A 230,686-nucleotide genomic window follows, 5' to 3' on the forward strand; every position below is an offset into this window, starting at 1 on the left:
TTGGCGGCATTCCGGGGAGGACCGATCTTCCCAGCGCTGTTCCTGGGTGCCACGGCAGGGATCGCGCTCTCCCACCTGCCCGGGCTGCCCGTCATCTCCTCCGCCGCCATGGGCATGGGCGCGATGTCGGTCGCCATGCTCAGGCTGCCGATGACCTCCGTACTACTGGCGACCCTGCTGCTGGGGTCCGACGGCGTCACCGCCATGCCGCTGGTGATCGTGGCGGTCGTGGTCTGCCATGTCACGTCATCCAGGCTCGCCCAGCCGGAAACGTCACGACCGGCGTCCGGGACCCCGCACGCTTCCTGATGTCGCTGTCCAGCCGTCTCGGTCACCGGGGGTGAGAAGACGTGCTGGAGCCTGCGGTGGTAGACGCTCGGCCGGTGGAGGTTGCCCCCGTTCAGTCAGGTCAAACCAACCGTGCCTGATCGAGCCGCGGGCTGAACCACTGGCGAAGACCGCCCGACCCGTCGAACACCCTGTCATCCTCCCCGAGTGCGGTGTGCAGCCATGGGTTTGCGTTTCACGAAGCCCCGCCGGACCTGCTCGATCCTGACGGTTGCCACGTCCAACCCGGAGCCCAACTATCAACCGTGCCCGGATCGGTGGGCGGCGATCAGGTCGAGGCACCAGGCGTAGGAGGCCTTCGGCGTGCGCTGCTGCGTCGCGAAGTCGACGTGGACGATGCCGAAGCACTGGTGGTAGCCCTCGGCCCGTCGAACAGCCTGTCGTTCCATCCGTGACGGTACTCTGCCAAGTCGTCGAGGAGAAGGTCGGCGACCACCTCCTCGACCACTGCGCTGCGCAGTTCGGCGATGGAGTCGACGAGCGCCCGGTCCCACGGGGCGGGCGTGAGGCGCCCCGGATCGGGGCCCCGGGGAACCCGGGACACGGCGGCCCGGTAGTCGTCGGCCGCCATCCGCCAGGGGACGGCTCCGGCCTTGGCCATGACGTGAGCCGCGATGCGGATGCCCTCGCCGTCGAAGTCGCCGTGGTAGCGCAGGGAGGCGCCGTCGTCGGCGAGTCGGCGCAGCAGGTGGATCACGGCGGTGTTGGGCCAGCCGGAGGTGCAGACCAGTGGCGGGCAGTGCCGGCCGAAGCGCCGTAGGGCGAGGGCGAGCACACTGGGGTTCTCGGTGATGTGCACCGGTCCTGCGGGACCGGTGAATTCGCCGGGTGAGCGCAGCTGGGCGAGGGTGAGGCTGATGGGGTGACCGGACGCGGCGCAGATCCGGGAGACCCCGGCGACCGGGCCTGCTCCCTCGGGGCGGAGGCCGACGGCGAGCACGGTGGCCGACAGTTCGTCGTCGGCGACGCCGGCTCGGCTCCAGAGCGAACGTCGCCCCTCGGCGGCATCCGGCATGTCGGTGCCGTACAGCACCGCCAGTGCACGCAGGACGAGGGAGGACAGCCGAGTCCCGTCGTCGAGGGCGTGCGAGTCACCGAGGAGGCGAGCGGCGAACACAGGCAGTGGCTCGCCATCGGCCGGGAGTGCGGCCAGGACGGCCAGCGCGGCGGTCAGGAGGCCCCTGGTCCGGTCGGGAGAGCCGTCGACGAGGCCATTGGCGCGTAGATGGCCGACCCATTCGAGAAGAACGGGCTGGGCGGTGACCACCTCGTGCCCTGCCAACCAGCCCCACAGGGCGTCGCGCTGACCGGTCCTGCGCTCACGCTCGGCGGCCCGGTCGTCGATCGGGCCGATGATCGCGGCCACCGCCTCCCGGACCGGCCGACCGCAGGCGTCCACCACAGCGGCTTCCAGTACCGCGAGGGGGATCGTCGGTTCGGCACCGGGGAGCCGGTCCAGTCCGAGGAGGTCGGCCAGGGCCTCCCGGCCGGCTTCGTCGAGCGGCCCCGACCGCACCCGGCTGACGGGGCGGCCGGTCGACAGGCGATCGTGGACGGCCGACCAGAGGGGCCTGAGTTCGGGGACGTCGAGAGGATGGCGGCCTGTCATGCCGATCCCTCCGGGCCGGCTTCGTCGGGCAGCAGGTCGGCACCCGTCCAGGTGAACCGGACGCTGGTGACGGCATCGTCGCCGTCGCCTCCGGTGATCAGCTGGTGGACGGCGATCCCGGAGAGCTCCCGGTAGGTGCACCACTCGTGGTCGGAGGTGAGCACCAGGTCGAGGTCGAGCGCCGCGAGGAGGGCGAAGACCTGCCCTCGGTTGACGGTGTCGACGCCGACGAAGACCTCGTCGAGCAGGATCAGCCGCGGGGACTCCGGCACCGCCTCGTAGTGGGCGGCCACCGCGGCGAAGAGCGGCAGGTGGAGTGCGATGGCCTTCTCGCCGCCCGACAGCGCGCCGTGGAGCTTCTTGGTGAGCAGCTGCCACCCGGCGCCGTTGGCGCGGTCCAGCTTGACGACGAACTGGTGCCAGGCCGTGTAGTCGAGGACCTCCGCGAGCTGCTCTTCCCAAGTCGCCGCCGTGTTGCGGGTCTTGGCCTCCTCGATACGGCCCCGGAAGAAGGCGTGCAGGGCCTCGCGGTCGGCTTCGGTGATCCGGGCCGGGTCCTTGAGCAGCAGTTCACGGGCTGTCCGGGTGCCGGCGGGCAGGTCGGGGTGGATCTGCCACACCAGACGGACCGCCACCCGTGAGGCGGTGCGGACCCGTTCGAGGTGGCCGTTCATCCGCTCGACGAGTTCACCGGCCTGGCGGATCCGGGAAGCGAGGTGGCGGCGGGTGTCGCCGGTGAGGGTTCGGTCGAAGAGGCTCCGTTCGGCGGCGGTGATGTCGTCCTGGCTGCGGTCACGGTCGCCGGTGAGGATGGCGAGGAGGCTGGTCGCGCCGACACGGATGCCGTCGACGGTGGCGGTGAGGACGTGGATGTCCTCCTCGGCTTCGAATTCGAGGTCGGCACGGCTGCTGAGGCTCTGGCGGGCTCGGTGGACGGCCTCGGAGAGGCGGTTCAGGGAGTCGCCGAGGTTCCTGGTGCCGTGCGGCAGGTTGGGCCATGTCGCGGCGGTCTCGCGTGCCGCTTCGAGGGTCGCGCGAGTGCCGTCCACGGAGGTGAGGACGAGGTCGAGGCCCGCGTCCTCGGGGAATCCGAGGACGCACAGGCGCCGGAAGCCGTGGGCGGCCTCGTTCCGGACCAGCACAGCCTCATCACGCCGGGCCGCGTCCTGGGCCGTCGTGGCGCCCAGCGCGCCGATCCGGCCTTCGAGGGCGAGGAGCGACCGGTTGCCGGTGTCGATCTCGTGGCGGGTCCGGTCGAGCATCGTTCGGAAGTGGCTGATCCGGGCGGCCACTTGGCGGTAGTCCTCGCCGACGGTGCTCTCGACGGCCAGGAGCGCGGATCGGAGCCCGCGGGCGGCGGCCTCGGCGTCCTCGGCCTCGCCCAGGCTCTCGGCTGCCGTACCCCGGGACGCCTCGGCGTGGCTGCGGGCGATGTCCCAGGCCTGCTGGGCGGCCGTCCAGGCCAGGTGCGCATCGAGCCAGACGTCTGCCTGCTCGCGCAGCGCGTCGATCGCCGTGGCGGTCGCGTCCAGGGCGGCCCGTTCGGTCGGCAGGGCGTGCTCGGCCGAGGCGACGGCGAGTACGCGCAGCGCGTCCGCAACCACCTCCTCCTGCCTCGCCAAGCGTTCGACGGCCTCGCGAACGGTATCCTCGCGGGCACCCACCTCGGACTCGGACCGTTCCCAGACCCGCTTGGCCTGTTCCACCTCCCGGTGGTGCGGCCGGCAGCGGAGGTCGGCACCGAGCCGCGTCCGGCGGTCGGCAACGGCGCGCAGCCGCGTCTCGAAGCCGGTGACGCTGGTCTCGACCTCGGCCAGTTCGGCGGCGAGGTCCGCGATCCGTCGCTGCCTGGCGCGTTCCCGGGCCGCGGCGCCGATGTGGCTGGACTCCTCCTTGGTCCAGGAGCCGACCACCGTCGCCAGCCGCCAGCTTCCGTCGGCCGCCACGGCGGCAGGGTGGCCCGCCGGGAGCGTGGGGCCGTAGGCGATGCCGGCCAGCAGCCTCTGTACCCGGCCGGACGGCACCGGGCCGTCGGGTTCCGGAGCGAGGACGTCGAGCAGCGAGGGACCCGGTGCGGGAAGGGCCGATGCCGGGTCGGCCAGGGTGTCGTGTCCGGAGACGACGAGGCCTCCGTCGGGGGTCATCCAGGCGTCGAGCAGGCCGGCCGCTTCCAGAGCCGCTTCGATACCTGCCTGGTCGGCAGGCGGCACGTCCGGCCGGAACACCAGCAGTCGCCACAGTGGCGCGCCCGGCAGGACCGACCGGTCGGCCGTGCGGGTCCGTGGCGGCACCGGCGGGAGATCCGCCGCGGCCGCGGTGCGCTCCAGTTCCCCGACGACCAGGTCACGCCGGGCGCGGGCGTTGTCCCGGCCGGCGCGGGCAGTCGTCTCGTCCACGGTGATGGAGCTCTCCACGGCCCGGGCGGCGGCTTCGACCAGCGCGAGGACGTCGGTCTCGACGGCGGCGCGGGAGGCGATCTCCTCGACGTCATCTATCAACAGCTCGGTGCAGTCGGCCGTTGCCCACCGGCGCAGCCGGTCGGCGTGGGCATCGACGGCCGTCTCGTAGGCGTGGGCGTTCGCCTCGCGCTTCGCAGTCGCGTCGGCCAGCCGTTCGCGCGCCGTGTCGAGGTGCTGCTCCGCCGCCGTCCGGCCCGCGAGGGAACGCTCGTGACACTCGACGGCGGTGCGGACCTCGGCGATCTGGCCGTGCCGCGAGACGACCGCGCCGCGCAGCAGGCGGCGTGCCGTGCGCCCTTGCTCCTGCGCGTCCCCGGACGGCCCCGGTGCGGCGCCTAGCAACGTCTGCACCTCGGTGCAGACGGACTCCATGGCTGCTCGCCGTGCCGCGCCGCGCGTCTCCTCCCTGGCCACGCGGGTGTGTTCAGCCCGTTGCTCAGAGCGCAGCCGTGCCTCGTCGGCACGCCCGGCGTCCTCGTCGGCCGCCTGAACCTTCCGGTCAGCGGCGGCGCGGGCACGGGCGGCGGCTCCCGCGGCCTGGTCGGTCCTGCGACGGAGCTGATCGAGTTCCTGCCCCTGTCGGTAGGCCTCGGAGTCGAGCAGCCCCTCGACGGTGCCCTCGATCTCCTGTCGCCGGTGTTCGAGCTCCTCCCGCGCCCTTCTGTCCTCATCGCGCCGGCGCAGGGCGTCGGCGTGCTCCTCCTCGCTCTCCCTGGCGATGCGGGTGAGATTGTCCATCTCGGTCGTCGCGGAAATGAGCGCCGCCGCCCCCGCGCGCAGGACGCGCTGGGCGTAGCCGCGTTGCTGGGTCGCGACGGCGGTGGCCGCGGCCACCTCGTCGTCCAGGGCCTTCAGGTGCTCACGCTGGCGGTCGAGGCGTTCGAAGCCCTCGGCCAGTTCGGTGATCTCGCCCTGGCCGAGCGGGGGCAGGGCCCGCGAGAGCAGGGAGGACAGCAGCGACGGATCCAGGCGCTCCGAGAGCTTGGGGGTGCGGAGCTGGAGCAGCGCGGTGATCAGGGCGTCGTAGCGCTGCTCGCTCAGCCCGGAAAAGAGCCTGCTCCGGACCGTGTTGCGGTAGTCGGTCGGTGATCCGTGCAGCTCGCCCCGGCCTTGCAGCGCTTCGGCCAGCGCGGCACGGGTGAGCGGCTGGCCCGCGTCGTTGAGCAGGGAGAGACCGCCTGGGCGGTCGATCCGCGCGCCGGTGGTGAAGTAGTCGACGGTGACACCGGTGGTGTGCACGCTGGCCTGGAGTCTGGCGCCGCAGGTGAACCAGCCGGAACCGCTGTCGTCTTCTCCGTCGTCGCGGACGAACTCCAGCCACACGTACCCGACGCGGGTCTTGCCCGAGGCGCCCTCGCCCATCAGATTCCAGTGCATGGTGCGCTCGGATCCACCGAAGGTGGACAGCCGGTTGGGTCGCAGGCTGGCGTCGAGCAGGAAGGGCAGGAGCACCTCCAGCGCCTTCGACTTGCCGGTGCCGTTCTGTCCCCGCAGGAGCAGTCGGCCCTCGTGGAAGGTGAAGACCTCGTCGTAGTAGCGCCAGACATTGAGGATGCCGGCCCTGGAGGGCTGCCACCGCGTTGCTGCGGCCGCCGTCGGGAACGCGGAGGGCTGCGGGAACTGTGTCACGGTCATCGGCTTTCTTCCCTGGTCAGGTCGCGGGACCGTCGGGCACGGTGGTCCGGTACCGGAACGCCGCGGGCCGGGGGACGGTGCGGTCGCCGATCCGGCGGGCCAGGCCGAAGTCGCCGAGGACGCGAACGGCGTCGGCCGTGAGGCGCTGGGCGCCGTCCTCCGACTGGTAGCTCTTCGCCCACTGCGGGAAGCGCCGCAGGAGTTCGTTCGCCTCGGCCGCGAGCTGCTCCGGTGTCAGCCCGTCCGGAGCGGCTGTCAGCGGTTCCAGCAGGAGCAGGGCCGCCACACGGGCCGTCGCGGAGTCGTCCGGGAAGCGGCTGTCGGTGGCGATCCCGTCCGGGTCCACGAGCAGCAGGCCGTCGGCCCGTTCCTCCAGCACGAACCCGCCCTGCTCGGCGGCGCGCCGGACGATCTGGCGCCCGGTCGGCGAGGTGAGGTAGGCCATTTCGTCGGCGCCGAGCTCGTCGTGGTGGAGGACGGGATCGTCGAAGAGCCGACGCAGCACCGCGTGCCGCAGGCGGAGGTTGCGCTGCGCATCGGAGGCGTCGGCGCCACCGTACCGGCTCTCGCGCACCGTGCCCCGCAGGAGTTCCTCGAAGCGCAGCGGCACGTCCTCCGCCGGAACGGCCAGCCGGGACGGCCCGACGGGTGCGGCGAGGAGACGCATCAGTACGGTGGCGTCCACCCGGTAGAGGACCTTGGCCTTCGCCGAGTCGACGAAGCTCTCCGTGAGGCCATCCACGGTGAGGAGCGCGCCGTACGCCTCCAGCAGCTTTAGGACGTCCACGAAGGCCATGCGCTCGGGCCTGCTCGCCGTGTCGAAGGGCGGCAGCGCCTCGTCGGTGGCACAGGCCTGGACGACCCGGTCGGCGAGCAGGCCGACCGTCGTCACCGGGACCGGGAGCAGCTCGGCCGCGACGACGCACAGCAGGGTGTAGCGGCGGCGGTCGAACGGAGCCTTGCCGGACCGCAGCCGACGGGCGGGGCGCGAGGCGTCGGGGACGGTCCGGATCTTGAGCAGGCGCGCGTACCCCAGGCGCGGTTCCACCGCCAGCTGCCAACCGCAGTGGTAGTCGAACCACTTCGTCAACGGGTCCTGCCGACGGCGGATCACCTCGAAGGCGGACGGGTCTCCGCGTTCGGTGATCAGCGGCCGGCCGAGGAGCAGCTTGATGCCTCGGGCGACGTCCTGCCGCTCGGCCAGGACCAGCTGGTTCGCAAGGGTGCTCATCCTGCCTCCCGCCCAGCGGGCTCCCATGTGCTCCCCGCGCTGCGGATCTCCACCAGGTGGTCCGGTCCCTCCAGCTTCCCCCGAGGTGTCCGCAGAACGGCCCGCCCGCCGTCGGGCAGCGGCCGGAGGAGAATCTCGACCCGGCCGTCGGAGGTGACCGCCCGGCGCGTTCCGCTGCCGTCCGGTCGTCCGGCGAGCGCCCGGCCAAGGAGGTCGAGCAGCCGGTCGAAGACGGCGTGGTCCAGCGTGCCGATGCCGGAGAGCCGCACCGGACCGTCAGTGGTCAGGACGTCCCAGGCCGCTTCGAGTTCGGCGCGTTCCTTCCGCGCCCGCTCGGCACGGGCCGCCTTGATCCCGCCGATGTCGCGCACCTTCCCGGTGCGGGTGAACCGCTCGGTGCGGCCACTGGTCCGCAGCAGGGCCGACACCTCCACCGGCGGAGCCTCGGCCCAGCTGCCCGACGAGGGAACCAACTCCGGGTCGGGGTGGGCGAGATGCGCGTGACGGGCCGGCCCCAGGCCGAAGGCGGCCGACCAGAGGCGGTGCAGGTCGTCCTCGGTGGGCGCCGCGGCGAACCAGCGGGCCAGCTCCCGGAAGTCCTGGACGGCGCTGGAGGAGCGGCGCCGTGACTCGGTGATCCGGTCAAGGACCTGCAGGAGCGTCACGATCGCGCGGCGCGCCACGTCATGCAGTTGCTCCGCCCGGGGTCGTGCCCCGTCCACAGGCCGGAACCAGGCCTGCAGCCCCTCCCAACGCGCCCGGCGCCGCTCCAACCAGGCCGGCGCGGGATCACCCTCGGCGACCGGCGGCAGCTCGGCACCCCGCAGCGCCCGCTCGTGCAGCAGGCTCACGCCCCGCCCCTCGACCCGCTCCACGGCGGAGGCGACCGCCTGTCCCCGCTGGTCGAGGTTGACGAGGAACTCCTGGAGATAGCCCACCGTCGCGGCCTTCACCTCCCGGAAGGTCGCCAGGTCAGCGCCTTCGGCGCGCAGCAGGCGCTGCAACTCGCCGTTGAACGCCTTGGTGTTGGCCAGCAGTGCCTCCAGGTGGCCCTCCAGCTCCTGCAGCGTCGTGAAGACCCGCCGGTCCGAGGACGTGGAGTCCCCCAGCAGGACGTACAGCTCGTCGAGCCGGTCCGTGATCGCCTCCAGCACCGCCGTCTGGAGCGCACCGGACGAGGCGAGGACGGACAGGGCGTGCTCGACCCCGGCGGACGCGGCCTCACCGCGCCGGGTCAGCGAGTACTGGAGGTTGCGGCGCTCGTACTCCTCGGCGGTGCGGTAGTTCTCCGCGTGGTTCTGCACGACGTCCAGCAGCTGCCACTCCCTGAGCCTTCGCAGCGCGTCCTGGAGCTCGTCGTCGTCCACCGCGTCGAGCCAGCCGACCGTCCGCAGCCGGGCGCGCACATCGTCCAGCCCCAGCGCGGTCTCCAGCCGCTCGTTGGCCGCGCCGAAGGCCTGCAGGATCGCACCGTAGAAATCGGCCTTCTCCCCCGTCGTGAACCGGAACATCTCCGGCGGCACCCTGCGCAACGGCTCCCCTTCCCTCTGCCGGGCACCACAGTACGCGGACGCACCGAGACCCCATCCAGAACCCTCGACATCGCAATCGTGCAACCCTGGGTTGATAGACGGCGACGGCCCGGACGTACGCTGGAGTAGCTTTGGAGTACGGAGCTGGCGCAGGGCGGTGTTCAGGGCCTCGTAGCGCCGCTCGTTCAGGCCGAGGTGTACTCGAGCGGTTCCACGGCTACAAGGGCCATCAGGTGAATTGCCGGCGCAGGTCGCAGACCACCTGCCGCGCCTGTTCGGCGGACTGCGCCCGCGCGACGTACATCTCCTCAAGCTCCCCACGCGCGCGTTCCGGCTCGCCCCGGAAGGCCGGAGGAAGCTCGGACGTGATCCGAGCCGCCTCCCCGAGGACCGCAAGTGTCGGCGCGCTCTCACCGAGATCCAACCGACACTCGGCTGCGCGAAGCCGTGCGGTGATCGCGGCGGCACGCTCCTCCGGCCCGTCGGCGTGCGCGAGGTCCCGCGCGATCCCCTCATACAGACGGCACGCATATCTCCCGGCCCCCGCCTCCGCCCTGAGTCCGTCGGCCGCCAGAAAGAGCGCGTCCCGAACCACGGCACGTCGCAGACCCAACTGCCCCTGGCCGAGGACCGCTAGCCTGGCAAGGTCCTCGATGCGCTCCACTACTTCGTCGCCTGCCGGATTCTTGCTGTCCAGCAGCACTTGGACGGCCTCCATGGCCTTCCTGAGATCGGCCGGCCCAACCCACGGCATGTCCTCCAGCGGTTCGACGTCCTCGCCGTCCGTCTCGGTCACTGGAAGGGGGCTCTCCAATAGCCGGAACGGAATGGTCGAGTCGTATTCGAGGCGGGGCGAGGGAGGAGGATCGCCGGGCGCCGGGAGGTGTCTGGCCATCACTTCGCGGATCTCGCTGAGCGAGGGCCGCTCCTGATAGTCCTTTGCCAGCCCCCTCAGAATGACCTCAGCCACATCCGCCGGGACCGCCGAACCGAACGGCTTCGGCTGCTCGTGCAGGTGCTGATCGCGCAGAGCGCCCTCGCTCTGGCCATCGTGCGGGGGTTTCCCCTCGAAGAGGAGGTAGAGAACACAGCAGAGGCTGTAGATGTCGCTGGCCACCGTAGGCTGTCGATCCATCAACTGCTCAGGCGACTTGTACCCATGGCTCCCGAGAGTCGATTGATGCAGCGTCAGTTGTGGAACGCCGATGCCAAGCGGTTTGGCAATGCCGAGGTCGACCACGGAAACCAGGCCCGAGAGGGCGATCATGATGTTCATGGGCTTGATGTCCCGGTGCACCAGCGGCAAGGCATGGATGCACATGAGAGCGTCGACGACTTGAACCGCTGTGGCCGCGGCCGCAGCGAGCGGCAACGGACTGCGCTGCTTGAGGATGTCGTACAGCGTCCGGCCGTCGATGTACTCCATCACGAGGTAACGCTCACCCCGATGCTCTCCGTGCCCCAGCAGCCTGGGGATGCCCGGGTGGCGCAGCCTGCCGAGTTGGCGGACTTCCCGATCGAAGCGGGCAACGAGCGTCTTCCACTCCCGTTCCCGCTCGTCAGGATCGAGCCGCTTGAGGTATTCCCGATCCGAGCGCATGAACTTCAAAGCCACGCCACCGCCGTCGGCCAAGTCGAGAGCGCGGTACACCCGGGCCATGCCGCCCTTACCCTTCGGCTCGACCACCTCGTAGCGCACGCCCACCCTTTCGCCCGGATGCAGCTCGTGGTCGTCCACAGTCCCCCAATCGTGCCGAGCGTGCACCAACTCGGGCACGCCGTCTGCATGTCGCGCACACTTTAGTACGCATCCATGGCGCTCAGTGACGCGTTGACCCCGTTCGGCTACCTCTGCAATGCTCCTCCGGTCGTCATGCCCCGGCAGCTTCACCACGCAAGGCGTCCATCTGCCACGGAGGATCCCGTGAACCGCCCAATACCGCCGCCAGGCCTGACCGGAGACGGCTGGTTGCTCCGGCTGTCCAGCACGGCCGCAAGGGAGGAACCGAACGCCTGCCCAAGGGCCAAGGCAGCCAAGCTCCGACCGCTGATCCGACCGAGCTCGCGCCAACCTCCTCGGCGGACTGGACTCCAGACCTTCGGCATGGCGCCCTTCATGGCAGCCCTGGACCGGATCGAGCATCAGGAAGAGCCAGTTGAGCAGGTGATCGATCAACTCATCGCCAGCCAGGGAGCATTCGGATACGGGCCACCTGCTCATCCATCCTTGCTCGAGTGGACCTCACAGGCCATCACCCGCTTCCTCGCCGCCCGCCAGCACCAGCAGGCATCCGCCAGCGGAGTCCCGCCCACGCACCCCTTACGGAACCTCGAGTGGGTCGCCTTTCGGGGTCACCGCACCGACCCGGACGACCTCGACACCGTGGCCGTCCGCGAGTACACGGCCTGGGGACGGCGCTACGAGTCGGCCGACGGAAGCCTCCGTGAACTGTGGCTCCCTTCGTACGGGAAGGCGAAGCAGAACCGGTCGGTCGCCGAGCAAGCCGCCATCGCCCACGTCCTCTTCCGAGGAACGCCGTGCCGACGTCCCCGCTTCGGCCAGCCCTACACCCGACCGGAGGAGTCGGCGTTCCGCAGCCCCGACCGCGTCAGGGTGTACGAATTCGGCTGCGCCGCGGGCGACTCGACACTCCTTCTGGACTGGTCGACGCACGAGGCCGCCGCGGCCTTTGCCGCACACACCACCCCGCAGCTGAGCCGCGCCGAGGCCGACATCGCAACCCGGCCAGGGACGAGTTGCACGGATTGCAAGGCCATCGAAGGCTGTCGTTCCCTGCGCCGGGCCGAAGGACTATGGCCGGGAACCCCCTCGCCGCATCGCTCCCGCAGGGACGTCTCCGCCTGGGATCTGCGGACCTACCACGCCTGCCCGGCTCGCTACCACCTCGACCGGCAACTCAATCTCCGCTCCGCGGAGGACAACGAGTCCGAGGAGACACGCCGAGGCCGAGCCGTGGACGCCTCGCTCAACGAGCGGCACAGCGCCGGGCCCGGGCACAGCTGTCGCCATCTCACCGGCCCCGTGGACCCTGACGACTGGGAGGCCGGCGGACACCGGCTCACCGGACGGATCGCGCGCCAGGCCACCGCCATGCTCAGTTGGCACCGCGCCTTGTGCCCCCTGGACACCTTGGGCCCCGAGGAGAAGGTCCTGGTTCAGCACACCTCAGCTGTCCTCATGCCGAGCCTCGGCGTGGTCCTTATCGCGACACCGGATCTGCTCTACACCAGGGACGGCGGCTGGTTCTGGCGCGAAACCAAGACCGTCTCCCGCCTGCCTGGTCAGGGCGTTCCGCTGATGCGACGCTACCCACAACTAGCCGTCGCCGTCATGATGCTGGCGTCAAGAGAAGACCCCGACATGACCCGGCGTTCCCGGGTCGAACTGGAGCTGCTGCACGAAGATTGCCCCAGCCTGGAGCTGCTCGACCCGAGCCGTCCCGAGACCGTCGAGGAAGCCCGGCTGCTCCTCGCGGAGCTGGCCGAACCACTACTGCATGACACACGATTCGCCCCCACCCCCGGATTGCACTGCGCCGACTGTCCGGCCCGCGCCTGGTGCCGATCCGGCGCCGAACACCTGGCCGAACGCACGTTACTGGAGCCGGCTCCACTAACGCGGGAATCCGAGACTTGCGCATGATCAACGTACCGCTGCTCCACGTCCTCGCGACGGCCATCATCGAGATCGCCGAGCAACGCGAGCAGGCGGCTCCCCCACCCCCGTACCCTCCAGAGGCACAGCGCGCCCTGGACCAGGTGGTGCTGGAATGCCTCCGCGAGAAGGTCACGCCCCCTTCGGGACTACCCGAGCTGATCAGCTGGTGCCGGACCCGAGCGCTGGACCGCTGGCCTCTGCAGCTCGCCGACGACGAGGCAGAGGAGGCCTTCGGAGCCGGCGACCTCCTCATCGACCGTAGCTCGGGCATGCCCACGGAGCTGTGCCTCGAATGGAAGGTCGACGGCGGCAAGGACAGCGCCGCACAACAGTACGACCGCCGCGCCATCGCCGTCGCTCTCCAGGCATGCCGCGCCGTCGACTCCCCCGAGTCCTACACCCGCTTCCGACGCATTCTGGTCGATCAGCCAGTGATGACCTCGGCGAACTGGTCCGAGCTCGCCGGGGATCTCTACCTGTATCCAGTAGAGTCTCTGCTGAGCGCCATCTACCCGACCGCACCCGACCACTACCTGAGTGACGGCTGCTACACCCCCTGCGAGCGCTGCCGGACCCTGCTCGTCCCACTCGCCGATGGCGGTTGGTGGTGCGAGCGCGACGAGTGTCGGCAGCAGGGTCCGCCAACACCCGGCCGACCGCTGGCGCTCAGCTTGGCTGGGAAGGTCCGCCAACTTCGGCGCCCACTGCGACAGTTCGTAACCGGACCGGGCCGTGCCGAGGTCGGCCTGGAGGATGCATTGCGCAACTTGGGCCTCACAGTGGAAATGTGGCCGGCCTATGACGCCTACGACCTGCGGGTGACCTTCCCTGACGGACACGTGTGGGCGATCAAGGTCCAGGACCGCGCTCATCCGGGCTTGCTCGGCCGCAAAGCATTGCCTGTCCCTCAGACGCCTCCCTATCACGAGGCCTGCTGGGTCGTTCCGCGGTACCGCGTCCAAGGCCACCCCGACTACCTGGGGGCCTTCCGGCGGGCGCACCCCGCCTCGGCGCGAGGACTGCACCTCCTGGTGGACGACGATCTGGTGCGGCGAGCCCGCGCCAGACTGCGCGGGCGCCGGGGTCCGGAAGCCCGGTTGGACGGAGAATCCGGTGCGTGACCGAAGTTCCTGGTACTCCTCACTGATTCGATCGCTCCAGCCCTGGCCCGCCGAACACCAGGACACCAAGCCTTCGCTCCTGTGCCAGGTCGAGCTTGGGCTGAGGCTGTTGGAACGCATTGCGCCCGACGATGGTGCCGACAGCGTTTGGACCCTCCTCAGTGGCTACCCGTTCGCGCGCGCATCCGGTCTGGGGCTTACGGTCAGTGATCGGGAGATTCTCTACAATGCACGGCAACTGCTCTGGACCCTGCGCCGCCGACGCCTGTGGCAGCAGAGCCTGGACGCCTATCGACGGCTTCCGGAGAGGCTGCGCGCTTACCGTGTCCCCGTCCTTGGCGGTCCGGCATACCGGGTGGAACCACGCGTCGCAGGACGACGCCTCGCCGTCTACGACAACGCGCTTGACTCTGCCGCACCGTTCTCCCGCGTCCCGCTACCCCAGGCCGCAGCAGGCTCGCATCGATTCACCGAGCATCGCCGATACACCTCCGTCACCATCCCGGAGGAGTTGATCCTGAGCGCCCCGGACGGCCATGACCTTCAGGTCGGCCGGCCCGGTGAAGGTGGACCGATCGACGTCCCCTTGGCCGAGCTCATGGTGACAGCGCAGTGGATGGATCAACAGGAACAGGGCCCAACCCACCAGCGGAAGCGCTGGGAGGACCGGCTGAACAGCTTGCGGCTGGACACCCGTCACTCCGACGGCGTCAGCTTCGAGCCCGCCACTGTCCTACGGCTGGACCAGATCATCCACCTGATCGGTATGGTCGGGGCCGGCAAGAGCACCTTGATGGTGCTCATCGCTGTGTGGGCGGCGCTTCGCGGGTTGAGGACCACCCTCGTCGTTGGCGATGTAGCCGAACAGCTCGCGCTCACAGCCCAGTTCCGGGACTTGTTCCACGACCGCCCGGATCTGGACGCCGCCCCCGTGATAGGCGGGACCATGCGCGAACGCCACATCCAGCGCGTGCACCGACGACTTGCGGGGCGCGGCAAGTCCTCACTTCTCCTCCACGAAAGCCCCGCCTTCACTGACCTCAGTACCGCATGCCCGCTGGACGCACTGCGGGGCCTCGACGCACACGCCCCGCTCCGTTTTACCGACGCTCCCTGCACCGGCCTCCACCCGGCACGTTCCGCAGGAAGCCAGTCGGACGTGGACGCCGAGCTGGCCGTGCTGCACCTCGGAGAGACACGGTCCGCCGACCAGGTCCCTGGCGCAGACCACGACAGCGACTGGCAATCGACGGCGCATGGGTGCCCCCTGTGGAGCGCCTGCCCCCGCCACAACGCCTCCCGTAGGCTGGTGGACGCCCTGGTCTGGGTCGCCAATCCGATGAGCCTTGTCCAGACATCGGTTCCACGCAACCTCAACGAGGAACGGATCCGATACCTCGAACTGGCAGCTCTGCGCAGCGACATCATCATCGTGGACGAGGTCGACCGTGTGCAGATGGGGCTGGACCGAGCCTTTGCCCCATCTGCGACATTGGTAGCGCCGGGGCGCGGGCTCGACTCCTGGCTCGACCGGCTGGACACTCACAAGATCGAGGAGCTGGCCCGCCAGAGCCGCCTGCCGCTGGCCGACCGCGACGTGCAGCGTTGGGCCGCCTCACTCGGTGTGGTCAGTAATGCCGCCAACCGGCTGTACGCAATGCTCATTTCCAACCCGGGCCTCCAGACATGGGCCGAGACCGACTACTTCAGCGCCTGGACGCTCCAGGAGAAGCTGCTCGCCGACTGGTACCCACACCAACACGACGACCCCTCGGAGACCCTTGCCGACGAACTCGGCCTCTACGACCTTGACGAAGCGCTTTCCCAGCCCCCGAACGACGCACCTCCCCCGACCGCGGGCGCCGAACCATGGGCCGCGAGGCGCCACCAACTCACTCACGCCATGGACGCCTTCCGCGACGACCCGCTCGGTGACGTGGGACCGCACGGTCCGGACGCCGATCTGCTCACTTCGGCCGCGCAGGACCTGTTGCACACCCTCGCAGAGCGGAACACGCGCGGCCGAGTCCGCATGGTTCTGGACCGACTGCTCGACGGAGCGCCGGAAGTCGATCACGTTGAGAGCGCTGCGGCAGAACAGCGTGGCAGCACGGCCTGGTTGGAGTGCAACGCCGAGAGGTTGGAGTTCACGCTGCTGCTGGCGGCCTTGCACCATCGACTGGACCAGGTGAGCTTTCTGTGGCCACAGGTCGAGGCCACCCTTCACCTTGACGCCAGCGCCAACGACCTCAGCCGGCGACCTCCGCTCGACTACGCCCCGATCGTCCCCGAGTCGCCCATGGGCAACGTCCTCGGCTTTCAGTACCTGCCAGACGAAGTCGACGGCCCAAAGGATGCCGACGGCCGCCGGAGCGGGACCCTGCGGTTCTTCCGCTGCGCCGGGGTGGGCCGCGAGCTGCTCTACTCCCTGCCCCGACTCGGTGCCGACCCGGATCAAGGACGACCGGGCCCCAATGTCCTGCTGATGTCCGGTTCGAGCTGGGCCGGCACATCGACCAGGGCGCACGTACTCGCGCCGGTCCGGGCAGTGCTCCGACCGAGGGCGGACGCCATCGACAAGATCCGGAAGAGCGTGTTCCGAACCCAGTTCGTCTACTACTCCGACGGCACGCCGATCCGGCTCTCAGGCGAGCGTCGGGAAAACCACGACAAGGTCCTGCGCGCCATGGTGTGGCAGCTCGGCAAGCCTGGGCCTGCCGACACCGACGGTCTTCTCCAACGAGAACTGGCCCGGATCTCCGACCAGCACCGAAAGCGTGCCCTACTCCTGGTCGGGAGCTACCGCGACGCCCTGACAGCCGCCGAGGTACTCCAGCAGATGGACCGCTGGCGCACGGGTGTCCGAGTCCTGATCGCTGATGACGCCGACCTGGACCAGGACCTCGCGGCGTCGCTCCCGGGAACCGTGCGCCGCGGTGATCTGGCTTCGTTCGCCGAAGACGATACGGCCGAGCTGCTGGTAGCTCCGCTCCTGGCGGTCGAACGCGGGCACAACATCCTGACAGTCCCCAATCGGCCCGGTGAGGAGAGGGTGGCTGCCTTCGGGACGGTGCTGTTCCTGGCTCGTCCGCACCCCGTGCCCGACGACCTCTACCTGTCGGTCTTCGCCATCAACGACTGGGTGACGCGCTTCTCACGTGACATTTCCGGACTGCAGCAGGGCACCTTCAGCGAGCTCGTCACCAACGCCGGCGACCTGGACTCCGCGGGGCTCGCCTTTCGTCATGCAGCCCGTGCCGAGTGGCGACGACTGCTGTCCCGTCGCTACATGTACTCCCGGCTCACCCTTCGGGAGAAGGAGTCGTTCGCGTGGGACCAGCTGACCACGATCTGGCAGGTCATCGGACGTCTCGTCCGCGGTGGGGTCCCCGCACGGGTGGTCTTCGTGGACGCCGCTTTCGCCCCGGCGCGGGCGGTCTCGATGGCGCCGGAGTCGGCCGTCCACGAAGCGGACACCAGTGCCCTCATGGATCACACCCTCGCCACGCCTCCCGAGCATTCTGCCGCAAGCCGCCAATGGGAGCGCGATGACGGACTGCTCTCCCGCCTTCGCCAAGTCCTCACGCCCTATTTCAACGGACGTGCAGAACCCGCTGACGCCGCCCTGGTCCAAGCTCTCTACGAACCGCTGTTCGACGCTCTGAGCGACCTGGAGACATGATCCCATCAACCACGCTATGCGGCCGACCGGACAAGGAGTTCCCGTGGCCCTGTACGACACCCTTCGCCGCGCCGCTTACCTGACCGCCCCGGATGCAAACCCCTGGACCGTCGACTACCTGGCATTGCCCTTCCCTGAACATCTGAATCCGGGAGTACTGGAGCTGTGCAACATCGGCCGTGTGGAGCAGCACCGGTGGTCTACGGCACCCACCCGACGACTGGATGGCGCGCTGCAAGCATTGGCACCGGATCTGATCGTCCGTCCACGACACCGCCCCCCGTCCGGCGCTGACGGCTCCTTCCTCGACGACTTCTGGCTCTATCGCCGGTCAGGGGACGACCACCCGCTGCCCGACCCGCTACTGCACCGATTTCTGACCGTCTGGCTGCGAACGCTGGGGCGACCGGAATCGCTCGGCACTCCGGAGCACCATCGGCTGCTGCTGGAGGTCGCCGCAGGCATTCAGGCGCAGCCTCCCTCCTGGCAGCCGGTACCCGGCGTTGCTCTGATGCAAGCCCCTACCACCAAGGGCTGCACCGCAGTTCCCTCCGAGCTTCAGTTCCAGCTTGCCACCGACGAGTTGGCGCGACGAATCGCAGCTCTTCCTCCCTACCCGTTCGAAGGAGGTGAGCTGCAGTTCCGAACCGTGGCACGAGGACCGCGCCAGCAGGGCGCCGAGCTAATGTCACAGCCATTGCCGCACGTCACCGGCCGCGCGACCTGGTGGTACTCCGTCCTGCTCAATGTGACACTACACACTGTTCCCTTCGATCCACGGCCACGACTCCACCTCCACTTGGGCGTCCGCCGGTGGGCCACGCGCCCCCGAACCGACACCGGCCGACTCAACCTGCGCTATCAGGGCGCCACCTCGGTCTACCTGCGGCCAGGCTTGCCATGGCTGCCCGGTCTCCCACTCAGTGGCCGCTGGTCGGTGGCCAGACTGGTGCGCGATCGGGACACGCAATCCTTCGACTGGCTCGGCAACGACCCAGCAGGGCTGCTGCGCGGACTCTCCTTGGATCCCGACTTTCCAGCACCGGACAAACTGCTCGCCGAGCCAGAACCGTGGCTGGTCGAGAACGGTTCGGCCGTCCAGGCCGCTGTCGTCCAGAGCACACGGATGGGTGCCCACGCCGTGGGAACCGGTCTGATGCCGCAGCAACGATCGGCCATCATCGCCTGGGCCGAACAGGCTCTGCCCGAGGGTCTGATGCGTGTGCCGGACCTCAAAAGCTGCGGGACCCGCTCGGGCCAACCCGCCAACGCTCGCCCCAAGAGCATCACGAACGAGTACCGCGAGGGCACCACCCGGCTCCGACGGGTGGCCCTTGCTGCCGATGCCCGCCGCAGAACCGGTACCGGCGAGGACCCGACCGTGGAGATCCGGCTGTTGTGGCAGAGCAGCGAGTTGCGGAAGAACGCAGTGGAAGCCCTGATCGGCACACTGGGGCTCAACGGTGACGGTGGCGCGCCCGTCGGAAGCGCAGAGCAGGTGGAGGCCGCCTTCGAAGCCGCAGGCCCAGGAGCGCCCGTCGTACTCGAATGGCAGGCACCAGAACTGACCGTCCGACTTCGTTGCCTGCCGCTGACCGGGGGGCTGGCCGATCCACTTGACCTCAACCCGTCCACGCGCGGGCGGGGAGCCCGCCTGGCGCAAGGCGTGAGTTCCCGGCGGTCGGCGATCCGCGATCATCTCCTGGCGGACGGCGCGGTGCCCGGGACACCAGCACTGGCGCTCGTCGAAATCGCGCACCCGACCGTGTTCAAGCCCGCGGACAGCGACCCCAAGTTCGCAATGCGCCTGGGGTGTGCTGACTCCGGGGTGCTCACTCAGTTCACCGTGGTTCCGGACACCGTCCCTCGCACCCCCAGAGCCCAGCAGGAGAGTGCCGACAACCTGGCTCACCGGCTGCGCTCGGCGTGGGAGGACGGGCTGCGCCAACTGGGGGTGCGTGCTCTGCCGCAGTTGTCGAAGGATGTCGATCTGCCGGCAGGCCTGCGGTACGCAGCCCTGTGGATGGTCAAGCGTCGGAAGGACGGACCGACCCTACTGCCGAAACACCTCCCGGTGGCGGTGCTGGTCACACCAGTGCCGGAGCACGTGGGACTGGCGCAGGTGCAGGGGTGGGACGACGACCCGACCGTGCAGGACTGGATCTCGTATCCGGAGCTGCTGCTCAGACTGGTCCGGAAGGCGGAGATCGACCCAACGGACGATCAGCCTCTGATCCCAGAACCACGAAGCGCACCGGACAACGCCGACGGCCCGACGGCCCCGAATCGAACGTCATGGCGAGCGAACCTCGCCCAGCAGCGCCGCGAGACCGCCTCCTTCATCCAGCGGATGCTCTTCTCCCTGCGGACCTCAGGCAGCCGCACCGTGCTGATCACCCACTCCCAGAACAGCCGGATGCACTGGCCATGGCTGCAGGACGGGCGGGTGGAACCGGACGCAGTGGAAGACGGGGCAGCCGGTCCACGAGGGCTGGACCCCGGGCTTCGCCTGGTCAGGATCAGAGGGGGAGCCGGGCGCGAGACACCGCAGGGCTGGGGGCTGGCCGAGGACAGTGGTGACAACGGCATCTATGCAGGGCTTTGGGGAGAGGAAGTCCCTTCCGGAGTCCACCGTCCGCTCGAACAGCGGGTTTTCTACAGCACCACCCGCAAACCAGTCACGTTCACCAAGACGTCCGTCACCCTCGATCGGCTCGCGCTGCGCCGGAACAGCAAGGGACGGCTGGTGAACGAAGTCGGCAAGCAGGCCTGGAACCCCGCGCTGGTGGAGATTGCGGTTCTCGGCTGCCAATCGAAGTTCGGAACTTCGGCGGACGACGATCGTCCTGAGGCCCTTGCGTTGGCCATGCACCAACTGCGCCATGCACCCGAGTACACCGACCCCATCTCGCTGCCGCTCCCCCTGCACTTGGCGGGCCTGGCACAGGAGTACGTACTGCCGATGCGAGCCGAGGACGGAGAACAGGAACCCGAGCAGGACGACTCGGGAGACGCGGCCGCCGCCGTGGATCCCTCGCTCTGCCCCGCCCCCGGCCTCGCGGTCGAAACGGACCCGGAGGAGGAGGGGCAACTCCAACTGTTCTGAGCCGTCCCGGCAACCGAACGGGACTCCCCTGCCACAGGGGATCACGTCCGCCACAGCTCCGCTGGCGACGACAAGTGATCCGCCGGACTCCGGGCCCCGAACGCCGGGTCTCAGATCGGCCACAAACGCCACCGGCGACGCACCACGCACTAGGCTCGTCCAGCGCGCTCACCTGCGCTCCCCGGCACGTGACAGAACGGAGTTGTCCGGCTTGGAACACCGACGCCCCGGAAGCCGGAGTGGCACAGACCCGTTGGAGGGACTGCTCGACCACTGGCAGAAGGCCCTCATCGATCTCGGCTTCCGCAACCGGCTGGTGAGCTATCGTCGCACCAAGAGCCAGGCCGGCATGGACATCACCGCTCCGGGACTGTCTGCTCTCCTCGACCGGCTGTCCGACGGATGTGTCTTCGCGCCGGTCAAGGAGCCCGGATCGGACTCCGGAGCAGGGCAGTCAGCCTTGCCAGTGCAGCTCGACAAACCAGTGCGACAAACGGCAACCCTGGCCGGGAGCCGGCCGATCGACACTCCAGCCTCCCGAGAGGGTGTCAGGCGCTCCGTCCAGCGCATAGCACTCGTCACTTCGAAGTCGACGCAGGCCGAGCAGGACCGCCATCTACGGCGGCTGGTGACTGTCGCGAAGGAGAAGTTCAACGACTACGGCTTGTGGGTGCTCCATCTCGGCGTTGCCTTCCTGGAATGGCGGCCGGCGCCGTCGGCGGAGAGCGTCGTCTCGCCACTGGTGCTGGTCCCCGTCACTCTCCGCCGGTGGAAGGGCGACTCCTACCTGCTGGAGATCAACGGCGACGAGGAAGTGTCGTTCAACCCGGCTCTCGCGATCAAGATGGAGGAGCTCGGGGTCGACTGGCCGAGCGCCGAGCAGGTCGACCTCCACGAGGTCCCGGCGCTGCTGGACCAGGTTCGCCAGAAGGCCTCGAAGCGCGAGGGCTGGTCGGTTCACGACCGAGTCGTGCTCGACGCCTTCAACTCCAGCAAGGAGGCCATGTACCGCGACCTCAAGGACAATCGGGCCCGCATCCTGAAGAGCCACCTGGTTCGCGCGATCGGCCTGGGCGGACGCTCGGACCTCCCCGCCGGCACATTCGACTTCGACCCGGTTCCGCTCGACCGGATCGACCAGCTCCAGCCGCCCGAGCAGACCCCTCTGGTCCTCGACTCCGATTCGTCGCAACGCCAGTGCGTGGCAGCAGCCGTCGAGGGCCGGAGCTTCGTCATGGACGGACCGCCCGGCACCGGCAAGAGCCAGACGATCACCAACATAATCGCCGGACTCCTCGACCAGGGGCGGACCGTCCTCTTCGTCAGTGAGAAGGCGGCTGCCCTCGATGTCGTGCGCAACAGGCTCAAGGACGTGGGTCTCGACGACTACGTGCTGGCCCTGCACAGCAACACCATGGGCCGCAAGCAGGTCGCTCAGGAACTCGGCAGGGCCCTCGAAGCTCCCGCTCGATCCTTCCCCGGTTCCAGGAACAGCGACCGCTCCACGGCGAAGGACCTCCGCGAAGAGCTCTCCGGTTACGCGGCAGCGATGAACGAACGCCGCGCCGGCCTCGGTGCCTCCCTCCACACCGTCCTGGGCCGCATCGCCCTCCTGGAGGACGTCTATCCGCTGCGCCCGGAACGGTCCTTCGACGCCGGCGGCCTGACGGAGGCGACGCTGCACCAGATCACCGAGGCAGCCGGCTGGATCGCCCGCTCATGGCGTCCCGCCGTCGAGGGCGAGGCCTTCATCTGGCGTGAACTGACCGGCGTTCGTGGCGAACTCGAAGCCTTGGACCGGGCTCTGGAGGAACTCGACGGCATGCGCCGTGCTCTCGCCCCGCACGCACCCCTGCTCGATGCCATGGGCTGGGAGGGCCTCCACGACGCGGCCCGGCTGGTCGAAGCACTGCGCACGGGCGGGAGACGTCCCGCCCTTCCCATCGCGTGGCTAGGTCTGAACTTCCCTCACCTCGGCTCCACAGTCGAGTCGTTCATCGAGCGGCTCTCCCGCGCTGTGGGGGCAGAGGAACGGGCGGCTGCCGTGCTCGGCGCCGCGTGGCTGGATCTGGCTTCGATCGGCTCGCAGGTCGAGAAGATCGAGTGGTCCCCACCCTCGTCCGTCCCCTCCTCCACGCTGGACCTGACGGTCCTGACGGCCGACCAGGCGGAGGCACTGATCTCACAGCTCGGGACGGACGCCGACGCACTGGACCAAGTCGGCCAACTCGCCGGCGGCGCCGCCAGGATGTACGGCATGTCAGAGCCCGTCACCTGCGACGACGCCCTCCGGCTAGCGCGGCTGGCCGAGTTCTCGACTGCCCCGCCTGCGCAGAAACCGCCTGCGCGTTGGTTGGCGCCGGAGGGGCTCGGCGCTGCCCGGACGGCGCTGTCCCGATTGTCCGAGGCAGTCGACAACCTGCGAAGGGCACGGGTAAAGGCGCAGCGGGTGTTCACCGATCGCGTGCTGGACGAGGAGTCCCTGGAGGGGGTCTCTCAACGCTTCGCCACGGTTCACCAGACCTTCTCCGGCAGATTCTCGGCTGCGCGCCGAACCGACCGTCGACTCGTCCGGACCTTCCTTCCCGATGGCGGCAAGTGCACCAAGAACGTCCTCGCCGCGCTGCCCGACGCGGTCGAATGGCAGAAGGCCCACCGGGCACTCGCTCAAGAAGCCCGGTCGGAGAGCCGGGCACTGGCACACCTCTGGACGGGCGAGGACACCGACTTCGACGCCGCCGCCGACCTGCTCGCCCGGGCCGAGGAGATACTGGCCCTCGCGTCGCGGGTGACGAACCACGAGGCCCTGCGTAACGAACTCGCCCACGGCGGAAGTCCTCGCGCCGCAGCGCACACCTCCGCCGTCCAGGCAGCGGACATCCTCATCCGCTGGCGGGACTCGTTGGTCCCCCCATCGGCCGTTGGTGCTCCGTACACTCTGGAGCACGAACCGATCGCCTCGGCCGCCCAGTGGAGCCGGGAGCAGCTCCCGCTGCTCCACGCGGCAAAGGACGTCCTGCGAACCGTCGGCTCGGTGACCGGCCGCGTAGACTGGACCCTGCGCGGCGCGCTGAACGCCTTGAAGCTGGTCCGCGACGCGGTCGCGGCGAACGAGGAGTTCGAGGCTCTCACCACCCAGGACCAGCAGTTCCTCGAAGACCTCTACCGTGGGCGCGCCACTGATCCGTCGGCACTCCGGGCGGCTGTCGCCTGGGTCGCCGAATTGCGGAAGGCCTGCGGCCTCGTAGCCGGCCAGGTCTTCCCGGCCGAGAGCACCGGACCGCTCCACGCTGCCCGGCGGGATGCCGAGTTGGAAGACGCCGTGGCCGGCTGGTCCCGAACGAGTGCCCAACTGACCGGGCTGTTCATTGCCGAACGAGAGCAACAGCTGCAACCCGCCTTGACCCGGAACCTCGCGTCCGCCGAGGCCCTGCTGGCCCAGTTGGATGGGGACCGCGGCGGGCCGGACGAATGGGCAGCGTATTTGCGCGGCCGGCGGGTACTCGACGCACTGCACCTCGGGGACCTCGTGGTGCGAGCCGTCAAAAAGGGCGTCGACAGGAACAACTTTCGCGCCGTCACGGAGAAGGCGGTCCTCCGTTCCTGGGCGGACCGCGTCATCGAGAACGACGCCCGGCTGCTCTGGACCCGCTCCCAGGACCGTGACGACCGGGTCACGGAGTTCCGGAGGGCCGACCGGATCCTATTGGAGCAGGCACGGGTCCGGGTGGCGCGGACCTGTGACGCCCGCCGGCCGGGCATCCTGCGCGACACAGGCACCAGGCTGTTGAACACCGAGGGCCGCAAGAAAACCCGCCACAAGCCCGTCCGCACCCTGCTCAGCGAAGCGGACAAGGCAGTTCGGCTCGTCAAGCCCTGCTTCATGATGAGTCCGTTGATGGTCAGCAGGCTGCTCCCGCCGGACTTCACGTTCGACGTGGTCATCTTCGACGAGGCCTCGCAGGTACTGCCGCAGGACGCCATCAACTGCGTCTACCGCGGCCGCGCCCTGATCGTCGCAGGCGACGAGAAGCAACTCCCGCCCACGGCGTTCTTCACCGCGGGCGAGGACGAGGAGGACGACGACGCAGTCCCCGGCGAGGAGGAGGACAGGCCGACGAGCTACGAGTCCCTGCTGACCCTGGCCAAGGGCAGCGGGATGATCAAGAACCTCTCCCTGCGCTGGCACTACCGCAGCCGGCACGAGCACCTGATCGCCTTCAGCAACCACGAGTTCTACAAGCAGTCGATGACCACCTTCCCGGGTGCGCTGGCCGACAGCCCCGACGTTGGCGTGGCCTTCCTGCGAGCGGCGGACGGGTGCTACCAGCCCGGCGTCGGCGCGCGCAACAACCCACTGGAGGCCAGAGAGGTGGCCCGCCGGGTGATCCACCACTTCGACACCCGTTCGGGACGTTCGCTCGGCGTGGTCGCCCTCTCCCAGGCACAGGCAGACGCCGTCCGGGAAGCGGTCGACGACGCCAGGCAGGGCCGCCCCGACCTGGACGGCCACTTCTCCGAGGACCGGCTGGACGGCTTCTTCATCAAGAACCTGGAAACCGTCCAGGGCGACGAGCGCGACGTCATCATCATGTCGGTCGGTTACGGCCCCGACCAGTACGGCAAGCTCTCCCGCAACTTCGGTCCAATGAACCGGGCGGGAGGCTGGCGCCGTCTCAACGTCGCGGTCACCCGGGCGCGGTACCGGGTCGAGGTCGTCGCCTCCTTCGACCCCGACGAACTCTCCGAGACCGGGGGCAAGAGCTTCCACTACTTCTCCCGTTACCTGAAATACGCCAAGCACGGTCCGTCCGTCCTGGCGCAAGAACTCCAGGAAGACGACCTGCCGCCCGAGAGCCCGTTCGAGGAGTCGGTGCTGGACGTCCTGAGCGGCTGGGGCTACACCGTTCGACCGCAGGTCGGCGTGGCCGGCTACCGGGTCGACCTGGGCATCCGCGACCCCCGGCGGCCGGGCAGGTACGCACTCGGCATCGAGTGCGACGGTGCGATGTACCACTCCTCCAGGGTGGCACGAGACCGTGACCGTCTCCGCGAGTCCGTGCTCTCCGGCCTGGGGTGGAAGTTGCACCGGATCTGGGGCACGGACTGGTACCGCAACCGGGCGGGCGCGGAAGCCCGTCTCAAGGAAGCCGTCGAACGCGAGGTCGGCCCTCCGGAGCAGCCGCACGAGGCGATCCGCATTCCCGCCCAGCAGGCCTCGGACCGGTCCGACTCCGTGTCGCCGCCCGCTCCGTCGGACCGGGTTCCCGAAAGCCCGGTACTCGGTGCTCCGCTCACGGCCCGGCAGGGGCTGCTGTCCGGTCCGGTGGGGCGGCGAATCGACCACGAGCTGAGTCAGATTCGCGCGAGGCTGGAACAGCGGATCCTGACCGACCATCGGTCCGGGCCACGCACGCGAGCGGATCAGCTCCGGCGCGAGCGGGACCAGCAGGCCGATCTGGAGGCTCGCGCCGCTGTGCTCAAGGCCTACCTCACCGGTGACCGGACTTCTCCGGCCGACGTCGTCAGTCCCGGCCGACTGGTGACCCTGCGCTTCGACGGCGAGGACGGGGAGCAGGCGTACGAGATCACCTCGGGAAGCCCCTTCGACGAAGGGACCCTTCACCTCAGTCCCTTCACCGCCCTGGGCAAGGCGCTCGCCGGCCGCCCGGCCGGAAGCACCGTCGACTACGAGGAGAACGGACGGAAGCTCACGGTCCACATCCACCGGATTCACGACTGAGCACCGAGCGGGCGGTGCCCCGCCACCGCCCGCTCGATTCGGCCGCACACCAGGCGTGGTCCTCGATGGTGGAGGGACAGGCCGGCTTCCATCCCGAGGCGGTTCCCGCACGCCGGTGAAGGGGGCGCGCAACCGCGCATGCACCGAACGGTTCCGTACACCTACACGCCCGTACCGTTTACGTCGAACGTCATCCTGTTTCCGCCAAAGGACGAACCCGCAGGCATATTCCCCACTACGCTCGTCACTCCGCGTGCGAATCGATACTCAGGCTGTTGCGAGGGGGAATCGTGGAAGAGCTTCAGGAAGCACACCACCGGATCGAGTTCGTGGACAGCGACCCGCTGCGTGCACGGCGGGAGGCTCGCGAACTGGCCGAAACACTCTCCGCCCGCGAAATCGAGGCGGCCCTCCGCCTTCCGGGCACCCGGTCGGCAGCCGCCGCGGACAAGGGATCGGATGTCGTGGAGTTGGTCGGTGTTCTGATCTCCGGGGGCTCCCTCGCCGTCTCGGTCGTACAGACCTGGCTCGCCCGCGTCCCCAACCGCACGATCAGCGTCACTCGCCGATCGGACGGTGCGACGCTCACGGTCTCCGGCAGGCAGGCGCGTGAAGACACGGCCCTCCTGGAGCGCTTCCTCTCAGAGGGCTCGGCAGGCCCGGAGGAGCGGGACGGCTCCACCGGGTCCGAAGGCTGAGCCCGCCGTGGAGAACGACCGCTACGCGCTCCTCCTCGGTGTCTCGACGTACGAGAGCGATGCCTACCACGACCTCCCCTCGGTCCGAGCCGACCTGCACTACATGCGCGCCGTGCTAGAGAGCACGGAGATCGGCATGTACAACGAGTGCGCGGTAGTGGCCGAGCCCACCAGGGCCGAAATGCTCCGCGCCCTCGAAGACTTCCTGGGGGAGCGCCAGCAGAGCGAGACGGCGCTGGTGTACTTCAGCGGCCACGGGGAGTTCTGCGAGGAGGACAACCAGCTGTACTTCCTCACACGGGACTCCGACCGATCGAACCTCCCGGGAACGGCAGTCTCCGCCGAATTCCTGGAGCAGACCCTGCAGGAGTGCCGGGCCGCATCGAAGATCGTCCTGCTGGACTGTTGTTCCAGCGGCTCCGTGGTCCAGGGGTGGACCGCCAAGGGTGCCGAACCGGAGGGCTCCCCGGACCAAACGGAGCGGTCGTCACCATGCATCACACGCAGCACCCTCCTGCATCCCACCGGGGTCTACTTCATCACCGCGTCGGACGCGCTGCAGGTCGCCTCCGCCATGGCGCCCCCCGGTTCGACGCTGGGGACGTCCCGCTTCACAGGAGAGATCGTCGAAGGACTGCGCAACGGGCGCATCAAGGACAGCGGCTGGATCAGCCCGGACGACCTCTTCACCTATCTCACCCAGCAGATGGCCCGCAATGGCGTGCCCGAGGAACAGCGCCCCACCAAATCCACGATCCGTGCCACCCGCAACCTCCCGTTCGCCCGCTCGGTGGCTCAGCCCGTCTTCCTGCCGCCCGCGCCCGGGCTGAGCCCGCAGGGAAACGTCCCCTCATCCTCCTTGCTGAAGGCGCGTTCCCGGGCAACAGCCGAAGAGAGTGCCGGAATCGATTGGCGGCGGCTCATCGGCTACTACCTCGGCTGCATCGCCACAGAGGCCGCCTCGGAGATGCTCCCCCAGCGTGAAGGCGGCGAAGGCAGCAGCTACTTCCTGCTCGGCTCCGGTCCGGAGCTGATCCAGAGCGGCCTGGAGCGCTCGTTCCCCGCACCTCGGATCGCGGAGCGCAACGACGGCCGGGAGAACGCGTTCTGGTACGGGTACCCAGCGATCTCCCTGCCGACCGACGACCGCGCCAACCGTGGCCGGCTGTCCATGCGAGTGGCCCCCCTCCTGGTCCAGCAGGCGGAGCTCGTCCCGGACGAGAAGGGCCAAGCAACGCTCCGGCCGAACGGTGTGCCGGCCCTGCACATCGGGCTCCTCACTGAGCTCATGACCCCCGAGGAAGCCGCCGAACTCGTCGCCCGTTGGCAGCCGACGTGGCAGGAGGGCAACGGGGCCCAGATGGTCCGGGCGGTCCGCGAGCTGCTAACGGAACTCGGCCTGCCGGAGCTCGAACCGCTGGACGTCTCGGCGTTGAGCCGGGAAGGCGTCGTCACCGCGCTTCGGCCCGGTGCCCACAATACCGCCATGTTGCTGGTGACATCGGGCTCCACCCAGATGACCCAGGGCCTCGTGGACAATCTGGACCACATGGCCGCTCACCCACACCTGATCTCCGGGACGGCTCTGGAGTCCCTGCTGTCGGGGCACGGCCTCGACGCCACCGCCAACGGGCCCGTCACCGTGGTGGCCTCCGGCCCGTGCAACGAGAACCAGGAGGCAGTGATCCGCTCGGCCATGGCCAACCCCGTCACCGTTGCCACCGGACCCCCGGGCACTGGGAAGAGCGAGGTGGTGACCGCACTCGTCGAGACCTGTGTCCAGGCAGGACAGTCGGTCCTCGTGGCATCCACGAACAACGAGGCCGTCAACGTCATCGCGACCCGCTGCGAGGAGATCGCGCCCGGTCTGCTGATCCGCACCGGAAACCCCAAGGCGCTCCAGGAGGAAGCCTCGAAGCTAGAGCGGCTCCTTCGCGAAGCCCCTCAACTCCCGGGACGGAGTTCGGCCACCGTCGCCGGTGAACTCCGGACAACCGCTGCCCGGCTCGGTGAACAGCGTCAGGTCATGGGGCGACAGGTGCTGAAGGAGCTCCGGCTGACGGAGCTCCACCGCCTGCGCGAGTCCCACGCGAACACGCTCGGAGTGTCCGAGACTGCCCTCTGCGCCACCTGGGCGAACCAAGACGAAGCTCTTCGTCAATGGGAGGCCCGTGCCCGCAGAGTCCTTCGGGCACGGTGGCTCGCTCCCGGCTGGCGCCGATCGCGCGCAGCGTCCGCATTCGTCAAGGCTGCCGTCGCGGGCGCGGGCTCGCCGTGGCCGAGCTCCGCACCCGAGGGGTTCGAAGCCTTGACCCGGCTGGCCGACTTCGCGGGTGCCGAAGTCGAGCTGAGGGGCCTTCTGTCCGACCTGGACGCTGCGGACGACCAGACCGCGGCAGCGGGATTGCCGGCCATCGCCGACCGGCTTTCCGCGCTGTCCGTCGAGGCTTCCCGGGCCAAGTCCTCGGAGGTCCTCCGTGCGGCGAGGGAGGCAATGAACGAGCGGCTCCAGTCGCTTCGCCAGCGGAAGTCCTACCAGAAGAGCCAGAAGCAGCTGCTGAGGCACGTCAGGGGCTGGGCCATCAGCACGCACTCGGTGCGCCAGTTGGAGAAGACGCCGAAGCTCTTCGACCTCGTCATCATCGACGAAGCCAGCCAGTGTTCCGTCCCGTCGGTCCTCCCCCTGCTGTTGCGTGCCAAACGGGCGCTGATCATCGGCGACCCCATGCAGCTCGGACACATCGCCTCGATCTCGCCCCAGCAGGAAGGGGCCGCCAGGCAGCGGGCCGGCCTGAGTGCCGCATGGCTGGAGGAGCATCAGCTCTCCTACCGGACGCATTCCGTCTACGACGCCGCCCGCGCGGGTGCATCATCGGCGTTGCTCCTCGATGAGCACTACCGCTGCCACCCCGAGATCGCGGATGTCGTGAACGGCCACTGCTACGCCGGGCGGTTGAAGGTGCTCACCGACGTCCGGAACCAGGTGCCAGCCCTAGACCTCGCGGGAGGCCACGGTCCCGGAGCCGCGCTGTCGTGGGTCGACGTGCCCACCGGGGAGTCCGCCCGGGGCCTGCGCGGCGGCTCCTGGTGCAACACCATGGAGGCCTCCGCCGTCGAACGGGTGGTGTCCGAGCTGTTGGGGCGTCTGCCCGCTGATGCGAAGGTCGGTGTCGTGACCCCCTTCCGGGCGCAGAAGGAGCTTTTGGAGCGGAGACTGCGCGACGACCGCGTCCTCGTCGGAACGGTGCACGCCTTCCAGGGCGGCCAGCGTGACGTCATGGTGCTCACCCTCGTCGCCACCGACAACGCACCACAGAACACGATCCATTGGGTGGCGAGCCAGATGAACCTCTGGAACGTCGCGATCACCCGTGCCAAGTCCCAGCTGATCACCATCGGCCACCGCGCCTTCTGGCAACAGCACGCCGGACTGCCGGCCGAGCTGGCACGCCGGTCGGTTCCGGTCGAACTCGACCGAACCCCCGGGTCGGCTCCGCCCTATCCCGTCCCCCAGGCTTCAACCGCAACCGCGGGGCACACCGACCTCGCCGACCGCCTCCAGGCCCACCTCGCCGACCACGGTATCCACGCCGTGGAGCGTTCGGCTGTCGTCGGGGGGACGACCGTCGACTTCGTGATAACAACACGTGATCCTGTCTCAGGGAACGATGAGAACGTGGTGCTGGTCATCGACGAAGGCCCCCGGTATGACGAGGAACCGGGCCGACACCTGCGGCTCGCCCAGGCTCGCTGCGACCTCCTCGTCGGATTGCCTTCGGGCGGCGTCGGAGCCAAATCGGCCCCGGTCACTCGGAGCATCCGCATCCCGGCCTGGCGCATCCTGGCCGGAACGGGTGTACCCGGCCTCACTGCTTGACAGTCCAACTACCGTGAATGGCAGGCGCGGTACGCGACGATCAGATGGCGGTACCAGGCGTACGAGGCCCTCGGCGTGCGACGCTGCGTCGCGAGGTCGACGTGGACGAGACCGGACCGCTGGTGGCTGCCGCCCTCGACCCGTCGGACGGGCTCTCATTCGATCCAGAAGCCCGTTCTCCATCTTCAATCCTCGCGCTTAAGAGAGCAGTTGGAGACAACGGAAGTTCCTGGCACCTCGGTGCAGGCGGCCTGCCCTACTCAAGGAACAAGGTCGAGGACGGCAAGCCGGCCGCCGCGATCACAACGGACGCGGTCAAGGCCGGTGCCATCGGGCGACCGCCCTCGGGTCACACCAGGTCGAGCAACCGCTCGTGAAGCCGTGGCCGGGGATTGTGCCAGTTCGTTGCGTGGCGGCCAGTTCGGACCGGCCGGCGCGTCGGGGGGCATAGTAGTCGCGAATGGTTCTGGCCTCGCCGACCAAGCCATGGCCGTCTGCCGCGCGGGTTGTGGTCACCACCGGTCCACGGCCGGCGACAGGCCTGCGGTGCGCGCGGCGACGCCCGCCTGGACAGCGAAGAGGCGGTCCCGCGCTTGCTGGTCGAGCGCGTGGAAGTGGCCGTGCGCCTCAAGGGTGACGAAGCCGTGCACGGTGGCCCAGGCCAGCATCAGGGCTTCCGCCGCGTCCGGCACCGGCGGGCTGCCGAGCCGGCCGCGTTCGGCCGTGTCGGCAACGAGTTCGACCATGTGCTCCATCGCCCGCCGGCCGGCCGCCACGGTCGGTCCGTCCGGTGGGGCCGCGTACCCGGGCACGGGGGCGCCGAAGATGAGGGCGAAGCGCTCCGGATTCCGCTGCGCCCAGGTGCGGTAGCCGATGCAGGTGGCCATGAAGCGTCCGTCCAGGTCGTCCGGCGGCACGGTCTCGCGGGTCGCCGTCAACGCGTCCGACAGGCTGTCGTACGAGTCGGCGACCAAGGCGGTGAACAGCTCGTCCCGGTCGGCGAAGTAGCGGTACAGCGCGGGCGGGGTCATCCCCATGCTGCGGGCGATGTCGGTGAAGCGGAGGTTCGCGGCGCCGCGCTCGACGATCAGGCTCAGAGCCGCGCGCTTGATCTCCTCCACCGTGTCGGCGCGCAGGCGCTCACGGCGGCTCCGCCCCCCGCTCCCGTCGGTCGCCCCATCCGTCATCGCCTCTCCATCCGCTCGCCGCGCCAGTCACCGCGTTGACAATCCGTACCCGTCGAGGGAAACGTTACGCTTCGTAAGGCACGTTATGAAGCGTAACGCTTTGCCCGGGGCGGAGCCCCTGACGACGCACGGAGGACCACATGTCCCAGGGACTGCGCGAGGATCGGCGGACAGCCGCCGGGGAGAGCGGGTCGCACAGGCCCGGCCCGCTCGGCCGAATAGCCGGTTGGAGCTTCCGGAACCGGGGCCGCACGGTGCTGCTCTGGCTGCTCGCCGCCGGCGCGGCCTTCGGCCTCTCGGCCGGCCTCGGCGCCAAGTACAGCGCCGACTACACCGCGCCCGGCTCGGACTCCAAGCAGGCCCAGCAGCTGCTGGCACGGGACTTCCCCGGGCTGGGCGGTGAATCGATCAGCCTGGTGCTGACCTCGGACGGCAGCGTGACCGACGCCGCCACCCGCGGCCGGGTCGAGGACCTGCTCGCCCGGATGGCCGAGGTGCCGCACGTCAGCGGCATCGACGACCCGTACGGCCCGCGCGGCAAGGTGTCGGCCGACGGCCGCACCGCCCTCGGGCAGATCCACCTGGACGTCGCCGTCGCCCCCGACATGCCCGAGGCGGACACCCAGCGGCTGCTCGACCTCGCCCGCCCCGTCGACGGCGGCCTGCGAGTCCACCTCGGCGGCATGGCGGTCCAGCAGGCCGAGCAGGGCGCGATCGGCTCGGAGGGCATCGGCATCGCGGCCGCCGCCCTGATCCTGGTGATCACCTTCGGCTCGGTCGTGGCCGCCGGCCTGCCGCTGCTCACCGCGCTCGGCGGGCTCGCGGTCAGCAGCGTCCTGCTGCCGGTCCTCGCCGCGATCATGCCGGTCCCGGACTGGTCGACCTCGCTCGCCGCGATGCTGGGCATCGGCGTCGGCATCGACTACGCGCTGCTGCTGGTAACCCGGTTCCGCGAGTGGCGCGCCGAGGGGCTCGAACCCGAGGCCGCCACGGTCGCCGCGCTGGACACCGCGGGCCGCGCGGTCGTGGTCGCCGGAATGACCGTGGTGGTCAGCATGCTCGGACTGTTCGCGATGGGCCTGTCGTTCATGCGCGGCGCCGCGGTCTCTGCGATCCTCTCCGTGTTCGTCGTGATCGCCGCGTCCGCCACGCTCTTCCCCGCCCTGCTCGGCTACCTCGGCCGACACATCGAACGCCTCCGGCTGCCCCAGCGCTGCGCCGCCCGGGGCGAGAGCTCGGTGAGCGCCGGCTGGCTGCGCTGGAGCAGGCTCGTCGAGCGTCACCGCGTCCTCGGTGCCGTCACCGGGGTCCTCGTCCTGCTGGCGCTCGCGGCGCCGTTCCTGGGCGTGCGCTTCGGCTTCCCCGACGCAGGCAACGACCCCGCCGGGCGCTCGAACCGGCTGGCGTACGACGCGGTGGCCGCCGGCTTCGGACCGGGCAGCAACGGACCGCTGGTCCTGGTCGCCGAGTTGGCGCCGGGCACCCCCGCCGAGGCGACGGCCGCGCTGCCCACCGCGCTGAAGGCGGTGCCCGGCGTCACGGCCGTGACGCCTCCGGTGCCCGGCTCCGACGGCCGCTCGCTGCTTCTCACCGTCGTCCCGGACAGCGGTCCGCAGTCCAGCTCCACCAAGACCCTGGTCCGCGACCTCCGCGATCACGTCATCCCGGCTGCGGTCGGCCCCGGCGTCCGGGTGCACGTCGGCGGGGCGACCGCCAGCGCGATCGACAGCACCGACAACATCGCCCGCCGCATCCCGCTGCTGGTCGGCGGCGTGGTCACGGTGTCGATGCTCCTGCTCCTGGTGGCCTTCCGCAGCCTCGCCGTCGCCCTCAAGGCCGCTGTGATGAACCTGCTCTCCGTCGGCGCCGCGTACGGCGTGGTCGCCCTCGTCCTTGAAGGGGGCACCGCCGGCCGGTTGATCGGCATCGACAGCCCCACCCCGCTGCCGGCCTTCGTGCCGGTGCTGACCTTCGCCGTCCTGTTCGGCCTCTCGATGGACTACGAGGTCTTCCTGGTGAGTCGGATGCGGGAGGCCTGGCTTCGCACCGACGACAACGCGGAGTCCATCGTCAGCGGACTGGCGGGCACCGCGCGGGTGATCACCGCGGCGGCGGCCATCATGGTCGCCGTGTTCGCGGCCTTCGTCCCGGCGCCCGACCTGCCGATCAAGGTCATCGGCGTCGGCATGGGGTCGGCCATCCTGATCGACGCCACGCTGGTCCGACTGCTGCTGGTACCGGCCGTGATGCACCTGCTCGGCCGCGGCAACTGGTGGCTGCCGGCCTGGCTCGACCGCCGTCTGCCCCACCTCCACGTCGAAGGACGCACCGAGCTCTACCAGCCGGAGCCCGCCCCCGAGGCCCCCCGCTCCCCGGCGGTGGTCGGCTAGCGGCACCGGCGGACCGCAGGCGCCCCACGACGCCGCGGTCCGCCGGTCACGGCGGAAGGCGGCGACGCAGCGCCCGGATCGGTCCGGCTGACGAGCGGGTCCGTCAGCCGACCTTCCGGGCCCGACGCATGACCGCCGGCTCGGTCCGCCGCAGCAGCCAGTAGACCACCAGGCCGTAGGCCAGGCTGAGCACCAGCAGCATTCCGGTACTCAGCAGCCAGGTCCCCGCGCTGTGCCGGAACAGCGGATCGGCCGCCAGGTTGTTGCCGGGCGAGATGGCGTGCAGATCGACGGTGGCGGCCATCGCCGCCATCGCCCAGCGGGACGGCATCAGCCAGGAGAGCTGTTCGAGTCCCAGCACCCCGTACAGGCGCAGCTGGGTGCCGGTGAAGACGACCTGCACGATGGCCAGCAGCACCAGCAGGGGCATGGTGGCCTCTTCCTTGCCGACCAGCGCCGAGATCAGCAGTCCCAGCATCATTCCGGCGACGGCGAGCAGCGCCATCACGATGACGATCTCGGCGAGCGGCGGCAGGAAGACCCCGCTGCCACCCTCGGGTCTGAGCCGCACTCCCGCCAACGCGACCATGGTGAGCACCACGGCCTGAACCACCGTGACCGTGCCGAGCACCACCACCTTCGAGCAGAGGTACGCCGATCGGGAGAGCCCGACGGCGCGCTCCCGCCGGTAGATCACCCGCTCCTTGACCAGCTCGCGGACCGCGTTGGCGGCACCGGTGAGCACCCCGCCGACGCAGAGGATCAACAGCGCACTGAACACACTGCTGTCGGTGAGCCTGCCGCCGGCCAACGCCCGGGCCAGCACGCCCATCACGAACGGCAGCGCGATCATGATCACCGCGAAGGTGCGGTCGGCGGCCAGTGCGGCGGTGTAGCGGCGCACCAGGGTGCCCAACTGGCGGTCCCAGCGCTGCGGCTGAGGGGGCGGCTCGACCGGTACGGGCCAGGCACGGCGTCGCGCGGGCCGCGGGGACCTCGGGCTGCGCTGCCCGGACGGTGCAGAGGGCACACCACTGCGCCCGGCCGCCCCCGATGGCGGCATTCCGTCCGACTCGGCCGGCCCCGACGGCGCGACCGGGGCTCGGGGCCGTTCCACGGGGTCGATGTACCGGCGGTACGCGGGCGAAGCCCGGTACTCGCCCATCCAGTCGCGGTCCTCCTGGGTCTCGAAGTTCTCGAACACCTGCGGCCACTGCGAGCACCCGAAGTACTCCAGAGCGTCGCCGGGCGGTCCGTAGTACGCGGTGCGACCGCCCGGGGCGAGCATCAGCAGACGGTCACAGAGATCGAGGCTCAGCACGCTGTGCGTCACCACGACGACGGTGCGACCGTCGTCCGCCAGGTCCCGGAGCATCTGCATCACCGAGCGGTCCATCCCCGGGTCCAGGCCGGAGGTCGGCTCGTCGAGGAAGAGCAGCGACGGCTTGGTGAGCAGTTCCAGTGCCACACTGACCCGCTTGCGCTGGCCGCCGGAGAGGCTGGCGACCACCAGGTCGGCCCGCTTCTCCAGGCCCAGTTCGGCGATCACCTCGTCGACCCGGGCGTTCCGCTCGGCCGCCCCGGTGTCGCCGGGGAAGCGCAGTTCGGCGGCGTAGCCGAGCGCGCGCCGGACGGTCAGCTGAGTGTGCAGGATGTCGTCCTGCGGCACCAAGCCGATCCGGTGGCGCAGTTCGGCGTAGTCGCGGTAGAGGTCGCGACCGTCGTAACGCACCGTGCCACCGTCGGCGGGCCGCAGCCCGGTGAGCGCGTTCAGCAGGGTCGACTTGCCCGAGCCGCTCGGACCGGTGACCGCCAGCAGGCAGTCCAGGCCGACCGGAAAGCTGATCCCGTCGAGCAGTCGGCCGTCGCCGACCGTGACCACCAGGTCGGCCACGTCGAGGGTGATGTCGCCGGTGTCGACGAACTCCTGGAGTTCGCCGTCGACCAGGCAGAACTCCGAGTGGCCGATGCCCAGCAGGTCTCCCGGGCCGATCACGGCCTCCACCACCGGTTGACCGTTGAGGTAGGTGCCGTTGTGGCTGTGCAGATCGGTGATCGCGTACCGGCCGTCGGCGGTGGTGTGCAGTTCGGCGTGGTGGCGGGAAACCTCGATGTCGGCCAGGACCAGGTCGTTGTCGGGTGCGCGGCCGATCCGCAGGGTGCGGGCGATCAGCGGATGGATGCCGGTGGGCGGCCGGTACGAGCCGGTGATCGCAGTCAGCGCAGTGGGACGCGGGACGGCGGACTGCTGCGGGGGTGCCAAGGTGAGCTCCACCTCCGGGCCGTCGCCGGGGCTGCCGAACCGGATGACACTGTCGGTGCCGAGGTCACCGAGATCGAGGCGCGAGATCCGGCGGCCCCCGGACCAGGTGCCGTTGTCGCTGTCCAGATCGTCCAGCATCCAGTGTCCGTCGCCGAGGTGCAGCACCGCGTGGTGCCATGACACCCGGGGGTCACTGAGCGGGATCTCGCTGACCGGGTCGCGGCCAACGTGGTACGAGCGGCTCGGGGTGAGGACCCGCGAGCCGCCGGCAGTCGTCATTACCAGGTCCGGCGCAATGGGTGCGACCTGTCGCTCTCCCATGTATTCGACCATAGCCCCTCCGGCCCGCGGAGGGCTTCCACTGGTCGAGGGGCCCGTCGGGCGCCGGGCAGGCACCGCCCCGGTCGGGCCGGCACCACCGTCGCGGGTACCGCACGGGCCGGCCGTCCGGGCACGGCACCTCCGGGCCGGGATCAGCCGTGCGCTCCAAGCCGAGGGGCACGGGGTCGTCGGGCCGGCCGGGCGGACGTTCCCGGTCGGCGGCCGCATCGGGGTACTCCCGTCGTCGCCCGGATGAACCAGTGCGGTTCGCCGGGGGTGTCGACGGGGTGGGTCGGGGTGGCCACCGGGACTCGGACGCGTCGAACCTCTGCTCGTACCCCTCCGCCGGAGAGTTGCCGACTCCTAGGTCGTATACCGCGCCCGGTGGGCGGCGATCAGGTCGCGGTACCAGGCGTACGAGGCCTTCGGGGTGCGCTTCTGCGTCGCGAAGTCGACGTGGACCAGGCCGAAGCGCTGGTGGTAGCCCTCGGCCCATTCGAAGTTGTCGAGGAGGGACCAGGTGTAGTAGCCGCGGATGTCGATGCCTTCGGCGACAGCGGCGGCGAGGGCGTCGAGGTGGGCGGCCATGAAGTCGATGCGGGGCTGGTCGGGGACGGTCTCCTCGGTGACGGAGCAGCCGTTCTCGGTGATGGTGATGGGTGGGAGGGCCTTGCCGTAGGTGTCGCGGAGGGAGAGGAGGAGGCGGGTGAGGGCGTCGGGGACGACGGGCCAGCCGAAGGCGGTGTGGGGGACGTCGGGGATGTCGACGAGGTCGAAGGGCAGGCCGGGTTCGGTGGGGGCGGCGACGCGGGTGGGGTTGTAGAAGTTGAGGCCGAGGCCGTCCAGGCCGGGGGTGTGGATGAGGTCGAGGTCGCCGTCGCGCACGGCGCCGAAGATGTCGTCGGGGACGCCGAGGGCGGAGAGGTCGGGGTAGCGGCCGAGGAGGACGGGGTCGGTGAACAGCCGGTTGTGGAGGGCGTCGTAGGCGGCTGCGGCGGCGAGGTCGGCGGGCTCGGAGGAGGCCGGCTCGACGGGGGTGAGGTTGTTGGAGAGCATCGCCTCCAGGCCGTGGTCGTGGAGGACGGAGGCGGCCAGGCCATGGGCGAGGAACTGATGGTGGGCGGCGGGGAGGGCTTCGAACATCAGGGTGCGGCCGGGGGCGTGGGTGCCCAGGGCGTAGCCGAAGACGGTGTGGACGAAGGGCTCGTTGAGGGTGATCCAGGCGGGGACGCGGTCGCCGAGGCGGTCGGCCACGACGGTGGCGTATTCGGCGAAGCGGTACGCGGTGTCGCGGTTCAGCCAGCCGCCGTGGTCTTCCAGGGCCTGCGGGAGGTCCCAGTGGAAGAGGGTGGGCAGCGGGGTGATGCCCGCCTCCAGCAGCGCGTCCACGAGGCGGTCGTAGAAGGCGAGGCCGGCGGGGTTCACCGCGCCGGCGCCGGTGGGCAGGACGCGGGACCAGGCGACGGAGAAGCGGTAGCCGTCGAGCCCGAGGCCCTTCATCAGGGCGATGTCCTCGGGGTACCGGTGGTAGTGGTCGCAGGCCACCTCGCCGGTGTGGCCGTCGCGGACGGCGCCGGGGCGGGCGGTGAAGGTGTCCCAGACGGACGGTCCGCGGCCGTCCTCCTCCACCGCCCCCTCGATCTGGTGGGCGGCGGTGGCGGCACCCCAGCGGAAGTCCGCCGGCAGGTCGAAGCGGTCGGGCATGACAGCCTCCTGAGGAGAACATGAGGGGCTGTCATATTACTGACGCCGCGCCGGAACACCAGAGGAGGCGACCCCGGACTTCGGCGGTCGGACCCCTATTCGGCCGGAGCCGTGCGCGGCGGCCAACCGGTGCCGGCCAGCGTCAGCCGACGGGTGCCGGCCGGCGCCGGGCCGGGGCGACCGCGGCGCACGCGATCGCCCCGCCCCGGCCCGGACGCCGTGGCGAAATGCCATGGACCCGTTGCGCGGTGACCCCGGCTCAGTTCCCGTTCGCGAGGGTGTCACCGCGGACCAGGCCGGATTCCGCCGGCACGTCGGCCGGATCGGAGCCCTCGTGCAGGATCCGGTTGTTCTCGTCGACGAAGACCACCCGGGGTTCGAGCTTGCCGAGTTCGTCCTGGTGCACCTGCGCGTAGGCGATGATGATCACAAGGTCGCCGACGCCGATGAGCCGGGCGGCGGCGCCGTTGATGCCGATCACACCGCTGCCGCGCGGCCCCTCGATTACATAGGTGGACAGCCGCTGCCCGTTGTTGATGTCGACGATGTCGACCTTCTCGCCGGCCACCAGGTCGGCGGCCTCCATCAGGTCGGCGCAGATGGTCAGCGAGCCGACGTAGTGCAGATCGGCCTGCGTCACCGTGGCCCGGTGGATCTTCGACCGCATCAGGGTGCGATACATGACTGCTCCTTCTTTGACAGGGTGTACTGGCACCGTGACGCCCTCGGCGAACACGGGAGACCTCTCCGCGGTTCCGGCTGACGCTCCGTCACGATCAGGGGCCCGCGGCGGGAAGTGCGGTGGTCAGGGGTCACAGATGCGGGTTGACGCGTTCGCGGCGTGATGTGACCATCGAACGGGTTCACGCCCGGGGACGCCGTGGCCGGCGGGAATCGTTGGGGAGGTTCTGCTCGCGTCCGGGGAATCGTCCTCGGCGCTGTGACCTGTCCGCGCGCTGCCACCGGGATCGCCGTCGAGTCCGGTTCGCGCAGGCCGTGACGTGGTGCCGATCGGGCACCCGTCGACGGCAGGGAGGCACCTTCGCGCGCGGTCAGCGAGTTACATCTGCACAAGGGGGAAAAATGATCGCTGCCTTGACGGATCCTCGACAACTCGGTGAGTCCGAGCACCGCGTGCTCGATGCGTACCGCGCCAGAATGAGCGACGCGGACGTCATGCTGGACGTTCCGGCGGGCCACGACCGCTCGCTCGCCGGGCTGCTGGTCGCCGGTCACGCGCTCGAACGGGGACGCAGCGTGGCCTACCTGACCGACGACAGCGACCGGGTGCTCTCGCACGCGAGCGTGCTGCCGGAGCTGCCGGCGGTGCGCCGGCTGCACGGGCAGAGCTCGCTGAGCGACATCGTCGCCTACTACAACGCGCAGGCGCTGGGCGTCATGGACTTCGCCACCTACTTCAACACGAGCCCCAAGGTCGAGCTGGCCGAGGTGGTGGTGTTCGACGACTGGCACACGGCCTGCGAGATGGTCGGAAGCCTGTTCACGCTGCGGGTGGACCGCCGGCTGCAGCGCCGGGCCTACGACGGCATCTGCGACCTCGCGCTGTCGCTCGGGGACGAGAGCTACGCCACGGTGGCGCGGATGCGGCACGAGGGCGCCGACAGCCTGCTCTCGCCGCGGCAGCTCGACCTGGCGGACTGGGCACGGATCGCCGACCGGGCCGCCGAGGTGCTCACCCCGGAACTGTGCACGGAGGACGACAGGTTCACCTGGCCGCGGCTGCAGCCCTGGCTGCACCAGTGCCGGGTGCTGATCGCGCCCGCCGGTGTCGAGATCCGTCCCCCGCACCAGCTCATCCGGACGCTGCCCGGCTACCGCCACGCCGACCAGCGGGTCTTCCTCACGCGGCAACCGGTCGAGTCGGCGGTCGAGCCCGCGAAGGTCGGACGGGACCTTCAGCTGCCGGACACCGACCGGCTCACGCTCTCGCCGAACATGCGGGCCGCCGTGGCCTACCTGCGGGGGAACTACGCGGACAGCGGTCTGACACTCGGTCGCGTCGCGCGCAGTGCGTACATGAGCCAATATCACTTCTCCCGCCGCTTCAAGCAGGAGACCGGCTGGCGGTTCATCGACTTCGTCACCGCGCTGCGGCTGACCGAGGCCGGACACCTGCTGCGCAACACCACCATGTCGATCACCGATGTCTCCCGTACGGTCGGCTATCAGGAACTGAGCCACTTCCAGCGCACGTTCAAGAAGTGGTTGGGCACCTCCGCGTCGGGCTACCGGGGCGTGTCCCGGTAGCCCGACCGCACGGTCAGTGCTGGCAGCACTGACGCATGCTCCACTCCGGACGGTGCCAGTAGTGAGCGGGGTCCTGCGAGGCCGACGGCGCGGCCGGGCGAACGGTCACGGCGGCCGCCTCGGTCGCCCCGGCCGCCTCCGCCGCCTTGGCCGCCTTGGCCGGCCGGAACGGCGCGAGGATCTCCGGCACCGTGCGGGTGACGCCGGCCACCATGACCGACCGCACCGCGGCCGCGGCGCGGATGTCGGTCAGCGGGTCGCCCTCGACCATGACCAGGTCGGCGATCCTCCCCGGCGCCACCGCGCCCAGCTGGTCGCCGTAGCCCAGCGCCCTGGCGGCGTTGCCGGTCGCGGTCATCAGCGCCTCGCGCGGGGTGAACCCGTACTTCACCAGCACGCGCAGGTTCTGGTGCGCGCTGACGCCGACGTCGTCCAGCGGCGCGTCGGTGCCGAAGACGACCAGGCCGCCCCCGCGGTGCACCCGCAGCAGCGCGTCCACCATGCCCTTGGTGATCCGCTGGTCGAGCTCGCTCTCCGGACCCGGCTGCGCGGCGCCGTCGGCCTTGGCCACCAGGCGCCGGTAGTCCCAGTCCGGGAACAGCACCTTGGTGCGCTCGTCCTCCACCAGCGACCGGTCGCCGGCGTACAGCTCGCTGGCGAAGATCATGGTCGACGACACCCACATGCCGCTGGCCACGAGCAGGTCCACCGCGTCCTGCGACATCCGGAAACCGGCGTAGCTCAGCGTGCGCGAGTAGTTCAGCCGATGGCCGCCGCCGGGGTGCTCCATGCCGTCCAGGCCGGTGTGCGCCGCCGGGTACAGATAGTGCGAGGTGACCGGCACGCCCATCGCGTGCGCCCTGGCCACGATGCGCTGCTCGAAGGCCACCGGCATCCGCATGTACGACTTGATCTGGTCGTAGTCCAGCCCTTCGGCGCGGTCCAGTTCCCGCTCCAGCTGCTGGGCGGTGTGGACCGGCCGCATGCAGTTGTAGAAGGCCCGGCTGCCGTCCAGCGCCTGCCCCGAGCCGAGGTAGCGGGGGCCGACCCTGGTGCCGGCCTCCATCGCCTCCCGGTTCTCCACCATCTGGTACGCGAGGTCGCCGGGCGACTTGCTCGTGGTCACGCCGTAGGACAGCCACAGCCGCCCCTGCCGGTCGCCCCACTGCTTGCCGCGCATGTTCCAGTGGTTGTGGGTGTCGATCAGGCCGGGCATCACCGTCAGCCCGGAGGCGTCCACGATCCGCGCGCCGCTGGGCACGCCGCCGCCCCTGGGCAGCACCGCCTCGATCGTCGTGCCGCGCACCACGATGTCGACGTCGCGGCGCAGCTGCTCGCAGGTGCCGTCCCAGAGCGCGCCCGCGCGCACGACCGTGGGCTCGCTGACCCGTGCCGGACGGTAGGTGAGGTCGGCGGTGATCGTGCGGGCCGCGCCGCCGTCGGGCCCGACGGTGCGCAGCACGCCGTTGCACAGGTAGACGACGGTGCCGTCCGCGCTGATCGACAGCGAGTCGGTGACCTCGTCGGTCAGCTGCTGCGGCTCGCCGGTGATGGTGCCGTCGGCGGCCACCGGGACCCGCCAGGCGAGGCTCTCCGCGCCGAACACCAGGTGCCGGCCGTCGGAGGTCCACAGCGGGCCGTCGTTGTCGCGGGTGCTGATCGACCGGTCCGGCCCGATCTCCTGGTACCGGACCTTGTTGTCGGCCAGGTCCACGGTCAGCACCTGGTTGTTGCCGTTCGAGGTGCGCTTGGAGTACGGCATCAGCGCGGCCAGCGCGATCCTGCCGCCGTCCGGCGACCAGGTCGGCCGGCCCGGCTGGTAGAGCGCGGGCAGCACCTGGCGCACCGAGCGGTCGGCGACGTCGAACACCCAGGTCTGACCGGACTCGTCCTGGTAGGCGATCTTCGCGCCGTCCGGGGAGAACCGCGGCGCGAGCTGGCCGCCGGGCAGATCGGTGAGCCGGTCGGAGCGCCCGGTCGCCAGGTCCAGCCGCCACAGGTTGGCGGTGCCGGCGCGGTCGCTGACGTAGACCAGGGACCTGCCGTCGGGCGCGAAGTCCGGGTCGGCCGCGAAGTACCCGTCGTCCACGACCTTGCGGGGCCTGCCGCCGATCGGCAGCAGCCACAGCGCGTTCAGCGCGCGGAACGCGACCTGCTTGCCGTCCCGCGACACCGCGGGGTCGGCCATGCCCTTCGCCCGGCGCGACGCGTCCGACACGAGGTTGCGCCGCTTGCGCTGGTAGTTCCGCGCCGAGTACGGCAGTTCGGCGGTGAACGGGATCTCCCGCACGGCCCCGGAGAGCGAGCGGCGGCGCAGCCGGCCGCCGGAGCTGTAGACGAACTCCTGCACCGAGGTCCACGACACCGGCAGCGGCGGCAGGTCCTCGCCGGTCACGATCGCCTTGGCCCCGAGCATCACCGTGGTCCCGGAGCCGCCCACGCTCAGGTAGCTGACCTGGCCGTCCGGGGCGTAGACCGGCGAGTACACCATGGCGTCGCCGGGTACGCCGGGCAGCTGCCTGCGCAGGCCCGAACCCAGGTCCAGCTCCTCGATGGCGCCGTCACCGACGACGTAGGCCAGCTTCGTGCCGTCCGGGGACCACACCGGGGCCGCGTGCACCTCGTCGGCGTCGGTGACGGCGCGCTGCTGCCCGCTGGCGAGGTCCAGCACCCAGATCCGGCTGACGTGGTCGCGGTCGGAGGCGAAGGCCACCTGCTTGCCGTCGGGTGAGAACCGCGGCTCCAGGTCGAAGCCCCAGCCGGTGGTGAGCCGGGTGAGCCCGGTGCCGTCGGCGTTGATCATCCACACGTCGTAGGCGGTGTCGAGGAAGGACTGGAACACGATCCGGCGCCCGTCCGGCGACCAGTGCGGCCGGGTCGCGTCGTGCTCCTCCGGCGTGATCCGCTGGGCCCGGCCGCCCGCGGCCGGCAGCAGCCAGATGCCGCCGGCGATGTCCACCGCGAGCCGGCGGCCGTCGGGGGACACCGCGACCCCGACGTTGGCGCTGTCCCGCACGGTCACGCTGCCCTCGCCGGGACGGCCGTCCGGCTGCGGCGTCTGCGCGGACGCGGGCACCGCGCCGGCGGGCACCGTGCCGGCGGTCAGCCACAGCGCGCCCGCGCCCGCGACGACCGCGCCGCCGCGCAGCACCTGCCGGCGGGAGAGCCTCTCGGATGGTGACGTGTGTTCCATGGTCTTCCTCGTTACTTTCTGCGCGCGGTGGTGTACCGGGGGGTGCCCCAGTGGTCCACGCCGTAGCTGATGCCGGTGAAGGCGTCCTGTTCCCGCAGCAGGGACATGACCACGTCGGCCTGCTCGTCGTCGTGCTCGATCGCGACGCCGCCGCCGGAACGCAGCAGCCGGGTGGCGGCCGCCACCACCGCGCGGATCACGACGAGTCCGTCCTGGCCGCCGAACAGCGCGGGCCACGGCTGGTGCTCCTGCCATTCCGGCGGCAGCACGACGCCGTCCACCACGAACGGCGGATTGGCCAGCAGCAGGTCCACCGTGCCGTCCAGGTCGGCGAACATCGCGGTGTCGGTGACATTGCCGGCGTGCAGGATGATCGGGGTGTCGCCGAGCTCCGCCTGCCGCGCGGCGTTGCGGCGCGCCCAGGTCAGGGCCACCGGGTCGAGCTCGATGGCGTGCACGGTCGCGTCCGGCCGGGCGTGCGCGACCGCCAGGGCGATCGCCGCCGATCCGGTGCACAGGTCCACCGCGAGCGGCTTGGACACCCCGCTCACCACGTCCAGCCCCCAGGCCAGCAGCGGCTCGGTGTGCTTGCGGGGCACGAAGACGCCCGGGCCCACCGCGACCTCGACACCGCCGAGCACGGCACGGCCGGTCAGGTACTCCACCGGCGTGCGGTCGGCCCGGCGGGCGACCAGCTCCCGCAGCCGGGCCAGATCCTCCCGGCCGAGCGTGGCGTCGAGGGGCAGCCGCTCCACGGCGCGGCCCAGCACGTACTCGGCCAGCTTCTCGGCGTCCCCGCGCGGCTGCCAGGCGCCGGCCTCGGCGAGGGTCTTCTCGGCGTCCGTCAGGAACGCACCCAGCGTCGGTTCACCAATGTCGGCGGTCATCCGTTCCGGACTCCTTCCAGGATGTTCGCGGCCGTCTCCAGATGGCCGCGTTCGTGCAGCGAGGACAGGGCGAAGCGGATCAGACCGGTGCCCTTGGCCACGGTGGGGAAGAAGGCCGGCAGGATGAGCACCCCGGCCTCCTTCAGCGTGGTGGCCGCGCGGAAGGCCGCCTCCTCGGTGTCGAAGTGCGCACCGCGCACCGGGGACCGCAGACCGGCGTTGACGAGCCGGTTGCCGGTCAGCTCGTCGAACACCTCGGTGTTGCGCCACAGCCGCTCCTGCAGCGCGGCGACCTCGCCGTCGAGGTGCAGCCGGGCCGAGGCGACGTTCGCGGCCAGCATCGGCAGCATGATCGAGTGCCCGAAGACCAGCGGGTTCGCGAACTTGCGCAGCACGCGCACGTCGTCCTCGCTCGGCACCACCGCGAACCCGCCGCAGCCGCCGAACGCCTTGGACAGCGAGCCGGCGATGACCACGTTGGGCGGCAGCCGGTCGCCGAGCGCCTCGAAGGCGTAGCCGGCGCCGTGCTTGCCCGCGACGGAGATGCCGTGCGCGTCGTCGATGTAGAGGTGTCCCCCGTGGGGCGCCAGCGCCTCCAGGATCCCGGCGACGTCGATCAGACCGCCCATCGAGCCGACGCCGTCGATCAGCACGATCGGCGTGCGCCCGTCGCGACGGGCGTCGCGCAGCGCGGACTCCAGCGAGTCGGGCGTCTCCAGGTCGAACCGGCGCGCGGGGCCGATCTGATCGAGGACCCCCCGCAGCACCTGCATCGAGGAGTGCGCGGTCCGGTCCACCAGGAAGGTCGCGCCGCCGGGCGCGATCGGGTAGCTGGGCAGCGCGCCGGCGCCGAGCAGCGGCAGCAGTCCCAGGTGGACGGTTCCGACGGAGGTGAAGGGGACGACCTTGTTGCCGCGGTACACCGTGGAGAGCAGGTCCTCCAACTCGCCGAGGTAGTGCGGGCGCATCCGGTTGCGGGAGGTCGACAGGTGCACGCCGAAGCGACGCAGCGCCTCCTCGGCGGCCGTCACCAGCGCGGGGTGCTCCTCAAGACCCAGGTAGGAGCAGGACACGAACTCCAGCGCCTCGGTGCCGTCCGCCAGGCAGACCACCTTGCCGGGCTTGCGGCCGGTGACCACGTGCCCGGTCAGGCCTTGCTCGAACGCCACGTCCAGGGAGTCGGACGTCTTGTTGATGCGGGACTCGACCCAGTTGGCCGGCTGTGTCTCCTGCTGCGGATGGATCATGTCGCCTCGATTCGGGTGGACGCGGACAGGGCGTCGAACAGGTGGGCGCAGGTGTCGCGGTGCTCGTCCAGGGCGGTGCCGAAGAGGTCGCGCAGCCGGCCCTGCGCCGCGGCGAACCCGGCTTCGTCGCCGCCGTCGATCAGGTCGGCCAGTCGGCGCACGGACGCGGCCAGCGCACCGCGGGCCCGCGCGGCGTCGGGATTGGCGACCTGGATGTCCCAGTACACCTCCGGTGTCCCGGAGGCGATCCTGGCCAGCAGGGCCAGCAGGGTCGCGTGCGGCGGCGGGGCGATCTCGCCGAGTTCGCCGATGTCGGTGCCGAGTTCCTCCAGCGCCAGCCCGAAACCGAGCACGCTGGCGTGGGTGAGCACCTGGGCGGCGGCGGTGAGCCGGTCGTGCCGCTCGGCGTCGAGCAGCACCGGTCGGCCGCCCCACTCGGCGAGCAGCCGCAGCAGTTCGGCCGCGGCCGGCCCGTCGTGCACCACGACGGTGGCGACCGGCTTGCCGGGCATGCCCAGGGCCGGCGCGAACATCGGGTTCAGGCTGACGGCCTGCACGCCCTCGACGCCCTGGAGCGCGGTCACCACGGCGTCCTTCACGGACAGCGTGTCCACCAGCAGCGCGCCGGGACGCAGGTGCGGAGCGATGAGCGGGATCGCGGCCAGCCCCGTGCGCTCGGGCACCGCCAGCAGCACCAGGTCCGCCTTGCCCAGCTCCGCGACCAGGGCGCCACCGGGCGAGGTGATGTCCCCGGCGATGTCGCCGCCGGCCGGGTCCACCACGACGACCTCGGCGCCCGAACCGGCCAGCAGCGAGGCGAACATGCCGCCGACCGCGCCGGCGCCGCCCGCCACCAGGCAACGCCGCAGCGACCGAACTCCGGTCCCGCTCATGCCAGTCCTCCCAGCGCGGGGCGCAGCGCCGTCGCCGCGACCGCGGTGAGCACCGCGCGCGATTTCACCACGGTCTCCTCGTACTCCTCGTCGGGGTCCGACAGCGCCACGATCGCGCCGCCGACGCCGAAGCTCATCCGTTCGCCGGTGGCGACCAGGGTCCGTATCACGATGCTCAGATCCGCGGCGCCGGACAGGGCGAACCAGCCCAGCGAACCGCTGTAGACGCCGCGCGGGCCCTCCTCCAGCCGGTCGATGATCTCCATCGTGCGCACCTTCGGCGCGCCGGTCATGGAGCCGCCGGGGAACGCCGCGCGCACGCAGCCGACCGCGCTCTCCTCCGCCCGCAGCGTGCCGCGGACGGTGGAGACCAGCTGGTGCACCGGCGCGTACGTCTCCACGTCGAACAGCACCGGGACGTGCACCGAGCCGATCTCGCAGACCGTGTTCAGGTCGTTGCGCACCAGGTCGACGATCATCAGGTTCTCCGCGCGGTCCTTCTCGTGCGTGGAGAGGTCCAGCTTGAGCAGCTCGTCCTGGTCGGGGGTGCCGCCGCGGGGCCGGGTTCCCTTGATGGGCTTGGACTCCACGACGCCGTCGGCGCCGATCCGCAGGAACCGCTCCGGCGACGCGCTGAGCACCGCGACCTCGGCGAAGTCCAGGAAGGCCCCGTAGGGCACCGGGCTGATCCGGCGCAGCCGGGAGTAGGTGTGCCGGGGATCGATCCTCTCGTCCACGGTGACCGTGTTGGTCAGGCAGATCTCGTACGACTCGCCGAGCCGGATCTCGTCGAGGCACTCCTCGATCCGCTTGAGGTAGCCCTCGCGGTCGTGGCGCGGACGGGCGGTCTCCCAGCCGGCCATGTCGGCGGCCTCGGCGCCGGCCAGTACACCCGTGCGGCCCGAGTCGTCCACGGCGGACCCGTCGAGCCGGGACAGCCGGGCCGCCGTCCCGTCCAGCCAGTCGAGCGCGGCCGCCTCGTGCTCCGGCGTGCTCAGCGCCAGCAGGTACGACCGGTGTTCCACGTGGTCGACGACCAGCGCGCGGTCGGCGAACAGCAGGGCGGCGTCGGGGGTGTCGGCCCGGTGCACCCGGGAGCCACCGGTCTCGGCCTTCAACTCGTAGCCCAGGTAACCGACGTAGCCCAGGTTGAAGTCGAACGGCAGACCGTCGGGTGCCGGCAGCGATCGCGCGGCCAGACTGTCCTGGAGGTAGCCGAAGAAGTCCCGGTGGACCTCCTCGACCCGGCCGTCCGAGTGGGTGACGGTGACCAGCTGCCGGCCGACGTCGTAGGAGACGTACTCGGCCAGCGGTCCGCTGTCGTCGCCCATGATCGAGAACCGCGAGCGTTCGTGGCGGGTCTCGCTGCTGTCCAGCCAGAAGCTGCGGGTGGAGCCGGAGAACAGTTCCCGGTGCGCCGCGTCCGGGTCCGGCTCGTGCGCCGCCTCGCGCACGTGCAGGCGCAGATCCGACGTGGCGTCAGCGGGCTTCGGCCGCGCGGCCGGTGGAGGCGGGGCGACGGCCGGAGCGGGGCGCGCGTCCATCGCGAGGTCGCGGAAGTTCGCCAGCAGCAGCCTGCCGTGCTCGCTGCTGATGGATTCGGGGTGGAACTGGACGCCCCACAGCGGGTCCGTCCGGTGGCGCAGGCCCATCAGCACGCCGTCCTCGGTCCACGCGGTGCGTTCGAGCACCTCGGGCAGGTCGGTGACGGTCAGCGAGTGGTAGCGCACCACCGAGAACGGCGTGGGCAGCCCGGCGAAGACGCCGTCGCCGGTGTGGTGCACCAGCGAGCTGCGGCCGTGCATGGGTTCGGGCGCGAGGCCGACCTTTCCGCCGAACAGGTTCGCGATGCCCTGGTGGCCGAGGCACACGCCGAGCACCGGCCGTCCCGACTCGAGGACGGCGCGGGAGCTGATGCCGAAGTCACGGGCCCGGTCGGGCCGGCCGGGCCCGGGGGACACCACGATGCCGTCGAACTCGGCCATCCGCTCCGCCGGGAATTCGGCGTCGTTGCGCACCACGACCGGCGCCCGGCCGGTCACCTCGCCGAGCAGCTGGTACAGGTTGTAGGTGAACGAGTCGTAGTTGTCGATCAGCAACATCCGCATTGCCCGGTCTGTCCTTCCTTCAGTGTGGCCGTGGTGCCTAGCTCGCCGGGGTGTTGCCCATGACCAGGTCCTCGACCCGGCAGGTCTCGGCGATGATCAGGTCGTACAGCCGGCGCAGGAAGTCCTGGTCGATCCCGTTGCGCTCGCCGTACCGCGCGGCCCGCTCCTGCACGATGCCGATGCGGTGCGGCTGCATCATCGGGACGCCGTGCTCCCTCTTGTGGTGGGCGACGCGCACACAGACGTCGATCCGGTCGCGCAGCACGTCCAGCAGACGGGCGTCGATGCCGTCCAGTTCGCCCCGCAGTTCCTCGAGTTGACGGTCCGCTCCGCCGGATCGTGCCGCCGAATCCCCCATGGTCACCTGGAATCTCCTCGTGATCGTCTCGCCCACCGAAGGGCTCTTCCAGATGTACCTGCCAACGGCGGTCCGCAGCAGCCCGCGCGGCGGTTGCGGCAACAAACGCGGTCTCGCGCAACAACCGAGGTCCACATGCGCAAGAAAGACCTTGTCGCTTCCGGCACGCCCACGGACGATCGGTTCCCGGAAACCATCACCGGAAGGCGCGCCGATGACCTTGTCCGCTCGAACCCTGCTGTCCGCCGAGTCACGTGCGAAGCTCGCCGCGGATCCCCGTCTCGGGGGCGGGAACGTCCTGGAGTCGGCGCTGGCCGTCAGCCCGAACCCGGACCTGCCGTTCATCGCCACCGGCCGGCCGGTCGCCACCTGCGACGGCGGGACGACGACCGAGTTCAGCCTCCGCGGGCTGGACCGGCTCGTGCAGAGCTGGTCGGTCTGGTACCTCGACCGGGGCGTGCGGCCCCGGGACCGGGTCGCGGTCCACATCGAGGACTCCTTCGCCTACTCGGTCCACCTGCACGCGCTGGCGACCATCGGCGCGATCGCGGTGCTGATCAACAGCAAGGCCCCCAAGGAGAACGCGCTCGAACTGATCCGGCGCACCGAGCCGGTCGGCGTGTACACGACCCGCGGCCGGCGCGACCTCCTCGGCCCCGAGCTCGCCGAACTGCCGGGCTCGCGCTGGGTCGTACTGGCCGAGGACGTGCCCGCGCCGCCCCAGGCCGAGCTGGACGCCGCCGCGCGGTTCCGGCACGCGCCCGACGACCCGGTCTCGATCCTGCATTCGTCGGGCACCACGGGCTTCCCCAAGCCGGTGGTGCAGACGCACGCGTCCAGCGTCGCCGGCCCGCGGTTCCGGCTCACGAACTACCTGGACTCGCCCGACGACCTGATGATGGCCGCGCAGCCGCAGTCGCACCTGGGCTCGGTGGTGTACGTCAACTACGCCGTCCTGGCCGGCACGCCCATGGTCGCCCACTACGACCCCACCGGCGCCGACCTGGTCGACGCCATCCGCCGGTACCGGCCGACCACGGTGATGGCCTTCGCGCACGCGTTCACGGAACTGGCCGACGTCGAGGTCGCCGACGGCGCGGTCGACTCGGTGGACAGCTGGGTGACCATGGGCGACGCCATCCACGAGGCCCACCTCAAGGCCATCCTGGGCAAGCGCGACCCCGAGCTGCCCTCCGCGGTGTTCTACGACCGCTTCGGCGCCACCGAACTGGGCTGGGGCCTGATGGTGCAGCCGCGATCGCTGGCCTCGGAGCGCAACGACCGCTGCATCGGCCGTCCCGACGCGCTGTCCGAGGTCGTCGTGCTGCGCCGGGACGGCACCGCGGCGGACCGCGGCGAGATCGGACTGCTGGGCGCCAAGGGCCCCACCATCACCGCGGGGTACTGGAACGACTCCGACACCACCTACCGCAGCCGGCTGTCCGGGTACTGGCTGTCCGGCGACCTGGCGTACCAGGACGAGGCCGGCGACTTCTACCAGGTGGACCGGGCGGTGGACACCATCGCGACCGCGGCGGGCCCCGCGCACTCGGTGCAGATGGAGGAGCTCCTGCTCAACGAGCTGCCGGTGATCGTGGACTGCACGGTCGTGGCCGGCCGGCACGGCGGGAACACGGTCGCGGTGGCCCTGGTCGCCGCCCACGGCGAGGACCTCGACCCGGCGCAGCTGCTCGCCTCGGCCAACACCGTGCTCGGCGCGGCCGGCCACCCGACGCTGGCCGTGCTCGAACTGACCGGCTCCGTCACCGACATCCCGCAGGGCGTCACCGGCAAGGTGCTCAAGCGTCAGCTCCGTGAACGCTACGACACGCTCACGGACTACCTCCTCGCGAGCGACCCCGCCGCGGTGGCCACCATCCTCTAGGCGGGCGGCCACCACGACGTGCGGACGTCATCCCCGGGCGACCTGAGTTCCCTCGGCGATGACGTCCGCGCCGGCCCACTCGGTGCCCAGCATCGCGTACACGGCCAGGTCCGCCCGCTGCCCCTTGAGCATCTCGCCCTGTACGAAGAACGCCTCCCGGCGCATGCCGAGACGCTCCATCAGCCGCATCGACGAAACGTTGTTCCCGTTGCACATGCCGACCACCCGGTGGAAGCCGTACCGCTCGAACGCCAGCCGCAGCACCTCGCGGCCGGCTTCGGTGGCGTACCCGCGGCCGCCGTGGTCGGGGTTCATCACGAAACCGATCTCGGCGCGGCCCAGTTCGGCGCTCAGCCAGTCCAGGTTGAACTCGCCGATGAGCCGGCCGGACTCGCGCAGCTCCACCGCGACGGCCAGGTTGTCGCCCTCCCCCGCCAGCTCGGACTCCGAGATCCTGGTGGCCAGCGCGGTGCGCGTCTCCTCGCGGGTGCGGGCGTCCCACAGCAGGTACCGGGTCACGTCCGGACGGCGCTGGATGTCGTGCAGGTCGTCGATATCCGCCTCGGTGAAGGAACGCAGCACCAGCCGGTCAGTGACAACAGGATCCACGGGTGAGACTCCGAATTGGATTATTCGATGAATGGTCCAGCGGATACTAGCATCCGAAAATCGGCATTTAGGGGAATCGTGAACACCTTGTTCCGCGGAGTACGCCGGTGATCCGTCGACTGCCGTTGATCGCACTCGTCGCCGCGTGCGGCGTGTCCTCGTGCGGCGCGACGATGACGATGATCGCCCTTCCCTGGTTCGTGCTGTCCAGAACCGGCAGCGGCCTCCAGACCGGGGCCGTGGCCGCCGCCGAAACGCTCGGGCTGGTCCTCTCGGTGGTGCTGGTCGGCCCGCTGCTGGACCGGTACGGCGCGTGGCGCGGCAGCATCATGGCCGACCTGGCGGCCTCCGTCGCGGTGATCGCGATCCCGGCCGCGGAGGCACTGGACCTGCTGTCGCTGCCGGTGCTCGTGGTCCTGGTGTTCGGGATCGGCGCCGGGCGAGCGCCCTCCCGCAGCGCCAAACAGGTGCTGCTGCCCGCCGTGCTGGCCGCGACCAGCGTCCGCGTCGAGCGGGGCACCAGCGCGGAGGAGTCCGCGCTGCGCACCGGAGACCTGCTCGGCGCGCCGCTCGGCGGCATTCTGATCGGGCTGATCGGACCCACCTGGGTCCTGCTGGCCGACGGCGCGGCGCTGCTCACCGCGGCGGCGCTGGTGGGCCTCCTGGTCCGGCCCGCGGCCGCCGCCGGGCCCGCGCCGGCCGGCGGCGCGCACGGCTACCTGCGGGAGCTCAAGCAGGCCGCCGAGCACTTCCGGCGCGACCGGTTGCTGCTGGTCATCGGCGTGCAGTGCGCGGCCTTGAACGCCCTCACCGTCGGGCTGCTCTCGGTGCTGCTGCCCGCCTACGGACTGACCGTGTGGCACGACAGCACGCTGGTCGGCGTGCTGATCGCCGCGTCCAGCGGCGCCAGCATCCTGGGCACGGCGCTGTACGGCTGGCTGGGCGACGGCGGCCGTCGGTGGCGGGTGTTCGCGATCTGCTCCCTGGTCTCCGGCGCGCCCGTCTTCCTGGCCGTGGCGGCCGACCCGCACCCGGTGCTGCTGGTGCTGGTGGTCTCGGCCTGCATGATGGCGAACGGCCCGATCAACCCGGTGATCGCCGCGGTCAAGTACGCCCGGGTGCCCGAGGGGCTGCGCGGCCGGGTGTTCGCGGCGTTCCACGCCTCGGCCAACGCGGCCATGCCGGTGGGACTGCTGCTGGCCGGGGTGCTGCTGGACGCGGTCGGGCCGACCGCCGCGGTGCTCGTGCTCGGCGGGCTCTGCCTGCTCGTTTCGCTGTGGCCGTTCGTGTTCCGGGTTTGGCGGGAGTTGGACGAACCGGAACGCCTCCCGTCGACGGTCGGATAATTCGCGCAACAAATGCCGCCCTCAGCAAAAAATACCGCCCCATAACGCAAAGAAGCCGGTCGTCCGGTCGTCCGACGGAATCTAGTGTTCGGGCGTCGACGGAATGGGAATGGGGCCACGCGAATGCCCGGTGCGGCCGGCCCGTCGGCGCCGGGGCCGCCCGGGCAGGAACGCGCGCGCTGCGCGGAGCGGTCCGGGCAGGCACGGCGATCGTGCGCGACGAGATCAGCACACAACGGAGGTTCCCGATGAACACCGGCATTCGGCTCGCCGCCGACCTGGACGCCATCAGCCGGGAGGAGATCGAGCGACTGCGGGCGCACAACTTCACGCGCTTGGTGGCCGCGGCCCGGCGCACGCCCGCGGTGCTGCGCCGCTGGCCCGGGCTCGACTCCGTGCACAGCCTGGACCGGTTGCCGGAGCTGCCCGTGCTGACCCCGTCCGCGCTGGCCGACGGCTGTCCGCCGCACTCGGTGGAGTTCCTGATCGACGGCGACCAGCCCGGCATGGTGCTTCGTTCCAGCGGGACCTCCAGCAAGGTCAAGATGATGTACCACTCCTGGGCGTTCAACGAGCAGGTGTCCGCGCTCGGCGCGCGCGGGCTGCGCGCGACCCTGCCCGAGCCGCCCCGCCGGGTGGCGAACTGCCTCTACGGGGCCGAACTCAACGGATCCTTCCTGTTCACCCAGGAGGTCGCTCGGCTGCTCGGCGCGCGGGTGTACCCCCTGGGCAACGTCACCAGCGTCGCGGAGACGGCGAAGATGATCTCCGAGCACGCGATCGACACCTTGGCCGCGCCGCCGGGGTACGGGGTGGACCTGCTCACCGGAACGCCCCCGGACCTGCTCGCCTCGATGCGGACCTACCTCTACATCGGGGAGAGCCTCGGCGCCGGCCGCACCGCGGCGCTCACCGCCGCCCTGCCCGGCCTGACGGTGCGCTCGCTGGCCTACTCCACCACCGAGACCGGGCCCATCGGCTACCAGTGCCAGTGGCTGTCCGGCAACGACCACCACGTGCACGAGGACGCGATGGTGGTGGAGATCGTCGACGAGGAGACCGGGCTCGCCGTGGCCGACGGCGAGGAGGGCGAGGTCCTGGTCACGCCGCTGAGCGACACCGGCATGGCCCTGTTCCGCTACGCCATCGGCGACCGGGGCCGGCTGAGCACCCAGCCGTGCCGCTGCGGCAGCCGGGCCTCCGTGCTCACCCTGCTCGGCCGGGCCCGGCAGTCGCTGAACGTGGACTCCGAGACCGTCTCCGCCGACCAGTTGATGTCGCGGCTCGCCCGGTTGGGCATCACCGATCCCGCCGACTGCCAGTTTCAGGTGCTCTGGACCGTCAACCGGTACCGGGTGCGGCTGCTGCTGTCACCGAGCACACCCGGGGACATCACCGTCGACGCGGTGGTCGCGGCCTTCGCGGACACCGTCGAGCTCAACCAGATCGTCACCGGCCCGCGCTGCCTGGGATTCACCGTGGAGCACGTCGAGCGCGGCGACTTCGAGCGCACCGAGCGCGGCAAGGTGCCCACCCTCTACCAGCGAACGGTCACCGCATGAACCGGAACCCCTGCCCCGTCACCCGGTCCTACCTGGACGAATGCGCCGCCGAGGGACGCGACGGCCTGCGCGGGGTCGTCGACCACCTGCGGTTCCCGCCGCACTTCACCGCGGCCTTCGACGGGCGGGTGCTCGGCCGGCCGCTGTTCGTCGAGGAGACCTCGATCCGCGGCGTCGCCGACCGGCTCATGCGGTTCCACGACCTGATCGTCTCGCTGCCCGGCCGGCTCCACGGTGGCGACGTGTTCGCCTACGGCGAGGCGCTCGGGCTCGACCGCCGGTCGGTGGAGATCGTCCGCCGGAACGGACTCGTGCCGCCGATCCCGTACGGCCGGGCCGACCTGCACCGCGACGGCGACTCCTGGCGGCTGCTGGAGTTCAACATCGGCGCCGACCTCGGCGGCATGGAGCGGACCGGCGACATCCCGCGGGCGCTGATGGACGTGCCCAGGTTCCGGGAGTTCGCCGAGAAGCACCGGCTGACCTACCCCGACATCGGGGCGGGCATCGCCCGCATGCTCACCCGCTGCGCCGAGAGCGTGTCCGCCGCCGGCACACCGGTGGTCGTGATGCTGGAGAGCAACGGCCGGGTGGCCCGGTACCGGAAGTACATGCTGCCCTTCCAGGAGTACATGCGGGGCAAGGGAATCGACCTGCGACTGGCCGAGGTGGGCGAGTTGAGCTCGCCGGGCGGGAAGATCCACCTGGACGGCACCCCGGTGGACGTGATCCTCCGCTACGTGTCGGTGGACCAGATCCTCGCCGACCCCGAGGTCGCCGCGGCCATGGAGCCGGTCTTCCGCGCCCACGAGGAGGGCCGGACCGTGCAGCTGACCCCGATCTGTACCGACCTGCACGGCAACAAGGGCATCCTGCCGATGCTGCACGACCCCCGGTTCCGGGCCGCCCTGGCCGAGGACGAGCTCGCCCTGGTCGACGGAATGCTGCCGTGGACGCGGTCGATGGCCGAGGGCACGGTCGAGGTGGACGGCGACGTGGTCGATCTGATCGACTACTGCCGCGCCCATCGGGAGGACCTGATCCTCAAGCCGAACAACGACGCGCGCGGCGGCGGCATCGTCGCCGGCTGGGAGACGTCCGACGGGGACTGGCGGCGGGCCCTGACGGAGTGCGACCGGCGACGGTTCCTGGTGCAGCGCAAGGCCCCGGCGCAGCCGGAGCCGGTGCAGGACGCGGAGACCGGCGAGGTGCGGGACTGGCTCGCGACCTGGGGCGTCTACCTGACCGACGAGGGGTACGCGGGCACCTACATCCGTGCGCTGTCCGAGTCCGCCGGCAGCGCGGTCGTCGGCTGGGACGCGCTGCCGCAGCTCACCGCCGTGTTCAGCTACCCGGCCTGACCCGTACTCGTGGGCGAGCCCGGGCGCGGCATTGCCTTAACCTTCATCCATTGCAACGATCCATTGCGTTCGAGTTCAGCGTCATTGCATCAATTTACCGCCGCTGAGCTGGAAAGACGCGTTCCACGCGATTGACGTCGAGTCAGAAACGGCCGTAGCTTTCCAGTTATCCGAACGTGCGGCAACGCGAAACGAGGAACGGCCATGGGTGAATCCCCGCACACCGTCACGACCATGCCGGTGGCACGCCGCCCCGGCTGTCCCTTCGACCCGCCCGCCGAGCTGACCGACGCCCGCCGGCACGCGCCGATGAGCCGCTACACCTTCCCCGGCGGGCAGCCCGGCTGGCTGGTCACCGGATACGACCTGGTCAGGGCCGTGCTGGCCGACACGAGGTTCAGCTCGCGCAAGGACCTGATGCTCCACCCGACCATCGACTACGGCGACTTCCAGATCCCGCCGGCGCCGCCCGGGGAGTTCGTCCTCATGGACGAGCCCCAGCACAGCCGCTACCGCAAGCCCCTGACGGGCAGGTTCACCGTACGGCGGATGCGGCTGCTCACCGAGCGCATCGAGCAGGTCACCACCGCCCGCCTGGACGCCATGGAGGCGGCCGGGCCCCCGGCGGACCTGGTGACCGCGTTCGCCAAGCCCATCCCCGCCATCGTGATCTGCGAGCTGCTCGGGGTGCCGTACGAGGACCGGGGCTCCTTCCAGGAGCAGGTCGACTCGTTCATGAACGGGGAGACGAGCGACGAGGACATGATGGCGGCCTACGCCTCGACCCAGGAGTACCTGGCCGAGCTGGTGGCCGCCAAGCGCGCCGATCCCACCGACGACGTGCTCAGCGACCTCACCGACAGCGATCTGACCGACGAGGAACTGAAGGGGATCAGCCTGATCCTGCTCGCGGCCGGTCTCGACACCACCGCGAACATGCTGGCCCTCGGAACCTTCGCGCTGCTGCGCAACCCGGACCAACTGGCCGCACTGCGGGGCGATCCCGCGCTCGCCGACCGGGCCGTGGAGGAACTGCTGCGGTACCTGAGCGTCGCCAAGACCTTCATGCGGACGGCCCTGGAGGACGTCGAACTCGGCGGCCGGACCGTCAGGGCCGGCGAGCGGCTGATCCTCTCGTTCAACACCGCCAACCGCGACCCCGAGCGCTTCCCCGATCCCCATGTGCTCGACCTGCGGAGGCAGGACGGCGGACACCTGGCCTTCGGCCACGGCATCCACCAGTGCCTGGGCCAACAGCTGGCCCGCATCGAGATGCGGGTCGCCTTCCCCGCGCTGCTCGACCGCTTCCCCACGCTGCGCCTGGCCGTACCGCCCGAGGAGGTCGCCCTGCGCCCGGAGATCGCGGACATCTACGGGGTGAAGAGCCTCCCCGTCACCTGGGACGCGTGATCGATGAGGATCACCGTGGACGCCGAACGCTGCATCGGCTCCGGAATGTGCGTCCTGACGGCCGGCGAGGTCTTCGACCAGCGCGAGGACGACGGCACGTCGTTCGTGCGGCAACCCGAGCCTCCGGCCGGGGCGTTGGACGCGGTTCGCGAGGCGGTCGCCCTGTGCCCCGCCTCGGCGATCAGCCTGTCGGCCGACCCGCGGCACCAGGGCGGGTCCGACGCATGACCGTCCGGCGGAGGAACGGCGAGGTCCTCCGCCCGGCGGGTGCGGACCTCGGCGACCGGTCTCCGTGAAGAGTGGAGCCGGGTCCCGCCCCCGGCCAGGTGGTGGACACCCATACCGGAACGCCGGAGGTATGTGACGCCTCCATAGGGATGGCACTGCGGCGTCCGTAGCGTGTCGCGCACTTGGCCCCCGGTGTGGAGGAGTGAACGCGTATGCGAAGGAACGGGCGTGGCAGGCGAAGAGGACTGGGCTGGGTGCTCGCGGGCGTCCTGGCGCTGGCCGGTGCAGCCGTCCCGGCAGGGCCGGCCGCGGCCGCGGTGCCGGCCAACCTGACCCTGGAGGCGACCTACAGCACCGTCGCCAACGGCTGGGACCGGGTCGAGCGCTACCTCGACACCACCACCGGCTTCCGGCAGGAGCAGTACCCGCCGGACGGCCGCGGCGACCAGGACGGCCAGCGGCTCACCTTCTTCGGCGGCGTCAAGCAGCCCTTCTCCGGCCGTTTCCTGCTCTACTCGGCCCCGGGCTGGAACACCGGCGCGCACCAGGTCCCGGTGCTGCTGGTGCACGGCGCCAACGACAACCCGGACCGCGCCTGGGCCAACCCCGGCGAGTCCGGCGGCTACGGCTGCGGCTCCATGTCCTGCCCGAACACCGGGCTGATGCAGAACCTGGCCGGGCGGGGCTACCGGGTCTTCGCGATCGGCTTCGCGCACAAGCAGGGCGACAACCTGATGCAGGCCCAGGAGGTCGGCGACGCCGTCGCGCTGATCCGTGCCAAGCTCGGCGTCCCGCAGGTGGACGTGGTGGGCTGGAGCAAGGGCGAGATGTCCTCGCGGGCCTACGTGTCCTCGGTGAAGCCCTCCTGGGGCCGCCCGTACGCGGGCGACGTGCGCAAGCTGATCACCCTCGGCGGCCCGAACGGCGGCTACGACTACCCGTTCGCGCACGGGTGGGCGCACGACTTCTCGATCTGGCCGCAGTGCGGCGGTGCCGTCAACGCCCCGTCCCCGCACCTGCGCATGACCTGCTACGGCACCTACACCGCGCACCCGGAGTTCTCCTTCACCCCCTCGGGCGGCTACGACAACTACCCGGGGCAGCGGCAGATGCTGGCCCGCTGGGACTCGGTGTTCGGCATCGACCAGACCCAGCAGGACTGGTACACGACCTACTACGGCGGCCAGGGCTTCTACACCGACGGCGGCGGCATCCAGGCCGCGATCAACGCCGGCTCGCTGATCGCCCCGCTGCACCAGGCCGGGGTGCCCTCCTCGGTGACGGCCTACCTCCTGGCCGGCGGCACGCCCAGCATCGTCGGGATCTTCAACGAGAACCGCGGGCCCAGCGACGGCGTGGTCTTCGTGGCCAGCGCGCTGGACACCACCGGCTACGGCACCGTCGGCGGCACCGCGCTGATCGCCCTCGCCAACCACCTGCAACTCGGCTGGGACAGCGCGGCGAGCGCGCAGGTCGCCGGCTGGCTGAACTGAGGACATCCCGGATGATCACCGACCGACTGATCGCCACCGACCGGCTCACCGTGGGCTACGCCGAGATCGCGGGCCGCACCGGGGAACCCGTGGTCCTGGTGCACGGCAACGTCTCCTCCGGCGTCTTCTGGCACTCGACCATGACCGGGCTCCCCGCCCGCTACCGCCCGCTGGCCCCCGACCTGCGCGGCTTCGGCCGCACCGAGCCGCTGCCGGTGGACGCCACCCGGGGCCTGCGCGACCACAGCGAGGACCTGCTCTCCTACCTCCGGGCGCTGGCCCTGGGCCCGGTCCACCTGGTCGGCTGGAGCATGGGCGGCGGCGTGGTGCTGCAACTGCTGCGCGACCACCCGGAGCTGGTCCGCTCGCTCACCCTGGTCAACCCGGTCTCCCCGTACGGCTTCGGCGGCACCCAGGGGGTGGACGGGCGGCTCAACTCGCCCGACGGGGCGGGCTCCGGCGCCGGCGGCGCGGCCCCCGATTTCGTCCGGCTGCTGCGCGAGGGCGAGACGGGCGCCGACTCGCCGTTCGCGCCGCTCTCGGTGCTGAACACCACCTACGTCAGCGAGCCGCTGGCGGAGCCGGACCACTACGTGGCGGCGATGCTGACCACCCGGACCGGGGAGGACCACTACCCGGGCGACAGCCGCACGAGCGAGGCCTGGCCGGGCTTCGGTCCCGGCGAACGCGGGGTGCTCAACTCGATGGCGCCGACCCACTTCCGGATCGACGGCCTGGAACTGGTCGAGCCGAAGCCGCCGATCCTGTGGATCCGCGGCACGGCCGACGTGATCGTCTCCGACACCTCGCTCTTCGACCTGGCCCACCTGGGCGCCATCGGTGCCGTCCCGGGCTGGCCCGGCGCGGACACCTGCCCGGCCCAGCCGATGGTGGCCCAGACCCGCGCCGTACTGGACCGCTACGCCGCCGCCGGCGGGCGGGTGCGCGAGGTAGCGGTCGAAGGCGCCGGGCACAGCGTGCAGTTGGAACGGCCGAAGGAGTTCCTGACGGCGCTGGTGGAGGTGCTGGACGGGGCCTGACGGCGGGACGGCCCCCGGCGGGTCGAGCGGTCCTGACGGACGGGGAAGGGCGGCCGGAGCGATGTGCTCCGGCCGCCCTCCTCGTGCTCCGGCCGCCCTCTTCGTGGTCGAGCCGCTCTCCTCGTGCGCCGTTCGACGGGTCCGGCGCGGCGCGGTGCCACCGATCGACTCGGTGGCACCGCGTTCCGGCACGTCCGCGGGCCCTCCGGGGCTGGGCCGCTCAGTCCAGGTCGCTGTTGCCCAGCTCCTCCCGGACCAGGTTGAGCAGTTCCTCGTCGTCCGCGGCGTCGAGGAGGTCCGCGATGGTGTCCTCCTCCGCCTGGGCACCGGCGGACCAGCGGGCCAGGAAGGCCTGGAGGCGCACGGTGACCCTGGAACGGGAGAGCTCGTCCAGCGGGTTGACGGTCATCGCCGCCTCCAGCCCGTCGAGCATCCCGAGCAGCGGCTCGACGTCCGCGACCGACTCGGCGCCGCCCGGGAGCGCGCCGTGCAGGTGGCCTGCCAGCGCGACCGGGGTCGGGTGGTCGAAGACGATCGTCGCCGGGAGCGCGACACCGCACTCCCGCGCCAGCCGGTTGCGGAACTCGACGGCCGTGAGCGAGTCGAAGCCGAGGTCGCGGAACGGCCTGGTCTCGTCGATCTGTTCGGCCGCGGAGTAGCGGAGCACCTCGACCAGCACGTCCCGGACCAGCTCCAGCAGGACGGCCGTCCGCTCCTTGGCGTCCAGCCCGGCCAGCCGGGCGCGCAGCGCCCCGCCGTCCGCCCCGCCGTCCGCCGCCGGAGCCCCGGCCGAAGCCGCGTCCCCGGCCGGGGACCGGCCGTCGGCCGCCTCGGGCAGGTCGCCCAGCAGCGGGCTCGGCCGGCCCGAGGTGAAGGCGGGCGCGAACCGGGTCCAGTCCACGTCGGCGACGGTCAGCGCGCCCGCGCCGCCGTCCACGGCCGCCGCCAGGGCGGTGAGCGCGAACTGCGGGTCGAGCGGCGTCAGTCCGCGGCGGCGCAGGTACTCCTCCGCGCCGTCGGCCGCCATCCCGGCGCCCGCCCACGGGCCCCACGCGACCGACGTCCCGACGAGACCGCGGTCCCGCCGGTTCCGGGCCAGGGCGTCCAGGTAGGCGTTGCCCGCCGCGTAGAGGGCCTGCCCGCCGCTGCCCCAGGTGGCGGCGATGGAGGAGAAGACCAGGAACAGCTCCAGGTCCGCCTCCGCGGTGAGCTCGTCCAGGTGGGCGGCGCCGTCGACCTTGCCTCCGGTGATCCTCGCGATGTCCTCGACGCCGGTCTGCGCCAGCATCGCCGACTGGGCGACACCGGCCGCGTGCACGACACCGATCAGCGGACGGTCGGCCGGGACCGCGGCCAGCGTCGCCGCCAGCGCCTCCCGGTCGGCGGCGTCGCACGCGGCCACCGTCACCCGGGCGCCGGCCGCCGTCAGTTCGGCGGTCAGCTCCGCGGCGCCCGGGGTCCGGGAGCCGCGGCGGCCGGTGAGGACCAGGTCGGTGACGCCCCGGCCGACCAGCCAGCGGGCGACGACCGCGCCCAGCGCGCCGGTACCGCCGGTGACCAGCACCGTGCCGGGCCGCGACGGCCGCCAGGGCTCCGCCGGGGCCGCACCCGCGTCGGTGCGGACCAGACGGCGGGCGAGCACCCGCTCACCGCGCAGGGCGAGCTGGTCCTCCCCGGTCGCCCCGTCGAGCACCGCCGCGAGCGCCGCGAGGGTGCCGGCGTCCGGCTCGGCGGGCAGGTCGACCAGCCCGCCCCAGCTCCGCGGGTGCTCCAGCGCCGCGGCCTGGCCGAAGCCCCACAGCTGCGCCTGCTCGGGGCGGGTGACCCGGTCCGCCGTGTCCACGGCCACCGCGCCCCGGGTGACCATCCACAGCGGCGCCTCCAGCTCCGCGTCGCCGAGGGCGTGCAGCAGCACGAGGCCGCGGTCCAGCCCGGTGGGCAGGTAGGCGATCCCGCGGGCCTTCTCGGCCAGCGCGCGCAGCCGCTCCGCCAGTTGCTCCCGGTCGAGGTCGCCGACGGCGAGTCGGACCGGGGCGGTGTCGGCGGGCAGTCGCGTGAGCAGGGTGTCCGCGAACGCGCCGTCGTCCTCGGTGTCGGTGACCAGCAGCCAGCCGCCGTCGAGCCGCGCCGGCGGGACCTCGACCGGCTTCCAGTCGATCCGGTAGAGGCAGTCGTCCAGGACCGCGGCGGCACCGTCGGCCCGGCCGGCCGCCGCGAGCGGCAACCGCGGCCAGTACCGGTCCCGCTGGAAGGCGTACGTCGGCAGGTCCACCCGGCGGCCCTCCGGCAGCACGGCCGACCAGTCGACCTCGGCGCCCGCCGTCCAGAGCCGGGCGAGCGCCTCCAGGGCGGTGTCCCGCTCCTCGCGGCCCTTGCGCAGCAGCGGAGCGAAGGTGCCCGCCGCGACCGACTGCTGTGCCAGCCCGCAGAGCACGCCGTCGGGGCCGAGCTCCAGGTACCGGGTGACGCCCTGCTCCGCCAGCCGGGTGACGCCCTCGGCGAAGCGGACGGCCTCGCGGACCTGGCGGACCCAGTAGTCCGGTGTGGAGAGCAGCCCGGGTTCGGCGAGCGTCCCGGTCAGGTTGGAGACGACCGGGATGCTCGGCTCGGCGAAGGTCAACCCGGCCAGCACCGAAGCGAATTCGGCGAGCATCGGCTCCATCAGGGCCGAATGGAAGGCGTGCGAGACGGTCAGCCGGCGGATCCGGCGGCCCTCGGCCTTCCACCGGGCGGCGAACTCCTCCACCGCCTCGACCGAACCGGAGACCACCACCGAGGTGGGCCCGTTGACGGCCGCGACGTCCAGCCGCTCGCCGATCGCCTCGCGGACCTCGGCCTCGGTGGCCTCGACCGCCAGCATCGCCCCGCCCTCGGGCAGCGCCTGCATCAGCCGGCCGCGCGCCGCCACCAGGGCGCACGCGTCGGCCAGCGGGAACACCCCGGCGACGTGGGCGGCGGCGATCTCGCCGATCGAGTGCCCGAGCAGGAAGTCGGGCGTCACGCCCCAGGATTCGAGCAGGCGGAAGGACGCCACCTCGACCGCGAACAGCCCGGCCTGCGCCCACACCGTCCGGTCCAGATCCTCCGCCCCGTCGAACACCACGTCCTTCACCGGCCGGTCCAGCAGCAGGTCCAGTTCCCCGCAGACCGCGTCGAAGGCGTCCGCGAAGGCGGGGAAGGCCTCGTACAGCTCCCGGCCCATCCCGACCCGCTGCGCGCCCTGACCAGTGAACAGGAACGCCGTCCGCCCCTCGGCCACGACGCCCGACACCAAAGTGCCGGACGGTCGACCCGCGGCCAGGGCCGCCAGCGGGGCGTCCCGGTCGGCGCCGAGCACCACGGCGCGGTGTTCCAGCCCGGCGCGGGAGAGCAGCGACCGGGCCACGTCCTGCGGCCGCAGCTCGGCCCGCCGCGCCGCGAAGGAGCGCAGCCGCCCGGCCTGGGCGGCGAGCGCCGCGGCCGAGCGCCCGGACAGCAGCCAGGGCAGCGCGCCCGACTCGACGGCGGAAACAGCCTCCACCGCGTCCGGCTCGACAACGGCCGTGGCCTCCACCCCGTCCGGCTCGACGGCGGCCGTGGCCTCCACCCCGTCCGGCTCGACGGCGGCCTCCAGGATGACGTGGGCGTTGGTGCCGCTGATCCCGAAGGAGGACACACCGGCGCGGGCCGGCCGGTCCACGGCGGGCCACGCCCGGCGCTCCGTCACCAGCTCCACCGCGCCGGCCGACCAGTCCACCTGCGGGGTCGGCTCGCCGACGTGCAGGGTCGGCGGCACGATGCCGTGCCGCAGGGCCAGCACCATCTTGATCACCCCGGCGACGCCGGCGGCGGCCTGGGTGTGCCCGAGGTTGGACTTCACCGAGCCCAGCAGCAGGGGCTCCGCGGTGCGCTCCCGGCCGTAGGTGGCCAGCAGCGCCTGGGCCTCGATCGGGTCGCCGAGGCGGGTGCCGGTGCCGTGCGCCTCGACCACGTCCACGTCGGCGGCCGACAGCCCGGCGTCCGCCAGCGCCTGGCGGATCACCCGCTCCTGCGAGGGCCCGTTCGGCGCGGTGAGCCCGTTGGACGCACCGTCCTGGTTGACGGCGCTCCCCCGGACCACCGCGAGCACCCGGTGGCCGTTGCGCCGCGCGTCGGACAGCCGCTCCAGCACCAGCACGCCCACGCCCTCGCCCCAGCCCGTACCGTCCGCCTCCGCCGAGAAGGCCTTGCAGCGGCCGTCCGCCGCGAGGCCGCCCTGGCGGTCGAACTCCGCGAACACCACCGGGGTCGACATCACCGAGACGCCGCCCGCGAAGGCCAGTTCGCACTCGCCGCGGCGCAGCGCCTGGGCCGCGAGGTGCAGGGCGACCAGCGAGGAGGAACAGGCGGTGTCCACGGTCATCGCCGGGCCCTCCAGCCCGAACGCGTAGGAGATCCGGCCGGAGAGCACGGAGGCGGCGTTGCCGGTGGCCACGTGGCCGTCCACGTCCTCCTCCGAGGCGGCGAGCACCAGCGGGTAGTCCTGGCCGTTGGTGCCCGCGAAGACACCGACCGGCCGGCCGCGCATCGCCCTCGGGTCCACTCCGGCGGACTCGAAGGCCTCCCAGGAGGCCTCCAGCAGCAGGCGCTGCTGCGGGTCCATCGCCAGCGCCTCGCGCGGCGAGATCCCGAACAGGCCCGCGTCGAACTCGGCCACGCCCTCCAGGAATCCGCCCCGGGCGGCCGCGTCCACGCCCGTCCAGCCGGCCTCCCAGCCGCGGTCGGACGGGATGCCGGTCATCGCGTCGACGCCGTCGGACAGCAGCTCCCAGAGCGCGTCCGGGGAGCCGGCGCCGCCAGGGAAGCGGCAGGCCATGCCGACGATCACGATCGGCTCGTCCTCGGCCCGGGTGCGGTCCGCGACCTCGGCGACATCGGCGGCCACGGCCGGCTCGGCCGCGCCGAACAGCTGCTCGCCGAGGTGGCGCGCCAGCGCGGCCGGGGTCGGACGGTCGAAGACCAGGGTGGCCGGCAGCGCCAGCCCCGTCCGGGCGCTCGCCAGGTTCCGGAACTCCACCGCCGTCACCGAGTCGAATCCGAGGTCGCGGAACGCCTGCTCGGCGCCGACCGCGTCCGGCGAGCCGTGGCCGAGCACCGCCGCGGTCCAGGACCGCACGGCGTCCAGCAGCAGCCCGGAGCGCCTGCTCCCGGGTGCCGCCGCCAGCTCGGCCCGGAACTCCTCGGCCGGTCCGGCGCCGCGGGTGCCGGCCGTGGCCGAGGCGGCCTCCGGCAGGTCGGCCAGCAGGGCGCTGGGCCGCAGCCCGCCCGCACCGGCCGCGAACAGCGACCAGTCGACGTCGGCGACCACCAGGGCGGCCCCGTCGTGACCGATCGCCCGGGCGAGCGCCGTGACGGCGAGCGCCGGGTCCATCGGCGGCAGGCCGCCGCGCCGCAGCCGCTGCACCAGGGCCGGGTCGGCCGCCATGCCCTCGTTCGCCCACGGGCCCCACGCGACCGAGACGCCCGGCAGGCCGCGCTCGCGCCGCCCCTCCATCCAGGCGTCCACGAAGGCGTTGGCGGCGGCGTAGTTGCCCTGGCCGGCGCTGCCGACGGCGCCCGCCAGCGAGGAGAAGGCGACGAAGAACTCCGGCTCGTGGCTTCGCGTCAGCTCGTCCAGGACGACCAGGCCGGCCGCCTTCGCGGCCAGCACCGTCCTCAGGCGCTCCGGCGTGAGCGCGTCCAGCGCCCCGTCGTCCAGCACGCCGGCGGCGTGCACCACGCCGATCAGCGGGCGGTCCGCCGGCACCGCGGCGAGCACCGCGGCCAGTGCGGTCCGGTCGGTCACGTCGCAGGCGGCGACCACGGCCTCGGTGCCGCGCGCCGCGAGCTCCGCGACCAGGTCCGCCGTGCCCGGCGCGGCCGCCCCGCGACGGCCGGTCAGCACCACCCGGGCCACGCCGTGGTCGGCGAGCCAGCGGGCGACCTCGGCGCCCAGCGCGCCGGTCCCGCCGGTGACCAGGACGGTCCCCCCGGCGGTCGGCGACCAGGACGGCGCGCCCGCGCCGGCCGTCGCCCGGACCAGTCGGCGGCCGTACGTGCCGGAGCCGCGCACGGCCACCTGGTCCTCGCCGCCACCGGCCAGCACGGCGGCCAGCCGGGTGCCGGCCCGGGCGTCCGGCGTGGACGGCAGGTCGATCAGACCGCCCCAGCGGTCCGGGGACTCCAGCGCCGCGACCCGGCCGAGGCCCCACACCTGCGCCTGTCCGGCGTCGGCGGCCCGGTCCGAGCGGCCGACGGAGACCGCGTGCTCGGTCAGCGCCCAGAACGGGGCGGTGACGCCCGCGTCGCCGAGCGCCTGGAACAGGGCCAGGGTCAGTTCCAGGCCCGGCGAGACCGCCGAGTCCGGGTCCGGTTCCCCGGCGAGCGCGGCCAGCGACACCACACCGGCGAACGTGCCCGGGCCCGCCTCGGCGAGCTGCGCGGCCAGGGCCGCCCGGCCGGTGCCGACGGGCTCGAAGCGGACCACCTCGGCGCCCGCCGAGCGGATCGCCGCCGCCACGCCCTCGGTCAGCGGGTGCTCGGCGGCCGCCCGCGGGACGGCCAGCAGCCACCGGCCGGTCAGTGCCGGGGCGCCGTCCTGGGTGCCGAGCGGCCGCCACATCACCCGGTAGCGCCAGGAGTCCACCACCGAGTCGACCTTGCGCCGCTGCCGCCACGAGGAGAGCACCGGCAGGGCCGCGCCGAGCAGCTCGGCGGGGTCCGGAGTGTCCAGGAGGTCGGCCAGATCGCCGAAGTCCTCGCGCTCCACCGCGTCCCAGAACCTGGCCTCCACCACGTCGCCGACGGGCTCGGTGGCACCGGCCTGCGGCCAGAACCGCTGCCGCTGGAAGGCGTACGTCGGCAGCTCCACCCGTCGGCCCTCGGGCAGCACCGCGGACCAGTCGGCCTCGGCGCCGTCCGCCCACAGCCGGGCCAAGGCCCGCAGGGCGGTCCGGGAGTCCTCCCGGCCGCGGCGCAGCAGCGGCGCGAACACGCCGTCCGCCGCGCTCTGCTGCGCCAGCCCGCTCAGCACGCCGTCGGGGCCGAGCTCCGCGAAGCGGGTCACGCCCTCGCGCTGCAGGGTCTCGACGCCGTCGGCGAAGCGGACGGCCTCGCGGACCTGGCGCACCCAGTAGTCGGGGGTGGTGAGCAGCCCGGGCCCGGCGATCCCGCCGGTCAGGTTGGAGACGACCGGGATCCGCGGCTCGGCGAAGGTCAACTCCGCGAGTACGGAGGCGAATTCGCCGAGCATCGGCTCCATCAGGGCCGAGTGGAAGGCGTGCGAGACGGTCAGCCGACGGGTCTTGCGGCCCTCGGCCGACCAGCGCGCGGCGTACTCCTCGATCGTTTCGACGGGGCCGGACACCACGAGGGAGGTCGGCCCGTTGACGGCCGCGACGTCCAGCCGGTCGCCGATCGTCTCGCGGACCTCGGCCTCGGTGGCCTGCACCGCCAGCATCGCCCCGCCCTCGGGCAGCGCGTCCATCAGTCGGCCGCGCGCCGCCACCAGGGCGCACGCGTCCGCCAGCGGGAACACCCCGGCGACGTGGGCGGCGGCGATCTCGCCGATCGAGTGCCCGAGCAGGAAGTCGGGCGTCACGCCCCAGGATTCGAGCAACCGGAAGGACGCCACCTCGACCGCGAACAGCCCGGCCTGCGCCCACACCGTCCGGTCGATGCCGATGCCCTCGAACACCGCGTCGGTGAGCGGCCGGTCGAGCCGGAGGTCCAGCTCCGCGCGGACCGCGTCGAAGGCCTCCGCGAACACCGGGAAGGCCTCGTACAGCCCCCGCCCCATCGCGGCGTACTGCGAGCCCTGGCCGGTGAACAGGAAGGCGGTCCGACGGTCGGCGACCGCGCCGCGGACCACCGCCGCGTCGGGTGCGTCGTCCGCCAACGCGGCCAGTCCGCGCAGGAGTTCGGCGTGGTCCGCGCCGACGATCACGGCCCGGTGGTCGAGCGCCGCCCGGGTGCCGGCCAGCGACCAGGCGACGTCCCGGACGTCCGCGCCGGGCTCGGCGAACGCCCGCAGGCGCCGCGCCTGGTCCCGCAGGCCCTCGGCGGTCTTCGCCGAGACGGCCCAGACGGGCAGCACCGGTGCCGCCTTCGGCTCCTCCACCGGGGCCGACGGCACACTCTCCAGGATGACGTGGGCGTTGGTGCCGCTGATGCCGAAGGAGGACACCGCCGAGCGGCGCGGCCGGTCCAGCTCGGGCCAGGGACGCGCCTCGGTGAGCAGTTCCACCGCGCCGGCCGACCAGTCGACCTTCGGGCTGGGCCGCTGCGCGTGCAGGGTGGCCGGGAGCAGGCCGTGGCGCATCGCCTGCACCATCTTGATCACACCCGCCACACCGGCTGCCGCCTGGGTGTGGCCGATGTTGGACTTGATCGAGCCCAGCCAGAGCGGCTCGCCGTCGCGGTCCCGGCCGTAGGTGGCCAGCAGCGCCTGCGCCTCGATCGGGTCGCCCAGCACGGTGCCCGTGCCGTGCGCCTCGACGGCGTCCACCTCGGCGGCCGACAGCCCGGCACTCGCCAGCGCCTGCCGGATCACCCGCTGCTGAGCCGGACCGTTCGGCGCGGTCAGACCGTTGGAGGCACCGTCCTGGTTGACCGCGCTGCCCCGCAGCGCGGCCAGGACCCGGTGCCCGTGGCGGCGGGCGGTGGAGAGGCGCTCGACCACCAGGACGCCGACACCCTCGCCCCAGCCCGTACCGTCCGCCTCCGCGGCGAAGGACCTGCAGCGGCCGTCCGAGGACAGCCCGCCCTGGCGGTCGAACTCGGCGAAGGCGGCCGGGGACACCATCACCGTCACACCGCCGACCAGCGCCGTCTCGCAGTCGCCCTCGCGCAGCGCCTGCGCCGCCCAGTGCAGGGCCACCAGCGAGGAGGAGCAGGCCGTGTCCACGGTGACGGCCGGGCCCTCCAGCCCGAAGACGTACGACACCCGGCCGGAGATCACACTGTTCGCCGAGCCGGCCAGGACGTGGCTCCTCGCCTCCTCCAGGCCGCCGACCGCGTTGTAGCCGGAGTTGGAGGCGCCGACGAAGACGCCGATCTGCTCGCCGCGCACCGAGCGCGGGTCGATCCCGGCGTCCTCGAAGGCCTCCCAGGAGGCCTCCAGCAGGATCCGCTGCTGCGGGTCCATCGCCAGCGCCTCGCGCGGCGAGATCCCGAACAGGGCCGCGTCGAACTCCGTCACACCTTCCACGAAGCCGCCGCGCGCCGCCTCGGCCGCGATGCCCTCGACCGACCAGGCGCGGTCCGCCGGGAAGCCGGTGACGCCGTCCGCCCCGGCGGCCACCAGGTCCCACAGCCCGGCGGCCGACCGCACGCCGCCCGGGTAGCGGGCGCTCATGCCGACGATCACCACCGGGTCGTCCGAGACGGCCACCGCCGCACCGGTCTCCTCCGCGGCCGCCACCGTCACCGGTACCGACTCCAGCAGTTCCCCGGCCAGATGGGCCGCCAGCACCGCCGGCGTCGGGTAGTCGAAGGCCAGCGTCGCCGGAAGGGCGAGCCCGGTCTCCTTCACCAGCAGGTTCCGCAGGGCCACCGCCGTCAGCGAGTCGAAGCCGAGGTCGCGGAACGCCTGACCGGCGTCCACCGCCTCCACCGACGTGTGACCCAGCGCCGCCGCCGCGGACGACCGGACCAGGTCCAGCAGCATCCGCTCCCGGCGCCCGGCCGCGGCCGCCGCCAAGGCGTCCAGGAAGGCCGAGGCCCCCTCGACCGCCGCCACCGGCGCCGACCCGCTGCCGGCCTCCGGCAGCTCCGCCAGCAGCCGGCTGGTGCGCACGGCGGTGAAGGCCGGCGCGAACCGCTGCCAGTCCACGTCCGCGACGGTCACACAGCCCTCGTCCCCGTCCACCGCGCGGGCCAGCGCCAGCACCGCGAGCCGCGGGTCCATCACCGCCAGACCACGGCGGCGCAGCTGCTCGGCGGCCTCGCCCCGGGCGGCCATGCCCTCACCCGCCCACGGGCCCCAGGCCACCGACGTGCCCCGCAGCCCGCGCGCCCGGCGCCGCAGCACCAGCGCGTCCAGGTGGGCGTTGGCCGCGGCGTAGACGCCCTGACCACCACTGCCCCAGGTCGCCGCGACCGAGGAGAAGGCCACGAACAGATCGAGGTCCAGACCGGCGGTCAGCTCGTCGAGCAGTTCGGCGCCGACGGCCTTGCCGTCGAGCACCCGGGCGATCTCCGCCTCGTCGGTGTCCGCCAGCGGTGCGGCGCCCTGGCCCACCCCGGCGGCGTGCACCACGCCGGTCGGCCTGTGCTCGGCGAGCAGCGCGGCCAGTGACTCCCGGTCGGTGGTCGCGCAGGCGGCCACCACGACCTCGGCGCCCGCCTCGGTCAGCTCGGCGGCCAACGCGGCTGCGCCCGGCGCGTCCGCGCCCCGGCGGCTGGTCAGCACCAGCTTCGGCACCCCCCGGCCGACCAGCCAGCGGGCCGTCTCCGCGCCCAGCGCGCCGGTGCCGCCGGTGATCAGGACCGGACCGGACGGCGTCCACGGCGCGGCGGGCGCGGCACCGGAGGCGGCGCGCGCCAGGCGGCAGCCGTAGGCCCCGGCGCCGCGGACGGCCACCTGGTCCTCGCCGGTGCCGCCGCCGAGGACGGCGACGGCACGCTCGGCCGACTGCGGGTCGAGGACGGCCGGGAGGTCGATCAGACCGCCCCAGCGCTGCGGGTGTTCGAGCGCCGCGACCCGTCCCAGGCCCCAGAGCTGGGCCTGGACGGGATCCCGCAGCGGGTCGGAGCGGCCGATCGACACGGCACCGCTGGTGACCAGCCAGAGCGGGGCGTCGACGCCCGCCCCGCCCAGCGCCCGCAGCAGCGCGACCGCACCGGACACCGGGGCGTCCGAAGGCAGCAGCGCCACGACGCCGGCGATTCCGGCCACCCCGGCCGGGACGGCGTCGACGCCGAACGGGAGCACCTCGGCGCCGGCCTCCCCCAGGGCGGCGGCCAGCGCGGCCCCGGGCCCGGAGCCCTCCGGCGCGGCCAGCAGCCACGTCCCGGAGAGGCCGGTCCCGACGAGCCCGGCGAGCGGCTTCCAGGTCGCCCGGTAGCGCCAGGAGTCGATCACCGCGTCCTGACGGCGCGATCGCCGCCAGGCGGTGAGCACCGGCAGGACGGAGTCCAGGCCCTCGGGCGTCCGGTCGGCGTCCAGGGTGGAGGCGAGGCCCGCCAGGTCCTCGTTCTCGACCGCCGCCCAGAACCGGGCCTCCGCCGGGTCGGCCGCGACGCTCGTCGGCTCGGCCGCCTCCGGCCAGTAGCGCTCGCGCTGGAAGGCGTAGGTCGGCAGCGGCACGCGCCGGGAGGCGGGCAGCAGCGCGGACCAGTCGATCGCGGCGCCCGCCGTCCAGAGCGCGGCCAGCGCGGTCAGGACGGTCTCGCGGCCGTCCCGGTCCTTGCGCAGCAGCGGCACGCCGACCACGTCCGGGGCGCTCTGCGCGGCGAGCGCGGTCAGCACACCGTCCGGACCCAGCTCGACGAGACGGGTCACGCCCTCGCGGTGCAGGGCCTCGACGCCGTCGGCGAAGCGGACGGCCTCGCGGACCTGCCGCACCCAGTAGTCGGGGGTGGTGAGCAGCCCCGGCTCGGCGATCCCGCCGGTCAGGTTCGACACGATCGGGACCTGCGGCTCGGCGAAGGTCAACTCCGCGAGGACGGAGGCGAATTCGGCGAGCATCGGCTCCATCAGGGCCGAGTGGAAGGCGTGCGAGACGGTCAGACGGCGAAGCTTGCGGCCGTCGGCCTTCCAGCGCGCGGCGTACTCCTCGATCGTTTCGACCGGTCCGGAAACCACCACGGAGGTCGGGCCGTTGACGGCCGCGACATCCAGCCGGTCGCCGATCGCGTCGCGGACCTCGGCCTCGGCGGCCTGGACGGCGAGCATCGCGCCGCCCTCGGGCAGCGCGTCCATCAGCCGGCCGCGCGCCGCCACCAGGGCGCACGCGTCCGCCAGCGAGAACACCCCGGCGACGTGGGCGGCCGCCACCTCACCGATCGAGTGGCCGAGCAGCACGTCCGGGACCACGCCCCAGGACTCCAGCAGCCGGAACGAGGCCACCTCGACCGCGAACAGCCCGGCCTGCGCCCACACCGTACGGTCCAGGTCCTCGACGCCCTCGAGGACGATCTCCCGCACCGACCGCCCGAGCTTCCCGTCCAGCTCCGCACAGACCGCGTCGAAGGCCGACGCGAACACCGGGAAGGCCTCGTGCAGCTCCCGGCCCATGCCGACCCGCTGCGCCCCCTGACCGGTGAACAGGAACGCCGTCCGCCCCTCCGTCGCGATCCCGGTGACGACCCCGCCCGAGGGGCAGCCGTCCGCCAGCGCGGCCAGGCCGTCCAGCAGCGCCGCCCGGTCGTCGCCGAGCACCACCGCACGGTGGGCCAGCCCGGTCCGCCCGGTGGCCAGCGACCACGCCACGTCCTGCGGACGGGCCCCGGACTCCAGCGCCTCGGGCTCCAACTCCCCTGCCAGGCGGGCCGCCTGGGCCTTCAGGGCCCCGGCGCTCTGCGCCGACACCACCCACGGCGTCGGCCCCGTCGCGCCTCCGACCGGCGCCATCTCCTCGGCCGGCGCCTGCTCCAGCACCACATGCGCGTTGGTGCCGCTGATCCCGAAGGACGACACACCCGCCCGGCGCGGACGGTCCGCCGCCGGCCACGGCCGGGCCTCGGTCAGCAGTTCGACCGCGCCCTCCGACCAGTCCACCTCGGAGGTCCGCTGCTCGGCGTGCAGGGTGGCCGGGAGCGTCCCGTGCCGCAGCGCCTGCACCATCTTGATGACGCCCGCCACACCGGCCGCCGCCTGGGTGTGCCCGATGTTCGACTTGATCGAGCCCAGCCAGAGCGGCTCGTCGCCGCGGCCCTGGCCGTAGGTGGCCAGCAGCGCCTGCGCCTCGATCGGGTCCCCGAGCCGGGTCCCCGTCCCGTGCGCCTCCACCGCGTCCACCTCGGCCGCCTCCAGGCGGGCGTCGGCCAGTGCCTGCCGGATCACCCGCTCCTGCGCGGGCCCGTTCGGCGCGGTGAGGCCGTTGGACGCACCGTCCTGGTTGACCGCGCTGCCCCGCACCACCGCGAGCACCTGGTGCCCGTTGCGACGGGCGTCCGACAGTCGCTCGACCAGCAGCAGGCCGACCCCTTCGGACATCCCGGTGCCGTCGGCGTCGGCCGAGAAGGCCTTGCAGCGACCGTCCGAGGCCAGGCCGCCCTGCCGGTCGAACTCCGTGATCACGCCGGGCGTGGCGAGGGTGGTCACGCCACCGGCCAGCGCCAGGTCGCACTCGCCGCCGCGCAGCGCCCGCACCGCGAGGTGCAGCGCCACCAGCGAGGAGGAGCAGGCGGTGTCGACCGTCATGGCCGGGCCCTCCAGCCCGAACACGTAGGCCAGTCGGCCGGAGGCGATGCTGGTCGCGCTGCCGGTCATCAGGTGGCCGAGCGCGCTGTCCGGGATCTGCATGCCGAGGCCGTAGTGGGACGCCGCCGCGCCGACGAAGACGCCGGTGGAGCGGTTGCCGAGGTCGGCGGCCACGATGCCGGCGTCCTCGAAGGCCTCCCAGGCGGTCTCCAGCAGCAGGCGCTGCTGGGGGTCCATCGCCAGCGCCTCGCGCGGCGAGATCCCGAACAGGCCGGCGTCGAACTCGGTGGCGCCGTCCACGAATCCGCCCCGGGCGGCCTGTCCGTGCACCACGTCGAGGGGCCAGCCGCGGTCGGCCGGGAAGGCGGCGGTGCCGTCCTCGCCGGCGGCCACCAGCCGCCACAGGTCGGCCGGGGAGGCGACGCCGCCGGGCAGCCGGCAGGCCATGCCGACGATCGCGATCGGCTCGCCGGGGTCGGCCGTCGGCGCCGGCGCGGCGACGGCGGGGGCCGGTGCGCTCTCGCCCAGCAGCCTGGTGGCCAGGTGGTCGGCGAGCGCGGTCGGGTTCGGGTGGTCGAACACCGTGGTGGCGGGCAGCCGCAGGCCGGTCGCGGCGTTGAGCCGGTTGCGCAGTTCGACCGCGGTCAGCGAGTCGAAGCCGAGGTCGCGGAAGGCCTGCCGGGCGCCGATCGCCTCGGCGTCCGCGTAGCCGAGCACGGTGCCGGCGTTGCCGCGGACCAGGTCGAGCAGGATCTGCCGGCGCCGGCTCGCGGAGGCGTTGCGCAGCTGTCCGGCCAGGGTGCTGGTGTCGCCGGCCTCGCGCTCGGCGGCGCGGCGCACCGCGGGCCGGATCAGGCCGCGCAGCAGGGCCGGGACCTCGCCGCCGCCGGTGCGGTCCAGGGCGACCGGCACCAGGTGCGGGGCGGGCAGGGCGGTGGCCGCGTCGAAGAGGGCGAGGCCCTGTCCGCTGTCCAGGGCGGTGCCGAGCTTGTCGGTCCGCGCGTCGGCGCCCGGGTTCAGGTGCCGGGTCATCTCGCTGGCCTCCTGCCACAGGCCCCAGGCCAGTGACTGGGCGGGCAGCCCGCGGGCGCGCCGGTGGGAGGCGAGGGCGTCCAGGAAGGCGTTGGCCGCCGCGTAGTTGGCCTGGCCGCCGGTGCCGAAGGTGGCGGAGGCGGAGGAGTACAGCACGAACAGGGCGAGGTCGCGGTCGGCGGTCAGCTCGTGCAGGTTGACGGCGGCGTCGACCTTGGGCCGCAGGACGGCCTCGACCCGCTCGGGGGTCATCGCGTCGAACACGCCGTCGTCCAGGGTGCCGGCCGCGTGGATGACGCCGGTGAGCGGGTGCTCGGCGGGGATCGCGGCGAGCACCGCGGCCAGCGCCTCGCGGTCGGCGGCGTCGCAGGCCGCGAGGGTCGTGTCGGCGCCCAGGTCCCGCAGCTCGTCGGCGAGTTCGGCCGCGCCCGGGCCGTCGGCGCCGCGCCGGCTGAGCAGCAGCAGGTGCCGCACGCCGCGCTCGGCGACCAGGTGGCGGGCCAGCAGCCCGCCCAGGGTGCCGGTGCCGCCGGTGATCAGGACGGTGCCCTCGGGGTCGAGCAGCGCCGGGACGGTGACCACGTTCTTGCCGACGTGCTTGGCCTGGCTGATGTGCCGGAACACCGCGGGCGCCTCGCGGACGTCCCACGCGGTGATCGGCAGCAGCCGCAGCGCACCGGACTCGAACAGGCCGATGATCTCCGCCGTGATCTCCCGGACCCGCTCCGGGCCCGCCTCCGCGGGGTTGAACGCCCGGTAGCGCACGCCGTGGTCGGTGGCGACCTGCTCGGCGTCGCGCGGGTCGGCCTTGCCCATGTCGGCGAAGCGCCCGCCCTCGGCGAGCAGCCGCAGTGAGGCGTCCGTGAACTCGCCGGCCAGCGAGTTCAGCACCACGTCCACGCCGCGTCCGCCGGTGGCGGTACGGAAGGACTCCTCGAAGGCGAGGTCGCGGGAGGAGGCGATGTGGGCGTCGTCCAGACCGGCCGCGCGCAGCGCGTCCCACTTGCCGGGGTTGGCGGTGCCGTACACCTCCAGGCCCAGGTGCCGGGCGAGTTGGACGGCGGCCATGCCGACGCCACCGGCCGCCGCGTGCACCAGGACGGACTCGCCGGGCCGGGCGGCGGCCACGTCGACCAGCCCGTAGTACGCGGTCAGGAAGGCGACGGGCACCGAGGCGGCCTCGGTGAAGGTCCAGCCGGCCGGGATCCGGGCCAGCAGCCGCCGGTCGGTGACCGCCCGGTCGGCGAGGCCGCCGCCGTCGAAGTGGCCGAACACCCGGTCGCCGACGGCCAGATCGGTGACCTCGGCGCCGACCTCGGTCACCACACCGGCGGCCTCGGCGCCCATCACGGCCCGGTCGGGGTACATGCCGAGCGCGAGCAGCACGTCGCGGAAGTTCACACCGGCCGCGCGGACGGCGATCCGCACCTGGTCGGCGCCCAGCGGGGCGTCGGCCTCGGCGGCGGGCACCAGGGCGAGGGCCTCCAGGGTGCCCTCCTCGGTGACGTCCAGGCGCCAGGCGCCGGGCCCGTCGGGGGCGGTGAGGCCGTGGGCGGCGCTCTGCCGGACGAGCCGGGGGGCGCGGGCCCCGCCCTCGCGCAGGGCGAGCTGCGGTTCGTCCTGGACGGTGGCCCAGGCCTGCCAGTCGCCGTCCTGGCCGGCCGGGTCGCGGTCCAGCAGCAGCACGCGGCCGGGGTGCTCCGACTGGGCGGAGCGCAGCAGGCCCCACACGGCCGCGCCGGCCAGGTCGGTCACCGGCTGCCCGGGGGCGGCCGGGACGGCGCCGCGGGTGACGACCACCAGCCGGGTGTCGGCGAAGCGGTCGGCGGCGAGGAACTCCTGGACGGTGCGCAGGACTTCGGTGGTGGTCCGGCGGACGGCCAGGGCCGTTCCGTCGTCGGATGCGGCGGGCGGCAGGGTCAGCACGACCACCGGGGGCGTCGCGCCGTCCTCGACAGCGCCGATCCCCCGCCAGTGCGAGGTGTCGGGCCGGGCCGGGGCCGGCTGCGCCAGCGGGGTCCAGTCGACGGTGAACAGGGCGTCGTGGACGGCGCGTTCGCCGGCCCGCCGCAGCGTCGCGGCGGCGACCTCGCGCAGGGTCAGCGAGGCGATGTCGATCACCGGCGCGCCGGTGGGGTCGGCGGCGTGCAGGGCGGCGCCGTCCGCGCGGACGGTCAGCGCGACCCGGAGCACGGTGGCCCCGGTGGCCCGGAGGTGGACGCCGTCGAAGGAGAACGGCAGCCGGGTGCCGGCGGCGGGGTCGGCGGCGAGGCCGATGGCGTGCAGGGCGGCGTCCAGCAGTGCGGGGTGCATGCCGAAGCCCTCGGCCTGGACGTCCTGGGGCAGGGCGACCTCGGCGTAGACGGTGCTGCCGTCGCGCCAGGCGGCGCGCAGGCCCTGGAAGGCGGGGCCGTAGCCGTAGCCGGCCTCGGTGAGCGCCTGGTAGAAGCCCTCGACCTCGACCGGCCGGGCCCCGACGGGCGGCCAGACCGCGAGGTCGGGGCCGTCCTGCGGGGCGGTGGCGGCCGGGGCGAGGACGCCGGTGGCGTGGCGGACCAGCTCGGTGCCGGCGGCGTCCGGGCGGGAGAACACCTCGAAGGTCCGGCAGCCGGTGTCGTCGGCGGTGCCCACGCTCACCTGGACCGCGACGCCGCCCTGGGCGGGCAGCACCAGCGGCGCCTGGAGCACCAGTTCGGACAGCAGGGCGCAGTCGGCCCGCTCACCGGCGGCCAGCGCCATCTCCACGAAGGCGGTGCCCGGCACCAGCACGTCGCCGTGCACCGCGTGGTCGGCCAGCCAGTCCTGGCCGGCCGCGCTCAGCCGTCCGGTCAGGACCAGGGCTCCGCCGGGCAGCGGGACGGCGGCGCCCAGCAGGGCGTGCTCGGTGACGACCTGGCCGACCGTGCTCAGGTCGCCGGCGGCGACCACGGCCCGCGGCCAGTACCGCTCACGCTGGAAGGCGTAGCTGGGCAGCTCGACCCGGCGGCCCGCGGGCACGACCGGGGTGAAGTCGACGGACGCCCCGGCGGTCCAGGCCTCGGCCAGGGCCGTCAGCAGCTGCTCGGGGCCGCCCCGGTCGCGCCGCAGCGTGCCCAGCGCGGCCGCGTCGGCGCCGGCGGCGTCGGCGCTCTCCTGCACGCCGACGGTCAGCACCGGGTGGGGGCTGCACTCGACGAACACCGAGCGGCCGTCGGCCAGCAGGGCGCGGGTGGCCTGCTCGAACAGGACGGTGGAGCGCAGGTTGTCGTACCAGTACCCGGCGTCCATCCGCGCGGTGTCGATCGGCTCACCGGTCAGCGTCGAGTAGAGCGGCACCGTGGAGGTGGTCGGGCTGATCCCGGCCAGCTCCGTCAGGACCCGTTCACGCACCCGCTCCACCTGGGCGGAGTGCGAGGCGTAGTCCACCGGGATCCGGCGGGCCCGCACCTCCCGCTCCTCGCAGAGCGCCATCAGCGCGTCCAGCGCGCCCGGCTCGCCCGAGACCACCGTCGACGACGGCCCGTTGAACGCGGCCACCGAGATCCGGCCGTCGAAGCCGGCGATCAGCCCCTCGGCGGTCTCCTGGCCGACCGCCAGCGACACCATGCCGCCGTCACCGGCCAGTTCGATCAGCGCCCGGCTGCGCAGCGCGACCACCCGGGCGCCGTCCTCGACGGACAGCGCACCCGCCACCACGGCCGCGGCGATCTCGCCCTGCGAGTGGCCGATCACGGCCGAGGGCTCCACACCGTGCGCCCGCCACACCTCGGCCAGCGACACCATCACGGCCCACAGCACCGGCTGGACCACGTCCACCCGGGACAACAGCTCCTCGTCGTCCAGGGCCTCGGTGAGCGACCAGTCGGTGTACGGCGCCAGCGCCGCCTCGCACTCGGCCAACCGGGCCGCGAACACCGGTGCGGCGGCGGCCAGTTCACGCCCCATGCCGAGCCACTGCGAACCCTGGCCCGGGAAGACGAACACCACGTCGCCGGGAACCGCCCGGCCCTTCACGACGCCCTCGCCGTCGAGGGTGCCCAGGCCGTCCAGCAGGGCGGCCCGGTCGGCGCCCAGCACCACGGCGCGGTGCTCCAGGGCGGCCCGGGACAGCAGCGAGCGGGCCACCTCCGGCCCCGCGAGCTCGGGGCGCCCGGCCGCGAACTCCCTCAGCCGCTCGGCCTGTTCGGTGAGCGCGGCCGGGGTGCGGCCCGACAGCAGCCAGGGCTGGGGGCCCTCGGCGGCCTCGGGCTCCACGGTCCCGACGACCGGCACGGACTCCAGGATGACGTGGGCGTTGGTGCCGCTGATCCCGAAGGAGGACACCGCCGCCCGGCGCGGCCGGTCGAGCTCCGGCCACGGCCGGGCCTCGGTGAGCAGCTCCACCGCCCCGGCCGACCAGTCCACGTGCGGGGACGGCGCGTCCACGTGCAGGGTCGCGGGCAGCAGGCCGTTGCGCAGCGCCTGCACCATCTTGATCACGCCCGCCACACCGGCGGCGGCCTGGGCGTGGCCGATGTTGGTCTTCACCGAGCCGAGCCAGAGCGGCTCACCGGCGCGCTCCTGGCCGTAGGTCGCGAGCAGTGCCTGCGCCTCGATCGGGTCGCCGAGCCGGGTGCCGGTGCCGTGCGCCTCGACGGCGTCCACCTCGGCGGCGGTCAGTCCGGCGTTGGCCAGGGCCTGCCGGATCACCCGCTGCTGGGCGGGGCCGTTGGGCGCGGCGAGGCCGTTGGAGGCGCCGTCCTGGTTGATGGCGCTGCCGCGGATCACCGCGAGCACCTGGTGGCCGTTGCGGCGCGCCTCGGACAGCCGCTCCAGCACCAGGATGCCGACGCCCTCGGCCCAGGAGGTGCCGTCGGCGGCGGCCGCGAAGGCCTTGCACCGGCCGTCGGCCGCCAGGCCGTTCTGCTTGTCGAACTCGGCGAACACCCCCGGGGAGACCATCACGGCGACACCGCCGGCGAGCGCCAGCTCGCACTCGCCGCGGCGCAGCGACTGGGCGGCCAGGTGCAGGGCGACCAGCGAGGAGGAGCAGGCCGTGTCCACGGTGACCGCGGGGCCCTCCAGGCCGAAGGTGTACGCGATCCGGCCGGACAGCACGCTGCTGACGGTGCCGGTGAGCAGGTGGCCCTCGACGTTGGCGGGCATCTCCATGCCGAGGCCGTAGCCGGAGGCGGAGGCGCCGATCACCACGCCGGTGGACGAGTGGCCGAGCGAGTACGGGTCGATGCCGGCGTTCTCGAACGCCTCCCAGGCCGTCTCCAGCACCAGGCGCTGCTGCGGGTCCATCGCGAGGGCCTCGCGCGGCGAGATGCCGAACATGCCGGCGTCGAAGTCGGTGGCGTCCTCGACGAAGCCGCCGCGCCGGACGTAGCCGCCGCCCTCGGGCCAGCCGCGGTCGGTGGGGAATCCGGTGACACCGTCCCGGCCCTCGGTGACCATCGCCCACAGCTGCTCGGCCGAGCGGACCCCGCCCGGGTAACGGCAGCTCATGCCGACGATCGCGATCGGCTCGTCGTCCGCCGCGGCCGCCACCGGGAGCGTCGGCCGGGCCTCGTCGGGGGTGCCGAACAGCTCGCCGAGCAGGTACTCGGTCAGCGCGGCCGGCGTCGGGTGGTCGAAGACCAGCGTCGCCGCCAGCTTCAGGCCGGTCTCCGCGCCGAGCCGGTTGCGCAGCTCCACGGCGGTCAGCGAGTCGAAGCCCAGGTCGCGGAAGGCGCGTCGCGGCGCCACCGCCTCGGTCGACGGGCGTCCCAGCACCAGCGCGGTGCGGTCCCGGACCACCTCCAGCAGCAGCCGGGACCGCTCCCCCTCGGGCGCGGCGGCGAGCGAGTCCCGCAACTCCGAGGCGGGGGCGGACGATCCGGTGTCCCCGGCCGCGTCGTCCCGGTCGGCCAGGCCGCTCAGCAGCGGGCTGGGCCGGCCGGAGACGAAGGCGGGCCCGAACCGCTCCCAGTCGACGTCCGCGACGGCCACGCAGCCCTCGTCCCGGTCGACGACCCCGGCCAGCGCCCGGATCGCCGCCGTACGGTCCAGCGCGGACAGGCCGCGGCGGCGCAGGTAGTCCTCGAAGCCGGCGTCCGCGGCCATGCCGGCCTCGGCCCACGGGCCCCAGGCGACCGAGGTCCCGGCCAGGCCGCGGGCCCGCCGGGCCTCCACCAGCGCGTCCAGGAAGGCGTTCCCGGCCGCGTAGGCGCCCTGGCCGCCGCTGCCCCAGGTGGCGGCGATGGAGGAGAAGACCACGAACAGGTCGACGTCCCCGGCCAGTTCGTCCAGGAGCGCGGCCCCGGCGGCCTTGCCGCCGATCACCTCGGCGACGGCCTCGGCGTCGGTCTCCATCAACGGGCCCGGCGCGCCGACCCCGGCGGTGTGCACCACGCCGCTCAGCGGGTGCTCGGCCGGGATCCCGGCCAGCAGCCCGGACAGCGCCTCCCGGTCGGTCACGTCGCAGGCGGCGACGGTCACCCGGGTGCCCAGCGCGGTCAGTTCGGCCACCAGCTCGTCCGCTCCCGGCGCGGCCGGGCCGCGGCGGCTGGTCAGCAGCAGGTGCGGCACGCCCCGCCCGGCCAGCCAGCGCGCCACGTCCCCGCCGAGGGCGCCCGTGCCGCCGGTGATCAGGACGGTGCCGTCGGTGCTCCACTCCGCCGCGGGGGCCCCGGGCAGCGGTGCCCGGACCACCCGACGGCCGAGCACCCGCGCCCCGCGCAGGGCCAGCTGGTCCTCCCCGCCCGCACCCGCGAGCAGCGCCGCCAGCCGGCGGCCCTCCTCGGCGGTGACGGTCTCCGGCAGGTCGACCAACCCGCCCCAGCGGCCGGGGTGTTCGAGCGCCGCGACCCGGCCGAGGCCCCACAGCAGGGACTGCTCGGGGGACGGCGACCGGTCCTCGTCCCCGGTCGACACCGCGCCCCGGGTCAGGCACCAGAGCGGAGCCTGCGAGCCCGCGTCCCCGAGTGCCTGGACCAGCAGCAGCAGGGCGCCGAGGTCGGCGGGCACCGGAAGGCCCGCGGCGGCCGAACCGGCCACGAACACCACGCCGGCGAAGTCCTCGGCGGCCAGCCGCCCGGCGAGGGCGGGCCGGTCCCCGGTCAGCGGCAGCCGGGTGACCCGCGCACCGGCGGCCAGCAGCGCGGCGGCCACGTCCTCGGCGGCCGCGGACTCGTCCGCGGTGGCGAGCAGCCAGGTGCCGTTCGGCCCGGCGGCGTCCGGCAGCGGCAGCGACTGCCACTCCACCCGGTAGCGCCAGGAGTCGACCACCGCCTCCTGGCGGCGCGAGCGCCGCCACGCGGAGAGCGCCGGGACGACGCCGTCCAGCACCTCCGGGGTGTCCGACAGCCGCAGGGTGGCGGCCAGTTCCGGGACGTCGGCGCGCTCCACGGCCGCCCAGAAGCGGGCGTCCTCGGCCGAGCCGGGCGCGTCGAGCGGGACGTCGGGCCAGTAGCGCTCGCGCTGGAAGGCGTACGTCGGCAGGTCGAGGCGGCGCCTGGCCGACAGCACGGACCGCCAGTCGAGTTCGGCGCCGGTCGTCCACAGGGTGGCGAGCGCGGTCAGCGCGGTCTCGGACTCCGCGCGGTCACGGCGCATCAGCGGGGCGACCACGCCCTCGGCGAGCTGCTGCCCGACCAGACCCGACAGCACGGCGTCCGGGCCCAGCTCCACGAACCGGGTCACGCCCTCACGGTGCAGGGCGTCGACGCCGTCGGCGAAGCGGACGGCCTCCCGGACCTGCCGGACCCAGTAGTCGGGGGTGGTGAGCAGGCCGGGTTCGGCGATCCCGCCGGTCATGTTGGAGACGATCGGAACGCTCGGCTCGGCGAAGGTCAACTCCGCCAACACGGAAGCGAATTCGGTGATCATCGGCTCCATCAGGGCCGAGTGGAAGGCGTGCGAGACCGTCAGCCGGCGGATCTTGCGACCCTCGGCCGACCAACGCGCGGCGAACTCCTCGACCACCCCGGTCGGACCGGAAACCACCACGGAGGTCGGGCCGTTGACGGCCGCCACGTCCAGGCGGTCACCGATCTCCGCCCGCACCTCCGCCTCGGTGGCCTGCACCGCCAGCATCGCCCCGCCGCTCGGCAACGCGTCCATCAGCCGACCGCGCGCCGCCACCAGGGCGCACGCGTCCGCCAGCGAGAACACGCCCGCCACATGGGCGGCCGCCACCTCACCGATCGAGTGGCCGAGCAGGAAATCCGGGACCACTCCCCAGGATTCGAGCAACCGGAAGGACGCCACCTCGACGGCGAACAGCCCGGCCTGCGCCCACACCGTCCGGTCCAGATCCTCGACGCCGTCGAGGACGACCTCCCGCACCGACCGACCGAGCCTCGCGTCCAGCTCCGCACAGACCGCGTCGAAGGCCGTCGCGAAGGCGGGGAAAGCCTCGTAGAGGTCCCGGCCCATGCCGACCCGCTGCGCGCCCTGCCCGGTGAACAGGAACGCCGTCCGCCCCTCCACCGCGACACCCGCGACCACGCCGCCCGTCGGACGCCCGTCCGCCAGCGCGCCGAGGCCGTCCAGCAGCCCCTCACGGCCACCGGTGCCCAGCACCACCGCGCGGTGGGCCAGCGCGGCCCGGGTCGTCGCCAGGGACCACGCCGCGTCGCCCGCGTCCACGTCCGGCCCGAACCGCTCGGCCAGCCGCGCCGCCTGGCCCCGCAGCGCCTGCGCGCTCTGCGCCGACACCGGCCACGCCACCGGGCGGACGCCCTGCCCGGGCGCCTCCGGCTCCGTCCGCGGCTCGGCCTCGGCCACGGCCGGGCTCTCCTCGATGAGCACATGGGCGTTGGTACCGCTGACGCCGAACGCGGAGACGCCGATCCGCCGGGTCCGCTCCGCCTGCGGCCAGGGCCGGGCCTCGGTCAGCAGCTCGACGCCGCTGCCCGTCCACTCGACGTGCGGGGTGGGCGCGTCCACGTGCAGGGTGGCCGGGAGCACGCCGTTGCGCAGCGCCAGCACGCTCTTGATCACGCCGACCGCGCCGGCCGCGGCCTGGGTGTGGCCGACATTGGACTTCAGCGAGCCGAGCAGCAGCGGCCGGTCGGCCGCGCGGCCCCGGCCGTAGACGGCCTGCAGCGCCTCGGCCTCGATCGGGTCGCCGAGGCGGGTGCCGGTGCCGTGCGCCTCCACGGCGTCCACGTCGGCCGCCTCCAGCCGGGCGTTGGCCAGCGCCTGCCGGATCACCCGCTCCTGCGAGGGACCGTTCGGCGCCGTCAGACCGTTGGACGCACCGTCCTGGTTGACCGCGCTGCCCCGGACCACCGCCAGCACCTCGTGCCCGTTGCGGCGGGCGTCGGAGAGCCGTTCCAGCAGCAGGACGCCGACGCCCTCGGACCAGCCGGTGCCGTCCGCCGCCGCCGCGAAGGACTTGCAGCGGCCGTCGGCGGCCAGGCCGCCCTGCTTGCCGAACTCGGCGAAGGCGGCCGGGGTGCTGATCACCGCGACGCCGCCGACCAGCGCCAGGCCGCACTCTCCCTGGCGCAGCGACTGGACCGCCAGGTGCAGCGCCACCAGCGCGGAGGAGCACGCGGTGTCCACGGTGACCGCCGGGCCCTCCAGCCCGAAGACGTACGAGAGCCGGCCGGAGAGCACCCCGCTCGCGGTGCCGGTCAGGTGGTATCCCGCGGTGTTCTCCGGGAGCCGGCCGGCTCCGTCGTAGCCGGACGGGGAGGCGCCGACGAAGACGCCGGTCGCCGTGCCGGCCACCGACTGGGGATCGATGCCCGCCCGTTCGAAGGTCTCCCAGGCGACCTCCAGCAGCAGCCGCTGCTGCGGGTCCATCGCCAGCGCCTCGCGCGGGTTGATGCCGAACAGCTCGGCGTCGAACCCGGTCGCGTCGCCGAGGAAGCCGCCCCGGCGGGCGTAATCACGACTGCCGGGGAAGGACTCCTCCCAGCCGCGGTCGGTCGGGAACCCGCCGATCGCGTCGGTGCCGTCCGCGACCAGCCGCCACAGGTCCTCCGGGCCGGTGACGCCGCCCGGCAGCCGGCAGCCCAGCGCGACGATCGCGATCGGCTCGCGGGCGGCCGCCTGGATCTCCCGGTTCTGCCTGCGCAGGCGCTCGACCTCCTTGAGGGAGGCCCGAAGTGCTTCGACCGCCTTGTCACCGCGGGTGTTCATCGATTTCTCCATGGCTCAGGCGTCGTCTCGTTCGGTGTTCAGGGCCATCTCGATCAGCGCGTCGGCGTCCAGATCGTCCAGGTCGTCCAGATCATCAAGGTCGTCCGACCCGACCGGCACGTCCGGACCGTCCGGCTGGTCCGGGCCGTCGGGCCGGTCGGGTGTCCCGGGTGTGCCCGACGGCGCCGGGTCCGCCAGGCTCAGCAGGGTGTCCATCAGTCCGGCCTCCCGCAGCCGCTCGATCGGGATGGCCGCCAGCGCCGCGCGGACCGCCGCCTCGTCCGGGCCGGCGGGCCGCTCCTCGACCAGGACGCCCAGTTCCTCGCCGAGGAAGGCGGCCACCCGCTGGGGGGTGCGGTGGTTGAACACCAGGCTCGGCGGCAGGCGCAGGCCGGTCACCCGGCTCAGCCGGTTGCGCAGCTCGACCGCGGTCAAGGAGTCGAAGCCGAGGTCCTTGAACGCCTGGCCGGCCGCGACGGAGCGGCCGTCCTGGTAGCGCAGCACGGTGGCCGCCTCGGCCCGCACCACGTCGACCAGGATCTGCGGGCGCCGGCGCGGCGGCGCCGCCGCCAGCCGGGCGGCGAGGGCGGACGCCTCGTCGGCGTCTCCCGTCGCGGCCGGCTCCGCGCCCGCGGCCGCCGCCGGCTCGTCCAGCAGTTCGTGCAGCAGCGGGCTGGGCCGGGCGGAGGTGAACGCCGCGCCGAAGACCTCCCAGTCCACGTCGGCCACGGTCAGACCGCTCTCCGCCCGGTCGACGGCCTGGGCGAGGGCCTGGACGCCGAGTTCGGGATCCATCGGGGTGACGCCGCGGCGCAGCAGGCCGCCGGTGTCCCCGCTGACGGCCAGTCCGGCGCCCGCCCACGCTCCCCAGGCCACCGAGGTGCCGGCCAGGCCGCGGGCCCGGCGGTGCTCCACCAGGGCGTCCAGGAAGGCGTTGCCCGCCGCGTACGCGCCCTGTCCGCCGCCGCCCCAGACCGCGGCGATCGAGGAGAAGACGACGAACTGCTCCAGGTCGAGCCCGGCGGTCAGCTCGTGCAGGTGCACCGCTCCCCCGAGCTTCGCGGCCAGCACCGCGTCGAGCCCGTCGGCGTCGGCCTCGTCCAGCCGGCCCAGGCCGTCGACCCCGGCGGCGTGCAGCACGGCGGTCAGCGGCAGGTCCCGCGGCACGGCGGCCAGCACGCGGGCCAGGGCGTCGCGGTCGGCCACGTCGCACGCGGCGAGCGTGACCCGGCTGCCGTACCCGGCCAGTTCGGCCGCGAGCTCCCGCGCGCCGGGGGTGTCCGCGCCGCGCCGGCCGAGCAGCACCAGGTGCGCGGCGCCGCGGCGGGCCAGCCACCGGGCGGATTCGGCGCCGAGCGCGCCCAGCCCGCCGGTCACCAGGACCGTTCCGGTGGGCCGCCAGCCCTCGGGCGCCGAAACGGCGGTGTCCAGCGGGGCGCGCACCAGTCGGCGGGCCAGCAGGCCCGTCCCGCGGATCGCGACCTGGTCCTCGCCGGGGTCCTCGCCGAGCAGGACGGTCAGCAGGTCGCCGGCACGGGCGTCCACGGTGACCGGCAGGTCGACCAGGCCGCCCCAGCGCTCCGGGTCCTCCAGCGCGGCCACCCGGCCGAGGCCCCAGACCGACGCCTGGGCCGGGCTGTCCAGCGGATCGTCCCCGCCGGTGCGGACGGCGCCCCGGGTGGCCACCCAGAGCTGCGCCCCGATCCCCGCGCGGCCGAGCGCCTGGAGCAGGGCCACGGTGGCGGCGGTGCCCTCGGGCAGCGCCGATCCGGGCAGCGCGGAGCCGACGGCGGCGGTCAGCGACAGGACGCCGGAGACCTCACCCGCCGCTCCGGCCGCCTCGGCGAGCCGGGCGGCCAGCGCGTCCCGGCCGGTGCCCGGGTCGACCACGACGGTGACCTCGGCCCCGGCGGAGCGGAGCGCGGCGGTGGCCCACTCGGTCAGCTCGGAGTCCTGCGCCGCGACGACCAGCCAGCCGCCGTCCAGCAGCCCCGTGGCGGGCAGGCCGGTCAGCGGCGTCCAGTCGACGCGGTAGCGCCAGCCGTCGATCGTCGCGTCCCGGCGACGCCGGGTCCGCCACGCGGCGAGCGCGGGCACGACCGGGTCCAGCGCCTGCGGGCCGAGGTCCAGCGTGTCGGCCAGCTCCGCCAGGTCGCCGCGCTCCACGGCGGCCCAGAACCCGGCCTCCGCCGGGTCCGCCGGGTCGGCGTCCTGCGGCTTGCCGGCCGGGGCCTGGGCCTGGTCCGGCCAGTAGCGGTCCCGTTGGAAGGCGTAGGTCGGCAGCGGAAGGTGACGGGAGGCGGGCAGCAGCGCGGACCAGTCGATCGCGTCACCAGTCGTCCAGAGCACGGCCAGCGCGGTCAGGACGGTCTCGCGGCCGTCCCGGTCCTTGCGCAGCAGCGGCACGCCGACCGCGTCGGGCGCGCTCTGCGCGGCGAGCGCGGTCAGCACACCGTCCGGACCCAGCTCGACGAGACGGGTCACGCCCTCGCGGTGCAGGGCCTCGACGCCGTCGGCGAAGCGGACGGCCTCCCGGACCTGCCGGACCCAGTAGTCGGGGGTGGTGAGCAGGCCGGGCTCGGCGATCCCGCCGGTCAGGTTGGAGCCGACCGGGATGCGCGGCTCGTTGAAGGTCAACTTCGCGAGGACGGCGGCGAATTCTTCGAGCATCGGCTCCATCAGGGCCGAGTGGAAGGCGTGCGAGACCGTCAGCCGACGGGTCTTGCGGCCCTCGGCCTTCCAGCGCGCGGCGTACTCCTCGATCGTTTCGACCGGACCCGAAACCACCACCGAGGTCGGGCCGTTGACGGCCGCGACGTCCAGGCGGTCGCCGATCGCCTCGCAGACCTCGGCCTCGGCGGCCTGCACCGCCAGCATCGCTCCGCCCTCGGGCAGCGCCTGCATCAGCCGGCCGCGCGCGGCCACCAGGGCGCACGCGTCGGCGAGCGAGAACACGCCCGCCGCATGGGCGGCCGCGATCTCACCGATCGAGTGCCCGAGCAGGAACTCCGGTGCCACGCCCCAGGATTCGAGCAGCCGGAACGACGCCACCTCGACCGCGAACAGCCCGGCCTGCGCCCACACCGTACGGTCCAGATCCTCGACGCCCTCGAACACCACGTCCTTCACCGGCCGGTCCAGCAGCAGGTCGAACTCCGCGCAGACCGCGTCGAAGGCCGCCGCGAAGGCGGGGAACGCCTCGTACAGGTCCCGGCCCATGCCGACCCGCTGCGCACCCTGCCCCGTGAACAGGAACGCCGTCCGGCCCTCGGTCGCGATCCCGGAGACGACCCCGCCCGAGGGGCGCCCGTCCGCCAGCGCGGCCAGACCGTCCAGCAGCGCCGCCCGGTCGTCGCCGAACACCACCGCACGGTGCTCCAGCACGGCCCGGGAGAGCAGCGTCCCCGCCACCTCAACCGGCGCGAACTCCGGCTCCCCGCCGAGGAATTCGGCCATCCGCCCGGCCTGCGCCGCCAGCGCGCCGGCCGAGCGTCCCGACACGAGCCAGGGCAGCACGCCCTGGGTGGTCTCCGTCTCCTCGACCACCACCGCCGGAGCCGCCTCCAGGATCACGTGGGCGTTGGTGCCGCTGATCCCGAAGGAGGACACACCCGCGCGACGCGGGCGACCGGCCTCCGGCCACGGCCGGGCCTCGGTCAGCAGTTCCACCGCGCCCGCCGACCAGTCCACCTCGGAGGTCCGCTGCTCCGCGTGCAACGTCGCCGGGAGCACGCCGTGCCGCAGCGCCTGCACCATCTTGATGACGCCCGCCACACCGGCCGCCGCCTGGGTGTGGCCGATGTTGGACTTGATCGAGCCCAGCCACAGCGGCTCGTCACCGCGGCCCTGGCCGTAGGTGGCGAGCAGCGCCTGCGCCTCGATCGGGTCGCCCAGGCTGGTACCGGTGCCGTGCGCCTCGACGGCGTCCACCTCGGCGGCCGTCAGCCCGGCGCTCGCCAGGGCCTGCCGGATCACCCGCTGCTGAGCCGGACCGTTCGGCGCGGTCAGACCGTTGGACGCGCCGTCCTGGTTGACCGCGCTGCCCCGCACCACCGCCAGCACCTGGTGCCCGAGCCGCCGGGCGTCCGACAGCCGCTCGACCACCAGCACGCCGACGCCCTCGCCCCAGCCCGTACCGTCCGCGCCGGCCGCGAAGGGCTTGCAGCGGCCGTCCGCCGCCAGCCCGCCCTGCCGGGCGAACTCGGTGAACACTCCGGAGCCGGTCATCACCGTCACCCCGCTCGCGAGGGCCAGGTCGCACTCGCCGGAACGCAGCGCCTGCGCCGCGAGGTGCAGCGCGACCAGCGAGGACGAGCAGGCCGTGTCCACGGTCATCGCCGGGCCCTCCAGCCCGAACGCGTACGCCACCCGGCCGGACAGGACGCTGGTCGCGCCACCGGTCAGCCGGTGCCCCTCGGTGTCCTGGGGCAGGTCCACGTCGACGCCGTAGTAGGAGGGCGCGGCGCCGGCGAAGACGCCGATCGGCTCGCCCTTGAGCGCCCGGGGATCGAGGCCGGCGGATTCGAAGGCCTCCCAGGAGGCCTCCAGCAGCAGCCGCTGCTGCGGGTCCATCGCCAGCGCCTCGCGCGGCGAGATCCCGAACAGGCCGGCGTCGAAGTCCGCGACGCCGTCGACGAAGCCCCCGAGGGTGGCGTAGGCGCCGGACTGCCCGGTGAGGTCCCAGCCGCGGTCGGGCGGGAACCGCACGATCCCGTCCCCGCCCGTGGAGACCAGTCGCCACAGGTCGGCCGGGGAGGCCACGTGGCCGGGGAAGCGGCAGGACATGCCGACGATGGCGATCGGCTCGCCGGGGTCGGCGACGGCAGCCGTCGCGCGGGGCCGGTCGGCCTCCTCTGCCGCCCCGAGCAGCAGGGTGGCGAGGAAGTCCGCGAGGGCCGCGGCCGTCGGGTAGTCGAACACCAGGGTGGCGGGCAGCCGCCGCCCGGTGGCGGTGTTCAGCCGGTTGCGCAGTTCCACTGCGGCCAGCGAGTCGACGCCGAGGTCCTTGAACGCCTGCTGCGGCCCGACCGCCTCGGCACCCGCGTGGCCGAGCACGGTGGCCGTGTTCGTCCGGACCAGGTCGAGCAGCAGTTGCCGCCGCTCGCCGTCCTCCAGGCCCCGGAGCCGGCGTTCCAGCGTGGCCTGCCCGCCCGTCGCCGGGCCGTCGGCGGCCTGCCGCAGGGTGGGGCGGACCAGGCCGCGCAGCAGGGACGGCGGCTCGGCGCCCGAGGCGCGGGCGGCCGCGAGGTCGAGCGGGACCGGCAGCAGGTGCGCGGCGGGCAGGGCGGCCGCGCGATCGTGGAGGGCCAGTCCGAGTTCGGCGGTCAGCGTGCCGGAGAGCCGGTCGCCGCTGGTCACGGTGGAACCCTCGGCGAGGTGCCCGGTGAGGGCGCTGGCCTTCGCCCACAGGCCCCAGCCGAGCGACTGCGCGGGCAGGCCGTGCGCCCGGCGGTGCGCGGCGAGGGCGTCCAGGAAGGCGTTCGCGGCCGCGTAGTTGGCCTGGCCGCCGGTGCCGAAGGTCCCCGCGGCGGAGGAGTAGAGCACGAACGCGGCCAGGTCGGCGTCGGCGGTGAGCTCGTGCAGGTTGACGGCCGCGTCCACCTTGGGGCGCAGCACGGCGTCGAGCCGGGCCGGGGTGAGCGCGCCGAACACGCCGTCGTCCAGGACGCCCGCGGTGTGCACGACGCCGGTGAGCGGGTGCTCGGCGGGGATCGCGGCGAGCACCGCGGCCAGCGCCTCGCGGTCGGCGGCGTCGCAGGCCGCGAGGGTCGCCTCGGCGCCCAGTTCCCGCAGGTCGGCGACCAGCTCCGCGGCGCCGGCGGCGGCCGGGCCCTGACGGCTCAGCAGGAGCAGGTGCCGCACGCCGTGCTCGGCGGCCAGGTGGCGGGCCAGCAGCCCGCCCAGGGTGCCGGTGCCGCCGGTGATCAGGACGGTGCCCTCGGGGTCGAGCGGCACCGGGACGGTGAGGACGTTCTTGCCGATGTGCCGGGCCTGGCCGATGTGCCGGAAGGCCTCGACGGCGTTGCGCACGTCCCAGGCCGTGGTCGGCAGGTCGTGCAGCGCGCCGGCGTCGAACAGGGCGATGACCTCGGCGAGGATCTCGCCCATCCGCACCGGTCCGGCCTCGCCGAGGTCGAAGGCGCGGTAGCGGACGTCCTCGCGCGGGAGGTCGGTGCGGACGTCGGCCTTGCCCATCTCCAGGAAGCGGCCGCCGGGCGCGAGCAGGCGCAGCGAGGCGTCGACGAACTCGCCGGCCAGCGCGTTGAGCACGACGTCCACGCCGCGTCCGCCGGTGGCGGCCCGGAAGGACTCCTCGAAGTCCAGGTCGCGGGAGGAGGCGATGCGGGTGTCGTCGAGGCCCTGGGCGCGCAGCACGTCCCACTTGCCGGCGCTGGCCGTGCCGTAGACGTCGAGGCCCAGGTGCCGGCCGAGCTGGACGGCGGCCATGCCGACGCCCCCGGCGGCGGCGTGCACCAGCACGGACTCGCCGGGCCGGACGTCGGCCAGGTCGCGCAGCCCGTAGTAGGCCGTCGCGAACACCAGCGGGACGGCGGCGGCCCGGGCGAAGGTCCAGCCGGCGGGGATGCGGGCCAGCAGGTCGCGGGCCGTGACCGCGGTGGCGGCGATGCCGCCGGAGAAGAAGCCGAACACCCGGTCGCCGGGGGCGAGGTCGGTGACGCCGGGGCCGGTCCCGACCACCACGCCGGACGCCTCGGCGCCCATCGGCGCGCGCTCCGGGTACATGCCGAGCGCGAGCAGCACGTCGCGGAAGTTCACGCCGCCGGCGCGGACGGCGACCCGCACCTCGCCGGGGCCGAGCGGCCGGTCGGCGTCCGGCGCGGGGACCAGGGCGAGGTTCTCCAGCGTCCCGGGACCGAGGGTGTCCAGGCGCCAGGCCTCCCGGCCGGACGGCACGGCGAGCGTGTCCGAGGGCCGGGCCAGCCGGGCGGCGAGGACGGCGCCGTCGCGGACGGCCAGCACCGGCTCGTCGCCGTGGGCGGCGACCGGGCACCAGTCGTCGGCCGGGGCCTCGCCCTCCAGGTCGACCAGCACGATCCGGCCGGGGTTCTCGGTCTGCGCGGAGCGGACCAGGCCCCGGACCGCGGCGGCGACCAGGTCGACGGGCTCCTGGCCGACGGCGACGGCGCCGCGGGTCACGACCACCAGCCGGGTGTCCGCCAGCCGCTCCTCGGCCAGCCAGGCCTGGAGGTCCGTCAGGAGGCGGCCGGCCGTCTCCCGCACCCTGGCGGGCAGGTCGACGGCCTCGGCGGCGGTCGTGGGGACGGGCAGCACGACGGCCTGGGGCGCCGGGCGTCCGTCGTCGAGCGCGGCGACCAGCTCGGCGATCCCGGCGTACCGGGGCGCGTCGAGCGGCGGGACGGCGGGCGCGGGGGTGTCCGCGCCGCCCGGGGCGGGCGCACCGAGCACGGCCCAGGTCGCGGGCCCGGCACCGGCGGCTCCCGACGGCGTGACCGGGGTCCAGTCCAGCGCGAACAGCGCCTCGGCGACGGCCGGGCCGACGGCGGGGCGCAGCTGCTCGGCCTCGACCTCCCGCAGCACCAGGGACTCGATGGTCATGACGGGCGCCCCGGTGCCGTCGGCGACGCTCAGCGCCACGCCGTCGGCGGTCACGGTCAGGGTGACCCGCAGCACGGCGGCACCGGCCGCGTGCAGCCGGACGCCGGTCCAGGCGAACGGCATCCGGGCGGCCCGGTGGGCGTCCACGGCGGCGGAGAAGCCGACCGCGTGCAGCGCGGCGTCCAGCAGCGCGGGGTGCAGGCCGTACGCCTGCGCCTGGCCGGCGGCGGCCTCGGGGAGCAGCACCTCGGCGTGGACGCTGTCGCCGTCGCTCCAGGCCGCGTGCAGGCCCTGGAACACCGGTCCGTAGCCGTAGCCGACGGCCGTCAGGCGGTCGTAGAAGCCGTCGAGGTCGACGGGCTCGGCCCCCACGGGCGGCCAGGTCCCGGCAGCGGCGGAGCCGTCGGCGGCCGGGGTGGCGGAGCCGTCGGCGGCAGGGGCGGCGGCGCCCGCCGGGGAGAGCACCCCGGTCGCGTGGCACACCCACGCGGAGTCCTCCGCCTCGGAGCGCGACAGGACCTGCACGGTGCGGTCCCCGGCCTCGTCGGCCTCGGAGACGCTCACCTGGACGGCGACGCCGCCCTGCTGCGGCAGCACCAGCGGCGACTGGATCACCAGCTCGCGCAGCACCTCGCAGCCGGCCTCGCGGCCCGCCCTCAGCGCCATCTCCACCAGGGCGGTGCCGGGGACGAGCACGGTCTCCAGGACGGCGTGGTCGGCGAGCCAAGGGTGCACGGCCAGGCTCAGCCGCCCGGTCAGCACCAGTCCCCCGCCGTGCAGGGCGACGACCGCGCCCAGCAGCGGGTGCCGGGCCCCGGTCTGGCCGAGGGCCTTCACGTCGCCCGCCCCGGCGGTCGGCTTCGGCCAGTACCGCTGCCGCTGGAAGGCGTAGGTCGGCAGGTCGAGCCGGCGTCCGCCGGTGACGACCCGGGACCAGTCGAGTTCGGTGCCGCTCGTCCACAGGGTGGCGAGCGCGGTCAGCGCGGTCTCGGACTCCGCGCGGTCACGGCGCATCAGCGGGGCGACCGCGCCCTCGGCGAGCTGCTGCCCGACCAGACCCGACAGCACGGCGTCCGGGCCCAGCTCCACGAACCGGCTCACGCCCTCGCGGTGCAGGGCCTCGACGCCGTCGGCGAAGCGGACGGCCTCCCGGACCTGGCGGACCCAGTAGTCGGGGGTGGTGAGCAGGCCGGGCCCGGCGATCCCGCCGGTCAGGTTGGAGACGACCGGAATCTGCGGCTCGGCGAAGGTCAACCCGCCGAGCACGGAAGCGAATTCTTCCAGCATCGGCTCCATCAGCGCCGAGTGGAAGGCGTGCGAGACCGTCAGCCGGCTGGTCTTGCGACCCTCGGCCTTCCAGCGGGCCGCGAACTCCTCGACCACCTCGACCGGACCCGAAACCACCAGCGAGGTCGGGCCGTTGACGGCCGCGACATCCAGCCGCTCGCCGACCGCGTCACGGACCTCGGCCTCGGTGGCCTGCACCGCCAGCATCGCCCCGCCGCTCGGCAGCGCCTCCATCAGCCGACCCCGCGCCGCCACCAGGGCGCACGCGTCCGCCAGCGAGAACACGCCCGCCACATGGGCGGCCGCCACCTCACCGATCGAGTGCCCGAGCAGCACGTCCGGGACCACGCCCCAGGACTCCAGCAGCCGGAACGAGGCCACCTCGACCGCGAACAGCCCGGCCTGCGCCCACACCGTACGGTCCAGATCCTCGACGCCGTCGAGGACGACCTCGCGCACCGACCGCCCGAGCTTCCCGTCCAGCTCCGCGCAGACCGCGTCGAAGGCCGCCGCGAACACCGGGAAGGCCTCGTACAGCCCCCGGCCCATGCCGACTCGCTGCGCACCCTGACCGGTGAACAGGAACGCCGTCCGCCCCTCCGTCGCGATCCCGGTGACGACCCCGCCCCAGGGGCGGCCGTCCGCCAGCGCGGCCAGGCCGTCCAGCAGCGCCGCCCGGTCGGACCCGAGCAGCACCGCGCGGTGGGCCAGCGCGGCCCGGGAGAGCAGCGTCCCCGCCACCTCTGCCGGTGCGAACTCCGGCTCCCCGCCGAGGAATTCGGCCAGTCGACCGGCCTGCGCCGCCAGTGCCTCGGACGATCCGCCCGACACCGGCCACGGCGCCACGGCGTTCGGAGCCGGGGGCTCCTCCGCCGGAGCCCCCTCCGCCGGAGCCTCCGGCGCCGACTCCAGGATGACGTGGGCGTTGGTGCCGCTGATCCCGAAGGAGGACACCCCCGCGCGGCGCGGACGGTCCGCCTCCGGCCACGGACGGGCCTCGGTCAGCAGCTCGACCGCGCCGGCCGACCAGTCGACGTGCGGGGACAGCGCGTCCGCGTGCAGGGTGGCCGGCAGGACGCCCTGCCGCATCGCCTGCACCATCTTGATCACGCCCGCCACACCGGCCGCCGCCTGGGTGTGCCCGATGTTCGACTTGATCGAGCCCAGCCAGAGCGGCCGCCCCTCGGGGCGCTCCTGCCCGTAGGTGGCCAGCAGCGCCTGCGCCTCGATCGGGTCGCCCAGGCTGGTGCCGGTGCCGTGCGCCTCGACCGCGTCCACCTCGGCCGCCTCCAGGCGGGCGTTGGCCAGCGCCTGCCGGATCACCCGCTCCTGCGACGGGCCGTTCGGCGCCGTCAGACCGTTCGAGGCGCCGTCCTGGTTGACCGCGCTCCCCCGGACCACCGCCAGCACCTCGTGCCCGAGCCGCTGCGCGTCCGACAGCCGCTCCAGCACCAGCACGCCGACGCCCTCGCCCCAGCCCGTGCCGTCCGCGTCCGCCGCGAAGGCCTTGCAGCGGCCGTCCGCCGCCAGCCCGCCCTGCCGGTTGAAGCTGGCGTACCCGCCGGGGGTGGACATCACGGTGGCGCCGCCCGCGAGGGCCAGGTCGCACTCGCCGGAGCGCAGCGCGTGCGCCGCGAGGTGCATGGCGACCAGCGAGGACGAGCAGGCCGTGTCCACGGTGACCGCCGGGCCCTCCAGCCCGAACACGTACGAGAGCCGGCCGGACATCACGCTGGCGGTGGTGCCGGTGGCGATGTGCCCCTCCAGGCCCTCCGGGGAGGCGAGCGCGACCAGGCCGTAGTCCTGGCCGTTGGTGCCCGCGAACACCCCGGTTCGGCTGCCGCGCAGCGCGCGCGGGTTCAGGCCGGCGGCCTCGAAGGCCTCCCAGGAGGCTTCCAGCAGCAGGCGCTGCTGCGGGTCCATGGCGGTGGCCTCGCGCGGGCTGATGCCGAAGAACGCCGCGTCGAACTCGTCGGCGTCGTGGAGGAAGCCGCCCTGCCGGGCGTAGTCCTCGTCCTCGTCCTCGGCCCAGCCCCGGTTGGTCGGGAAGTCGCCGACCGCGTCGGTGCGTCCGGCCACCAGCCGCCACAGCTCGGCGGGCGTCCGCACCCCGCCGGGGAAGCGGCAGCCCATGCCGACGATGGCGATCGGCTCCTGCGCGCGGTCCTCGATGGTGCGGATCCGGCGGTGCGCCTGGCGGAGCTCGCCCGTCACCCACTTCAGATGGTCGAGCAGCTTCTGGTCATCCGCCATGGATCTTCCCCTTCACGAACGGTGCCTCGACGACGATCAAGCCGGGCCCCCGAATTCCTTCCGGATGAGGTCGAGGACCTCATCGGCGCTGGCGTCGTCCAGCGCGTCGTCCGATTGCGTCTCGCCCGTGCCCGCCAGGCGGGCCAGCAGGCCCTGGAGCCGGGCGGCGACGTCCGCCCGTTCCCGCTCGTCGGCGTCGAGCCGCAGCAGCCTGGCCTCCAGCCGGTCCAGGTCCGCCACTACGTCGACCGTCCGGTCGGCCTCCTCGGGCAGCAGCAGGCTGCCGAGGTGGGCGCCGAGCGCGGTGGGCGTCGGGTGGTCGAACACCAGCGTGGCCGGCAGGTTGAGACCGGTCTCGTGGTGCAGCAGGTTGCGGAACTCCACCGCGATCAGCGAGTCGAACCCGATCGAGCGGAACGCCTGGTCCGGTGCGACGGCCTCGGCGCTGTCGCGGCCGAGGACCGCGGCGGCGCGGGCGCGGACCAGGTCGAGCAGCATCCGCTGCCGCTGCGGGGCGGGCAGCGCCGCCAGTTCCCGGCGCAGCCCGGCGGAGCCGTCGAGGACGACCGCCTCGGCCGCCGACGGGACCAGCGCCGCGAACTCCGCCAGGTCGCGCATCAGCGGGTTCGGCCGCGTCCCGGCGAACCGGGGCGCGAAGGTGGGCCAGTCGATGTCCGCGACCACCAGGTTCGGCCGGTCCCCGCCGATCGCCCGGGCCAGGGCCCGGACCGCCGAACGCGGGTCCATCGCCGGGACCCCGCTGCGGCGCAGCCGGTCCGTCACGACCTGACCGGTGGCCATTCCGTCCTGCGCCCACGGGCCCCAGGCCACCGACACGCCGGGCAGGCCCCGGTCGTGCCGGTGCTCCATCCAGGCGTCCAGGAAGGCGTTCGCCGCGGCGTAGTTGCCCTGTCCGGCGCTGCCGACGGTGCCGGCCAGCGAGGAGAACGCCACGAAGAAGTCCAGGTCACCGGTGAGTTCGTCCAGGTGCACCAGGCCGGACGCCTTCGCCGCCAGGACGGTGGCGAACCGCTCCGGGGTGAGGGCGTCGAGCGTGCCGTCGTCCAGGACCCCGGCCGCGTGCACCACGCCGATCAGCGGGGCCTCGGACGGGACCTGCGCCAGCACCGCCGCCAGCGCCTCGCGGTCGGCGGCGTCGCAGGCCGCGACGGTCGCCTCGGCGCCCAGTTCGGCGAGTTCGGCGACGAGTTCGGCGGCGCCGGGCGCCTCCGGGCCGCGGCGGCCGGTCAGCAGCAGCCGGGTGACGCCGGACTCGGCGAGCCAGCGGGCGACCACCGCGCCCAGCGCGCCGGTTCCGCCGGTGACCAGCACCGTGCCGGGACCGGACGGCGCCCACGAGGGCTCCGCCGTACCGTCGGTGGCGTCGACCCGGACGAGGCGCCGGACGAGGGCCTCGCCCGCGCCGCGCACCGCGACCTGGTCCTCGCCCGGTGTGCCGCCCAGCACGCCGGCCAGGGTCCGGCCGGCCGCCGCGTCCACGGTCTCCGGCAGGTCGACCAGGCCGCCCCAGCGCTGCGGGTGCTCCAGCGCGGCGACCCGGCCGAGGCCCCACACCTGCGCCTGCGCCGGGTCGGCGAGCAGGTCGCCGGGGCCGGTCCGGACGGCGCCGCGGGTGAGCGTCCACAGCGGCGTCTTCAGGTTGGCGTCGCCGAGCGCCTGCACCGTCACCAGGGTGGCGGCCACGGCCGGCGACACGGCGCGGTCGGCGTCCGGGCCGTCGTGGGCGGCGGCCAGCAGCACCGCGCCGGCCACGTCGGGCACGCCCTCGACCGCGGCCAGGAGGCGGGCCGCGAGAGCGGCCCGGTCGAGGTCCGCCGGGTCCAGTACGAGGTCGACGGTGCGCGCCCCGGCGGAGCGGATCGCCGTGCGCACGCCCTCGGCCAGGTCCCGGTCGGTCCCGTCGAGGACCAGCACCAGCCAGCTCCCGTCCAGTTCGGGCTCGGCGACCGGCGCCGGGACCGGCTTCCAGGTGACCTCGTAGCGCCAGCTGTCGAGCACCGAGTCCCGGCGGCGCAGCCGGCGCCAGGAGGAGAGCGCGGGCAGGATCTCGCCGAGCACCTCGGACCGCTCGCCGAGGCGCAGCGTGCCCGCCAGTTCGGCCAGGTCCTCGCGCTCGACGGCCTCCCAGAACCGGGACTCCACGGCGTCCCCGGACGGCAGCGGCGCGGGCGCCGGGGTCGGCCAGAACCGCTCGTGGTGGAAGGCGTACGTCGGCAGGTCGACCCGTCGGCCGCGCGGCAGGACCGCCGGCCAGTCCACCTCGGCGCCGGCCGTCCAGAGCCGGGCCAGCGCGTGCAGCGCCGTCCCGGCCTCGTTCCGGTCGCGCCGCATCACGGGGGCGAACACGGCCTCGGAGACGGACTGCTGGGCCAGCGCGCAGAGCACGCCGTCCGGGCCGAGCTCCACGAAGCGGGTGACGCCCTCGCGGTGCAGGGTGTCGACGCCGTCGGCGAAGCGGACGGCTTCGCGGACCTGCCGCAGCCAGTAGTCGGGGGTGGTGAGCAGTCCGGGTTCGGCGATCCCGCCGGTCAGGTTGGAGACGACCGGGATGCGCGGCTCGGCGAAGGTCAACCCGCCGAGTACGGAGGCGAATTCGCCGAGCATCGGCTCCATCAGGGCCGAGTGGAAGGCGTGCGAGACCGTCAGACGGCTGGTCTTGCGACCCTCGGCCTTCCAGCGGGCCGCGAACTCCTCGACCACCTCGGCCGGACCCGAAACCACCAGCGCGGTCGGGCCGTTGACGGCCGCGACATCCAGTCGACCGCCGATCGCGTCGCGGACCTCGGCCTCGGTGGCCTGCACCGCCAGCATCGCCCCGCCGCTCGGCAGCGCGTCCATCAGCCGGCCGCGCGCCGCCACCAGGGCGCACGCGTCGGCGAGCGAGAACACCCCGGCGACGTGGGCGGCCGCGATCTCACCGATCGAGTGGCCGAGCAGGAACTCCGGTGCCACACCCCAGGATTCGAGCAGCCGGTACGAGGCGACCTCGACCGCGAACAGGCCGGCCTGAGCCCACACCGTACGGTCCAGATCCTCGGCGCCCTCGAACACCACATCCTTCACCGGCCGGTCCAGCAGCAGGTCGAACTCCGCGCAGACCGCGTCGAAGGCCGCCGCGAAAACCGGCTGCGCGTCGTACAACTCCCGGCCCATGCCTGCGCGCTGGGCGCCCTGGCCGGTGAACAGGAAGGCCAGGCGGCCCTCCCGCACGGTGCCGGTGACCACGTCCGCCGAGAAGGCCGCCGAGGCGAGGGCCCCGGCGCCGGAGCGCAGCGCTTCCCGGTCGGCGCCGAGCACGACGGCGCGGTGCGCCAGCCCGGCCCGTCCGGTCGCCAGCGACCAGGCCGCGTCCACCGGGTCGTGGCCGGGTTCGGCGTCCAGGTGCGCGGTGAGCCGCTGTGCCTGGGCCCGCAGCGATTCGGCGCTCTGCCCGGAGAGCAGCCAGGGCAGACCGCCCGCCGGAACGGCGGCCGGGGGCTCCACCGCTTCCGCCGACTCCACCGGGTCCGCCGGGGCGGACTCCAGGATGATGTGGGCGTTGGTGCCGCTGATGCCGAAGGAGGAGACGCCCGCCCGGCGCGGCCGGTCCAGCTCGGGCCAGGGGCGCGCCTCGGTGAGCAGTTCCACCGCGCCCGCCGACCAGTCGACCTGGGGCGACGGCTCACCAACGTGCAGGGTGGCCGGCAGCACGCCGTGCCGCAGCGCCTGCACCATCTTGATCACACCCGCCACACCGGCTGCCGCCTGGGTGTGGCCGATGTTGGACTTGATCGAGCCGAGCCAGAGCGGCTCGCCCGCACGCTCCCGGCCGTAGGTGGCCAGCAGCGCCTGGGCCTCGATCGGGTCGCCGAGCTTGGTGCCGGTGCCGTGCGCCTCGACGGCGTCCACGTCCGCGGCCGACAGCCCGGCGTTGGCGAGCGCCTGGCGGATCACCCGCTGCTGGGCGGGGCCGTTCGGGGCGGTGAGGCCGTTGGAGGCGCCGTCCTGGTTGACCGCGCTCCCCCGCACCACCGCCAGCACCCGGTGCCCGTTGCGGCGCGCGTCCGAGAGCCGCTCGACCAGCAGGACGCCGACGCCCTCGCCCCAGCCCGTACCGTCCGCGTCCGCCGCGAAGGCCTTGCAGCGGCCGTCGGCGGCCAGGCCGCCCTGGCGGTCGAACTCGCTGAACACGCCCGGCGTGGACATCACGGTGACACCGCCGGCCAGCGCCAGTTCGCACTCGCCCCGGCGCAGCGCCTGCGCCGCGAGGTGCAGGGCGACCAGCGAGGCGGAGCAGGCCGTGTCCACGGTCAGCGCCGGTCCCTCCAGCCCGAACGCGTACGCCACCCGGCCGGAGAGCACCGCCGCCGCGTTGCCGGTGGCGACGTGCCCCTCGACCTTGTCCTCGGCGGCGGCGAGCAGCGTCGGGTAATCCTGGCCGTTGGTGCCCGCGAAGACGCCCACGGACCGGCCCCGCGCGGACCGCGGGTCCATTCCGGCGGACTCGAAGGTCTCCCAGACCGTCTCCAGCAGCAGCCGCTGCTGGGGGTCCATCGCGAGGGCCTCGCGCGGCGAGATGCCGAACAGCGTGGCGTCGAACTCCGCGACGCCGTCGAGGAAGCCGCCGACGGCCGCGTACGAGCCCGACCGGTCGGCGAGGTCCCACCCGCGGTCGACGGGGAAGCCGGTCATCGCGTCCCCGCTGCCGGAGAGCAGCGCCCACAGGGCCTCCGGCGTCCGGGCGCCGCCCGGGAACCGGCAGGCCATGCCGACGATCGCGATCGGCTCGTCCTCGGCGGCGACGGACGCGGTGTCCGGCGCCGGCACCGGGTCGGCCGCACCGTACAGCTCGGCGAGCAGGAACTCGCCCAGGGCGATCGGCGTCGGGTGGTCGAAGACCAGGGTGGCCGGCAGCCGGAGGCCGGTGCGGGCACCGATCAGGTTGCGGAAGGCCACCGCGGTCAGCGAGTCGAAGCCGATGTCGCGGAAGGCCCGGCCCGGTTCGACGCTCGCGCTCGACGCGTGCCCCAGCACCGCGGCCGCGCAGCTGCGGATCAGGTCCAGCAGCGCCCGGTCGCGCTGGGCGGGGGGCAGCTCCGCGAGCCCCCGCGCCCCGGTCGCTTCCGCCCCGACGTCGTCGGCCCGGTCGGCCCGGTCGGTCCGGGCCGCTTCGGGCAGCTCGGCCAGCAGCGGGCTGGTCCTGGCCCCGGCGAAGGCGGGCAGCATCCGCGCCCAGTCGACGTCGGCGATCGCCACGAGGTCCTCGCCGTGGTCGACGGCCCTGGCCATCGCCTCCATCGCCAGTCGTGCGTCCATCGGCGTCAGTCCGGCGCGCCGGACCCGGTCGGCCACCACGTCCTCGGTGGCCATGCCCTGCTCCGCCCAGGCGCCCCAGGCGATCGAGAGTCCGGCGAGGCCGCGGTCGCGGCGCCGCTGGATCCACGCGTCCAGGAAGGCGTTCGCCGCCGCGTAGTTGCCCTGCCCGGCACTGCCCAGCGTCCCCGCCAGCGAGGAGAACACCACGAACAGGTCAAGGTCCAGCCCGGCCGTCAACTCGTCCAGGTGCAGCAGCCCGCCGACCTTGCCCGCGAAGACCGTCGCGAAACGCTCCGCCGACTGCGCGTCCAGCACGCCGTCGTCCACCACACCCGCGGTGTGCACCACACCGCTCAGCGGCAGCTCGGCGGGGATCCCCGCCAGCAGCGACGCCAGCGCGTCACGGTCCGCCACATCACAGGCAGCGACCGTCACCCGGGCACCCAGGGCCGTCAGCTCCGCCACCAACTCGCCCGCGCCCGGCGTCTCGACACCACGACGACCGGTCAGCACCAGATGCGGCACACCACGCCCGGCCAGCCAACGAGCCACCGACGCACCCAGCGCCCCCAGCCCACCGGTCACCAGCACCGTCCCGGACGGCGCCCACCCGTCGACCCGGCCGGTCGGCTGGACGGCCCGGACGAACCTGCGGCCGTAGACGCCCGAGGAGCGCACCGCCACCTGGTCCTCACCACCGCCCAGCACCGCCACCAGCCGACGACCGACCCGCTCGTCCACCACCGACGGAAGATCGACCAACCCGCCCCACACATCCGGCAGCTCCAGCGCCGCCACCCGGCCAAGACCCCACACCTGCGCCTGCCACGGGCTCACCAACCGGTCCGCCCGGCCCACCGACACCGCACCGGACGTCACCGACCACAGCTTGGCCCGGACACCGGAGTCGGCGAGGGCGTGCAGCAGGGTCAGCGTCGCTGCCACCCCGGCCGGGAGCAGCGAGCCCCCGGCATGCGGCTCGGCGTGCGGCTCGGCGTCGGTGGCGAGGAGCGAGACCACACCCGCCAGCCCGCCCCCGGCGTTCAACTCGCGCATCCGGTCGGCCAGTTCCTCCCGGCCGGCGCCGTCGACGGCCAGCGGAACGACCTCCGCACCGGCGGCCAGCAGCGCGCTCTCCACGCCCTCCACCGACGCACCCGCACCAGCACCCGCACCCGCACCCGCACCCGTCACCAGCAGCCAACGACCGGACAGCCGCCCCTCCGCCGAACCGGCCAACGGCTTCCACGTCACCCGGTACCGCCACGAGTCCACCACCGAATCCACCCGACGCCGCTGCCGCCACGAGGACAGCACCGGCAGGACGGAGCCCAACTCCTCGGGCGCCCGGTCGATGTCCAGGGCCGCGGCGAGTTCGCCGAGGTCCTGGCGCTCCACGGCCTGCCAGAAGCGCGCCTCGTCCGGGTCGGCCACGACGGCCGTTCCGGGCGCGGCCTTCGGCCAGTAGCGCTCCCGCTGGAAGGCGTAGGTCGGCAGCTCGGTCCGGCGGCCGGCGGGCAGCAGCCCGGACCAGTCGATCTCCGCCCCGGCCGTCCACAGCGTGGCGAGCGCCCGCAGTGCCGTGTCGGCGTCGTCCCGGTCCTTGCGCAGCAACGGCGCGCAGACCGCGTCGGGGAGCATCCGGCCGGCCAGCGCGGTCAGCACGCCGTCCGGGCCGAGCTCCACGAAGCGGGTGACGCCCCGGCCGTACAGCGCCTCGACGCCGTCGGCGAAGCGGACGGCCTCGCGGACCTGCCGCACCCAGTAGGACGGGGTGGACATCAGCCCGGGCCCGGCGAGTTCGCCGGTCAGGTCGGAGACGATCGGCAGCTGCGGCTCCGCGTAGGTCAACTCCGCCAGCACGGCGGCGAATTCTTCGAGCATCGGCTCCATCAGGGCCGAGTGGAAGGCGTGCGAGACCGTCAGACGGCTGGTCTTGCGACCCTCGGCCTTCCAGCGGGCCGCGAACTCCTCGACCACCTTGGCCGGACCCGAAACCACCAGCGCGGTCGGGCCGTTGACGGCCGCGACATCCAGCCGACCGCCGATCGCGTCGCGGACCTCGGCCTCGGTGGCCTGCACCGCCAGCATCGCCCCGCCGCTCGGCAGCGCGTCCATCAGCCGGCCGCGCGCCGCCACCAGGGCGCACGCGTCGGCGAGCGAGAACACCCCGGCGACGTGGGCGGCGGCGATCTCGCCGATCGAGTGCCCGAGGAGGAAGTCGGCCGTCACGCCCCAGGATTCGAGCAACCGGAACGAGGCGACCTCGACCGCGAACAGCCCGGCCTGCGCCCACACCGTCCGGTCCAGATCCTCGACGCCCTCGAACACCACGTCCTTCACCGGCCGGTCCAGCAGCAGGTCGAACTCCGCGCAGACCGCGTCGAAGGCCGCCGCGAACACCGGGAACCGCGCGTACAGCCCGGCCCCCATCCCGGCCCGCTGCGCGCCCTGACCGGTGAACAGGAAGGCCGTACCCCCCTGCGCCGTACCCCCCTGCGCCGGGACGCCCGAGACCACCAGGGCCGAGGGCTCGCCCGCCGCCAGCGCGGCGACACCGGAGCGCAGCTCGTCCCGGTCGCCGCCGAACACCACCGCGCGGTGGTCCAGCGCGGCCCGGGACAGCAGCCCCGCGGCCACCTCCGCCGGAGCGAACTCCGGTTCGGCCGCGAGGAATCCGGCCAGTCGCCCGGCCTGCGCCGCCAGTGCGGAGGCGGTCCGCCCCGACACCGGCCACGGCAGCACACCCTCGACGGCCACCGGCTCCTCGGCCGCCACCGCGGGCGCGGCCTCCAGGATGACGTGGGCGTTGGTGCCGCTGATGCCGAAGGAGGAGACGCCCGCGCGGCGCGGCCGGTCCAGCTCGGGCCAGGGGCGGGACTCGGTGAGCAGTTCCACCGCGCCCGCCGACCAGTCGACCTCGGAGGTCCGCTGCTCCGCGTGCAACGTCGCCGGGAGCACGCCGTGCCGCAGCGCCTGCACCATCTTGATCACACCCGCCACACCGGCCGCGGCCTGGGTGTGCCCGATGTTCGACTTGATCGCGCCGAGCCAGAGCGGCTCACCGGCCCGCTCCTGCCCGTAGGTGGCCAGCAGCGCCTGGGCCTCGATCGGGTCGCCCAGCTTGGTGCCGGTGCCGTGCGCCTCGACGGCGTCGACCTCGGCGGCCGACAGCCCGGCACTCGCCAGCGCCTGGCGGATCACCCGCTCCTGCGACGGGCCGTTCGGGGCGGTGAGGCCGTTGGACGCGCCGTCCTGGTTGACCGCGCTGCCGCGCACCACCGCCAGCACCTCGTGCCCGTGGCGCCGCGCGTCCGACAGCCGCTCCAGCACCAGCACGCCGACGCCCTCCGACCAGCCGGTGCCGTCCGCCTCGGCCGAGAAGGCCTTGCAGCGGCCGTCCGAGGCCAGGCCGCCTTGCCGGGCGAACTCGGCGAAGGCGGTGTTGGTGGACATCACGGTGACACCGCCGGCCAGCGCCAGTTCGCACTCGCCCCGGCGCAGCGCCTGGGCCGCGAGGTGCAGGGCGACCAGCGAGGCGGAGCAGGCCGTGTCCACGGTCAGCGCCGGGCCCTCCAGCCCGAACGCGTACGCGACCCGGCCGGAGAGCACCGACGCGGCGTTGCCGGTCAGCACGTGCCCCTCGACCTCCTCGTCGGAGGCGGCGAGCAGGGTGCCGTAGTCCTGGCCGTTGGTGCCGACGAAGACGCCGACGGGGGCGCCGTGGACGGACAGCGGGTCGGTGCCCGCCGATTCGAAGGCCTCCCAGGACGCCTCCAGCAGCAGCCGCTGCTGGGGGTCCATCGCGAGGGCCTCACGCGGCGAGATGCCGAACAGGCTCGCGTCGAAGTCGGTGGCGTGCCGGAGGAAGCCGCCCTCGGGCGCGTACGTCCCGGCGTCGCGGTCGAGGTCCCAGCCGCGGTCGGTCGGGAACGGGCCGACGCCGTCCGCGCCGTCGGTCAGCAGCTGCCACAGTTCGGCGGGCGTGCCGACGTCGCCGGGGAAGCGGCAGCTCATGCCGACGATCACGATCGGCTCGTCGGTCCCGGCCGGTGCGGGCGCCATCGCCTCGGTCAGCACGGCCCGGTCACCGAGCATCAGGCCGAGCAGGTGATCGGCGAGCCGGGTGGGCGTCGGGTGGTCGAACACGAGCGTCGTCGGCAGCCGCAGCGCGGTCTCGGCGCCGAGCCGGTTGCGCAGTTCGACGGCGGTCAGCGAGTCGAAGCCCAGCTCCCGGAAGGCCCGGGCGGGCGCCACCGCGTCGACCGAGGCGTGGCCGAGCACGGACGCGGCCTGGGCCCGGACGAGGTCGAGCAGCAGCTGGCGGCGCCGGCCGGCCGGCGCCGAGGCCAGCTCGGAGCCCATCGGCACGGGGGCCTCCGCCCCGGCGGGCGCGGGCCGCGCCGCGGCTTCCGGCAGGTCCGCGAGCAGGGTGCTCGGACGGGAGCCGGTGAAGCCGCCGAGGAACTGCGGCCAGTCGATGTCGGCGACGCTGACCTCGGTCTCGTCGTGGTCGACGGCCCTGGCCAGGGCCTGGATCGCGAGTTCCGGGTCCATCGGCAGCACGCCGCCGCGCCGCAGCCGCTCGACGACCACCTCGCCGGTGGCGAGGCCGTCCTGCGCCCAGGCGCCCCAGGCGATCGAGAGTCCGGCGAGGCCGCGGTCGCGGCGCCGCTGGATCCACGCGTCCAGGAAGGCGTTCGCCGCCGCGTAGTTGCCCTGCCCGGCACTGCCCAGAGTGCCCGCCAGCGAGGAGAACACCACGAACAGGTCCAACTCCAGCCCGGCCGTCAACTCGTCCAGGTGCAGCAGCCCGCCGACCTTGCCCGCGAAGACCGTCTCGAAGCGCTCCGCCGACTGCGCGTCCAGCATTCCGTCGTCCACCACACCCGCGGTGTGCACCACACCGCTCAGCGGCAGCTCGGCCGGAATCCCCGCCAGCAGGGACACCACCGCGTCACGGTCCGCCACATCACAGGCAGCCACCGTCACCCGGGCACCCAGGCCCGTCAGCTCCGCCACCAGCTCCACGGCGCCCGGCGTCTCGACACCACGACGACCGGTCAGCACCAGATGCGGCACACCACGCCCGGCCAGCCAACGAGCCACCGACGCACCCAGCGCCCCCAGCCCACCGGTCACCAGCACCGTCCCGGACGGCGTCCACGCACCGGCCCGGCCGGTCGGCTGGACGGCCCGGACGAACCTGCGGCCGTAGACGCCCGAGGAGCGCACCGCCACCTGGTCCTCGGCACCGCCCAGCACCGCCACCAGCCGACGACCGACCCGCTCGTCCACCACCGACGGAAGATCGACCAACCCGCCCCACACATCCGGCAGCTCCAGCGCCGCCACCCGGCCAAGACCCCACACCTGCGCCTGCCACGGACTCACCAACCGGTCCGCCCGGCCCACCGACACCGCACCGGACGTCACCGACCACAGCTTGGCGCGCACGCCCGCGTCACCGAGCGCCCGCAACAGCGCCAGGGTGGCCGGCGCACCGGTCGACACCGGGGTGCCCTCGTCCTGCGGCTCCTCGACGGCGAGCAGCGAGACCACTCCCGCGAACTCGCCACCGGCGTTCAACTCGCGCATCCGGTCCGCCAGTTCCTCCCGGCCGGCGCCGTCGACGGCCAGCGGAACGACCTCCGCACCGGCGGCCAGCAGCGCGCTCTCCACGCCCTCCACCGACACACCAGCACCCGCACCCGCACCCGCACCCGTCACCAGCAGCCAACGACCGGACAGCCGCCCCTCTGCCGAACCGGCCAACGGCTTCCACGTCACCCGGTACCGCCAGGAGTCCACCACCGAATCCACCCGACGCCGCTGCCGCCACGAGGACAGCACCGGCAGCAGCGAGCGCAGCGCGCCGTCCTCGTCCAGCTCCAGGGACTCCGACAGCTCGGCCAGGTCCCCGCGCTCGACGGCGTCCCAGAACCGGGCCTCGGTCGGGTCGCCCTCGGCCGCCACGGCGGCCGCCTCCAGCCAGTAGTGCTCGCGCTGGAAGGCGTAGGTCGGCAGCTCGATCCGACGGTCGGCGGGCAGCAGCGCGGTGAAGTCGACGGGCGCACCCGCGGTCCAGGCCTCCGCCAGCGCCAGCAGCACCTGCTCGGGGCCGCCCTGGCCTCGCCGCAGCGTGCCCAGCACGGCCGCCTCGGCCTCGACCGCGTCGGCGGTCTCCTGCACGCCGACCGTCAGCACCGGGTGCGGGCTGCACTCCACGAACACCGACCGGCCACCGGCCAGCAGCGCCCGCGTCGCTTCCTCGAAGCGCACCGGGGAACGCAGGTTGTCGAACCAGTACCCGGCGTCCATCCGCGCCGTGTCGATCGGCGTACCGGTCAGCGTCGAGTAGAGCGGCACCACGGACGTGGTCGGGCTGATCCCGGCCAGGTCGTCCAGGATGCGCCCGCGCAGCCGGTCGACCTGGGCGGAGTGCGAGGCGTAGTCCACCGGGATCCGGCGGGCCCGCACCTCCCGCTCCTCGCAGAGCGCCATCAGCCCGTCCAGCGCGTCCGGCTCGCCCGAGACCACCGTCGACGACGGGCCGTTGTACGCGGCCACCGAGATCCGGCCGTCGAAGCCCGCGATCAGCTCCTCGACCACCGCACTGCCCGCCGCAACGGACACCATCCCGCCGCCACCGGCGAGTTCGACGATGGCCCGGCTGCGCAGCGCGACCACCCGGGCGCCGTCCTCGACGGACAGCGCACCCGCGACCACCGCGGCGGCGATCTCGCCCTGCGAGTGACCGATCACGGCCGACGGCTCCACACCGTGCGCCCGCCAGACCTCGGCCAGCGACACCATCACGGCCCACAGCACCGGCTGGACCACGTCCACCCGGTCCAGCTCCGCGCCCGAACGCAGCACCTCGGTCAGCGACCAGTCCGTGAACGGCGCCAACGCCGCCTCACACGCGGCCAACCGCGCCGCGAACACCGGTGAGGCCTCGGCGAGTTCCCACGCCATACCGACCCACTGCGAACCCTGACCCGGGAACACGAACACCACATCACCCGGGACGACCCGACCCCGGACCACACCCTCGCCACCGAGCACCGCGAGCCCGTCCAGCAGCGCCTCCCGCTCCGCGCCCAGCAGCACCGCACGGTGCTCCAGACCCGCCCGCGACAGCAGCGCGGACGCCACATCCGCCACCGACGACTCCGGACGCCCCAGCACGAACTCCCGCAGCCGCTCCGCCTGCGCACCCAGCGCCGCCGGCGTCCGGCCCGACAGCAGCCACGGCACCGGGCCCGCGCCCGGAACGGCGGGCTCCTCGGCCGCCGTCGCGGGCGCGGATTCGAGGATCACATGGGCGTTGGTGCCGCTGATCCCGAAGGAGGAAATACCCGCGCGACGCGGCCGGTCCGCCTCGGGCCACGGCCGGGCCTCGGTGAGCAGCTCCACCGCACCGGCCGACCAGTCCACGTGTGGGGACGGCGCGTCCACGTGCAGGGTCGCCGGCAGTACCTCGTGCCGCATCGCCAGCACCATCTTGATCACACCCGCCACACCGGCCGCGGCCTGGGTGTGCCCGATGTTCGACTTGATCGAGCCCAGCCACAGCGGCCGGTCCGCGAACCGGTCCTGACCGTAGGTGGCCAGCAGCGCCTGGGCCTCGATCGGGTCGCCCAGCTTGGTGCCCGTGCCGTGCGCCTCCACCGCGTCGACCTCGGCGGCCGACAGCCCGGCGTTGGCCAGCGCCTGCCGGATCACCCGCTCCTGCGACGGACCGTTCGGCGCCGTCAGACCGTTCGACGCACCGTCCTGGTTGACGGCGGTGCCCCGCACCACCGCCAGCACCCGGTGCCCGTTGCGGCGCGCGTCGGAGAGCCGCTCCAGCACCAGCAGGCCCACGCCCTCCGACCAGCCGCTGCCGTCGGCGGCGGCCGAGAAGGCCTTGCAGCGCCCGTCGGCGGCCAGCCCGCCCTGGCGGCTGAACTCGGTGAACACCGAGGGCGTGGCGAGCACGGTGACACCGCCGGCCAGCGCCAGGTCGCAGTCTCCGGAGCGCAGCGCCTGGGCCGCCTGGTGCATGGCGACCAGGGAGGAGGAGCACGCGGTGTCCACGGTGACCGCCGGGCCCTCCAGACCGAAGGTGTAGGAGACCCGGCCGGAGGCGACGCTGCCCGCGTTGCCGGTGCCGAGGAAGCCCTGGACCTCGTCCGGGACGGCTCCGCCGCCGGTCGCGTAGTCGTGGTACATCAGTCCGGCGTAGACACCGGTCCGGCTGCCGCGCAGCGCGGTCGGGTCCAGGCCGGCGCTCTCGAAGGCCTCCCAGGAGGCCTCCAGCAGCAGCCGCTGCTGCGGGTCCATCGCCAGCGCCTCGCGCGGGGAGATCCCGAACAGGCCGGCGTCGAACCGGGCGGCGTCGTGCAGGAAGCCGCCCTCGAAGACGGTCGCGGCGCCCGCGCTCTCGCCGGCGTACACGGCGCCGACGTCCCAGCCGCGGTCGGTCGGGAAGGCGGTGATGCCGTCCCCGCCGGAGGCCAGCAGCTCCCACAGCCGGTCCGGGTCGGTGACGCCGCCGGGGTAGCGGCAGCTCATGCCGACGATCGCGATCGGCTCGTCCGGGGCGGCGGTCGTGGCGGCGGGCGCGGTGGCGGCCGGGGCGGCCGGGCGCCGGCCGAGCAGCTCGGCGCGGACGAACTCGGCCAGCACGGCCGGGGTCGGGTGGTCGAACACCAGGGTGGCGGGCAGCCGCAGCCCGGTGACCTCCTGGAGCCGGTTGCGCAGCCGGACCGCGAGCAGCGAGTCGAAGCCGAGGTCCTTGAAGGCCCGGCCGGGCTCGACGGCGGCCGCGCTCGCGTGGCCGAGGACGGCGGCGACCTCGGTGGCGAGCAGTTCCCCGACCGTCCGGGCCTGCTCGGCCTCGGTGAGCCCGGTCAGCCGGTGCGCGAGCGAGCCGGTGGCGGTCTCGGCGGCGGCGGCGCGCCGCGGGGCCGGGCGGACCAGTGCGCGCAGCAGCGGCGGCACCTCGCCGTCCGGGCCGACGGCCGAGCGCAGCCGGATCGGCAGCAGGTGCGGGCGGGCGGAGCCGACGGCCGCGTCGAACAGGGCGAGTCCGTCGGCGTCGCCGAGCGACTCCGCGGTGCGGGAGGCCCGGGCGACCTGCTCGGTGGAGAGGTGGCCGGTCATCCCGCTGGCGCCGGCCCACAGGCCCCAGCCGAGCGAGACCGCCGCGAGGCCCGCGGCGGCGCGGCGGGCGGCCAGCGCGTCCAGGGCCGCGTTCGCCGCCGCGTAGGCCGCCTGGCCCTCCGGGCCGAAGGTGCCGGCGGCGGAGGAGAACAGGACGAACAGGCCGAGTTCGCGGTCGGCGGTCAGCTCGTGCAGGTTGAGCGCCGCGTCCACCTTGGGTCGCAGCACCCCGGCCAGCCGGGCGTCGTCGTACGAGCCGACGGTGCCGTCGTCGATCACGCCGGCGGCGTGGACGATGCCCGTGACCGGGTGTTCGGCCAGCACGGCGGCGAGCGCGTCGCGGTCGGCGGCGTCGCAGGCGACGACCGTCGCGTCGGCGCCCAGTGCCCGCAGCTCGTCGACCAGTTCGGCGGCGCCGGGGGCGTCGGCGCCCCGCCGGCCGAGCAGCACCAGCCGGCGCACCCCGTGCCGGGCGGCCAGGTGTCGGGCGACCAGGCCGCCCAGGGTGCCGGTGCCGCCGGTGATCAGCACCGACTCGGGCAGCGCGGGCGTGTCCGCGGCCGGGGTGCGGACCAGGCGCGGGAGCAGCACGGTGCCGTCGCGCAGCGCGGTGCGGGGCTCGGTGTCCACGGCGGACGGCCAGGGGCCGCCGTCCCCGGCCGGGTCGCGGTCGACCAGGACGAAGCTGCCGGGGTGCTCGGCCTGGGCCGAGGCGACCAGGCCGTGCACGGCGGCGCCCGCGAGGTCGGCGTCCGTGCCGACGGCGCCGCGGGTGAGCAGTACGAGCCGGGAGGCGCCGAGCCGTTCCTCGGCGAGCCAGTCGCGCAGCAGGCCGAGGACAGCGGAGGTGGTGGCCAGCACGGCCCGCGCGTCGTCGCCGGACGGGACCGGCAGGACGACGACGGCCGGGGTGGGCGCGCCCGCGTCGAGGGCGGCGGTCAGCGCGGCGAGGTCCGGGTGGCGGACGGCCCGCGGCAGTCCGGCGTCGTCGGCGCCGAGCACCGCCCAGCCGGTGGTGTCGGGGCTCGCGGTCGGGTCGGTCGCGGGCACCCAGTCCAGGGCGAACAGGGCGTCGTGGACGCCGCGCGCGGCGCCGCCGTCCAGGGCTTCGGGGGTGATCTCCCGGGCGGCCAGCGCGTCGACGGTGAACACGGGGGCGCCGGTGGGGTCGGCGGCCCGCACGGTGGTTCCGCCGGGGCCGCGGGTCAGGGCGACCCGCAGCACGGTGGCGCCGACGGCCTGGAGCGAGACGCCGGTCCAGGCGAAGGGCAGCCTGGTTCCGGCCTCGGCGTCGAGGGCGGCGGCGTGCAGGGCGGCGTCCAGGAGTGCGGGGTGCACGCCGTAGCCGTCGGCCTGGACGTCCTGGGGCAGGGCGACCTCGGCGTAGACGGTGCTGCCGTCGCGCCAGGCGGCGCGCAGGCCCTGGAAGGCGGGGCCGTAGCCGTAGCCGGCCTCGGTGAGCGTCTGGTAGAAGCCGGCCAGGTCGACGGGCCGGGCGCCGTGGGGCGGCCACTGGGCGTGGTCGAAGCCGGCGGCGGGCGCGTGCGCGCCGAGCAGACCGGTGGCGTGGCAGGTCCACGGCGCGTCCTCGCCGGACCGGGAGGAGACCTCCACGGTGCGGTCGCCCGCGCCGTCCGCCGGGCCGACGGCGACCTGGACGGCCACCGCGTCGGCCGCGGTCAGCACCAGCGGGGCCTGGAGCACCAGTTCCCGCAGCAGGGCGCTGCCGGCCTGTTCGCCGGCCCGCAGGGCCATCTCCACGAAGGCCGCGCCGGGCACCAGGGTGCGGCCGAGCACGGTGTGGTCGGCCAGCCACGGGTGGCCGGTCGTGGACAGCCGTCCGGTCAGGACGACGCCGTCGTGGGCGAGCGGGACGGCGGCCCGCAGCAGCGGGTGGCCGGCCGTCACCTGGCCGACGGCGGCGGCGTCGTGCGCCGCGAGGGGCTTGGGCCAGTAGTACTCGCGCTGGAAGGCGTAGCCGGGCAGGGCGACGCGGCGGGCGGGCGGCAGCACTCCGGCGGCGTCCACCGGCACGCCGGCCGTCCAGAGTTCGGCGAGGACGGTCAGGAAGCGCTCGGCTCCGCCGTCGTCGCGCCGCAGGGTGCCGACCGCGGTGAGCGCGGTGCCGGCGTCCTCGGCGGTCTCCTGGAGGGCGACCGAGACCACGGGGTGGGGGCTGCACTCGACGAACACCGAGCGGCCGTCGGCGAGCAGGGCGCGGGTGGCCTGCTCGAACAGGACGGTGGAGCGCAGGTTGTCGTACCAGTACCCGGCGTCCATCCGCGCGGTGTCGATCGGCTCGCCCGTCAGCGTCGAGTAGAGCGGCACCGTGGAGGTGGTCGGGCTGATCCCGGCCAGCTCCGTCAGGACCCGCTCGCGGACCCGCTCCACCTGGGCGGAGTGCGAGGCGTAGTCCACCGGGATCCGGCGGGCCCGCACCTCCCGCTCCTCGCAGAGCGCCATCAGCGCGTCCAGCGCGCCGGGCTCGCCCGAGACCACCGTCGACGACGGCCCGTTGAACGCGGCCACCGAGATCCGGCCGTCGAAGCCGGCGATCAGTTCCTCGACCACCGCGCTGCCCGCGGCGACGGACACCATCCCGCCGTCACCGGCGAGTTCGATCAGCGCCCGGCTGCGCAGCGCGACCACCTTGGCACCGTCCTCGACGGACAGCGCACCCGCGACCACGGCCGCGGCGATCTCGCCCTGCGAGTGGCCGATCACGGCCGAGGGCTCCACACCGTGCGCCCGCCACACCTCGGCCAGCGACACCATCACGGCCCACAGCACCGGCTGGACCACGTCCACCCGGGACAGGTCCGCACCCTCGCGCAGCACCTCGGTCAGCGACCAGTCCGTGTACGGCGCCAGCGCCGCCTCGCACGCGGCCAGCCGGGAAGCGAACACCGGTGACCAGTCGGCGAGTTCCCGCGCCATGCCGACCCACTGGGAGCCCTGGCCCGGGAAGACGAAGGCCACCGAACGGCCGTCGCGCTCCTCGGCGACTCCGGTGACCACCCCGGCCCGGGCCGTGCCCTCGGCGAGTGCCGCCAGCCCGTCCAGCAGGTCGGTCCGGTCGGCGCCGAGCAGCACCGCGCGGTGCTCCAGGTCGGCGCGGGACAGCAGTGCCCGGCCGATCTCCGCCGGGGTGAGCTCGCCGTGTCCGGCCGCGAACTCGCGCAGCCGCGCGGCCTGCGCCGCCAGTGCGGCCCGGGTGCGGGCCGACAGGAACCACGGGAGGACTCCGGAGCCGTTCTCCGGGGCCGCGGCGGTCCCGGAGACGACCGGGGCGGCCTCCAGGATGACGTGGGCGTTGGTGCCGCTCATGCCGAAGGAGGACACGCCCGCGCGGCGCGGCCGGTCCACGGCCGGCCAGGGGCGCGCCTCGGCCAGCAGTTCCACGGCGCCCGCCGCCCAGTCCACGTGACCGCTCGGCGCGGCGACGTGCAGGGTGGCCGGGAGCGTCCCGTGCCGCATCGCCTGCACCATCTTGATGACGCCCGCGACGCCGGCGGCGGCCTGGGTGTGGCCGATGTTGGACTTGATCGAGCCGAGCCAGAGCGGCTCGCCGCCGCGGTCCCGGCCGTAGGTGGCCAGCAGCGCCTGGGCCTCGATCGGGTCGCCGAGCCGGGTGCCGGTGCCGTGCGCCTCGACGGCGTCCACGTCCGAGACGGTCAGCCCCGCGTTGGCCAGCGCCTGGCGGATCACCCGCTCCTGCGAGGGCCCGTTGGGGGCGGTGAGGCCGTTGGAGGCGCCGTCCTGGTTGATGGCGCTGCCGCGCACCACGGCGAGCACCTGGTGGCCGTTGCGGCGCGCGTCGGAGAGCCGCTCCAGCACCAGCACGCCCACGCCCTCGGACCAGCCGGTGCCGTCCGCCTCGGCGGAGAACGGCTTGCAGCGGCCGTCCGCGGCGACGCCGCCCTGCCGGCTGAACTCGGCGAAGATCTCCGGTCCGGCCAGCACCGTGACACCGCCGGCCAGCGCCATCGCGCACTCGCCGCCGCGCAGCGCCTGGGCCGCGAGGTGCAGGGCCACCAGCGAGGAGGAGCAGGCGGTGTCCACCGTGAGGGCGGGGCCCTCCAGGCCGAAGGTGTACGACACCCGGCCGGAGATCACGCTGTTCGAGGTGCCGGCGAGGACGTGCCCCTCGGCGGTGGTGGAGAGGTCGGTGCCGATCCCGTAGTACGACGTGCCGGCGCCGAGGAAGACGCCCACCTGCTCGCCGCGCACCGCGGTCGGGTCGATGCCGGCGTCCTCGAAGGCCTCCCAGGCGGCCTCCAGCGAGAGCCGCTGCTGCGGGTCCATCGCCAGCGCCTCGCGCGGGGAGATCCCGAACAGGGTGGCGTCGAAGCCGGTGGCGTCGGCGAGGAAGCCGCCGCGCAGCGCGTACGGCGCGTCCGCGACCTCGGCCTCCCAGCCGCGGTCGGCGGGGAAGTCGGTCATGCCGTCGCCGCCCTCGGCGAGCAGCCGCCACAGCCGCTCCGGGCTGTCGGCGCCGCCGGGCAGGCGGCAGCTCATCCCGACGATCACGACCGGGTCCTGGTCGGTGGCCGTCGCGGCGGCCCGGACGGGCGCGGGCAGGTCACGGCCGCCGAGCAGTTCGCCGAGCAGGTACTCGGCGAGCGCGGCCGGGCTCGGGTGGTCGAAGACCAGGGTGGCGGGCAGCCGCAGGCCGGTGGCGGCCTGCATCCGGTTGCGCAGTTCCACCGAGGTCAGCGAGTCGAAGCCGGCCTCCTTGAAGGCGCGGCCGGCCGCGACGGCGTCCGGGGAGGCGTGGCCGAGCACCAGGGCGGTCTGCTCCCGGACCAGGTCGACCAGCAGCGGGAGCCGGCCGTCCGGCCGCACCCCGGCGAGCCGCTGGGTGAGGCTCGCGGCGGTCGGGGCGTCGCTGGCCCGGCGCAGCGCGGCGCCGGCCAGCGAGCGCAGCACCGGCGGCGGTCCCGCCGGGTCGTTGCGCAGCGCGGTCACGTCGAGGTTGGAGGTGACCAGGTGCGCGCGGGGCACGGTGCCGGCGACGTCGAACAGGGCCATGCCCTGCGCGGTGGTCAGCGGGGCGCCGACCCTGGCCGCCCGGGCCAGGTCGGCGCCGGTGAGGTGGCCGGTGATGCCGCTGGACTCGGCCCACAGGCCCCAGGCCAGCGAGACGCCGGCCAGGCCGCGGGCCCGCCGCTGGGCGGCGAGGGCGTCCAGGAAGCCGTTCGCGGCGGCGTAGTTGCCCTGCCCGGGCGGGCCGAGCACGGCGGCGACGGAGGAGAACAGCACGAACATCGCGAGGTCGCGGTCGGCGGTCAGCTCGTGCAGGTGGAGCGCGGCGTCCGCCTTGGGGCGCAGGACGGTGGCGAGCTGTTCGGCGGTGAGGGCGGTGACCACGCCGTCGTCGACCACGCCGGCGGTGTGGATGACGCCGGTGAGCGGGTGCTCGGCGGGGATCGCGGCGAGCACCGCGGCCAGCGCGTCCCGGTCGGCGGCGTCGCAGGCCGCGAGGGTCGTGTCGGCGCCCAGGTCCCGCAGCTCGTCGGCGAGTTCGGCAGCTCCCGGGCCGTCGGCGCCGCGCCGGCTGAGCAGCAGCAGGTGCCGCACGCCGTGCTCGGCGACCAGGTGGCGGGCCAGCAGCCCGCCCAGGGTGCCGGTGCCGCCGGTGATCAGGACGGTGCCCTCGGGGTCGAGCGGCACCGGGACGGTGACCACGTTCTTGCCGACGTGCTTGGCCTGGCTGATGTGCCGGAACACGGCGGGCGCCTCGCGGACGTCCCACGCGGTGATCGGCAGCAGCCGCAGCGCACCGGACTCGAACAGGCCGAGCACCTCGGCGAGGATCTCGCCCATCCGCTGCGGGCCGGCCTCGGAGGGGTCGAAGGCGCGGTAGCGCACGCCGGGGTGGTCGGCGGCGACGCTCTCGGCGTCGCGCGGGTCGGCCTTGCCCATGTCGGCGAAGCGCCCGCCCTCGGCGAGCAGCCGCAGCGAGGCGTCCGTGAACTCGCCGGCCAGCGAGTTCAGCACCACGTCCACACCACGTCCGCCGGTGGCGGTACGGAAGGACTCCTCGAAGGCGAGGTCGCGGGAGGAGGCGATGTGGGCGTCGTCCAGACCGGCCGCGCGCAGCGCGTCCCACTTGCCGGGGTTGGCGGTGCCGTACACCTCCAGGCCCAGGTGCCGGGCGAGTTGGACGGCGGCCATGCCGACGCCACCGGCCGCCGCGTGCACCAGGACGGACTCGCCGGGCCGGGCCGCGGCCACATCGACCAGTCCGTAGTAGGCGGTCACGAAGACGACCGGCATCGAGGCGGCCTCGGTGAAGGTCCAGCCGGCCGGGATCCGGGCGAGCCGGCGCCGGTCGGCGACGGCGACGGGGCCGAAGCCGCCGGGGAACAGGCCGAAGACCCGCTCGCCGGGGGCGAGGTCGGTGACCTCGGCGCCGACCTCCAGGACGACGCCGGCGCCCTCGGAGCCCAGCTCGGCGCGCTCGGGGTACATGCCGAGCGCGAGCAGCACGTCGCGGAAGTTCACACCGGCCGCGCGGACGCCGATCCGCACCTCGCCGGGGCCGAGCGGCCGCTCGGCGGTGTCGGCGGGCAGCAGCCGCAGGCTGGTCAGGATGCCGGGCTCGGTGGGGTCGAGGGTCCAGGCGGCGGCGTCCTCGGGGACGGTCAGCGCGGCGGAGGCGGGCACGCGCACCAGTCGGGGCGCGTACAGGGCGCCGCCGCGCGCGGCGAGCTGGTTCTCCCCCAGCTCCACCGCCCGGCGGACCAGCGCCCAGTCGGCCGAGCCGTCGTCGTCGAGCAGCAGGACGCGGTCCGGGTGCTCGGACTGGGCCGAGCGCAGCAGGCCCCACACCGCGGCGCCCGCCGGGTCGGCGGGCTCCTCCCCCGGGTGGACGGCCGCGGCACCGCGGGTGACGACCACCAGGCGGTCGGCCTCGTCCCGGTCGCCGGACAGCCAGCGCCGGGCGGCGTCGAGCGCCCCGGCGGTGGCGGTGCGGGCCCGGGCGGCGTCGTCCGCGCCGGTCGCCTCGACCCGGTGCAGCACCAGGGCCGCGCGGGCGTGGCCGGCCTCGACGGCGGACAGCTCCGCCACCGGGCACTCCTCGGCGGCGGCGGCGCCGGCCGGCAGCGCGCTCCACTCGACCGCGAACAGCGCGTCGCCGGCCTCGGCGCGGCGGCCGTCCGGCTGACCGGTGGGCGCCGGCCGCAGGGTCAGCGAGCGGACGTCGGCCACCGGTGCGCCGGTGGCGTCGGCGACCCGGATCGAGATCGCGTCCCGGCCCGCGGGGGCGAGCCGGACCCGGGCCACGGAGGCGCCGGTGGCGTGCAGGGTCACCCCGGACCAGGCGAACGGCAGCGGCGTCGCGCCGGCGTCGTCGAGGAACCCGCCGACGGTGGTGGCGTGCATGGCCGCGTCGAGCAGCGCCGGGTGGACGCCGTAGCCGGCGGCCTCCTCGGCGGCGCCCGCCGGGAGGGCGATCTCCGCGTAGACGGCGCCCTCGGCCCGCCAGGCCCGGCGCAGCCCGCGGAAGACCGGCCCGTAGCCGTAGCCGGCCTCGGTCAGCCGCTCGTAGTAGCCGTCCAGCTCCACCGGTTCGGCGTCGGCCGGCGGCCAGGCGGAGAGGTCGTACGGTTCGGCGTCCGTCCCGGCGGCCAGGGCGCCGGAGGCGTGCCGGGTCCAGCCGGCCGCGCCGTCGGGCTGGGCGTGGACGGCCACCGGGCGGTCGCCGGCCGGGTCCGGGTCGCCGACCCGCACCTGGATGCGGACGCCGCCGGTGGCGGGGACGGCCAGCGGGGCCTCGACCATCAGCTCGCGCAGCGCGGTGCAGCCGACCTCCCGGCCGGCCCGCAGCGCCAGTTCCACGAAGCCGGTGCCGGGCAGGATCGCCGTGCCGCGCACGGCGTGGTCGGCCAGCCAGGGCTGGGCGGCGAGCGACAGCCGGCCGGTGAGCAGCGCGCCCTCGCCGTCGGCGAGCGGCACGGCGGCGGTCAGCAGCGGGTGCTCGGTCGGCAGCAGGCCGGCGCCGGTCACGTCGGCCCCGGACCGGCCGGGGCGCAGCCAGTAGGGCCGGCGCTGGAAGGCGTACGGGGGCAGGGTGATCCGGCGGGCGCCGCGGTCGGCGAGGACGGCGGACCAGTCCACCGCGGCGCCCCGGGTCCAGGCGGTGGCGACGGCGGCCAGCAGGGTCTCGGCCTCGGGCCGCTCGCCCCGGGAGGCGGGCACCAGTGCGGCGTCGTCCCGGCCGGTGGCGTCCAGGGTGAGGCGCGCCATGGCGGTGAGCACCGCCTCCGGGCCGAGCTCCAGGAAACGGGTCGCGCCCTGGCCGGCGAGCCAGCGCACGCCGTCGGCGAAGCGGACGGCCCCGCGGACGTGCCGCACCCAGTAGTCGGGGGTGCAGATCTCCTCGGCGCCGGCGGCGGTGCCGGTGAGGTTGGAGACCACCGGCAGCCGCGGCGGGTGGTAGGCGAGGCCCTCGGCGACGGCGCGGAACTCGGCGAGCATCGGCTCCATCAGTGCCGAGTGGAAGGCGTGCGAGACCCGCAGCCGGCTGGTCCGGCGGCCCTCGGCGCGCCAGTGCCCGGCCAGGTCGGCGATCGCGTCCTGCGGTCCGGAGACCACGATCGCCCGCGGGCCGTTGACGGCGGCGACGTCGACCCCGTCGTGGGCGGCGAGCGCCTCGGCGGCCCCGGCCTCGTCGATCTCGACGGCCAGCATCGCGCCGCCGGCGGGCAGCGCCTGCATCAGCCGGCCGCGCGCGGCGACCAGGGTGCAGGCGTCGTCCAGCGAGAGCACGCCCGCGACGTGGGCGGCGGCGATCTCGCCGATGGAGTGGCCGAGCAGGAAGTCGGGGCGCACGCCCCAGTCCTCCAGCAGCCGGAACAGCGCCACCTCGAAGGCGAACAGCGCGGCCTGGGTGTGGACGGTCCGGTCCAGCAGGGCCGCCTCGGGGGTGTCCGCCTCGGCGAACATCACCGCGCGCAGCGGGTGGTCCAGCTCGGTGTCGAGCCGGGCGCAGACGGCGTCCAGGGCGTCGGCGAACACCGGGAAGGCGGTGTAGAGGGCGCGGCCCATGCCGGGGCGCTGGGAGCCCTGGCCGGAGAACAGGAACGCCGAGCGGCCGTCGGCGCTCTCGCCGCGCAGCACGCCGGGCGCCTCGGCGCCGGTGGCCAGCGCGCCGAGGCCGGCGAGCAGGCCGGTACGGTCGGCGGCCAGGACGACGGCGCGGTGCGCCAGGCCGGTGCGGCCGGTGGCCAGCGCCAGCGCGATGTCGGCCGGGTCCGGGTCGGTGCCCGTCCCCGCGTCGGCGAAGCCGTGCAGCCGCTCGGCCTGGGCGGCGAGCGCGCTGGGGTCGGCGGCGGACAGCAGCCACGGCAGCGGCGCCCCGGTGGCGGGTGCCGCCGGGCCGCGGGCCGCCGTCTCCTCGACGGGGGCGCTCTCCAGGATGACGTGGGCGTTGGTGCCGCTGACGCCGAAGGAGGAGACGCCGGCCCGCAGCGGTCGGCCGTTCTCGGGCCAGGGCTGCGTGGCGGTCGGCAGCTCGATCGCGCCGGCCGACCAGTCCACGTGCGGTGAGGGCGCGTCCAGGTGGAGCAGGCCGGGCAACTCGCCGTGGCGCATCGCCATGACCGTCTTGATCACCCCGGCGACGCCGGCGGCGGCCTGGGTGTGCCCGATGTTGGACTTCACCGAGCCGAGCAGCAGCGGCCGGTCGGCCGGTCGGTCCTGGCCGTAGGTGGCCAGCAGCGCCTGGGCCTCGATCGGGTCGCCCAGCTTGGTGCCGGTGCCGTGCGCCTCGACGGCGTCGACCTCGGCGGCCGTCAGTCCGGCGTTGGCGAGGGCCTGGCGGATCACCCGCTGCTGGGCGGGGCCGTTGGGGGCGGTGAGGCCGTTGGAGGCGCCGTCCTGGTTGACCGCGCTGCCGCGCAGCACGGCGAGCACCCGGTGCCCGTTGCGGCGGGCGTCGGAGAGCCGCTCGACCAGCAGCATGCCCACGCCCTCGGCCCAGCTGGTGCCGTCCGCCGCCGCCGAGAACGGCTTGCAGCGGCCGTCGACGGCGAGGCCGCGCTGCCGGCTGAACTCGATGAAGGAGTCGGGCGACACCATCACCGTCACGCCGCCCGCGAGGGCGATGCCGCACTCGCCGGAGCGCAGCGCCCCGGCCGCCATGTGCAGGGCGACCAGCGAGGAGGAGCAGGCGGTGTCCACCGTGATGGCGGGGCCCTCCAGGCCGAAGGTGTACGCGAGCCGGCCGGAGGCGACGCTGGTCGTGGTGCCGGTCAGCACGTGGCCCTCGACGCCGTCGGGCAGCACCGCGCCCTGCCCGTAGCCGGAGGAGGTCATGCCGACGAAGACGCCGCCCTGGCTGCCGCGCACGGCGGTGGCGTCGATGCCGGCGTCCTCGAAGGCCTCCCAGGCGGCCTCCAGCAGCAGCCGCTGCTGCGGGTCCATCGCCAGCGCCTCGCGCGGGGAGATCCCGAACAGGCCGGCGTCGAACTCGCCCGCGCCGGTGAGGAAGCCGCCGGAGCGGACGTAGGTGTGCCCCTGCCGGTCGGGGTCCGGGTCGTAGAGGCCCTCGACGTCCCAGCCGCGGTCGGTCGGGAAGTCGACGATCGCGTCCCCGCCGGCCGCGACCAGCCGCCAGAGGTCCTCGGGGCCCTCGACGCCGCCGGGGAAGCGGCAGCTCATGCCGATGATCGCGATGGGCTCGTCGGTGGCGGCGGTGGCCGTCGCGGCCGGGCCGGAGTCGAGCCCGCCGACCAGGTAGCGGGTCATCTCGCCGATGGTCGGGTGGTCGAACACGGCGGTGGCGGGCACCGGGGTGCCGGTGCCGGCCGCCAGGCGCTTGCCCAGTTCGACGGCGGTCAGCGAGTCGAAGCCGAGGTCCTTGAAGGTCCGGCCGGTCTCCAGGCCGCTCGGGTCGGCGTGCCCGAGCACCGCGGCGACCTCGGCGCGGACGACGGCCAGGGTCTCCCGCTCGCGCTCGGCGGCGGACAGTGCGGCGATCCGGCCGCCGAGGGCGGCCGCGCCGTCGGTGCCGGCGGCGGCCGCGGCGGTGCGCGGGCCGGGCAGGTCGGCGAGCAGCGGGCTGGGCCGGGCGGAGGTGAAGGAGGCGGTGAAGGTCGTCCAGTCGACGTCGGCGACGACGACGGTGGTCTCGTCCCGGTCGACGGCCCGGTCCAGCGCGGCCAGGGCCAGCCGCGGGTCCATGGCCGGGATGCCGCGGCGGCTCAGGAAGTCCGCGCCGCGGCCGTCCGGGCCGCCGGACCACGGGCCCCAGGCGACGGAGGTGGCCGGCAGGCCGAGCGACCGGCGGTGCTCGGCCAGGGCGTCGAGGTAGCTGTTGCCGGCCGCGTAGGCGGCCTGGCCGCCGCTGCCCCAGACCCCGGCGATCGAGGAGAACAGCACGAAGGCGTCCAGCGGCACGTCCGCGAGCGCGGCGTGCAGCCGGGCGGCGCCGGCGGTCTTGGCGGCGAGGACGGCCGCGAACTCTGCCGGACCGGTCAGCTCCAGGGCCTCGGTCGGGCCGACCTCGGCGGTGAGGACCACGCCCGCGACGGGGTGCTCGGCCAGCAGCGCGGCGAGCGCGTCGGCGTCGCCGAGGTCGCAGACGGCCACGGTGGCCGGGGTGCCGGCCCCGGTCGACTCGGCGGCGAAGTCGGCGAGTTCCCCGGACGGTGCGGAGGCGACCAGCAGCAGGTGCGCCGCGCCGCGGCCGGCCGCCCAGCGGGCGGCCTGGCGGCCGAGGGCACCGTCGGCTCCGGCGACCAGGACGGTGCCGGTCAGCCGCCGGCCCTCGCCGGCGGGCGCGGGCTCGGGGGCGCGCAGCAGCCGGGCGGCGTAGGTCCCGGAGGACCGTACGGCGCTCTGGTCCTCACCGGTGGCGCCCGAGAGGAGGGCCGCGAGGCGCCGCCCGGCGCGCTCGTCGAGGACCGGCGGCAGGTCGATCAGGCCGCCGGTGCGGTCCGGGTGCTCCAGCGCCAGCGACCGGCCGAAGCCCCAGAGCTGGGCCTGCACCGGGTGTTCCAGCCGGTCGGCCCGGCCGGTGGAGACGGCGCCCCGGGTCAGGGTCCACAGCGGGGCGGTGATCCCGGCGTCCCCGAGCGCCTGCACCAGCGTCAGCGACACCGCCAGGCCGGCGGGCAGCACCGTCCCGGGCAGCGGCTCCTCGGCCAGGCCGGCCAGCGAGACCACGCCGGCGAACGGCTCGGCCGCGGGAAGCGCCGCGCGGAGGGTGTCGGCCAGGGCCGTACGGCCGACGGCCGGGTCGGCCACGACCAGGGTCACGGTCTGCGCACCGGCGGTGCGGATCGCCGCGACCACCTCCTCGGCGGCGGTCTCCTCGGCGGCCACCACCAGCCAGGTGCCGGTCAGGGCGACCGCCCCGCGCGGGGCGTCCACCGGCTTCCAGCCGATCCGGTAGCGCCAGGAGTCCAGCGTCGAGCGGTCCCGGCGGCGGCGCCGCCAGTCGGCCAGCGCGGGCAGCACCGAGCCGAGCAGCTCCGGCGTGTCGTCCAGCCGCAGCGCCTCGGAGAGCTCGGCCAGGTCCTCGCGTTCCACGGCGTCCCAGAACCGGGCCTCGGCCGGGTCGCCCTCGGCCGCCGGGGCGGCGGCCTGCTCCAGCCAGTAGCGCTCGCGCTGGAAGGCGTAGGTCGGCAGCTCGATCCGACGGCCGGCGGGCAGCAGCGTGGTGAAGTCGACGGCCACGCCGGCGGTCCAGGCCTCGGCCAGGGCGGTCAGCAGCTGCTCGGGGCCGCCCTGGCCTCGCCGCAGCGTGCCCAGCACGGCCGTCGCGGTCCCGGCCGCGTCGGCGGTCTCCTGCACGCCGACGGTCAGCACCGGGTGGGGGCTGCACTCGACGAACACCGCCCGGCCGCTGCCGAGCAGCGCGCGGGTGGCTTCCTCGAAGCGCACCGGGGAGCGCAGGTTGTCGAACCAGTACTCCGCGCCCATCCGGGCGGTGTCGATCGGGGTGCCGGTCAGGGTGGAGTAGAGCGGCACGGTGGAGGTCACCGGGGCGACCTCGGCCAGGTCGTCCAGGATGCGCCCGCGCAGCCGGTCGACCTGGGCGGAGTGCGAGGCGTAGTCGACGGGAATGCGGCGGGCCCGTACGTCCTGCTCCTCGCAGAGCGCCATCAGCCCGTCCAGCGCGTCCGGCTCGCCCGAGACCACCGTCGAGGACGGTCCGTTGTACGCGGCCACCGAGATCCGGCCGTCGAAGCCCGCGATCAGCTCCTCGACCACCGCGCTGCCCGCCGCGACGGACACCATCCCGCCGCCACCGGCGAGTTCGACGATGGCCCGGCTGCGCAGCGCGACCACCCGGGCGCCGTCCTCGACGGACAGCGCACCCGCGACCACCGCGGCGGCGATCTCGCCCTGCGAGTGGCCGATCACGGCCGACGGCTCCACACCGTGCGCCCGCCACACCTCCGCCAGCGACACCATCACGGCCCACAGCACCGGCTGGACCACGTCCACCCGGTCCAAGTCCGCGCCCGAACGCAGCACCTCGGTCAGCGACCAGTCCGTGAACGGCGCCAACGCCGCCTCGCACGCGGCCAACCGCGCCGCGAACACCGGTGAGGCCTCGGCGAGTTCCCACGCCATGCCCACCCACTGCGAACCCTGACCCGGGAACACGAACACCACGTCACCCGGGACGACCCGACCCCGGACCACACCCTCGCCGCCGAGCACCGCGAGGCCGTCCAGCAGCGCCTGACGGTCCGCGCCCAGCACCACCGCACGGTGCTCCAGACCCGCCCGCGACAGCAGCGCGGACGCCACATCCGCCACCGACGACTCCGGACGCCCCAGCACGAACTCCCGCAGCCGCTCCGCCTGCGCACCCAGCGCCGCCGGCGTCCGGCCCGACAGCAGCCACGGCAGCACACCCCCGGCCTCCGCGGGCTCCTCGGCCGCCGTCGCGGGCGCGGCCTCCAGGATCAGGTGCGCGTTGGTGCCGCTCATGCCGAACGAGGAGACGCCCGCCCGGCGCGGACGCCCGGCCTGCGGCCAGGGGCGCGCCTCGGACAGCAGCTCCACGGCGCCCGTCGCCCACTCCACGTGCGGGGACGGCTCGTCCGCGTGCAGCGTCGCCGGCAGCACGCCGTGCCGCATCGCCAGCACCATCTTGATCACGCCCGCCACACCGGCCGCGGCCTGGGTGTGCCCGATGTTCGACTTCACCGAGCCCAGCCACAGCGGCTCACCGGCCCGCTCCTGGCCGTAGGTGGCCAGCAGGGCGTGCGCCTCGATCGGGTCGCCCAGCGTGGTGCCGGTGCCGTGCGCCTCGACGGCGTCGACCTCGGCGGCCGCGACTCCGGCGTTGGCCAGCGCCTGGCGGATCACCCGCTCCTGCGACGGGCCGTTCGGCGCCGTCAGACCGTTCGACGCACCGTCCTGGTTGATGGCGGTGCCGCGGATCACCGCCAGCACCTGGTGCCCGTTGCGGCGGGCGTCGGAGAGCCGCTCCAGCATGACCAGGCCGACGCCCTCGGCCAGCCCGAAGCCGTCCGCACCCGAACCGAAGGCCCGGCAGCGGCCGTCCTCGGACAGTCCGCGCAGTCGGCTGAACTCGATGAACAGGCCCGGGGTGGACATCACGGCGGCGCCGCCGGCCAGGGCGAGGTCGCACTCGCCGCCCCGCAGCGACTGGACCGCGAGGTGCAGGGCGACCAGCGAGGAGGAGCAGGCCGTGTCCACGGTGACCGCCGGGCCCTCCAGGCCGAGCGCGTACGCCACCCGGCCGGAGGCGACGCTGCCCGCGCTGCCGGTGACCCGGTAGCCCCCGTAGTTCTCCAGGGCGTGGTCCATCCGCGGGCCGTACTCCTGGGTGGCGACACCGGTGAACACGCCGGTCGCGCTGTGCCGCAGCGTGGTCGGGTCGATCCCGGCGCGCTCGACGACCTCCCAGGCCGTCTCCAGCAGCAGCCGCTGCTGCGGGTCCGCGGCGGCCGCCTCGCGCGGCGAGATGCCGAAGAACGCGGCGTCGAACAGGTCCGCGTCGTACAGGAAGCCGCCCTCGCGGGTGTACGAGCGGCCCGGCTCGTCGGGGTCCGCGTGGTACAGCCGGTCGAGGTCCCAGCCGCGGTTGGCGGGCAGGGTGGAGATCATGTCGCCGCGTTCGGCGACGACCTGCCACAGCTCCTCGGGCGAGCCGATGCCGCCGGGGAAGCGGCAGCCCATCGCGACGATCGCGATCGGCTCGCCCGGGGCGGCGGTCGCGGCCCTGGCCGCCGTCGGCGCCGGGCCGGTGCCGGTGGCGTCGGTCAGCAGGGCGAGCAGGTGGTCGGCGAGCGCGTTCGGCGTGGGGTGGTCGAAGGCGACGGTGGTGGGCAGCCGCAGGCCCGACGCCGCGTTCAGCCGGTTGCGGAACTCCACCGCGATCAGCGAGTCGAAGCCGAGCGCCTTGAACGCGCCGTCCACCGCGATCCCGGCCGGGTCGGCGTGGCCCAGCACGGTCGCGGCACTGGAGCGGACCAGGTCCAGCAGGGTGCGGCGGCGGTCGGCGGCGGGCAGCACGGTCAGCCGGTCGGCCAGGCCGCTCGCCGCCGCGGCGGCCGACGCCCGGCGCAGCGGGGTGCGGATCAGGCCGCGCAGCACCGCGGGGACGGCCTCGGCGCGGCCGGCCGCCTCGGCGACGGCGATCCGGGCCGGGGCGATCAGCGGGCGGCCGTCGGCGAGGGCCGCGTCGAAGAGCGCGAGGCCCTGCTCGGCGGTCATCGGTGCCAGGCCGCCGCGGACCAGGCGGGCCCGGTCGGCCTCGCCGAGCCGGCCGCCCATGCCCTCGCCGTGCGCCCAGAGGCCGGAGAGCAGCGCCTGGGCGGGCAGCCCGAGGGCGTGCCGGTGCTGGGCGAGCGCGTCGAGGAAGCCGTTGGCGGCGCCGTAGCTGCCCTGGCCGGCGGCGCCGACGGTGCTGGCCAGCGAGGAGAAGAGCACGAACGCGCTCAGGTCGAGGTCGCGGGTGAGCCGGTGCAGGTTCCAGGCCGCGTCGGCCTTGGGGCGCAGCACCGCGTCCAGCTGCTCGGGGCGCAGCCGCTGCACGGAGGCGTCGTCGACCACGCCGGCGGCGTGCACCACGGCGGTGAGCGGGTGCTCGGCCGGGACGGCGGCCAGCAGGGCGGCCAGGGCGGCCGGATCGGCCGCGTCGCAGGCGGCGGCGGTGACCTCGGCGTCCAGCCCGGCGGTCAGCTCCGCGAGTTCCCCGGCGGGCAGGCCGCGGCGGCCGACCAGCAGCAGGTGGCGGACCCCGTGCGCGGTGACCAGGTGCCGGGCCAGCAGGCGGCCGATGGCGCCGGTGCCGCCGGTCAGCAGGACGGTGCCGTCCGGGTCGAACGGGGTGCGGGCGGGCTCGGCCCCGGCGTGCGGGGCGGGTCCGGCCTTGACCAGCCGCGGCGCCAGCAGGCGGCCGGCGCGCAGCGCGAGCTGCGGCTCGTCGCCGGCGAGGGCGTCGCGCAGGGCCTCGTCGGTGGGCCGCTCGCCGTCGTGGTCGAGGATCAGGATGCGGCCGGGGTGCTCGATCTGGGCGCTGCGGGCCAGGCCGAGGACGGCGGCCGCGGCGAGGTCGCGCACCTCCTCGTCCGGGCCGGCGGCGAGGGCCTGCCGGGTGAGCAGGACGAGTCGGGAGTCGGCCCGGCCCTCCTCGGCGAGGAAGGCCTGGATCAGCCCGAGGGCGCTGCGGGTCAGGGCGTGGGCGCTCTCGGCGGGGGCGTCGGGGTCGCCGGTGACCGGGACGAGGACGGCCTCGGGCGCCGGGCCGCCGTCGAGCGGCGGCAGGCCCTGGGCGAGGTCGGCCGGGACGGTCCGGACGGCGCCGCCGGTGGCGGTGGTGGCGCCGGTGGCGGCGGGGATCCAGTCGAGCCGGTGGAGCGGGTCGGCGGTGCTCCGGCCGGCGGCCGACCGCTCCGGGTCGACGGCCCGCAGGACGAGCGCGTCGACGTCCAGGACGGCGGCGCCCGCCGGGTCGCTCAGCGTGACGGCGTAGCCGCCCTCGGGGCCGGCGGGCGCGGCGTGCACCCGGACGGCGGTGGCCCCGGCGGCGTGCAGCCGGACGCCGGCGAACGAGAAGGCGAGCCGGGTGGCCGCCGGGTCGCCGTCGAGCAGCAGCACGTGCAGTGCGGCGTCCAGCAGCGCCGGGTGGATGCCGAAGCCCTCGGTCGGGAGCGTCTCGGGGAGGGTGATCTCGGCGAACAGCTCCTCGCCGCGCCGCCAGGCGGCGGTCAGGCCCTGGAAGGCCGGGCCGTAGGCGTAGCCGCGCCCGGCCAGGCCGGGGTAGGCGTCCTGGACCGCGAGCGGGACGGCGCCGGCGGGTGGCCAGGCGCCCTGCGGCGCGGGCGCGGCGGCCGGTCCGGCGATCAGCGCGCCGGTGGCGTGCCAGGTCCAGGGGCGGTCCTCGGCGGCGGCCCGCGGGCGGGAGTGGACGGTGACGGGGCGGCGGCCCGCCTCGTCCGGCGGCAGCAGCACCACCTGGATCTGGACGGAGCCGTCGGCCGGGAGGACCAGCGGGCTCTGGAGGGTGAGCTCCTCCAGGTGCGGGTGGCCGCAGCGCAGGCCCGCGTGCAGCGCGAGGTCGACGAGCGCGGAGCCGGGCAGCACGACCGCGCCGTTGACCACGTGGTCGGCGAGCCAGGGCTGGTCGGCGGTGGCGAGCCGGCCGGTGAGGACGAGGGTGTCGTCGCCCGCGAGGGTGACGGCGGCGCCGGCCAGCGGGTGGTCGGCGGGGTCGAGGCCGAGACCGGTGGCGTCGGTCGAGCCGGCGCCGGGCGCCAGCCAGTACCGCTCGCGCTGGAAGGGGTAGGTGGGCAGCGGGACCCGCCGGGCGGAGCCGGGGAAGGCGTCCGCCCAGTCCACCGCGACGCCGGCGACGTACGCCTCGGCGAGCGCGCCGAGGAACCGCTCGGGGCCGCCGTGGTCGCGGCGCAGGGTGCCGAGGGCGGCGCCGCCGCGGCCGTCGGCCTCCAGCGTCTCCTGGACGCCGACGGTGAGCACGGGGTGCGGGCTGGACTCGACGAAGGTGCGGTGGCCGGCCGCGAGCAGCGCCCGCACGGTGGGCTCGAAGCGCACCACATGGCGCAGGTTGCGGAACCAGTAGTCGGTGTCGAGTTCGGTGGTCGCCAGCAGGCCGCCGGTGACGGTGGACCAGAAGGCCGTGTGGCCTTCGCGCGGCTCGATCCCGGCGAGGGCCTCGGCCAGTTCCTCGCGCAGCGGGTCGACGGCCGGCGAGTGCGAGGCGTAGTCGACCGGGACGAGCCGGGCGCGGACGTCCTGGGCCTGGCACCGGGCGACGAACTCGTCGAGGGCCTCGGCCTCCCCCGCGACCACGGTGGCGGACGGACCGTTGTGCGCGGCGACGGTGATCCGGCCGTCGAAGCGGGCGATGCGCGCCTCGACCTCGGCGGTCGGCAGCGGGATCGACGCCATGCCCCCGGTGCCCGCGATGGCGCGAAGGTAGCGGCTGCGCAGGGCGACGATCCGGGCGGCGTCGGCCAGGGTGAGGCCGCCGGCGACGTGCGCGGCGGCGATCTCGCCCTGGGAGTGGCCGATCACGGCGGCGGGGACGACGCCGGAGTGCCGCCAGAGCTTCGCCAGCGACACCATCACGGCGAACAGCGCGGGCTGCACCACGTCGACGCGCTCCAGCGAGGGGGCGCCGGGGGCGCCGTGCAGCACGTCGATCAGCGACCAGTCGGTGTGCGGGGCGAGGGCCTCGGCGCACGCGGTGAGTTCGGCGCGGAAGACCTCGGAGGAGGCGTACAGCTCGGCGGCCATGCCCTCCCACTGGGAGCCCTGGCCGGGGAAGACGAACACGGGGCCGTCGGGGGCGCCGGCCGTGCCGGTGGTCAGGTTGGCGGCGGGCAGGTCCCGGGTCAGCGCGTCCAGGCCGGCCAGCAGCTGCTCGCGGTCGGCGGCGACCACCACGGCGCGCCGGTCGAAGGCGGCCCGGGCGGTCAGCGACAGGCCGAGGTCGGCGAGGGACGCGGCGGCGGCCGGCGCGGCGCCGGTGCGGACGGCCTCGGCCAGCCGGGCGGCCTGGGCGCGCAGCGCGGCGTCGCCGTGGGCGGAGAGCGGGAACGGCAGCGGGCCGGTCCCGGTGGCGGCGGGGGCCGCCGGGGCGTCCTGCGGCACGCTCTCGACGATCATGTGGGCGTTGGTGCCGCTGATGCCGAAGGAGGAGACCGCGGCGCGGCGCGGACGTCCGCGCTCGGGCCAGTCCCGGGCCTCGGTCAGCAGCCGGACGCCGCCGGCGCTCCAGTCCACCCGGCTGGAGGGGGTGTCCGCGTGCAGGGTGCGCGGCAGCGTGCCGTGCCGCATCGCCTGCACCATCTTGATGATCCCGGCGACGCCGGCGGCGGCCTGGGTGTGCCCGATGTTGGTCTTCACCGAGCCGAGCCAGAGCGGCTCGCCGTCGCGGTCCCGGCCGTAGGTGGCCAGCAGCGCCTGGGCCTCGATCGGGTCGCCGAGGGCGGTGCCGGTGCCGTGCGCCTCGACGGCGTCCACGTCGGCGGCGGCGAGTCCGGCGCCGGCCAGCGCCTGGCGGATCACCCGCTCCTGGGAGGGGCCGTTGGGCGCGGCGAGGCCGTTGGAGGCGCCGTCCTGGTTGATGGCGCTGCCGCGGATCACTGCGAGCACCGGGTGGCCCAGCCGCTCGGCGTCGGAGAGCCGTTCCAGGGCCAGCAGGCCCACGCCCTCGCCCCAGCCGGTGCCGTCGGCGCCCTCGGCGAAGGCCTTGCAGCGGCCGTCGGCCGACAGGCCCTGCTGCTTGCTGAACTCGATGAACATGCCGGGCGTCGCCAGCACGGTGGCGCCGCCGGCCAGGGCCATGTCGCACTCGCCGAGGCGCAGCGACTGGGCGGCGAGGTGCAGGGCGACCAGCGAGGAGGAGCAGGCCGTGTCGACGGTGACCGCCGGGCCCTCCAGGCCGAGCACGTAGGCGATCCGGCCGGAGGCGACGCTCGCGGTGTTGCCGGTCAGCAGGTGGCCTTCGAGGTCGGCCGGGGCCTGGTGCAGCCGGGGGCCGTAGTCCTGGGCGGTGGCGCCGACGAACACGCCGGTGCGGCTGCCGCGCAGCACGGCCGGGTCGACGCCGAGGCGCTCGACGGTCTCCCAGGCGGTCTCCAGCAGGAGCCGCTGCTGCGGGTCCATGGCGAGGGCCTCGCGCGGGGAGATGCCGAAGAAGGCCGCGTCGAAGCGGGTCGCGTCGGTCAGGAACGCCCCGGCGGGGGTGAGCGTGCCGGTCGGGTTGCGGCCCTCGTCGGCGTAGACGCCCGCGATGTCCCAGCCGCGGTCCTCGGGGAAGGCGCTGACCAGGTCGCGGCCGTCGAGGACCGCCTGCCACAGGGCCTCGGGGGTGTCGATGCCGCCCGCGTAGCGGCAGCTCATCGCGACGATCGCGATCGGCTCGTCGCTCACGGCGCCGGGGGCGGGCGTCGCGGGCGCGACGGCGGCGGGCTCGCCGTAGAGCAGGCCGGACAGGTGCTCGGCCAGGCGCAGCGGGGTCGGGTGGTCGAAGACCAGGGAGTCCGGCAGCCGCAGCCGGGTGGCCGCGGCGAGGCGGTCGCGCAGTTCCACGGCGGTGAGCGAGTCGAAGCCCAGGTCGCGGAAGGTGAGCCGGGCGTCCACGTCGCCGGGGGTCTCGTAGTCGAGGACGGCGGCGACCTGGGCGCGGATCTGGTGCAGCAGCGCCCGCTCGTCCCGCCGCTCGGCGGCGGGCCCGGTCGGGGCCTCGACCGGGGCCGGCGCGGCAGGAGCGGGTTCGACGGCCGGACGGGCGGCCGCGTCCAGCCAGAAGCGGCGGCGCTGGAAGGCGTAGGTGGGCAGGTCGACCGGTCGGGGGGCGTGGCCCGCGAAGAGGGCGTCCCAGTCCAGCGGCGCGCCGGCGGTGTACAGCCGGGCGACGGCGCCGAGCAGGGTCTCCGCGTCGTCGCGGTCCTTGCGCAGGGCCGGGGCCAGCAGGCCCTGGGCGCCGGCCTGCCGGGCCATCGCGCAGAGCACTCCGTCCGGGCCGACTTCGAGGAAGCGGGTGACGCCCTCGCGGTGCAGGGTGTCGACGCCGTCGGCGAAGCGGACGGCCTCGCGGACCTGCCGGACCCAGTAGTCGGGGGTGGTGAGCAGGCCGGGCTCGGCGATCCCGCCGGTCAGGTTGGAGACGATCGGGATGCGCGGCTCGGCGAAGGTCAACCCGCCGAGCACAGCGGCGAATTCGGTGAGCATCGGCTCCATCAGCGCCGAGTGGAAGGCGTGCGAGACCGTCAGCCGGCTGGTCTTGCGACCCTCGGCCTTCCAGCGGGCCGCGAACTCCTCGACCACCTCGACCGGACCCGAAACCACCACCGAGGTCGGGCCGTTGACGGCCGCGACATCGAGCCGGTCACCGATCTCCGAACGCACCTCCGCCTCGGCGGCCTGCACCGCCAGCATCGCCCCACCGCTCGGCAGCGCGTCCATCAGCCGACCGCGCGCCGCCACCAGCGCACAGGCGTCCGCCAGCGAGAACACGCCCGCCACATGGGCGGCCGCGATCTCACCGATCGAGTGCCCGAGCAGGAAATCCGGGACCACTCCCCAGGATTCGAGCAGCCGGAACGACGCCACCTCGACCGCGAACAGCCCGGCCTGAGCCCACACCGTACGGTCCAGATCCTCGACGCCCTCGAACACCACGCCGCGGACCGATCCACCGAGCAGCGGGTCGAGCTCCGCGCACAGCTCGTCGAAAGCGGTCGCGAAGGCGGGGTGGGCCTCGTACAGGCCCCGGCCCATGCCGACCCGCTGCGAGCCCTGCCCGGTGAACAGGAACGCCGTCCGCCCCTCGTCCGTCTCCCCCGAGACCACCCCGCGCACCGGCTCGCCGGCGGCCAGCGAGCCGAGGCGGCGCAGCAGTTCGTCCCGGCCGCGGCCGAGCACGGCGGCCCGGTGGCCGAAGGCCGCGCGGGTGGTGGCCAGCGAGTGGCCGATGTCGGCCGGGTCGGCGGCGGGGGTGGCCTCCAGGTGGGCGCGCAGCCGGGCGGCCTGCTCGCGCAGCGCGTCCTCGGTGCGGCCCGACAGCGGCCAGAGCACCGGCGCGTCGGCGTCGGCGGTCCGCTCGCGCGGGTCCTCGGCCCGGCCGGGCCACTCCGCGAGCACGACGTGGCAGTTGGTGCCGCCCATGCCGAAGGAGCTGACACCCGCGATCCGCGGGCCCTCGGGCCAGGGTTCGAGGGCGGTCTGCACCCGCAGGCCGAGGTCGTCCAGGGGGATGCGCGGGTTGGGCCGTTCGAAGTTGAGGCTCGGCGGGAGCTGCCGGTTGGCCACCGACAGGACGGCCTTGAGCAGGCCGGCCGCGCCGGCGGCGCCTTCGAGGTGGCCGATGTTGGTCTTGGCGGAGCCGACCCGCAGCGCGGCGTCGGGGGTGCGGCCGGCGCCGAGGACGGCGCCGAGGGCCGCCGCCTCGACCGGGTCGCCGACGGCCGTGCCGGTGCCGTGCAGTTCGACGTAGCGCACCGCGTCGGGGGCGATCCCGGCGCGCCGGTAGGCGGCGCCGAGCACGTCGGCCTGGGCGTCGCGGCTGGGGGTGGTCAGGCTGTCGCCGCCGCCGTCGTTGTTGACGGCGCTGCCGCGGATGACGGCGTAGATCCGGTCGCCGTCGGCGACGGCCCGGGCGACGGTCTTGAGGGCGACGACCACGCCGCCCTCGCCGCGGACGTAGCCGTTGGCGCGCTCGTCGAAGGTGTAGCAGCGGCCGTCCGGGGAGAGCGCGCCGAAGCGGGCCGCGCCGACGGTGCTCTCCGGGGCCGCGATCAGGTGCACGCCGCCGGCCAGGGCGAGGGTGGCCTCGCCGCGCCGCAGGCTGTCGGCGGCGACGTGCACCGCGACCAGGGAGGAGGACTGTCCGGCGTCGACGGTCATGCTGGGGCCGCGCAGGCCGACGGCGTAGGAGACCCGGTTGGCGATCAGGCCGCGCTGCAGGCCGGCCAGCGAGTGCGGGCCGATCTGCGCGGTGCCGCCGCGCTGGGCGAGGGTGGCGTAGTCGGAGGCCATCACGCCGACGAAGACGCCGGTCCGGCTGCCGCGCAGGGCGTCCGGCACGATCCGGGCGTCCTCCAGCGCCTCCCAGCTCAGCTCCAGCATGAGCCGCTGCTGCGGGTCCATGGCGGTGGCCTCGCGCGGCGAGATGCCGAAGAAGCCCGGGTCGAACCCGTCGATCCGGTCGAGGAAGCCGCCGCGGCGCGGGACGTCCCGCTCGGCGAGGTCGCCCCGGTCGAGGGGGACGTCACCGATCGCTTCCACGCCGTCGCACAGCAGCTTCCAGAAGGCCCGCGGGGTCGCGGCGCCCGGCAGTCGGCAGGCGAGTCCTACGACGGCGATGGCAGCGTCATCGGCATGGACCTCAGGCATGGGACACCTCAACACGTAATGCGCCGGAAATAGCCGAACGGAATTCACGGGTGGAATTGCCCACCCGTCGACCTGGGCGGATTGGCGTTTCGCAAGGGCCACCGCGGTCCGCCGGGTGGAATTCCCCGGCGTACCCGATGGCGCGTCATCCGCGAGCTTAGGGAGCGAACCGACCGGCACCAACCCCTAAGCAGGGCGGATGCCGGCCCCCGGTACCGGCCCCACAGTTAGGGGTGCCGGTCCGGGGACTTCCGGCCGGGGACCCCGGTCCCGGGGATTCCCACCGGGCGGTGCGGGGTTCGCCGGGTCAGCGGTTCTTGCGCTGGAACGAGCGCACCGACAGCGGCACGAAGACCACCAGGAGGCCCACCGACCACAGCAGCGTCGCGGCCACCGGGTGGTCCACCGGCCAGGCGTGCGAGCCGGTCACCGTCCCCGGGTTGCCGAACAGCTCGCGGCAGCCGGCGGTCAGGGCGCTGAGCGGGTTCCACTCGGCGATGAACCGCAGCCAGGCGGGCATCCCGTCGGTCGGCACGAAGGCGTTCGACAGCATGGTCACCGGCATCACGAGCAGCGTGAGCTGCTGCGCCATCTGCTCGTTGGGGACCTTCAGGCCGAAGAAGCAGCCGACCCAGCTGAGCGCGTAGCGCATCAGCACCAGCAGCCCGAAGCCGGCCAGGGCGTTCAGCAGCCCGTCGGAGGCGCGCCAGCCGACCAGCAGGCCGGCCACCGCCATGATGGCCACGCTGAGCAGGCCGCCGACCATGTCGGAGGCGGTGTGCCCGAAGGCGACCGCGACCCGCGACATCGGCATCGAGCGGAACCGGCTCATCAGTCCGCGCGAGACGTCGGCGGCGACCCTCTCGATCACCGCCACCACCGAACTGGCCGTCACCATGGCGAACAGCCCGGGCATCAGGTAGGCGCGGTAGTCACCGCCGCCCGGAATCCGGATGGCGCTGCCGAAGACGTAGCCGAACAGCAGCACCATCACGGCGGGGAAGATCAGGGCGGCGATCAGTGAGCCGGGCTCCTGGCGCAGCCGGCTGAACTCGCGCCCGACGAGGACGAAGCCGTCCGACAGGGCCCAGCGCAGGCGGGTCACCGGGGTCCGGCGGGCAACGGGGGTGCTCTGGACGGTCATCAGGCGTGGTCCTTGACTCTGTCGTCGGCTCGGGCGCCGGCCGGGGCGTCGCCGTCGGTTTCGGTGTCGGCCGGGGCCGAGCGGTCGGTCAGGCGCAGGAACACCTCGTCGAGGGTGGGGCGGCGCAGGCTGACGTCGGCGACCTCGATCCCCGCCCGGTCCAGCTCCCGGACGAGTGCGGAGACCCGCACGGTGCCGTCCGCGGACGGCACGCTCAGGCTGTTCTCGCCGGTCCCGGTCGGCTCGGCCCCGGTCAGCCGGTGCAGCACGGCGGAGGCCTGCGGCAGCAGCGCCGGGTCCTCGACGACCACGTCGAAGCGGTTGCCGATCGTCGACTTGAGTTGGTCGGGGGTGCCGTCGGCGATCACCCGGCCGTAGTCCACCACCGCGATGTCGTCGGCCAGTTGGTCGGCCTCGTCCAGGTACTGGGTGGTGAGCAGCACGGTGGTTCCCTCGGCGACGAGCTCCCGCACGCAGTCCCAGATCTCGCCGCGGCTGCGCGGGTCGAGGCCGGTGGTCGGCTCGTCCAGGAAGAGCACCTGGGGGCGCAGGATCAGGCTGGCGACGAGGTCGAGCCGGCGGCGCATGCCGCCGGAGTAGCCGCGCACCTGCCGGTCGGCCGCCTCCATCAGGCCGAAGCGCTCCAGGAGTTCGTCGGCCCGCTGGTGCACCTGCCGACGGGGCAGGTGGTAGAGCCGGCCGAACATCCGCAGGTTGCCGCGGCCGGTCAGCTTCTCGTCCACCGCGGCGAACTGCCCGGCCAGGCCGATCACCGAGCGCACCCGGTCGGCCTCGCGGACCACGTCAAGCCCGGCGATCCGGGCGTGCCCGGCGTCCGGGTCCATCAGGGTCGCGAGGATGTTCACCGCGGTGGTCTTGCCGGCGCCGTTGGGGCCGAGCACCCCGCAGACCGTCCCGGCCGGGACGGCGAGGTCGAGCCCTCGTAGGGCGTGGACCTCGCCGAAGTGCTTGTGCAGTCCTTCGGCGAGGATGATCGGGTCCGCCATGATCCCTCCACTGGGAAGTGCCGTGTGCGCGGGTCGCGCCGTACGCGGTCGTGGTGCGGTCGCGGCCGACCCGCGCCGGGGAGCCGTGCGCCGACGCCGGGTCAGCTCGCCGACAGCGGGAACTCCCGCAGGCCGCGAATGATGAAGGAGCCCCGCCGGCGCACCGGCCCGGCCTGCCGCAGCCCGGGCATCCGGGAGATGAGGGTCCGGTAGGCCACCTCGGCCTCGAACCTGGCCAGCGGCGCGCCCAGGCAGTAGTGGATGCCGGCCGAGAACGCCAGGGTGTCGTTGCGGCTGACCCGGGTGATGTCGAAGCGGGCGGGGTCGGGGAAGACCTGCGGGTCCCGGTTGGCCCCGGCGGCCACGATCGCCAGCTCGCTGTCGACGGGCAGCACGACACCGCCCAGCTCGACCGGCTCGTGGGCGATCCGCCGGTAGGTCTGCACCGGCGGGTCGTGGCGCAGCGTCTCGTTGACCACGTTCTGGGCCAGTTCCGGGTCCTCGGCCACCATCCGCCACTGCTCGGGGTGGCGCAGCAGCGCCAGGATGCCGTTGCCGATCAGGTTGACGGTGGTCTCGGTGCCGGCCAGCGGCAGGAACATGCACAGCGGCAGCAGTTCGTCCATGCTCAGGCTGCCCTCGTCGACCAGCGGCAGCATCCGGCTGATCATGTCCTCGCGCGGCTCGACCCGGCGCTGCTCGACGATCCGGGTGAACAGCTCGGTCATCCCGGCGATGGCGGCGTCCACGCTGCGCGCCTTCTCGTAGGTGACCACGCCGTCCAGCAGCGGGACGATCTCCCGGCTGAGGTGGTGGAAGTGCTCCCGGTCCTCCTCGGGGATGCCGACCAGGTCGCCGATCACCGCGGTCGGCAGGTGGTGGGCGAAGGCGGTCATCAGGTCGAACCGGTCGCCCTGGGCCAGGATGTCGTCGATCAGCCGGTGGCAGATCTCCTCGGCCCGGCCGCGCCATCGCTCGACGACGCGCGGGTTGAGGGTGGGCATGGTCATCCGGCGCAGCCGGGTGTGGTCCGGCGGGTCGAGGCCGAGCATGGAGTTGTCGAAGTTCATGAACTCCGGCACCTTCTCGCCGTCGGCCCTGCGCACGCCGAAGCGCTTGTCCCGCAGCACCTGGTTGGCGAGTTCGTGGTCGGTGGTGACCCAGGTGCCCAGCGGGCTGCGGTAGACCCGGCCCCGCGCCCGGATCTCCTCGTACGCGGGGTAGGGGTTGTCCGGCGCGCTCAGCACCTTCGCGTAGGGATCGCCCTGGGCGGCGAGCTTGCGCACCAGGTCGTGGAAGAAGCGCATCTGCGCCCGGAGTTGCCGCTCACTCGACTCCATCGTCCCGTGCCCCTTCAGCCTCCGCGAATGGGGCCGAGCGTAGACACGGCCGTAACAGGGCCGACACCCCTATCCGGGGCCCGGGCAGGTGTTTAGGGGCCGGGCCCGGGAGCCGGTCGCGACGTCCGGGGCCGCGCGGGGCGGGTCCGGGTGTCAACCGTTCGATCGCGGGAAGTTCCACCGGACGGATATCACCAGGTCGATCCGGGCGCGGCGGTGCGGGCCGGACACTGGTGGGACCTCGGAGAACGGAGACCAAGACCGTGCCAGCGATCGTCGTTTCGAACCTGCGGATGCAGTACGGCCAGAAGGTCGTCGTCGACGACATCTCGTTCGAGGTGCAGGAGGGGGAGATCTTCGGCATCCTCGGCCCCAACGGCGCCGGGAAGACCACGACGGTCGAGTGCATCGCCGGGCTGCGCAAGCCCGACGGCGGGAGCATCTCGGTGCACGGCCTGGACCCCCAGCACGACGCCGCCAAGCTGCACCGCATCCTGGGCATGCAGCTGCAGAAGAGCGAGATGCCGGACAAGCTGCGGGTCGCCGAGGCGATGGAGCTGTACGCCTCCTTCTACGACGACCACGCGGACTGGCGGGAGCTGCTCGCCGAGCTGAACCTGCTGGACAAGATGAACAGTCCGTTCGCCAGCCTGTCCGGCGGCCAGAAGCAGCGGCTGTCCATCGCGCTGGCGCTGGTCGGCAACCCGAAGGTGGCCGTGCTGGACGAGCTGACCACCGGTCTGGACCCGGCGGCCCGGCGGGACACCTGGGAGCTGATCGAGCAGGTCCGCGCCCGGGGCATCACCGTCGTCCTGGTCACCCACTTCATGGAGGAGGCCGAGCGGCTCTGCGACCGGCTGGCCCTGATCGACGGCGGCCGGATCGTCGCGCTGGACACCCCCGCCGGCCTGGTGGCCGGGGTGGGCGCCGAGCAGAAGGTGCGCTTCCGCCCGACCTCCCCGCTCGACGACCACATCCTGACCTCGCTGCCCGAGGTGACCTCGGTCCAGCGGCACGGCTCCCAGGTGGAGGTCACCGGCACCGGCAACCTGGTGTACGCCGTCACCTCGGCGCTCGCCCGGAACCAGATCGTCGCGGCCGACCTGCGCGCGGAGCTGGCCAGCCTGGAGGACGCGTTCCTCGCCCTGACCGGCCGCCGGTTCGACCACCCCTCCCACTGATCCCCGGCCCGTAGCCGACCCCCGACCCCTAGAAGGAGAACCCCCGTGCGGGCGATGAACCGGCTCACGGCCGTGGAGTTCAAGCTCTTCCTGCGAGACCCGGCCGCGTACTTCTGGACGCTGCTCTTCCCGGTCGTCCTGGTGGTGATCATCGGCAGCATCCCGTCCTCCCGCGAGTTCAAGGCCGAGATCGGCCAGCGCGCCATCGACTCCTACACGCCCGTCACCGTGGTGCTGGCCTTCGCGATGACCGGTCTGTTCATCACCCCGGGCTACCTGGTGGGCTACCGGGAGAAGGGCATCCTGCGCCGGCTGTCGACCACGCCGGTGGGCCCGGCCCGGGTGCTGATCGCCCAGTTGGTGGTCCAGATCACCGTGGCGATCGCCACCACCGTTCTGGTGCTCGCGACCGCGCGCCTGCTGTGGGACGTCAAACTGCCGAGCAACCCGCTCGGCTTCGTGCTGACCTTCCTGCTCTCGGCCACCGCGGTGCTGTCCATCGGGCTGTTCGTCGCCTCGGTGCTCAAGACCACCAAGGCCGCCACCGGCGCGGGCAGCATGCTGTTCTTCCCGCTGATGTTCTTCGCGGGCCTGTACGTGCCCCGCGACCAGATGCCCGCCGCGGTCAACCGGATCGGTGACTTCACCCCGCTCGGCGCCTCCGTCCAGGCCTTCGGCGACGTGGCCAAGGGTCACCTGCCGGGCACCACCGCCCTGTTGGTCCTCGTCGGCTACACGGTGGTCTTCGGTGTCCTGGCCGCACGGCTCTTCCGCTGGGAGTAGGCCCGGGCCGGACGTCCGCGCCGGGAGTAGGCCTAGGCTGGAGGTCCGCGGTCACGGGCGGTCGCGGCGGGGCGGGAGCCGGGGAAGCAGCGGGGGCCGAGGAGCAGCACCATGAAGAGCGACGAACCGATCAACCTGCGCCGCTTCCTCACCCCGCTGCCCGTCGTGCTGCTGGGCGTGTCCACCGTGCTGTGCGTCGTGCAGCCGGAGGAGGGGGCGGCCACCGCACGGGTCACGGTCTTCCCGCTGGTCGTGGTGACCGCCGCGTGGACGCTGGCGATGTACACCCTGCGGTCGCCGCAGTGGACGGGCCGCACCGGCCCGATGCTGACGTACGTGGCGGGCCAGCTGGTGCTGGCCGCACTGCTGATGACCCAGCACCCGATCTTCTTCGTGTTCGCCGTGATCGGGTTCGTCCAGGCCTACGACCTGCTCCCGCCGCAGTGGGCCTTCGTCAGCGTCGGCGCCACCTCGCTGATCATCAACCTGATCCCCGGCGGGGTGCCGGACAGCTCCCGGCGGATCGCCATCGCGGCTGCCTCGGTCTGCCTCCAGACCTGCCTGATCGGCCTGTTCGGCAACCTGTCGCACCGCTTCAACGAGCGCAACGAGGAACGCTGCCGGCTGGTCACGGAGTTGAAGACGGTGATCGGCGAGAACAACGGCCTGCACGCCCAACTGCTGATCCAGGCCCGGGAGGCGGGCATCCAGGACGAACGCCAGCGGATGGCCCGGGAGATCCACGACACCATCGCCCAGGGGCTGGCCGGCATCATCACCCAGCTCCAGGCCGCCGACCGGGCCCGGCCGCAGTCCGAGCAGCGCGAGTGGCACCTCGAACAGGCCCGGGGGCTGGCCCGGGAGAGCCTCACGGCGGCCCGGCGCTCGGTGGCCGCGCTGCGGCCGGCGGAGCTGGAGGAGGCGCACCTGCCGAACGCGATCCGGGAGCTGGCCCAGCGCTGGTCGGCGCGGGCGGACGTGCCGGCCTCGGTGGAGACCACCGGTGATCCCGTCCCGCTGCTGACGGAGATCGAGGTCGCCCTGTTCCGCGCCGCCCAGGAGACCCTGGCGAACATCGCGAAGCACGCCGCTGCCAGTAAGGTCAGACTGACCATTTCCTACCTGGAGGACACGGTCATGCTGGACGTTCACGACGACGGGGTCGGCTTCACCGTGACCGACCTCGACGGGCCGCCGCCCGCCGACGGCGACAGCGGGTACGGGCTGGACGGCCTGCGCCGACGGCTCGACCGGGTGCTCGGGACACTGACCGTGGAGAGCGCCCCGGGCTCGGGCACCGCGGTGAACGCGAGCGTGCCCGCGATCCGCCGGGGCGGCACCGCATGAGCGAACAGTCCGCCCCCGTAAGGCTGCTGATCGTCGACGACCACCCGATCGTCCGGGACGGCCTGCGCGGCGCGTTCGCCGACAGCCCGGAGTTCGAGGTCGTCGGCGAGGCCGGCAACGGCGCCGAGGCGCTCGACCGGGTCGCCGAACTGAAGCCCGACCTGGTGCTGATGGACCTGCGCATGCCGGTGATGGACGGTGTCACCGCGATCCACCGGCTCGGCGAGAGCGCGCCCGGGGTGCGGGTGCTGGTGCTGACCACCTTCGACACCGACAACGACGTGCTGCCCGCGATCGAGGCCGGCGCCACCGGCTACCTGCTGAAGGACGCGCCCACCGAGGAGCTGCTGCGCGCGGCCCGGGTCGCGGCCCGGGGCGACGCGATGCTCTCCCCCGCCATCACCAAACGGCTGATGGACCGGGTGCGCCGGCCCAGCCTCGGCGTGCTGAGCGCCCGTGAGCTGGAGGTGATGCGGCTGGTCGCCCACGGCTCCTCCAACAAGGAGGTCGCCGGCAAGCTGTTCATCACCGAGGCCAGCGTCAAGACGCACCTGCTGCGGATCTACGACAAGCTCGGGGTCCGCGACCGGGCGGGCGCGGTCGGCGAGGCGTTCCGGCGCGGTCTGGTGACCTGACCCGGAACGCCCCGCCGGCCCGCCGTCAGCTCCCCAGCTCGTCGTCGATCAGGGCGAAGATGTCCTCGGCCGTCGCGGACTCCAGGTCGCTGTCGTCGTGCTCCGGCCGCGGCCCGTCGGCGTCCCGCAGCCGGTCGAGCAGCTGCTCCAGCCTGGCGCGGGCCCCGGCCCGTTCCGCCCCGGCCAGCGCGACCAGGTCGGCCTCCATTCCGGCCAGCCGGCCGAGCAGGTCCTCCACCGGGTCGGCCTGCGGCAGCAGGCTCTCCCGCAGGTGGCGGGCGAGCGCGGCCGGGGTCGGGTGGTCGAAGACCAGGGTCGGGGGCAGCCGCAGGCCGGTGGCGGTGTTCAGCCGGTTGCGCAGCTCGACCGAGGTCAGCGAGTCGAACCCGAGGTCCTTGAACGGCCGGTCGGCCGCGACGGCGTCCGTCGAGCCGTGTCCGAGGACCACCGCGGCGTTCCCGGTGACCAGGTCCAGCAGGGCCGCGTCGCGCTGGGCGTCGGCCATCACGGCCAGCCGCTCGGCCAGCGCCGGGCCGTCCGGGCGCCGGTTGTCGGCGGCCCGGCGGACCGGTTGGCCGACCAGCGCCCGCAGCAGCGCGGGCACCGGGTGGGCGGCGGCGCGCAGCACGCCCAGGTCGATGTCGACCGGCACCAGGTGGGAGCGGCCCGTGGTGCGCGCCCGGTCGAACAGGGCGAGCGCCCGGGCGGTGGACAGCGGCGCGCTGAGGCTGCCGGCCCGGGCCTGGTCGACCTTCCCGAGGTGGCCGGTGAGCCCGCTGGCCTGCTCCCACAGCCCCCAGGCCAGCGACTGGCCGGCCTGGCCGGAGGCCGTCCGCCGGGCGGCCAGGGCGTCCAGGAAGGCGTTCGCGGCCGCGTAGTTGGCCTGCCCGCCGGACCCGAAGGTGCCCGACACCGAGGAGTACAGCACGAACATCGACAGGTCGAGGTGCGCCGTCAGCTCGTGCAGGTTGAGCGCCGCGTCCACCTTCGGGCGCAGCACCCGGGAGAGGCGCTCCGGCGTCAGGGTGCCGAACACCCCGTCGTCCAGCACGCCGGCGGCGTGCACCACGCCCGTCAGCGGGCGGGCGAGGCCGTCCAGCACCCGGGCCAGGGCGGTGCGGTCGGCCGCGTCGCAGGCGACGACCTCCGCCCGGGCGCCCGACTCGCCCAGCTCGGCGAGGAGTTCCCGCACGTCCGGGCCGTCCGCGCCCCGGCGGCTCAGCAGGGTCAGGTGGCGCACGCCGTGCACGGCCGCCAGGTGCCGGGCCAGCAGCCCGCCCAGCGTCCCGGTGCCACCGGTGATCAGCACCGTGCCCTCGGGGTCCGGCTCCACCGGCAGCGTCAGCACGTTCTTGCCGACGTGCCGGGCCTGGCTGACGTGCCGGAAGGCGCCGACCGCGTCCCGGACGTCCCAGGCGGTGATCGGCAGCATCCGCAGCGCACCGGCCTCGAACAGCTCGATCACCTCGTGCAGGATGCCGCCCATCCGGGCCGGTCCGGCGTCGCCGAGGTCGAAGGCCCGGTAATGGACGCCGGCCGGCTGCCGGACGTCGGTCTTGCCCATCTCCAGGAAGCGCCCGCCCTCGGCCAGCAGCCGCAGCGAGGCGTCGGTGAACTCCCCGGCCAGCGAGTTCAGCACCAGGTCGACCCCGCGCCCGCCGGTCGCGGTGCGGAACCGCTCCTCGAAGGCGAGGTCGCGGGAGGAGGCGATGTGCGCCTCGTCCAGCCCCAGTTCCCGCAGCGTGCGCCACTTGCCCGGACTGGCGGTGCCGAACACCTCCAGGCCGAAGTGGCGGGCGAGTTGGACGGCCGCCATGCCGACGCCGCCGGCCGCGGCGTGCACCAGCACCGATTCGCCCCGCTGCGCGTCGGCCAGGTCGCGCAGCCCGTAGTAGGCGGTGGCGAACACCAGCGGCACGGAGGCGGCCTGGGCGAAGGACCAGCCCTGCGGGACGCGGGCCAGCAGCCGCCGGTCGGTGACGGCCCGGACGGCCGCGCCACCGGCGAAGAAGCCGAAGACCCGCTCGCCCGGGGCGAGGTCGGTCACTCCGGCGCCGACCTCCAGCACGACGCCGGCGGCCTCGGAGCCCATCGCGGCCGTCCGGTCCGGGTACATGCCCAGACCGATCAGCACGTCCCGGAAGTTGACGCCCGCCGAGCGCACCGCGACCCGGACCTCGTCCGCGCCCAGCGGCGCGTCGGCGTCCGGCGCGGGCACCAGCGCCACGTCCTCCAGTCCGGCGCCCCGCCCCGCGAGGCCGAGCCGCCAGGCGCCCGCGGGCTCCGGCGGGGTCAGCCGGGCGACGGTGGCCTCCCGGACCAGTCGCGGCACCCTGATGTCGCCGCCGCGGACCGCGAGTTGGGGCTCCTCGCCGCCCACCAGCGCGGGCCAGCCGGCCCACGGGTCGGCCGCGCCGCCCTGCGGTTCGACGTCCACCAGCACGATCCGGTCCGGGTTCTCGGTCTGCGCGGAGCGGACCAGTCCCCACACGGCGGCGCCGGCCGGGTCGGCCTCGCCACCGGTGCCGGACCCGGCCGGGGTCGCCCCGCGGGTGAGCACCACCAGCCGGGAGTCGGCGAACCGCTCCTCGGCCAGCCAGGCCCGTACCTCGCCGAGCACCCGGGCGGTCGCCGCGTGCACGGCCCCGGCCCCGAGCGCACCGTCAACACCGGCGGCGCCGGCGGAGACGGCCAGGACGGTCACCGGCGGTACGGCCGCGCCCTGTTCCAGGGCGGCGACCAGGGCCGCCAGGTCGGTGTGGCGGCGGGCCGGCCCGCCCTCGGGGGCCGTCTCGCCGACCGCGGCCCACGCGGTCAGGTCCGGCTCGGCCGCACCGGCCGCCGGGGGCAGCGGCCGCCAGTCCACCGCGAACAGCGCGTCCGGTCCGGCGTCGGCGGTGGCGCCGAGCGCCTCCGGGGACACCTCGCGCATCACCAGCGAACGCACGGTGGCCACCGGGCTTCCGGCGCCGTCGGCCAGCCGCAGCGCGACGCCCTCGGCGGTCCGGGTGATCCGCGCCCGCAGCACCGAGGCGCCCACCGCGTCCACCCGCACGCCGGTCCAGGCGAACGGCAGGGCGGTGCCCTCGACCTCGCTCCCGCCGGCGAAGCCGACGGCGTGCAGCGCCGCGTCCAGCAGCGCCGGGTGCAGGGCGAAGCCGGCGGCCTCGTCCGCCGCCTCCTCGGGCAGCGCGACCTCGGCGTAGACCGCGTCCTCGGCCCGCCAGACGGCGCGCAGGCCGCGGAAGGCCGGCCCGTAGCCGTAGCCGCTGTCGGCCAGGGTGTCGTAGAAGCCGTCCAGCGGCACCGGCTCGGCGGCCGGCGGCGGCCAGGCCGCCAACTCGAAGGGCTCGGCCGGTGCGGCCTCGGTCAGCAGGCCGGTGGCGTGGCAGGTCCAGGGCGTCCGGTCACCGGTGTCGGGCCGGGCGTGGATCTCCAGCCGGCAGTCGCCGCCGTCGTCGGGCGCGGTCACCCGGACCTGGACGTGGGCCTCGCCCCGTTCGGGGAGGGCGAGCGGGGACCGCACCACCAGTTCGTCCAGCACCGTACGGCCGACCTGCTCGCCGGCCCGCAGCGCGAGTTCGACCAGCGCGGTGCCGGGCACCACGGTCCGGCCCAGCACCGCGTGGTCGGCCAGCCACGGGTGGCTCGCCGTGGAGAGCCGTCCGGTCAGCACCGCGCCGCCGTCCCCGGCCAGGGCCAGGACGGCGCCCAGCAGCGGGTGCCCGGCGGGCAGTTGCCCGAGCGCCGCGACGTCGCCGGCCCCGGCGACCGGCCGGGGCCAGTAGCGCTCGCGCTGGAAGGCGTAGGTGGGCAGTTCCGCGTGCGGACCGGCCGGCAGGACCGCCGCCCAGTCGACCTGGGCACCGGCCGTCCAGAGCCGGCCGAGGCCGCGCCAGAGCGTGTCCACCTGGTCCCGCCCGGCCCGCTGGAGCGGGGCGAGCACGGCGTCGGGGAGGGTCTGCTGGGCCAGCCCGCAGAGCACGCCGTCGGGGCCCAGCTCCAGGAGGCGGGTCACGCCGTGCTCGCCGAGGCGGGTGACGCCGTCGGCGAAGCGGACGGCCTCGCGGACCTGCCGCAGCCAGTAGTCGGAGGTGGTGAGCAGCCCGGGTTCGGCGAGCGTCCCGCTGACGTTGGACAGCAGCGGGATGCGCGGCTCGGCGAAGGTCAACTCCGCCAGGACGGCTGAGAATTCGGCGAGCATCGGCTCCATCAGCGCCGAGTGGAACGCGTGCGAGACGGTCAGCCTGCGAATCCGGCGCCCCTCAGCCTTCCACCGCCCGGCCAGCTCCTCCACCGCCTCGACCGGCCCGGAGACCACCACCGAGGTCGGCCCGTTGACGGCCGCGATGTCCAGCCGCTCGCCGATCGCCTCGCGGACCTCGGCCTCGGTGGCCTCGACCGCCAGCATCGCCCCGCCCTCGGGCAGCGCGTCCATCAGCCGGCCCCGCGCCGCCACCAGGGCGCACGCGTCCGCCAGCGAGAACACCCCGGCGACGTGAGCGGCCGCCACCTCGCCGATCGAATGCCCGAGCAGGAAGTCGGCCGTCACGCCCCAGGATTCGAGCAACCGGAACGAGGCGACCTCGACCGCGAACAACCCGGCCTGCGCCCACACCGTCCGGTCCAGATCCTCGACGCCCTCGAACACCACGTCCTTCACCGGCCGGTCCAGCAGCAGGTCCAGCTCGGCGCAGACCGCGTCGAAGGCCGCCGCGAAGGCGGGGAACGCCTCGTACAACTCCCGGCCCATCCCGACCCGCTGCGTACCCTGGCCGGTGAACAGGAACGCCGTCCGCCCCTCGGCGACCGTACCGGCGACCGCGCCCGCGCCGGGCTCGCCGGCGGCCAGCGCCGCCAGCTCCCGGTCCTGCTCGGCCCGGTCCGCGCCGACCACCACCGCGCGGTGCGCCAGCGCCGTCCGCCCGGACAGGGCCCGGGCCACCTCGGCCGGTCCGTCCTCCGGGCGGTCCGTCAGGTGCTCGCCCAGCCGGGCGGCCTGGGCCCGCAGCGCCGCCGGGGTCTGCCCGGACAGCGGCCAGGGCAGCGGACCGTGCGGCCGACGCCCGGCGGGCTCGGCCGGGGCGGGCTCGCCCTGCTCGATGATGACGTGGACGTTGGTGCCGCTCATCCCGAACGAGGAGACGCCGGTGCGGCGCGGCCGTTCGGCCCGCGGCCACGGCCGGGCCTCGGTCAGCAGTTCGACCGACCCGGTGGACCAGTCGACGTGCGGGGTGGGCCCGTCCACGTGCAGGGTCGCCGGAAGCGTGCCGTACCGCATCGCCATGACCATCTTGATGATCCCGGCGATGCCGGCGGCGGCCTGGGTGTGGCCGATGTTGGACTTGATCGAGCCCAGCCAGAGCGGCTCCCCGTCCCGGCCCTGCCCGTAGGTGGCCAGCAGGGCCTTCGCCTCGATCGGATCCCCGAGGCGGGTGCCGGTGCCGTGCGCCTCCACGGCGTCCACCTCGGCGGCCGACAGCCCGGCGTTGGCCAGCGCCTGCCGGATCACCCGCTCCTGCGAGGGGCCGTTCGGCGCCGTCAGACCGTTCGAGGCGCCGTCCTGGTTGACCGCGCTGCCGCGCACGATGCCGAGCACCCGGTGGCCGTTGCGCCGGGCGTCGGACAGCCGCTCCAGCAGCAGGATGCCGACGCCCTCGCCCCAGCCGGTGCCGTCGGCCGCGGCGGCGAAGGCCTTGCACCGGCCGTCGGCGGCCAGGCCCAGCTGGCGGCTGAACTCCACGAAGGCCGACGGGGTCGCCATCACCGTGGCACCGCCCGCGAGGGCCAGGGTGCACTCGCCGCGGCGCAGCGCCTCGGCCGCCGAGTGCAGGGCGACCAGCGAGGCGGAGCAGGCGGTGTCCACCGTCATGGCCGGGCCCTCCAGCCCGAACACGTACGAGATCCGGCCGGAGAGCACGGCGGCCGCGGTGCCGGTGCCCCGGTGCCCCTCGCTGTCGGAGGGGCCGGAGAGCAGCGCCGCGTAGTCCTGGCCGTTGGTGCCGATGAACACGCCGGTGCGGCTGCCGCGCAGCGAGCGCGCGTCCACCCCGGCCCGTTCGAACGCCTCCCAGACGGTCTCCAGCAGCAGCCGCTGCTGGGGGTCCATGGCCAGCGCCTCGCGCGGGGAGATGGCGAACAGCGCCGGGTCGAAGTCGGCGACGCCGGACAGGAATCCGCCGGCCCAGGTGGCGTCCGCGCCCGCCTCGCCGGAGGGCGCGCCGAGCGGCGGCCAGCCGCGGTCGCCGGGCAGCCCGGAGACCGCGTCCACCCGGTCGGCGACCAGCCGCCAGAGCTGTTCGGGGTTCTCGACCCCGCCGGGGTAGCGGCAGCTCATCGCGACGATCGCGATCGGCTCCTCCAGGGCGGTGGCCTCGGCCCGCACGGTCTCGGTCGCCGCCGCGGTGCCGAGCAGCTCGCCGCGCAGCTGGGCGGCCAGTTCGCGCGGCGTGGGGTGGTCGAAGACCAGGGTGGCGGAGAGCCGCAGCCCGGTCTCGGCGGCCAGGGCGTTGCGCAGTTCGAGCGCGGTGAGCGAGTCGAAGCCGAGGCCCTTGAACGGGACCTCCGGCGGGACGTCGCCCGCCTCGCGGTGGCCGAGCACGGCCGCCGCCAGCCGCCGGACCAGGTCGAGCAGGGTCCGTTCCTGCTCGGCGGGCGGCAGCGCGGCGAGCTTCCCGGCCAGCGGGGAGGCGCCCTCGACCGGCTCGGCGGCCGGGGCTTCCAGGGCCCGGAGCACCTCGGGCAGGTCCTCGATCAGCGGACGGCGGCGGCTGGCCGTGAACGCGGGGGCGAAGCGCTCCCAGCGGACGTCCGCCACCGCCACGCAGGCCTCGCCCCCGGCGACGGCCTCGGCGAGCGCCCCCACGGCGAGGGCCGGGTCCAGCAGGGCGAGCCCGCGGCGGCGCAGGAAGTCCTCCGACTCCCCCTGCACGGCCATGCCGGCCTCCGCCCACGGGCCCCAGGCGACGGCCAGCGCGGCCCGGCCGGCCGCCCGGCGCTGTTCGACCAGCGCCTCCAGGTAGGCGTTGGCGGCGCCGTAGACGGCCTGGGCACCGGAGCCCCAGGTGGCCGAGATCGAGGAGAAGACGACGAACAGTTCCAGGTCCAGCCCGGCGGTCAGCTCGTCCAGGTGCGCCGCGCCGTCGGCCTTCCCGCCGAGCACGGCGGTGATCTCCTCGGCGGCGGTGTCCATCAGCAAGGTCGCCTGGCCGACGCCGGCCGCGTGCACCACGCCGGTCAGCGGGAGCTCGGCCGGGATCGCGTCGAGCACCGCCGCCAGCGCCGCCCGGTCGGCGGCGTCGCAGGCGGCGACCGTCACCCGGGCACCCAGCCCGGCCAGCTCGGCCACCAGCGCGTCCACGCCCTCGGCCGCCGAACCGCGCCGACTGGTCAGCACCAGATGGGGAACGCCCCGACCTGCCAGCCAGCGCGCCACCTCCGCACCCAGCGCCCCGGTGCCACCGGTCACCAGCACCGTGCCCGAGGGCGTCCCGAGCGGTTCGGCACCGTCCGGTCGGGCGGCCCGCACCAGGCGGCGGACGTACGTGCCGGCGCCCCGGACGGCGACCTGGTCCTCGGTGCCGGTCAGGACGGCGGCCAGCCGGGCGGCCGTCCTGGCGTCCTCGGCGGGCGGCAGGTCGACCAGCCCGCCCCAGCGTTCCGGCAGCTCCAGGGCGGCGGCCCGGCCGAGGCCCCAGAGCTGCGCCGCCACCGGGTCGGACGGACCGTCGGAGCGGCCCACCGACACCCCGCCCCGGGTGGCCAGCCAGAGCGGGGCGTCGATGCCCGCGTCGCCGAGCGCCTGGATCAGCGCGACGGCCGCCGGGACCGGCTCGGGGTGTCGGGCCGGGCAGGCGACCACGCCGGCCGGGGCGGCCGCGAGCTCGCGCAGCCGGGCGGCCAGGGAGGCCCGGGTGGCCCCGGGGTCGAACTCCAGCAGGACCACGTCGGCACCGGCGGCGGCCAGCAGCCGCTGGGCGTCGGTGTCCCCCGGGGTCGCGACGACCAGCCAGGTGCCGGTGAGCGTGCCCGCGGCGGGCGCGTCGGCGAGCGGCTTCCAGCGGACCCGGTAGCGCCAGGAGTCGATGACGGCCTCGTCCCGGCGGCGGCGCCGGAAGGAGGACAGCGCGGGCAGCACGGCCCGCAGCTCCCCCTGGTCCGCGTCCACGCCGAGGGCGCCGGTCAGTTCGGCCACGTCCTCGCGCTCGACGGCGGCCCAGAACCGGCCCTCGGCGGTGCCCTCCACTCCCTCGGCCGCGGCGGCGGGAGGAGCGGCGGGACGGGCCCAGTAGGACTGGTGCTGGAAGGCGTACGTGGGCAGCGCGACCCGCCCCTCGCCACGGCCCGCGAAGGCCGCCGGCCAGTCCACGGCGGCACCCGCCGTCCAGAGCGCGCCGACGGCGGCGTGGAAGGTGCGCACGCCGTCGTGGCCTGCGCCGCGCAGCAGCGGCGCGAAGGCGCCCTCGGCGCCGGCGTGCTGGGCCATCCCGCACAGCACGCCGTCGGGGCCGAGCTCGGCGAAGCGGGTGACGCCCCGTCGGCCCAGGGTGTCGACGCCGTCGGCGAAGCGGACGGCCTCGCGGACCTGGCGCAGCCAGTAGTCGGGGGTGGTGAGCAGGCCGGGTTCGGCGATCCCGCCGGTCAGGTTCGACACGATCGGGATGCGCGGCTCGGCGAAGGTCAACTCCGCCAGCACGGAGGCGAATTCGGTGAGCATCGGCTCCATCAGGGCCGAGTGGAAGGCGTGCGAGACCGTCAGCCGGCGGATCTTGCGACCCTCGGCCTTCCAGCGCGCGGCGTACTCCTCGATCGTTTCGACCGGACCGGAGACCACGAGGGAGGTCGGGCCGTTGACGGCCGCCACGTCCAGGCGGTCACCGATCTCCGCCCGCACCTCCGCCTCGGCGGCCTGCACCGCCAGCATCGCCCCGCCGCTCGGCAGCGCGTCCATCAGCCGACCACGCGCCGCCACCAGGGCGCACGCGTCCGCCAGCGAGAACACCCCGGCGCAGTGCGCCGCCGCCACCTCACCGATCGAATGCCCGAGCAGCACGTCCGGGACCACGCCCCAGGACTCCAGCAACCGGAACGACGCCACCTCGACCGCGAACAGCCCGGCCTGCGCCCACACCGTACGGTCCAGATCCTCCGCACCCGCGAAGACGACCTCGCGCACCGACCGCCCGAGCCTCGCGTCCAGCTCCGCACAGACCGCATCGAACGCCGTCGCGAACACCGGGAACGCCTCGTACAACCCCCGGCCCATGCCGACCCGCTGCGCCCCCTGACCGGTGAACAGGAACGCCGTCCGCCCCTCGGTCGAGACCCCGGTCAGCACGTCCTGGGCGGAACGTCCCTCGGCCAGCGCCGCCAGCCCCTCGCCGAGGCCGGCGGCCGAGTCCCCGAGGACCACCGCGCGGTGCTCCAGCGCCGCCCGGGTGACGGCCAGCGCGTGCCCCGCGGCCGCCGGGTCGGGCCCGGTCGCCGCGAACTCGGCCAGCCTCGCCGCCTGTCCGCGCAGCCCCTCCGGGCTCTTCGCGGACACCGGCCAGAGCACCGGGCCGCCGTTCTCCACCGCTTCCGGTGCGGGCAGCGGATCGCCCTGCTCCAGGATGACGTGGGCGTTGGTGCCGCTGATCCCGAAGGAGGACACGCCCGCGCGGCGCGGACGGTCCGCCTCCGGCCAGGGCCGGGCCTCGGTCAGCAGTTCCACCGCGCCCGCCGACCAGTCCACGTGGGGCGTCGGCTGCTCGGCGTGCAGGGTGGCGGGCAGCAGGCCGTGGCGCATCGCCTGCACCATCTTGATGATGCCCGCGACACCGGCCGCCGACTGGGTGTGCCCGATGTTGGACTTGATCGAGCCCAGCCACAGCGGCTCGTCGCCGCGGTCCCGGCCGTAGGTCGCCAGCAGCGCCTGGGCCTCGATCGGGTCGCCGAGCCGGGTGCCGGTGCCGTGCGCCTCCACCACGTCCACCTCGGACGGGGCGAGCCGCGCGGAGGCCAGCGCCTGCCGGATCACCCGGCGCTGCGAGGGGCCGTTCGGCGCGGTCATCCCGTTGGAGGCGCCGTCCTGGTTGACCGCGCTGCCGCGCACCACCGCCAGCACCTCGTGCCCGTTGCGCCGCGCGTCCGACAGCCGCTCCAGCAGCAGCAGTCCGACGCCCTCGCCCCAGCCGGTGCCGTCCGCGCCGGCGCCGAAGGAGCGGCACCGCCCGTCCGAGGCGAGGCCCTGCTGGGCGCTGAAGGCGTGGAAGACCTCCGCGTTGGTCAGCACGGTCACCCCGCCGGCCAGCGCGAGCGTGCACTCCCCGGCGCGCAGCGCCTGGACGGCCAGGTGCAGCGCCACCAGCGAGGAGGAGCACGCGGTGTCCACGGTGACCGCCGGGCCCTCCAGCCCGAACACGTACGCCACCCTGCCGGAGAGCACGCTGGTCGCTCCGCCGGCCAGGACGTACCCCTGGTCGGCGTCGGCCGCACCGACCCCGTAGCCGGAGGAGGTCGCGCCGACGAACACCCCGGTCCGGGTGCCGCGCACGGTGTCCGGCGCGATCCCGGCCCGTTCGAAGGCCTCCCAGCCGCTCTCCAGCAGCAGCCGCTGCTGGGGGTCCATGGCGAGGGCCTCGCGCGGGGAGATCCCGAAGAACGCGGCGTCGAAGCGCTCGGCGCCGTCCAGGAACCCGCCCTGGGCGGCGAGGTCGCTCGCCGCGGCGTCCGCGCCGAGCCCGTCCGCCCTCCAGCCGCGCTGCTCGGGGAAGGGCGCGATCGCGTCGCCGGCCCGTTCGACCAGCCGCCAGAGGTCCTCCGGCGAGGAGACGTCGCCGGGGTAGCGGCACGCCATCGACACGATCGCCACGGGTTCGCTGACCGCGGCGGTCAGTTCACGGTTTCGGGCGCGAAGCTTCTCCGTCTCCTTGAGGGAAGCTCGCAACGCTTCGACATAGTCCTGGGTAGAGGCCATCGCAAGCTCCGTACTGCGGTCAGGAATCACGTTCGCCGAGGGCCAGCCTCAGCAGGCTTTCGCCGTCCATCTCGTCGATCGACTCGATGGCGGTCACGGGTGCGGCGTCCTCGGCGGCGGGCGCGGACTCCTGCGAGGCGAGCCGCAGCAGCGGCTCCAGCAGTCCGGACTCGCGCAGCCGGGACACCGGGACGGTGAGCAGGGCGCGGCGCGCCTGCTCCGCCTCGTCGGCGTCGAGGGCGTCGTCGCCGAGCAGTTCGGCCGTGATCTGCTCGGCCAGCGCCCTCGGGGTGGGGTGGTCGAAGATCAGGGTGGCGGGCAGGGCCAGCCCGGTGGCCGCGGTCAGCCGGTCGCGCAGTTCGACCGCGGTCAGCGAGTCGAACCCCAGGTCGCGGAAGGCCCGGTCGGCGACGACCGACCCGGCCGCGCTGTGGCCGAGGACCAGCGCGGCCTGCTGCTGCACGGTCTCCAGCAGCAGGGCGAGGCCGTCCTCACCGGACAGCCCGGCGAGGCGCTCGCGCAGCGCGGTACCGTCCTGCGGGCCGCCGGCGGCGCCCCCGGCGAGGACCTGCCGCACCTCGGGGACGTCCTCGATCAGCGGCTGCGGGTGGTACGCGGTGAAGCCGGGAACGAAGGCCTGCCAGTCCACGTCCGCGACGGTCACGCAGACGTCGCCGGTCCGGATCGCCGTGTCCATCGCCTCCAGGGCGAGGTCCGGGGCCATCGCCCGCAGGCCGCGGCGGCGCAGGAACTCCTCGGCGTCGGCGCCGCCGGCCATGCCCTCGCCCGCCCACGGGCCCCAGGCCACGGAGGTGGCCGCCAGCCCGCGGGCCCGGCGGTCGACGGCGAGGGCGTCCAGCGCGGCGTTCGCCACCGCGTACGCGGACTGCCCGCCGCTGCCCCAGACGCCGGCGACGGAGGAGAAGAGCACGAAGTAGTCGAGGGGGGTGTCCCCCAGCAGCTCGTCCAGGCAGACCGCGCCTTCGGCCTTGCCGTCCACGATCGCCGCGAACCCGGCGCGCGCGGTGCTGCCGAACGGCGTCGGGTCGCCGACGCCGGCCGCGTGCACCACGCCGCTCAGCGGGAACTCCGCCGGGACGGCGGCCAGCACCCCGGCCATCCCTTCCCGGTCCGCCGTGTCGCAGGCGGCGACGGTCACCCGGGCGCCCAGCGCCTCCAGTTCCGCGACCAGCTCCGCCGCCCCCGGCGCCGTCGGGCCCCGGCGGGAGACCAGCACCAGGTGGGGGACGCCCTGCCCGGCCAGCCGGCGCGCCACGGCGGCGCCCAGCGCTCCGGTACCGCCGGTGACCAGGACGGTGCCGGTGGCGGGGGCGGGGTCGGCCGTCACCGGCCCGGTTCCCGCCGGGACCAGCCGGCGGGCGAAGGTCCCGGTGGCCCGGACGGCGACCTGGTCCTCGGTTCCGGACAGCACCTCGGCCATCCGGTCACCGAGCACCGGCCCCGCCGGACCGCAGACGTCCACCAGCCCGCCCCACAGGCCGGGCAGCTCCAGGCCGACCACCCGGCCCAGGCCCCAGATCCGGGCGTGTCCGGGCCGGACGGTCTCCTCCTCGCGCACGGTCACCGCGCCGGAGGTGACCCACCAGAGCGGCACCCGCAGGTCCAGGGCGGTGAGCGCGTCGATCAGGTCCAGGGCGTCGGCGACGGGATCGGCTTCCGGGGCCGTGCCGGGGAAGGCGAGCACCCCGGCCGGGTCCGCGATCCGGGCGAGGTCGTCCGCCAGCCGCTCGGTCGTGGTCCGCACCACCCGGGCGCCCGCCCGCTCCACGGCGGACAGGCAGGCCTCGGCCAGGTCGGACCCCGGGGCGCCGGACTCCGCCGCCCCGGCGGGCAGCACCGCCAGCCAGCTGCCGGTCAGCAGCGGCGGAACGGCCGCGGTGGGCACCGGCTTCCAGGTGATCCGGTAGCGCCAGGCGTCGGACGTCTCCTCCGGCCGGGCGGGGTGACGCGCGACGGGCGGCTGCGCCCAGTAGTGCTGCCGGTCGAAGGCGTACCGGGGCAGCAGCGCCCGGTGCCCGCCCCAGTCGGCGTAGACGGCCGGCCAGTCCACGGCCGTCCCGGCGGTCCAGAGCGCGCCGAGCGCGGCCAGGGCGCTCTCCGTCTCGTCCCGCTCGCGGCGCAGCAGCGGCGCGAACGTGCCCTTGGCGTCGGCCTGTCGGGCCAGGGCGGACAGCACGCCGTCGGGGCCGAGCTCGGCGAAGCGGGTCACGTCCTGGCCGCCCAGGGTGTCGACGCCGTCGGCGAAGCGGACGGTCTCCCGGACGTGGCGCAGCCAGTAGTCGGGGGTGGTGAGCAGGCCGGGTTCGGCGAGTTCGCCGGTCAGGTTGGAGACGAGCGGAATGCCCGGCTCGGCGAAGGTCAACCCGCCGAGCACGGCGGCGAATTCGGCGAGCATCGGCTCCATCAGGGCCGAGTGGAAGGCGTGCGAGACGGTCAGCCGACGGGTCTTGCGGCCCTGGGAAGCCCACTCGACCGCGAACTCCTCGACCACCTCGACGGGGCCGGAAACCACCACCGAACGCGGCCCGTTGACGGCCGCCACGTCCAGCCGGTCACCGATCTCCGCCCGCACCTCGGCCTCGGCGGCCTGCACGGCGAGCATCGCCCCGCCGCTCGGCAGCGCGTCCATCAACCGACCACGCGCCGCCACCAGGGCGCACGCGTCCGCCAGCGAGAACACCCCGGCGCAGTGCGCCGCCGCCACCTCACCGATCGAATGCCCGAGCAGGAACTCCGGGACCACGCCCCAGGACTCCAACAGCCGGAACGACGCGACCTCGACCGCGAACAGCCCGGCCTGCGCCCACACCGTACGGTCCAGATCCTCGACGCCGTCGAGGACGACCTCCCGCACCGACCGCCCGAGCCTCGCGTCCAGCTCCGCGCAGACCGCGTCGAAGGCCGCCGCGAACGCGGGGAAGGCCTCGTACAGCCCCCGGCCCATGCCGACCCGCTGCGCACCCTGCCCCGTGAACAGGAACGCCGTCCGCCCTTCGCCGGCCGGGTCGCCCGCGGCCAGCGCGTCGAGCTCGGCGGTGAACGCCTCGCGGTCGCCGCCGAGCAGGACCGCGCGGTGCTCCATGACGGTACGGGCGAGCAGCCCGCGCCCGACGTCCACCGGTCCGGCCTCCGGCGTGGCGGCCACGAAGGCCCGCAGCCGGCGCGCCTGGGCCCGCAGGCCGTCGGCCGTCCGGGCCGAGAGCGGCCAGGGCACGAGGGCCGGGGAGCTCGCCGGTTCGGGGGCCACGAGGGCCTCGCCCTGCTCGATGACCACGTGGGCGTTGGTGCCGCTCACCCCGAAGGAGGAGATCGCCGCCCGGCGCGCCCGGTCCGCCTCCGGCCACGGCCGGGCCTCGGTCAGCAGCTCGACCGCGCCCGCCGACCAGTCCACCAGCGGGGTCGGCTCGTCCACGTGCAGGGTGGCCGGCAGCACGCCGTGCCGCATCGCCAGCACCATCTTGATCACGCCCGCCACCCCGGCCGCGGCCTGGGTGTGGCCGAGGTTGGACTTCACCGAGCCGAGCAGCAGCGGACGGCCCTCGGGCCGGCCCTGGCCGTACGTGGCGAGCAGCGCCTGGGCCTCGATCGGGTCGCCGAGGCGGGTGCCGGTGCCGTGCGCCTCCACCGCGTCCACCTCGGCGGGCGAGAGTCCGGCGGCGGCGAGGGCCTCCCGGATCACCCGCTGCTGGGACGGCCCGTTGGGGGCCGTCAGCCCGCTGGAGGCGCCGTCCTGGTTGACCGCGCTGCCCCGTACCACCGCGAGCACCTCGTGGCCGAGCCGCCGGGCGTCGGAGAGCCGCTCCACCAGCAGCACGCCGGCGCCCTCGGCCCAGCCCATCCCGTCGGCGGCGGCGGCGAAGGACTTGCAGCGGCCGTCCGCGGCCACGCCCTGCCCGCCGCCCAGCGAGCCGAACACCTCGGGCGCGGCCATCACGGTCACCCCGCCGGCCAGCGCCAGGTCGCACTCCCCGCCCCGGAGGGCCTGCACGGCCAGGTGCAGGGCGACCAGCGAGGAGGAGCAGGCGGTGTCCACGGTGACCGCGGGGCCCTCCAGGCCGAGGGCGTAGGCCACCCGGCCGGAGACCACGCTGCCCGCGGTGGCGGTGCCGAGGTAGGCCTCGGCGCCCTCGCCCCCGCCGGGGAGGTAGTCGTGGTACATCATCCCGGCGAACACCCCGGTCCGGCTGCCCCGCAGCCGCTCCGGGTCCAGTCCGGCGTACTCGAAGGCCTCCCAGGAGGCTTCGAGGAACAGCCGCTGCTGCGGGTCCATCGCCAGCGCCTCACGCGGCGAGATCCCGAAGAACGCCGGGTCGAACCAGCCCGCCTCGTGCACGAAGCCGGCCTGCCGCGCACCGTCGCCGCCCAGGGCCGCGAGGTTCCAGCCGCGGTCGGTGGGCAGTCCCGACTGGCCCTCGCCGCCGGTGGCGACCAGCCGCCACAGCTCCTCCGGGCTGGCGATCCCGCCGGGCAGCCGGCAGGCCATCCCGACGATCGCGATCGGCTCCCGGGCCTTCTCGTGCACCTCGCGCAGCTCCTGGCGGGCCTCCTGCAACGCGGCCGTGGCCTGGCGCAGGTACCGGAGCAGCTCTTCTTCCCTGGTCACGCTCATGTCGTCTCCCCCGGATCTCACTGCGACTGGTCGAGGATCTGGAACAGCTCCTCCGCGGTCGCCGTCTCCAGGCTCGCCGCACTGTCGGTGGTGCCGAACTCGCCGAATCGGGCGGCCAGTTCGCGTAGCCGTCGGCCGACCTCGGCCCGCTCGGAGCCGTCGGTGCCGACGTTCTTCAGGACTTCCTCGAACCTGGCCAGCTCGTCCAGGGCGCTCGCGGCCGGGGCGGTCGGCGCCGGGGCGAGCTCGTCCCGGAGGTGACGCGCCAGGTCCAGCGGCGTGGGGTAGTCGAAGATCAGCGTCGCCGGCAGCCGCAGCCCGGTGGCCAGGGCCAGCCGGTTGCGCAGCTCGACGCCGGTGAGCGAGTCCATGCCGACCTTCAGGAAGCCCCGCTCGGCACCGACCGAGCCCGCCGAGTCGTGGCCCAGCACCGTGGCGGCCTGGGTGCGCACCAGGTCGAGCAGCGCCTCCAGCCGCTCCCGGTCGGAGAGGCCGGCCAGCCGCTCGGGCAGGTGCGCGTCGCGGGCCGCGGCCCCGGTCCGACCGCCCGCCCCGGGCGCCGTCGGCGCCGCGGGGATCAGACCGCGCAGCAGCGGGGGCAGCAGCCCCTGGGTCCGCAGCGCGGCGGTGTCCAGGTTGATCGGCACGACCACGGCGGTGCCGGCGGCCAGACCCGCGTCGAACAGCGCCAGGCCCTCCGCGGTGGACACCGGTGTCATGCCGAGCCGGCGCACCCGGTTGACGTCCAGTTCGGTCAGGTTCCCGGTCATCCCGGTCGGCTGCGCCCACGGGCCCCACGCGAAGGAGACCGTGTCCAGCCCCTCCGCCCGGCGGGCCTGGGCGAAGGCGTCCAGGAAGGCGTTGGCCGCGGCGTAGTTGGCTTGGCCCGCGCCGCCGAAGGTGCCGGCCGCCGAGGAGAAGAGGTGGAAGCCGGACAGTCCGGTGCCGCGGGTCAGCTCGGCCAGGTGCAGTGCACCGCCGACCTTGGCGTGCAGGACCCGGTCGACGCGCGCCGGGTCGAGCCCGACGAGCACGCCGTCGTCCAGTTCGCCGACCGCGTGCACGACGGTGCGCAGCGGGGCGTCGGCCGGGATGCCGGCCAGCAGCGCGGCCGCCGCCGTGCGGTCGCCCACGTCGCAGGCCGCGATCTCGGCCTCGGCGCCCAGGTCGGCCAGTTCGGCGACCAGTTCGGCGGCGCCGGGGGCCTGCGGTCCGCGCCGGCCGGCCAGCACCAGGTGCCGGACGCCGTGCTCGGTCACCAGGTGCCGGGCCAGCGCCTGGCCCAGGGTGCCGGTGCCGCCGGTGATCAGCACGGTGCCGTCCGGGTCGAACACCGGGGTGTCCGGCCGGGCCGGTACGGCCAGTCGGGCCAGCCTCGGCACCCGCACGGCGCCGGACCGCAGCGCGGCCTGGGGCTCGTCGGTGCCCAGCGCGGCGAGCAGGGCGGGGGCGGTGTCCTCGTGGCCGTCCTCGTCGAGCAGCACGAACCGGCCGGGGTGCTCGGACTGGGCGGACTTCAGCAGGCCCCAGGCCGCCGCCGCGGGCAGGTCGGCGGGGGCCTCGGCCGGGTCGGCCGCGACGGCGCCCCGGGTGACCAGCACCAGGCGGGAGGAGCCGAAGCGGTCGTCGGCGAGCCACTGCTGGGCCAGCGCCAGCGCCGTGTGGGTGACGGTGCGGACCGCCTCGGCCGGGTCACCGCCGGTGGCGCCGGCGAGCGGGACCAGGACGGTCGCGGGCTCGTCGGTGCCGCTGAGCGCCGCCGCCACCGCGGCCAGGTCCCGGTGGCGCTCGGGCGGGGCGCCGGCGGCGGTGAGCCGCTCGGCGAGCCCGGACGGGTCGTCACCGGCCAGCAGCAGGCGGCCGGGCCGGGTGTCCCCGGCCGGGGCGGCCCCGGTCCACTCCACCTGGAACAGCGACTGTCCGGGGGCCGGGGCGGTGCCGAGGCCGTCCGGCACCGGCCGGGAGACCAGCGCCTCGACCGAGGCGACGGCGAGCCCGGTGTCGTCCGCGGCCTGGAGGGTGATCCCGTCCGCCTCGGCGAAGGCCAGCCGGACCCGCAGCGAGGTGACGCCCCGCTGGTGGCAGCCGACCCCGCGCCAGGCGAACGGCAGCTCGGCCCGGGCCCGTTCACCGCGCTCGGACTCGCGCAGCGCCCGCAGCATGCCGATGCCGTGCAGCGCCGCGTCCAGCAGCGCCGGGTGGACGCCGAAGCGCTCGGCGTCCGGGCCCGGCTCCGGCAGGGACACCTCGGCGAAGATCTGCTCGTCCAGGCGCCAGGCGGCGCGCAGGCCCCGGAAGGTCGGCCCGTACGCGTAGCCGCGCGCCTCCAGCTCCTGGTAGAAGCCGCCGAGGTCGATCGGCTCGGCGTCCCGCGGCGGCCACTGGGCGAGGTCGAACGCCGGGGCGGGCGGCTCCGGGGCCAGGGTCGCGGTGGCGTGCCGGGTCCAGCCGTCGGTGCCGGCGGCGGCCGTGCCGTCGTCCGGCCGGGAGTAGACGCTCAGCATCCGGCGTCCCGCGGCGTCCGGGGCCTGGACGACGGCCTGCAGGCGTACCGCGCCGTGCTCCGGCAGGAGCAGCGGGGTCTCCAGGGTGAGCTCCTCGACGTGGCCGCAGCCGACCTGCGCGCCGGCCTGCACCGCGATCTCGACGAAGGCCGTACCGGGCAGCAGGACGGTGCCGAGCACGGCGTGGTCGGCCAGCCAGGGCTGGGAGCGGCGGGAGAGCCGGCCGGTCATCAGGACGGCGTCCAGCCCGGCGAGGTCGGCGGCGGCGCCGAGCAGCGGGTGCCCGGTGGCGCCGAGCCCGGCCGTGGCGGCCTCGGCCGCGCCGGAGCCGGCACCTGAGCCGCCGAGCCAGTAGCGCCTGCTCTGGAAGGCGTAGGTGGGCAGGTCGACGGTGCGGGCGCCGAGGCCGCCGAGCAGCTGCGCCCAGTCCACGGCGAGGCCGCGCACGTGCGCCTCGGCGGCGGAGGTCCACAGCCGGTCCAGGCCGCCCTGGTCGCGCCGCAGCGAGCCGACCACGGCGCCGCCGCCGGTGACGGCCTCGTCCAGGTCGTCCAGGGTCTCCTGGATGCCGACGGTGTGCATCGGGTGCGGGCTGGCCTCGACGAAGTGCCGGTAGCCCTCGGCCGCGACGGCGCGCACGGCCTGCTCGAAGCCGACCGTGTTGCGCAGGTTGCGGTACCAGTACCCGGCGTCCAGCTCGGCGGAGTCCGTCCAGCGGCCGAGCGCGGTGGAGTAGAAGGAGACCGCGGAGGAACGCGGGGTGATCCCGGCGAGTTCCGCGACCAGCCGCTCCTCGACGGCCTCGACCTGGGCCGAGTGCGAGGCGTAGTCGACCGCGATCCGGCGGACCCGGACCCCGTCCGCCTCGCAGCCGGCGAAGAACTCCTCCAGGGCCCCGGTCTCGCCCGAGACCACCACGGAGGAGGGCCCGTTGACGGCGGCGACGGAGATCCGCCCCGCCCACGGGGCGATCCGTTCCCCGGCCTTCGCGGCGGGGAGCGCGACCGAGACCATGCCGCCCTTGCCGGACAGCGCGGTGATCGCCCGGCTGCGCACGGCCACCACCCGGGCGGCGTCCTCCAGCGACAGCGCGCCGATCACGCAGGCGGCCGCGATCTCGCCCTGCGAGTGGCCGATCACCGCGTCCGGTTCGACGCCCCAGGAGCGCCAGACCGCGGCGAGCGAGACCATCATCGCCCACAGGGCCGGCTGCACCACGTCGACCCGGTCCAGCGCGGCCGCGCCCTCGACGCCGCGCACCACGTCCACCAACGACCAGTCGGTGTACGGGGCGAGCGCCTCGTCGCAGGCGGCGATGTGCTCGGCGAAGACCTCCGAGGAGTCCATCAGCCCGGCGGCCATGCCGGCCCACTGGGCGCCCTGGCCGGCGAACACGAACACGGTGCGGCCGTTCACGGCCGAGCCGGTCGGGGTGCCCTCGGGGGTCTGCCCCGCGGCCAGCCCGGCGAGGCCGCCGCGCAGCTCGGCCCGGTCGGCGGCGAGCACCACGGCGCGCTCGGCGAACGGGGTGCGGGTGGTCGCCAGCGAGTAGGCGAGGTCGCCGAGGTCCGCCGCGGGCTCGGCGTCCAGGTGTGCCAGCAGCCGTTCGGCCTGCTCGCGCAGGGCCTGCGGGCCGCGGGCGGAGAGCACGAAGGGCAGCGTGCCGGCCGCGCGTTCCGCGCGCGGCTCCTCCTCGGGCTCCGGGGCCTGCTCCAGGACGGCGTGGGCGTTCGTGCCGGTCCCGCCGAAGGAGGAGACGCCGGCCCGGCGCGGGCCCTCGGTGCTCGGCCAGGGGCGGGCCTCGGTCAGCAGCTCGACCCGGCCCGCGCTCCAGTCGACGTGCGGGGTCGGCTCCTCGGCGAACAGGGTCGGCGGCAGGACGCCGGCGCGCAGCGCCATCACGGTCTTGATCACACCGGCGACGCCGGAGACGGACTGGGTGTGCCCGATGTTGGACTTCAGCGAGCCTAGCCCGACCGGCCGGTCCTCGGGGCGGTCCTGACCGTACGTCGCGATCACGGCCTGGGCCTCGATCGGGTCGCCGAGCGAGGTCCCGGTGCCGTGCGCCTCGACCAGGTCGATGTCGCTCGGCCGCACCCCGGCGCTGGCCAGCGCCTGGCGGATGACCCGCTGCTGGGACGGCCCGTTGGGCGCGGTCAGGCCGTTGGAGGCGCCGTCCTGGTTGGTCGCCGAGCCGGTGTACAGGGCGAGCACGGGGTGGCCGTTGCGGCGCGCCTCCGAGAGGCGCTCCAGGACCACCACGCCGACGCCCTCGCCCCAGTTGGTGCCGTCGGCGGAGGCGGCGAACGCCTTGCAGCGGCCGTCCGGCGCCAGTCCGCGCTGGCGGCTGAACTCGGTGAAGGAGACCGGGGTGGGCAGCACGGTGACGCCGCCGGCCAGGGCCAGCGTGCACTCGCCGTTGCGCACCGCCTGCCAGGCGAGGTGCAGCGCCACCAGCGAGGAGGAGCAGGCGGTGTCCACGGTGACCGCCGGGCCCTCCAGGCCGAGCGTGTACGCGAGCCGCCCGGACACCGCGGCGGTGCCCGTCCCGGCCAGGAAGAAGCCCTCGGAGGCGGCGATGCCGTCCTGCGCGTCCACGCCGTAGCCCTGGAAGGAGGTGCCGACGTAGACGCCGGCCTTGGCGCCGGCCATCGTCGCCGGGTTGATCCGGGCCCGCTCCAGCGCCTCCCAGGCCGCCTCCAGCAGCACCCGCTGCTGGGGGTCCAGGGTGATCGCCTCGCGCGGGCTGATGCCGAAGAACTCGGCGTCGAAGTGGCCGGCGCCCTCCAGGAAGCCGCCCTCGCGGACGTAGGTGGTGCCGGGCCGGTCCGGGTCGGGGTGGTAGAGCGCGTCCAGGTCCCAGCCGCGGTCGGCGGGGAACGGGGTGACGGCGTCCTGGCGGCCCAGCACCAGCTCCCACAGGTCCTCCGGGGAGCGGACGCCGCCGGGGAAGCGGCAGCCGATGCCGACGATGGCGATCGGGTCGTCGTCCGCGGGCGCCGCGCCGTGCTCCGGCGCGGGGGCCGCGGTGGCCGGGGCGCCGAGCAGCAGGGTGGCCAGGTGGTCGGCGACGGCGGCCGGCGTCGGGTGGTCGAAGACCATGGTGGCCGGCAGCCGCAGCCCGGTGGCGGTGCGCAGCCGGTTGCGGACCTCGACCGCCATGATCGAGTCCAGGCCGACCTCGCGGAACGCCCGGGCGGGCTCGACGTCCCCGGGTCCGGGGTAGCCGAGCACGGCGGCGGTGTGGGTGCGGACCAGGTCGAGGACGACCCGGCCGCGCTCGCCCGCGGGGAGGGCGGCCAGCCGCTGGGCGAACTCGCCCTCGCCGGCGGGCGCCGCGGTCTGCGGCCCGGAGTCGGCGAGCGCCTCCCGGGCCTCGGGGATCTCGTCGATCAGCGGCCGCTCGCGGGCGGCGCTGTAGGCCGGGGCGAAGGCGGCCCAGTCGATGTCGGCGACGGTCAGCAGGGTCTCGTCGTCGGCGAGCGCCTGGCCGAGCGCGGTGACCGCGAGCTGCGGGTCCATCAGGGCCAGGCCCCGCCGGCCGAGGACGGCCATCGCCTCGTCGGTGGCCATGCCGCCGCCGGCCCAGCCGCCCCAGGCGACCGAGGTGGCGCGCAGCCCGAGCGAGCGCCGGTACTGGGCGAGCGCGTCCAGGCGGGCGTTGGCGGCCGCGTAGGCGGCCTGGCCGCTGCCGCCCCAGACGGCCGCGCCGGAGGAGAACAGGACGAAGGCCTCCAGGTCGTCCCCGGCGAGTTCGTGCAGGTGGACGGCGCCGGCGACCTTGGCCTCCAGGGTGGCGGCCAGTTCCGCGACGTCGGTGTGCAGCACGGGCGTGCTCTGGGCGACGCCGGCCGCGTGCACGACGGCGGTGAGCTCCGGCAGCCGCGCCAGCAGGGCGGCGACGGCGGAGCGGTCGGTGACGTCCACGGCCTCGATCCGGACCTCGGCGCCGAGCGCGGTCAGCTCCGCGGCCAGCTCCGCGGCGCCGGGGGCGGCCGGTCCGCGCCGGCCGGCCAGCACCAGCCGTTCGGCGCCGGCCCGGGCCAGCCAGCGGGCCACGTGGCCGCCGACGGCGCCCGTCCCGCCGGTGACCAGGACGGTGCCGCGGGGCTGCCAGCCGTCCGTGCCCGCGGCGTCCTCGCGCGGGGCCCGGACCATCCGGCGGCCGAAGACGCCGGCGGCCCGCAGGGCCACCTGGTCCTCGCCGGAGCCGCCGTGGAGCACGGCGGCCACCCGGGCGAGGGCGCGGTCGTCCGGGTCGGCGGGCAGGTCGAGCAGGCCGATCCGACGGCCGGTGAGTTCCAGTCCGGCGGTCAGGCCGAGGCCCCAGGCGCCGGCCTGCTCCGGGCGGGTCAGCGGGTCGGCGGCCCCCACCGAGACCGCGCCCCGGGTGGCGATCCAGAGCGGTGCCGTGCCGCCGGCCGCCTCCACGGCCCGGACCAGGGCGAGGGTGCGGGCCAGCCCGCGGGAGAGCACCGGGTGGTCCGGGTGGGTCTCCTCGTCCAGGGCCAGCAGGGAGAGCACGCCGGCCGGCCCCTCGGCCACCGCCTCGGCGATCCGCTCGCCGAGGCCGTCGCCGGACGGGTCGTCGGCGGCGGGCGAGACGGTCACCACGCGGGCCCCGTGCTCGCCGAGCGCCCGCGCGCAGAACGCGGCGGTCCCGTCGTCCTCGCCGCCCGGGACGACCAGCAGCCAGGTGCCGGAGAGTTCGGCGCCCTCGGTGCGGGCGATGCGCCGCCAGCGCACCCGGTAGCGCCAGTTGTCGATGGTGGAGCCGTCCCGGCGTCGCGCCCGCCAGGAGGAGAGCACCGGCAGCGCGGGCGCGGCGGCGGCCAGCGCGGCGCGGGCGTCCGGGTCGTCCACGCCGAGTGCCTCGGCCAGCCCGGCCGGGTCGGCCTCGGAGACCGCCGCCCAGAACCGCTCCTCGGCCGGGTCGCGCAGGGCGTCGCCGGCCGCGGCGCCGTGCGCCGTCGGCAGGTCGAGCCAGTAGCGCTGCCGCTGGAACGCGTAGGTGGGCAGCTCGACGGCGGTGGCCGGGGCGCCGCCGAGGACCGCGGACCAGTCCGGGCGGGCGCCGTGGACGTGCGCCTCGGCGAGCGAGCGCAGGAACCGGGCCGGGCCGCCCTCGTCGCGGCGCAGGGTGCCGACCACGGTCACCTCGCCGGTGCCGGGGAGTTCCTCGGCGGCCTCCTGCACGCCGGGGCCCAGCACCGGGTGCGGGCTGGACTCGACGAAGGTGCGGTAGCCGTCCTCCAGCAGGGAGCGGACGGCGTGGGCGAACCGGACGGGCTCGCGCATGTTGCGGTACCAGTAGGCGGTGCCCAGCTCGGTGGTGTCGAGCGCGCCGCCGGTCACGGTGGAGTAGAAGGCCGTCCGGGCGGGCCGCGGCTCGATGCCGGCCAGCGCCTCCAGCACGGCCTCGCGCAGCGGCTCGACCTGCGGCGAGTGGCCGGCGCCGTTGACCCGGACCTTGCGCACCCGCACGTCCTCGGCGGCCAGCGCCTCGACGAACCCGTCGACCGTCCCCGGGTCTCCGGCGACCACGATCGAGCGCGGGCCGTTGACGGCGGCGATGTGCAGCTCACCCGGCCAGGCCTCGATCCGGGCGGCCACCTCGTCCTCGGGCAGCGAGACCGACGCCATGGCGCCCTGCCCGGCGAGCGCCAGGAGCAGCCGGCTGCGCAGCGCGACGATCCGCATCGCGTCGGACAGCGTGAGCGCGCCCGCGACGTGGGCCGCCGCGATCTCCCCCTGGGAGTGCCCGACCACGGCGGCGGGGGTGATGCCGTGCGAGCGCCAGAGCGCGGCCAGCGACACCATCATGGTGAACAGCACGGGCTGGACGACGTCCATCCGCTCGATCGGCGGGGCGTCCTCGGCGCCGCGCAGCACGTCCTCCACCGACCAGTCGGCGTACTGGGCCAGGGCGGCGTCACAGGCCCGGACGGAGTCGCGGAAGACCTCGGAGGCCTCCAGCAGACCGGCGGCCATGCCGGCCCACTGGGTGCCCTGGCCGGGGAAGACGAACACGGTGCGGCCCCCGGCGGCGGCGACGCCGCGCACCAGGCCCTCGGCCGTCCGGTCCTCGGCGAGCGCCGTCAGCAGCTCGGTGAAGGAGTCCCGGTCGTCGGCGAGGAGCACCGCGCGGTGGTCGAAGGCGGAGCGGCCGGACGACAGCGCTCCGGCGATCTGACGGTCCGTCAGCTCCGCCCGGGTGGAGAGGTGTTCGAGCAGCCGTGCGGCCTGCGCGCGCAGCGCGGCCTCGCCGCGGGCGGACAGCAGCCAGGGGGTGGGGGCGCCGTCCAGGGACGGGGCGGCCGGCCGCGCCGGGGCCTCGGCCTGCTCCGGCGCCTCCTCCAGGATCACGTGGACGTTGGTGCCGCTCATGCCGAACGAGGAGACGCCCGCCCGGCGGGTGCGACCGCCCCGCGGCCACGGCACCGGCTCGGTGAGCAGGCGCAGCGCGCCCGCCGACCAGTCCACGTGCGGGGTCGGCTCGTCCACGTGCAGGGTGGCGGGCAGCAGGTCGTGCCACATCGCCTGGACCATCTTGATCACGGCGGCGACGCCGCCCGCGGACTGGGTGTGCCCGATGTTGGACTTGACCGAGCCGAGCCACACCGGGCGGTCGGCCTCCCGGTCCCGGCCGTAGACGGCCTGGAGCGCCCGTGCCTCGATCGGGTCGCCCAGCTCGGTGCCGGTGCCGTGCGCCTCGATGGCGTCGACGTCGCCGGGGGCGAGCCGGGCGGCGCTCAGCGCCTGCCGGATGACCTTCTGCTGGGCCCGGCCGCTGGGGGCGGTCAGCCCGTTGCTGGCGCCGTCGTGGTTGACGGCGGTGCCGCGGACCAGGGCCAGCACCCGGTGGCCGTTGCGGCGGGCGTCGGAGAGCCGCTCGACCAGCAGCATGCCGGCGCCCTCGCCCCAGCCGGTGCCGTCGGCGGCGGCGGCGAAGGCCTTGCAGCGGCCGTCGGTGGAGACCGCGCCGCCCTGGGTGCCCTCGACGAACATGGTCGGCACGACCATCAGGGTCACGCCGCCGACCAGCGCGAGCGAGCAGTCGCCGCGCCCGAGCGCCTCGCCCGCCGTGTGCAGCGCCACCAGCGAGGAGGAGCAGGCGGTGTCGATGGACAGCGCCGGGCCCTCCAGGCCGAGGGTGTACGCGACCCGGCCGGAGGTGACGGAGGCGGCGGTGCCGAGCATCAGGTGCGGGCCGATGCCCTCGGGCACCTCGGTGGCGCCGACGCTGTAGCCGGTGGTGGCGTTTCCGACGAAGACGCCGGTCGGGCTGCCGTGCAGCGTGGTCGGGTCGATCCCGGCGCTCTCGATCGCCTCCCAGGCCGTCTCCAACAGCAGCCGCTGCTGCGGGTCCATCGCCAGGGCCTCGCGCGGGCTGATGCCGAAGAAGGCGGGGTCGAAGTCGGCCAGGCCGTCGACGAAGCCGCCGTCGAGGCCGTCCGCGAAGCCCTCCGGGAAGGCTCCGAGGTCCCAGCCGCGGTCGGTGGGCACCGGGGTCATGGCGTCCACGCCCTGGCTGACGATCCGCCACAGCCCCTCGGGGGTGTCGGCGCCGCCGGGCAGTCGGCAGCTCATGCCGATGATCGCCAGCGGGTCGTCGGCCGGGCCGGTGGCGGCCACCGGGGCCGGGCCGGCGGTGGCGGTCCCGGACGCGGGCTCGGGCTCGGACGCGCCGAGCAGTTCGCGACCGAGCTCCTCGGCGAGCAGCGCCGGGGTCGGGTGGTCGAAGACCAGGGTGGCCGGCAGCCGCAGCCCGGTGACGGCGGAGAGCCGGTTGCGCAGCTCGACCGCGGTCAGCGAGTCGACCCCGAGCTCCTTGAACGCCCGGTTCGGGTCGACCGGTTCGGGCCCGGCGAAGCCGAGCACGGCGGCGGCCTGGCCGCGCACCTGCTCCAGCAGCAGCCGGAGCCGGTCCTCCGCGCCGAGTCCGGCCAGCCGGCGGCCGAGGGTCGAACCGGCGGCGGCCGGGTCGGCGCCGGAGACGCGCCGGGTGCCGCCGCGGACGAGTTCGCGCAGCAGCGGCGGCAGCGACCCCGCGCCGGCGGCCAGGGCCGCCTGGTCCAGCCCGGTGGCGACCAGCGCCGGGTGGGGCAGGGCGAGCGCCGCGTCCAGGGCCGCGAGGCCGCGCTCGACGGAGAGCGGCGGGAAGGCGGAGCGGGCGATGCGCTCGCGCTCGGCCCCGGTCAGCCGGCTGGTCATGCCGGCGGTGTCCTGCCACGCGCCCCAGGCCAGCGACAGCGCGGGCAGCCCGGCGGCGCGGCGGCGGTGGGCGAGGGCGTCGAGGTAGGCGTTGGCGGCGGCGTAGCCGGCCTGCCCGGCGCTGCCCAGGGTGCCGGCGGCAGAGGAGTAGAGCACGAAGGCCGCCAGGTCGGCGTGCCGGGTCAGCTCGTCCAGGTGCGCGGCGGCGTCCGCCTTGGCGCGCAGGACGGCGGCGGCGCGCTGCGGGGTCAGCCCGGTGACCACGGCGTCGTCCACCACGCCGGCCAGGTGGAACACCCCGGTCAGCGGGCGGGTGAGCCCGGCGAGCACCGCGGCGAGCGCGTCCCGGTCGGCGGCGTCGCAGGCGAGCAGTTCGACCTGCGCGCCCCGTTCGGCCAGCGCCTCGGTGAGCGCGGCGGCGCCCTCGGCGGCGGGCCCGGTACGGCTGAGCAGGGTGAGGTGGCGGACGCCGTGGGCGGTCGCCAGGTGCTCGGCGAGGCCCCGGCCGAGGCCGCCGGTGCCGCCGGTGACCAGGACGGTGCCGTCCGGGTCGAAGGCGCGCGGCAGGGTGAGGACGACCTTGCCGATCTGGCGGGCCTGGCCGATGTGGCGGAACGCCTCGGGGGCGGTGCGCACGTCCCAGGCGCGCAGCGGCGGCAGCCGCAGCTCGCCGGCGCGGAACAGCTCCAGCAGGGTGGCGAGGATCTCGCCGATCCGCTCGGGGCCGGCCTCGATCAGGTCGAAGGCCTGGTAGCGCACGCCGCGGTGGCGGGCGGCGACCTCGCCGGGGTCGCGGACGTCGGTCTTGCCCATCTCGATGAAGCGGCCGCCGCGCGGCAGCAGGTCGAGCGAGGCGTCGACGAACTCGCCGGCCAGGGCGTCCAGCACCACGTCCATGCCGCGGCCGTCGGTGGCCTCGGCGAAGCGCCGGGCGAAGCCGGTGTCCCGGGAGGAGGCGATCCGGTCGGCGGCGACACCCAGGGCGCGCACCGCCTCCCACTTGGCCGGGCTGGCGGTGCCGTAGACCTCGGCGCCCAGGTGTCGGGCGACCTGGACGGCGGCGGTGCCGACGCCGCCCGCGGCGGCGTGGATCAGCACCGACTCGCCGGCCCGCAGGCCGGCCAGGTCCACCAGGCCGTAGTAGGCGGTGGCGTAGGCGATCGGGACGGCCGCGGCCTCGGCGAAGGACCAGTGCGCGGGCATCGGCGCGAGCAGCCGGTGGTCGGTGACGGCGACGGGGCCGAACGCGGCCGGGCAGAGGCCGAACACCCGGTCGCCCGGGCGCAGGCCCTCGACGTCCGGTCCGACCTCCAGCACCACGCCGGCGGCCTCGCCGCCGAGCACGACCTCGCCCGGGTACATGCCGAGCGCGCCCAGCACGTCGCGGAAGTTCAGGCCCGCCGCGCGCACGCCGAGCCGCACCGCGCCGGGGGCCAGCGGGACGGCCGGGTCGACCGGCAGCAGTTCGAGGGCCTCCAGAGTGCCCGGGTCGCGGGTGTCCAGCCGCCAGGCCCCGGCTCCGGCCGGGGCCGGCAGGCCGGCGGGCACGGCCGCGCGGACCAGGCGGGCGGCGGCGAGTTCGCCGTCGCGCAGCGCCAGTTGGGGTTCGCCGCAGGCGACGGCGGCGGTCAGCACCTCGGTCGGCACCGGCACCCCGGCGGGGGCGTCCAGCAGGACGAAGCGGTCGGGGTGCTCGGTCTGCGCGGTGCGCACCAGGCCCCAGGCTGCGGCGCCGGCCGGGTCGGCGACCGGGTCGCCGGGGGCGGCGGCGACCGCGTCGCGGGTGAGCACCACCAGGCGGGCGGGCGTGAAGCGGTCGTCGGCCAGCCAGTCCTGGAGCACCGTCAGCACCCGGGCGACGGCCTCCTGCGCCGAGCCGGCCGGGCATGGCAGCACCACGATTCCGGGCACGTGGCCGTCCTCGTCGACGGCCGCGGCCAGGGCGTCCTCGGCGTCCAGCAGCGCGAGGTCCGCGGGCACGGCGACCTCGGTGCCGCCGTCGGCCGGGCGCCGCCAGTCCACCCGGTACAGCCCGGCCGGGTCGGCGGACGGACCGGCGGGGGCGGCCGCGCGCAGCACGAGGCGCTCGACGGTGACGACCGGCCGGCCGTCGCCGTCCCAGGCGACCAGGGAGAGCGCGTCCTCACCCAGCGGGGTGATCCGGGCCCGGACGCCGGGGGCGCCGGAGGCGCGCAGGGCGACCCCGGTCCAGGAGAACGGCAGTCCGGCGGTGAGCGGGGTGCCGTCGGCTCCCCCGTCGGCCGTCGAACGGACCGCGAGCGCGTGCAGGACGGCGTCCAGCAGCGCCGGGTGCAGGCCGTAGCGGCGGGCCTCCTCGGGGTCTCCGGCCCGGGCCTCCAGCAGGATCGCGTCACCGTGGCGCCAGGCGGCGGCCAGGCCGCGGAAGGCCGGGCCGTACGCCAGTCCGGCCGTCTCCAGCAGCTCGTACACGGCGTCCACGTCGGCCGGGGCGGCGCCGACGGGGGGCCACTGCTGCGGGGCCGGCTCGGCCGCCGCGCCGTCGGCGGTGGGGGCCAGCACGCCGGTCGCGTGCCGGGTCCAGGGCCGCTCCGGCCAGTTGTCGTCGGCCCGCTCCTCGGGCCGGGCGTGCACCGTGACGGTGCGGCGGCCGTCCGGGCCGGCGGCGCCGACCGCCACCTGGACCTGGACCGCGCCGCGGTCGGGCAGCGCCAGCGGCGCCTCCAGGACCAGCTCGTCGAGGTCCCCGCAGCCGACCTGGTCGCCCGCGTGGACGGCGAGTTCGACGAAGGCGGTGCCGGGAACGACGACCCGGCCGTGCACCCGGTGGTCGGCCAGCCACGGGTGGGCGTCGGCGGACAGCCGTGCGGTGAACAGCAGTTCGTCCCCGCCGGCGAGCGAGATCCCGGCGCCGATCATCGGGTGGCCGATGGCGCTCAGGCCCGCCGCGGTGACGTCGCCGCGCCAGGAGGCGGTGTTGGGCCAGTACGGCGCGGTCTCGAAGGCGTAGGTCGGCAGGTCCAGCAGGCGTCCGTCACCGAAGACGGCGGCCCAGTCGACGGCGCCGCCGTGCACGTGCAGGCCGGCCAGCGCGGTGGCGACGCTCAGCGGCTCGGGCCGGTCGCGGCGCAGCAGCGGGGCCAGGAAGACGGTGTCCTCGCGGTGGGCGAGGCTCTCCCGGGCCATGGCGGTGAGCACGCCGTCGGGCCCGAGTTCGAGGTAGCGGGTGACGCCCTGCGCGTCCAGGTGCCGGACCCCGTCGGCGAACCGGACGGTCTCGCGGACCTGCCGGGCCCAGTGGTCCGGGTCGGCCAGCTGCTCGGCGCCGACGGGGGCGCCGGTGAGGTTGGAGACCACCGGGATCACCGGCGGCCGGAACGCGAGCCCCGCGACGACCTCGCGGAACTCCGCCAGCATGCCGTCCATGTGCGGCGAGTGGAAGGCGTGCGAGACCCGCAGCTCGCGGGTGCGCAGGCCGCGTTCGCGCCAGGTGGCGGCGAGCGCCAGGACCGCTTCGCGGTCGCCGGAGACGACCGTCGAGGCCGGCCCGTTGACGGCGGCGACGGCGACCCGGTCGGCCACCGCGGCCAGGTCCTCGCGGACCCGCGCCTCGTCCGCGCCGACGGCGAGCATCGCGCCGCCCTCGGGCATCGCCTGCATCAGCCGTCCGCGCGCGGCGACCAGGGTGCAGGCGTCGTCCAGCGGGAGCGCGCCCGCGACGTGGGCGGCGGCGACCTCGCCGACCGAGTGGCCGAGCAGGAAGTCGGGGGCCGGGCCGAAGGCGGTCGCCAGGCGGTACAGCGCCACCTCGACGGCGAACAGCGCGGCCTGGGTGTAGGCGGTCCGGTCGAGCAGCGCGGCGGTGTCGCTGCCGGGCTCGGCGTCGAGCACGGCGCGCAGCGGCGGGTCGAAGTGCGGGTCCAGCCGTTCGCACACCTCGGCCAGGGCCTCGGCGAACACGGGCTGGGCGGCGGCCAGTTCGGCGCCCATCCGGGCGCGCTGGGCGCCCTGGCCGGTGAACAGGAAGGCCAGCTTGCCGCTCCTGCGGGCGGCGGTGCCGCGCACCACCCGGCCGCTCTCGGTGCCGTCCTCCAGGGCGGCCAGGCCGGCCTCCAGGCCGGCGCGGTCGGCCGCGACGACCACCGCGCGGTGGCTCAGCGCGGCGCGGGTGACGGCCAGCGAGCGGCCGAGGTCCGCCGGGTGCACCGCCGGGTCGGCCGTCAGCAGGGCGCGCAGCCGCGCGGCCTGGCCGCGCAGCGCGGCCTCGCTCTTGGCGCCGAGGACGAAGGGGAGTTCCCCGCCGGCCGGGCCTGCCACGGCCTCCGCCGCCCCGGCCTCCGCCGCCCCGGGCTCGTCGGCCGCGGGCTCGTCGGCCTCCTCCAGGATGATGTGGGCGTTGGTGCCGCTGATGCCGAACGAGGAGACGCCCGCGCGGCGCGGCTCGGCGCCGCGCGGCCAGGGCCGGGACTCGGTGAGCAGTTCCACCGCGCCGGCCGACCAGTCCACGTGCGGGGTCGGTCCGTCCACGTGCAGGGTGGCCGGCAGCACGCCGTGCCGCAGCGCCATCACGGTCTTGATCACGCTGGCCACGCCGGCCGCGGCCTGGGCGTGCCCGATGTTGGACTTGACCGAGCCGAGCCACAGCGGACGGTCCTGCGCCCGGCCCTGGCCGTAGGTGGCCAGCAGGGCCTGGGCCTCGATCGGGTCGCCCAGCTCGGTGCCGGTGCCGTGCGCCTCGACCAGGTCGACGTCCCCGGTGGACAGCTTGGCGCTGGCCAGGGCCTGCATGACGACCCGCTGCTGGGACGGCCCGTTGGGGGCGGTGAGCCCGTTGGAGGCGCCGTCCTGGTTGGCCGCCGAGCCGCGCACCACGGCGAGCACCGGGTGCCCGAGCCGGCGCGCGTCGGAGAGCCGCTCCACCAGGAGCACGCCGACGCCCTCGGACCAGCCGGTGCCGTCGGCCGCGGCGGCGAAGGACTTGCACCGGCCGTCCCCGGCCAGCCCGCGCTGCTTGCTGAACTCGGTGAACACACCCGGGGTGGCCATGACGGTGACGCCGCCGACCAGCGCCAGCGAGCACTCGCCCTGGCGCACCGAACGGGCGGCCAGGTGGAGCGCGACCAGCGAGGAGGAGCAGGCGGTGTCCACGGTGATCGCGGGGCCCTCCAGGCCCATCGCGTAGGAGACCCGGCCCGAGATGACGGCGCTGGCGCCGCCGGTGAGCAGGTAGCCCTCGCCGCCCTCGTGCGGCGACCCGGCGACCAGCGCGGTGTACTTCTGGTCGCCGGCGCCGATGAAGACGCCGGTGTCGCTGCCGCGCAGCGAGGTGGGGTCCAGGCGGGCGCGCTCGACGGCCTCCCAGCACGCCTGGAGCAGCAGCCGCTGCTGCGGGTCCATCGCCAGCGCCTCGCGCGGCGAGATGTCGAAGAACCCGGGGTCGAACTCGGTGGCCCCGGTGACGAAGCCGCCCTCGCGCACGTAGCTGGTCGCGGCCCGGTCCGGGTCGTCGTCGAAGAGGTGGTCGAGGGCCCAGCCGCGGTCCTCCGGGAAGGGGCCGATGGCGTCGGCGCCGTCGGCCACCAGCCGCCAGAGGTCCTCCGGTGAACGGACGCCGCCGGGGAACCGGCAACTCATCCCGATGATCGCCAGCGGTTCGGCGTCCGCCGCCTCGAAATCGGCCAGGCGTTGCCTGGTCCGGTGGAGATCGGCGGTGACCCGCTTCAGATAATCGCGAAGCGTATCCTTATCAACCATCTGGTGAAACCCTCTTCCACGGATGGCGCGACGAATAGACGGAGACGACCGGCCGGCCCGTTGAGGGAATTCCTGGACTTTCGCCGCCGCCGCGTGCACCAGCCGCCCAATTCACCGGTCCCGCCCGACGCAGGCTAATCGTGGCCCGGCGCCGTCAACCACCCCTAGCCTCAAGGATTCCCCCTTAACCAGCACGCCGCCGGGAAGGATAGGGGTTGACCCCTCATCACCGTCCGCCGGAGCCTGGGGGAAAAATTTCCTCGCGATGATTGGCCGGGTCATGGTGGAGCGGCAAAGGACCAGGGTTCTCTTCGACCTCAACGATCCGCAGCTCCATAGGAACAGATACGCCTACTATCGGCGGCTGCGCGAGACGGAACCCATTCACCATTCGCCGTACGGATTCTGGACGCTCAGCCGGTACGACGACGTGGACGCGTTCCTGCGCTCCCCGCAGGCGTCCTCCAGCGTCACCACGGATCCGGCGTTCGCGGAGCAGCGCGGCGGTCCCGACAGCCCGGCGATGCGCAGCCTGAGCCGCTGGATGCTGGTGAAGCACGGCGAGGAGCACCGCAAGCTGCGCCGCATCATCGCCCGGGCGGTGACGCCGCGCGCCGTGCAGCGCCTGGAGCCGGAGATCCTGCGCATCGTCAACCGGCTGATCGACGACATGGGCGAGGGCGAGGTCGACCTGATCGAGCAGCTCGCCGCCCCCGTCCCGGTCGCGGTGATCTGCGGCCTGCTGGGCATTCCGATCGAGGACGCGGACAAGTGCCTCAAGTGGACGAACGCGATCGCCAACATCATCGACCCGCTGATCACCCCGCGGATGCGGGACGCGATGAACCAGGCCGAGCCGGAGTTCAGCGCCTACATCCGGCACCAGATGGAGCTGCGCCGGGCCGAGCCCCGGGACGACGTCCTGACCATGCTGATGGCGAAGGACGAGGACGGCGAGGGGCTCAGCGACGAGGACGTGATCGCCCAGGTGCTGCTGCTGTTCAACGCCGGGCACGAGACCACGATCAACGTCATCGGCAACAGCATGCACGCCCTGCTGACCAACCCCGACCAGCTGGAGCTGCTGCGGGCGAACCCGGGGATGATGGGCGACTGCTTCGAGGAGCTGGCCCGCTACAACTCCACGGTGCAGGTCATCCTGCGGCACCTGACCGACGACCTCGTCCTCTCCGGGCAGCGCATCCCGGCCGGCGACGTCGTCCTGGCGATCCTCGGCGCCGCCCACCGCGACCCGGCGAGGTTCCCCGACCCGGACCGCCTGGACCTGCGCCGCGAGGGCGTGAAGTCGCTCGCCTTCGGCTCCGGACCGCACTACTGCATCGCCGCGATGCTCGGCCGGACCGAGGTCTGCCTGACCATCACCGAGCTGCTGCGGCGCTACGGGAGGATCGAGCCGGCCTCCACGGAGCTGGAGTGGCACACCCGGTTCAACTTCGTGCTGGGCCTCAAGCGCCTGCCGCTGCGGGTCGCGTACCGCGCCTGAGCCGGCGGCCCGCGGACGGAACCGCCCGGGAGCGTACGAGACGCTCCCGGGCGGTTCCGCGTCCGGTCACCCTTCGGCGGCCTGCGCACCACCGGGCTCGACCAGGGTGTCCAGCCACTCCCGGACGGCCGCGGCGGTCGTGGCGCCGTGTTCCATCATCACCGTGAAGTGGTTGCCGGGGACGTCGACCGTACGGTGCGGCCGGTCCCAGGTGGCGCGCCAGTCGTCCTCCCGGGTCCACTCGCCGATCGGGTCGGAGGCCCGGACCACCAGGGTGGCGGCGGCGACCTCCTCGGCCCGGAAGCCGAGGTACATCCGGCCGTACCAGGCCTGGGCGGTGAGCCGGGTGTCGGTCATCGGCACGGCCAGCTCCTCACGCCCGAAGGTGCCCTCGGTCAGCTCCGACAGCCACTCCTGGTGCATCGGACGGTCCATCGGATAGGTGTCCACCAGCACCACGCCGGCCACCGGCACGCCCATCGCCTCCAGCCGGCGGGTCAGCGCGTGGGCGAGCAGCCCGCCGCCGGAGTGCCCGAGGAGCACGAACGGAGCGTCCCCGGCGACCTCGACCAGTGTCCTGGCCTGCCAGTCCAGCGAGGCCTCCAGGCCGGCCGGCAGCTGCTCCCCGTCCCGGTAGCCGGGCAGCGGCAGCGCGATCACGTCGTGGCTGCCGTTGAAGGAGGCGGCGAAGCGGGCGAACTCGTGCACGCCGCCCAGCGCCGACATGCCGGTGTGGCAGACCACCCGCGGCCGCTTCGGCCCGCGCGCCAGGAAGACCGGCGCGGGCGGCTCGGTGACCTCCTCGGGCGAGTCGAACATCGGCCGGTAGGAGGCCGCGTCGGACAGGAACTCCATGTACTTGTGGAGCTTGTTCTGCCGCATCGACTCGGCGTACAGGGTGCGCAGGATCCCGGTCTGCTCGCGCGGCTCGGCGGCGGCGGACCCCCCGAGGGCCGCCAGGACCCGCCGGGCCAGCTCGGCCGCGGTCCCGCTGTCGAACACCACGGTGCTCTCCAACGGCACCCCGACGGCCGTCCGGAGCCGGTCGCGCAGCTCGATCGCGCTGAGCGAGTTGACGCCCAGTTCCAGGAACGGCCGCTCCGGTGCGACCGCCTCGGCGCCGTCGTGCCCGAGCACGCCGGCGGCGTGGGCGCGGACCAGGTCGAGCACGGCCCGGTGCCGCTCCTCGTCCGGCAGCCCGGCGAGCCGCTCGCGCAGCGCCGCCGCGTCCGCCGGCACCGGCTCGTCGGCCGCGCCGGCGGTGCGCCGTGCGGCCGGGACCCCGTCCAGCAGCCGGCGCGGCCGGCTGAGCGTGTACGAGGCGGCGAAGCGCTCCCAGTCGACGTCCGCGACGGTGAGGCAGGCCTCCCGGGGCAGACGGGCGAGCAGGTCGAGCGCCGAGTCCGGGTCCAGCGCCCTCAGCCCGGTGCGGGCCAGCAGGCCGGCGGCGTCGGCGGTCAGCCCGTCGGCGGCGGCCCACGGCCCCCAGGCGATCGAGGTGGCCGCCAGGCCGGCGGCCCGGCGGGCCTCGGCCAGCGCGTCCAGGTAGGCGTTGGCCGCCGCCCGGGCGGGCTGTGCGGCACCCCAGACCCCGGCCACCGAGGAGAACAGCACGAAGGCGCTCAGGTCCAGGCCCGAGGTCAGCTCGTGCAGGTGGCGGGCGCCGTCCACGGTGGGCCGCAGCACCTCGGCGATCCGCTCCGGGGTGAGCGCGTCGGCCGCGGTGTCGTCGCCGACCCCGGCCGCGTGCACCACCGCGGTGAGCGGGTGCTCGGCGGGGACCGCGGCGAGCAGCCCGGCGAGCGCCGCCCGGTCGGCGACGTCGCAGGCCGCCACCGTCGCCTCGGTTCCGGCCGCCCGCAGCTCGGCGAGCAGGTCGGCGACGCCGGGCGCCCGCTCACCGCGCCGGCCGACCAGCAGCAGGCGCGGCACGCCCAGGCCGGCCAGTCGGCGGGCGACCCGCCGGCCGAGCGCGCCGGTGCCGCCGGTGACCAGGACGGTGCCGGTGTCCGGCCACCGCACCTGCCCGGCCGCCGCCCCGGCCGGGGCCGGGACCAGCCGGCGGACGAAGACCCGCCCGTCGCGGATCGCGGCCTCCTGCTCCGGTCCGGTGAGCGCCTGCGCGAGGCGGTCCCAGGCGGCGGCGTCCCGGCGCACCGGGAGGTCGACGATTCCGCCCCAGCAGTCCGGACCGGCCAGGTCGAGGCCGCGGCTGAGGCCCCAGACGGTGGCCTGGCCCGGGTCGGCCGGCGGGTCCGCCGGGCCGGTCGACACCGCACCGGCGGTGACCGCCCACAGCGGGGCGGTCAGGCCGGTGTCGTCCAGGGCCTGGGCGAGCGTCGCCAGCTCGGCGACCCGGTCGCCGGGCACCGCGAGCACGCCGGCGAGCGCACCGGCCCCGTCGAGCACGGTCCGCAGCCGCGCGGCCAGCGCCGCGCGGTCCGTCCCGCGGGTTCCGTCGGTTCCGTCGGTTCCGTCGGTTCCGTGGGTTCCGTCGCCCGCATCGCCCGCGTCGCCGTCGACGGCCAGCCGCAGCGTCCGGGCCCCGGCGGCGACCAGGCTGCTCTGCGCCTCGGCCGCCAGCTCCTCGCCCTCCGGGGCGACGACCAGCCAGGTCCCGTCCAGCACGGCCCGGCCGGACGGCGCGGCGGCCGGCTGCCACAGCACCCGGTGACGCCAGGCGTCGGTGCGGGCGTCCTGGCGACGGCGGCGACGCCACGAGGCCAGCGCCGTCAGCGCCGTCCCGACGGCCTCCGGTCGGGCGTCCAGGGTCTCGGCCAGCTCGCCGAGGTCCTCGCGCTCGACCGCCTCCCAGAACCGTTCCTCCGCCGGGTCGACGGGCTGCGCCGCCACCGTCGGCTCCGGCCAGTAGCGGTCCCGCTGGAAGGCGTAGGTCGGCAGGTCGACCCGCCGGCCACCGGGCAGCACGGCCGCCCAGTCCACCGGCACGCCGGCCGCCCAGAGCCGCCCGACGGCCGACGGCACGTGGTCCCGTCCCTCGCGCAGCAGCGGCACGCCGACGGCGTCCGGGACGATCCGGGCCACCAGCGCGGACAGCACGCCGTCGGGGCCCAGTTCGACGAACCGGGTCAGGCCCTGGCGGTGCAGGGTCTCGACGCCGTCGGCGAAGCGGACCGCCTCGCGGACCTGGCGCACCCAGTAGTCGGGGGTGGTGAGCAGGCCGGGCCCGGCGATCCCGCCGGTCAGGGCGGAGACCACCGGGATGCCCGGCTCGCTGAAGGCCAGGCCCTTCAGGACGGCCGCGAAGTCGTCCAGCATCGGCTCCATCAGGGCCGAGTGGAAGGCGTGCGAGACGGCCAGCCGGCGCGTCCTCACCCCGGCCGCCGACCAGCGCGCGGCGAACTCCTCGACCACCTCGACGGGGCCGGAGACCACCACGGCGGCCGGGCCGTTGACGGCCGCGACGTCCAGGCGGCCGCCGATGGCCTCGCGGACCTCGGCCTCGGTGGCCTGGACCGCCAGCATCGCCCCGCCCTCGGGCAGCGCCTCCATCAGCCGGCCGCGCGCGGCCACCAGGGCGCAGGCGTCCGGCAGCGGGAACACCCCGGCGCAGTGCGCCGCGGCGATCTCGCCGATCGAGTGGCCGAGCATCGACTCCGGGACCACGCCCCAGGATTCGAGCAGCCGGAACAGCGCCACCTCGACCGCGAACAGCCCGGCCTGCGCCCACACCGTACGGTCCAGGTCCTCGGTGCCCTCGAACACCACGTCCTTGACCGAGCGGTCCAGCAGCAGGTCGAACTCCGCGCAGACCGCGTCGAAGGCCTCCGCGAACACCGGGTGGCGGGCGTGGAGGTCACGTCCCATCCCGGCCCGCTGCGCACCCTGGCCGGTGAACAGGAACGCCACCCGGCCGTCGCCCGCGCGCTCGGAGACCACGGCCGCGCTCGGCGCGCCGTCGACGACGGCGGCCAGCCCGCGCAGCAGTTCCTCGCGGTCGGAGCCGACGACGACCGCCCGGTGCTCCAGCGCGGCGCGGGTGGTGGCCAGGGCGCGGCCGACGTCCCGGAGGTCCGTCGTCCCGTGCTCCCGCACGTGCTCGCGCAGCCGTTCGGCCTGGCCGCGCAGCCCCTCGGCGGTGCGGGCGGACAGCGCCCACGGCACGGGCCCGAGGCCGGCCCCCGCCACCGGCGCGGGCACCGGCCCGGGCTCGGGGCGTTCGATGATCACATGGGCGTTGGTGCCGCTGATGCCGAAGGAGGACACCGCCGAGCGGCGCGGCCGGTCCAGCTCGGGCCAGGGGCGCGCCTCGGTGAGCAGTTCCACCGCGCCCGCCGACCAGTCCACCTCGGCGGTGGGCTCGTCCACGTGCAGGGTCGCCGGGAGCACCCCGTGGCGCATCGCCTGCACCATCTTGATCACGCCCGCGACGCCCGCCGCGGCCTGGGTGTGCCCGATGTTGGACTTCACCGAGCCGAGCCAGAGCGGCTCGCCGTCGCGGTCCCGGCCGTAGGTGGCCAGCAGCGCCTGCGCCTCGATCGGGTCGCCCAGCACGGTGCCCGTGCCGTGTGCCTCGACGGCGTCCACCTCGGCGGCCGACAGCCCGGCACTCGCCAGCGCCTGCCGGATCACCCGCTGCTGAGCCGGACCGTTCGGGGCGGTCAGGCCGTTGGAGGCACCGTCCTGGTTGACCGCGCTGCCCCGGACCACCGCGAGCACCTCGTGCCCGTTGCGGCGCGCGTCCGAGAGCCGCTCCAGCACCAGAAGACCGACGCCCTCGCCCCAGCCCGTACCGTCCGCGCCGGCCGCGAAGGCCTTGCAGCGGCCGTCGGCGGCCAGGCCGCCCTGGCGGTCGAACTCGCCGAACACCCCGGGGGTGGCCAGCACGGTGACACCGCCGGCCAGCGCGAGCCCGCAGTCGCCCTCGCGCAGCGCCTGCGCCGCCCAGTGCAGGGCCACCAGCGAGGAGGAGCAGGCCGTGTCGACGGTGACGGCCGGGCCCTCCAGACCGAAGGCGTACGCCACCCGGCCGGAGATCACGCTGTTCGCCGTCCCGGCCAGCACATGGCCCTGGACCTCCTCCAGGCCGCCGGCGGCACCGTAGCCGGAGTTGGAGGCTCCGACGAAGACGCCGATCTGCTCGCCGCGCACCGAGCGCGGGTCGATCCCGGCGTCCTCGAAGGCCTCCCAGGAGGCCTCCAGCAGGATCCGCTGCTGCGGGTCCATCGCCAGCGCCTCGCGCGGCGAGATCGCGAACAGCCCGGCGTCGAACTCCGTCACGCTCTCCACGAAGCCGCCGCGCGCCGCCGCGGCGCCGACCGCTTCGAGCGGCCAGCCGCGGTCGGTCGGGAAGCCGGTGACCCCGTCCGCCCCGGCGGCCACCAGATCCCACAGCCCGGCCGCCGAACGCACCCCGCCCGGATAGCGGGCGCTCATGCCCACGATCACGACGGGATCGTCCGCGACGGCCACCGCCGCACCGGCCTGCTCCGCCACCGCCTCGGGCACCGACTCCAGCAGTTCCTCGGCCAGATGCCGCGCCAGCACCACCGGCGTCGGATAGTCGAACACCAGCGTGGCCGACAGCGAGAGCCCGGTCTCCTTCACCAGCAGGTTGCGCAGGGCCACCGCCGTCAGCGAGTCGAAGCCGAGGTCGCGGAACGCCTGACCGGCGTCCACGGCCTCCATCGAAGCGTGCCCGAGGACGGCGGCCGCACCGGTCCGGACCAGGTCCACCAGCATCCGCTCCCGGCGCCCGGCCGCGGCCTCCGCCAGCCGCTCCCGGAACTCCGAGGAGAGCTCCACGCCCTCGACCACCGGCGCCTGCGCGCCGACGGCCTCCGGCAGCTCCGCCAGCAGCCGGCTGGTGCGCACGGCCGTGAAGGCCGGCGCGAACAGCTGCCAGTCCACGTCCGCGACGGTCACACAGACCTCGTCCGCGTCCACCGCCCGTGCCAGGGCCGACACCGCCGACTCCGGGTCCATCACGGCCAGACCACGACGGCGCAGCTGCTCGGCGGCATCGCCCTGGGCTGCCATGCCCTCACCGGCCCACGGGCCCCAGGCCACCGACGTGCCCCGCAGCCCGCGCGCCCGGCGCCGCAGCACCAGCGCGTCCAGGTGGGCGTTGGCCGCCGCGTAGGCGCCCTGACCACCACTGCCCCAGGTCGCCGCGACCGAGGAGAAGACCACGAACAGATCGAGCTCCGGACCGGCCGTCAGCTCGTCCAGCAGTTCGGCGCCGCCGACCTTGCCGGCGAAGACCGGCTCGAACCGCTCGACCGTCTCGCCGTCCAGCACGCCGTCGTCCACCACGCCCGCGGTGTGCACCACGCCCGTGAGCGGCAGCTCGGCGGGCACCGCGGCCAGGACGGCGGCGACCGCGTCGCGGTCCGCCACGTCACAGGCCGCGACCGTCACCCGGGCACCCAGACCGGTCAGTTCGGCCACCAGCTCGGCGGCGCCCGGCGTCCGATCGCCACGACGGCCGGTCAGCACCAGGTGCGGCACCCCGCGCCCGGCCAGCCAACGGGCCACCTCCGCACCCAGCGCACCCAGACCACCGGTCACCAGCACCGTCCCGGACGGGGTCCGAACGCCGCCGCGGCCGCTCCGCTGCGCGGCCCGCACCACCCGGCGCCCGTAGACGCCCGAGGAGCGCACGGCGACCTGGTCCTCGGCACCGCCGAGCACCGCCACCAGCCGGCGGCCGGCCCGCTCGTCCAGCACCGGCGGAAGGTCGACCAACCCGCCCCACAGGTCCGGCAGTTCCAGTGCGGCCACCCGGCCCAGACCCCAGATCTGCGCCTGCGCCGGGCTCACCGACCGGTCCGCCCGGCCCACCGACACCGCACCGACGGTCGTCGACCACAGCCTGGCCCGGACGCCCGCGTCGCCCAGTGCCTGGACCAGCGTCAGCGTCCCGGCCACGCCGGAGGACACCCACGAGCCCGGGCCCTGCGGCTGCTCGGCCACGGCGAGCAGGGAGAGCACGCTCACCGGCTCGCCCTCGGCGGCCGACTCGCGGATGCGGTCGGCCAGTTCCCGCCGGCCGAGGCCCTCGCCGGCCAGCGTCACCACGTCCGCGCCGGCGGCCCGCAGTGCCGCTTCGACGGCCTCCACGGGTGCCCCCTCGGCCGTCACCAGCAGCCAGCGCCCCGACAGGAGGGTCTCCGTGAGGCCGGTCAGCGGCTTCCAGACCACCTCGTAGCGCCAGGAGTCCACCACCGAGTCGACCTGGCGGCGCTGCCGCCAGGAGGACAGCACCGGCAGGACGGACGCCAGCTCCTCGGGCGCCCGGTCGATCTCCAGGGCCTCGGCCAGGCCGTCCAGGTCCTGGTTCTCGACCGCCTGCCAGAACCGGGTCTCGGCCGGGTCGGCCGTGAGGCTCCCCAGGTCGAGGGAGCGCGGCCAGTAGCGCTCGCGCTGGAACGCGTACGTCGGCAGGGCGACCCGACGGCCGGCGGGCAGCACCGCGGACCAGTCGAGCCCGGCCCCGGCCGCCCACAGGGCGGCGAGCGCCCGCAGGACGGTCTCCCGCTCGTCCCGGCCGGGGCGCAGCAGCGGCGCGAACACGGCCTCCCCCACGGCCTGACCGGCCAGGCCGCACAGCACGGCGTCCGGTCCCAGCTCGACGTAGCGGGTGACGCCCTGGCGGTGCAGGGCGTCGACGCCGTCGGCGAAGCGGACGGCCTCGCGGACCTGGCGCACCCAGTAGTCGGGGGTGGCGAGCAGGCCCGGCTCGGCGAGGCTGCCGGTCAGGGTGGAGACGATCGGGATCCTCGGCTCGGCGAAGGTCAACTTCGCGAGTACGGAGGCGAATTCGGCGAGCATCGGCTCCGTCAGGGCCGAGTGGAAGGCGTGCGAGACCGTCAGCCGACGGATCTTGCGGCCCTCGGTCTTCCAACGGGCCGCGAACTCCTCCACCACCTCGGCCGGACCCGAAACCACCACGGAGGTCGGGCCGTTGACGGCCGCGACGTCCAGCCGGTCGCCGACCGCGTCGCGGATCTCGGCCTCGGCGGCCTGGACGGCGAGCATCGCCCCGCCGCTCGGCAGCGCGTCCATCAGCCGGCCACGTGCCGCCACCAGGGCGCACGCGTCCGCCAGCGAGAGAACGCCCGCCACCTGGGCGGCCGCCACCTCGCCGATCGAGTGGCCGAGCAGGAAGTCGGGTGTCACGCCCCAGGATTCGAGCAACCGGTACGAGGCGACCTCGACCGCGAACAGCCCGGCCTGCGCCCACACCGTACGGTCCAGGTCCTCCGCACCCTCGAACACCACGTCCCGGACCGGCCGGTCCAGTAGCAGGTCGAACTCCGCGCAGACCGTGTCGAACGCCCCGGCGAACACCGGGAAGGCTTCGTACAACTCCCGGCCCATGCCGACCCGCTGCGCGCCCTGCCCCGTGAACAGGAACGCCGTGCGGCCCTCCGCCACGACACCGCTGACGACCCCGCCCGAGGGGCGGCCGTCCGCCAGCGCGAGCAGGCCGTCCAGCAGCGCGGCCCGGCCGTCGCCGATCACCACCGCACGGTGGGCCAGCCCGGCCCGCCCGGTCGCCAGCGACCACGCCACGTCCTGCGGACGGGCCCCGGACTCCAACGCCCCGGACTCCAAAGCCGCCCCGGACTCCAGCGCCTCGGACTCCAGCGCCTCGGACTCCAACTTCCCGGCCAGCCGCGCCGCCTGGGCCTTCAGCGCCCCGGCGCTCTGCGCCGACACCACCCACGGCGTCGGCCCCGTCGCCTCCTCGACCGGCAGCTGCTCCTCGGCCGGAGCCTGCTCCAGCACCACATGGGCGTTGGTCCCGCTGATCCCGAAGGCGGAGACGCCCGCCCGGCGCGGGCGACCGGCCTCCGGCCACGGCCGGGCCTCGGTCAGCAGCTCGACCGCACCCGCCGACCAGTCCACCTGCGGCGTCGGCTCGTCCACGTGCAGGGTGGCCGGCAGCACACCGTTGCGCATCGCCTGCACGGCCTTGATCACGCCCGCCACACCCGCGGCGGCCTGGGTGTGGCCCAGGTTGGACTTCACCGAGCCCAGCCAGAGCGGCTCACCGTCGCGGTCCCGGCCGTAGGTGGCCAGCAGCGCCTGCGCCTCGATCGGGTCCCCGAGCCGGGTGCCCGTCCCGTGCGCCTCGACGGCGTCCACGTCCGAGACCGACAGCCCCGCGTTGGCCAGCGCCTGACGGATCACCCGCTCCTGCGAGGGCCCGTTCGGCGCGGTGAGCCCGTTGGACGCACCGTCCTGGTTGACGGCGCTCCCCCGGACCACCGCCAGCACCTGGTGCCCATTGCGCCGGGCGTCCGACAGCCGCTCCAGCACCAGCACGCCGACGCCCTCGCCCCAGCCCGTACCGTCCGCACCGGCCGCGAAGGCCTTGCAGCGGCCGTCCGAGGCCAGGCCGCCCTGCCGGTTGAACTCGCCGAACGCGCCGGCGTTCACCATCACGGCGACGCCGCCGGCCAGCGCCATGCCGCACTCGCCCACCCGCAGCGCCTGCACCGCGAGGTGCAGCGCCACCAGCGAGGAGGAGCAGGCCGTGTCCACCGTGACCGCCGGACCCTCCAGGCCGAACACGTACGAGACGCGGCCCGAGATCACGCTGTTGGCGGTGCCGGACAGCACGTGCCCCTCGACCCCGTCGAGCAGCTGGCCGTGGCCGTAGCCCGAGGACGAGGCGCCCGCGAAGACGCCCGTCCGGCTGCCGCGCACCTCGTGCGGATCGATGCCGGCGTCCTCGAAGGCCTCCCAGGACGCCTCCAGCAGCAGCCGCTGCTGCGGGTCCATCGCCAGCGCCTCGCGCGGCGAGATGCCGAACAGCCCGGCGTCGAACTCGGTGGCGTCGTCCACGAAGCCGCCGACGGCGCTGTCCACGCCCGGCACCCGGTCCGGCCAGCCGCGGTCGACGGGGAAGGAGGAGAGCGCGTCGGCGCCGTCGGCCACCAGGGTCCACAGGTCCTCGGGCGAGCGGACGCCGCCGGGGAAGCGGCAGCCGATGCCGACGATCGCGATCGGCTCGTCCAGGCCGGCCGGGACCGCCGCCGGCTCGGCGCCGGCCGGGCCCGCCTCGGCTCCGAGATCCAACTCCCGTTCCAGGTAGGCCACCAACGCGGTCGGCGTCGGGTGGTCGAACACCATGGTCGCGGGCAGCCGCAGGCCGGTCTCCCGGTTCAGCCGGTTGCGCAGCTCGACCGCCGTGAGCGACTCGAAGCCCAGGTCCTTGAAGGTCCGCGCGGCCTCGACGGCCCGGACGTCCGGGTGCTTGAGCACGGCGGCGACCTCGGTGCGGACCAGGTCCAGCAGGATCTGCCGGCGCTGCGCCTCGGGCAGCGGGGCGAGCCGGCGGCCGAGGTCCGGGCGCCGGTCCTCGCCGGCCGGCTCCTCGTCCGCCGTCCGCGCCTCGGGGAGGTCGGCCAGCAGCGGGCTGACCCGGGTGGCGGTGAAGGTGTCGACGAAGCGGGGCCAGTCGATGTCGGCGACGGTCAGGCAGTCCTCGCCCGCGTCGACGGCCCCGGCCAGCGCCTCGATCGCCAGGTCCGGGTCCATCGGCACCATGCCGCGCTCGCGCAGGTGGTCGCGGACGGCGTCGGTCGACACCATGCCCACCTCGCCCCAGGCGCCCCAGGAGACCGAGGTGCCGGGCAGGCCTTCGGCCCGGCGCCGGAGGACCAGAGCGTCCAGGTAGGCGTTCGCGGCCGCGTAGGCCGCCTGGCCGCCGCTGCCCCAGATCCCGGCGCCCGAACCGAAGGTGACGAACATCCGCAGGTCCAGGCCGCGGGTCAGCTCGTCCAGGTGCAGCGCGCCGGCGACCTTGCCGCCGAGCACCTCGGCCAGCTCCGCCGGGCCGGTGCGGTCCAGCATCATGGCCTGGCCGACGCCGGCCGCGTGCACCACGCCGACCAGCGGGAACTCCGCCGGGATCCGCGCCAGCACGCCGGCCAGCGACTCCCGGTCGGTCAGGTCGCAGGCGGCCACGGTCACCCGGGTGCCCAGCGCGGTCAGCTCCGCGACCAGGTCCGCCACGCCCGGCGCCGCCGTGCCGCGCCGGCCGAGCAGGGTCAGGTGCGGCACGCCGCGGCCGGCCAGCCAGCGGGCGACGACCGCGCCGAGCGCGCCGGTGCCGCCGGTGACCAGCACCGAGCCGGGCAGTTCGAGCGTCGTCCCGGCCGCGCGCGGGGCGCGGGCCAGGCGGCGGGCGAACACCCCGGAGCCGCGCACGGCGAGTTGGTCCTCGTCCCCGGCGGCGCCGCCGAGCAGCGCCACCAGCCGGGCTCCGGCCCGGGCGTCCAGGACGGCCGGAAGGTCGATCAGACCGCCCCAGCGGCGCGGGTACTCCAGCGCGGCGACCCGGCCGAGGCCCCAGGCCAGCGCCTGGACGGGGCTGCGCAGCGGGTCCGCGCGGCCGATCGACACCGCGCCGCCGGTGAGCGACCAGAGCGGCGCGTCGAGGTCGGCGTCGCCGAGGGCCTGGAGCAGGGTGACGGTCGCGGCCGGCCCGGCCGGGGCCTGCGGTGCGTCCTCGGCGCCCGCCAGCAGCGAGACCGCACCCGTGGCGGAGCCGACGGCGCTCAGCCGTTCGGCGAGCTCCGTACGGTCGGCGTCGGCGGCGACGGTCAGCTCGACCACCTCGGCCCCGGCCGAGCGCAGCAGGTCGGCGACCTCCCCGCCGTTCCCGCCCTCCGGGAGGGCGAGCAGCCAGCGGCCGCCCAGCCGGGGGTGCGCGGGCAGGTCGGGGACCGGGGTCCAGGTGACCCGGTAGCGCCAGGAGTCGACGGTCGCGCCCCGGCGGCGGCCGCGGTGCCAGCCGGCCAGCGCGGGCAGCACCGCGTCCAGGACCCCGGGCGCCTCGTCCAGCCGCAGGGTGGCGGCCAGTTCCTCGGCGTCGCCGCGCTCGACGGCGTCCCAGAACCCGCTCTCGGCGGGGTCGCCGCCCCCGGCCGCCCGCGCCGGGGCGGGCAGCGGATCGGGCCAGTAGCGGCGGCGCTGGAAGGCGTACGTGGGCAGCGCGGTGCGCGTGCCGCCGGCGAAGGCCGCCGACCAGTCGACGGCGACCCCGGCGGTCCACAGCTCGGCGGCGCCCGCCAGGAGGCGGTCCGGGCCGCCGTCCTCGCGGCGCAGCGTGCCGGTGACCGTCACCGGGGTGCCTGCCTGGTCCGCGGTGTCCTGGATGCCGATGGTGAGCACCGGGTGCGGGCTGCTCTCCACGAACACCGAGCGGCCGTCGGCCAGCAGGGCGCGGGTGGCCTGCTCGAAGCGGACGGTGGAGCGCAGGTTGTCGTACCAGTAGCCGGCGTCCATCCGCGCGGTGTCGATCGGCGCGCCGGTGACGGTCGAGTAGAAGGCGATGCCGCTGGAGCCGGGGGTGATCGGCGCGAGGTCGGCGAGGATGCGCTCGCGCAGCTCCTCGACCTGCGGGGAGTGCGAGGCGTAGTCCACCGGGATGCGACGGGCGCGCACCTCCCGGGCCTCGCAGAGCGCCAGCAGCTCCTCGACGGGGCCGGCCTCGCCGGAGACCACGGTGGAGGCGGGGCCGTTCTCCGCCGCCACGCAGAGGCCCTCGCCCCAGGGGGCGATCAGCTCGGTGGCCCGCTCCCGGCCGACGGGCAGCGAGACCATGCCGCCGCGGCCCGCGAGGGCGGCGAGCGCCCGGCTGCGCAGCGCCACGACCCGGGCGCCGTCCTCCAGCGTCAGGCCGCCGGCGACGCAGGCCGCCGCGATCTCGCCCTGGGAGTGGCCGACGACCGCGGACGGGCGGACGCCGACCGAGCGCCAGGCCTCGGCCAGCGACACCATGACCGCCCAGAGCACCGGCTGGACGACGTCCACCCGGCTCAGGTCGGGGGCGTCCGGCGCGCCGCCCAGCACCTCGGACAGCGACCAGGGGACGTACGGCGCGAGCGCCGCCTCGCACTGCTCCAGCCGCTGCCGGAACGCCGGTGAGGCGTCCAGGAGTTCACGGGCCATCGCGGCCCACTGGCTGCCCTGGCCGGGGAAGACGAAGACCACCCCGGTGCCGCCGGCGGCCTCGCCGCGCACCAGGTTGGCCGCCGACTCCCCGTCGGCCAGTGCCTGCAGGCCGGCCAGCAGTTCCGCGCGCTCCGCGCCGAGCACCACGGCGCGGCTGGGCAGCGCGGCCCGGGTCAGCAGGGAGCGGGCGACGTCCACCGGCCGGGGGGCGTCGTCCGCGGTCATGGCGTCGCGCAGCCGGACGGCCTGGCCGCGCAGCCCGTCCGCCGTCTTCGCGGCCAGCGGCCACGGCAGCGGGCCGGCGGTGAGCGCGGGCCCGGTGCCCTCGGCGGGGGCGGTGCCCTCGGGGGCGGCAGCGGGCTCGACGGGCTCGGGCTCCGGGGCCTGCTCCAGGATGACGTGGGCGTTGGTGCCGCTCATCCCGAACGAGGAGACCGCCGAGCGGCGGGGCCGGTCGGCGGCCGGCCACGGCCGCGGCTCGGTCAGCAGCCGGACCGTGCCGGGCGACCAGTCGACCTGGGCGGAGGGCCGTCGCGCGTGCAGCGTGGGCGGCAGGGTGCCGTCGCGCATCGCCATGACCATCTTGATCACGCCCGCCACCCCGGCGGCGGACTGGGTGTGGCCGATGTTGGACTTGATCGAGCCGAGCCAGAGCGGGCGTTCGGCGGAGCGGCCGCGCCCGTAGGTGGCCAGCAGCGCCCGGGCCTCGATCGGGTCGCCCAGTCGGGTGCCGGTGCCGTGGCCCTCCACGGCGTCCACGTCCTCGACGCTCAGCCGGGCGTTGGCCAGCGCCCGTCGGATCACCCGTTCCTGCGCCGGGCCGTTCGGGGCGGTGAGGCCGTTGGAGGCGCCGTCCTGGTTGATCGCGCTGCCGCGGACCACCGCGAGCACCTGGTGGCCGCGGCGCCGCGCGTCGCTGAGCCGTTCGACCAGCAGCAGGCCGATGCCCTCGGACCAGCCCGCGCCGTCGGCCTCGTCGGAGAACGCCTTGCAGCGGCCGTCCGAGGCCAGACCGCCCTGGCGGCCGAACTCGACGATCTGCATCGGGGTGGTCATCACCGTGACGCCGCCGACCAGCGCCAGGTCGCAGCCGCCCTCGCGCAGCGACTGGACGGCCAGGTGCAGCGCGACCAGGGAGGAGGAACAGGCGGTGTCCACGGTGACCGCCGGGCCCTCCAGGCCGAAGGTGTACGACACCCGGCCGGAGGCGATGCTGGAGGCGGTGCCGGTCATCAGGTGGCCGGCCACGTCCTCCGGCAGGTCCATCCCGGGGCCGTAGCTGACCGAGGTGACGCCGACGAAGACGCCGGTGCTGGAGCCCCGCAGCGACAGCGGGTCGAGCCCGGCGTCCTCGAAGGCCTTCCAGGAGGTCTCCAGCAGCAGCCGCTGCTGCGGGTCCATCGCCAGCGCCTCGCGCGGCGAGATCCCGAACAGGTCCGCGTCGAACTCCCCGGCGTCCTCGACGAATCCGCCCGCCCAGGACGGCTCGTCGGCCAGCGAGAGGTCCCAGCCGCGGTTCGCGGGCAGCGGACCGATCGGGTCCTGGCCGGTGCTGACCAGCCGCCACAGGTCGTCCGGGGAGCGCACGTCGCCCGGGTAGCGGCAACTCATCCCGACGATGGCGATCGGCTCGCCCGCCGCGGACTCCAGGTCCCGGACCCGCCGGCGGGTGTGTTGCAGCTCGGCGACCACCCGGGTGAGGTAGTCGCGGAGCCGCTGGGCGTCGTCCGCCATCGGCCGCGCATCATCTGCCATCGAAACTGCCGCCTTCCAAGATTGTCCCCGGCCACCACGCACCCCTGCTCACGAGAGGCCGAGATCCCGGTCGATCACGTCGAAGAGCTCTTCGTTGCTGGCCCTGCTGAGCTGGTCCCTCAGGTCGTCGAAGGCGACCGGGTCGCCGCCGCCCGCGCCCCGGTGGCGGGTGAGCAGCGCCTCCAGCCGCAGGACCACCCGGACCCGGTCCACGTCGTCCTCCGCCCGGGCCAGCAGCGCCTCTTCGAGCAGGTCCAGCTCCGCCGTGGAGGGCAGGGCCGCCGCCGCGTCGTCGGGCAGCGCCTCGCCCAGCAGGTGGGCGGCCAGCACCGCGGGCGTCGGGTGGTCGAACACCACGGTGGCGGGCAGCGGCAGGCCGGTGGCCTCGCCGAGCCGGTTGCGCAGTTCGACGGCGGCCAGCGAGTCGAAGCCGAAGTCCCGGAACGGCCGGTCGACGTCGATCGCGGCCGGGCCGTCGTGTCCGAGCACCACGGCCGCGTGGGTGCGGACCAGGTCCAGCAGGACGGGCTCGCGGTCGGCGCCCGGGAGGGCGGCCAGCCGCTCGCGCAGGGCGGCGAGCCGGTTCCGGTCCTCGCCCTCGGTGACGGTGACCGCGGCGAGCGCCCGGACCTCGGGCAGTTCGGCGAAGAACCGGTTGGGCCGCAGCGCGGTGAACGCGGGGACGAACTGCTCCCAGGCGATGTCGGCGACGGTGACCGCTCCGGTGTCCAGGTCCAGCGCCCGCTGCAGGGCGTGCATCGCCCGTTCCGGCGCCAGCAGCGAGATGCCGCGCCGGCGCATCGGCTCCTTGATCGCCTGGTCGACCATGCCGCCGCCGTCCCACGGCCCCCAGGCGACGGCCAGCGCGCGCACGCCCTCGGCGTCGCGCCGCTGCGCCAGGGCGTCGAGGTAGGCGTTGGCGGCCGCGTAGCAGGCCTGTTCGCCGACGCCCCAGACGCCCGCGATGGAGGAGAAGTGCACGACCGCGTCCAGCCGGCGCTGGTCGAGCAGTTCGTCCAGGTGCCGGGCGCCCGCGACCTTGCCGGCCGCCGTCCGGTCGAGTTCCGCGAAGGTGGTGTCGGCGAGCGGCGCCGAGGCACTGACCCCAGAGGCGTGCACGACGGCCCTCAACTTCGGTTCCATCGCGTCGAGTTCGGCGACCAGTCGGGCGGCGTCCGCGCGGTCCGACAGGTCGCAGGCGACCACCGTGACCCGGGCGCCGAGCTCCGTCAGCTCGGCCTCCAGCCCGGCCAGCCCGGGGGCGCCGCGGCCGCCCCGGCTGACCAGCACCAGGTGCTCGGCGCCGCCGGCGGCCAGCCACCGGGCCACCTGCCCGCCGAGCGCGCCGGTGCCGCCGGTCACCAGGACGGTGCCGCGCGGCTGCCACGCGGGCGCCTCCGGGTCGGCCGTCGGGGCGGGCAGCAGCCGGCGGGCGAAGACGCCCTCCGGGCGGACCGCCAGCTGGTCCTCGCCGTCGGCGGCGGTCAGCAGGCCGGCCAGCGCGTCGAAGTCCTCCTCCTCGGCCCCGGCGGGGAGGTCGATCAGACCGCCCCACAGCTGCGGGTGCTCCAGGGCGGCGACCCGGCCCAGGCCCCAGACCGGCGCCTGGCCCGGCTCGGCGGGCGGCTCGTGGTCGCCGGTGGACACCGCGCCCTCGGTCACGCACCACAGCGGGCCGTCGATCCCGGCGTCCAGCAGGGCCTGGACGAGCAGCAGCGTGGTGGCCGTGCCCCCGGGGAGCGCCGGCACCTCGGGGTGCGGCCCGGTCTCCAGCGCCAGCAGGGAGAGCACTCCGGCGGGCCGCCGCCCGTCGCCGACGGCCTGCCGCAGCCGGACGGCCAGGTCGGTCCGGTCGGCGGCGTCCGCCGCGACCGGCACCGTCACCACCGTGGCGCCGTGCCGGGTCAGGCCGTCCCGGTGGGCACGCACCCGCTCGTCGTCGGCCGCCGCGGCGGGCACGACCAGCAGCCAGTCACCGGTGAGGGCGGGGGCCGGGGCGTCCGGGACGGGCTCCCAGCCGACGTGGTAGCGCCAGCCCGCGACCTCGGCCTCCTCGCGATCGCGCCGGTGCCAGTCGGACAGCAGCGGCAGCGCGGTGCGCAGCGAGGCCCGGACCCCGGGGTCGGTCACGTCGAGCCGGTCGGCGATCGCGTCGGCGTCCTCGCCGGCCAGCGCCGCCCAGAGGCCCGGGTCGACGGGCCCGCCGGCCGGCGCGGCCACCGGGTGGAGCCAGTACTTCTCGTGCTGGAAGGGGTAGACCGGCAGCTCGACCCGGCGGCCGTGGCCGTCGAAGAGCACCTGCCAGTCGACCGCGGTGCCGCGGGTCCACAGGTCGGCCAGCGCGGTGACGAACACCCCGGTGTCGTGCCAGCTGCTGCGCAGCGCCGTCGCGGTGAGCGCCGACCCGGGCAGGCTCTCGCGGGCCATCGCCGTGAGCACGCCGTCGGGGCCGAGTTCCACGAACCGGCCGACCCCCTGGGCCTTGAGGCATTCGACGCCGTCGGCGAAGCGGACGGTCTCGCGGACCTGCCGCGCCCAGTAGTCGGGGGTGCGCAGCAGCTCGTCCTCCACCGCGCCGGTGAGGGTGGAGACGATCGGGATGCGGGGCTCGGCGAAGGAGAGCGTCGCGAGGACGGCCCGGAACTCGTCCAGCATCGGCTCCATCAGGGCCGAGTGGAAGGCGTGCGAGACCGTCAGCCGACTGGTCTTGCGGCCCTCGGCCGTCCAGTGCGCGGCGAGTTCGTCGATGGTGTCCGCCGTGCCCGAGACCACCGCCGAGCCGAGGCTGTTGAGCGCGGCCACGTCCGCGGTGCCGGTGACGGCCGCGAGGGCCGCCGCCACCTCGGGCTCGGTGGCCTGCACGGCGAGCATCGCGCCGCCGGCCGGGAGCGCCTGCATCAGCCGGCCGCGCGCGGCGACCAGGGCGCAGGCGTCCGCCAGGGTCAGCACCCCGGCGCAGTGCGCCGCCGCCACCTCGCCGATCGAGTGGCCGAGCAGGAAGTCCGGCAGCACGCCGAAGGACTCGAACAGCCGGAAGAGGGCGATCTCCAGCGCGAACAGCCCGGCCTGGGCCCAGACCGTCTGGTGGAGGTCCCGGCTCCCGCCGAACACCACGTCCTTGACGGAGTGCTCCAGGCGCGGGTCCAGCTCGGCGCAGACCGCGTCGAAGGCCCGTTGGAACACCGGGAAGGCCTCGTACAGCTCGCGGCCCATCCCGGTCCGCTGGGCGCCCTGGCCGGTGAACAGGAAGGCGCTGCGGCCCTCCCCCGCCACCCCGGTGACCACGGCCTTGTCGGGCAGGTCCCCGGCCAGCGCGGCGAGCGCGTCGGCCAGGCGGTCCCGGTCGGCGCCGAGCACGACGGCGCGCCGCTCCAGCGGCGCCCGGGAGAGCAGCGAGCGGCCGACGTCGACCGGGTCGGGCTCGGTGTCGGCGACGAAGGCGTGCAGCCGACCGGCCTGGGCGCGCAGCGCCTCGGTGGTGCGGGCCGCCAGCAGCCAGGGCACCACGCCGGGGGCCGGCTGCCCGGGATCGGCCGGGGCCTCGGCCTCCGGGGCCTGCTCCAGGACGACGTGGGCGTTGGTGCCGCTGATGCCGAAGGAAGAGACGCCCGCACGGCGCGGCCGGTCCAGCTCGGGCCAGGGCTCGGCCTCGGTCAGCAGCCGCACCGCGCCGGCCGACCAGTCGACCTGCGGGGTCGGCTGCTCGGCGTGCAGGCTGCGCGGCATGGTGCCGTGGCGCATCGCCTGCACCATCTTGATCACGCCCGCCACGCCGGCGGCGGCCTGGGTGTGCCCGAGGTTGGACTTCACCGAGCCCAGCCGCAGCGGCCGGTCCTCGGGCCGGTCCTGACCGTAGGTCGCCAGCAGGGCCTGGATCTCGATCGGGTCGCCCAGCCGGGTGCCGGTGCCGTGGCCCTCGACGACGTCCACGTCCAGCGTGGTGAGCCGCGCACTGGCCAGCGCGTCCTCGATGACCCGCTGCTGGGCGGGGCCGTTGGGCGCGGTCAGCCCACTGGAGGCGCCGTCCTGGTTGACCGCGCTGCCCCGGACCACCGCGAGCACCTGGTGGCCGAGCCGCCGGGCGTCCGAGAGCCGCTCCAGCAGGAGCATCCCGACGCCCTCGGCCCAGCCGGTGCCGTCCGCGCCGGCGCCGTAGGACTTGCAGCGGCCGTCCGAGGAGAGCCCGCCCTGCCGGGCGAAACCGGTGAAGGTGTCCGGGGAGGCCATCACGGTGGCGCCGCCCGCGAAGGCCATCGTGGTCTCGCCGGAGCGCAGCGACTGGCAGGCCAGGTGCAGGGCGACCAGCGAGGAGGAGCAGGCGGTGTCGATGGTGACCGCCGGGCCCTCCAGGCCGAGGGTGTAGGAGATCCGGCCGGTGGCGACGCTGCTCATGTTGCCGATGCCGAGGTAGGCGTCCACCCCCTCGGGGATGTCGATCATGCGGGCCGCGTAGTCCCGGTACATCAGCCCGGCGAACACCCCGGTGCGGCTGCCGCGCAGCGCGTACGGGTCGACGCCGCCGCGCTCGCACGCCTCCCAGCAGGCCTCCAGCAGCAGCCGGTGCTGCGGGTCCATGGCGGTCGCCTCGCGCGGCGAGATGCCGAACAGCGTCGGGTCGAAGCCGTCCGCGTCGTGCAGGAAGCCGCCGCTGCGGGCGAATCCGGCGTCCTCGCCGACGTCCCAGCCGCGGTCCTCGGGGAAGGCGGAGACGGCGTCCACGCCCTCGGACACCAGCCGCCAGAGCGCGTCCGGGCCGTCCACGCCGCCGGGCAGCCGACAGGCCATGCCGACGATCGCGATCGGCTGGCGGTCGGCCGACTCGGCGGACTGCAGCCGTTGCCGGGCCTGGTGCAGTTCGGCCGTGACGCGCTTGAGGTAGTCGCGCAGTTTCTGCTCGTCCGCCATGTCAGGCCTCACAGGGTGTCGGGTAGGGGTTCGGCAGCAGGGTCACGAGGCGCCCAGTTCCTTGTCGATGAAGTCGAAGAGGTCGTCGTCGGTGGCGGTGTCCAGACCGGCCACCACGTCCGGCGACCCGGCCGCGGGAGCGCCGTCCTCGAAGCGGGCCAGCAGCGCCTGGAGGCGCCGGACCACCGTGATCCGCTCCGCCTCGGCCGCCTCCGCCAGCTCGGCCCCGATCCGCTCCACCCGGTCGGTGAGCGAGGCGGCCGAGGTGCGCGGCGGGGCGATCCGCCCGGTCAGGTACTCGGCGACCCGGGCGGCCGACGGCTGGTCGAACACCAGCGTCGCGGGCAGCCGCAGCCCGGTCCGGGCGGACAGCCGGTTGCGCAGTTCGACCGCGGTGAGCGAGTCGAAGCCGAGGTCGACGAAGCCCCGGTCGGGCGCGACGGCCTCCGCCGTGGCGTGCCCGAGGACCTGCGCGACGTCCGCCCGGACGGCGTCCAGGACCATCCGGGCCTGCTCGGCGGGGGTGCGGCCGGCCAGCTGCCGCGGCAGCGAGGGGCCGTCGGCGGCCGCGCTCGCCCGGCGCGGGCCGCCGGGCAGCAGTCCGCGCAGCAGGGCCGGGACGGCGCTGTCGGCGGTGCCCGGCCGGGCCGGCAGGTCGAGCCGGACCGGCACCAGGTGGGCGCGGTCGGTGGCCAGCGCCGCGTCCAGGAGCGCGAGGCCCTGTTCCGCGGTCAGCCCGTCGCCGAGCCGGGCGGCCCGGTCGCCGAGGTGCCCGGTCATCGCGCTGGCCTCCGCCCAGACGCCCCAGGCGAGCGAGAGGCCCGGCAGCCCGAGCGCCCGGCGCCGCGCCGCGAGGGCGTCCAGGAAGGAGTTGGCCGCCGCGTAGTTCGCCTGGCCGGGCGAGCCGAAGGTGCCGGCCGCCGAGGAGAACAGCACGAACAGCTCCAGGTCCGTCCCCGCGGTCAGCTCGTGCAGGTGCACGGCCGCGTCGGCCTTGGGACGGAACACGGTGGCGACCCGGTCGGGCGTCAGCGACTCGACCACGCCGTCGTCCAGCACGCCGGCGGTGTGCACCACCCCGCGCAGCGGGCGCTCCGCCGGGATCGCGGCGAGCACCCGGGCCAGCGCGTCGCGGTCGGCGGCGTCGCAGGCCACCACCTCGGCGCGAGCGCCGAGTGCGGCCAGTTCCGCCGTCAGTTCGGCGGCTCCGGGGCTGTCCGCACCGCGCCGGCTGAGCAGCAGCAGGTGCCGCACGCCGTACGCCGCGGCCAGGTGGCGGGCCACCAGTCCGCCGAGCACGCCGGTGCCGCCGGTGACCAGGACGGTGCCCCCGGGCGCGGCCGGCGCTCCCGTGCCGGGGCGCGCCGCGGTGTTGGCCGGCGCCGCGGCACCGGCCGCCACCCGGGCCAGACGGGGCACCAGCACTCGCCCGTCCCGGACCGCCAGCTGCGGTTCGGCACCGGTCGCGTACGGGTGCCAGGCGTCGTCCCCGGGTTCCGCGTCGACCAGGACGAACCGGTCCGGGTGCTCGGACTGGGCCGAGCGCAGCAGGCCCCAGACCGCCGCGCCGGGCAGGTCGCGCACCCGGTCGGCCGGGTCGACGGCGCCGGAGGTCAGCACCACCAGCCGGGAGGAGTCGAACCGCTCGTCGGCGAGCCACTGCTGGACGGTCGCCAGCGTCCCGGAGGCCGCCCGGAGCGCGGCACCCGCGTCGCCGACGGTGTCGGCGGCGGTGTCGGCGGCGGTGTCGGTGTCGGCGGCGGGACGGGCCACGAGGGGCAGCACCACCACCGGGGGCGCCTGCGCCCCGGCGGGCAGTCCCGCCAGCGAGTCGATCCGCTCACCCGGCACCCCGGCCACGGCCGGCGTCCCGTCCCCGGCGAGCACCCACCACGCGGAGGCGTCCACCGGCGGCAGGGCCGGCACGGGCGTCCAGTCGACCGCGAACAGCCAGTCCCGACCGGGCTGTCGACCGGTCTCCGGCAGCTGTTCGACGGCGGTCTCGCGGAGCACCAGCGAGTCGACGGAGGCCACCGGCGCGCCGATCCCGTCGGCGGTCCGGATCAGCACGCCGTCCTCGGTCGGGGTGACCGCGACGCGCAGCACCGTGGCGCCGGTGGCGTGCAGCCGGACGCCGGTCCAGGCGAACGGCACACGGGGCACCGGGCCGCCGGCCTCGACGAAGCCGATCACGTGCAGCGCCGCGTCCAGCAGCGCCGGGTGCAGCCCGAACCCGGGCGCGGCCGCGGCCGCCTCCTCGGGCAGCGCCACCTCGGCGTAGACCGTCGCGCCCTCGCGCCAGGCCGCCCGGACCCCCTGGAAGGCCGGCCCGTAGCCGTACCCGCCCTCGGCGAGGGCCGGGTAGAAGCCGTCCAGCGCCAGTGGTTCGGCGCCCGGCGGCGGCCAGGCCGCGAGGTCGTACTGCTGCGCCGCGAGGCCGTGTTCCCGCGCCGCGCCCTCGGCGCCCAGGACGCCGGTCGCGTGGCGCACCCACGGCGCCTCGCCCTCGTCCGGCCGGGCGTGGATCTCCACCCGGCGGTCGCCGTTCTCCTCCGGGCCGGCCACCCGCACCTGGACCTGCACCCCGCCGGTGGCCGGCAGGGGCAGCGCGGACTGCACGAGCAGCTCGCGCAGGACCGTCGAACCGACCTGCTCCCCGGCCCGCAGCGCCATCTCCACGAACGCCGTCCCGGGCACCAGCACCCGGCCGAGGACGGCGTGGTCCGCCAGCCAGGGCTGGGTGGCGAGCGACAGCCTTCCGGTCAGCAGCACCTCGTCCCCGCCGGCCAGCGCGACCGTCGCGCCGAGCAGCGGGTGGTCCGCCGCGCTCTGGCCGACGCCGCCCACGTCGCCCACGCCGGTGGCGGGCTCCAACCAGAACCTGGTCCGCTGGAAGGCGTAGGTCGGCAGCGGCACCCGGCGTCCGGCCGGCAGCACGGCCGGCCAGTCGACCTCGACGCCGGCCGCCCAGAGCCGGCCGAGCGCGCGCAGCGCCGTCCCGGCCTCGTCGGATTCGCCGCGGCGCAGCGCCGGGACGAACACGCCCTCGGTGACGGACTGCTGGGCCATGCCGCAGAGCACGCCGTCCGGGCCGAGCTCCAGGTGGCGGGTGACGCCCCGGCCGAAGAGGTGCGCGATGCCGTCGGCGAACCGGACGGTGCCGCGCACATGGCGGGCCCAGTACCCGGGCGTCCGGATCTCCTCGGGGTCGACCACCGCGCCGGTCAGGTTGGAGACGATCGGGATCCGCGGATCGTTGAAGGTCAACCCGGCCAGCACCTCGGTGAATTCGGCCAGCATCGGCTCCATCAGGGCCGAGTGGAACGCGTGCGAGACGGTCAGCCGGCTCGTCCGGCGGCCCTCGGCCGCCCAGCGCCCGGCGAACTCCTCGACCACCTCCGTCGGACCCGAAACCACCACCGAGGTGGGGCCGTTGACGGCGGCGACGTCCAGCCGGTCACCGATCTCCGAACGCACCTCGGCCTCGGCGGCCTGCACGGCGAGCATCGCGCCGCCCTCGGGCAGCGCCTGCATCAGCCGGCCGCGCGCGGCCACCAGGGCGCACGCGTCGGCCAGCGAGAACACGCCCGCCGCATGGGCGGCGGCCACCTCGCCGATCGAGTGGCCCAGCAGGAAGTCCGGGACCAGGCCGCAGGACTCCGCCCAGCGGTACAGGGCGACCTCGACGGCGAACAGGCCGGCCTGCGCCCACATCGTCCGGTCCAGGTCTACGCCCTCGAAGACCACGTCCTTGACCGGCCGGTCGAGCCACCGGTCCAGCTCCGCGCAGGCCGCGTCGAACGCCTCCGCGAACACCGGGGAGGCCTCGTACAGCCCCCGGCCCATCCCGGCCCGCTGCGCGCCCTGCCCGGTGAAGAGGAAGGCGAGTCGCCCGGGGCCGCCCGCGGCCGCCGGTGCCGCCTCCTCGGCCGCGAGCCGGTCGAGCTGGCGCAGCAGGTCCGCGCCGTCCCGTCCGACGGCGACGGCCCGGTGCTCCAGTTCGGCCCGGGTGGTGGCCAACGACCATGCCACGTCGGCCGGTTGGGGTGCGGGCGCCGCCGCGAGGTGGGCGCGCAGGGAGCGCGCCTGCTCACGCAGGGCGGCCTGGGTCCCACCGGAGAGCGGCCACACCACCGGGCCCTCGCCCGTGGTCGTCGGCCCCGCCGGGCCGCGGCCCGCGCCGATCGGCTCCATCGGGCCGTGGCCCGTGGTGGTCGGCCCGGCCGGGCTCGGGGCGGACTCCAGGATGATGTGCGCGTTGGTGCCGCTGATGCCGAAGGAGGACACGCCCGCCCGGCGCGGCCGGTCGGCCTCGGGCCAGGGGCGCGCCTCGGTCAGCAGCTCGACCGCCCCGGCCGACCAGTCCACGTGATGGGTCGGCTCGTCCACGTGCAGGGTGGCGGGCAGGACACCGCGGCGCATCGCCTGCACCATCTTGATGACGCCCGCCACACCGGCCGCGGCCTGGGTGTGGCCGATGTTGGACTTGATCGAGCCCAGCCACAGCGGCCGGTCGGCCGGCCGGTCCTGGCCGTAGGTGGCCAGCAGCGCCTGGGCCTCGATCGGGTCGCCCAGGCTGGTGCCGGTGCCGTGCGCCTCGACCGCGTCCACCTCGGCGGCGAGCAGCCGGGAGTTGGCCAGCGCCTGCCGGATCACCCGCTGCTGGGACGGCCCGTTGGGGGCGGTGAGCCCGTTGGAGGCGCCGTCCTGGTTGACCGCGCTGCCGCGGATCACCGCGTGGATCTCACGGCCGTTGCGCAGCGCGTCGGAGAGCCGCTCCAGCACCAGCACCCCGACGCCCTCGGACCAGGTGGTGCCGTCCGCCGCCGAGGCGAAGGGCTTGCACCGGCCGTCGGAGGCCAGTCCGCCCTGCCGGTCGAACTCGGCGAAGATGTTCGGACCGGCCAGGACGGCCACGCCGCCGGCCAGCGCCAGCTCGCACTCGCCGCGCCGCAGCGCCTGCGCCGCCAGGTGCATCGCCACCAGGGAGGAGGAGCACGCGGTGTCCACCGTGACGGCCGGGCCCTCCAGGCCGAAGGTGTACGCCACCCGGCCGGAGACCACGCTCATCGAGGTCCCGGTCAGCAGGTAGCCCTCCGCGCCGGGCGGGAGCTGGGCGCCCACACCGTAGGTCGAGGCGTACGCCCCGACGAACACACCGGTCGGGGAGCCGCGCAGCTCCGGGGCGACCAGGCCGGCGGCCTCGAAGGCCTCCCAGGAGGCCTCCAGCAGGATGCGCTGCTGCGGGTCCATCACCAGGGCCTCGCGCGGCGAGATCCCGAACAGCTCGGCGTCGAAGCCCGCGACGTCGTCCAGGAAGCCGCCGCGCGGGGCGTAGGACGCGTCCCCGACCCGCCAGCCGCGGTCGGCCGGGAACGGGGTCACCCCGTCGAAGCCCTCGGCCAGCAGTCGCCACAGCTGCTCGGGGTCGTTGGCGCCCCCGGGGTAGCGGCAGCTCATGCCGACGATCGCGATCGGCTCGTCGGCGTTCGCGGCGAGGACGGGCGCGGTCGGGGCGGGGGCCTGCGCCACCCGCTCGGACAGCGCCTCGGCGAGGTGGTCGGCCAGCGCGTCCGGGGTCGGGTAGTCGAAGACCAGGGTCGCGGGCAGCCGCAGCCCGGTCGCGGCGTTCAGTCCGTTGCGCAGCTCCACGGCGGTCAGCGAGTCCAGCCCGAGGTCCTTGAAGGCCTGCTTCGCACCGACCGCGTCCACCCCGGCGTGGCCGAGCACGGTCGCCACATGGGCCCGCACCAGGTCCAGCAGTCGGGCACGGCGCTGCTCGGCGTCCAGGCCCCGCAGCTGCTCCAGCACCGCGGCCCGGCCGCCGGCACCGCGCTCGGCGGCGCGGCTCCTCGGGGCCCGCACCAGGGTGCGGAACAGCGGGGGGATCCCGCCCGTCCGGGGCGCCCGGAGGTCGAGGGTCACCGGCAGGAGGTGCGGTACGGGCAGGGTGATCGCCCGGTCGAACAGGGCCAGGGCCTGCGCGGTCGGCAGTCCCGAACCGCTGCGTGCCGAGGAGAGATGACCGGTCAGCTCACTGGCCTGCTCCCACAGACCCCACGCCAGCGACTGGCCGGCCCGGCCGGAGGCCGTGCGACGGGCCGCCAGCGCGTCCAGGAAGGCGTTCGCGGCCGCGTAGTTGGCCTGCCCACCCGAACCGAACGTCGCCGCCACCGACGAGTACAGCACGAACAACGGCAGCTCCAGATCCGCCGTCAACTCGTCCAGGTTCACCGCCGCGTCCACCTTCGGACGCAGCACCGCCGCCAGACGCTCCGGCGTCAGGGCGCCGAACACCCCGTCGTCCAGCACACCCGCCGCATGCACCACACCCGCCAACGGACGGGAAAGACCGTCCAGCACCCGGGACAGAGCGGCACGGTCGGCCGCATCGCACGCGACCACGTCCGCCTCGGCACCCAACTCGCCCAAATCGGCGAGCAGTTCGCTCACGGCCGGACTGTCCGCGCCACGACGGCTCAACAGGGTCAGATGCCGCACACCGTGCACGGCCGCCAGGTGCCGGGCCAACAGCCCGCCCAGCGTCCCCGTACCACCCGTGATCAGCACCGTGCCACCGGCATCCAACTCCACCGGAGTCTCCGCCAGTTGCAGGGAAGAGGCCCGCACCAGACGCGGCACCGACACCTCGCCACCCCGGATCGCCGCCTGCGGCTCACCACCGACGACCACCGCCGACCACAACTCCACCGAACCATCCGCCGGATCCGGATCCAGATCCACCAGCACGATCCGGTCCGGGTTCTCCGTCTGCGCCGAACGCAACAGACCCCACACCGCCGCCTGCACCGGATCGGCCCCACCAGCGGCAGGAACCGCAACCGCCCCACGCGTCAGCACCACCAGGCGCGAAGAGCCGAAACGCTCCTCCGCCAGCCACTCCTGCACCACACCCAGCACCCGGACCGTCAACGCATACACATCGCCCTCGACCGGCACCGGCAGCACCACCACCGGCGGCACCGCCAACCCACCGGCCTCCAACTCCCCTACCAGGCCCGCCACATCGACGAACCCCCGCACACCGGCGACCTCACCGATCGCCACCCACTCCGACGAACCCGCACCCTCCGGACCCGCCGGAACCGGCACCGGCACCCAGTCCACCGCGAACAACGCCTCCGGCCCACCCTCACCGACCGGCCGAAGCGCCTCCGCCGAAACCTCCCGCAGTACCAGGGAGCCCACGGACGCGACGGGAGCACCGAGTTCGTCGGCGGCCAGGATCGCCACACCGTCGGCCGCCGGACTCACCGCGACACGCAGCGCGGACGCTCCGACGGCGTGCAACTGGACGCCGGTCCAGGCGAAGGGCAGTCGCGTCGCCCCGCCCTCGGCCTCGACCAGGCCGCTGACGTGCAGCGCCGCGTCCAGCAGCGCCGGGTGCAGGCCGAAACCACCCGCCTCACCCGCCGCCTCCTCGGGCAGCGCGACCTCCGCGTAGACGGTCCCACCCACCCGCCAGGCCGCACCCAGACCCCGGAACACCGGACCGTAGCCGTACCCGACCTCGGCCAGAGCCTCGTAGAAACCCTCCAGCGGCACCGCCGTGGCACCGGCCGGCGGCCAGGCGGCCAGATCGAACTCCGGCGCCCGCTCCTGTGCGGTCAGGGTTCCCACCGCGTGGCAGATCCACGGCGCGGTCCCGCCGGCGTCCGGCCGGGCGTGGATCTCCACCCGGCAGTCGCCCTCCTCGCCCGGGGCCGCCACCCGTACCTGGAGGTGCACGCCGCCCTGCTCGGGCAGCGGCAGCGGCGCCTGGAGCACCAGCTCCTCCAGGACCGGGCGGTCGATCTGCTCGCCCGCGCGCAGCGCCATGTCCACGAAGGCCGTCCCCGGCACCAGCGGCTGGCCCTGGACAGCGTGGTCCGCGAGCCACGGGTGGGTGGCGAGCGACAGCCTTCCGGTCAGCAACAGGCCGTTGTCTCCGGCCAGTTGAACCGCAGCGCCGAGCATCGGGTGGCCGGCCGACAGCTGGCCGACCGAACCGGCGTCTCCGGACCGAACGGCCGGGCGCGGCCAGTAGCGCTCGCGCTGGAAGGCGTACGTCGGCAGTTCGAGCCGTCGGCCGGCCGGCAGCACGGCCGGCCAGTCGACGTCCGCGCCGGCCGTCCAGAGCCGGGCCAGGGCGGTCAGCGCCGTGCCCGACTCCTCCCGCTCACGGCGCAGCAGCGGCGCGAACACGGCCTCGGCTACCGCCTGTCCGGCCAGGCCGCTCAGCACCGCGTCCGGGCCCAGCTCGACGTAGCGGGTGACGCCCTGGCGACGAACGGTGTCGACGCCGTCGGCGAAGCGAACCGCCTCACGGACCTGGCGCAGCCAGTAGTCGGGGGTGGTGAGCAGGCCGGGTTCGGCGATCCCGCCGGTCAGGTTGGAGACGATCGGGATGCGCGGCTCGGCGAAGGCCAACCCGCCGAGCACGGAAGCGAATTCGGCGAGCATCGGCTCCATCAGCGCCGAGTGGAAGGCGTGCGAGACCGTCAGCCGGCTGGTCTTGCGGCCCTCGACCTTCCAGCGGGCCGCGAACTCCTCGACCACCTCGCCGGGGCCGGAGACCACGAGGGAGGTCGGGCCGTTGACGGCCGCCACGTCCAGGCGGTCACCGATCTCCGCCCGCACCTCGGCCTCGGTGGCCTGCACGGCGAGCATCGCCCCGCCCTCGGGCAGCGCGTCCATCAGCCGGCCACGTGCCGCCACCAGGGCGCACGCGTCCGCCAGCGAGAACACGCCCGCCACCTGGGCGGCGGCGATCTCGCCGATCGAGTGCCCGAGCAGGAAGTCGGGTGTCACGCCCCAGGACTCCAGCAACCGGAACGACGCCACCTCGACCGCGAACAGCCCGGCCTGCGCCCACACCGTACGGTCCAGATCCTCAACGCCGTCGAGGACGACCTCGCGCACCGACCGCCCGAGCCTCGCGTCCAGCTCCGCGCAGACCGCGTCAAAGACCTCGGCGAACACCGGGAACGCCTCGTACAGCCCCCGGCCCATGCCGACCCGCTGCGCACCCTGACCCGTGAACAGGAACGCCGTCCGCCCCTCGACGGCCGTACCCGAGACCACGCCCTCGCCGGGCCGGCCCTCGACCAGCGCGGTCAGGCCTGCCCCGATCGCGGCAGCCGTGTCACCGACGGCCACCGCGCGGTGTTCCAGCGCCGCCCGGGTGACGGCCAGCGCGTGTCCCGCGGCCGCCGGGTCGGGCCCGGTCGCCGCGAACTCGGCCAGCCTCGCCGCCTGTCCGCGCAGCCCCTCCGGGCTCTTCGCGGACACCGGCCAGAGCACCGGGCCGCCGTTCTCCACCGGTTCCGGTGCGGGCGACGGGTCGCCCTGCTCCAGGATGACGTGGGCGTTGGTGCCGCTGATGCCGAAGGAGGACACGCCCGCGCGGCGCGGACGGTCCGCCTCCGGCCACGGCCGGGCCTCGGTCAGCAGTTCCACCGCGCCCGCCGACCAGTCCACGTGCGAGGTCGGCTCGTCCACGTGCAACGTGGCCGGGAGGACGCCGTGGCGCATCGCCTGCACCATCTTGATCACGCCCGCCACACCGGCCGCCGACTGGGTGTGCCCGATGTTGGACTTGATCGAGCCCAGCCACAACGGCCGGTCGGCCGGCCGGTCCTGGCCGTAGGTCGCCAGCAGCGCCTGGGCCTCGATCGGGTCGCCGAGCGGAGTGCCGGTGCCGTGCGCCTCCACCACGTCCACCTCGGACGGGGCGAGCCGCGCGGAGGCCAGCGCCTGCCGGATCACCCGTTCCTGGGAGGGGCCGTTGGGCGCGGTGAGCCCGTTGGAGGCGCCGTCCTGGTTGACCGCGCTGCCGCGGATCACCGCGAGCACCCGGTGCCCGTCCCGACGGGCGTCGGACAGGCGCTGGAGCACCAGCACGCCGACGCCCTCGGACCAGACGGTGCCGTCGGCCCCGGCGGAGAACGCCTTGCAGCGTCCGTCCGAGGCCAGGCCGTCCTGCCGGTCGAACTCGGCGAACACCCCCGGGGTGGACATCACGGTCACACCGCCGGTCAGTGCCATCGCGCACTCGCCGCGCTGCAGCGCCTGGATCGCCCAGTGCATCGCCACCAGGGAGGAGGAGCAGGCGGTGTCCACGGTGACGGCCGGGCCCTCCAGGCCGAACACGTACGAGACGCGGCCGGAGAGGATGCTGGTGGCGGCACCCGTCATCAGGTGCCCCTCCGACTCCGGCAGGTCCATCCCGGCGCCGTAGCCGAACGCCGAGGCGCCGACCAGGACGCCGGTGGAGGAGCGGTGCATGGACAGCGGGTCGAGGCCGGCGGCCTCGAAGGCCTCCCAGGAGGCCTCCAGCAGCAGCCGCTGCTGCGGGTCCATCGCCAGCGCCTCGCGCGGCGAGATCCCGAACAGCCCGGCGTCGAAGTCGGCGGCGTCGTGCAGGAAGCCGCCGCGCGGCGTGTAGGTGGCGTCGGCGACCTCGATCTCCCAGCCGCGGTCGGCCGGGAAAGCGGTCACGCCGTCGAAGCCCTCGGCCAGCAGTCGCCAGAGCCGCTCGGGGTTGTCCGCGCCGCCGGGGAAGCGGCAGCTCATGCCGATGATCGCGATGGGCTCGCCGGTGTCTACGGCCGTCTCGACGAACGGCGCCACGGAGGCGGCCCGCTCGAAGAGCAGCTCGTCGAGGTGCTCGGCCAGCACGGCCGGGGTCGGGTAGTCGAAGACCAGGGTCACCGGCAACCGCAGCCCGGTGACGGCGTTCAGCCCGTTGCGCAGCTCCACGGCGGTCAGCGAGTCGAAGCCGAGCTCCCGGAACGCGTGCCGGGGGCCGACCGCGTCCGTGGCACCGTGGCCGAGCACGGTGGCCGCGCTGCTTCGGACCAGCTCCAGCAGCTGCGCGCGCCGATCCTCGGCCGGCAGCGGCCGCAGCCGGGCCAGCAGTCCGGACTCCGCGCCCGCGCCCCGGTCGGCGGCCCGCCGGGCGGACGGCCGGACCAGACCGCGCAGCAGCGGGGGCACCCCATGGGTGGAGACGGCCTGCGCGGCGGCCAGGTCCAGGACCGTCGGCAGGAGGTGCGGTACGGGCAGGGTGATCGCCCGGTCGAACAGGGCCAGGGCCTGCGCGGTCGGCAGTCCCGAACCGCTGCGTGCCGAGGAGAGATGACCGGTCAGCTCACTGGCCTGCTCCCACAGACCCCACGCCAACGACTGGCCCGCCCGGCCGGAGGCCGTGCGACGGGCCGCCAGCGCGTCCAGGAAGGCGTTCGCGGCCGCGTAGTTGGCCTGCCCACCCGAACCGAACGTCGCCGCCACCGACGAGTACAGCACGAACAACGGCAGCTCCAGATCCGCCGTCAACTCGTCCAGGTTCACCGCCGCGTCCACCTTCGGACGCAGCACCGCCGCCAGACGCTCCGGCGTCAGGGCGCCGAACACCCCGTCGTCCAGCACACCCGCCGCATGCACCACACCCGCCAACGGACGGGAAAGACCGTCCAGCACCCGGGACAGAGCGGCACGGTCGGCCGCATCGCACGCGACCACGTCCGCCTCGGCACCCAACTCGCCCAAATCGGCGAGCAGTTCGCTCACCGCCGGACTGTCCGCGCCACGACGGCTCAACAGGGTCAGATGCCGCACACCGTGCACGGCCGCCAGGTGCCGGGCCAACAGCCCGCCCAGCGTCCCCGTACCACCCGTGATCAGCACCGTGCCACCGGCATCCAACTCCACCGGAGTCTCCGCCAGTTGCAGGGAAGAGGCCCGCACCAGACGCGGCACCGACACCTCGCCACCCCGGATCGCCACCTGCGGCTCACCACCGACGACCACCGCCGGCCACAACTCCACCGAACCGACCAGCGGATCCACATCCGGATCCAGATCCACCAGCACGATCCGGTCCGGGTTCTCCGTCTGCGCCGAACGCAACAGACCCCACACCGCCGCCTGCACCGGATCAGCCCCACCAGCGGCAGGAACCGCAACCGCCCCACGCGTCAGCACCACCAGGCGCGAAGAGCCGAAACGCTCCTCCGCCAACCACTCCTGCACCACACCCAGCACCCGGGCCGTCAACGCATACACATCGCCCTCGACCGGCACCGGCAGCACCACCACCGGCGGCACCGCCAGCCCACCGGCCTCCAACTCCCCCACCAGGCCCGCCACATCGACGAACCCCCGCACACCGGCGACCTCACCGATCGCCACCCACTCCGACGAACCCGCACCCTCCGGACCCGCCGGAACCGGCACCGGAACCCAGTCCACCGCGAACAACGCCTCCGGCCCACCCTCACCGACCGGCCGAAGCGCCTCCGCCGAAACCTCCCGCATGGCGAGCGATGCGACGGTCGCGACGGGCTCGCCCACGCCGTCGGCGAGGAGCAGCGACACGCCGTCCGCCGTACCCTCGACCCGCACCCGGAGCACCGAGGCACCCACCGCGTCCAGGCGGGCACTCGTCCAGGCGAACGGCAGCCGGGTGCCCCCGGCCTGGGCGGCCGGGGAGAGCCCGACCGCGTGCAGTGCCGCGTCCAGCAGCGCCGGGTGCAGACCGAAACCGCCCGCCTCACCCGCCGCCGCCTCGGGCAGCGCGACCTCCGCGTAGACGGTCCCACCCACCCGCCAGGCCGCACCCAGACCCCGGAACACCGGACCGTAGCCGTACCCGACCTCGGCCAGAGCCTCGTAGAAACCCTCCAACGGCACCGCCGTGGCACCGGCCGGCGGCCAGACAGTGAGGTCCGGTCCGGCGTCGGCAGCGGCGGCCTCGTCGGCCAGGAGTCCGGCCGCGTGGCTGATCCAGACGGCGTCGCCGGTGCCCTCGGGCCGCGAGTAGACCTCGACGGTGCGCTCACCGGTCTCGCCGGCGGCGCTCACGCTCACCTGGATCTGCACCCCGGCGCGCTCGGGCAGCACCAGGGGCGTGCGCAGGACCAGCTCCCGGATCGCCGGGGAGCCGGCCCGGCGGCCGGCCGCCCAGACCATCTCGACCAGCGCGGCGCCGGGCACCACCACCCGGTCCAGGATGACGTGGTCGGCCAGCCACGGGTGCGTGGCCACCGACAGCCGTCCGGTCAGCAGCAGGCCGTTGTCACCGGCCAGTTGAACCGCAGCGCTGAGCAGCGGGTGGCCGACCGGCTCCAGGCCGACCGTGCCCGGGTCGCCGGCCGGCGGGACCGCCTCCGGCCAGTAGCGCTCGCGCTGGAAGGCGTACGTCGGCAGTTCGAGCCGTCGGCCGGCCGGCAGCACGGCCCGCCAGTCGACGTCCGCGCCGGCCGTCCAGAGCCGGGCCAGCGCGCGCAGCGCGGTGTCCACGTCCTCCCGGTCGCGGCGGGCGACGGGGGCGAACACCCCGTCGGGCGCGGACTGTTGGGCGGCTCCGCAGAGCACCCCGTCCGGGCCCAGCTCCACGAAGCGGGTCACGCCCTCGCGCTGCAGGGCCTCGACGCCGTCGGCGAAGCGGACCGCCTCACGGACCTGGCGCACCCAGTAGTCGGGGGTGGTGAGCAGACCGGGCCCGGCGATCCCGCCGGTCAGGTTCGACACGATCGGAACGCGCGGCTCGGCGAAGGTCAACCCGGCCAGCACGGAAGCGAATTCAGCGAGCATCGGCTCCATCAGCGCCGAGTGGAAGGCGTGCGAGACGGTCAGCCGGCGAATCCGGCGCCCCTCGGTCTTCCACCGGGCGGCGAACTCCTCCACCGCCTCGACCGAACCGGAAACCACCACCGAGGTCGGGCCGTTGACGGCCGCGACGTCCAGGCGGCCGCCGATCGCGTCACGGACCTCGGCCTCGGCGGCCTCGACCGCCAGCATCGCGCCGCCGCTCGGCAGCGCGTCCATCAGCCGGCCACGTGCCGCCACCAGGGCGCACGCGTCGGCCAGCGAGAAAACGTCGGCGCAGTGCGCCGCGGCGATCTCGCCGATCGAGTGCCCGAGCAGGAAGTCGGGCGTCACGCCCCAGGATTCGAGCAACCGGAAGGAGGCGACCTCGACCGCGAACAGCCCGGCCTGCGCCCACACCGTCCGGTCCAGATCCTCGACACCGTCGAACACCACGTCCCCGACCGGCCGGTCCAGCAGCAGGTCCAGCTCCGCGCAGACCGCGTCGAAGGCCTCCGCGAAGGCGGGGAACGCCTCGTACAGCCCCCGGCCCATGCCGACCCGCTGCGCACCCTGACCGGTGAACAGGAACGCCGTCTGGCCTTCGACCGCCGCACCGGCGACCACGTGCGCCGACGGGGTGCCCGTCGTCACGGTGTCGAGCCCCTCGGCGAGGTCCGCCGCGTCCGCTCCGAGCACCACCGCGCGGTGGGCGAGCGCGGCCCGGCCGAGCAGGGCGTGGCCGACGTCGGCCGGGTCCGGCTGCGGCCGCCCGTCGGCCCCGTCGCCGGAGCCGAGGAAGGCCGCGAGCCGCTCGGCCTGGGCCCGCAGGGCGGGTTCGGTCCTGCCCGACAGCAGCCAGGGGACCACCGGCGGCGCCGCCGCCGTCCGCTCGGCCGGGGCGGGGCTCGGCACGGCCTCGATGATGACGTGGGCGTTGGTGCCGCTGATGCCGAAGGAGGACACGCCCGCACGGCGCGGCCGACCGTCCTCCGGCCACGGCCGGGCCCGCGTCAGCAGTTCCACCGCGCCCGCCGACCAGTCGACGTGCGGGGTGGGCTCGTCCACGTGCAGCGTGGCCGGGAGGACGCCGTGACGCATCGCCATGACCATCTTGATGATCCCGGCGACGCCGGCGGCGGCCTGGGTGTGCCCGATGTTGGACTTGATCGAGCCCAGCAGCAGCGGGCTGCCCTCCGGCCGCCCCTGACCGTAGGTGGCCAGCAGCGCCTGTGCCTCGATCGGGTCGCCGAGGCGGGTACCGGTGCCGTGCGCCTCGACCACGTCCACCTCGGCGGTGGTCAGTCCGGCGGTGGCCAGGGCCTGGCGGATCACCCGCTCCTGCGCGGGACCGTTGGGCGCGGTCAGACCGTTGGACGCGCCGTCCTGGTTGACGGCGCTGCCGCGCACCCGCGCCAGCACCCGGTGCCCGAGCCGCCGGGCGTCCGACAGCCGCTCGACCAGCAGCACGCCGACGCCCTCGCCCCAGCCCGTACCGTCCGCCGCGGCCGCGAAGGCCTTGCAACGGCCGTCCGAGGCGAGCCCGCCCTGGCGGTCGAACTCGCCGAAGGTGGCCGGCGAGACCATCACCGTGACACCGCCCGCGAGCGCCATCGCGCACTCGCCGCGCTGCACCGCCTGGGCCGCCAGGTGGAGTGCCACCAGGGACGACGAGCAGGCGGTGTCCACCGTCACCGCTGGCCCCTCCAGGCCGAAGGAGTAGGCGACCCGGCCCGAGATCACGCTGTTGGCGGTGCCGGAGAGCAGGTGCCCCTCGGCTCCCTCGAAGCCGTGCGCGCCGCCCCCGCCGTAGCCGGAGGAGGAGGCTCCGACGAAGACACCGATCTGCCGGCCGCGCACCGAGCGCGGGTCCAGCTCGGCGGACTCGAAGGCCTCCCAGGCGGCTTCCAGCAGCAGCCGCTGCTGCGGGTCCATCGCCAGCGCCTCGCGCGGCGAGATGCCGAACAGCCCGGCGTCGAAGCGGGTCGCCCCGGCGACGAAGCCGCCCTGCCGGGCGTACGAGTCCTCGGCGTCCGCGAACGCCCAACCGCGGTCGACGGGGAAGCCGGAGATGCCGTCGGCGCCGGTGGCGACCAGCTCCCACAGCTCGTTCGGGGAGGCGATGCCGCCGGGGTAGCGGCAGCTCATCCCGACGATCACGATCGGGTCGTCGGTGCCGGGAGCGGCCCCGCCGTCGACCCGGACCGCCTCCGGAGCGGTGTCCGGGCCGTCCGGGCCGTCCAGGTCGTCGAGCAGTTCACCGGCCAGGTGCTCGGCCAGCTCGCTCGGGGTCGGGTGGTCGAAGACCAGGGTGGCCGGCAGTGCCAGGCCCGTCTCGGTGCCCAGGGCGTTGCGCAGTTCCACCGCGGTCAGCGAGGTGAAGCCCAGGTCCCGGAAGGCCCGGTCCGCTCCGACGGCCTCGGCGGTGCCGTGTCCGAGCACCGTGGCGGCCCGCGCCCGCACCAGGTCCAGCAGGATCCGGCCCCGCTGCGGGACCGGGGCCGCCGCGAGCCGGCGCACCAGGGCGGTGCCGCCCTCGGCGGCGGACTCCTCCGCGGCCGGCCGCTGGGCGGCCTCGGGCAGGTCGGCCAGCAGCGGGCTGGGGCGGCTGGAGGTGAACGCCGGGGCGAACCGCTCCCAGTCCACGTCCGCGACCACCACGCAGGTCTCCCGCCGGTCCACCGCCGCGGCGAGCGCGGTGACGGCCAGCTTCGGGTCCAGGGCGGGCAGTCCGCGCTTGCGCAGGAAGTCCTCCGCCTCGCCGCGCACCGCCATCCCGGCCTCGGCCCAGGGGCCCCAGGCCACCGAGAGGCCCGCCAGGCCGCGCGAGCGCCGCTGCTGGACCAGCGCGTCCAGGTAGGCGTTGGCGGCGGCGTAGAGCCCCTGCCCGCCGCTGCCCCAGACGCCCGCGATGGAGGAGAAGGTGACGAACAGTTCCAGGTCCAGCCCGGCGGTGAGCTCGTCCAGGTGCGCCGCGCCGGTGACCTTGCCACCGGTGGAGGAGCGCACGTCGGCGGGGCCGGTCCAGTCCAGCGGTGCGGTCTCGGCGACGCCGGCCGCGTGCACCACGCCGGTCAGCGGGAGCTCGGCCGGGATCGCGTCGAGCACGGCCGCCAGCGCCGCCCGGTCGGCGGCGTCGCAGGCGGCGACCGTCACCCGGGCACCCAGCCCGGCCAGCTCGGCCACCAGCGCGTCCACGCCCTCGGCAGCCGAACCGCGACGACTGGTCAGCACCAGATGGGGAACGCCCCGACCTGCCAGCCAGCGCGCCACCTCCGCGCCCAGCGCCCCGGTGCCACCGGTCACCAGCACCGTGCCCGAGGGGGTCCACGGCTCGGCCGGGACGTCCTCGGCGGCCGCCCGGACCAGTCGGCGGGAGTAGACCCCGGCGGGGCGCACGGCGACCTGGTCCAGGCCCTGGCCGCCGGTGAGCACCGAGGCCAGCCGGGCGGCGACCCGGCCGTCCACGGCGGCGGGGACGTCGACCAGCCCGCCCCAGCGGTCCGGGTGCTCCAGCGCGGCGACCCGCCCGGCACCCCACACCTGGGCCTGGAGCGGATCGCGCAGCGGGTCGGAGCCGCCCACCGACACCGCGCCGCTGGTGACGGTCCAGAGCGGCGCGCCGATCGCGGCGTCGCCGAGCGCCTGGAGCAGGACCACCGAGGCGGTCAGCCCGTCCGGGCCGAGCGCGGTCAGCGACAGCACGCCCGCGTACTCGGCGGGCAGTTCCGCGAGCCGTCCGGCCAGCGCCGCCCGGCCCTCGGCCACCGGGTCGCAGCGGAGCTCGACCAGCTCGGCCCCGGCGGCCCGCAGCGCCGCGGGCAGCCCGGCCGCCTCGCCCGCGCCGTCAGCCCCGTCCGGCAGTACGACCAGCCACGTTCCGGTGAGCGCGCCCGCGCCGAGCCCGTCCGTGACCGGCTTCCAGGTGACGCGGTAGCGCCAGGAGTTGACGACGGCGTCGGCCCGGCGACGGCGGCGCCAGGAGGACAGCACGGGCAGCAGCGGCTCCAGCTCGCCCGCCGAATCGACGGCGAGGGTGCTCGCCAGCTCGCCCAGGTCCGCGCGCTCGACCGCGTCCCAGAACCGGGCGTCCAGGGCGTCCACGGCGCCGTTGGCGGGCGCGGGGACGGGGCCCGGCTCGGGCCAGTACCGCTCGCGCTGGAAGGCGTACGTCGGCAGCTCGACCCGCCGGCCGCCGCCCAGCACGGCCTGCCAGTCCAGCGCGACGCCGGCCGTCCACAGCGCGCCGACGGTCTCCGCGACCGCCTCCGCGCCGGTCCGGTCCCGACGCTGCATCGGTACGAACACCCCGTCGGTGACGGTCAGTTGGGCCATGCCGCAGAGCACGCCGTCCGGCCCCAGCTCGATGAACCTGCGGACGCCGTGCTCGCGCAGGCAGGCCACGCCGTCGGCGAACCGGACGGTCTCCCGGACGTGGCGCACCCAGTAGTCCGGCGTGCCCAGGGTGTCGGCGTCCGCGAGGGCGCCGGTCAGGTTGGAGACGATCGCGATCCGCGGCGCCTCGAAGGCGATCGTCTCCAGCACCGCGCGGAAGTCCGCGAGCATCGGCTCCATCAGCGCCGAGTGGAACGCGTGCGAGACCGCCAGCCGCGCGGTCCGGCGCCCCTCGGCCCGCCAGCGGGCGGCGAGTTCGTCGATCACCGCCGCGTCGCCGGAGACCACCAGGTCGGCGGGCCCGTTGACCGCGGCGACGTCGGCCCGGCCGGCCAGGACCTCGCGGACCTCCGCCTCCTCGGCCCGCACCGCGAGCATCGCGCCGCCGCCCGGCAGCGCCTGCATCAGCCGGGCCCGGGCCGCGACCAGCCGGCAGGCGTCCGCCAGCGAGAACACCCCGGCGCAGTGCGCCGCCGCGACCTCGCCGATCGAGTGCCCGAGCAGCAGGTTCGGCACCACGCCCCAGGATTCGAGCAGCCGGAAGGTGGCGACCTCGACCGCGAACAGGGCGGTCTGGGCGTAGCCGGTCAGGTTCAGGTCCACGCCGTCGGCCGCCACCTCGCGGACCGGCCGGTCCAGCGCCGGGTCCAGTTCGGCGCAGACCGCGTCGAAGGCGTCGGCGAACACCGGGAAGCGCGCGTACAGCTCCTCGGCCATGCCGGCCCGCTGGGCCCCCTGGCCGGTGAACAGGAACGCGGTGCCGCCGGGGACCGCGGTGGCGGCCGTCGTGCCGTCGAAGTCGGCCAGCCGGCCGAGGAGTTCCGTCCGGTCGTCGCCGACCAGCACCGCGCGGTGCTCCAGCGCGGCACGGGTGGTGGCGAGCGCGTGACCGGTGTCGCGCGGGTCGGCGTCCGAGTCGGCGAGGAAGGTGCGCAGCCGCTGCGCCTGGGCCCGCAGGCCGTCCCGGGTGTGGGCGGAGAGCGGCAGCAGCGCGAGCGCGGGGGTCGGGGCCCGCTCGGCCTCGACGGCCGGGGGCTGCTCGATGATGACGTGGGCGTTGGTGCCGCTGATGCCGAAGGAGGAGACGGCGGCCCGGCGCGGCCGGTCCAGCTCGGGCCAGGACCGGGCCTCGGTGAGCAGTTCCACCGCGCCGCGCGACCAGTCCACCTGCGGGCTGGGCTCGTCCACGTGCAGGGTGGCGGGCATGATCCCGTGGCGCAGTGCCTGCACCATCTTGATCACGCCGGCCGCGCCCGCGGCGGCCTGGGTGTGGCCGATGTTGGACTTGATCGAGCCGAGCAGCAGCGGGCCGTCCTCCGGCCGTCCCTGACCGTACGTGGCCAGCAGCGCCTGGACCTCGATCGGGTCGCCCAGCACCGTGCCGGTGCCGTGGCCCTCGACCAGGTCGACGTCCCGGGTGGACAGGCCCGCGTTGACCAGCGCCTGCCGGATCACCCGCTGCTGCGCGGGGCCGTTGGGCGCGGTGAGGCCGTTGGAGGCGCCGTCCTGGTTGACCGCGCTGCCCCGGATCACCGCGTGCACGCGGTGGCCCTCGCGCCGGGCGGTGGAGAGCCGCTCGACCAGCAGCAGGCCGACGCCCTCGCCCCAGCCCGTTCCGTCGGCGGCGCCCGCGTAGGAGCGGCAGCGTCCGGTCGAGGAGAGCCCGCCCTGGCGGTCGAACTCGCCGAAGGCCGCCGGGGAGACCATCACCGTGACGCCGCCGGCCAGGGCCTGCTCGCACTCGCCGCGCTGCACCGCCTGCACGGCCAGGTGCAGGGCGACCAGCGAGGAGGAGCAGGCGGTGTCGACGGTGACGGCGGGCCCTTCGAGGCCGAAGGTGTACGCGACCCGGCCGGAGATGACGCTGTTGGCGGTGCCGGACAGCAGGTGCCCCTCGGCGCCCGCCAGCCCGAGGCCGCCGGTGCCGTAGCCGGAGTTGGACGCTCCGGCGAACACGCCGATCTGCGCGCCCTGGACGGAGCGCGGGTCCAGCCCGGCCGATTCGAGGACCTCCCAGGCGGCCTCCAGCAGCAGCCGCTGCTGGGGGTCCATGGCCAGCGCCTCGCGCGGGGAGATGCCGAACAGCGCCGCGTCGAAGCCGGTCGCCCCGGCGACGAAGCCGCCCTGCCGGGCGTACGAGCCCTCGTCGTCGGCGAGGTCCCAACCGCGGTCGGCGGGGAAGCCGGTGACGCCGTCCTCGCCCTCGGACACCAGCCGCCACAGGTCGTCGGGGGACTCCACCCCGCCGGGGTAGCGGCAGCTCATGCCGACGATCACGACCGGGTCGTCGTCGGCGGCGACGGCGGCCGCGGCACGGGTGGGCGCCGCCGGCGCGTCCGGCTCGTCGAACAGTTCGCCGAGCAGGTACGCGGCCAGGGCGGTCGGCGTCGGGTGGTCGAAGACCAGGGTGGCGGGCAGCCGGAGGCCGGTCTCCGCGTTCAGCAGGTTGCGCAGTTCGACGGCGGTCAGCGAGTCGAAGCCGAGGTCGCGGAAGACCTGCTCGGGGTCGACCGCCTCGGCGGTGCGGTGGCCCAGCACGGCGGCCGCGCGCTCCCGGACCAGGTCCACCAGCACCTGGTGGCGCTGACCGGCGGGCCCGGCGGTGAGCCGCTGCCGCAGCGCGGTGCCCAGCTCGAAGTCGGAGCCCTCCCCCTCGACCGGCGGCGCCGCCTCGGGCAGGTCGGCCAGCAGCGGGCTGGGGCGGCCCAGGGTGAAGGCCGGGGCGAACAGCCCCCAGTCGACGTCGGCGACGGTCACGCAGCCCTCGCCGTGGTCCACGGCCCGCGCCAGGGCGCGGACGGCGAGGGCCGGGTCGAGCGCGTTCAGCCCGCGGCGGCGCAGGAAGTCGGCCGCCTCGCCGCGGGCGGCCATCCCGGCCTCGGCCCAGGGGCCCCAGGCGATCGAGGTGCCGGACAGGCCGCGGCTGCGGCGGTTGTCGACCAGCGCGTCCAGGTGGGCGTTGCCGGCCGCGTAGGCGGCCTGGCCGCCGCTGCCCCAGGTCGCCGCGATCGAGGAGAAGGTGACGAACAGGTCCAGGCCGTCGGTGAGTTCGTCGAGGTGTGCGGCGCCGGCCGCCTTGCCGTCGACGACGGCGGCCAGGTCGGCGGGGCGCAGCTCCTCGATCGGGCCGTGCGCCGCGACGCCGGCGGCGTGCACCACGCCGGTCAGCGGGAGGTCGGCCGGGATCCGCGCGAGCACCGCGGCCAGCGCCTCCCGGTCCGCGACGTCGCAGGCCTCGACGGTCACCCGGGTGCCGGTGGCGGTCAGCTCGGCGACCAGGTCCTCGGCGCCCGGTGCGGCGGCGCCGCGCCGGGCGAGCAGCAGCAGGTGCGGCGCTCCGCGTTCGGCCAGCCAGCGGGCGACGGCCGCGCCCAGGGCGCCGGTGCCGCCGGTGACCAGCACCGTGCCCGAGGGGGTCCACGGCCGTTCGGCGGTCCGGGCCGGCTCCGGGCGGGTCAGCCGGCGTCCGTAGCCGGCGGAGCCGCGCACGGCGACCTGGTCCTCGCCCGTGGCGCCGGCCAGCACCGCGGCGAGCCGGGCGCCGGCCCGGGCGTCCAGGGTGGCCGGAAGGTCGATCAACCCGCCCCAGCGGTCCGGGAGTTCCAGGGCGGCGACGCGGCCGAGCCCCCACACCCGGGCCGCCGACGGGTCGCTCGGCGGGTCGAACCGGCCCACCGAGACGGCGCCGGAGGTGAGCAGCCACAGCGGTGCGTCGATGCCCGCCTCGCCGAGGCCCTGGACGGTCGCCAGCGCCTCGGCGGCCGGGTCGGCGCCGGCCGGCAGCGCGACCACGCCGGCCAGGCCGGCCGGGCCGGCCGTCGGCCACGCCCCGGGGGCGCAGCGCAGGACGGTGGCGCCGGCGGCCCGCAGGGCCTGCTCGACGGCCTCCGCCCGCCCGTCCTCGGGGTCGGCGGACAGCAGCCAGTCGCCGGTGAGCGGGGCGGTGTCGCCGAGGCCCGTCAGCGGCTTCCAGGTGACCTGGTAGCGCCACGAGTCGACGGTCGACTCCTGCCGCTGGGAGCGCCGCCAGGCGGCCAGCGCGGGGACCACCTCGTCCAGCAGGCCGGGGGCCTCCTCCAGCTTCAGGGTGGTGGCCAGCTCGGTGAGGTCCGCGCGCTCCACCGCCGCCCAGAACCGGACGTCCTGGTCCGAGGCCTCGCGCGGCGGGCCGACCGGCGCCGCCATGCTCTGCGGCCAGTAGCGCTCGCGCTGGAAGGCGTACGTCGGCAGCTCCACCCGGCGGCCCTCGGGCAGCACGGTGCGCCAGTCGACCTCGACGCCGGCCGTCCAGATCCGGGCCAGTGCGGTCAGCGCCGACTCGGCGTCGTCCCGGTCGCGACGCAGCAACGGGGCGAACACGCCCTCGGCACCGGCCTGTTGGGCCATCCCGCAGAGCACGCCGTCCGGGCCGAGCTCGACGAAGCGGGTCACGCCCCGGGCGGCCAGGCAGGCGGCGCCGTCGGCGAACCGGACGGCCTCGCGCACGTGCCGCACCCAGTACTCCGGGGTGGTGAGCAGGTCGGGCGCGGCGACGGCTCCGGTCAGGTTGGAGACGATCGCGATCCGGGGGCGGGCGAAGGTGACCGTCTCCAGCACCGCGCGGAAGTCCGCGAGCATCGGCTCCATCAGGGCGGAGTGGAAGGCGTGCGAGACCGTCAGCCGGCTCGTCCTGCGGCCCTCGGCCGCCCAGCGGGCGGCCAGTTCGTCGATCACCTCCGCGGTGCCGGAGACCACGACCGAGGACGGCCCGTTGACCGCCGCGACGTCGGCGCGTCCGGCGATCGCCTCGACGGCCTCGGCCTCGGTGGCCCGGACGGCGAGCATCGCGCCGCCGGACGGCAGCGCCTGCATCAGCCGGCCGCGCGCGGCCACCACGGCGCAGGCGTCCGCGAGCGTGAGGACGCCCGCGCAGTGCGCCGCGGCGAGTTCGCCGACGGAGTGGCCGAGCAGGAAGTCGGGGGCCACGCCCCAGGATTCGAGCAGCCGGAAGCCCGCGACCTCGACGGCGAACAGGCCGGCCTGGGTCCACATCGTCAGGTCGAGGCCGCGGCCGGTGAAGACCGCGTCCTTGACCGATCCGTCGAGGTGGCGGTCCAGTTCGGCGCAGACGGCGTCGAAGGCCTCGGCGAAGGCGGGGAAGGCCTCGTACAGCCCGCGGCCCATCGCCGCGCGCTGCGAGCCCTGGCCGGTGAACAGGAAGGCGCAGCGGCCCTCGCCCACCACGCCGGTCACCGCCGCGGCCGGGTCGCCCCCGGCGAGCGCGTCCAGGCCCGGGAGGAGGTCGCCGAGGACCACCGCGCGGTGGTCCAGGCCCGCGCGGGTGGTGGCGAGCGACCAGGCGAGGTCGACGGGGTCGGGCGCCTCGGTCTCGGCGAGGTGGGCGCGCAGTCGGCTTGCCTGGGCGCGCAGCCCGGCCGCGCCCTTGCCGGAGAGCGGCCACAGCGGCGGCCGGCCGGCGGCGGGCGCGGGTGCCGAAGGGGCCGGGTCGGCCTGGGAGACCTGGGCGGCCCGGGCGGTCGGCTCGGCCTCGGCGTCCGGCCCGGCCTCGCCCCCGCCCTCGGCCTGCGGCTCGGCGGGCGCGGGCGCCGCCTCGATGATCACGTGCGCGTTGGTGCCGCTGATGCCGAACGAGGAGACGCCGGCCCGGCGGGGGTGGTCGGTCTCCGGCCACGACCGGGCCTCGGTGAGCAGCTCGACGCCGCCCTCGCTCCAGTCCACGTGCGGGGTGGGCGCGTCCACGTGCAGGGTGGCCGGCAGCACGCCGTGGTGGATCGCCTGCACCATCTTGATCACACCGGCCACGCCGGCCGCGGCCTGGGTGTGCCCGATGTTGGACTTGACCGAGCCCAGCCACAGCGGACCGCCCTCGGCACGCTCCCGCCCGTACGTGGCGAGCAGGGCCTGGGCCTCGATCGGGTCGCCGAGCCGGGTGCCGGTGCCGTGCGCCTCGACCGCGTCCACGTCGGCCGGGGAGAGCCCCGCGCCGGCCAGCGCCTGACGGATCACCCGCTGCTGGGACGGGCCGTTGGGGGCCGTGAGGCCGTTGGAGGCACCGTCCTGGTTGACGGCGCTGCCGCGCACCACGGCGAGCACCGGGTGCCCCAGCCGCTGGGCGTCGGAGAGCCGTTCGACCATCAGCAGGCCGACGCCCTCGCCCCAGCCGGTGCCGTCGGCGCCCTCGGCGAAGGCCTTGCAGCGCCCGTTGCCGGCCAGGCCGTCGAGGCGGCTGAACTCCGCGAAGACGCTCGGCGAGGACATCACCGTGACGCCGCCGGCCAGCGCCAGCTCGCAGTCGCCCGCGCGCAGCGCGTGGACGGCCAGGTGCAGGGCGACCAGGGAGGAGGAGCAGGCCGTGTCGACGGTGACGGCCGGGCCCTCCAGGCCCAGCGCGTACGCGACCCGGCCGGACACCACGCTGGCCGCGTTGCCGATGGCCAGGTGGGTGGCGGCGCCCTCGGGCAGGGAGTGGGCGCCCTCGGCGTAGCCGGAGGCGGAGGCGCCGACGAAGACGCCGACCCGGTTGCCGGAGAGCGAGCGCGGGTCGATCCCGGCCCGTTCCACGACCTCCCAGGCGGATTCCAGCAGCAGCCGCTGCTGCGGGTCCATGGCCAGCGCCTCGCGCGGGGAGATGCCGAACAGCGCGGCGTCGAACTCGGCGACCCCGTCGACGAATCCGCCCTCGTCGGCGTAGCCGGACCCGGCCGGCCAGCCGCGGTCCTCGGGGAAACCGGTGATGGCGTCACCGCCGCGGGTCACCAGCCGCCACAGGTCGGCCGGCGAGCTCACGCCGCCCGGGTAACGGCAGGCCATCGCGACGATCGCGATGGGCTCGCGCTCGCGCATCTCCGCCACCTGGAGCTGACGACGTGTGCGCCGGAGATCGGCCGTCACCCGCTTCAGGTATTCGAGATACTTTTGCTCTTCCCCCACGCTGATCAACCCCTACTCCCGGCCGGCGGTGGACCGCAGCCGGTACCGATTACCCGTGAGACCGCAGCGTTTCGCATCCTAGGGAGAGAATCCCCGCGCGATACCCCTAGCCGACCCCAGAAAAAAGGACATCAGATGGCACGGGCCGTTCCGGGCCGTTCGCCGTCGGAGCGGGAACCGCATTCGCGCGGTTCCCGCTCCGTTATTCGCTCCGGAAATCCGCGCCGCCGGGGCGGCGCGGCTCCCGTCCCGTCGTTCAGCCGGTCCGCAGCGAGGTCTGCCCCGGTGCCGCGGCGTTCACCAGGGCGGCCAGGTTGCCGACGCCCTGCTGGTTCGCGTAGAGCATCTGGTGGGCCTCGCCGATCTGGTCGAAGGTGCCGCACCAGGTGATGCACGGGTCGAGCCGGCCGTCCGCCATCAGCCCGATGACCGCGCGGTTCTCCCGGGTGTTCGAGGCGTGCGAGCCCTGGAGGCGCTTGCTGCGCATCCACAGGTAGCGCAGGTCGAGGTCGCCGTTGTAGCCGCTGGTGCCGCCGCAGAGCACGACCATGCCGCCGTTCTCGCAGACGAACAGCGAGGTCGGCAGGGTGTCCTCGCCGGGGTGCTCGACGACGATCTTCGGGTTGCGGCGCTCCCCGAGGATCTCCCAGATCTTCGCGCCGAACCGGCGGGCCTCCGCCGTCCAGGCCCGGCCGGCCGCCTCGTCGTCGAGGTCCGGCAGCCGACCCCAGTGGGTGAACTCCCGGCGGTCGATCACGCCCGCGGCGCCGAGGTCCAGGCAGAACTGGACCCGGTCCGGGTTGGAGACCACGGCGATCGGGATGCCGCCGAGCAGCTTCACGATCTGGATGGCCGCCGAGCCGACGCCGCCGGAGCCGCCCCAGATCAGCACCGGGTCGCCCGGGCGGACGTCGTGCGGGGCCCAGCCGGTCAGCTGCCGGTAGGCGGTGGCGCCGGTGACCAGGTAGCCGCCGGCGTCCTCCCAGGACAGGTTGGCCGGCTTGCGGTGGAGCTGGTGCTCGCGCACCACGGTGTACTGGGCGAAGGAGCCGTAGTTCGTCTCGTAGCCCCAGGCCCGCAGCGACTTCGAGGCGATCGGGTCGACGCCCGTGCGGACGTCCTCCGCCGTCTCGTCCCAGGTCGCTCCGGAAAGGATGACCTCGTCGCCGACCTTGAACTGCTTGACGCCCTCGCCGACGGCCCAGACGACTCCGGAACCGTCGCTGCCGCCGATGTGGAAATCCTCCTTCTCGCCGAGCAGCCGCTGTCTCATCGCGATGACGTCGATGGGTTCGCCGAGCGACGCCCAGACGTTGTTGTAGTTGATTCCGGCGGCCATGACGTACACCAGCACTTCGCCGTAACCGGGCTCCGGCACGTCGACGACCTCGGTCTGCATCGCCTTGAGGGGCTCGCCGAAGCGGTCCTGCCGGATGACGGTCGCGTACATCTGCTCGGGCACGAGGCCGAGCGGCGGAATCTCACCGAGTTCGTAGAGCGACTTGGACACGAACGACTCCTCTGGGCAGTTTTCCGGGATTTCCGAGGACCGGCTCGCAGAGCAGCTCTAGAACCGGTTCGAAACCGGCTGCCCTTCAACACGGTCGATTCGCGTGGATGAATGACGCGGCGGAACTTCGCGTGGACGGATGACGCGGAGGAACGGCGGAGCGGTCAGCCGAGCCTGGTGCGGATCCGGTCGACGACGGTGTTGGCGTGGGCGTTGAGGTAGAAGTGGCCGCCGCGGAAGACTTCGAGCTCGAACGGGCCCGAGGTGTGCTCGGCCCACTTCCGGGCCTCGTCCACGGTGACCTTCGGGTCGTCGTCGCCGACCAGGGCGAGGACCGGCGCGGTGAGCGCGGCACCGGGGGTGGGGCGGTAGGTCTCGGCGGCGCGGTAGTCGCTGCGCAGCACCGGGAGGACCATCCGCACCATCTCCTCGTCGTCGAGGAGGTTGTTGTCGGTCCCGTCCAGCCGCTTGATCTCGGTGAGCAGGCCCTGGTCGTCGAGCTGGTGGAACCGCTCGTCGCGGTGGGCGCCGGGGGCGCGCCGCCCGGAGGCCCACACCGTGTGCGGCACGATGCCGAGGTCCTCCAGCCGCAGCGCCAGCTCGAACGCCACGGAGGCGCCCATGCTGTGGCCGAACAGCGACAGCGGGCGGTCGGCCCACGGCTTGACGACGTCGACCAGCAGGTCGGCCAGTTCCTGCACGGATTCCACGCAGGGCTCCTGGCGCCGGTCCTGACGGCCGGGGTACTGCACCGCGAGGACGTCGACCTGCGGCGACAGCGCGCGGGACACCGGGAAGAAGTAGCTCGCGGACCCGCCCGCGTACGGCAGGCAGATCAGCCGGTGCCGGGCCTCGGGCGCGGGGTGGTAGCGGCGCACCCACAGATCGTCGATAGCTGCCATGGTGACTGGAATCCCTCCGGCGGTCGGCGTGGTGGGACCGCGACACCGGTGAGGCACCGCCCGCGGACCTGCGGGACCGCGCGTCTCACCTTGATCCGCGGGCGGGAGCGCACGAGGGTTCGTGGCCGGCTCCGGTCGCCCGCTGTCCTGTCGGGACCTCAACGGCTCCTACCGTGACCGGCCCGGCCCGGCCCGACAACCCCTAGCCGCACGGCGCGGGCGCACGCGCGCGTGGTCCTGCGGCCGCCCTGGTAGGGGATGCCCGCCGGCGCCCGGCACCTTCCCGGGCCGCTGGAGCGCGGCGGCCGCGCGGGCGGTCGGGTCGCGCCGGGGCACGCCCTATGTCGGCGGCGCCGTCGGGGCAAGGGCGCCCCGTCGGACCGGGGGGGAGGTTAGGGGGCGGTGCCCGGCCAACTTTAGGGGTGCCGGCCGGCGGAACCGATCGAACCGGACGCGCTGATTCCACCGGTGGAACCGCCGCCGGCGCCCGGCCGGGGAATCCCCGCGGCCGGCGGCGGGACCTGCGGGCCTGGCAGGCAGAACGTGTGCGGAACGAACGCCTCCGATCCGTTCCGGCACCACCGAAAAGCCCCCGGGCCCTCCGTCCCATCGGATATGCGCACCGATCCGGAATGCGCCGTCACGTTTCGGCCATCACGGAGAAGTGGAACGGCTGATTCAGTTTCACCGCACCGGTGACTTAACGATCCGGGCCGGAGACCCGCAGCCGGCGCAGGGCGTGATGGACCAGCAGGTGCCCCCAGACCTCCTGCTCGACCCCCTCGGGCGAGCGCGAGCGCAGCACCCGCACGGCCTCCAGCTGATCGGCCGCCAGGTCCCGCAGGGCCCTCGCCCCCGACCTCCACGCGCCGTGCAGCGCGGCCAGCTCCGCGGCGGGGGCCCGCCCCGGGTCGAGGATCGTGGTGAGCAGCCGGCCCGGCTCCCCCGCCGAGGGGTCCTCGACCACCCGCACCACCGGCGCCCCCGCCGACCCCGTCGACCGGCCCGCCCCGCCACCGCCGCGACCGCCCCCGTCGGCGGCGAACCCGGACAGGAACGAGCCGTCGCCCAGCAGCTGACGCACCGGCAGCACCGCGTCCGGACCGACCCGCCACAGCAGGTCCGCCCCGCCGGCCGAGGCGTCCCGCCACACCGCCGGAGCGTCGAACCCGCCCTGGTCGGCGAGCAGCAGGTCCCCGCCGCCGAGGCGGTCGAAGAGGCCCCGGGCCAGGTTCGGCACGGCGGCCGCCGACGGGCCGGTGGCCGCCGCGGCGACCGCGCCGGTGCCGCACTCGACCAGGGCCGCCAGCCGCACCCGCGGGTACCCGCCCCCGGGCTCCGGCGGTCCGAAGTACGCCACGTTCTCGGCACTGTCCGGCACCTCGATCGCCGCGCCCTCGACGGCGACCAGGCGCCGCCCCCGGTACCGGACACCCCCCACCTGCCCGACCTGCCCGGCCCGCCCGACCTGCCCGGCCCGCCCGGCCTCCTCGACCGCCGCCGACCGGACGACCTCGGCGAACAACTCCCTGAACGGCTCCGCCCCCAGCTTCACCCGGGCCCGCGAGATCGCCGCCGTACTGGGCACCTGCCCCGGCGCCGTGCAGCGCCCCGCCCAGGCCAGTCCCCGGACGAGCTTGCGGGCGACCTCCTGGTAGCCGTGGCCCGGGAACAGACACATCGCCAGGACCAGGTAGACCGTCACCTTCGGCGTCAGCAGGCGGTTCCGCTGCCCCTCCCGCCCGCACCGGGCCACCACCCGCTCCACCAGCTCCGGCGGGAACGACCCGGTCAGCAGCCCGACCGCGATGCGGTCGGGCAGTCCCCCGCCCGGTTCCGGGCCGAACTGCCCTGGTCGCGACATCCGACACCTCCTGAAACCACGCTACACGCACGATGCTTAAGTCACCGGTGTTGCGCTGAACGGAGTCCCTAGCGTTCGCCGTTGAAGTTCGCCTAGGGTGAAAGTAGATGCAAACCCGGGCACTCGGTCCCGCCGGCGTTCCCCTCGCGCTGTGTACACCGTGCATCTGAGTGATCACGCAACGTCATGGAGGCTCAAGGCAAAACGGGGGAGTCAGCCTTTCCGTTGCGGTGGATGCAAGGCTTTTACACAACAACTCGGAGGCATTCTTGCTGATTCGAGCCGAACAGCATGAAGCGTTGGAGTATTTACTGGACCTGTTCGAGGGACTGTCCTGCGGGAACGGTCGGGTGGTCCTCGTCAGCGGAACCCTGGGAAGTGGTAAGACCCAACTTCTGCACGATTTCTCGGCGCTGGCGGCAAAAGAAGGAGCACTGGTCCTCCAGGCGACCGGTTCGCGGGCGGAACGGGATCTCCCCATGGGGGTCATCGAGCAGCTGCTGCGCTGCGCCGAACTGCCGAACGAACTCGCCGCGGAAATATCCGCCCTGGTCGCGGAGGCGTTCGGCGACCACCTGGAACCCGACCACCGTTTCGAACGGCCGCAGGCCGTCGAGAACGAGACCATCCGTCGGCTCTGCAACGTCCTCCTGGGCGCCTGCGAGGGCCGGTCCGTGGTGGTCGGCATCGACGACGTGCACTTCGCGGACACCGCCTCGCTCCAGGCGCTGCTCTACCTCCAGCGCCGCATGCGCCCCCAGCGCATGCTCATGGTGCTCAACGAGTGGGACCGGCCGCAGCCCACACTGCCGCTGTTCCGCGCCGAGGTGACCCGCGCGCCGCACAGCAGGGTCCAGCTCAAGCCGATGTCCGAGGACACCGTCCGCACCATCCTGGAACGGACCCCGGACCACTCGATCGCGCCGCGACTCGCCCCGGCCGTCCACCGGCTGAGCGGGGGCAACCCGATCCTGGTCCACGCCCTGATCGAGGACAACCACCTCGACGCCACCCACGACCGGTCCCGGCCCGACGACCTGCCGCGCGTCGGCCGGTCCTTCGAAATGGCCGTCCTGGCCTGCCTCTACCGCTGGGAACCGCAGATCCTCGCGGTCGCCAGCGGCATGGCCGTCCTGCGCGAGCACGCCTCCCCGGCGCTGCTCGGCCGGCTGCTCGACCTCGACCAGCGGTGCGTCGGGCACGCGTTGGAGATCCTCACCAACGCCGGCCTGACCGCCGGCGACGAGTTCCGTCACCCGAACGTCGCGGCCGCCGTGCTCGCCTCGCTCTCGCGCACCGAGCAGACCACGCTGTACACCCGGGCGACGAAGCTCCGGCGCGACCTGGGCATGGCCACCACGGTCATCGCCGCCCAGATCGTCGCCGCGGGCGAGGCCGACGGCGACTGGACCGTACCGATCCTCACCGACGCCGCGGAGCAGGAGCTGGCCGAGGGGAAGACCTCGACCGCACACCTCTACCTCAACCTGGCGCTGGCCGCGGCCAACGACGACCAGCACCTGGCCACCCTGCGCACCTACGTCCACTCCACCTGGCAGACCAACCCCAGCGCGGTCGCCCCGCACACCAGCGCGCTGCGCGAGGCCCTGGTGGAGGGCAAGCTCACCGGCAAGGACGTCGTCGCGCTGATCCGGGCGCTGCTGTGGCGGGGAGACCTCACCACCGTCTCCACCGTCCTCGCGGAGGCGAAGCGCTCGCACCTCACCCTCGGGCACGAGGACGGCGTCGAACTCCTGCACGTCTTCCACTGGTTCTTCGGCCCGTCCTTCACCCGGTCCTGGAACCTCGACGAGCTCTGCGGCACCGGGAGCGGGGGCGCCTGCCTGCCCGCGGCCGCGGAGGCGATCGGGGTCTTCTCCCGGGTCTGGGCCCGGGGCGGCGACGCGGAGAGCGCCTCGCTCGCCGAACGCGTCCTGTCCTCCTGCCGGGTGGACGGGATGCCGCTGGAAGCGATCACCACGGCGATCCTCGCCCTCGCCGAAGGGGACCAGCCCGGCCGGGCCCTGCTCTGGTGCGACGAGCTGATCGGCCACGCCACCCGTCGGGGTGCGACCACCTGGCTGGCCCAGCTCAAGGCGGCCCGGGCCGACGTGTGCCTGCGCGACGGGGACCCCGAGACCGCCGCCGAACTCGCCTCGGACGCCCTGTCGTTGGCGGGCGAGGAGAACTGGGGGGTGTCGATCGGCTACCCGCTGTCGGTGCTCATCCAGGCCCACCTCGCGCTGGGCCGGACGGACGACGCCGCCAAGGAGGCCGGCCGGGAGGTCCCGAGCGCCATGTTCGAGACCGTGATGGGCATCCGCTACCTGCACGCCCGCGGCCGGCTCGCCCTGGCGGCCGGGCGGACCACGGAGGCGCTCGACGACCTCCGGACCTGCGCCCGTCGGCTCAGGGTCTGGCAACTGGACATCCCCGCCCTGATCCCGCTGACCGCCAGCCTGGTCGAGGCCACCTTCCAGGCCGGTGACCCGGTCGCCGCCCGGGACCTGGCGGCAAGTCAGCTGCGGGAACCGTCCCTGGACGACCGCACCCGCGGCGCCCTGCTCCGGATCCTGGCCGACCACGACGGGGGCCGGGAGAAGCCCGCCCTGCTGCAGGAGGCCGTCGACCGCCTGCGGACGCCCGGCGACCGGCTCGAACCGGCCCGGACGGAGGCGGGGACCCAGCGGATCCGGGCCGGATTCGCCCCGGCCGTGGAACACGGGCGGTCCGTCGGCGACGGGTTCGGGCCCGACGAGGAACCGCGCGCGGACCCGCTCACCGACACCGGGCTCGGGGACTGCGGCGACCGCCGCCCGGCCGAGGACGGCCCGCGCGAGGACGACGAGCCGGCGCTCCCGCTGGGACCGCCCCCGGCGACCACCCCGGGTGGGGCGGTGGGCTCGCTGCTCACCGGCCTCAGCCGGGCCGAGCTCCGGGTGGCGAAACTGGCGGCCGAGGGCGACAGCAACCGGGAGATCAGCGACAAGCTCTGGATCACCGTCAGCACGGTGGAACAGCACCTGACGCGCATCTACCGCAAGCTGAGCCTGAGCGGCCGGGCCGGCCTGGCGAGCCTGCTCCGCTCGGAGCTGCTCCCGGGCGAGGTCGCCGTCTTCCGCGACGCACCCGGCGGCCCCGCCGACCGGGTCGGACCCGAAGTCGGCTTCCACGCCGTGGAGATGGCGTGCCGCGCCGCCTCCTCCGCGGATGCGCTGAAGGCCGTCGGCAACACGGCCGGCCTGGGCGCCGACGGAGTCGCCGTCGGCTGACACCGACCAGGGCGGTGCCACCGAGCGGATCGGTGGCACCGCCCTCCGCGTCGACGGGGTGCGGCGGCGCGCCCGCCGCTCAGGTGGCGGACAGCCGGCCGCGCACCCACGCGGGGTCCGGGTTGGTGTGCGGCCGGCCGTCCACGACGACGGTCGGCACGGTCTCGTTGCCGTCGTTGGCCGCCCGTACGACCGCTGCCGCCTCCGGGTCGCTCCAGATGTCGACCCAGTGCAGCCGCCGGGCCGACCGGCCGAGCCGAAAGCGCAGCCGCAGGCAGTACTTGCAGCCCGGCCGCCAGTACACCACCGGCCGGCCGTCGGCCGCGCTGCGGCGCTGCGCCTCGGCCGCGCCGAGCGACTTCGGGAAGACCAGCGGCGAGTTCACGGCCGCGAGCCCGACGAACGGCACCAGGAACAGGGCGGCCACCCCGCCGTTCCCTTCGAGGGCCGGGCCGCTCGCGACGGCCGCACCGCCGAGCACCAGCAGCAGCGGCAACATCCACACACGCATCATGGCGCCCCAGGTTATCCGGCCGCTTACGACCCGTCAGACCCCCCGCCTGGACGGGGCGGCCCGGGCGGGGCGCTTCCGTTCGTGGTCCACCGTCTCGGCGACCCGCAGCGCGACCTCCTCGGGCTTCTCGTGCTCCCAGAAGCGGAGCACCGTCCAGCCCTCGTCCCGCAGGTGCTCCGTCGTCTCGGTGTCGCGCTCGATGTTGCGGCCCAGCTTGGTCCGCCACCATTCGGCGTTGCTCCTGGGGTGCGTGGCGTGCTGCGGGCACCCGTGCCAGAAACAGCCGTCGAGGAAGACCGCCACCTTCGGCCCCGGGAAGAGGATGTCCACCGTACGGCGAGGCATGCCCGGCACCGGCCGCTGGACACGGTAGCGGTACCCGCCGGCATGGAGCAGACGGCGGACGGCCAGCTCCTGGGCGGTGTCCCGCAATGCCTGTCGGCTCATGCGGGCGGAGACGGCGGGTGTGGACGGTACCGGCGACATGCTGCCATTCTCGTCCACCCGTCCGACAGTCGTACGCGGCCAGGGAGAGGCCGGTCGCCCGCCGCCGTCCCTCGGCTTCCCCGCTCAGGCGAGGTCGCGCACCCGGCGGATCGAACCGGCCAGCAGGATCGCCGGGCCGGCCAGGCTGCACACCGCCAGCAGGAGCAGCGCCGTGCGCGGGCCCCAGGCCGTGGAGGCGGCCCCGGCCAGCACCGCGCCGACCGGGATGGCGCCCCAGGAGACGAACCGGACGGTGGCCATCACCCTGGGCAGCAGCTCCGGCGGGGTGTGGGTCTGCCGGTGGGTGCGGGTGACGATGCTGGTGACCACCACTCCCGCCGAGAAGCCCGCGTTGCCGACGGCGAACACCAGCGCCGCCCAGCCGGAGCCGGCCGCCGGGAGCAGGAAGGTGAAGAGCGCGGCGATCAGCGCCGACCTCCGCAGGGCGCCGCCGCTGCCGATCCGGGAGACCACCCGGGGCGTGAGGGCGGCGCCGATCAGGCTGCCCAGGCCGCCGGTGGCCATCAGGGCGCCGACGGCGGCGGCCGGCGCGCCGAGGGTGTCGACCAGGAACACCGGGGTGAGTGTCATCAGCCCGCCGGCGACGAAGTTGACCGCGGTGGCGTCGGCGGCGCACGGCCCGATCACCGGGTGCCGGGTGACGAAGTGCCAGCCCTCGCGGATCTGTTCCCGCATCCCCGCGCCGGCCGGGCGGGCGACGGCGGACCGTTCCGCGCGCGGCAGGCTGCGCAGCAGGGCCGCCGAGACCAGGTAGCTGACCGCGTCCAGCACCATCGCGGCCGCGCCGCCGACGAGTTGGACCAGCACCCCGCCGAGCGAGGGGCCGGCCAGCTCGGTCGCGGCGCTGCTGCCGGAGAGCAGGCTGTTGCGGGCGGTCAGCTCCTCCCTGGGGACGATGGAGGGCAGGAAGGTGGAGTTGCCGACGTCGAAGACCACGCTCGCCAGCCCGACCAGCAGCGCGACCGCCACCAGGTGCGGCAGGCCGAGGCCGCCCAGCGCGGCCGCCACCGGAACCGAGGCCACGGCCAGCCCGCGCACCAGGTCCGTCACCACCTGGGTACCGCGCAGCGGGAGCCGGTGGACCAGGACGCCGGCCGGCAGTCCGACCAGCAGCCACGCCAGGTACCCGGCGCCGGTGATCAGGCCGACCTGCCAGGCCGTCGCGTGCAGGGTGAGCACGGCGATCAACGGCAGGGCGACACTGGTCACCTGGTCCCCGAGCCGGCTGACCAGCGATCCCGTCCAGTAGCGCCAGAACACTCCTGCCGAAGTCCGGCGTCGCGCCTCGTGCTCCGCTCCCCGGTCCGCCGCGACCGCTGTCCGCGTCGTCACATCCACCATCGGGCCCACCCCTTCTGTCGCAACCTGTCCACTGCACCGGACCGGGCGTCAGCCGCCGCGTCCTCACCGACCGCCTCAAGGCGCCGGTCGCCGGGGTGCTGGAGAAGCGGCCCGCCGCGTGCACGGCCCGACCGACCACCGGCTGCCCGAGCCGGAACTCCCCGCCGCCACAGGCGAGTCGACCGACCCCGTGGCACCCGGCGCCACCTGGACGGTGACCGCCGCGCCGCGCCTGCCCACCTTCCGGGCGGCGGGCGTCGACCGGCTCAAGGCGGCTCACCCTCGTACTGGACGCCACCCGCACTGTCCGCGGGGTCCTCTGTCCGGTGATCGAGCCGGCGGGATCGGTCGAGGACGCCCTCGCCCTGATCGACGGGCTCGCACCACAGTGATGGCAGGCCGCAACCGGCCCGCCCCGACGCACCGGGCGTCCGCACAGCCGCCCGGGTCCTGACGTGCCCCTGCCCAACTCAGCCGACGCCCACACCCCGGGGGGCCAAACGCGCCACGGCCGCACCACGGCGCCCCGGCCGGTCGCCCCGGCCCCGCCCCGGCCGGCTCCCGGCCGGCTCCGCCGGAGGACTACCCGGAGGACTCGCTTCCAGATTGTGACGTGCCCCTGTCTAGTTCGTTCCCGTCCTGGTGTGGTGGGATGAGGCCTCACGGGGATGAACCGCTGACGGGGGTGTGTACTGGTGCGGAGTGGATGGCTGCGGGAGCTGGACGGGGACGCGGCGCGCCTGACGGCCGTGGGGCTGGTGCGGCTGGGGGCACAGGACTGGCTGAGTACGGAGGCCGGGGAACCGGCCTGGATGGGCGGACTGCGGGCGGCCTCGTTCGCCGATGCCTGGCTGGCGTTCGGCGACGGACCCGCGTCCGGACTGCGGGTGCCCGCGCCGGCGCTCCTGCGGGCCCTGGTGGCCCGGGCCGCGGAGCTGGTGCTGCGCTCCTGCCGGGAGGACGGGCCGGCGGCGCTGGAATGGCTGGGGCAGCGCTCGGCGGAGGCTCGTGAACAGGCGCAGCGCGAGGGCGCCTCGCACCCGGCCGAGCCCTGTGCGCTGACCCTGGTGTGGCACGGCGTGCAGGCGCTGACCGCCGAGGACGGGCCGTGCCACGCCCGCCGGATCGAGGAGCGCGGCGAGGCGTACGTACGGGAGCGGCACCGCCGCCAGGACACCCTGGCGCTGGTGCTGTGCTGCACCCGGATCGCCGCGGCCGCGCTGGTGGAGCTGTGCGAGGGCGATCCGGAACGGGTCGGCGGGTGGCTGGAACAGGACGCGGCGCGTTCCATGCCGCGCGACGGCCGGGTGCCGCTGTGGGTGCCGGGCCGGCCCGCTCTGCCGGCCGGCTGAGCGCGCCCGCCCTGGTGGGCCCGACCCGGCCG

General features: G+C 74.8%; 59 protein-coding genes and 2 pseudogenes (1 of these 61 running past the window's edge). 25 read left to right on the forward strand and 36 right to left on the reverse strand.

Features of this window, described 5'->3' with window-relative positions:
* On the forward strand, positions 1–309 hold the 3' portion of the coding sequence (locus ACGFSC_RS16940) for a chloride channel protein (RefSeq protein ID WP_359898926.1). It extends 1,044 nt beyond the left edge of the window; 309 of the gene's 1,353 nt are visible here — the last part of the coding sequence; its start codon lies off the left edge, out of view; it ends in the stop codon at positions 307–309.
* 278 nt (positions 310–587) lie between these two features.
* On the opposite strand, the gene ACGFSC_RS16945 is transcribed toward ACGFSC_RS16940, so the two are convergent.
* From ACGFSC_RS16945 to ACGFSC_RS16970, 6 genes and pseudogenes are all read right to left on the reverse strand, one after another.
* Positions 588–737, reverse strand: coding sequence for a family 1 glycosylhydrolase (locus tag ACGFSC_RS16945; RefSeq protein ID WP_359898924.1), 150 nt, complete (start codon positions 735–737; stop codon positions 588–590).
* A 29-nt stretch (positions 738–766) separates the two neighbouring features.
* A pseudogene (locus ACGFSC_RS16950) lies at positions 767–1,957 on the reverse strand (TIGR02679 family protein); the annotation flags it as partial.
* Positions 1,954–6,051 (reverse strand): TIGR02680 family protein, encoded by a 4,098-nt coding sequence (locus tag ACGFSC_RS16955; protein WP_359898922.1) that lies wholly within the window; start codon positions 6,049–6,051, stop codon positions 1,954–1,956. The pseudogene ACGFSC_RS16950 and the gene ACGFSC_RS16955, both read right to left, overlap by 4 nt.
* Positions 6,052–6,067: 16 nt before the next feature.
* Positions 6,068–7,282, reverse strand: coding sequence for a TIGR02678 family protein (locus ACGFSC_RS16960; RefSeq protein WP_359898920.1), 1,215 nt, complete (start codon positions 7,280–7,282; stop codon positions 6,068–6,070).
* Complete coding sequence (locus ACGFSC_RS16965; protein ID WP_359898918.1) at positions 7,279–8,793, reverse strand: TIGR02677 family protein; 1,515 nt, start codon at positions 8,791–8,793, stop codon at positions 7,279–7,281. Before ACGFSC_RS16965 ends, ACGFSC_RS16960 begins: the two co-directional genes overlap by 4 nt.
* Positions 8,794–9,043: 250 nt before the next feature.
* Entirely contained in the window at positions 9,044–10,552 is a 1,509-nt protein-coding gene (locus ACGFSC_RS16970) for a serine/threonine-protein kinase (RefSeq protein ID WP_359898916.1), read from the reverse strand.
* 378 nt (positions 10,553–10,930) lie between these two features.
* On the opposite strand from ACGFSC_RS16970, the gene ACGFSC_RS16975 reads away from it, so the two are divergent.
* The 7 genes from ACGFSC_RS16975 (at position 10,931) to ACGFSC_RS17005 (ending at position 30,720) form a co-directional block, all read left to right on the forward strand.
* Complete coding sequence (locus ACGFSC_RS16975) at positions 10,931–12,478, forward strand: PD-(D/E)XK nuclease family protein (protein WP_359898915.1); 1,548 nt, start codon at positions 10,931–10,933, stop codon at positions 12,476–12,478.
* On the forward strand, positions 12,475–13,614 hold the full coding sequence (locus tag ACGFSC_RS16980) for a hypothetical protein (protein ID WP_359899019.1): 1,140 nt from the start codon (positions 12,475–12,477) through the stop codon (positions 13,612–13,614). The genes ACGFSC_RS16975 and ACGFSC_RS16980 overlap by 4 nt, the downstream gene beginning before the upstream one ends.
* The gene (locus ACGFSC_RS16985) at positions 13,607–17,296 is read left to right on the forward strand and encodes a hypothetical protein (protein ID WP_359898913.1); all 3,690 of its coding nucleotides are present in this window, start codon (positions 13,607–13,609) and stop codon (positions 17,294–17,296) included. Before ACGFSC_RS16980 ends, ACGFSC_RS16985 begins: the two co-directional genes overlap by 8 nt.
* A gap of 43 nt (positions 17,297–17,339) precedes the next feature.
* Complete coding sequence (locus ACGFSC_RS16990) at positions 17,340–20,402, forward strand: pPIWI_RE module domain-containing protein (protein ID WP_359898911.1); 3,063 nt, start codon at positions 17,340–17,342, stop codon at positions 20,400–20,402.
* Positions 20,403–20,655: 253 nt separating this feature from the next.
* A complete protein-coding gene (locus ACGFSC_RS16995; RefSeq protein WP_359898909.1) occupies positions 20,656–26,145 on the forward strand; it encodes a DUF4011 domain-containing protein in 5,490 nt (1,829 codons plus the stop codon).
* A gap of 290 nt (positions 26,146–26,435) precedes the next feature.
* On the forward strand, positions 26,436–26,843 hold the full coding sequence (locus ACGFSC_RS17000) for a hypothetical protein (protein ID WP_359898907.1): 408 nt from the start codon (positions 26,436–26,438) through the stop codon (positions 26,841–26,843).
* Positions 26,844–26,850: 7 nt separating this feature from the next.
* Positions 26,851–30,720 carry an AAA domain-containing protein gene (locus tag ACGFSC_RS17005; protein WP_359898906.1) on the forward strand — a complete coding sequence of 1,290 codons (3,870 nt, stop codon included), beginning with the start codon at positions 26,851–26,853 and terminating at the stop codon, positions 30,718–30,720.
* Between the two features lie 8 nt (positions 30,721–30,728).
* Here ACGFSC_RS17005 and ACGFSC_RS17010 read toward each other — a convergent pair.
* Together ACGFSC_RS17010 and ACGFSC_RS17015 are read right to left on the reverse strand one after the other, a co-directional pair.
* A pseudogene (locus tag ACGFSC_RS17010) lies at positions 30,729–30,851 on the reverse strand (family 1 glycosylhydrolase); the annotation flags it as partial.
* Between the two features lie 381 nt (positions 30,852–31,232).
* Entirely contained in the window at positions 31,233–31,907 is a 675-nt protein-coding gene (locus ACGFSC_RS17015; RefSeq protein WP_359898904.1) for a TetR/AcrR family transcriptional regulator, read from the reverse strand.
* Positions 31,908–32,047: 140 nt separating this feature from the next.
* On the opposite strand from ACGFSC_RS17015, the gene ACGFSC_RS17020 reads away from it, so the two are divergent.
* On the forward strand, positions 32,048–34,297 hold the full coding sequence (locus ACGFSC_RS17020; RefSeq protein WP_359898902.1) for an MMPL family transporter: 2,250 nt from the start codon (positions 32,048–32,050) through the stop codon (positions 34,295–34,297).
* A gap of 103 nt (positions 34,298–34,400) precedes the next feature.
* Here the strand turns inward: ACGFSC_RS17020 and ACGFSC_RS17025 are convergent, their stop codons facing one another.
* The 3 genes from ACGFSC_RS17025 to panD form a co-directional block, all read right to left on the reverse strand.
* Entirely contained in the window at positions 34,401–36,881 is a 2,481-nt protein-coding gene (locus ACGFSC_RS17025) for an FHA domain-containing protein (protein ID WP_359898900.1), read from the reverse strand.
* Between the two features lie 363 nt (positions 36,882–37,244).
* Entirely contained in the window at positions 37,245–38,585 is a 1,341-nt protein-coding gene (locus tag ACGFSC_RS17030) for a GH1 family beta-glucosidase (protein ID WP_359898898.1), read from the reverse strand.
* 259 nt (positions 38,586–38,844) lie between these two features.
* A complete protein-coding gene (gene panD / locus ACGFSC_RS17035; RefSeq protein ID WP_359898896.1) occupies positions 38,845–39,267 on the reverse strand; it encodes an aspartate 1-decarboxylase in 423 nt (140 codons plus the stop codon).
* A gap of 476 nt (positions 39,268–39,743) precedes the next feature.
* On the opposite strand from panD, the gene ACGFSC_RS17040 reads away from it, so the two are divergent.
* Positions 39,744–40,853: a helix-turn-helix transcriptional regulator gene (locus ACGFSC_RS17040; RefSeq protein WP_359898894.1), complete on the forward strand. Its 1,110-nt coding sequence runs from the start codon at positions 39,744–39,746 to the stop codon at positions 40,851–40,853.
* A 13-nt stretch (positions 40,854–40,866) separates the two neighbouring features.
* Here the strand turns inward: ACGFSC_RS17040 and ACGFSC_RS17045 are convergent, their stop codons facing one another.
* The 6 genes from ACGFSC_RS17045 to ACGFSC_RS17070 are packed head-to-tail and all read right to left on the reverse strand — an operon-like array spanning position 40,867 to position 49,539.
* Positions 40,867–44,046: an amidohydrolase family protein gene (locus ACGFSC_RS17045; protein ID WP_359898892.1), complete on the reverse strand. Its 3,180-nt coding sequence runs from the start codon at positions 44,044–44,046 to the stop codon at positions 40,867–40,869.
* An 11-nt stretch (positions 44,047–44,057) separates the two neighbouring features.
* A complete protein-coding gene (locus ACGFSC_RS17050; protein ID WP_359898891.1) occupies positions 44,058–44,933 on the reverse strand; it encodes a HemK/PrmC family methyltransferase in 876 nt (291 codons plus the stop codon).
* Positions 44,930–46,180 (reverse strand): aminotransferase class I/II-fold pyridoxal phosphate-dependent enzyme, encoded by a 1,251-nt coding sequence (locus tag ACGFSC_RS17055; protein ID WP_359898889.1) that lies wholly within the window; start codon positions 46,178–46,180, stop codon positions 44,930–44,932. The genes ACGFSC_RS17050 and ACGFSC_RS17055 overlap by 4 nt, the downstream gene beginning before the upstream one ends.
* Positions 46,177–47,073: a prephenate dehydrogenase/arogenate dehydrogenase family protein gene (locus ACGFSC_RS17060; protein ID WP_359898887.1), complete on the reverse strand. Its 897-nt coding sequence runs from the start codon at positions 47,071–47,073 to the stop codon at positions 46,177–46,179. The genes ACGFSC_RS17055 and ACGFSC_RS17060 overlap by 4 nt, the downstream gene beginning before the upstream one ends.
* A complete protein-coding gene (pabB, locus tag ACGFSC_RS17065; protein ID WP_359898885.1) occupies positions 47,070–49,181 on the reverse strand; it encodes an aminodeoxychorismate synthase component I in 2,112 nt (703 codons plus the stop codon). Before pabB ends, ACGFSC_RS17060 begins: the two co-directional genes overlap by 4 nt.
* 37 nt (positions 49,182–49,218) lie before the next feature.
* Positions 49,219–49,539 (reverse strand): chorismate mutase family protein, encoded by a 321-nt coding sequence (locus ACGFSC_RS17070; RefSeq protein WP_359899017.1) that lies wholly within the window; start codon positions 49,537–49,539, stop codon positions 49,219–49,221.
* 214 nt (positions 49,540–49,753) lie between these two features.
* On the opposite strand from ACGFSC_RS17070, the gene ACGFSC_RS17075 reads away from it, so the two are divergent.
* Positions 49,754–51,424: a class I adenylate-forming enzyme family protein gene (locus ACGFSC_RS17075; protein WP_359898883.1), complete on the forward strand. Its 1,671-nt coding sequence runs from the start codon at positions 49,754–49,756 to the stop codon at positions 51,422–51,424.
* Between the two features lie 27 nt (positions 51,425–51,451).
* On the opposite strand, the gene ACGFSC_RS17080 is transcribed toward ACGFSC_RS17075, so the two are convergent.
* Positions 51,452–52,033 (reverse strand): GNAT family protein, encoded by a 582-nt coding sequence (locus ACGFSC_RS17080; RefSeq protein WP_359898881.1) that lies wholly within the window; start codon positions 52,031–52,033, stop codon positions 51,452–51,454.
* A gap of 107 nt (positions 52,034–52,140) precedes the next feature.
* On the opposite strand from ACGFSC_RS17080, the gene ACGFSC_RS17085 reads away from it, so the two are divergent.
* The 7 genes from ACGFSC_RS17085 (at position 52,141) to ACGFSC_RS17115 (ending at position 60,473) form a co-directional block, all read left to right on the forward strand.
* Complete coding sequence (locus ACGFSC_RS17085; protein WP_359898879.1) at positions 52,141–53,379, forward strand: MFS transporter; 1,239 nt, start codon at positions 52,141–52,143, stop codon at positions 53,377–53,379.
* Between the two features lie 248 nt (positions 53,380–53,627).
* Positions 53,628–54,941 carry an AMP-binding protein gene (locus ACGFSC_RS17090; protein WP_359898877.1) on the forward strand — a complete coding sequence of 438 codons (1,314 nt, stop codon included), beginning with the start codon at positions 53,628–53,630 and terminating at the stop codon, positions 54,939–54,941.
* Entirely contained in the window at positions 54,938–56,302 is a 1,365-nt protein-coding gene (locus ACGFSC_RS17095; RefSeq protein ID WP_359898875.1) for a hypothetical protein, read from the forward strand. The genes ACGFSC_RS17090 and ACGFSC_RS17095 overlap by 4 nt, the downstream gene beginning before the upstream one ends.
* A 204-nt stretch (positions 56,303–56,506) precedes the next feature.
* Positions 56,507–57,712, forward strand: a complete 1,206-nt coding sequence (locus ACGFSC_RS17100; RefSeq protein WP_359898873.1) for a cytochrome P450 — start codon at positions 56,507–56,509, stop codon at positions 57,710–57,712.
* 3 nt (positions 57,713–57,715) lie between these two features.
* Positions 57,716–57,940 carry a ferredoxin gene (locus ACGFSC_RS17105; RefSeq protein WP_359898872.1) on the forward strand — a complete coding sequence of 75 codons (225 nt, stop codon included), beginning with the start codon at positions 57,716–57,718 and terminating at the stop codon, positions 57,938–57,940.
* A 212-nt stretch (positions 57,941–58,152) separates the two neighbouring features.
* Positions 58,153–59,433 (forward strand): lipase, encoded by a 1,281-nt coding sequence (locus tag ACGFSC_RS17110; RefSeq protein ID WP_359898870.1) that lies wholly within the window; start codon positions 58,153–58,155, stop codon positions 59,431–59,433.
* 11 nt (positions 59,434–59,444) lie between these two features.
* Complete coding sequence (locus tag ACGFSC_RS17115; RefSeq protein ID WP_359898868.1) at positions 59,445–60,473, forward strand: alpha/beta hydrolase; 1,029 nt, start codon at positions 59,445–59,447, stop codon at positions 60,471–60,473.
* 220 nt (positions 60,474–60,693) lie between these two features.
* On the opposite strand, the gene ACGFSC_RS17120 is transcribed toward ACGFSC_RS17115, so the two are convergent.
* The 6 genes from ACGFSC_RS17120 to ACGFSC_RS17145 all read right to left on the reverse strand — a co-directional run bounded on the left by ACGFSC_RS17120 (position 60,694) and on the right by ACGFSC_RS17145 (position 137,396).
* Positions 60,694–84,963, reverse strand: a complete 24,270-nt coding sequence (locus ACGFSC_RS17120; protein ID WP_359903822.1) for a type I polyketide synthase — start codon at positions 84,961–84,963, stop codon at positions 60,694–60,696.
* Positions 84,964–84,978: 15 nt separating this feature from the next.
* The gene (locus tag ACGFSC_RS17125; RefSeq protein ID WP_359903825.1) at positions 84,979–96,081 is read right to left on the reverse strand and encodes a type I polyketide synthase; all 11,103 of its coding nucleotides are present in this window, start codon (positions 96,079–96,081) and stop codon (positions 84,979–84,981) included.
* 36 nt (positions 96,082–96,117) lie between these two features.
* On the reverse strand, positions 96,118–133,905 hold the full coding sequence (locus ACGFSC_RS17130; protein ID WP_359903828.1) for a type I polyketide synthase: 37,788 nt from the start codon (positions 133,903–133,905) through the stop codon (positions 96,118–96,120).
* A 307-nt stretch (positions 133,906–134,212) separates the two neighbouring features.
* Positions 134,213–135,049, reverse strand: a complete 837-nt coding sequence (locus tag ACGFSC_RS17135; protein WP_380350910.1) for an ABC transporter permease — start codon at positions 135,047–135,049, stop codon at positions 134,213–134,215.
* Positions 135,049–136,056: an ATP-binding cassette domain-containing protein gene (locus ACGFSC_RS17140; RefSeq protein WP_359915576.1), complete on the reverse strand. Its 1,008-nt coding sequence runs from the start codon at positions 136,054–136,056 to the stop codon at positions 135,049–135,051. Before ACGFSC_RS17140 ends, ACGFSC_RS17135 begins: the two co-directional genes overlap by 1 nt.
* Before the next feature lie 101 nt (positions 136,057–136,157).
* Complete coding sequence (locus tag ACGFSC_RS17145; protein WP_359915578.1) at positions 136,158–137,396, reverse strand: cytochrome P450; 1,239 nt, start codon at positions 137,394–137,396, stop codon at positions 136,158–136,160.
* A gap of 263 nt (positions 137,397–137,659) precedes the next feature.
* On the opposite strand from ACGFSC_RS17145, the gene ACGFSC_RS17150 reads away from it, so the two are divergent.
* The 4 genes from ACGFSC_RS17150 (at position 137,660) to ACGFSC_RS17165 (ending at position 141,342) form a co-directional block, all read left to right on the forward strand.
* Complete coding sequence (locus ACGFSC_RS17150) at positions 137,660–138,577, forward strand: ABC transporter ATP-binding protein (RefSeq protein ID WP_380350912.1); 918 nt, start codon at positions 137,660–137,662, stop codon at positions 138,575–138,577.
* A gap of 54 nt (positions 138,578–138,631) precedes the next feature.
* Complete coding sequence (locus ACGFSC_RS17155) at positions 138,632–139,360, forward strand: ABC transporter permease (RefSeq protein ID WP_359905274.1); 729 nt, start codon at positions 138,632–138,634, stop codon at positions 139,358–139,360.
* Positions 139,361–139,471: 111 nt separating this feature from the next.
* Entirely contained in the window at positions 139,472–140,707 is a 1,236-nt protein-coding gene (locus ACGFSC_RS17160; protein WP_359905250.1) for a sensor histidine kinase, read from the forward strand.
* A complete protein-coding gene (locus ACGFSC_RS17165; protein ID WP_359905253.1) occupies positions 140,704–141,342 on the forward strand; it encodes a response regulator transcription factor in 639 nt (212 codons plus the stop codon). Before ACGFSC_RS17160 ends, ACGFSC_RS17165 begins: the two co-directional genes overlap by 4 nt.
* Before the next feature lie 25 nt (positions 141,343–141,367).
* On the opposite strand, the gene ACGFSC_RS17170 is transcribed toward ACGFSC_RS17165, so the two are convergent.
* The 3 genes from ACGFSC_RS17170 to ACGFSC_RS17180 are packed head-to-tail and all read right to left on the reverse strand — an operon-like array spanning position 141,368 to position 173,380.
* Complete coding sequence (locus ACGFSC_RS17170; protein ID WP_359905256.1) at positions 141,368–152,299, reverse strand: type I polyketide synthase; 10,932 nt, start codon at positions 152,297–152,299, stop codon at positions 141,368–141,370.
* A 19-nt stretch (positions 152,300–152,318) separates the two neighbouring features.
* Positions 152,319–156,923 carry an SDR family NAD(P)-dependent oxidoreductase gene (locus tag ACGFSC_RS17175; protein ID WP_392863572.1) on the reverse strand — a complete coding sequence of 1,535 codons (4,605 nt, stop codon included), beginning with the start codon at positions 156,921–156,923 and terminating at the stop codon, positions 152,319–152,321.
* A 23-nt stretch (positions 156,924–156,946) separates the two neighbouring features.
* Positions 156,947–173,380, reverse strand: a complete 16,434-nt coding sequence (locus ACGFSC_RS17180; RefSeq protein ID WP_359905262.1) for a type I polyketide synthase — start codon at positions 173,378–173,380, stop codon at positions 156,947–156,949.
* A gap of 280 nt (positions 173,381–173,660) precedes the next feature.
* On the opposite strand from ACGFSC_RS17180, the gene ACGFSC_RS17185 reads away from it, so the two are divergent.
* Positions 173,661–174,884, forward strand: a complete 1,224-nt coding sequence (locus ACGFSC_RS17185; protein WP_359905265.1) for a cytochrome P450 — start codon at positions 173,661–173,663, stop codon at positions 174,882–174,884.
* Positions 174,885–174,950: 66 nt separating this feature from the next.
* On the opposite strand, the gene ACGFSC_RS17190 is transcribed toward ACGFSC_RS17185, so the two are convergent.
* The 6 genes from ACGFSC_RS17190 to ACGFSC_RS17215 all read right to left on the reverse strand — a co-directional run bounded on the left by ACGFSC_RS17190 (position 174,951) and on the right by ACGFSC_RS17215 (position 223,668).
* Positions 174,951–189,572: a type I polyketide synthase gene (locus ACGFSC_RS17190; RefSeq protein WP_392863542.1), complete on the reverse strand. Its 14,622-nt coding sequence runs from the start codon at positions 189,570–189,572 to the stop codon at positions 174,951–174,953.
* Positions 189,573–189,620: 48 nt separating this feature from the next.
* On the reverse strand, positions 189,621–194,489 hold the full coding sequence (locus ACGFSC_RS17195; RefSeq protein WP_392863544.1) for a type I polyketide synthase: 4,869 nt from the start codon (positions 194,487–194,489) through the stop codon (positions 189,621–189,623).
* 30 nt (positions 194,490–194,519) lie between these two features.
* Positions 194,520–219,392 carry a type I polyketide synthase gene (locus ACGFSC_RS17200; RefSeq protein ID WP_392863546.1) on the reverse strand — a complete coding sequence of 8,291 codons (24,873 nt, stop codon included), beginning with the start codon at positions 219,390–219,392 and terminating at the stop codon, positions 194,520–194,522.
* 256 nt (positions 219,393–219,648) lie between these two features.
* A complete protein-coding gene (gene ccrA, locus ACGFSC_RS17205) occupies positions 219,649–220,902 on the reverse strand; it encodes a crotonyl-CoA carboxylase/reductase (RefSeq protein ID WP_359898534.1) in 1,254 nt (417 codons plus the stop codon).
* A 164-nt stretch (positions 220,903–221,066) separates the two neighbouring features.
* Positions 221,067–221,804, reverse strand: coding sequence for an alpha/beta fold hydrolase (locus tag ACGFSC_RS17210; protein WP_359898533.1), 738 nt, complete (start codon positions 221,802–221,804; stop codon positions 221,067–221,069).
* Between the two features lie 700 nt (positions 221,805–222,504).
* Positions 222,505–223,668, reverse strand: coding sequence for a transposase domain-containing protein (locus ACGFSC_RS17215; protein WP_359898532.1), 1,164 nt, complete (start codon positions 223,666–223,668; stop codon positions 222,505–222,507).
* 230 nt (positions 223,669–223,898) lie between these two features.
* Here ACGFSC_RS17215 and ACGFSC_RS17220 point away from each other — a divergent pair, with 230 nt between their 5' ends.
* On the forward strand, positions 223,899–226,940 hold the full coding sequence (locus ACGFSC_RS17220; RefSeq protein ID WP_392863574.1) for an AAA family ATPase: 3,042 nt from the start codon (positions 223,899–223,901) through the stop codon (positions 226,938–226,940).
* 79 nt (positions 226,941–227,019) lie between these two features.
* Here the strand turns inward: ACGFSC_RS17220 and ACGFSC_RS17225 are convergent, their stop codons facing one another.
* The 3 genes from ACGFSC_RS17225 to ACGFSC_RS17235 all read right to left on the reverse strand — a co-directional run bounded on the left by ACGFSC_RS17225 (position 227,020) and on the right by ACGFSC_RS17235 (position 229,302).
* Positions 227,020–227,454, reverse strand: a complete 435-nt coding sequence (locus tag ACGFSC_RS17225) for a glutaredoxin domain-containing protein (RefSeq protein ID WP_359898530.1) — start codon at positions 227,452–227,454, stop codon at positions 227,020–227,022.
* Between the two features lie 33 nt (positions 227,455–227,487).
* The gene (locus ACGFSC_RS17230) at positions 227,488–227,940 is read right to left on the reverse strand and encodes a very short patch repair endonuclease (RefSeq protein ID WP_359898529.1); all 453 of its coding nucleotides are present in this window, start codon (positions 227,938–227,940) and stop codon (positions 227,488–227,490) included.
* 84 nt (positions 227,941–228,024) lie between these two features.
* Entirely contained in the window at positions 228,025–229,302 is a 1,278-nt protein-coding gene (locus ACGFSC_RS17235; protein ID WP_359898528.1) for an MFS transporter, read from the reverse strand.
* Positions 229,303–229,997: 695 nt separating this feature from the next.
* On the opposite strand from ACGFSC_RS17235, the gene ACGFSC_RS17240 reads away from it, so the two are divergent.
* Entirely contained in the window at positions 229,998–230,654 is a 657-nt protein-coding gene (locus ACGFSC_RS17240; RefSeq protein ID WP_359898527.1) for a hypothetical protein, read from the forward strand.
* Positions 230,655–230,686: the final 32 nt, after the last annotated feature.

The organism is Kitasatospora sp. NPDC048715 (assembly GCF_043198905.1).
Lineage (GTDB): Bacteria > Actinomycetota > Actinomycetes > Streptomycetales > Streptomycetaceae > Kitasatospora > Kitasatospora lactacystinica.

Coding starts and splice junctions, on each gene's coding strand:
- ACGFSC_RS16945 (WP_359898924.1), bottom strand. CDS start 737: ATGGAACGACAGGCTGTTCGACGGGCCGAGGGCTACCACCAGTGCTTC.
- ACGFSC_RS16955 (WP_359898922.1), bottom strand. CDS start 6,051: ATGACCGTGACACAGTTCCCGCAGCCCTCCGCGTTCCCGACGGCGGCC.
- ACGFSC_RS16960 (WP_359898920.1), bottom strand. CDS start 7,282: ATGAGCACCCTTGCGAACCAGCTGGTCCTGGCCGAGCGGCAGGACGTC.
- ACGFSC_RS16965 (WP_359898918.1), bottom strand. CDS start 8,793: ATGTTCCGGTTCACGACGGGGGAGAAGGCCGATTTCTACGGTGCGATC.
- ACGFSC_RS16975 (WP_359898915.1), top strand. CDS start 10,931: ATGGCAGCCCTGGACCGGATCGAGCATCAGGAAGAGCCAGTTGAGCAG.
- ACGFSC_RS16980 (WP_359899019.1), top strand. CDS start 12,475: ATGATCAACGTACCGCTGCTCCACGTCCTCGCGACGGCCATCATCGAG.
- ACGFSC_RS17015 (WP_359898904.1), bottom strand. CDS start 31,907: ATGACGGATGGGGCGACCGACGGGAGCGGGGGGCGGAGCCGCCGTGAG.
- ACGFSC_RS17020 (WP_359898902.1), top strand. CDS start 32,048: ATGTCCCAGGGACTGCGCGAGGATCGGCGGACAGCCGCCGGGGAGAGC.
- ACGFSC_RS17025 (WP_359898900.1), bottom strand. CDS start 36,881: ATGGGAGAGCGACAGGTCGCACCCATTGCGCCGGACCTGGTAATGACG.
- ACGFSC_RS17030 (WP_359898898.1), bottom strand. CDS start 38,585: ATGCCCGACCGCTTCGACCTGCCGGCGGACTTCCGCTGGGGTGCCGCC.
- panD (WP_359898896.1), bottom strand. CDS start 39,267: ATGTATCGCACCCTGATGCGGTCGAAGATCCACCGGGCCACGGTGACG.
- ACGFSC_RS17040 (WP_359898894.1), top strand. CDS start 39,744: ATGAGCGACGCGGACGTCATGCTGGACGTTCCGGCGGGCCACGACCGC.
- ACGFSC_RS17045 (WP_359898892.1), bottom strand. CDS start 44,046: ATGGAACACACGTCACCATCCGAGAGGCTCTCCCGCCGGCAGGTGCTG.
- ACGFSC_RS17050 (WP_359898891.1), bottom strand. CDS start 44,933: ATGACCGCCGACATTGGTGAACCGACGCTGGGTGCGTTCCTGACGGAC.
- ACGFSC_RS17055 (WP_359898889.1), bottom strand. CDS start 46,180: ATGATCCATCCGCAGCAGGAGACACAGCCGGCCAACTGGGTCGAGTCC.
- ACGFSC_RS17060 (WP_359898887.1), bottom strand. CDS start 47,073: ATGAGCGGGACCGGAGTTCGGTCGCTGCGGCGTTGCCTGGTGGCGGGC.
- pabB (WP_359898885.1), bottom strand. CDS start 49,181: ATGCGGATGTTGCTGATCGACAACTACGACTCGTTCACCTACAACCTG.
- ACGFSC_RS17070 (WP_359899017.1), bottom strand. CDS start 49,539: ATGGGGGATTCGGCGGCACGATCCGGCGGAGCGGACCGTCAACTCGAG.
- ACGFSC_RS17075 (WP_359898883.1), top strand. CDS start 49,754: ATGACCTTGTCCGCTCGAACCCTGCTGTCCGCCGAGTCACGTGCGAAG.
- ACGFSC_RS17090 (WP_359898877.1), top strand. CDS start 53,628: ATGAACACCGGCATTCGGCTCGCCGCCGACCTGGACGCCATCAGCCGG.
- ACGFSC_RS17095 (WP_359898875.1), top strand. CDS start 54,938: ATGAACCGGAACCCCTGCCCCGTCACCCGGTCCTACCTGGACGAATGC.
- ACGFSC_RS17100 (WP_359898873.1), top strand. CDS start 56,507: ATGGGTGAATCCCCGCACACCGTCACGACCATGCCGGTGGCACGCCGC.
- ACGFSC_RS17105 (WP_359898872.1), top strand. CDS start 57,716: ATGAGGATCACCGTGGACGCCGAACGCTGCATCGGCTCCGGAATGTGC.
- ACGFSC_RS17110 (WP_359898870.1), top strand. CDS start 58,153: ATGCGAAGGAACGGGCGTGGCAGGCGAAGAGGACTGGGCTGGGTGCTC.
- ACGFSC_RS17115 (WP_359898868.1), top strand. CDS start 59,445: ATGATCACCGACCGACTGATCGCCACCGACCGGCTCACCGTGGGCTAC.
- ACGFSC_RS17120 (WP_359903822.1), bottom strand. CDS start 84,963: ATGAACACCCGCGGTGACAAGGCGGTCGAAGCACTTCGGGCCTCCCTC.
- ACGFSC_RS17125 (WP_359903825.1), bottom strand. CDS start 96,081: ATGGCGGATGACCAGAAGCTGCTCGACCATCTGAAGTGGGTGACGGGC.
- ACGFSC_RS17130 (WP_359903828.1), bottom strand. CDS start 133,905: ATGCCTGAGGTCCATGCCGATGACGCTGCCATCGCCGTCGTAGGACTC.
- ACGFSC_RS17135 (WP_380350910.1), bottom strand. CDS start 135,049: ATGACCGTCCAGAGCACCCCCGTTGCCCGCCGGACCCCGGTGACCCGC.
- ACGFSC_RS17140 (WP_359915576.1), bottom strand. CDS start 136,056: ATGGCGGACCCGATCATCCTCGCCGAAGGACTGCACAAGCACTTCGGC.
- ACGFSC_RS17145 (WP_359915578.1), bottom strand. CDS start 137,396: ATGGAGTCGAGTGAGCGGCAACTCCGGGCGCAGATGCGCTTCTTCCAC.
- ACGFSC_RS17155 (WP_359905274.1), top strand. CDS start 138,632: ATGAACCGGCTCACGGCCGTGGAGTTCAAGCTCTTCCTGCGAGACCCG.
- ACGFSC_RS17160 (WP_359905250.1), top strand. CDS start 139,472: ATGAAGAGCGACGAACCGATCAACCTGCGCCGCTTCCTCACCCCGCTG.
- ACGFSC_RS17165 (WP_359905253.1), top strand. CDS start 140,704: ATGAGCGAACAGTCCGCCCCCGTAAGGCTGCTGATCGTCGACGACCAC.
- ACGFSC_RS17170 (WP_359905256.1), bottom strand. CDS start 152,299: ATGGCCTCTACCCAGGACTATGTCGAAGCGTTGCGAGCTTCCCTCAAG.
- ACGFSC_RS17180 (WP_359905262.1), bottom strand. CDS start 173,380: ATGGTTGATAAGGATACGCTTCGCGATTATCTGAAGCGGGTCACCGCC.
- ACGFSC_RS17185 (WP_359905265.1), top strand. CDS start 173,661: ATGGTGGAGCGGCAAAGGACCAGGGTTCTCTTCGACCTCAACGATCCG.
- ACGFSC_RS17190 (WP_392863542.1), bottom strand. CDS start 189,572: ATGGCAGATGATGCGCGGCCGATGGCGGACGACGCCCAGCGGCTCCGC.
- ACGFSC_RS17210 (WP_359898533.1), bottom strand. CDS start 221,804: ATGGCAGCTATCGACGATCTGTGGGTGCGCCGCTACCACCCCGCGCCC.
- ACGFSC_RS17215 (WP_359898532.1), bottom strand. CDS start 223,668: ATGTCGCGACCAGGGCAGTTCGGCCCGGAACCGGGCGGGGGACTGCCC.
- ACGFSC_RS17225 (WP_359898530.1), bottom strand. CDS start 227,454: ATGATGCGTGTGTGGATGTTGCCGCTGCTGCTGGTGCTCGGCGGTGCG.
- ACGFSC_RS17230 (WP_359898529.1), bottom strand. CDS start 227,940: ATGTCGCCGGTACCGTCCACACCCGCCGTCTCCGCCCGCATGAGCCGA.
- ACGFSC_RS17235 (WP_359898528.1), bottom strand. CDS start 229,302: ATGGTGGATGTGACGACGCGGACAGCGGTCGCGGCGGACCGGGGAGCG.